General features: G+C 39.6%; 196 protein-coding genes and 1 tRNA gene (1 of these 197 cut by a window edge). 105 read left to right on the top strand and 92 right to left on the bottom strand.

Going from position 1 to position 230,686, the window contains the following annotated elements:
- From H6G73_RS04500 to H6G73_RS04470, 7 genes are all read left to right on the top strand, one after another.
- Window positions 1-331, top strand: the 3' end of a protein-coding gene (locus H6G73_RS04500) for an iron-containing alcohol dehydrogenase (RefSeq protein WP_190601752.1). The gene continues 824 nt to the left of window position 1, outside the view; 331 of the gene's 1,155 nt are visible here — the last part of the coding sequence; the start codon falls outside the window, past its left edge; its stop codon occupies window positions 329-331.
- A 280-nt stretch (window positions 332-611) separates the two neighbouring features.
- Window positions 612-1,211 (top strand): TetR/AcrR family transcriptional regulator, encoded by a 600-nt coding sequence (locus H6G73_RS04495; protein WP_190601751.1) that lies wholly within the window; start codon window positions 612-614, stop codon window positions 1,209-1,211.
- 141 nt (window positions 1,212-1,352) lie between these two features.
- On the top strand, window positions 1,353-1,994 hold the full coding sequence (locus H6G73_RS04490; RefSeq protein WP_190601750.1) for an FMN-binding negative transcriptional regulator: 642 nt from the start codon (window positions 1,353-1,355) through the stop codon (window positions 1,992-1,994).
- A 141-nt stretch (window positions 1,995-2,135) separates the two neighbouring features.
- The gene (locus H6G73_RS04485; protein WP_190601749.1) at window positions 2,136-2,792 is read left to right on the top strand and encodes a glutathione S-transferase family protein; all 657 of its coding nucleotides are present in this window, start codon (window positions 2,136-2,138) and stop codon (window positions 2,790-2,792) included.
- A gap of 174 nt (window positions 2,793-2,966) precedes the next feature.
- Window positions 2,967-4,403 carry an FAD-binding domain-containing protein gene (locus H6G73_RS04480; protein WP_190601748.1) on the top strand — a complete coding sequence of 479 codons (1,437 nt, stop codon included), beginning with the start codon at window positions 2,967-2,969 and terminating at the stop codon, window positions 4,401-4,403.
- Window positions 4,404-4,467: 64 nt separating this feature from the next.
- The gene (locus H6G73_RS04475) at window positions 4,468-5,775 is read left to right on the top strand and encodes a serine/threonine-protein kinase (protein WP_190601747.1); all 1,308 of its coding nucleotides are present in this window, start codon (window positions 4,468-4,470) and stop codon (window positions 5,773-5,775) included.
- Window positions 5,765-5,971 (top strand): hypothetical protein, encoded by a 207-nt coding sequence (locus H6G73_RS04470; protein WP_190601746.1) that lies wholly within the window; start codon window positions 5,765-5,767, stop codon window positions 5,969-5,971. The genes H6G73_RS04475 and H6G73_RS04470 overlap by 11 nt, the downstream gene beginning before the upstream one ends.
- 136 nt (window positions 5,972-6,107) lie before the next feature.
- Here H6G73_RS04470 and H6G73_RS04465 read toward each other — a convergent pair whose 3' ends face one another.
- Window positions 6,108-7,616: a UbiD family decarboxylase gene (locus tag H6G73_RS04465; protein WP_190601745.1), complete on the bottom strand. Its 1,509-nt coding sequence runs from the start codon at window positions 7,614-7,616 to the stop codon at window positions 6,108-6,110.
- Window positions 7,617-7,879: 263 nt separating this feature from the next.
- On the opposite strand from H6G73_RS04465, the gene H6G73_RS04460 reads away from it, so the two are divergent.
- Window positions 7,880-8,413, top strand: a complete 534-nt coding sequence (locus H6G73_RS04460) for an MgtC/SapB family protein (RefSeq protein ID WP_190601744.1) — start codon at window positions 7,880-7,882, stop codon at window positions 8,411-8,413.
- 286 nt (window positions 8,414-8,699) lie between these two features.
- On the top strand, window positions 8,700-9,431 hold the full coding sequence (locus tag H6G73_RS04455) for a carbonic anhydrase (protein ID WP_190601743.1): 732 nt from the start codon (window positions 8,700-8,702) through the stop codon (window positions 9,429-9,431).
- A 171-nt stretch (window positions 9,432-9,602) separates the two neighbouring features.
- Here the strand turns inward: H6G73_RS04455 and H6G73_RS04450 are convergent, their stop codons facing one another.
- Window positions 9,603-10,067, bottom strand: coding sequence for a GNAT family N-acetyltransferase (locus tag H6G73_RS04450; RefSeq protein ID WP_190601742.1), 465 nt, complete (start codon window positions 10,065-10,067; stop codon window positions 9,603-9,605).
- Between the two features lie 202 nt (window positions 10,068-10,269).
- Here H6G73_RS04450 and H6G73_RS04445 point away from each other — a divergent pair, with 202 nt between their 5' ends.
- From H6G73_RS04445 to H6G73_RS04415, 7 genes are all read left to right on the top strand, one after another.
- The gene (locus H6G73_RS04445) at window positions 10,270-10,728 is read left to right on the top strand and encodes a Mov34/MPN/PAD-1 family protein (protein WP_190601741.1); all 459 of its coding nucleotides are present in this window, start codon (window positions 10,270-10,272) and stop codon (window positions 10,726-10,728) included.
- A 69-nt stretch (window positions 10,729-10,797) separates the two neighbouring features.
- Entirely contained in the window at window positions 10,798-11,970 is a 1,173-nt protein-coding gene (gene moeB / locus H6G73_RS04440; protein ID WP_190601740.1) for a molybdopterin-synthase adenylyltransferase MoeB, read from the top strand.
- Between the two features lie 82 nt (window positions 11,971-12,052).
- Entirely contained in the window at window positions 12,053-13,252 is a 1,200-nt protein-coding gene (locus H6G73_RS04435; RefSeq protein WP_190601837.1) for an MFS transporter, read from the top strand.
- 87 nt (window positions 13,253-13,339) lie between these two features.
- Window positions 13,340-14,086, top strand: coding sequence for a DUF561 domain-containing protein (locus tag H6G73_RS04430; protein WP_190601739.1), 747 nt, complete (start codon window positions 13,340-13,342; stop codon window positions 14,084-14,086).
- Between the two features lie 223 nt (window positions 14,087-14,309).
- Entirely contained in the window at window positions 14,310-15,224 is a 915-nt protein-coding gene (locus H6G73_RS04425) for a ribonuclease D (RefSeq protein ID WP_190601738.1), read from the top strand.
- Window positions 15,225-15,736: 512 nt separating this feature from the next.
- Entirely contained in the window at window positions 15,737-16,582 is an 846-nt protein-coding gene (locus H6G73_RS04420) for a tetratricopeptide repeat protein (RefSeq protein WP_190601836.1), read from the top strand.
- 301 nt (window positions 16,583-16,883) lie between these two features.
- Window positions 16,884-18,278: a carotenoid oxygenase family protein gene (locus tag H6G73_RS04415; protein WP_190601737.1), complete on the top strand. Its 1,395-nt coding sequence runs from the start codon at window positions 16,884-16,886 to the stop codon at window positions 18,276-18,278.
- A 160-nt stretch (window positions 18,279-18,438) separates the two neighbouring features.
- Here H6G73_RS04415 and H6G73_RS04410 read toward each other — a convergent pair whose 3' ends face one another.
- The 7 genes from H6G73_RS04410 to H6G73_RS04380 form a co-directional block, all read right to left on the bottom strand.
- Window positions 18,439-19,017: a HEAT repeat domain-containing protein gene (locus H6G73_RS04410; protein WP_190601736.1), complete on the bottom strand. Its 579-nt coding sequence runs from the start codon at window positions 19,015-19,017 to the stop codon at window positions 18,439-18,441.
- Between the two features lie 5 nt (window positions 19,018-19,022).
- Window positions 19,023-20,204: a response regulator gene (locus H6G73_RS04405; protein WP_190601735.1), complete on the bottom strand. Its 1,182-nt coding sequence runs from the start codon at window positions 20,202-20,204 to the stop codon at window positions 19,023-19,025.
- Between the two features lie 758 nt (window positions 20,205-20,962).
- Complete coding sequence (locus tag H6G73_RS04400) at window positions 20,963-21,427, bottom strand: hypothetical protein (protein WP_190601734.1); 465 nt, start codon at window positions 21,425-21,427, stop codon at window positions 20,963-20,965.
- Window positions 21,428-21,585: 158 nt separating this feature from the next.
- Entirely contained in the window at window positions 21,586-23,772 is a 2,187-nt protein-coding gene (locus H6G73_RS04395; protein WP_190601733.1) for a DEAD/DEAH box helicase, read from the bottom strand.
- A gap of 34 nt (window positions 23,773-23,806) precedes the next feature.
- Entirely contained in the window at window positions 23,807-25,135 is a 1,329-nt protein-coding gene (locus H6G73_RS04390) for an ATP-binding protein (protein ID WP_190601732.1), read from the bottom strand.
- A gap of 141 nt (window positions 25,136-25,276) precedes the next feature.
- Window positions 25,277-26,644, bottom strand: coding sequence for a tellurite resistance TerB C-terminal domain-containing protein (locus H6G73_RS04385; RefSeq protein ID WP_190601731.1), 1,368 nt, complete (start codon window positions 26,642-26,644; stop codon window positions 25,277-25,279).
- A gap of 229 nt (window positions 26,645-26,873) precedes the next feature.
- Entirely contained in the window at window positions 26,874-28,223 is a 1,350-nt protein-coding gene (locus H6G73_RS04380; protein WP_190601730.1) for an ATP-binding protein, read from the bottom strand.
- Between the two features lie 921 nt (window positions 28,224-29,144).
- Between H6G73_RS04380 and H6G73_RS04375 the strand changes: the two genes are divergently transcribed.
- Both H6G73_RS04375 and H6G73_RS04370 read left to right on the top strand, forming a co-directional pair.
- Window positions 29,145-30,380: an aminoglycoside phosphotransferase family protein gene (locus H6G73_RS04375; RefSeq protein WP_190601729.1), complete on the top strand. Its 1,236-nt coding sequence runs from the start codon at window positions 29,145-29,147 to the stop codon at window positions 30,378-30,380.
- A 56-nt stretch (window positions 30,381-30,436) separates the two neighbouring features.
- Complete coding sequence (locus H6G73_RS04370; protein ID WP_190601728.1) at window positions 30,437-31,516, top strand: T3SS effector HopA1 family protein; 1,080 nt, start codon at window positions 30,437-30,439, stop codon at window positions 31,514-31,516.
- Window positions 31,517-32,217: 701 nt separating this feature from the next.
- Here the strand turns inward: H6G73_RS04370 and H6G73_RS04365 are convergent.
- Together H6G73_RS04365 and H6G73_RS24270 are read right to left on the bottom strand one after the other, a co-directional pair.
- Window positions 32,218-32,478: a hypothetical protein gene (locus H6G73_RS04365; protein WP_190601727.1), complete on the bottom strand. Its 261-nt coding sequence runs from the start codon at window positions 32,476-32,478 to the stop codon at window positions 32,218-32,220.
- A 737-nt stretch (window positions 32,479-33,215) separates the two neighbouring features.
- Window positions 33,216-33,368 carry a hypothetical protein gene (locus tag H6G73_RS24270; RefSeq protein ID WP_206756229.1) on the bottom strand — a complete coding sequence of 51 codons (153 nt, stop codon included), beginning with the start codon at window positions 33,366-33,368 and terminating at the stop codon, window positions 33,216-33,218.
- 63 nt (window positions 33,369-33,431) lie between these two features.
- Here H6G73_RS24270 and gvpA (H6G73_RS04360) point away from each other — a divergent pair, with 63 nt between their 5' ends.
- The 9 genes from gvpA (H6G73_RS04360) to H6G73_RS04320 all read left to right on the top strand — a co-directional run bounded on the left by gvpA (H6G73_RS04360) (window position 33,432) and on the right by H6G73_RS04320 (window position 38,550).
- Window positions 33,432-33,647, top strand: a complete 216-nt coding sequence (gvpA, locus tag H6G73_RS04360) for a gas vesicle structural protein GvpA (protein ID WP_057178839.1) — start codon at window positions 33,432-33,434, stop codon at window positions 33,645-33,647.
- Window positions 33,648-33,769: 122 nt separating this feature from the next.
- Entirely contained in the window at window positions 33,770-33,985 is a 216-nt protein-coding gene (gene gvpA / locus H6G73_RS04355; RefSeq protein WP_057178839.1) for a gas vesicle structural protein GvpA, read from the top strand.
- Window positions 33,986-34,090: 105 nt separating this feature from the next.
- Window positions 34,091-34,306 (top strand): gas vesicle structural protein GvpA, encoded by a 216-nt coding sequence (gene gvpA, locus H6G73_RS04350; RefSeq protein ID WP_057178839.1) that lies wholly within the window; start codon window positions 34,091-34,093, stop codon window positions 34,304-34,306.
- Window positions 34,307-34,496: 190 nt separating this feature from the next.
- Window positions 34,497-34,892 carry a gas vesicle protein GvpC gene (gvpC, locus tag H6G73_RS04345; RefSeq protein WP_190601726.1) on the top strand — a complete coding sequence of 132 codons (396 nt, stop codon included), beginning with the start codon at window positions 34,497-34,499 and terminating at the stop codon, window positions 34,890-34,892.
- Window positions 34,893-35,213: 321 nt separating this feature from the next.
- Complete coding sequence (gene gvpN, locus H6G73_RS04340; protein WP_190601725.1) at window positions 35,214-36,368, top strand: gas vesicle protein GvpN; 1,155 nt, start codon at window positions 35,214-35,216, stop codon at window positions 36,366-36,368.
- Window positions 36,365-36,838, top strand: a complete 474-nt coding sequence (locus H6G73_RS04335; RefSeq protein ID WP_190601724.1) for a gas vesicle protein — start codon at window positions 36,365-36,367, stop codon at window positions 36,836-36,838. The genes gvpN and H6G73_RS04335 overlap by 4 nt, the downstream gene beginning before the upstream one ends.
- Before the next feature lie 61 nt (window positions 36,839-36,899).
- Entirely contained in the window at window positions 36,900-37,367 is a 468-nt protein-coding gene (locus H6G73_RS04330) for a gas vesicle protein K (protein ID WP_199317612.1), read from the top strand.
- A 46-nt stretch (window positions 37,368-37,413) separates the two neighbouring features.
- Window positions 37,414-38,151, top strand: coding sequence for a gas vesicle protein GvpF (gene gvpF / locus H6G73_RS04325; RefSeq protein WP_190601723.1), 738 nt, complete (start codon window positions 37,414-37,416; stop codon window positions 38,149-38,151).
- 69 nt (window positions 38,152-38,220) lie between these two features.
- Window positions 38,221-38,550, top strand: a complete 330-nt coding sequence (locus tag H6G73_RS04320) for a gas vesicle protein GvpG (RefSeq protein WP_190601722.1) — start codon at window positions 38,221-38,223, stop codon at window positions 38,548-38,550.
- A 164-nt stretch (window positions 38,551-38,714) separates the two neighbouring features.
- Here H6G73_RS04320 and H6G73_RS04315 read toward each other — a convergent pair whose 3' ends face one another.
- A complete protein-coding gene (locus tag H6G73_RS04315; protein WP_190601721.1) occupies window positions 38,715-39,032 on the bottom strand; it encodes a gas vesicle protein in 318 nt (105 codons plus the stop codon).
- Window positions 39,033-39,196: 164 nt separating this feature from the next.
- On the opposite strand from H6G73_RS04315, the gene H6G73_RS04310 reads away from it, so the two are divergent.
- From H6G73_RS04310 to H6G73_RS04300, 3 genes are all read left to right on the top strand, one after another.
- Window positions 39,197-39,877, top strand: a complete 681-nt coding sequence (locus tag H6G73_RS04310; RefSeq protein ID WP_190601720.1) for a GvpL/GvpF family gas vesicle protein — start codon at window positions 39,197-39,199, stop codon at window positions 39,875-39,877.
- A gap of 61 nt (window positions 39,878-39,938) precedes the next feature.
- Entirely contained in the window at window positions 39,939-41,819 is a 1,881-nt protein-coding gene (locus H6G73_RS04305; protein ID WP_190601719.1) for an ArsA family ATPase, read from the top strand.
- Window positions 41,820-41,859: 40 nt separating this feature from the next.
- On the top strand, window positions 41,860-43,701 hold the full coding sequence (locus H6G73_RS04300; protein WP_190601718.1) for an AAA family ATPase: 1,842 nt from the start codon (window positions 41,860-41,862) through the stop codon (window positions 43,699-43,701).
- 158 nt (window positions 43,702-43,859) lie between these two features.
- On the opposite strand, the gene galK is transcribed toward H6G73_RS04300, so the two are convergent.
- Both galK and H6G73_RS04290 read right to left on the bottom strand, forming a co-directional pair.
- On the bottom strand, window positions 43,860-44,939 hold the full coding sequence (gene galK / locus H6G73_RS04295) for a galactokinase (RefSeq protein WP_190601717.1): 1,080 nt from the start codon (window positions 44,937-44,939) through the stop codon (window positions 43,860-43,862).
- 2 nt (window positions 44,940-44,941) lie between these two features.
- Window positions 44,942-45,163: a hypothetical protein gene (locus H6G73_RS04290; protein ID WP_242034112.1), complete on the bottom strand. Its 222-nt coding sequence runs from the start codon at window positions 45,161-45,163 to the stop codon at window positions 44,942-44,944.
- Window positions 45,164-45,618: 455 nt separating this feature from the next.
- Here H6G73_RS04290 and H6G73_RS04285 point away from each other — a divergent pair, with 455 nt between their 5' ends.
- The 4 genes from H6G73_RS04285 (at window position 45,619) to H6G73_RS04270 (ending at window position 49,694) form a co-directional block, all read left to right on the top strand.
- Window positions 45,619-46,653, top strand: a complete 1,035-nt coding sequence (locus H6G73_RS04285) for a ParA family protein (RefSeq protein ID WP_190601716.1) — start codon at window positions 45,619-45,621, stop codon at window positions 46,651-46,653.
- Between the two features lie 10 nt (window positions 46,654-46,663).
- Window positions 46,664-47,266 (top strand): HEPN domain-containing protein, encoded by a 603-nt coding sequence (locus H6G73_RS04280; protein ID WP_190601715.1) that lies wholly within the window; start codon window positions 46,664-46,666, stop codon window positions 47,264-47,266.
- A gap of 377 nt (window positions 47,267-47,643) precedes the next feature.
- Window positions 47,644-48,543 (top strand): bile acid:sodium symporter family protein, encoded by a 900-nt coding sequence (locus H6G73_RS04275; protein WP_190601714.1) that lies wholly within the window; start codon window positions 47,644-47,646, stop codon window positions 48,541-48,543.
- A 416-nt stretch (window positions 48,544-48,959) separates the two neighbouring features.
- Window positions 48,960-49,694 (top strand): carbonic anhydrase, encoded by a 735-nt coding sequence (locus H6G73_RS04270; protein WP_190601713.1) that lies wholly within the window; start codon window positions 48,960-48,962, stop codon window positions 49,692-49,694.
- A 190-nt stretch (window positions 49,695-49,884) separates the two neighbouring features.
- Here the strand turns inward: H6G73_RS04270 and H6G73_RS04265 are convergent, their stop codons facing one another.
- The 9 genes from H6G73_RS04265 to H6G73_RS04225 form a co-directional block, all read right to left on the bottom strand.
- Entirely contained in the window at window positions 49,885-50,136 is a 252-nt protein-coding gene (locus tag H6G73_RS04265; RefSeq protein ID WP_190601712.1) for a hypothetical protein, read from the bottom strand.
- Window positions 50,137-50,574: 438 nt separating this feature from the next.
- Window positions 50,575-51,360 carry a peptidylprolyl isomerase gene (locus tag H6G73_RS04260; RefSeq protein WP_190601711.1) on the bottom strand — a complete coding sequence of 262 codons (786 nt, stop codon included), beginning with the start codon at window positions 51,358-51,360 and terminating at the stop codon, window positions 50,575-50,577.
- 58 nt (window positions 51,361-51,418) lie between these two features.
- On the bottom strand, window positions 51,419-52,939 hold the full coding sequence (locus H6G73_RS04255) for an HlyD family efflux transporter periplasmic adaptor subunit (RefSeq protein ID WP_190601710.1): 1,521 nt from the start codon (window positions 52,937-52,939) through the stop codon (window positions 51,419-51,421).
- A gap of 109 nt (window positions 52,940-53,048) precedes the next feature.
- Entirely contained in the window at window positions 53,049-56,090 is a 3,042-nt protein-coding gene (locus H6G73_RS04250; protein ID WP_190601709.1) for a peptidase domain-containing ABC transporter, read from the bottom strand.
- Window positions 56,091-56,108: 18 nt separating this feature from the next.
- On the bottom strand, window positions 56,109-56,711 hold the full coding sequence (locus H6G73_RS04245; protein ID WP_190601708.1) for a helix-turn-helix domain-containing protein: 603 nt from the start codon (window positions 56,709-56,711) through the stop codon (window positions 56,109-56,111).
- A 1,210-nt stretch (window positions 56,712-57,921) separates the two neighbouring features.
- Entirely contained in the window at window positions 57,922-58,302 is a 381-nt protein-coding gene (locus H6G73_RS04240) for a HetP family heterocyst commitment protein (protein ID WP_190601707.1), read from the bottom strand.
- A 2,138-nt stretch (window positions 58,303-60,440) separates the two neighbouring features.
- On the bottom strand, window positions 60,441-60,719 hold the full coding sequence (locus H6G73_RS04235) for a colicin immunity domain-containing protein (RefSeq protein ID WP_199317602.1): 279 nt from the start codon (window positions 60,717-60,719) through the stop codon (window positions 60,441-60,443).
- A gap of 126 nt (window positions 60,720-60,845) precedes the next feature.
- A complete protein-coding gene (locus tag H6G73_RS25075; RefSeq protein ID WP_190601706.1) occupies window positions 60,846-61,169 on the bottom strand; it encodes a colicin D domain-containing protein in 324 nt (107 codons plus the stop codon).
- Window positions 61,170-61,353: 184 nt separating this feature from the next.
- The gene (locus H6G73_RS04225; protein ID WP_190601705.1) at window positions 61,354-63,759 is read right to left on the bottom strand and encodes a GH116 family glycosyl hydrolase; all 2,406 of its coding nucleotides are present in this window, start codon (window positions 63,757-63,759) and stop codon (window positions 61,354-61,356) included.
- Window positions 63,760-64,167: 408 nt separating this feature from the next.
- Here H6G73_RS04225 and H6G73_RS04220 point away from each other — a divergent pair, with 408 nt between their 5' ends.
- Window positions 64,168-66,762, top strand: a complete 2,595-nt coding sequence (locus tag H6G73_RS04220) for a CHAT domain-containing protein (RefSeq protein WP_190601704.1) — start codon at window positions 64,168-64,170, stop codon at window positions 66,760-66,762.
- A gap of 18 nt (window positions 66,763-66,780) precedes the next feature.
- On the opposite strand, the gene H6G73_RS04215 is transcribed toward H6G73_RS04220, so the two are convergent.
- The 4 genes from H6G73_RS04215 to H6G73_RS04200 form a co-directional block, all read right to left on the bottom strand.
- Complete coding sequence (locus tag H6G73_RS04215; RefSeq protein WP_190601703.1) at window positions 66,781-67,575, bottom strand: hypothetical protein; 795 nt, start codon at window positions 67,573-67,575, stop codon at window positions 66,781-66,783.
- A 35-nt stretch (window positions 67,576-67,610) separates the two neighbouring features.
- Window positions 67,611-67,970 carry a YkgJ family cysteine cluster protein gene (locus H6G73_RS04210; RefSeq protein WP_190601702.1) on the bottom strand — a complete coding sequence of 120 codons (360 nt, stop codon included), beginning with the start codon at window positions 67,968-67,970 and terminating at the stop codon, window positions 67,611-67,613.
- A 216-nt stretch (window positions 67,971-68,186) separates the two neighbouring features.
- A complete protein-coding gene (locus H6G73_RS04205) occupies window positions 68,187-68,627 on the bottom strand; it encodes a hypothetical protein (protein WP_190601701.1) in 441 nt (146 codons plus the stop codon).
- A 207-nt stretch (window positions 68,628-68,834) separates the two neighbouring features.
- Window positions 68,835-71,900 carry a valine--tRNA ligase gene (locus tag H6G73_RS04200; RefSeq protein ID WP_190601700.1) on the bottom strand — a complete coding sequence of 1,022 codons (3,066 nt, stop codon included), beginning with the start codon at window positions 71,898-71,900 and terminating at the stop codon, window positions 68,835-68,837.
- Window positions 71,901-72,170: 270 nt separating this feature from the next.
- Between H6G73_RS04200 and H6G73_RS04195 the strand changes: the two genes are divergently transcribed.
- Together H6G73_RS04195 and devC are read left to right on the top strand one after the other, a co-directional pair.
- The gene (locus H6G73_RS04195) at window positions 72,171-73,373 is read left to right on the top strand and encodes an ABC exporter membrane fusion protein (RefSeq protein ID WP_190601699.1); all 1,203 of its coding nucleotides are present in this window, start codon (window positions 72,171-72,173) and stop codon (window positions 73,371-73,373) included.
- Window positions 73,374-73,406: 33 nt separating this feature from the next.
- Entirely contained in the window at window positions 73,407-74,582 is a 1,176-nt protein-coding gene (devC, locus tag H6G73_RS04190) for an ABC transporter permease DevC (protein WP_190601698.1), read from the top strand.
- Between the two features lie 2 nt (window positions 74,583-74,584).
- Here devC and H6G73_RS04185 read toward each other — a convergent pair whose 3' ends face one another.
- The 3 genes from H6G73_RS04185 to cofH all read right to left on the bottom strand — a co-directional run bounded on the left by H6G73_RS04185 (window position 74,585) and on the right by cofH (window position 78,039).
- Complete coding sequence (locus tag H6G73_RS04185; protein ID WP_190601697.1) at window positions 74,585-76,081, bottom strand: family 10 glycosylhydrolase; 1,497 nt, start codon at window positions 76,079-76,081, stop codon at window positions 74,585-74,587.
- 348 nt (window positions 76,082-76,429) lie between these two features.
- Window positions 76,430-76,834 (bottom strand): photosystem II protein Psb27, encoded by a 405-nt coding sequence (gene psb27 / locus H6G73_RS04180; RefSeq protein ID WP_190601696.1) that lies wholly within the window; start codon window positions 76,832-76,834, stop codon window positions 76,430-76,432.
- A gap of 56 nt (window positions 76,835-76,890) precedes the next feature.
- Window positions 76,891-78,039 carry a 7,8-didemethyl-8-hydroxy-5-deazariboflavin synthase subunit CofH gene (cofH, locus tag H6G73_RS04175; RefSeq protein WP_190601695.1) on the bottom strand — a complete coding sequence of 383 codons (1,149 nt, stop codon included), beginning with the start codon at window positions 78,037-78,039 and terminating at the stop codon, window positions 76,891-76,893.
- A 352-nt stretch (window positions 78,040-78,391) separates the two neighbouring features.
- Between cofH and H6G73_RS04170 the strand changes: the two genes are divergently transcribed.
- Window positions 78,392-80,380: an ABC1 kinase family protein gene (locus tag H6G73_RS04170; RefSeq protein ID WP_190601694.1), complete on the top strand. Its 1,989-nt coding sequence runs from the start codon at window positions 78,392-78,394 to the stop codon at window positions 80,378-80,380.
- Window positions 80,381-80,645: 265 nt separating this feature from the next.
- Here H6G73_RS04170 and H6G73_RS04165 read toward each other — a convergent pair whose 3' ends face one another.
- The 11 genes from H6G73_RS04165 to ccsB form a co-directional block, all read right to left on the bottom strand.
- Window positions 80,646-81,239: a Maf family protein gene (locus H6G73_RS04165; protein WP_190601693.1), complete on the bottom strand. Its 594-nt coding sequence runs from the start codon at window positions 81,237-81,239 to the stop codon at window positions 80,646-80,648.
- A 65-nt stretch (window positions 81,240-81,304) separates the two neighbouring features.
- Window positions 81,305-81,850: a photosystem II reaction center PsbP gene (gene psbP / locus H6G73_RS04160; protein ID WP_190601692.1), complete on the bottom strand. Its 546-nt coding sequence runs from the start codon at window positions 81,848-81,850 to the stop codon at window positions 81,305-81,307.
- 348 nt (window positions 81,851-82,198) lie between these two features.
- Window positions 82,199-83,584 carry a PP2C family protein-serine/threonine phosphatase gene (locus tag H6G73_RS04155; RefSeq protein ID WP_190601691.1) on the bottom strand — a complete coding sequence of 462 codons (1,386 nt, stop codon included), beginning with the start codon at window positions 83,582-83,584 and terminating at the stop codon, window positions 82,199-82,201.
- 817 nt (window positions 83,585-84,401) lie between these two features.
- Window positions 84,402-85,991, bottom strand: coding sequence for a signal recognition particle-docking protein FtsY (gene ftsY, locus H6G73_RS04150; protein ID WP_190601690.1), 1,590 nt, complete (start codon window positions 85,989-85,991; stop codon window positions 84,402-84,404).
- A gap of 109 nt (window positions 85,992-86,100) precedes the next feature.
- On the bottom strand, window positions 86,101-86,742 hold the full coding sequence (gene nusB, locus H6G73_RS04145; RefSeq protein ID WP_190601689.1) for a transcription antitermination factor NusB: 642 nt from the start codon (window positions 86,740-86,742) through the stop codon (window positions 86,101-86,103).
- An 87-nt stretch (window positions 86,743-86,829) separates the two neighbouring features.
- Window positions 86,830-87,618 (bottom strand): DUF502 domain-containing protein, encoded by a 789-nt coding sequence (locus tag H6G73_RS04140; protein ID WP_190601688.1) that lies wholly within the window; start codon window positions 87,616-87,618, stop codon window positions 86,830-86,832.
- Between the two features lie 345 nt (window positions 87,619-87,963).
- Window positions 87,964-88,827: a glycosyltransferase family 2 protein gene (locus tag H6G73_RS04135; RefSeq protein ID WP_190601687.1), complete on the bottom strand. Its 864-nt coding sequence runs from the start codon at window positions 88,825-88,827 to the stop codon at window positions 87,964-87,966.
- 278 nt (window positions 88,828-89,105) lie between these two features.
- Entirely contained in the window at window positions 89,106-89,963 is an 858-nt protein-coding gene (gene hpsJ-B / locus H6G73_RS04130; RefSeq protein ID WP_190601686.1) for a hormogonium polysaccharide biosynthesis protein HpsJ, read from the bottom strand.
- A 262-nt stretch (window positions 89,964-90,225) separates the two neighbouring features.
- A complete protein-coding gene (locus H6G73_RS04125; RefSeq protein ID WP_190601685.1) occupies window positions 90,226-90,864 on the bottom strand; it encodes a TIGR04282 family arsenosugar biosynthesis glycosyltransferase in 639 nt (212 codons plus the stop codon).
- Window positions 90,865-91,172: 308 nt separating this feature from the next.
- Window positions 91,173-91,409: a 50S ribosomal protein L28 gene (gene rpmB / locus H6G73_RS04120; protein WP_190601684.1), complete on the bottom strand. Its 237-nt coding sequence runs from the start codon at window positions 91,407-91,409 to the stop codon at window positions 91,173-91,175.
- Between the two features lie 216 nt (window positions 91,410-91,625).
- A complete protein-coding gene (gene ccsB, locus H6G73_RS04115) occupies window positions 91,626-92,687 on the bottom strand; it encodes a c-type cytochrome biogenesis protein CcsB (protein ID WP_190601683.1) in 1,062 nt (353 codons plus the stop codon).
- Window positions 92,688-92,802: 115 nt separating this feature from the next.
- Between ccsB and H6G73_RS04110 the strand changes: the two genes are divergently transcribed.
- Window positions 92,803-93,015, top strand: coding sequence for a hypothetical protein (locus H6G73_RS04110; protein WP_190601682.1), 213 nt, complete (start codon window positions 92,803-92,805; stop codon window positions 93,013-93,015).
- On the opposite strand, the gene H6G73_RS04105 is transcribed toward H6G73_RS04110, so the two are convergent.
- The 4 genes from H6G73_RS04105 to yidD form a co-directional block, all read right to left on the bottom strand.
- Window positions 92,996-94,699, bottom strand: a complete 1,704-nt coding sequence (locus tag H6G73_RS04105) for a DUF3352 domain-containing protein (RefSeq protein WP_190601681.1) — start codon at window positions 94,697-94,699, stop codon at window positions 92,996-92,998. The genes H6G73_RS04110 and H6G73_RS04105 overlap by 20 nt on opposite strands.
- 711 nt (window positions 94,700-95,410) lie before the next feature.
- Window positions 95,411-96,031, bottom strand: a complete 621-nt coding sequence (locus tag H6G73_RS04100; RefSeq protein ID WP_190601680.1) for a chorismate lyase — start codon at window positions 96,029-96,031, stop codon at window positions 95,411-95,413.
- Between the two features lie 90 nt (window positions 96,032-96,121).
- The gene (locus tag H6G73_RS04095; RefSeq protein ID WP_190601679.1) at window positions 96,122-97,138 is read right to left on the bottom strand and encodes a sulfate/molybdate ABC transporter ATP-binding protein; all 1,017 of its coding nucleotides are present in this window, start codon (window positions 97,136-97,138) and stop codon (window positions 96,122-96,124) included.
- Between the two features lie 258 nt (window positions 97,139-97,396).
- On the bottom strand, window positions 97,397-97,897 hold the full coding sequence (yidD, locus tag H6G73_RS04090; RefSeq protein WP_190601833.1) for a membrane protein insertion efficiency factor YidD: 501 nt from the start codon (window positions 97,895-97,897) through the stop codon (window positions 97,397-97,399).
- A gap of 204 nt (window positions 97,898-98,101) precedes the next feature.
- Between yidD and chlP the strand changes: the two genes are divergently transcribed.
- Window positions 98,102-99,322 carry a geranylgeranyl reductase gene (chlP, locus tag H6G73_RS04085; protein WP_190601678.1) on the top strand — a complete coding sequence of 407 codons (1,221 nt, stop codon included), beginning with the start codon at window positions 98,102-98,104 and terminating at the stop codon, window positions 99,320-99,322.
- Window positions 99,323-99,518: 196 nt separating this feature from the next.
- On the opposite strand, the gene H6G73_RS24720 is transcribed toward chlP, so the two are convergent.
- Entirely contained in the window at window positions 99,519-100,220 is a 702-nt protein-coding gene (locus tag H6G73_RS24720) for a PEP-CTERM sorting domain-containing protein (protein ID WP_190601677.1), read from the bottom strand.
- 380 nt (window positions 100,221-100,600) lie between these two features.
- Here H6G73_RS24720 and psb30 point away from each other — a divergent pair, with 380 nt between their 5' ends.
- Window positions 100,601-100,720: a photosystem II reaction center protein Ycf12/Psb30 gene (psb30, locus tag H6G73_RS04075; RefSeq protein ID WP_190601676.1), complete on the top strand. Its 120-nt coding sequence runs from the start codon at window positions 100,601-100,603 to the stop codon at window positions 100,718-100,720.
- Between the two features lie 72 nt (window positions 100,721-100,792).
- Here psb30 and recJ read toward each other — a convergent pair whose 3' ends face one another.
- From recJ to H6G73_RS04055, 4 genes are all read right to left on the bottom strand, one after another.
- Window positions 100,793-102,859 carry a single-stranded-DNA-specific exonuclease RecJ gene (gene recJ, locus H6G73_RS04070; protein ID WP_190601675.1) on the bottom strand — a complete coding sequence of 689 codons (2,067 nt, stop codon included), beginning with the start codon at window positions 102,857-102,859 and terminating at the stop codon, window positions 100,793-100,795.
- 29 nt (window positions 102,860-102,888) lie between these two features.
- Window positions 102,889-103,728 carry an ABC transporter permease gene (locus H6G73_RS04065; protein WP_390839182.1) on the bottom strand — a complete coding sequence of 280 codons (840 nt, stop codon included), beginning with the start codon at window positions 103,726-103,728 and terminating at the stop codon, window positions 102,889-102,891.
- A 114-nt stretch (window positions 103,729-103,842) separates the two neighbouring features.
- Window positions 103,843-104,925, bottom strand: a complete 1,083-nt coding sequence (locus tag H6G73_RS04060) for a polyamine ABC transporter substrate-binding protein (protein ID WP_190601673.1) — start codon at window positions 104,923-104,925, stop codon at window positions 103,843-103,845.
- A gap of 37 nt (window positions 104,926-104,962) precedes the next feature.
- Complete coding sequence (locus H6G73_RS04055; protein ID WP_190601672.1) at window positions 104,963-106,108, bottom strand: ABC transporter ATP-binding protein; 1,146 nt, start codon at window positions 106,106-106,108, stop codon at window positions 104,963-104,965.
- A 205-nt stretch (window positions 106,109-106,313) separates the two neighbouring features.
- On the opposite strand from H6G73_RS04055, the gene mrdA (H6G73_RS04050) reads away from it, so the two are divergent.
- The 7 genes from mrdA (H6G73_RS04050) to H6G73_RS04020 all read left to right on the top strand — a co-directional run bounded on the left by mrdA (H6G73_RS04050) (window position 106,314) and on the right by H6G73_RS04020 (window position 115,422).
- Window positions 106,314-108,149, top strand: a complete 1,836-nt coding sequence (gene mrdA / locus H6G73_RS04050) for a penicillin-binding protein 2 (RefSeq protein WP_190601671.1) — start codon at window positions 106,314-106,316, stop codon at window positions 108,147-108,149.
- Between the two features lie 178 nt (window positions 108,150-108,327).
- Window positions 108,328-110,109, top strand: a complete 1,782-nt coding sequence (gene mrdA, locus H6G73_RS04045; RefSeq protein WP_190601670.1) for a penicillin-binding protein 2 — start codon at window positions 108,328-108,330, stop codon at window positions 110,107-110,109.
- Between the two features lie 373 nt (window positions 110,110-110,482).
- Window positions 110,483-110,806, top strand: a complete 324-nt coding sequence (locus H6G73_RS04040; protein WP_190601669.1) for a hypothetical protein — start codon at window positions 110,483-110,485, stop codon at window positions 110,804-110,806.
- Window positions 110,807-111,340: 534 nt separating this feature from the next.
- Complete coding sequence (psbB, locus tag H6G73_RS04035) at window positions 111,341-112,867, top strand: photosystem II chlorophyll-binding protein CP47 (protein WP_190601668.1); 1,527 nt, start codon at window positions 111,341-111,343, stop codon at window positions 112,865-112,867.
- 117 nt (window positions 112,868-112,984) lie between these two features.
- Entirely contained in the window at window positions 112,985-113,092 is a 108-nt protein-coding gene (locus H6G73_RS04030; RefSeq protein WP_190601667.1) for a photosystem II reaction center protein T, read from the top strand.
- 485 nt (window positions 113,093-113,577) lie between these two features.
- Entirely contained in the window at window positions 113,578-114,585 is a 1,008-nt protein-coding gene (locus H6G73_RS04025; protein WP_190601666.1) for a 30S ribosomal protein S1, read from the top strand.
- Between the two features lie 102 nt (window positions 114,586-114,687).
- Window positions 114,688-115,422 (top strand): HAD family hydrolase, encoded by a 735-nt coding sequence (locus H6G73_RS04020; protein WP_190601665.1) that lies wholly within the window; start codon window positions 114,688-114,690, stop codon window positions 115,420-115,422.
- 45 nt (window positions 115,423-115,467) lie between these two features.
- Here H6G73_RS04020 and H6G73_RS04015 read toward each other — a convergent pair whose 3' ends face one another.
- From H6G73_RS04015 to H6G73_RS04005, 3 genes are all read right to left on the bottom strand, one after another.
- Window positions 115,468-116,835, bottom strand: coding sequence for a hypothetical protein (locus tag H6G73_RS04015; RefSeq protein ID WP_190601664.1), 1,368 nt, complete (start codon window positions 116,833-116,835; stop codon window positions 115,468-115,470).
- Window positions 116,836-117,274: 439 nt separating this feature from the next.
- Window positions 117,275-117,784 carry an orange carotenoid protein N-terminal domain-containing protein gene (locus tag H6G73_RS04010; protein ID WP_190601663.1) on the bottom strand — a complete coding sequence of 170 codons (510 nt, stop codon included), beginning with the start codon at window positions 117,782-117,784 and terminating at the stop codon, window positions 117,275-117,277.
- 499 nt (window positions 117,785-118,283) lie between these two features.
- Complete coding sequence (locus tag H6G73_RS04005; protein ID WP_190601662.1) at window positions 118,284-118,775, bottom strand: orange carotenoid protein N-terminal domain-containing protein; 492 nt, start codon at window positions 118,773-118,775, stop codon at window positions 118,284-118,286.
- A gap of 208 nt (window positions 118,776-118,983) precedes the next feature.
- Here H6G73_RS04005 and H6G73_RS04000 point away from each other — a divergent pair, with 208 nt between their 5' ends.
- From H6G73_RS04000 to H6G73_RS03985, 4 genes are all read left to right on the top strand, one after another.
- Window positions 118,984-119,361 carry a DUF2267 domain-containing protein gene (locus H6G73_RS04000; RefSeq protein ID WP_190601661.1) on the top strand — a complete coding sequence of 126 codons (378 nt, stop codon included), beginning with the start codon at window positions 118,984-118,986 and terminating at the stop codon, window positions 119,359-119,361.
- A 79-nt stretch (window positions 119,362-119,440) separates the two neighbouring features.
- A complete protein-coding gene (locus H6G73_RS03995) occupies window positions 119,441-120,538 on the top strand; it encodes a DJ-1/PfpI/YhbO family deglycase/protease (RefSeq protein ID WP_190601660.1) in 1,098 nt (365 codons plus the stop codon).
- Between the two features lie 56 nt (window positions 120,539-120,594).
- The gene (locus tag H6G73_RS03990) at window positions 120,595-121,008 is read left to right on the top strand and encodes a hypothetical protein (RefSeq protein ID WP_190601659.1); all 414 of its coding nucleotides are present in this window, start codon (window positions 120,595-120,597) and stop codon (window positions 121,006-121,008) included.
- A gap of 322 nt (window positions 121,009-121,330) precedes the next feature.
- Window positions 121,331-121,675 (top strand): cupin domain-containing protein, encoded by a 345-nt coding sequence (locus tag H6G73_RS03985; RefSeq protein WP_190601658.1) that lies wholly within the window; start codon window positions 121,331-121,333, stop codon window positions 121,673-121,675.
- Window positions 121,676-122,071: 396 nt separating this feature from the next.
- Here the strand turns inward: H6G73_RS03985 and H6G73_RS03980 are convergent, their stop codons facing one another.
- Window positions 122,072-123,289: an HhoA/HhoB/HtrA family serine endopeptidase gene (locus tag H6G73_RS03980; RefSeq protein ID WP_190601657.1), complete on the bottom strand. Its 1,218-nt coding sequence runs from the start codon at window positions 123,287-123,289 to the stop codon at window positions 122,072-122,074.
- Window positions 123,290-123,656: 367 nt separating this feature from the next.
- Here H6G73_RS03980 and H6G73_RS03975 point away from each other — a divergent pair, with 367 nt between their 5' ends.
- Genes H6G73_RS03975 through H6G73_RS03965 form a run of 3 tightly spaced genes read left to right on the top strand, consistent with a single transcriptional unit; the run spans window position 123,657 to window position 126,475 of the window.
- On the top strand, window positions 123,657-124,052 hold the full coding sequence (locus H6G73_RS03975) for a metal-sensing transcriptional repressor (protein WP_190601656.1): 396 nt from the start codon (window positions 123,657-123,659) through the stop codon (window positions 124,050-124,052).
- Window positions 124,053-124,112: 60 nt separating this feature from the next.
- Window positions 124,113-125,129 carry a serine/threonine protein kinase gene (locus H6G73_RS03970; protein WP_190601655.1) on the top strand — a complete coding sequence of 339 codons (1,017 nt, stop codon included), beginning with the start codon at window positions 124,113-124,115 and terminating at the stop codon, window positions 125,127-125,129.
- A gap of 8 nt (window positions 125,130-125,137) precedes the next feature.
- Entirely contained in the window at window positions 125,138-126,475 is a 1,338-nt protein-coding gene (locus H6G73_RS03965) for a serine/threonine-protein kinase (protein WP_190601654.1), read from the top strand.
- A gap of 111 nt (window positions 126,476-126,586) precedes the next feature.
- On the opposite strand, the gene H6G73_RS24715 is transcribed toward H6G73_RS03965, so the two are convergent.
- Window positions 126,587-126,709: a hypothetical protein gene (locus H6G73_RS24715; protein ID WP_256443809.1), complete on the bottom strand. Its 123-nt coding sequence runs from the start codon at window positions 126,707-126,709 to the stop codon at window positions 126,587-126,589.
- Between the two features lie 165 nt (window positions 126,710-126,874).
- On the opposite strand from H6G73_RS24715, the gene menH reads away from it, so the two are divergent.
- A complete protein-coding gene (gene menH / locus H6G73_RS03960; protein ID WP_190601653.1) occupies window positions 126,875-127,693 on the top strand; it encodes a 2-succinyl-6-hydroxy-2,4-cyclohexadiene-1-carboxylate synthase in 819 nt (272 codons plus the stop codon).
- A gap of 180 nt (window positions 127,694-127,873) precedes the next feature.
- Here the strand turns inward: menH and H6G73_RS03955 are convergent, their stop codons facing one another.
- Entirely contained in the window at window positions 127,874-128,521 is a 648-nt protein-coding gene (locus H6G73_RS03955) for a glycoside hydrolase family 24 protein (protein WP_242034111.1), read from the bottom strand.
- 144 nt (window positions 128,522-128,665) lie between these two features.
- Window positions 128,666-129,325, bottom strand: coding sequence for an SDR family oxidoreductase (locus tag H6G73_RS03950; RefSeq protein WP_190601652.1), 660 nt, complete (start codon window positions 129,323-129,325; stop codon window positions 128,666-128,668).
- A 178-nt stretch (window positions 129,326-129,503) separates the two neighbouring features.
- Here H6G73_RS03950 and H6G73_RS03945 point away from each other — a divergent pair, with 178 nt between their 5' ends.
- Window positions 129,504-130,160 carry a DUF1997 domain-containing protein gene (locus tag H6G73_RS03945; protein ID WP_190601651.1) on the top strand — a complete coding sequence of 219 codons (657 nt, stop codon included), beginning with the start codon at window positions 129,504-129,506 and terminating at the stop codon, window positions 130,158-130,160.
- 67 nt (window positions 130,161-130,227) lie between these two features.
- Here the strand turns inward: H6G73_RS03945 and H6G73_RS03940 are convergent, their stop codons facing one another.
- The gene (locus H6G73_RS03940) at window positions 130,228-130,698 is read right to left on the bottom strand and encodes a DUF4079 domain-containing protein (RefSeq protein ID WP_190601650.1); all 471 of its coding nucleotides are present in this window, start codon (window positions 130,696-130,698) and stop codon (window positions 130,228-130,230) included.
- 182 nt (window positions 130,699-130,880) lie between these two features.
- Here H6G73_RS03940 and H6G73_RS03935 point away from each other — a divergent pair, with 182 nt between their 5' ends.
- On the top strand, window positions 130,881-132,164 hold the full coding sequence (locus H6G73_RS03935; protein ID WP_190601649.1) for an ankyrin repeat domain-containing protein: 1,284 nt from the start codon (window positions 130,881-130,883) through the stop codon (window positions 132,162-132,164).
- A gap of 541 nt (window positions 132,165-132,705) precedes the next feature.
- Window positions 132,706-133,170, top strand: a complete 465-nt coding sequence (locus H6G73_RS03930; protein ID WP_313946951.1) for a cobalamin biosynthesis protein — start codon at window positions 132,706-132,708, stop codon at window positions 133,168-133,170.
- Here H6G73_RS03930 and H6G73_RS03925 read toward each other — a convergent pair.
- The gene (locus tag H6G73_RS03925; RefSeq protein WP_190601830.1) at window positions 133,142-133,495 is read right to left on the bottom strand and encodes a phage holin family protein; all 354 of its coding nucleotides are present in this window, start codon (window positions 133,493-133,495) and stop codon (window positions 133,142-133,144) included. The two genes, H6G73_RS03930 and H6G73_RS03925, sit on opposite strands and share 29 nt — an antisense overlap.
- Before the next feature lie 221 nt (window positions 133,496-133,716).
- On the opposite strand from H6G73_RS03925, the gene ispG reads away from it, so the two are divergent.
- The gene (gene ispG, locus H6G73_RS03920; RefSeq protein ID WP_190601648.1) at window positions 133,717-134,937 is read left to right on the top strand and encodes a (E)-4-hydroxy-3-methylbut-2-enyl-diphosphate synthase; all 1,221 of its coding nucleotides are present in this window, start codon (window positions 133,717-133,719) and stop codon (window positions 134,935-134,937) included.
- A 364-nt stretch (window positions 134,938-135,301) separates the two neighbouring features.
- Window positions 135,302-136,585 (top strand): carboxyl-terminal processing protease CtpC, encoded by a 1,284-nt coding sequence (gene ctpC, locus H6G73_RS03915; protein WP_190601647.1) that lies wholly within the window; start codon window positions 135,302-135,304, stop codon window positions 136,583-136,585.
- A gap of 28 nt (window positions 136,586-136,613) precedes the next feature.
- On the opposite strand, the gene H6G73_RS03910 is transcribed toward ctpC, so the two are convergent.
- Both H6G73_RS03910 and cysK read right to left on the bottom strand, forming a co-directional pair.
- Window positions 136,614-136,805, bottom strand: coding sequence for a transposase (locus H6G73_RS03910; protein ID WP_190601646.1), 192 nt, complete (start codon window positions 136,803-136,805; stop codon window positions 136,614-136,616).
- Between the two features lie 3 nt (window positions 136,806-136,808).
- Window positions 136,809-137,768, bottom strand: coding sequence for a cysteine synthase A (gene cysK, locus H6G73_RS03905; protein WP_190601645.1), 960 nt, complete (start codon window positions 137,766-137,768; stop codon window positions 136,809-136,811).
- A gap of 877 nt (window positions 137,769-138,645) precedes the next feature.
- Here cysK and H6G73_RS03900 point away from each other — a divergent pair.
- The 5 genes from H6G73_RS03900 to H6G73_RS03880 all read left to right on the top strand — a co-directional run bounded on the left by H6G73_RS03900 (window position 138,646) and on the right by H6G73_RS03880 (window position 140,764).
- Complete coding sequence (locus tag H6G73_RS03900) at window positions 138,646-139,059, top strand: hypothetical protein (protein WP_190601644.1); 414 nt, start codon at window positions 138,646-138,648, stop codon at window positions 139,057-139,059.
- Window positions 139,060-139,083: 24 nt separating this feature from the next.
- Window positions 139,084-139,362: a hypothetical protein gene (locus H6G73_RS03895; protein ID WP_190601643.1), complete on the top strand. Its 279-nt coding sequence runs from the start codon at window positions 139,084-139,086 to the stop codon at window positions 139,360-139,362.
- A gap of 2 nt (window positions 139,363-139,364) precedes the next feature.
- Window positions 139,365-139,676, top strand: a complete 312-nt coding sequence (locus tag H6G73_RS03890) for a hypothetical protein (RefSeq protein ID WP_190601642.1) — start codon at window positions 139,365-139,367, stop codon at window positions 139,674-139,676.
- 190 nt (window positions 139,677-139,866) lie between these two features.
- Window positions 139,867-140,202 carry a hypothetical protein gene (locus tag H6G73_RS03885; RefSeq protein WP_190601641.1) on the top strand — a complete coding sequence of 112 codons (336 nt, stop codon included), beginning with the start codon at window positions 139,867-139,869 and terminating at the stop codon, window positions 140,200-140,202.
- A 190-nt stretch (window positions 140,203-140,392) separates the two neighbouring features.
- A complete protein-coding gene (locus tag H6G73_RS03880) occupies window positions 140,393-140,764 on the top strand; it encodes a hypothetical protein (protein WP_190601640.1) in 372 nt (123 codons plus the stop codon).
- 172 nt (window positions 140,765-140,936) lie between these two features.
- Here H6G73_RS03880 and H6G73_RS03875 read toward each other — a convergent pair whose 3' ends face one another.
- Complete coding sequence (locus H6G73_RS03875; RefSeq protein ID WP_190601639.1) at window positions 140,937-144,149, bottom strand: PAS domain S-box protein; 3,213 nt, start codon at window positions 144,147-144,149, stop codon at window positions 140,937-140,939.
- Between the two features lie 211 nt (window positions 144,150-144,360).
- Between H6G73_RS03875 and hemC the strand changes: the two genes are divergently transcribed.
- From hemC to H6G73_RS03840, 7 genes are all read left to right on the top strand, one after another.
- The gene (gene hemC / locus H6G73_RS03870) at window positions 144,361-145,329 is read left to right on the top strand and encodes a hydroxymethylbilane synthase (protein ID WP_190601638.1); all 969 of its coding nucleotides are present in this window, start codon (window positions 144,361-144,363) and stop codon (window positions 145,327-145,329) included.
- A gap of 66 nt (window positions 145,330-145,395) precedes the next feature.
- Window positions 145,396-146,820, top strand: coding sequence for a glycogen synthase GlgA (gene glgA / locus H6G73_RS03865; RefSeq protein WP_190601637.1), 1,425 nt, complete (start codon window positions 145,396-145,398; stop codon window positions 146,818-146,820).
- A gap of 185 nt (window positions 146,821-147,005) precedes the next feature.
- Complete coding sequence (locus H6G73_RS03860; RefSeq protein ID WP_190601636.1) at window positions 147,006-149,270, top strand: FdhF/YdeP family oxidoreductase; 2,265 nt, start codon at window positions 147,006-147,008, stop codon at window positions 149,268-149,270.
- A gap of 516 nt (window positions 149,271-149,786) precedes the next feature.
- Window positions 149,787-149,996 (top strand): HetP family heterocyst commitment protein, encoded by a 210-nt coding sequence (locus H6G73_RS03855; RefSeq protein ID WP_190601635.1) that lies wholly within the window; start codon window positions 149,787-149,789, stop codon window positions 149,994-149,996.
- 192 nt (window positions 149,997-150,188) lie between these two features.
- A complete protein-coding gene (trpC, locus tag H6G73_RS03850) occupies window positions 150,189-151,073 on the top strand; it encodes an indole-3-glycerol phosphate synthase TrpC (protein WP_190601634.1) in 885 nt (294 codons plus the stop codon).
- Between the two features lie 290 nt (window positions 151,074-151,363).
- Complete coding sequence (locus H6G73_RS03845) at window positions 151,364-152,683, top strand: hypothetical protein (protein WP_242034110.1); 1,320 nt, start codon at window positions 151,364-151,366, stop codon at window positions 152,681-152,683.
- Window positions 152,684-152,746: 63 nt separating this feature from the next.
- Window positions 152,747-154,306, top strand: a complete 1,560-nt coding sequence (locus tag H6G73_RS03840; RefSeq protein WP_190601633.1) for an iron uptake porin — start codon at window positions 152,747-152,749, stop codon at window positions 154,304-154,306.
- On the opposite strand, the gene H6G73_RS03835 is transcribed toward H6G73_RS03840, so the two are convergent.
- Entirely contained in the window at window positions 154,296-154,550 is a 255-nt protein-coding gene (locus H6G73_RS03835; RefSeq protein ID WP_190601632.1) for a hypothetical protein, read from the bottom strand. The genes H6G73_RS03840 and H6G73_RS03835 overlap by 11 nt on opposite strands.
- A gap of 35 nt (window positions 154,551-154,585) precedes the next feature.
- A complete protein-coding gene (locus tag H6G73_RS03830; protein WP_190601631.1) occupies window positions 154,586-155,065 on the bottom strand; it encodes a hypothetical protein in 480 nt (159 codons plus the stop codon).
- Between the two features lie 226 nt (window positions 155,066-155,291).
- On the opposite strand from H6G73_RS03830, the gene H6G73_RS03825 reads away from it, so the two are divergent.
- Complete coding sequence (locus H6G73_RS03825) at window positions 155,292-156,068, top strand: PEP-CTERM sorting domain-containing protein (protein WP_190601630.1); 777 nt, start codon at window positions 155,292-155,294, stop codon at window positions 156,066-156,068.
- A 189-nt stretch (window positions 156,069-156,257) separates the two neighbouring features.
- Here the strand turns inward: H6G73_RS03825 and H6G73_RS03820 are convergent, their stop codons facing one another.
- Window positions 156,258-156,752, bottom strand: a complete 495-nt coding sequence (locus H6G73_RS03820) for an ureidoglycolate lyase (protein WP_190601629.1) — start codon at window positions 156,750-156,752, stop codon at window positions 156,258-156,260.
- Window positions 156,753-157,077: 325 nt separating this feature from the next.
- Here H6G73_RS03820 and H6G73_RS03815 point away from each other — a divergent pair, with 325 nt between their 5' ends.
- The 4 genes from H6G73_RS03815 (at window position 157,078) to H6G73_RS03800 (ending at window position 160,560) form a co-directional block, all read left to right on the top strand.
- Complete coding sequence (locus H6G73_RS03815) at window positions 157,078-157,467, top strand: hypothetical protein (RefSeq protein WP_190601628.1); 390 nt, start codon at window positions 157,078-157,080, stop codon at window positions 157,465-157,467.
- Window positions 157,468-157,546: 79 nt separating this feature from the next.
- On the top strand, window positions 157,547-157,711 hold the full coding sequence (locus tag H6G73_RS03810; RefSeq protein ID WP_190601627.1) for a hypothetical protein: 165 nt from the start codon (window positions 157,547-157,549) through the stop codon (window positions 157,709-157,711).
- 159 nt (window positions 157,712-157,870) lie between these two features.
- On the top strand, window positions 157,871-159,445 hold the full coding sequence (locus H6G73_RS03805) for an ABC transporter substrate-binding protein (RefSeq protein ID WP_242034109.1): 1,575 nt from the start codon (window positions 157,871-157,873) through the stop codon (window positions 159,443-159,445).
- 89 nt (window positions 159,446-159,534) lie between these two features.
- A complete protein-coding gene (locus tag H6G73_RS03800; protein WP_190601625.1) occupies window positions 159,535-160,560 on the top strand; it encodes an ABC transporter permease in 1,026 nt (341 codons plus the stop codon).
- Between the two features lies 1 nt (window position 160,561).
- Here H6G73_RS03800 and H6G73_RS03795 read toward each other — a convergent pair whose 3' ends face one another.
- From H6G73_RS03795 to H6G73_RS03780, 4 genes are all read right to left on the bottom strand, one after another.
- Window positions 160,562-161,125, bottom strand: coding sequence for a hypothetical protein (locus H6G73_RS03795; RefSeq protein ID WP_190601624.1), 564 nt, complete (start codon window positions 161,123-161,125; stop codon window positions 160,562-160,564).
- Complete coding sequence (locus H6G73_RS03790; protein WP_190601623.1) at window positions 161,115-162,497, bottom strand: AAA family ATPase; 1,383 nt, start codon at window positions 162,495-162,497, stop codon at window positions 161,115-161,117. Before H6G73_RS03790 ends, H6G73_RS03795 begins: the two co-directional genes overlap by 11 nt.
- A 107-nt stretch (window positions 162,498-162,604) precedes the next feature.
- On the bottom strand, window positions 162,605-162,982 hold the full coding sequence (locus H6G73_RS03785) for an STAS domain-containing protein (RefSeq protein WP_190601622.1): 378 nt from the start codon (window positions 162,980-162,982) through the stop codon (window positions 162,605-162,607).
- A 55-nt stretch (window positions 162,983-163,037) separates the two neighbouring features.
- Window positions 163,038-165,356, bottom strand: a complete 2,319-nt coding sequence (locus tag H6G73_RS03780) for an ATP-binding SpoIIE family protein phosphatase (RefSeq protein WP_242034108.1) — start codon at window positions 165,354-165,356, stop codon at window positions 163,038-163,040.
- Window positions 165,357-165,514: 158 nt separating this feature from the next.
- Here H6G73_RS03780 and H6G73_RS03775 point away from each other — a divergent pair, with 158 nt between their 5' ends.
- Window positions 165,515-166,006 carry a DUF1499 domain-containing protein gene (locus H6G73_RS03775; protein ID WP_190601621.1) on the top strand — a complete coding sequence of 164 codons (492 nt, stop codon included), beginning with the start codon at window positions 165,515-165,517 and terminating at the stop codon, window positions 166,004-166,006.
- 142 nt (window positions 166,007-166,148) lie between these two features.
- Window positions 166,149-166,421 (top strand): GlsB/YeaQ/YmgE family stress response membrane protein, encoded by a 273-nt coding sequence (locus H6G73_RS03770; protein WP_190601620.1) that lies wholly within the window; start codon window positions 166,149-166,151, stop codon window positions 166,419-166,421.
- A gap of 100 nt (window positions 166,422-166,521) precedes the next feature.
- Here the strand turns inward: H6G73_RS03770 and H6G73_RS03765 are convergent, their stop codons facing one another.
- From H6G73_RS03765 to H6G73_RS03755, 3 genes are all read right to left on the bottom strand, one after another.
- Window positions 166,522-167,289: a ChaB family protein gene (locus tag H6G73_RS03765; protein ID WP_190601619.1), complete on the bottom strand. Its 768-nt coding sequence runs from the start codon at window positions 167,287-167,289 to the stop codon at window positions 166,522-166,524.
- A 62-nt stretch (window positions 167,290-167,351) separates the two neighbouring features.
- A complete protein-coding gene (locus H6G73_RS03760; RefSeq protein WP_190601618.1) occupies window positions 167,352-167,891 on the bottom strand; it encodes a Dps family protein in 540 nt (179 codons plus the stop codon).
- 206 nt (window positions 167,892-168,097) lie between these two features.
- Window positions 168,098-168,463, bottom strand: a complete 366-nt coding sequence (locus tag H6G73_RS03755; RefSeq protein WP_190601617.1) for a hypothetical protein — start codon at window positions 168,461-168,463, stop codon at window positions 168,098-168,100.
- Between the two features lie 264 nt (window positions 168,464-168,727).
- Here H6G73_RS03755 and H6G73_RS03750 point away from each other — a divergent pair, with 264 nt between their 5' ends.
- Entirely contained in the window at window positions 168,728-169,558 is an 831-nt protein-coding gene (locus H6G73_RS03750) for a polysaccharide deacetylase family protein (RefSeq protein WP_190601616.1), read from the top strand.
- Between the two features lie 72 nt (window positions 169,559-169,630).
- On the opposite strand, the gene H6G73_RS03745 is transcribed toward H6G73_RS03750, so the two are convergent.
- Window positions 169,631-170,020, bottom strand: a complete 390-nt coding sequence (locus H6G73_RS03745) for an alr0857 family protein (RefSeq protein ID WP_190601615.1) — start codon at window positions 170,018-170,020, stop codon at window positions 169,631-169,633.
- A gap of 16 nt (window positions 170,021-170,036) precedes the next feature.
- Entirely contained in the window at window positions 170,037-170,555 is a 519-nt protein-coding gene (locus H6G73_RS03740; RefSeq protein ID WP_190601614.1) for an HNH endonuclease, read from the bottom strand.
- 401 nt (window positions 170,556-170,956) lie between these two features.
- On the opposite strand from H6G73_RS03740, the gene H6G73_RS03735 reads away from it, so the two are divergent.
- From H6G73_RS03735 to H6G73_RS03725, 3 genes are all read left to right on the top strand, one after another.
- Window positions 170,957-171,292: a hypothetical protein gene (locus tag H6G73_RS03735; protein WP_190601613.1), complete on the top strand. Its 336-nt coding sequence runs from the start codon at window positions 170,957-170,959 to the stop codon at window positions 171,290-171,292.
- A 737-nt stretch (window positions 171,293-172,029) separates the two neighbouring features.
- Window positions 172,030-174,063 (top strand): GAF domain-containing sensor histidine kinase, encoded by a 2,034-nt coding sequence (locus tag H6G73_RS03730; RefSeq protein WP_190601612.1) that lies wholly within the window; start codon window positions 172,030-172,032, stop codon window positions 174,061-174,063.
- A gap of 56 nt (window positions 174,064-174,119) precedes the next feature.
- The gene (locus tag H6G73_RS03725) at window positions 174,120-174,620 is read left to right on the top strand and encodes an SRPBCC family protein (protein ID WP_390839180.1); all 501 of its coding nucleotides are present in this window, start codon (window positions 174,120-174,122) and stop codon (window positions 174,618-174,620) included.
- 95 nt (window positions 174,621-174,715) lie between these two features.
- Here H6G73_RS03725 and H6G73_RS03720 read toward each other — a convergent pair.
- A tRNA-Glu gene (locus H6G73_RS03720) sits at window positions 174,716-174,788 on the bottom strand.
- A gap of 204 nt (window positions 174,789-174,992) precedes the next feature.
- Here H6G73_RS03720 and H6G73_RS03715 point away from each other — a divergent pair.
- The gene (locus H6G73_RS03715) at window positions 174,993-176,912 is read left to right on the top strand and encodes a cation:proton antiporter (protein WP_190601610.1); all 1,920 of its coding nucleotides are present in this window, start codon (window positions 174,993-174,995) and stop codon (window positions 176,910-176,912) included.
- 509 nt (window positions 176,913-177,421) lie between these two features.
- Here the strand turns inward: H6G73_RS03715 and gatB are convergent.
- From gatB to H6G73_RS03700, 3 genes are all read right to left on the bottom strand, one after another.
- A complete protein-coding gene (gatB, locus tag H6G73_RS03710; protein ID WP_190601609.1) occupies window positions 177,422-178,897 on the bottom strand; it encodes an Asp-tRNA(Asn)/Glu-tRNA(Gln) amidotransferase subunit GatB in 1,476 nt (491 codons plus the stop codon).
- Between the two features lie 153 nt (window positions 178,898-179,050).
- A complete protein-coding gene (locus H6G73_RS03705) occupies window positions 179,051-179,713 on the bottom strand; it encodes a phosphoribosyltransferase (RefSeq protein ID WP_190601608.1) in 663 nt (220 codons plus the stop codon).
- Window positions 179,714-179,876: 163 nt separating this feature from the next.
- Window positions 179,877-180,017 carry a ribbon-helix-helix protein, CopG family gene (locus H6G73_RS03700; protein WP_190601607.1) on the bottom strand — a complete coding sequence of 47 codons (141 nt, stop codon included), beginning with the start codon at window positions 180,015-180,017 and terminating at the stop codon, window positions 179,877-179,879.
- A gap of 51 nt (window positions 180,018-180,068) precedes the next feature.
- Here H6G73_RS03700 and H6G73_RS03695 point away from each other — a divergent pair, with 51 nt between their 5' ends.
- The 7 genes from H6G73_RS03695 to H6G73_RS03665 all read left to right on the top strand — a co-directional run bounded on the left by H6G73_RS03695 (window position 180,069) and on the right by H6G73_RS03665 (window position 190,463).
- Entirely contained in the window at window positions 180,069-181,211 is a 1,143-nt protein-coding gene (locus tag H6G73_RS03695; protein WP_190601606.1) for an RNA-guided endonuclease InsQ/TnpB family protein, read from the top strand.
- A 174-nt stretch (window positions 181,212-181,385) separates the two neighbouring features.
- Entirely contained in the window at window positions 181,386-181,901 is a 516-nt protein-coding gene (locus H6G73_RS03690; RefSeq protein ID WP_190601605.1) for a universal stress protein, read from the top strand.
- Between the two features lie 845 nt (window positions 181,902-182,746).
- Window positions 182,747-183,433, top strand: a complete 687-nt coding sequence (locus H6G73_RS03685; RefSeq protein WP_190601604.1) for a LabA-like NYN domain-containing protein — start codon at window positions 182,747-182,749, stop codon at window positions 183,431-183,433.
- An 88-nt stretch (window positions 183,434-183,521) separates the two neighbouring features.
- Window positions 183,522-184,232 (top strand): response regulator, encoded by a 711-nt coding sequence (locus tag H6G73_RS03680; RefSeq protein WP_190601603.1) that lies wholly within the window; start codon window positions 183,522-183,524, stop codon window positions 184,230-184,232.
- 5 nt (window positions 184,233-184,237) lie between these two features.
- Window positions 184,238-185,350, top strand: coding sequence for a sensor histidine kinase (locus tag H6G73_RS03675; protein ID WP_190601602.1), 1,113 nt, complete (start codon window positions 184,238-184,240; stop codon window positions 185,348-185,350).
- Window positions 185,351-186,101: 751 nt separating this feature from the next.
- On the top strand, window positions 186,102-186,431 hold the full coding sequence (locus tag H6G73_RS03670) for a hypothetical protein (RefSeq protein ID WP_190601601.1): 330 nt from the start codon (window positions 186,102-186,104) through the stop codon (window positions 186,429-186,431).
- Window positions 186,432-186,602: 171 nt separating this feature from the next.
- On the top strand, window positions 186,603-190,463 hold the full coding sequence (locus H6G73_RS03665) for an NB-ARC domain-containing protein (RefSeq protein WP_190601600.1): 3,861 nt from the start codon (window positions 186,603-186,605) through the stop codon (window positions 190,461-190,463).
- A 175-nt stretch (window positions 190,464-190,638) separates the two neighbouring features.
- Here the strand turns inward: H6G73_RS03665 and H6G73_RS03660 are convergent, their stop codons facing one another.
- Window positions 190,639-191,907: an HhoA/HhoB/HtrA family serine endopeptidase gene (locus H6G73_RS03660; protein ID WP_190601599.1), complete on the bottom strand. Its 1,269-nt coding sequence runs from the start codon at window positions 191,905-191,907 to the stop codon at window positions 190,639-190,641.
- Window positions 191,908-192,120: 213 nt separating this feature from the next.
- Between H6G73_RS03660 and H6G73_RS03655 the strand changes: the two genes are divergently transcribed.
- Entirely contained in the window at window positions 192,121-194,253 is a 2,133-nt protein-coding gene (locus tag H6G73_RS03655; RefSeq protein WP_190601598.1) for a bifunctional serine/threonine-protein kinase/formylglycine-generating enzyme family protein, read from the top strand.
- 753 nt (window positions 194,254-195,006) lie between these two features.
- Here the strand turns inward: H6G73_RS03655 and H6G73_RS03650 are convergent.
- On the bottom strand, window positions 195,007-195,846 hold the full coding sequence (locus tag H6G73_RS03650; RefSeq protein ID WP_190601597.1) for a prephenate/arogenate dehydrogenase: 840 nt from the start codon (window positions 195,844-195,846) through the stop codon (window positions 195,007-195,009).
- A gap of 80 nt (window positions 195,847-195,926) precedes the next feature.
- Here H6G73_RS03650 and H6G73_RS03645 point away from each other — a divergent pair, with 80 nt between their 5' ends.
- The 3 genes from H6G73_RS03645 (at window position 195,927) to H6G73_RS03635 (ending at window position 199,146) form a co-directional block, all read left to right on the top strand.
- Complete coding sequence (locus tag H6G73_RS03645; RefSeq protein ID WP_190601596.1) at window positions 195,927-197,489, top strand: pentapeptide repeat-containing protein; 1,563 nt, start codon at window positions 195,927-195,929, stop codon at window positions 197,487-197,489.
- Window positions 197,490-197,615: 126 nt separating this feature from the next.
- On the top strand, window positions 197,616-198,209 hold the full coding sequence (locus H6G73_RS03640) for a DUF1517 domain-containing protein (protein WP_190601595.1): 594 nt from the start codon (window positions 197,616-197,618) through the stop codon (window positions 198,207-198,209).
- Between the two features lie 70 nt (window positions 198,210-198,279).
- On the top strand, window positions 198,280-199,146 hold the full coding sequence (locus H6G73_RS03635) for a hypothetical protein (RefSeq protein ID WP_190601594.1): 867 nt from the start codon (window positions 198,280-198,282) through the stop codon (window positions 199,144-199,146).
- 271 nt (window positions 199,147-199,417) lie between these two features.
- Here the strand turns inward: H6G73_RS03635 and H6G73_RS03630 are convergent, their stop codons facing one another.
- The 6 genes from H6G73_RS03630 to H6G73_RS03605 form a co-directional block, all read right to left on the bottom strand.
- Window positions 199,418-199,963: a hypothetical protein gene (locus H6G73_RS03630; protein ID WP_190601593.1), complete on the bottom strand. Its 546-nt coding sequence runs from the start codon at window positions 199,961-199,963 to the stop codon at window positions 199,418-199,420.
- A 183-nt stretch (window positions 199,964-200,146) separates the two neighbouring features.
- On the bottom strand, window positions 200,147-200,758 hold the full coding sequence (locus tag H6G73_RS03625) for a methyltransferase family protein (protein ID WP_190601592.1): 612 nt from the start codon (window positions 200,756-200,758) through the stop codon (window positions 200,147-200,149).
- A gap of 113 nt (window positions 200,759-200,871) precedes the next feature.
- The gene (locus H6G73_RS03620) at window positions 200,872-202,359 is read right to left on the bottom strand and encodes a serine/threonine protein kinase (protein WP_190601591.1); all 1,488 of its coding nucleotides are present in this window, start codon (window positions 202,357-202,359) and stop codon (window positions 200,872-200,874) included.
- Between the two features lie 472 nt (window positions 202,360-202,831).
- Window positions 202,832-204,412, bottom strand: coding sequence for a serine/threonine protein kinase (locus H6G73_RS03615; RefSeq protein ID WP_190601590.1), 1,581 nt, complete (start codon window positions 204,410-204,412; stop codon window positions 202,832-202,834).
- 538 nt (window positions 204,413-204,950) lie between these two features.
- A complete protein-coding gene (locus tag H6G73_RS03610; protein WP_190601589.1) occupies window positions 204,951-206,132 on the bottom strand; it encodes an esterase-like activity of phytase family protein in 1,182 nt (393 codons plus the stop codon).
- A 65-nt stretch (window positions 206,133-206,197) separates the two neighbouring features.
- The gene (locus H6G73_RS03605) at window positions 206,198-207,658 is read right to left on the bottom strand and encodes a TM0106 family RecB-like putative nuclease (protein ID WP_190601588.1); all 1,461 of its coding nucleotides are present in this window, start codon (window positions 207,656-207,658) and stop codon (window positions 206,198-206,200) included.
- A 305-nt stretch (window positions 207,659-207,963) separates the two neighbouring features.
- Here H6G73_RS03605 and H6G73_RS03600 point away from each other — a divergent pair, with 305 nt between their 5' ends.
- Window positions 207,964-209,133, top strand: coding sequence for an aminotransferase class V-fold PLP-dependent enzyme (locus H6G73_RS03600; RefSeq protein ID WP_190601587.1), 1,170 nt, complete (start codon window positions 207,964-207,966; stop codon window positions 209,131-209,133).
- 123 nt (window positions 209,134-209,256) lie between these two features.
- Here the strand turns inward: H6G73_RS03600 and H6G73_RS03595 are convergent, their stop codons facing one another.
- Window positions 209,257-210,141 (bottom strand): class I SAM-dependent methyltransferase, encoded by an 885-nt coding sequence (locus H6G73_RS03595; RefSeq protein ID WP_190601586.1) that lies wholly within the window; start codon window positions 210,139-210,141, stop codon window positions 209,257-209,259.
- A gap of 259 nt (window positions 210,142-210,400) precedes the next feature.
- Window positions 210,401-213,451 carry a plasmid replication protein, CyRepA1 family gene (locus H6G73_RS03590; protein WP_190601585.1) on the bottom strand — a complete coding sequence of 1,017 codons (3,051 nt, stop codon included), beginning with the start codon at window positions 213,449-213,451 and terminating at the stop codon, window positions 210,401-210,403.
- A 656-nt stretch (window positions 213,452-214,107) separates the two neighbouring features.
- On the opposite strand from H6G73_RS03590, the gene H6G73_RS03585 reads away from it, so the two are divergent.
- The 5 genes from H6G73_RS03585 (at window position 214,108) to H6G73_RS03565 (ending at window position 218,059) form a co-directional block, all read left to right on the top strand.
- The gene (locus tag H6G73_RS03585; protein ID WP_190601584.1) at window positions 214,108-215,481 is read left to right on the top strand and encodes a CHAT domain-containing protein; all 1,374 of its coding nucleotides are present in this window, start codon (window positions 214,108-214,110) and stop codon (window positions 215,479-215,481) included.
- Window positions 215,482-215,637: 156 nt separating this feature from the next.
- On the top strand, window positions 215,638-215,880 hold the full coding sequence (locus H6G73_RS03580; RefSeq protein WP_190601583.1) for a DUF2281 domain-containing protein: 243 nt from the start codon (window positions 215,638-215,640) through the stop codon (window positions 215,878-215,880).
- The gene (locus H6G73_RS03575) at window positions 215,877-216,281 is read left to right on the top strand and encodes a type II toxin-antitoxin system VapC family toxin (RefSeq protein WP_190601582.1); all 405 of its coding nucleotides are present in this window, start codon (window positions 215,877-215,879) and stop codon (window positions 216,279-216,281) included. Before H6G73_RS03580 ends, H6G73_RS03575 begins: the two co-directional genes overlap by 4 nt.
- 305 nt (window positions 216,282-216,586) lie before the next feature.
- Window positions 216,587-217,558 (top strand): hypothetical protein, encoded by a 972-nt coding sequence (locus H6G73_RS03570; RefSeq protein WP_199317599.1) that lies wholly within the window; start codon window positions 216,587-216,589, stop codon window positions 217,556-217,558.
- A gap of 3 nt (window positions 217,559-217,561) precedes the next feature.
- Window positions 217,562-218,059 carry a hypothetical protein gene (locus H6G73_RS03565; RefSeq protein ID WP_242034107.1) on the top strand — a complete coding sequence of 166 codons (498 nt, stop codon included), beginning with the start codon at window positions 217,562-217,564 and terminating at the stop codon, window positions 218,057-218,059.
- Window positions 218,060-218,198: 139 nt separating this feature from the next.
- On the opposite strand, the gene gcvP is transcribed toward H6G73_RS03565, so the two are convergent.
- The 3 genes from gcvP to gcvT all read right to left on the bottom strand — a co-directional run bounded on the left by gcvP (window position 218,199) and on the right by gcvT (window position 222,872).
- Window positions 218,199-221,096, bottom strand: coding sequence for an aminomethyl-transferring glycine dehydrogenase (gcvP, locus tag H6G73_RS03560; protein ID WP_190601581.1), 2,898 nt, complete (start codon window positions 221,094-221,096; stop codon window positions 218,199-218,201).
- A gap of 144 nt (window positions 221,097-221,240) precedes the next feature.
- A complete protein-coding gene (gene gcvH, locus H6G73_RS03555; RefSeq protein ID WP_190601580.1) occupies window positions 221,241-221,627 on the bottom strand; it encodes a glycine cleavage system protein GcvH in 387 nt (128 codons plus the stop codon).
- A gap of 108 nt (window positions 221,628-221,735) precedes the next feature.
- The gene (gcvT, locus tag H6G73_RS03550; RefSeq protein ID WP_190601579.1) at window positions 221,736-222,872 is read right to left on the bottom strand and encodes a glycine cleavage system aminomethyltransferase GcvT; all 1,137 of its coding nucleotides are present in this window, start codon (window positions 222,870-222,872) and stop codon (window positions 221,736-221,738) included.
- Window positions 222,873-223,013: 141 nt separating this feature from the next.
- On the opposite strand from gcvT, the gene H6G73_RS03545 reads away from it, so the two are divergent.
- From H6G73_RS03545 to H6G73_RS03535, 3 genes are all read left to right on the top strand, one after another.
- Window positions 223,014-223,508 (top strand): pentapeptide repeat-containing protein, encoded by a 495-nt coding sequence (locus H6G73_RS03545; protein WP_190601578.1) that lies wholly within the window; start codon window positions 223,014-223,016, stop codon window positions 223,506-223,508.
- A 176-nt stretch (window positions 223,509-223,684) separates the two neighbouring features.
- Window positions 223,685-224,302: a hypothetical protein gene (locus tag H6G73_RS03540; RefSeq protein ID WP_190601577.1), complete on the top strand. Its 618-nt coding sequence runs from the start codon at window positions 223,685-223,687 to the stop codon at window positions 224,300-224,302.
- A 257-nt stretch (window positions 224,303-224,559) separates the two neighbouring features.
- Window positions 224,560-226,125: an NAD(P)H-hydrate dehydratase gene (locus tag H6G73_RS03535; protein WP_190601576.1), complete on the top strand. Its 1,566-nt coding sequence runs from the start codon at window positions 224,560-224,562 to the stop codon at window positions 226,123-226,125.
- A gap of 217 nt (window positions 226,126-226,342) precedes the next feature.
- Here the strand turns inward: H6G73_RS03535 and H6G73_RS24335 are convergent.
- On the bottom strand, window positions 226,343-230,686 hold a 4,344-nt coding region (locus H6G73_RS24335; protein WP_242034106.1), incomplete at its 5' end, for a hybrid sensor histidine kinase/response regulator.

Here is a 230,686-nt window from a genome sequence, read left to right as displayed (position 1 = left end):
TTTAGATCATGCCCAAACTTTGGCAATTGTTTTACCTAGCACTTTAACGGTACGACGCAAAGGTAAGTGGGAAAAACTTTTACAATATGGTGAAAGAGTTTGGGGTATTGTCACAGGTACAGAGGAGGAAAGAGTCGAGCAAGCGATCGCTAAAACTCGTGATTTCTTTGAATCAGTTGGTGTACCTACTCGTTTAGGAGCATATGGTGTTGGTTTGGAAAGTATTCCTGTGATTCAAGCACGATTTGAACAACGTGGTATGGTCGCTTTAGGTGAAAAACAAGATGTGAATCCCCAGGTTGTTGAGCAAATTTTAAGTTTGTGCGCTTAAGTTAGGCAGACTGATGAGTAAGGGAAGTTTCTGGTACATTCTTTATGTTTCCAGAACTCCCTCACATTCATGTAATTGCATATTCTGTAAATTAATACCGATTTGAAAAAAGAATGCAACACATTGATTACACCCCTCCCCAACCCTCCCCGCAAGCGGGGAGGGTGCGCGACAGCGCGGGTGGGGTTATCTGTTGCAAATATTTTTTGATTTGCTATAAGTCTTGACTTGTCAGTAATTTTTAGTTTATTCTTGATTCAGACCGATAGGTCTTAAAACAATGTCTAAAGGTGAAGAAACAAAAACTAAAATCATCCAACAGGCAGCCGAATTGTTTAATCAATACGGTTATGCTGGTTCGTCTATTTCCGATATTATGCGGGTGACAGGACTGCAAAAGGGAGGGATTTATAATCACTTTAAAAATAAAGATGAGTTAGCATTACAGGCTTTTGATTTTGCAATTAACTGTTTTCGCCAGCATTTTGCTAAAGTCTTAAAAAATCACAAAAATTCTGTTGATCGTCTTTTAGGCATTATTGAAATAGTTAGTAGTTTTGTTGAAAATCCACCAGTTAAAGGTGGATGTCCGTTACTAAATACAGCAGTGGAAAGCGATGATGCTCATCCTTTATTACGAGAACGCGCTCAACAGGCAATGGATTATTGGCGTGGGTTAATTTGCCAAATAATTAATAAAGGTAAGGAAAGAGGAGAAATAAAATCAGAGGTTGATGCAGAAGAGGTAGCAACAATTTTAATTGTGACTTTAGAAGGATCAATTATGATGAGTAAATTATATGATGATGTAATTTATATGCAAAGGGCTGTCAATCATCTCAATAATTATGTCATCAGTCATTTAACTGTAAATAGATGATTGCTATCTATGTAACTTTACATTTTAAAAATTCAATTATTTTCTTTAAAAAGTAGAAACATAATTGAGTTACTCGCTGAGTAACTCAGTAACAATATATTTTGATGATGTGCAAATAAATCTTAGCTAGGTTAAAGCATCATGTATATTCCCACCGCTTTCCGAGAAGATGACATGGAGAAACTGGTCGCTTTCATGCGTGCTAATAGTTTTGCTACTGTGGTATCTATTGTCAATAATATTCCCGTAGCTTCACATATTCCGCTTGTGGTAACAGTAGAGAACGGAGTTGTTAAGCTGTCAGGCCATCTTGCCAAAGCCAATTCTCAATGGAAAAGTTTTGGTCTGGGTGAGACACTTGCTGTTTTTACTGGACCCCACGCTTATATCTCACCATCTTTATATGAGAAGAAAGAGAGCGTACCGACTTGGAACTATATTGCTGTACACGCTTACGGGTTGTCTCAAGTTATCACTCTTGGAGATTCGCCTGAATTGATGGATAAGATGATTGACGAGATGATCGAAACTTATGACTCTGACTATAAATCTCAATGGCATGATTTATCCGATAACTTCCGTGAGGGAATGATGAATGGAATTATTGCTTTTGAGATGACTGTCACAAGTTTGGAAGGAAAATACAAACTTAGCCAAAACCGCAGTCATTATGACCAATCAAATGTTGCACATACTTTGCTACAAAGTACAGAAACCAATGTTCAGGCTATAGGTAAAGCAATGAAACAGAACCTGGAAACTGATGGAGAGTCGTCAAAATAATCAACATCCAGGCGATCGCACACAGTAATATCATTTCTGGTTAAATACTGTTCATTAAGGAAACGCAGAATTGAGTCACTCAGTAACAATATATTTTTTTATATACAAACAGACCATTCGGTTTTATTTTTTGGAGGATTTATGCTCAAGTTATACTACAATCCCATTTCCCCTAATGCTCGCCGTGTATGGATCACTTTATTAGAAAAAGATATTCCTTTTGAAGGAGTGACCATGAATTTAAATGGCGACCAATTGCAACCGGAATTTTTAGAAATTAATCCTTTTCATCATATTCCAGTATTAATTGATGATGGATTGCGGGTGGTTGAGTCTTTGGCAATTATGGATTATTTAGAAAGTAAATATCCCTCACCAGCATTGTTACCTCAAAGCCCAGAAATGTTAGCCAAAGTCCGGATGGTGCAAATGATAACTACTAATGAATTATTTCCTCAGATAGTTGGTCTGATTGATGATAATCAGGAATTAACAAAAATAGCCAAAATCAAGGATAATATAAATACAATATGCAACTTTTTCACCGATTTATTAGGAGATAAACCTTATTTTGGTGGTGAAGAATTAAGCCTTGCAGATATTGTGGCAGGTGTTGCTATTAGTGCTTTGCCTTATCTAGAATTTAATCTTCAGCCTTATCAAAAAATTTACGATTGGTCTGCCCGTTTGATGCAGCGTCCAGCATGGCAAAAAACACAGTTAAGTATGGAAGATTTTGATAAATTTAAAGGTCGAGTCAGGGTTTTGCTCAAGTTACGCAGAAGGGAGATGAAATAGCTGACTTGATCAAAAACTGTAGATGCCATAAGTGTCAGGCAAAATTTTGAGATATCTAAGATATCAAGTAAGTGCAAAACAGAAATATATTTCTACCAGTTGGACTATTCTCTACTTGCTAACCACCTCATGCTATAGTACATGAGAACTAAATAAATTTCCTGAAATGACCGAATGTCTGACTTAATTCTTTTTTGGCATCGTCGAGATTTACGTATAGCTGATAATACAGGGTTAGCTGCGGCTAGAGAGCAAACTGCCAAGGTGGTGGGTGTATTTTGTCTTGACCCCCAGATATTGAACGGAGATGATGTTGCTCCCGCTAGGGTAAGTTACATGATTGGCTGTTTACAGGCGCTACAACAGCAATATGCTCAACTTGGTACTCAACTATTAATTTTACAACATAACCCTGTGGTGGGCATTCCAGGGTTAGCAGAGGCGTTAAATGCCAAGGCTGTATTTTGGAATTGGGATGTAGAACCCTATGCACAAATCAGAGATAGGGCTGTGATTGATTCTCTCCAAGCTAAAGGGATTCAAGTTCTGAAGGAAAATTGGGATCAGTTACTCCATACACCGACAGAGATTTATAGTGGTGCAAATGCTCCTTATACAGTTTACACACCCTTTTGGAAAAATTGGAGTAGTAAAGCTAAAGCGATACCAGCAAATACGTTGCAACCTAGTGAAGGTTTGACGGTAAAAGAACAGGAAATTGCTGAAAAATTTGGCATAATTCCCTTACCTTCAGCGCCAGATTTAGGTTTTAATTGGGATGGAGAATTAATTCTATCTCCAGGAGAAGTAGCAGCACAAGCAAGATTAGAAGAGTTTACTAATTCGGCAATAAATGAATATCAAGAACAGCGGAATTTTCCCTTTGTTGATGGCACATCTTTATTAAGTCCAGCTTTAAAGTTTGGGGTGCTGGGTATTCGTACAATTTGGCAAGCAACAATAGCAGCTTTAGAAAATAGTAATAGTGAAGAAGTAACAGCGAGTATTCGCACTTGGCAACAAGAATTAGCTTGGCGGGAATTTTATCAACATGCGATGTATCATTTTCCTGAATTAGCAAATGGGGCTTATCGAGAACCATTTAAAAATTTTCCTTGGCGGAATAATGAAACATTTTTTCAAGCTTGGTGTGAGGGAAAAACGGGATATCCTATTGTTGATGCAGCTATGCGGCAATTAAATGAAATTGGCTGGATGCACAATCGTTGTCGGATGATAGTAGCGAGTTTTTTAACTAAAGATTTGATTATTAATCCGCAATGGGGAGAAAAATATTTTATGCAGAAACTCATTGATGGTGATTTATCTGCTAATAATGGTGGTTGGCAATGGAGTGCTTCTAGTGGGATGGACCCTAAGCCATTACGAATTTTTAACCCTGCTAGTCAAGCTCAAAAATTTGATGCTGAAGCGGAATATATTCGTCAATGGGTGCCTGAATTGCGATCGCTAGAGACAGAATATTTAGTGAGTGGGAATATTTTGCCTTTAGAACGTCGCGCTATTGGTTATCCTGCACCAATTGTTGACCATAAGAAGCAACAAGCTTTATTTAAGCAGTTATACCAGCAGCAAAAGGGACAAGGATGATATGTTACTGGTGAGTGCTTAGGATATGATGATAGTCTAAAGCTCAGATGTCTTAAACATCACCATGAAACTTTGGACACCCAATCAAGAACTGAAAAACGGGAGATTCATCATTCAAAAGGTGATGGGTGGTGGTGGTTTTGGTCTGACTTACAAAGCACTGGACACCTCCAAAGATAAAATGGTGGTGATCAAAACCCTGAATCAGTTTCAGCAAACTCAAGAAGATTTTGAACAACGTCAGGAAAAGTTTCTCAATGAAGCTTTGCGTTTAGCGCAATGCAGTCATCCCCATATTGTCAAGGTTTATGAGGTCTTTCGTGAGGAAGGTCTGTGGGGAATGGTAATGGAATATGTGGACGGGGACGATTTGGGGGTTTATGTTGAGAACAATGGCCCCTTATCGGCAACAGAGGCTTTATGTTACATTGAGCAAATTAGTCAAGCTTTAGAGTATGTCCACAGGCAAGGATTTTTGCATCGGGATGTTAAGCCTAATAATATTTTGTTACGACGGGAAACTCAAGAGGCGATTTTAATTGATTTTGGCTTGGCTAGGGAATACACGGGTAAAACCGGGAGTATGACTAATGCCAAAACAGAGGGATATGCACCCATTGAACAGTATGAAAGACGGGGTGAGTTTGGGGAATATACTGATGTTTATGCTTTAGCGGCTACACTTTATAGTTTAGTTACGAAGGAAGTACCGATTCCTGCTAATTTTCGCAAAAAGGGCTTATCTTTACCACCACCACAGCAATACAATCCTACAATTAGCGACGATTTGAATGCGGCTATTGTGCGGGGGATTGCTTTGGAACCCCAAAATCGACCACAGTCGGTGTTAGAGTTTCAGGAATTATTGGGTATTCATCCCCAAGCAGAGGCACATTTAAAATCTAGTTTGGGGATAAATTATAGTCAGTTGCGGAATTTTTTAGCTAGTGGTCGATGGAAGGAAGCTGACCGAGAAACTGCACGTATGATGTTAGCGGTGACGGGGAGAGAAAAGGAAGGGTGGTTTGCTGTTGAAGATATTGAAATGTTCCGCTGTGAAGATTTGCAGATTATTGACCAATTGTGGTTAAAGTACAGTCATGGCAGATTTGGTTTTACTATCCAAAAGCGAATTTATGAAGCAATGGGTGGTAATAAGGATTATGATGCGGATGTATGGGAAGCTTTTAGCGATCGCATCGGTTGGCACAAAAATGGAGATTGGGTAACCTACAATAATATCATTTTCGATATTTCTGCCCCTGTGGCCCATTTACCGAGAGGAGGGTCTACTGTGGGTGAGTGGGGAGGTTTTGTCTTGTGGTTGGGTCTTTGTGGTGTGTTTTCCCGTATCGACAGTTGTGAACTGTAGTTGTAGAAGTGTAACATTTTTCTCACGCAGAGACGCAGAGGCGCAGAGAAAAGAACGCAAAGAAGGATTTTTACACCAACAACAATTGATGATGAAGACATCAGCTACGTTTGCTGATGCCTTTCGGGGTAATGCCTCCGGCACGCTGGGTGAACAGGAGTTGAAAAATGCCAGAATTCAGCAGTCATGGCATTAATTATTCTGTAACTCCTGTACGGGCGGGTTTACCAAAATTCTCTTTCATAGTTGATGATATCTGTAAACCCGCCCCTACTGACTTCTGTAACTTTTGCCTTCTTCCTCTGTCACCTGTCACCTGTCACCTTCCATAATTACCTCATGTCATAACCAAATAAATTCGGGTCAACTTCTCCTAGTTGCAAGTCTGCAAGACCATATTCTTGCCACCGTCTTTCTACCATTGCGGCAACATCAGGATCTGATTCTAATGCTGCACCCCATTCATGTTCTGTTTCTGGGGGAATTTTGGTTGTGGCATCAATTCCCATTCTGCCCCCTAAACCGAGTTTTTCACAGGCAAAGTCTAGGGTATCAAAGGGGGTGTTGGGTAAGATAAATACGTCCCTGGTGGGGTCTACTTTGGAACTGATGGCCCAGACGACTTGACGGGGGTCACGAATGTTGATGGATTTATCAACAACTATGACGAATTTGGTATAGGTAAATTGGGGTAAGGCACTCCAAAACGCTAATGCGGCCCTGCGTGCTTGTCCGGGGTAGGCTTTATCTATGGAAATAATGGCAGCTTTGTAACTCAAGGCTTCCATCGGTAGGAAAAAATCAACGATTTCTGATACCTGTTGCCGTAAAATGGGGGTATAGATGCGGTTGAGTGCGATCGCCATCATAGCTTCTTCTTTGGGTGGACGACCGCTAAAGGTGGTGAGATAAATCGGGTCTTTGCGGTGAGTCATACACTGGAAGCGAACTAAGGGTGAATCTTCCACAACACCGTAATATCCCATGTGATCACCAAAAGGGCCATCTGGTAAAACTTCCCCTGGTGTAATTGTCCCTTCTAAGACAAATTCTGAATCTGCGGGTACTTCCAAATCTACAGTTTTACATTTAGCTAGCTGTACCCCAGAACCACCATAAAGTCCTGCAAATAACCATTCTGATAAATCTACCGGAATGGGTGTAGCGGCTGCCATAATAATTAAAGGATCGACACCAAGAGCGATCGCAATTTCTAATTTTTTCCCCTGTTCTGCTGCTTTGCGTAAATGTCTCGCACCACCACGCACTGATAACCAGTGGACGGTCATAGTATTTTTGGATTGAAGTTGCAGGCGATACACGCCAACATTAGGCGTTCCTGTTTCACAATCCTTAGTAATAACCAATCCTAGTGTAATAATCTTTCCGGCATCCCCCGGATAGGGGCGTATTAACGGTAACTTAGTTAAATCTAATTCGTTCTCATTAATAACTACCTGTTGGCAAGGGGGGAAAAAGTCTCGACCGGGTTTAGCTTTGACTACATCAAATAAGACTTTACCAAAATCTATAGCTTGGGAAATCTTTTTTGGTGGTTTTGGTTGCTGAAGCATACTCAGCTTTTTACCCAGGGTTTCTAATTCCTCTGGTTGCTGCATGTTCATGGCCCAGCAAATTCTTTCTACAGTTCCCATCAAGTTAACTGCCACTGGAAAAGAGGAACCTTTAACATTTTCAAACAACAAGCCAGGTCCACCTTTTTGCAGCATCCGGTTGGAAATTTCGGCAATTTCTAAATCTGGGTCAACTAAAGCGGAAATTCGTCGTAATTGACCCCTTTCTTCCAAAATTTTGATAAATCCCCTTAAGTCTCTTGCCATTGTGTTCCCAAAATTAATAATGAAGAAGTGTGAAGCGTTGCTAATCTTATTGTCTCTGATTCTTAGAAAAGCGATCGCATCTACAGACGAGGGATACTATTTTTCACCTTTGTCACCCAGCATCAGTATATTAATTTACTTATTGTTAACCTTCTGTTAAACTTTTCATAAACTACTAAAACTCTATTGATTTATCGCAGTTAGTTTGGATGTAACCAGCAATAGGGTCAAAATTGCCTTTCATGTCAGTGAGGAATTTAATCATGGGGCCGATGCTTTTAACCGCAGACGATTGGCTACATATTGGTTTGAGATTAGTCTTGGCGCTTTTAGTTGGTTGCATGATTGGATTAAACCGTCAAAAGGGTGGTAGACCAGCTGGGATGAGAACTTTTATGTTAGTTAGTATGGGTGCAGCCCTATTTGTGATGATTCCCTTGCAAGCTGAAGGTGACAGTCCCTATGCCGCAACTAACGCCCTCAGTCGTACCATTCAAGGTGTAGCCACTGGAATTGGGTTTTTGGGTGCGGGATTAATTTTGCAAGAGTCACCGAGAAAATCGGAAGTACCAAGGGTGCGGGGTTTAACAACAGCAGCTTGTGTGTGGACTGCTGCGGGTTTAGGTGCCGCTATTGGTTGTGGTTTATGGCAAATGGGGTTAATGGGAGGATTATTGACTCTCATTACCTTAAGTGGAATGAAGCGCCTCAATCGTTTATTTAAAGTGATCTTTGGTCAAGATAATCAACAGTCCAATGAAGATTTTAATGCTGCGGTGGATCTGGATGATGATTAGATTTTGGCAGTAATTATTGATTAATCACTCATGCACACATTTTCTTATCAACTGCCTATACTTTGATAGGTAAGTTGGTGGTCATATTTCCAGCTATATTCAGCAAACCCTTAATCTTTTTCTTGCTTGAGGCTGGGTATTCAAGTAATCTTTTAACCAGTTACATCCCCGTGCTAATAGCTCATCTAATTCTTCAATCCGCCAAATCAGCATCTGATTTTGCTCAGGAGAATTACCCTGAACATGGGTTATTGGTATAAATTAAAGCAAGTCTGAGAGGATAAGTATGAGTAAAATTAACGGGTTTGTAGGACGACGTAATTTTTTAAAATTAGCAGGTATGAGTGGCTTGGGTATTGCTGCGGCTTCAGTTGGTAGTATATGCTGGAGTCCAGAAACAGCGATCGCAGATGAAACCATAGCAGCTAAAAAACCTCAACCTGTTAGTCCCCAAGAGGCTTTGGCAACTTTGATGGCTGGAAACCAGCGATTTGTAGCAGAGAAGCGTCTATACCCGCATCAATCAAAGTTGCGTTTGCAAGAGACGACCAATGGACAGTATCCATTTGCGGCTATTTTAGGCTGTGCTGACTCCCGTGTACCAGTGGAAATTATTTTTGATCAAGGAATTGGTGATTTATTTGATGTGCGTGTTGCGGGTAATGTTGCCTCTACAGTAGCCATAGGTAGTTTAGAATATTGTACTGCTGTATTAGGTACTCAATTAATTTTAGTTCTAGGTCATGCCAAATGCGGTGCAGTACACGCTGCGGTGGAAGATAAACCAGTGCCAGGTCGAATTAGTTCTTTTGTGAAAGAAATTAGGCCTGCGGTACAAAAAGCTAAACCGTTACCAGGCAATTTAGAAGATAATGCCATTATTGCTAATGTTCAATATCAGGTGAATCAGTTAGAAGCAAGGTCAATCATTTTGAGAAACTTGAAGCAAGAGGGAAAGCTGAAAATTGTTGGTGGTCGTTATGATGTAGCAACAGGTGAAGTGACTTTATTAACCTGATTTTTAAGTATCAATTTAATGGTGCGTTAAGTACAGTGATAACGCACTAATAAACTAGTTTCAGATAAATACACTTGTCATAGGTGACAAGGTGAAAATTTTGTCTTGGAGTGAATAAGCGGTTTCTTGACAGTATTATTCCCACCACTGTCTATTACCTGATACTCTAGTCTAGGCGGCCTTCAATACTTTGCGGAACACGATTTTATCATCACCTGCTGCGTAGAAGTCACGAATGCGGGCCTCCTCCTCATAGCTGCATTTTTTATAAAATTCTCGCGTGCGTTCAAAAGCTGGCAACCCTGAAGTTTCTACCAGCAGCATACGTCCACCATTTGCTATCAATGTTTGTTCAAGATACCGCAGAAGTGCTGAACCGCGTCCTTGCCCCTGACGGTCAAGTCGGATGGCTATTAATTGCAGGTTCCATGTTTGATTGGTCATCCGTTCCGGTTCACAGTAAGCGACCCCAACCGGCCCATTGTCATCGTCAGTAATCCAAAAATTATCACTATCCCTGTTAAAGTAATCTATCAGCATTCCCCTCAGCGCATCAAGCTCATTTGGCTGAAAGCCGAGTACATCAGCTATAGCTATTAAGGCTGTTGTGTCTTCAGGTGTGGTCGGTCGAATCATAGTTAATAGCAGTAGAGGTATGTAAGCTACGTTATTGTAATACAATATAATACAAAAACGATCGCCTAACTCTGAATGCTAATACAGTGAAATTCACTACTTGCCCTAAAAATTGCGCGTATTCTTGCTTGAATTTCTCTTGAGCATTCTTTTTTAGAAAACTGCTGTAAAAAAAATTTAGGTCTCAATATCAATATTATCCATGCTAATTAAATTACGAAAAGAACATGTACAAATAATTAATACCCACGGGGAAAGTACCTATCCTGATGAGTGTTGCGGCGTTATATTAGGTTATTTGCTAGATGATACCAAAATTGTAGAGGAAGTAATCCTTACTGCCAATGCTTGGAGTACAGAGGGTGATAATTTTGCCGAGGCAGAAAATTTAGAGACGACGAGACGGAGATATGCGATCGCACCGCAAGTCATGTTAAAAATGCAGAAGGAAGCCAGAAGTCGTAATTTGAGTATTATCGGTATTTATCATTCCCATCCAGATTATCCAGCAATTCCTTCCGAATGGGACAGGCTATATGCTTGGCCTGTATACTCGTATATAATAGTATCCGTCCAAAATAGTCAAGCTCGTGAACTGCAAAGCTGGTGTCTCGATGAAAATCACCAGTTCCAAACCGAGACAATTGAACTAATAATTTAGTGATCTAAGTTAACAAGGAGTACCTTTTTTAGTTAGGATTAATACTCCGCGCTCCTACATCTTACTGCTATGCTCAATCCCAATCTGGATGAAATCCAGTTGACCAAAGATGACTACGAACGCTACTCCCGCCACTTAATTTTGCCAGAAGTGGGGCTGGAGGGGCAAAAACGCCTGAAAGCGGCTAGTGTATTGTGTATCGGTACTGGGGGACTAGGTTCACCATTACTGTTATATCTTGCTGCCGCAGGTATTGGCCGCATCGGTATTGTTGATTTTGATGTTGTTGATTTTTCTAACTTGCAACGTCAAGTTATTCACGGGACATCTTGGGTAGGTAAACCCAAAATTGAATCCGCGAAAAACCGTATTCATGAAATCAACCCCTATTGTCAGGTTGACTTATACGAAACTCGTTTGAGTTCGGAAAACGCTTTAGATATTATTCGTCCTTACGATATTGTGGTGGATGGAACCGACAACTTCCCCACCAGATATTTAGTGAACGATGCTTGCGTATTGTTAAACAAACCCAACGTCTACGGTTCTATTTTCCGGTTTGAAGGACAAGCTACGGTTTTCAACTATGAAGGTGGGCCGAACTACCGTGATTTATATCCAGAACCACCACCACCAGGAATGGTTCCCTCCTGTGCAGAAGGTGGGGTATTAGGCATTCTCCCTGGTATTATTGGCGTGATCCAAGCAACGGAAACAGTCAAAATTATTATTGGTAAGGGTACCACTTTAAGTGGCAGATTAATGTTATACAACGCCTTGGATATGAAATTCCGGGAGTTGAAACTGCGTCCTAACCCCATCCGTCCAGTCATTGAAAAGCTGATAGACTACGAAGAGTTTTGTGGTATTCCCCAAGCGCAAGCAGAGGAAGCAAAACAGCAAAATGAAGTTCAAGAAATGACTGTGAAGGAATTGAAGGCTTTAATTGATAGTGGTGCGAAAGATTTTCTGCTGTTGGATGTTCGCAACCCCCATGAATATGAAATAGCCAAAATTCCTGGTTCTTTGTTAGTACCTTTACCGGATATTGAAAACGGTGATGGTGTCACGAAGGTGAAGGAAGCTTTGAACGGACATCGCTTAATTGCTCATTGTAAGATGGGTGGACGTTCTGCTAAAGCGTTGGCAATTCTCAAAGAAGCGGGAATTGTCGGGACAAATGTAAAAGGTGGAATTAATGCTTGGAGTCAAGAAGTAGATTCTTCTGTACCTCAGTATTAAGGTATGGTGTGGAGATGTTCTGATGGGACATCTCTACATCAAAGCGGTTTTTATTTTTACGCGCATATCCAAGGGTTTCCATGTGAGTATATCCAAAACCCCAACTCAGATTTTATGGCTACAAGTTTGGGCTTTAGCAGGGGTACAAGGTGCAATTACCCTGACTTGGTTGATTTATAATGTCTATCTCAGCAAACTTTTAACTCAGTTTGGTTTCCCTGCTAGTTTCGCTGTGGGGTTGTTGGTGCTAGAAAACGCCTTAGCGGTGATTATGGAACCGTTGATGGGAGGACTTTCTGATCGAAGTCAGCGTTGGATGGGTACACGCTTTCCTTTCATCTCCGCAGGGGTAATTTTAGCATCTGGTTTGTTTATTGCCATACCCTGTATAGTTACATTTCTTCCACCAGGGGAAGTGATCCGACTGATTTTACCTTTAACTTTGGTAGCATGGGCATTAGCAATGACGGTGTTTCGTTCTCCAGCGATCGCTTTATTGGTAAAATATGCCATGCCCGCAGAGTTACCTTTAGCTGTCAGTGTGGTAACTTTAGCCGCAGGGGTGATTGGTGCGTTTCGACCAATTGCCAATAGTTATCTTCTCAACCTCAGTCCAGTTTTTGCCTTTAGTATTGGTTCCTTTGTCCTGGTTGCTGCTGCCTTTGCGTTGCGGTTAGTGAACCCTCCAGATGCACCCACGGAAATATTCACACCCAAAATACCCATCAAAAATTTAGGTTTAATCTTGGGGACAGGTTTAGGTGTGGCTTGGGGTTCCCGTTTATTAATGGATGCCTTGGGAAAACTCCTCAAAGCTAAGTTAAACACTGATGTGAGTATGTTGATGGTGGGGATAGGTTTAATAATTGCCCTGGCTTACATTCCTGGTGGATGGGTGGCTAGTAAGGTAGGAAATAAACTAGCAATGTTGTGTGGTGTGGGGACAACAATATTGGGAATGGTGATTATGTTATATATGGGCGCACTCTTTCCCATTATATTTATCATTATTGCTGGATTTAGTTTAATTGTCAATGGGGTAATTCCTTTAGCATTGGAATTGATGCCACTACGATGGGTAGGTTTAGGCATTGGTATGTATTTTGGCGGCTTTTCCTTAGCCATGAGTATATTTGGAATGGTGTTTCCCCAACCCCAAGCGATCGCACCAAGCACAGGGTTAGGGATAGGTGCTGTGGCATTTTTATTAGGGGGAGGATGTATATTTTTATCTCACCCAGCAGCCCAGAATAGCAGTGAGGAAACAACCCCATCATCCTGAACTTTTGCCCTGTGGTACTAGCCTCTAGAATCCAGTAACTATATAGTGTAAAAATATCTCTACTTTAATAGCTAACAACGCAAAACTATGACAATGCTTTCTAGTCTGCAACGTGCTTTTGTTAACCGCAATGTTTTAAAAGTAATTAGCGGTTTGAATAATTTCAACGCTGACAGTGTAGCTGCTACGGTTAAAGCTGCGGAATTTGGTGGTGCAACTTTTGTTGATATTGCTGCTGATGTGGATTTAGTTCACTTAGCAAAAAGCTTAACCAAGTTACCTGTGTGCGTATCTGCTGTAGAACCAGAAAAATTTGTCCAAGCTGTAGCTGCTGGTGCTGACTTGATTGAAATCGGTAATTTTGATTCCTTCTATGCACAAGGACGCACATTTGCAGCGGAGGAAGTTTTAGCACTCACTCACCAAACTCGTGCTTTGTTACCAGAAATCACCCTTTCTGTCACAGTTCCCCACATCCTAACTTTAGACCAACAAGTACAACTAGCGGAAGAACTAGTCAAAGCTGGTGCTGATATCATCCAAACCGAGGGAGGTACTAGCAGTCAACCTACCCACGCGGGTACTCTGGGTTTAATTGAAAAAGCTGCACCTACCTTAGCAGCAGCTTATGAAATTTCTCGTGCGGTATCTGTGCCTGTATTGTGTGCTTCTGGTATTTCTAATGTTACCGCACCTCTAGCGATCGCTGCTGGTGCTGCTGGTGTGGGTGTAGGTTCTGCTATTAACCAACTAAATAGCGAGGTAGCAATGATTGCGGCAGTCCGTGGATTAGTTGAAGCATTAGCTACTGCAAATAGTCGTACATTTGCTTAATTTTATTTCTTTCACTTTTTCCCGTTAATTGCTATCAGTGTAAGTTGAATGTATAACTAAAAGCATGAGTTGTTATTAGTTATACATTTTTATTTGGTGGTCATGTTGTAGTTTTTTTCACGCAGAGTCGCAGAGTCGCGGAGAGAAGGACGTAAAGAGGAACTTTTGCAAGAGGTCTAATTTTATTTAAAAATTTATCTATGATTTTATAGGAAAAGTTATTATGCCTTATGTTACTGATATTCAGGAAATGCGTAATTTAATAACTGAATATACTCAACAAAAAACTTTATGGATAGATACTGAAGTTGCTGATTTTAAAAGTCGGAAACCAAGATTGTCTCTAATTCAAATTTTGGATAATCCTCAAGATATGAGTGGCAATAGTGTTTATATCCTAGATGTTTTAGAACGACCGGATATAGTTGCTGAGTTTATTGACCAAATTATGGTGAATGAGGAGGTTGAAAAAGTATTTCATAATGCTAGCTATGATGTGAAATTTTTAGGAAGTAAAAAAGCTAAAAATATTACCTGTACATTAGAAATGGCGAAGAAAATCCCTTACTATCTTTTGCCTGTCTCTAATTATCAACTGAAAACGGTTGCTACAGAACTTTGTCATTTTCATCATATTGATAAACAAGAACAAACTAGCGATTGGGGAAAAAGACCTTTAACAGCAGAACAAATCGAATACGCTTATTTAGATTGTATTTATTTGGCTCAGGTTCATTGGCGTTTATTAGAGTTACAACCTCAAGTTAACCCAGAACCAAAGACAGAAGATATATCATTGCTAACTGCAAGATATACGGAAATAGAAGAGGAATGGAAGTTGTTAAATTCAGAATTTGAGCATTTGCAAGAAAGGTTGAAGAAGGCGATGCAGATGCAAAACATTACTGAAAGTCTTTATTTTAAGTTGACAGAATACGAGCGTAAAACTATCAAAACTAAGTTTCACGATTTATTAGAGTTAGTGCAAAACCAAGGCATTGAGTTAGATTTTTCTATTACTTTAACTGAAAATTTGCGAAAGGATTTAGGTGCATATTTAGAAGATTTAAATGTTGATATTGAAAGCAATACCTATTTACGTCTGACCCCAAAAAATCAAGAGTCTGGTGATAAATAATCAAAAATGAATATTTATAGCTAATTTGTGGTAAGAAAGAGGTTCAAAATTCGCTGCTGTGCAGATGTAGAAAAATATGGGTTTGAGATTGCTTCCCTGCGGTCGCAATGACGAAAATACTTTATATTGAATTATTTTGATTATTGATTACAAAAAATGTCTTAAAAGTTGAAAAAAATTATACTGAAAATTCATTTCACTCCAGTTATTTTATAAGCAAACTCTAAAAACTAAACCTCTGGGAGTGTTTTTAAAGCCTCAATTATTATCATATCAACAGTCTACATCTGAACCTTAGTGAATTAAACCTAGAGAATATGCAGAAATTATGCAATGTAAAAATTACCTTTGTTTTTCTTTGTGCCTTTGCGTGAGACAAATTCATATTCTCAATCAGCAAGGACGGAAATGAAGTGAATGGACTTGAATCCTTTGACAAAAGTCAAATTTACCTGGATAACAGAATTTCGGCATGAATTGTTTCTAGGTATAGTTGCGTCTATAAAAAAATGATGAAATGGTGGTTATTTACAAACACAGACTCAAAGGACAACAGATTTTGGCAAATCGCTATATCTGCTGTTCTGAGTGGAATTATATGTGTTGCGTGTAGTAATAGACAAGATGTGTTGGTTACAGAAGTGGGTGTAACTCCTCCTAATCGTCGCACACAGTCAACTAGTCGAGCGGGTGAATTTTATATTCAAGGACAGACTCAACATCTACGGGGAAATTCTCAAGCAGCAATAGCAGCTTACAGCAAAGCCATTAGCTTAGACCCCAAGTACGCACAAGCTTTTAGGAATAGGGGTTTAGTTTATTTTGACATTGGTAATAAACAAGGTGCGATCGCTGATTATAACCAATCCTTACGTCTCAATCCCAACGATGCCCAAACCTACAACCATCGGGGTAATGCCCGTGCATCGTTCAATGATTACAAAGGTGCGATCGCTGATTACAATGAAGCTATCAGGCTTTCTCCTAACTATGCTGAGGCTTATAATAATCGTGGCAATGCCCGTGCTGCCCAAGGTAATAAAAGTGCAGCTTTAGAAGATTATACCCAAGCCATTCGCCTCAATCCTAACTTTGCCATTGCCTACAATAATCGGGGCAATACCTACGCTGCGAGGGGAGAACAACAAAAAGCGATCGCTGATTATAATGAAGCTATCCGCATCAATCCTAGCTTTGGCCCTGCTTTTAATAATCGAGGAAATGCCCGCGCAGCTAGTGGAGATAAACGTGGTGCCCGACAAGATTTACAACGGGCTGCTACTATTTTTAATCAACAAAATAATAGAAATTTGTATCAGAAAGTCATGAAAAATATTGAGGAATTGGGAGGAAAGTAAAGAAGCATTTCTCTGATGAATAAACATATAGTCAACTTTCTGTCTTCATCAATTTGACGATAGCAATACAAGATTAGGTGACAGGTGACAGGGAACAGGTGACAGTGCTAAAAGGCTTTTATTGTCTAATTTTTATTTGTTGGGAATATCCTCACTCCCTGGTCTATAGCTATAAATCATATAAAAACGCAAATATGCCAGCAATTATATTAAGCTCATATTGAAGGATATTTTGATGTGAAAAAAACTAAAAATTCATCCTAAATATCCCAATTTATGTACTTATAAGTTTTTCAATTTCATGGTATCCATCACAGTTAATCCCTATCTTGAGGGTAACTTTGCCCCGGTGCGTCTAGAAACTACCACAGACACCTTGCAAGTCATTGGTGAACTACCCGCTGACCTTTCTGGTATGTTTGTCCGTAATGGCCCTAACCCCCAATGGTCTCCCATGGGACAGTACCACTGGTTTGATGGTGATGGGATGTTACATGGTGTGAGAATTAACGACGGTCAAGCTACCTATAGCAACCGTTATGTCAAAACCAGAGGTTGGAAAATTGAGCAAGAAGTAGGTAAAGCCGTTTGGACAGGACTTTTAGAACCACCCCAATTAGACCATCCCTATGGCCCTAGCAAAAACACTGCCAATACTGCTTTAGTCTGGCACACTGGCAAGTTTTTAGCCCTGTGGGAAGGAGGTGCACCTCATCAGATTCAATTACCTAATTTAGACACCATTGGTGAATACAACTTTGATGGGAAATTAATTTCACCATTCACGGCCCATCCGAAAGTAGACCCCGTGACAGGGGAAATGATGTTTTTTGGCTATTCCTTTGCACCACCATTTTTAAATTATGGGGTAGTTTCTGCCCAAGGGGAATTATTGCGGACAGTTCCCATTGAATTACCAATGGCAGTGATGATGCATGATTGTGCTATTACAGAAAATTACACGATTTTATTGGATTTACCCCTGACTTTCAGCCCAGAAAGAATGCAAAGGGGAGAACCAATGATGATGTTTGAGAGCGATCGCCCCAGCCGTTTTGGTATTATCCCCCGTCATGGCGACAATAGCAACATCCGTTGGTTTGAATCTTCACCTTGCTACATATTCCATACCCTTAACGCTTACGAAGAGGGAGAGGAAATTGTACTCATAGGCTGTCGTATGAGTTCTACCAATGTTCTCATTTCACAAGACACACCACCTCATCCCCAAGGAGATATTCCTCGTTTACATCGGTGGACTTTTAATCTCACCACAGGTGCAGTTCATGAGGAACAACTAGACGAAATTCCTGGAGAGTTTCCCCGTGTGAACGAAAATTGGGTAGGAAGAAAAAATCAATATGGCTATGTAGGGAAAATGGCCAATAGTCCCGTTCCCTTGTTTGAAGGTGTAATTAAATATGACTTTAACAATGGTAAATCCCAAACCTATGAATTTGGGCAAGGACGCTATGGTGGCGAAACCGTCTTTGCACCTCGTCTTGGTGCTAAAATCGAAGATGATGGTTGGCTAGTCACATTCGTTTTCGATGAAAATACCCAAACATCTGAACTAGTGGTTATTAACGCCCAAGATGTCACCAGTGAACCCGTAGCGCGGGTGATAATTCCACACCGTGTACCCTATGGTTTTCATGGTGCGTGGGTGACACAGAGGCAGTTACAGCATATCTAATTCATAATTGAATGGTATAAAACCCTCTCCCCCCTTCACCCCCTCAGACCAGTACACCACACCCTCAATTAAGTTACGACCTTTAGAATAGATTCTGTTACACACCCTGATAAAAGCTATGCAAAATCCCCCAATGGTGGTGGGGGATTTTTTGCTTTCACTATAAACATGAGTCTAAGAAAATAGCATTCATTGACACTGGACTTGGTAAATTATCAAATATTTGACCCAGTGCCAAGGCTGCACTGTCACGTACAAAATCATCCGGGTCTTCTAATAATTTAATTAGTCCTGGAATTGCTAATTTATCACCGATTTGACCCAGCGTTAATGCAGCACTATCACGCACACAATCAATCGGGTGTTCCAGAAGTTGCATTAAAGCAGGAATTACCGACTTATCACCTATTTTACCTATTGCGACTGCGGCAATATCACGCACAAAATCTTCCGGGTCTTCTAACAACTTAATCAGTCCTGGTATGGCTAGCTTATCACCTATTTTTCCCAGAGATTCCGCTGCGTAATAACGCACAAAATAAATTGGATCTTCTAATCGTTTAATTAACGCCGGTACTGCTGAATTATCAGCTATTTGACCCAGGGTTTCTGCGGCACTAGAACGAACAGAATCTTCCGGGTCTTCTAACAGGTTAATTAATGCTGGTACTGCTGAATTGTCAACTATTTGACCCAGTGCTACCATAGGAATCAGGCATTGGTAAAGAATCTTATTCATGTGTACTAAGCAGCATAGGTTGCCAGAGACTTATCTACTTCTACCCTTGGTATAAATTTATTAATTATCTCTATTACCTGATGCTTATCTACAGGTTTATTGATAAATTCTGTTGCCCCAAATACCGTTGCTCGTAGCCTGTCAAAAGCCCCATTACTACCTGTTAATATGACTATTGGAGTATTGGCAAATAAGGTAGTACGGCGTAACTGAGCACAGATTTCATAACCACTGATAGTGGGCATGATTAAATCTAAAAAGATTAAATCTGGACGGTTATTGATTAATATTGATAAAGCTTGTACAGGTTCTTCAATACCTAAAAATCTTATCCCCTGTCCCTGAACAATTTGTTCTAAATTTTTACAAATTTGTAAACTATCATCAATGCAAGCGATTAATGGTAAATTTGTCCGTTTCATATCTACATTGCCGTCATTGTTTATTTTTGGTAATGGTAGATCAGCGATTTGGATAAATTCGACAAAACCTTGATGAATATAAGGAAGTAAAGAACGGGTGATATCTAACACACTTTGCTTCATCTTCACGGCTAAATCCCATAGAGTATATTTGCCATTGAGCAATCGTTCTAAGTTTTTATATATCAAAGAACTTACTTGTGTTTGTAGTTGTTCTGCACATCTCAAAACTGGTGCCAAGTTAGGAGAAATTTTCTCTAACCCAGCTTCTGACCAATCTTGCCATAATCCTTGTACCTGGTCTAGAAAAGGAATTCCACTGGTGTAACTCACTGGTGCAGGTACAATTACTTCATTACTCAGTTGGCAAAATACTGCTTCCTGATCTAGGTGTTGAGTGATTTCAAAAAAAATTTCATTGATGATGTTGCTCAAAATAGATTTCATTTGGTTGGGAGTAATTGCCTCTTGTCTATATAAATTGATTAACAAGCGGTAATCCCAATACTCTACAGATTTATCTTCAGAATTTAAAATTAAACTATTAATGTTAATATGCGGGCAAATTTGAGCCAGGTTTCTGCATAAACGACGGTAGGGATGATCACCACCAGTTGCCCAAGCTATTTGACCCATTAGGTAATAAATAACCCAACTCTTTCCTTGAAATGTTTTAATTTCTACTTTACGAGTATATTGTAGTAAAGTAAACCTGTGAAACTCGCTAATAAAATTATTGGCATTCAGCAATTTTGGGATCAACATAAATCAAAAGCAAAATAAAGATGAATGGCACAGCAATTGTCAGAGTTTTAGCCTTGATCAATCTTTAAGATTCAGATTGAAGGCTCCAAAATATATTTATTTAGGTCTTGATTATCAATAAAAACCTACATCATATCTTTTGGTTCATATAACTAGATAAATATAATTAAATAACTTGATTTATTTAAAATTTTATGAATGATATTTATAGTATTTTCGCCCATCAACTTGCTTAAAAAACGCCATGTATGAACAAAAGATTATCAATTCTTTTGCGTAGTTAAATCCCATGGCTGCTGATTTTGTGTTGGAACTTTAACTTCTATCTTAATTTTTTTAGCATGTTTGTTAAGAAAATCAAAGCCATTTTTATAACATATAAAATAATTTTAATTAATACCTTAACTATATAAAGAGTATATATAATCTAGTAATTTATTATTATATTTTTGTACAAAAAAGGCTGAAATCATTACCATCCAAGAAAATAGACATTGTTTACTAATCTTTGATATGTGATTTTACAATTGAATAATCACATCAAATACATTTCATACATATTTTTAAATAAAAATAATCTATCCTCAGATTGATTATTTTATATGGGAGCAGAAATATAGTCAAAACCTCTACAATTATCTTCGCTAAAAATTAGATAAAATTTCTGGAAAATTTTAACCATAACATAACCTATTCTTAATTTCAGATCACAGTTAATAATATCAAATCAGAAAATAACAGCTTGTCTCAATCAATAACTAAACAGCACTAGAAGTAAACTGTTCCAAGTTACGCTTTTGAGCGAAATCTAAATATTGCTGTGCCATCTCTGGAGTTAGTAACTCCAACATTAAACGATTTTCGACCCAAAATTCCATTACATCAAACTGACCACGGTGGCAATGTAAAACTCTCCAACCAGCTTGATTTGCTATTTCCTCGATTCTGGCTTGATTAATAGGGACACTAATTGCTGCATGAATGGGATAATATTGGCTAGGAGATTGATTTTGTTGGAAATTAGCTGGTTGATTATCTCTACCAGGAATTAATTCTGTTTCTAAGGGATAAACCTCTATCATGGTTCCATATTCATCATTTGACAAAGCCATGTAACTACCAGGATGGGGAGAAAATGGAACTGCTTTACCATTCCAAATTTGTGCTAAAACTTCTGCTACATGATGGGGGTTAGATGCAGAAATTGACATGTGATGAATCATGGTTTTTACCTCTTCATGTTTGTAAATTCAGTAAACGGTGCGTTAGGCTAAAGCCGTAACACACCCTACTTAAGATTTACTCAGAATCAAGTTTAACAATTATCTATCTGAAGTTGAGATTTTTAAAATCTACCTATGGATAATTTTGGACAATACATTTAATTTTCTAAATTATCAACAACCCAGGAAGCCACTTGCTGTCTCAATTCTTCCATATCTAAATAATCGTGAGCAAAGGCTTTCTGTAAAAGAGGATGGGGTATAAACTCATCATACTTGTTAATTTCTATTGGTTCAGAATGACTAACTAAATCTTCTGGACTAATTCTTTGCTGACATAAAGATAAAATTTCTGGATAGATAGAGTCAATTTTGTGCGGATTTAATTTAAGAGTGAGATAATAGGGACTAACACCACCTATACTAGAAATTTCTAGGGATTCTCGTCCATAGGCATTAATTAACTTTTCTAAAGTCCGATAAGCGACAGTACCCATCCAGGGAAAGATACAGCATCTATTTTTTCCCAGTTTAATAATATTTTTGTTATCTAAACCAGAGTTTTTAAATAATTTACGAACTTCTTGCAACCGTTGACGTGCATTAGATTGCAGATAAAGATAGTCTGTATTTTCCAATAATACCTGACGCATTTTTTGTAAGACGCGCGTGTGAATATTGCCACTACCACCACGCCAAAAAATACTCGCTTTACCTTCAACTGGTTTGACAGCTATTACCTTCTTTTTAAAATCAACATCTAAAACTTCCCAACTGCGTCCCGCTAAGGCAAACTGATGACCAACGATGGGGGGAGTAACGATACTACCAATGGCATTTGTACCCTGTTTAACTGTATATTCTTGATTGTCTGCAAAAATAGCATAAAATTGAAATTTTTTAACGACTTTTTCTCCAGCTAATCCTAAAATTAATTTACCTTGTTCAGTTTTTTGGAGATGATTGATATCAATTAAATAGCGTAGTAATAATAAGTAATCTGATTTAGAAATTGCTGTAAAAGGTGCTAGATTAAAAATTTCTTGAGCAAGGACAGCAGGGGAAATTTCTCCTTTGGCAGAGATGATACTCATAGTTTGTTGATATAGTAAACTCAAAGGATATTTAATTAATTTAATTGGCTCAATCCACTTTTCTTCTAAATAAAGTTGGATAATGGCGATACACTGGATTAATTGCCAAGGAATTTGTTCTGCTACAGCAGCTTCAGTGGGTGGTTTTTCTTCACCACAAATAAACCGCATATCGGCTGTTTCACCTCTTCTGCCACTGCGTCCCAATCTTTGCAAAAAGCTGGCTACAGATAATGGTGATTCTAATTGAATTACTCGTTCTAAATGACCAATATCTATGCCTAATTCTAAAGTTAGGGTGGCAGCAGTGACCGCAGGTTGATTCGGTTCCCGCATAGCTGTTTCTGCTGCTTGTCGTAAACTGGCAGAAATACTACCGTGATGGACATGATAGATATCTGCATATCCTTGATTAGTGGCTATTTGTCGCAAGGAGGCAATAATTGATTCAGTTTGAGTACGATTATTAGCAAAAATTAGGCATTTACGAGATTGGCTGAGATTAAATATATATTGTTCATATTCTGTTGGTTCTGGGTTTTCTTTATCTAGATAAAAATTTTCTAATGCTAGTTTAATTTGCCGCTTGCCTGACTCAATTTGCGGTGTAATCACAGCCTTGTCTGTACCAGCACCCAACCATGCTTCTGCCATAGCATAATCTCCCAGGGTAGCTGATAAACCAATGCGTCGGGGTGGGTATTTGGTGAATTTAGCTAAACGTTGTAATTGACAAATAATTTGACAACCACGTTCTGAACCCATGAAAGCGTGAATTTCATCAATAATAATAAATTTTAAATCGGCAAAGAGGCGATGTAATTGCTGAGATTTATTAATTAACAGACTTTCTAGGGATTCTGGTGTGATTTGAAGAATACCTTGGGGGTTTTTCAGAAGTTGATTTTTGCGGTTTTGACTAACATCACCATGCCAGTGGTAAACAGGAATATCCGCTAATTTTAATAAATCATTGAGACGTGCAAATTGGTCATTAATTAAAGCTTTAATGGGGCCAATGTATAATGCACCTATACTATTGGCTGGGTTGTTGTGCAATATGGTTAAAACAGGTAAAAATGCCGCTTCTGTTTTCCCAGCAGCTGTGGCCGCAGCAATAAGTAAATGAGCATCGGTCTCAAAGATGACTTGACAAGCAGCAATTTGCGCTGGCCGTAACTCTGTCCAATGATGATGGTAGATATATTCCTGGATAAAGGGTGCAAGTTGAGAAAATGTGCGATCGCTCATATACTCATATTTATCTCATAATTTTAGTTGAGCATCATAAGCTAAATTCAGCCGCTTCATCATCTCGGTTAGCAGTTCCTTGGATACCGAAGGAAGGTTTGAAATTGGGGTCATGAATCAATTGAGCAAATTTCATCTCTGGATTTTGCTGGAGAATATTCAAAATAGTGATAAAGTCTCTGACAATTTCTCCTGGGGTGAGTAAAGCCTCTGCACCCAATCTATTGACAATTTCTTGGATAAATTCCTGTAAGTCGCTAGTGGTTAATTTCTGGCTATAACCAAAATGGTGGGTGTGAATTTCTGTTAATGTTTGCAATAAAGTCAGAATTTCTGTTGTGCTTAAGGGGTTAAGGCGCATCACGGGTCCCATATATTCTTGCACATTGGCTTGGGTAGCAAAACGACTTTCCTTTGTGCGTCTGCGCCATGCCTGGTCAGCGAATAAGCCCCGGTGGGGGTCTTCTAAAAATTTAGTGGTTCCACCAATGAAAATGCCTAAATTTTCGGCTTTACATTGCATGGTGTCATTAAACATAGCCAGGAGTCGATTGTAATTTTTCTCCCTGGTGACGGTAGTAGAAATTTGATATAAATTTACAGCTTCGTCCATTAATACCAATAGACCCTTATAGCCAATTTCCGCCACAAATTTAGCTAACAATTTAATATAATCGTACCAAGTATCATCATCAATAATCACACGTACACCTAAAGCCATTTTCGCTTCAGTTTTGGTGTTATATTCTCCTCTTAACCAGCGCAGAGAAGCATTTTTTAATTCTTCATCATCTAAGCGATAACTGCGCCAATAAGCAATAATCACATTGCCAAAATCAAAGCCGTGAACTAAATCTTCTATATATGCAACTACTTCCCGAATTTTTGCTTCTACTTGGTCATCAAAGCCTTCATCATTGGGACGCATTCCCGTGTCTTTGGCAACTTCCTGTTGGATTTTATTAATCCATCCCTCTAAAATCGAAATCAAAGCACCACCATCAGGACGAGTCTTTGTAGCGAGACGACTCATTAATTCCCGATAGGTAGCTAAACCTTCATTGTTGGTGCCAGCGAGTCGGCGTTCAGATGACAAATCAGCGTCAGCAACTACAAACCCTTGCTCCATAGCCCGGTTACGCACCATTTGCAGCAAGAAACTTTTACCAGAGCCGTAATTACCAATTATAAACCGAAAGGCGGCTACACCTTCTGCAATGTCGTTGAGGTTTTGTAATAGGCTGTTGAGTTCTTTTTCTCGACCAACTGCAATCTGTTCAACTCCGACTCTAGGAACTACTCCCGCACCAAGAGAATTGATGATAGCAGTGGATACTTTTTTCGAGATTTTGAGCTTGGCCATGTAATTTATATCACTTTATTTTCAACAACTATGCAGATAGCCTGGAGGTGAAATTTAGGTAATAGTCTATGACCTCAAATTTCCAGTGGTTATGGGGTATCTACAAACCTAAATTCATCATAGGATAAGGTGATGAATAAATTAATTGGCGGAAACAGATTTTGCATTTAAATTTTCATAGGTATGGAGAATTTTTTGCACATTCAATAAATGTTCGGCAAAAATTTCTGGTGTTTCTGTACCTGGGTCAATAATTAATTCGCCAATGGTATCATTAGCAATTTCATTGATGGCATCTATTAACAAATTCGGCATAGTTATATGCGCTTCTGCTATTTGTTTAATCGTGGCTTTGGGGTTGTCTTGTTCAGCTAGGGCTCTTAATACTTGAATTTCATGTTCTGGGAGTTTTTGAAAAAAGTTATTCCATTCTTGGGGAAGATGATCTAACTTTTGAGATGGAGAATCCAAGGATTCTACTGGTTGGAGTAATTCGTCAAAGGGGAAGAATTCGATATCATCTATATCTTCATCTAGCTCAACAACAACACTGTGACTAGTAGATAATTGTTCAGTGTTCAGTGTTTCTAGTTGATGTAGCAGATCCCAAACTTGGTTTTGCAATAAATCGCGCTCATCTTGTAACAGAGAAATTTGACTTTCTAGTTGCTGAATTTCTGTTTGTTTAGTAGTGGTTTCTGTTTCTAGTGATTTGATTTGATGCTCTAATTTTTCTTGGGAAGTCTTGGTATCTGCCAAAGACTGATTACCTTGGGAAATGGCAATTTCTAATTGTTGAATTTCTATTCTCAATTCATAGAGTTTTTCTTCTAATTGTGGCTTGAGTCTGCCTAATAAAGTCAAATTATTTTCAACTTCTTGCTTTTCCTGTTGAAATGCTTCTATTTGTGCTTGTAATTGGGATATTTCCGTGCGTGAGGCATTACATGTTACTTCCAAGCGGCGTTTTTCAGCATTGAGATTGGTACAGGAGTTGTTAAGTGAAAGAACATCATTTTCTAAATTTTGGATTTCGGTTTTAAAGTTATAAATGTCCGTTTCTACTTGTTTCTTTTGTCCTGCTAAAGTGCCAATATCTCGATGCAAACTATCTCGTTGAGAGCGACATTCAGTAATTTGGTTTTGCAGTTGTTGAGTTTCTTTGTAGAGAATATTTTGATATTCTTCTAATTGCTGAACTTCGTGAATAATCCGAGATTTTAATCCTTCTAGCTCACGAATTTTGCGATGTAGGGAACCAAAAATGCGAATTTCTTCAATTCGTCTTCTCTTATCGACAAATAAGGCGGCTGAATAGGTAGATAAAACAGTGATGATGCCTGTAACAAAAGCTTTTGTAAAATCCCAGTTGGGAACGAGACTAAGACCAAAACTCACACTAAAGGCGGCTAGTCCAAGCATCAATCGATTGCTGATGGTGGTTGATTGCATTTTGCTGGTTTTTAGTGTCGTCAAGTTGTCAGAATGGTTAGTAGTAATTAAGGTCATTAGTCCTCACATTATTCTTGGTATATATCTGGTGATTGATGGGGTACTATCATATGCCTCTGGTTGTATCTCAAAATTTGTCAAACTGGTGGGTGAGATTGATACTCACAGTGTATTTATAGCAGTGAAGAGGGTGATTAGCACACTATTTGATGAGGTAACACCTATGACCACAGGATTTAACTCCTGACTCCTGTTATATCTGAATGGGATGTCTTGTCCAAAAGGTCTAATCATTTTCAGATTCCACTGCCTCTCTATTGTTATTTTCCCCAAATAAAACTAGATCGGCTTTGAGAAAATCAATAAACTGTCTAGCTGTTCTGCCAGACCGACCATTATGGCGAGTGGCCCATTGTAAGGCTTGATATTCTATATCTTGGGCAGGAAGATTGATATCAGCTTGTGCTGCTAAGTGCTGGATGATTTGTAAATAGGTCTTTTGATCTGCTGCGTCAAAGGTGAGAGTAAGACCAAAGCGATCGCTAAAAGATAGCTTTTCCTGCATTGTATCCCAAGCGTGGACTTCTTCTTGATCTTTGGGATTGGGTCGATCTGCAAAATACTCGCGAATTAGATGACGACGGTTAGAGGTGGCATAAACCACTACATTTTGGGGTCTAGCAGTTAAACTTCCTTCTAAAACTACCTTTAAAGCTTTAAAGGCATCATCATCTTCTTCAAAGGATAGGTCATCAACAAAGATAATAAATTTCTGGGGGACTCCCCGCAGTTGTTCGACGATAGTTGGTAAGTCTCGTAAAGCCGATTTAGAGACTTCGATTAAGCGCAGATTTCTGTGACTATACTCATTTAATAATGCTTTAACTAAAGAAGACTTCCCCGAACCCCGACTACCATAAAGTAATACATGCAGTGCAGGTGCTCCTGATAATAAAAATTCTGTATTTTTCACCAGTGCAGCCTTTTGCCATTCATAACCCACCAATGTACTCAGCTGCACTGGGTCAGGATAGGGAATACCAATTAACTCCCCATCTTGCCAACGAAAAGCATGATACTTGACAAATAAGCCAGTGCCATGGTGACGATAATAAGCTGCTAGGTCTGCCACTGCATCACCCCAATTGTCTAATTGTGGCAAAGTAGCCATCATGGTGTTACTGGGGGCTTTAGTCTCTGGTTCCCGATACCAAACCACAGGGGAAACTGGTAAATGGGTGACTACCTGTACCCACTCACTTAAAATCGCACTGTTACATTCGTATAGTATTTGTAATACTTGTAAATCATGTTGGACGGCAGCAACTAAAGCAGGAGATAAAGCACTAAATTCCTGCTGCTGTACCTGCCTCGTAAAAGGATTTTCCGCCGTCAAAATCTGGTTAATTAAATATTCCTCCCAATTTTGGTTAATAGCGGCTAAAGCCTGAAAATAAGCACCATAAGCCTGGAGGCATTGCTGACCATCACCGTCGGCATAACGTATCGTTTGCAACAGTTCCAAAAATGCGATCGCTACTTCCCCATGCAGAACAGATTGGTAGAGTAAAAGAGAGGCAGCTTGACGCTGGAGGAATTGAACCCTGGTATAGAAAGATGTATTGGCTGTAGGCATCGCTTACTTATCCGTCAATCAACTGAGTACATTTTCTGCCGACCTAGAAGGTAAAATCACAATCTACAATAGGTATCATCAATGAATTTAAGTATAGTTGCCGTTTTTGGCTACGGCATTTTAGTGTGAATAAGTGGCATGATTAGCTACATGGAACCTAAAAGTAAAGTTTCCTTCTTACCCTAGTTGTGACACCCACGAGGGGTAGCACACAACTTGGCGTAGCTCAGGTCTGAGTGTAGAAGAGTAGTGAACTTTATCTAAATTACTTGTATCTGTCGTTCTCAGGGGGGTTAGTGATGTAAAATACATATTACTTAAAATTTTTCCAGGTGAAAAATTAACATAAAAGTAACAAAAAATTCATCATTAGCCGCTAGAATTTTCCGGTTATCTCAGCAGTGAGATGATCAATGAAATTAGGAATCTTATGCGTTATGTAGTGTGCAGCAAAAAACTTTATATATTTCCGACTGTGGTCAAAATGTCCTAATTGTTATAGGCAATACAATTGATTCTATCGGGAGAAGTAGGTAAATCACTATGGCTAGTATTTGTTAGTTCAAAACAGCAAATTTATCACCTATTGGCATGGATGGTTTAAAATCTTTCCAGCTAATTAACGTAGCTGAATCAAGGTTTTGAATTATATTTAAAAGGCTGACATTATCCTCGAATAGATATGCCAAATTGACCATCAACAAACAGAATAAAGTTGTTGTGGTCGTGATGATGAAAAAAACAAAAAAATAGTTGTATCATGCCATTTTGGCAGCATTTACTTACACAAATAGGATATGAATAGAGAGTGGCAAGAGATTTGTAATTGCCCTTTCATTGCTAGCTACTACACCATAATTAAGTTCAAGGACAACGGCAATCGGTGATTATTCAGCAGTTTCAATAAATAGGAAATAATTCATGTTATTATCACTATCTTCTCAAAACGTTATCCAGTATCTGCAAGCAGCAGGTCTGTTTAGCATGGAAGATGGCGCATCCTATAAATCTGTGTTGCCAGGAAGTCATCAGAAAAATGTGAATTTATTAGTCAATCTGGCAGGTGATCAACAGCTGCTAGTGAAACAAGAGTGTAAAAGTAGCTTTGATAGCAGTAACCACGAATTTTTTAACGAGTGGCTATTTCACCAATTGCTACAAAAGTTTCCCGTCATTGGTAACATTGGGGCGATCGCATCATTATTGCTACATTATGATCCAGAAAACTCGATTCTGGTTCGTAGCTACCTCAGTGAATATCTAGAGTTAGGGGAATTTTACCATCAACACAATACTTTCCCCACAGAAATTGCTACAGCCATTGGTAATACCTTAGCAGGCTTACATCGCGCTACCTTCCAAAGAAAAGAATATCGGGACTTTATGTCCACTGCTCCCGCAGGACAATTCCGCTATAGCTTTTACAACCCCGCTCAAGGTCTAGGTTCAATTAACCAAGAGATTTTCAGCCAAGTTCCCACAGAAGCATTAGAATTTTATACCCTCTATCAACGTTATGAAAGCTTAGAATCAGCAATTGCAGACTTAGCCTATGAATGGAGTCCTTGCTGCTTAACTCATAACGACCTACAACTGAGCAATATTCTCATCCATTCTCGTTGGGGAAAACTAGATAATTGCCTAATTAGATTAATTGATTGGGAAGCCTGTGGATGGGGAGACCCAGCTTTTGATTTAGGGGCAATCTTAGCTAGTTATTTAAAAATTTGGCTGTCTAGTTTAGTAGTTGATGCCACCTTAAATATCGAAGAATCCCTCGATTTAGCGATGATCCCAATAGAGGAAATTCAACCTTCCTTACTAGCCCTTTTGCGCTCTTACTTCCATGCTTTTCCTGTGATTTTGGACTACCAACCCAATTTTCTCAACCGCATCATTCAATTTGCTGGATTGGCTTTAATCCATGATATTCACAACATGATTCAAAATCAAAAATCTTTTGAACGTACCTATTTATGTGCATTCAGAGTAGCCAAAAGCTTATTGACCATGCCAGAAAAATCGGTCTTAAATATATTTGGTATTTCTGCCAAAGAAATTCTCCATCCAGAAGGCACAAAACAAATTTCTCTTGTAGATAAAGAACAGCAATTAGTTAGGATTTATTACGAAAAAACCCGGTTGCGCGGCTGTTAATCGATTGAAGGGTAAAAACTAATATTTGGCGATAATTATGAGGTGCAAATATATTTATGCTAGATAATTCTACAAATCAACTGCTGAACTCTTTATTTGATATAGCCTCTAATATTCAAATTGAACCTAACTTTTGTATTCAGCACCCTAATTATCAGCCCTTTGGTTTACCTACCACAGTTGCTCACCGCTTTCAACAAAATCCCCCAGCCTTACAACAAAAATATTTAGCCTTACTGCTGCGAAACTTTTTGCATGGTATTTACTACAACGGCTCATTGCAAAATGTTTTAGCGGTCAATAATGAAAATGCACATTATTCCCAGCAGACTTTAGAGCAAAATTGCTTAGGTGTAGATTGGCATTTTTATGAACAATTACACCAAAATAATCATGGCATAGGACATTATCAGCCTGGTTGGCAAGTGTTAAGACTAGAACCAGATGGAACTATGGCCGTAACTAAAGATGATTTGACATTATATGTAGAACCAGAATGCCATCTGCAAACTAGTCAAAAATCTGTGAAAGTGGGAGATGTCATTGCAGTTTGGATGCCCAAAAATCGCTGGCAAAATGGCTGTTATGTAGCAGTCAGTGATGTAGGTCAGGAGAGACAGAAGATAGATGCAGATATGGAAGTGGGACGCATTTATTTTAACTTGACCCCAGAGGGAGCGATCGCACTCATGGATAGTCTCACCCAACAACTCAACCACGTTGCCATTCCCTTTAGCTTTCAAGTTTTGTATAATCCTGCCGCCTACGGACGCTATGATGCTGGTGTCCTACACTTTGAACGCCAAGACTATCCAATTATTCACAAAATCCTACAAAACGTTTACCCACAACATCAATCCCACTTTCAGCCAGCAATACCTTTATTCACCAAATTTTTAGCCCCAGGACTAGGTTTAGCAGAGGAACCCAGCCAAAAATTTGCCACTCATGACAGCTTTGGCATGAACCGCTGTCAAATAGTTGCTAACGCTTTGTTAGAAGCTTGGCAAAAGGGTAAAAATGCCATCGAGGAACGGATGCGAATTATTGAGCAACACTTTGCCCAGCACTTGATTGACGTGCATCGTCCCTACCTCAACCCCAGTTCTGAGGATATCTATATTCCCTTAAATTGAGTCGAAATTGAGTCGAAATTCTGGGCTAGCAAAGCTGTACCGTTTCTTTGTCTAGCTGCATATATAGCAGGTGACAGGTAACAGGTGACAGGTGACAGTGCTAAAAGGCTTTTGCTGTCTAAGTTTTATTCTTAGTTAATGTCCTAACCACTCTGTCCATTGCTATATATACCCCCTTGCCAAGGGGGGACTACAGGGGGGTCTTATTATGTGCATCTTGATCCAGAAATGGTATAACGTATTTCCGTCATTGCGATCGCAAGAAATACCATAAAAAAAATCGGGTATGTTTAACCCGATTGGAGTCACAGAGAAAAATTAAATAATTACAAGTCTTGATAAATAGGGACAGACAGGAATGAAGGCAGTTTGAGAGCAGCCATTAATTCAACTCAGACCACCAACGTATCCCTATTACAACCTAGACAACGCAGACGAATATTTTTATTAGCAGTTTGGCAATTGACAAAATACCTTTGATTCGGGGGTGTTAATTCTACCTCAACTGCTACTCAGAAGATGATTGAATGAAGTCATTTTTAAATGAGAAGTCAATTTCTCAAAATAATGTTCTACATCTGAATCACTATGCGGAACATTGATCCCTGCCTTTTTTGCTACCTGGGTATCAGTCTTTAAACGGAGAGAGTATGACTTCTTGATTGATGACTTTTGAGGTCTTCTCAGCCAGTTGGGTTAAATCAGCCGTCTTTGACTCGACGTTCAAACTCCGTACAAGTTTTCTCGACTATATCCAAAGCAGAGGCATAAATGTCATTGTGCTCTTCCTTCAACCAACTCAAAAGCCTTGCTATTTGTGCATTTCGTAAATCTAAGTCAGTCTGAAAAATAATTGAAGTAGCGATCGCTTGAGCATATTGCGGTGGATGACCTTGCTTCACAAACGTATCCACTAATGCCGCTAGAGCTTGCTGAGGCACAGGAGTTGAATTACCTTCCATATATAATTGCTAGAAAAAATAATTGCACACATCACTCTAATTGATTTAGCAGAATAGTTGCCATTAGTACGATTGCTTAACTTGTAATAGCACCTTACACAAATCATTGTGTGATTACTCACTCTTACTCAGAGTTATCAACCCCAACAGCGCAAATCATTACCCTACAAGTAATTCATACTCTCATTGCTGGAATTTGACTGAGTGGGACTGTACTTGATAGATGCTCATCTTTCCACACATCTCAAGCAATTAATTCCTTATCTGCACGGGCTTTGTCCTTTTAAAAATCAACTCTATCTACTTGATTGATATTTCACAGATAGGATAAATCAACATCACCGTAGTCATTCCAGACAATTTAAGGGAATTTACTCACTTAAAAAATCTTGTACTTGCGTATTTCTCAATTCAACATCTGCCCCTCTTCCGTAAAATATCTCATAGAGAACTTCTCCGCAATTTCGTCTTAATACTGAGCATTAATGCCCTATGAAGTAGCCATATAAAGTCTGGGGTACCTGTTTTATCCTGAGTTGTGATTGTGAAAAACTACAAAACACAGTTAATAGAGTAAGTTATTGTTTTTGTATTTATGTAGATACCTCAGTGAATAAGAGGAATAATTACGGAGCGTACCTTGCTTACTTATATTATTTTACTACTGTGTCTCCGTGAGATACCCTGAACTAATACGTGGGTAAAGTCTGGTCTTAAGAGAGTAATTTGACTGAGAATTAAGCCAGATTTTTCGCATAAACACCAAGCAAAAAGCTTGAATTTTCGTCTTTTTTTTTAATTTTAATGCAAAATTTTACAAAAATTAATAAATCATATTTTTGATTTAAACTATTGACATCAAAAAAAATGAGTGATAGTTTTTTATACATGGGTTGATTCAAAAAACGAATCAAGTCAATCAGCAAAACAACAATGAGTTAAGGTACAAAAACATGGCAGTCGAAAAAACAAATTCTTCCTCTAGCTTGGCAGAAGTTATTGATAGAATCTTAGACAAAGGTATCGTTGTAGACGCTTGGGTTCGCGTTTCTTTAGTAGGTATTGAATTACTAGCAGTTGAAGCCAGAATCGTTATCGCTTCTGTAGAAACCTACCTGAAGTATGCAGAAGCCGTAGGTTTAACTCAATCCGCAGCAGTTCCTGCTTAATTTTTAAGTAGATTGCAAATCAAACCGATTTTTTCATAGCAGAATAACTATCAGCGGCTAAATATAGTTATTCTGCTCAAGGCAAAGATTCAACAACAACAATGAGTTAAGGGACTAAACATATGGCAGTTGAAAAGACTAATTCTTCCTCCAGCTTGGCAGAAGTTATCGATAGAATCTTAGATAAAGGTATCGTTGTAGACGCTTGGGTTCGCGTTTCTTTAGTAGGTATTGAATTACTAGCAGTTGAAGCCAGAATCGTTATCGCTTCCGTAGAAACCTACCTGAAGTATGCAGAAGCCGTAGGTTTAACTCAATCCGCAGCAGTCCCTGCTTAATTCTTACACAGATTTTTCCGTAGCAGAATAACTATCAGCGGCTAAACATAGTTATTCTGCTCAATGCAAAGATTCAACAACAACAATGGGTTAAGGTGCAAACATATGGCAGTTGAAAAGACTAATTCTTCCTCCAGCTTGGCAGAAGTTATCGATAGAATTCTAGATAAAGGTATCGTTGTAGACGCTTGGGTTCGCGTTTCTTTAGTAGGTATTGAATTACTAGCAGTTGAAGCTAGAATCGTTATCGCTTCCGTAGAAACCTACCTGAAGTATGCAGAAGCCGTAGGTTTAACTCAATCCGCAGCAGTTCCTGCTTAATTTTTAAGTAGATTCCAGAATCGCAGAATTTAATTATTCATTGAATTCTGCTCTTATTCCTGCTTTGGTGAGAGTTTTCTCAATAGATATAACCAAAAAGCAGAAATTCCTTCAACTACATTTACTGGGTAACTCATCTCCACACCAGTAAATGTGGTTAATCCTTGTTTATTATTTTCTGGAGAACTTCATGACTGCTTTAATGGAAAGAATTCGACAGGAACATCGCTCAATAGCTGAGGAAGTTAATCAACTATTTGCAGAAACTCAAGAATTCCTGTCCGCAACCAAAACTGAACGCATGGCTCAAGCTAAGGAACAAGCACAGAAATTGTACCAGTTCCATCAAGAACTTGAGCAAGAAACTCATGAATTTTTAGCACATGCAACCAAAGAACGCATGGCTCAAGCTAAGGAACAAGCGCAGAAATTGTACCAGTTCCATCAAGAACTTGAGCAAGAAACCCATGATTTCTTAACCAAGACTACTGAAAAACGCATGGCTCAAGCTAAAGAACAGCAGCAATATCTGCGTCAGTTTCGCCAAGATTTGTTTGTGAGTATTTTTGGTATTTCTGGTCTGTAATTAAGTCTTCCTAAGTAACAGAGCTTTTCTGTTTGAGAATCAGACTAAATAGTAAATCCCCCTCATCTTGCAGTCGCAAAACTGTTAAGACAAGGGGGTACATAATGAAATTCAACAATGAGTTTTGGCGTGAAACTTTGGTAGTCTAACTTTCCACTGTAGTTAAGCTAAGACCAACAGCTATTTGATAATTAACTGCTCTACAGTGTTTGCACTAGTCTCCTCGCTTCATGCACTAATGGAGTAATTATAGCACTTTAAAACAAAAAAAATAGCATCTTCGTGCTTTTTTTTAATTTATTTTCTTCCCATCTTTAGTTTATGACAATTACCAAGATGAATCATAAAAGAGCCGTTCTTCGTGTTCGTCCAGGGCAGTTTGTGGTGACACCTGCTATCGAAAAAGTGGCATTTCGGGCATTACGTTATCTCCAATCAGGTTTTCCTATTCACTTACGCGGTCCCGCTGGAACAGGAAAAACAACTTTAGCCCTACATCTTGCTCACTGTCTCAATAGACCAGTCATGTTGCTGTTTGGAGACGACGAATTTAAAAGTTCCGATTTGATTGGTAGTGAATCTGGCTATACCCATAAAAAATTGTTGGATAATTATATCCACAATGTTGTCAAAATGGAAGATGAATTCCGACAAAATTGGGTTGACTCACGGCTCACATTGGCTTGTAGAGAAGGCTTTACCCTAGTCTATGACGAATTTAACCGTTCACGTCCAGAAGTTAATAACGTCTTACTATCAGCCTTAGAAGAGAAAATCCTCAGCCTTCCTCCTAGTAGCAACCAGCCAGAATATTTGAATGTAAATCCCCAATTTCGGGTGATTTTTACCTCTAATCCTGAAGAATATTGCGGTGTTCACTCCACCCAAGATGCTTTGATGGATAGATTAGTTACTATCAATATGCCAGAACCAGATGAGGTAACTCAAAGGGAAATATTAATTCAGAAAACTAATATAGATAGAGAATCTGCTCACTTAATCGTACATTTAGTTAAAACCTTCCGATTAGCTACAGGAGCAGAAAAAACTTCTGGGTTAAGGTCTTGTTTAATGATTGCCAAAGTCTGTGCAGACAACGATATCTTAGCCACACCAAAAAATTCAGATTTTCGAGAAATTGCGATGGATATTCTCTTCAATCGCACTCACTTATCTCTGGCAGAATGCACCAGTATTTTCCTAGAAGTGCTGAAGGAATGTGCTGCACAACAAGTAGAGAGTATCACAATTGAAGATAGTTCTCACTTGAGCGAACCAACTGACAATGATGTTCCCTTCGAGAAAGAAGTTTACAACTATTTAGTTCAGCAAAGAAGTGAAGGGATTACAGGATTACAAAAAGGCTTAAATTTAGACCGTAACATTGTCTTAAATGCCCTCCGCTCTTTAGAGCAAAAATCCTTGGTGAACAAAATTAATCGTCTCTACACTATTCAAGAGTTGAACCATTCGTGACTTCTACCCCCATTCTCCCCACACGTCCTCAAGCCAACTCTAGTCGAACTATTAATACATCTACCCAAGGTTCGACTTTAGCAGACATTCTGGAAAGAGTTTTAGATAAAGGTATTGTAATTGCTGGTGACATTTCCGTATCTATCGCCTCTACAGAACTGTTACACATTCGCATTCGCTTGTTAGTATCCTCTGTTGATAAAGCTAAAGAGATGGGTATTAATTGGTGGGAAAATGACCCTTATCTCAGTAGCAAAGCACAAAGTTTATTGACAGAAAATCAACAACTGCAAAATCGCCTTGCCAGTTTAGAAGAACAGATTAAATTACTGACATCTAGCACTGTTAACGTACAAATTCCATCCACAGTAAATAATGTGGAAAATGATGCTCAACTTCTGGATAGAGAAAGTATTTCTACACCGATAGATTCTCAATTTGAAGATTCATTAATTGCCATTGAGGAGTGATTTCTATCGTCATGAGAACTGGAATCGAATTTAAATGCTTGAATGAGGTGGCATGATGGAAATGCTTTGTACTTCAGTTGACGATTCCAAATATTTGCAAAACACCGCTTCTAAATCTAAAAATGAAGCGGGTTTAGCACCTTTGTTTTTGACTGTATTAGAGTTGCTGCGTCAACTCATGGAAGCTCAAATAATTCGCCGTATGGATCAGAATTATCTGAGTGAATCTGACTTAGATAGAGCCGCAGTCAGTTTACAGAAATTAGAGGAACAGATTTTACATTTGTGTCAGATATTTGAAATTGATCCAGCCGACTTAAATATAAATTTAGGAGAATTTGGGACTTTGTTACCTAGTTCTGGCTCTTATTACCCAGGAGAACCAAGTAGTAAACCTTCAATCCTAGAACTATTAGATCGACTATTAAATACTGGCATCGTTGTGGATGGTGAAATTGACCTTGGTTTAGCACAATTGGATTTAATTCACGCCAAATTACAGTTGGTGTTAACTTCTAAGCCAATTTAGCCCCCAGTTATCAATTGTAAGTTTAAGTTTAATTTATTGGCAGCTTATGAGTTTTGGTCTTTATTTGTACGGCATTTTTCCTGAAGAAGTCGCTCCTCCTGTTGGAGTGAATGGATTAGATGGTCAAGCAATTGCGAGTCAAGTTGTTGATGGATTTAGTTTTTTATATTCAGAGGCTCGTCAAGAAAAATATTTGGCTTCTCGTCGCAATTTATTAACCCATGAAAAAGTTCTAGAACAAACAATGCAAGCAGGATTTTACACCCTGCTACCGCTGCGCTTTGGATTAGTTGTCAAAGATTGGGAAAGCATCAATGCCCAACTAATTAAGCCATATAAAGAACAGTTAACAGAGTTGTTTCAAAAACTGGCAGGACAACGAGAGGTAAGTATTAAGATTCTTTGGGATACCAAGGCAGAACTGCAATCAATGATGGAATCTAATCCAGAATTAAAACAGCAGCGGGACAACATGGAGGGAAAAAAGCTCAGTATGGAAGAGGTGATTCAAATTGGTCAATTGATTGAAAGTAATTTATTGGCCCGCAAGCAAGATGTAATTCAGGTTTTCTGTCATGAACTCAATCCTTTAGCTAAGGAGGTGGTGGAAAGTGAACCTATGACAGAAGAAATGATCTACAACGCTGCGTTTCTCATTCCTTGGGACAAAGAATCTGTATTTAGCGATCGCGTGGAAGCCATTGACAAGCAATTTGGCGATCGCCTACGCATTCGCTACAACAATTTTACTGCTCCCTATACCTTTGCCCAGCTTGCTTCATGATAGTCAACTGTCTATCAATTATTTCCCTACCTCCCAGCCTAACTTCACCACTCAATAGGAGTGATCACCATGTTAATGAAAGTTTTACTAGCACCCGTCATGGGGCCAATCAGTGGAGTTGTATGGATTGCCGAGCAAATTCAAGAGCGGACTAATACTGAATTCGACGCTCAAGAAAATTTGCATAAACGATTATTAAGCTTACAACTCTCTTTCGATATTGGCGAAATCAGTGAAGAAGATTTCGAGGCTCAAGAAGAAGAAATTCTGTTAAAAATCCAAGCTTTAGAAGAGGAATCCCGCTTGGCAGCCTTAGCTGAGGAGTATGAAGACTGGCAAGAAGAACTAGAGGTAACATCAGAAGCTGATTCTGAACCGACTTTAGTCTTGTTATCTTAGTTTTTCTGGTGGTAGTGGTTCAGTCATCTAAGTTTTAGTTAATGTCTTCACTCTTTTGTCTACTGCTATAAAGATGGATTTTTCAGGCAAGGTAAACAATAAAAAACCCGGCTGACCGGGCGTATATTTTTCTCTTTGTTTACTTGCCTAAATCTTCAAAGCAATTAATATTCGATTTCAAAAGCATGATAATTATTTCCTTCTTCAAAGATACTTGACCGAATCAATTTATCAGTGGATTTATGGTTGGGTTGCCGCAATTTATTAATCGTTCTTTCAGTTGTCTCTATCTCTTGGTTAAGGATATCTAACCGTTTCTGAAGTACAGTCATCCGCTCTTTAATTCCCGATAGCTCTCGATTAATTCGTTGCTTTTCTGTCACCAATTTATAAAGATCCAATTGACTGGAAGCATCAGATTTATTTCTAGGCATTGTACTAATTCTAGACCTAACAAGATGACGATTACGAATGTTTTTCATAAAACAACCTGAATATTTTATAGTATTATAACTGAGTTCATTTGATTGTAAATACTAAATTATACAGAGAATAAGAATTTATTATTTACTTCAATCACTGCATTTTTTCAGAGAAAGAATCACTTTAATTTCTGTCAACTAATATTTATATCTGGTAAAAATATATGGACTTAAACAATTTCTACACCTATGCTTTTTTAGAAACACCTAGCTTTCCTTTGACTTTGCCCCAGGGTCTTGCTAGTCAAGTCATGTTAATTCATGGTGATGAACTGTCAGCGATTGTCGAACCAGGAATATTATTCGAGTCATTAAGGAATAATGATGAAAAAATTATCCAAATGGCTGTATCCCATGATCGGGTAATTCGCGAACTTTATCAGCAAACAACAGTTCTACCCTTGCGGTTTGGTACATATTTCGTTTCTACGGAAAAGCTTTCTATCCATCTCAAATCTCATTACCAAGAATATCGAGACAAAATCAAGCAAATTGATGGTAAAACCGAATTTGCTTTAAAACTAATTCCCCGTCAACCAGAGGAGTTAGCACCAGTGGAAGCCAGAGGTAGAAATTACTTTTTGGCGAAGAAACAACAATATCAAAGCTATCAAAATTTCAGTCTTGACCAAGCCAAAGAAAAAGCAAATTTGATTGACTTAATCAAAAACATCAACCAATTACCCGTATTTATTCAAGACCAGGAGGCAGAGGTCAAAATTTATCTGCTGATTAATTCTCAAGATAAAATTTGGCTGCTAGAAAAGTTTTTATCCTGGCAGCAATCTTGTCCACATTGGGATTTATTTCTAGAAGATTGCTTACCTCCTTACCATTTTATTTAAACCAGTATTTATTAATTGCGATGCTTATCTTATGAATCAGTACGACTCACTTAATTTAGTTATGTTTAGCGGCAAAGGAGGGGTAGGTAAAACTACAATTTCTTGCTGTTTTGCTCGTTATTGGGCGAAGAAATTCCCTCAAGAAAAAATCTTGCTTCTGTCTACAGACCCAGCCCATTCTTTAGGAGATGTGTTACTGTCAGCAGTAGAAGATGAAGCTTTACCATTAACAGATTTACCTAATTTGAGTATTCAGGCTTTAGATGCTCAAAAACTATTATTAGAATTTAGAGCTAAATATAGTCATTTTTTAGAAATATTGGTAGAGCGGGGCAGCTTGGCTGATGGGGACGATTTAGCCCCTGTGTGGGATTTTAATTGGCCCGGCTTAAATGAATTAATGGGTTTATTAGAAATTCAACGTCTACTCTCAGAAAAAACTGTTGATCGCATCGTTGTTGATATGGCTCCTTCTGGGCATACATTAAACTTGTTGCGATTAAAAGATTTCTTAGATGTAATTTTAAATTCCTTAGAATTATTTCAGAAAAAACATCAAGTTATTACCGAAACTTTCACTGGTAGTTATACCTGTGATGAAGTTGATCAGTTTTTAGCCGACCTCAAGCATCAATTATCAGCAGGTCGGAGATTACTACAAGATCAACAATTTACAGGTTGTTTAGTGGTTGCCATTGCTGAACCTATGTGTCTAGCTGAAACTGAACGATTTTTAGAAAATTTAACTACTCTTGATGTACCCTATGCAGGTATCTTCATTAATCATATTCTTAAAAATCCTGAGATAGATCCAGACCGCTATGGAGAACAGCAAAATTTACTCAATCAATTCTTAAAAATTTCTCCTAATCAACCGATTTTTACTATACCCCAACAGCATTATCCACCCTTAGGTGGCTGGGAATTAGATAATTTAACAGGACAAATACAAAAAATAGAGCAAGTACAACCGATATATATTTCTCCAGTGAAATGGCCAGCCAAAATCCTACCCAGTTTGCATGATTTTGTCGCCGAAGGATGTAAATTAATTATTGTTGGTGGTAAAGGTGGTGTGGGCAAAACCACCGTATCTGGTGCTATGGGTTTAGCTCTTGCTAATCGTTATCCTGAGCGCAGAATTAGCATAATTTCTATCGACCCAGCCCATTCTTTGGGAGATGCTTTTGGTAAAAAATTAGGACATGAAACGCAATTATTGACTCCTAATTTAACTGGACAAGAAATTGATGCCAATAAAATCTTAGACCAATTCCGAGAAGACTATCTTTGGGAATTGGCAGATATGATTAGTGGTGAAGGAACAGGTATTCAGTCAGAAACAAGTATAAATATTGCTTATATTCCTGATGCTTGGCGACAGATTATGTCGCAAGCCCTACCAGGCATTGATGAAATGTTATCTCTAATTACTATTATCGATTTATTGGATAGTAATCAGCAAGATTTGATTATTTTAGATACTGCACCTACGGGACATTTACTACAATTTTTGGCAATGCCCTCAGCTTTAGGAGATTGGTTATCTTGGATATTTAAGTTGTGGATTAAGTATCAAGATATTTTAGGGCGAGTAGATTTCATTGGCAGATTAAGGAATCTCCGCCAACAAGTTATGCAAGCTCAGAAAAAGTTAAAAAACCCCCTTCATACTCAATTTGTGGGTGTAGTTCAAGCAGAACCTGCAATCATTTCTGAACATATACGCTTAACGGAATCTCTCAAGCAAATGGGAATTCAACAAAGTTATATTGTCGAAAATAACTACAACTCAGACCTGGAAATTGACTACAACTTATTTCCAGAACAAACTATTATCCACTTACCTCACTTGCCCAGATCAGTTGAGCCGTTTGAGCGTATTCAAGGGGCTGCCAATCTTTTATTTGAATTTAATACATTAGCCTCCAACTCAGTTTGAAGGTAGCTGATTTTTTTAGCTTGTTTCTAAGAGGAAAAATATGAGTGATTTATTTAAGGGATTTGATCAGTTGATAGAATTGATCAAAACTTTAGAAGATAAAATTGAAAGTGGCGAAGTTAAGACAGATGTGCAAATTAACTCACGCTCCTTCAGCAGTATTCCCAGAACTGGAAATATTCCCCGTAGCAGTAATAAAGGTAGTGATGTGGGAACTAGTCGTATCCGCACGCCTTCTACTCCCACTCCTCCGGGTGGTGATGCAGGTTCATCTGAACCCGTTGTGCCCCCAGACCCTAATTCAGGGATGACGCTCAAAGATATTGGTGGACTGAGTGAAGTTCTCAAAGAACTCAAAGAATTGATTGCTGTTCCCCTAAAACGTCCTGACTTGCTGGCGAAACTGGGTTTAGAACCTACCCACGGGGTACTGTTGGTTGGGCCACCAGGGACTGGTAAAACCCTCACTGCTCGTGCTTTAGCGGAAGAACTAGGAGTGAATTACATTGCGCTAGTGGGGCCAGAAGTCATCAGTAAATATTACGGTGAGGCGGAACAAAGACTGCGGGGTATCTTTGAAAAAGCTGCCAAAAATGCACCCTGCATTATCTTTATTGATGAAATTGATAGCTTGGCTCCCGACCGGAGTGCGGTGGAAGGGGAAGTAGAAAAGCGGCTGGTGGCCCAATTGTTAAGCCTAATGGATGGTTTTTCTCACAACCAAGGTGTGATAGTTTTAGCCGCTACTAACCGTCCCGATCATCTTGACCCGGCATTGCGTCGTCCAGGAAGATTTGACCGAGAAATCCAGTTTCGGATTCCTGATGGTGATGGACGGAAGGAAATTCTGCAAGTTCTGACCCGGACTATGCCGTTAGATGAGACAGTGAGTCTGGAATTTATTAGCGATCGCACTGTAGGATTTGTTGGGGCCGACTTAAAAGCTGTCTGTCAAAAAGCTGCTTACTCGGCTCTGCGTCGTCAGGTTCCTTCCATTGATGTGCAAGTGCCGGAAACCATGACCATCAGCCAGGCTGACTTTCTGCAAGCACTCAAAGAAGTTAAACCAGCAGTGCTGCGGAGTATGGAAGTAGAAGTTCCCCATGTGGAATGGGATGATATTGGCGGTTTAGAAGCAATTAAACAAACCCTGCGGGAGTCAGTAGAAGGGGCATTATTGTATCCCGAACTGTACCGCCAAACTAAGGCTGTTGCTCCCAAAGGTATCTTACTGTGGGGCCCACCGGGAACAGGTAAAACCCTATTGGCAAAAGCTGTTGCTTCCCAAGCTAGAGCTAATTTTATTGGTGTCAATGGCCCAGAATTACTAACCCGGTGGGTGGGAGCCAGTGAACAAGCGGTACGGGAATTATTTGCTAAAGCCCGACAAGCAGACCCCTGTGTGATATTTATTGATGAAATTGATACCTTAGCACCTGCACGGGGAACTTATACTGGTGATTCTGGTGTGAGTAATCGGGTCGTTGGTCAATTACTGACAGAGTTGGATGGCATAGAATCAGGGGCAACGATTTTAGTGATTGGGGCGACAAATCGCCCGGATGCCCTTGACCCAGCATTATTACGGGCAGGAAGGTTAGATTTACAACTTAAAGTTGACTTACCAAACTTAGCCAGCCGCCTAGAGATTTTGCAAGTCTACACCCAAGGACGACCCATGTTAGATGTAGATTTGGAATATTGGGCCAATAAAACAGAAGGTTGGAATGGCGCAGATTTAGTTTTACTCTGTAATCAAGCCGCGGTAGAAGCAATTCGCCGTTTCCGCGCCCAAGGAGAAACAGACCCAGCAGCGATTAGAATTACCCTTGATGATTTCCAATATTCCTATCAAGTGTTAATGCAGCAGCGAGCAGTATAGAAGACTAGCTGTGGCGATCGCCTCTCAGGGTTAAAATATGCTCACAGGGTGCAGTGATAGTTAATCTCAGTCGCACTTTGTGAGCTTTTTAATTGCTCTGATTGCCACTGCCAACACAAAAATTTGCACCTTCGCTATTAGCATTGCCAAAAATCACTTTAGGCTGCATCATCCACCTCGATGTTAGGAACTAAAATCTTGCCTGTATAACCTGCATTGTTATAGGCTTTCAGAACTTGAGTGGCGATGGCTTGTTCTGCACCTAAGGGAACTAGCGCTACACAAGCACCACCAAAACCAGCACCTGTAAGCCTTGCACCCAATACCCCTGGAGTCGTCTGTAAAATTTCTACCAATGTATCTAAAGCGGGTACAGAAACTTCATAATCATCCCGCAAACTAGCATGGGATGCGTTCATCAATTCACCAAAAACCTCTGGTGTGACTCCTTGCACAGCTTCTAAAACCCGGTTATCTTCCGTCACCACATGACGAACGCGGCGGTTTAATGGTTCTGGTAATGTTTCTGCTACCTTTGCATCTGTAATATCTCTTAAAGACTGAACTCCTAATAAGTTTGCAGCCTCCTGGCACTCAAGGCGACGTTGGTTATAACCGCTAGTGGCGAGGGTGTGAGGGACACCACTATCTATAACTAAAGTTGTTGTACCGTCAGGGAAAAGAAGGACACGACGTTCTAAGGTGCGGGTATCTAAAAACAAAAGATGTTGAGTATCAGCCAGACTAGCCGCCATTTGATCCATAATGCTGCATTGGACACCTGCATAATGAATTTCCCCTTGTTGGGCCAATTGGGCAATTTCTACATCATCAATTGGTAAGTCCAAAAGTTGGCGAATAGCCCTGAGTGTTGCGACTTCCAACGCTGCGCTGCTAGATAAACCTGCGCCCATGGGTACTGATGATTTCACATACACATTTAGTGGCGGAATCCTATATCCTGCTTGTTTTAAAACTTCAATACAGCCAAAAATATAACTAGCAAATCCTGAAGGTGTATGATTAATATCTAAAATTTTTACCCGTTCTTGCAGATTTTCTGAATAAAACTGATGTCCTTGCTCACTAAAACCTAGCTGTACTATTGTCTGCTGGGGAATAGCTGTAGGTAGAACAAAACCATCATTATAGTCAGTGTGTTCACCCAATAAATTCACCCTGCCTGATGCACTAGCTTGGGTTTCAGGTAATTGATTAAATATTTGTTGAAAAGTCATAATTATTCTCTCTTCAACTCAATTTCATCTGTTAATACCCATGCCTCTTCCTGTGTAACTAACAATTCGGCGATACCAGTTTCAGCCGTCAACAATACTGTAGGAGACGCACCACCAGTCGCCCAAGTAAACCAGTCTGTACCACGCAGACGCAAACCCCCAATCCCAATTTCAGAGATGGTTTGTCTGATGAACCCCAGTTTCATGGAAACTTCTTCGTTCATAGGAACAACAAAGATAGATAGGGACTATTATCAAATCCCTCTGGTTCTGTGTGCGTCTGTCTGAGGTTTTGAATCTAGGTTCTCTGGTTGCGATTCAAAATGTTATAGAACTCATTTGGTATCTATTCCCCCACTTAAAAGCCCAATACTCATATAAGTTTCATGAGTCTGGTAGTTATTTCTCATGATTTTTCGGTTTCCTGAACCCTTATAGTTGCTAGGGTGCTTAAAACGAATTTCCTAAAGCTTTTGTATTTCAAAAAAAGATACCAAATAGATTCTATACTTGCTTGCAATCACCATTAAAGCCAGATTATTCAAAAATTTGGTGGAATTTGCTATTTGAGTTACAATAACAACCTGCTCAACTTAATTTTGTAACAATAGAGGTAAAAGTTTCCCAATACTTCTGTTAGCAGTAGGTATTATTTTACCAAAGAGAAGGAATCTAACAAATGAGTTCGTATGCTTTTTGGAACAACAAAGGCGGAGTAGGAAAAAGCTTTCTTTGCTTTGTAGCTGCTTCTGAATATGCTCACCTTTATCCCGATACAGATGTTTATGTAATTGATCTGTGTCCACAAGCTAATGTATCAGAAACTTTATTGGGGGGATATCTTAAAAGTCCTAAAGCTCTTAATTCTTTAAGTAGAAAGACACCTCGTGCAACAGTAGCCGGCTACCTAGAAGCACGTCTTAACTCACCTTTCCGAATGATTCCAGATGTATCTCCTTATGTATGTGAGCCAAAAGAATTTAATCCCCAAATTCCAGAAAATTTAAGGCTTATATGTGGAGATAATCTTTTAGAAATAATTTCTGAAGCAATTCGGCAGACTTCTCAACTGCAAATCCCTATAGATGCTTGGAAACAAGTGCTGAGTTGGATTCGGGATTTAACAGTTGCTTTGCGTACACATAGTGGTGAGCGGGATACTCTATTTTTAATTGACTGTAACCCTAGTTTTGCTGTATATACACAACTCGGTTTAGTTGCGGCAGAGGGTGTAGTTGTACCATTTACTGCGGATGATAGTTCGCGTCGTGCCATCGAAAATGTGGTAGCACTTCTATATGGTATCAGTGATCCCAATACGGCTCCGTATGCACGAATTAGTTTTGCAAAACGCGCAAAAGATGAAGGCTTATCTGTACCAAAATTACATACATTTGTAAGTAATCGGGTAACTGTTTACGAAGGTAAAGCTGCCTCCGCATTTATAGCTGTAAATAAAATTATTAAGAAAACTATGGATGATATACATCAGAAAAATCGTCATATTTTTGCTAATCCTAAAGATTTACCCAGCCAAAGTTTTATTGAAATTCCAGATTATCACAGTGCTTGTGTAGTTGCTGCAACTACTGGTACTCCCTTACATAAACTTAAACCAGGCCCTAAAAAAATTGGTGATGAGCGAGTGCAATTAAATCCAGAGCCATTACAGAGGTATCGAGATGCACTGGAAGAATTTGTAAATTGTCTCTAAGAGTATTACAGTGCCATCACCAGCAGCATTAAAATATAATCTAGTAGCTCAGAAAGCTCGTGTTTTACGTGATACTGCTACAGATATTCGCCTACGCCCAATATTAAATAGCCACACTCAAATCTATTACCATTCAGCTTTAGCAATGTTTGTAGCAGGATGGGAAACTTATATAGAAGAACTTGTTCGCAACTTTTTTGATGTAACAGCAAACCCTTTAGATCCTCAGTTTTATGCTGTACATTCCCTTGCGAAAAATGCTGCGGAACGTTCGCTCAAACAATTTAATACGCCAAATGCAGATAATTCTCGTAATCTTTTGGTTCAATATACAGGTTATGACCCTCTAAATGATTGGGTTTGGTCAAAGAGAAATATAAATGCACTAGCTACTCGACAGATGCTAAACGATATTCTGCAAGTAAGACACAGTTTTGCACATGGTTTTCCCATTCCTGCGAATTCCTGGACACAAACGCCAACAGGAAAAATTAGACTGACAGCTAAAGCTATCAAAGATGTTGATGCGTTATTCAAATATCTTGTAGGAGTCACTGATGCTGGTATGAAGCAACATATTCAAACTATTTATAATATAGTTGTAAGCTGGTAATATATCATTATTCTTGATAGATAAGAATTCACTACCTTAGTTGATTTTTATGGCTTATTTTCTACGTCAAACCAACCTGGGTAGATTTCGATTTTAGTTTCTTATGAAAAATAAGCGCATCTTATGACAGATGCACTTGTTTTAGTTTTAATATTTTCCCTTTATGCAGAAATTGGGATTTGCAAATTGACGCGCATCGTCTCTCACTGCTTCGCTTTCTCGTCTGGTAAAGCGTTGTTAGCAAACATCCCAGCAGCAAGTTCTGTTCCTGGCACTTCAAGCGTCAAGCTATGACTCTGTAAAACTCGGCTTTGAGCGATTTCAACTCCTGTAAAAACATTCTGATATCATCTTTGTATTTAATTAATACAAAGATTATGCAAGCAAGCTTCTTGAGTGCGGTTGTGTTACCAATCGCTTTGGCCATAATCATGCTAGGAATGGGGTTATCTCTTTTACCAGAAGATTTCCAAAGGGTAAAGAAATATCCCAAAGCCGTTGCCATTGGCTTGATTAGTCAGTTAGTTTTCTTACCTATTATTGGTTTTATCATTACTAAAGTATTACCCATGCAACCAGTGATTGCTATGGGGTTAATGATAGTGGCATTATGTCCGGGTGGGGCATCCTCAAATATTTTTACATTCCTGGCTCAAGGAGATGTTGCACTTTCAGTCACTCTCACAGCTTTTAGTAGCCTAATTACAGTTTTTACCATTCCCATTTTAGGAAACCTCGCTTACCAGCACTTCATCGGCCAAACTGCTGTCATTGCTCTACCTATTGGCAATACAATACTACAAATTTTCCTTATGACTCTACTGCCTGTAGGCATAGGAATGGGTGTGCGACAGATATTTCCAGAACTTGCCCGTCGTCTGGAAAAAGTCACTAACCCCTTGGCAGTAGTTTTACTGGCAATTATTATTCTCATGTTGATTATTCGTGAGTGGAATCGTCTTCCCGGTTTTATTGTTCAAGTTGGCTTGGCTGTGGTGCTATTGAATATTATTTCCATGTTGGCTGGGTTTTATGCTAGCAAACTGTTTAACCTCAGTCCTGCACAACAAATCTGCATTGCCATTGAAGTAGGGATTCAAAATGGTACACTAGCGATCGCTATTACTGCCGGATTACTCAACAATCCTGACATGGCTATACCGCCAGCTATTTACAGTTTATTTATGTCTGTGACTGGATTTATTGCTGTTGGCTATGGAAGAAGGTTAGCTAAGGCCAGTCATCCTACTCCCCAACCTTTAGATAGCAAGGCTTAAAAAACATGATCCAAACTTCATAGGGCAAACTTCATAGGGTGTGTTATGCCATCGGCTAATGCACCGTTCCCATATTTTTCTCAATTAGTTCAAATTCCTATTTGCTCCTGCAAACATTCCCTATTATTACGTCCTATTTTATACATGTTGATGGATATTAAAGATTAATCATAGACAAAATACTGTTGTATTCATAACTTTATCAAATGATAGATTTATTCTATTGTCATACTTGATTTTGGTATATTCCGAAGAACAACAAAGTTTAATATTTAGCTGGTTGCAATAATTCTTAAATTCTTTATTGCCCTCAAGGTGTTATTGGCATTGCATTAATTAATAACACTTTGGGGTATATATTTATGAATTTTTCAGAGCAACTGAGTTAAATGATGCTGTTAAAAGGGAGATGCATCATGAGTAAAATTAATGGATTTGTCGGACGGCGAAATTTTTTAAAATTAGTAGGTGTAGGTACTGCTGGTCTAGGTGCCAGTGCTGTTGGTAGTGTATTGTGGCAAGGAGAATCGGCTGTTGCTCAACAACCTACCTACACAGAAGCAAAGCCCAAACCAGTCAATCCTCAAGAAGCTTTAGCTAGACTATTGGAAGGCAACAAAAGGTTTGTTGAGGGCAAACGTCTTAACCCTAATCAGTCAAAATTAAGATTGCAAGAAACATCTGTAGCTCAATATCCTTTTGCTGCAATACTTGGTTGTGCAGATTCTAGAGTACCTGCGGAAATTGTTTTTGATCAAGGATTAGGTGATTTATTTGTTGTCAGGGTAGCTGGCAATGTGGCGAGTCAAACAGCTATAGGTAGTTTAGAATTTGCTACAGCTGTGTTAGGGGCCCAATTAATTGTCGTTTTAGGTCATGCTAGGTGTGGTGCAGTTGTCGCGGCAACTAAAGGTGATCCATTACCTGGAAGAATTGGTGTTTTCGTAGAAGAAATTAAACCTGCGGTGGAAAGAGTAAGAAATAAAACAGGTAGTTTAGAAGAGAATTCTATTATTGCCAATGTCCAATATCAGGCTGAAAAATTAGCAGAAAGTTCGACAATTATCAGAGGTTTAATTAATGAAGATAAAGTGAAAATTGTTGGCGGTCGTTATGATTTAGCCAGTGGTAAAGTTACTTTGCTGACGTAATTTTTAATTACAGCTGAACTTCTCGAGTGCAGATGTTGTAATTCTGTGGTCAATCCTAAACTGGGGAGTTCAGACTTCAAATTCTCTCCCTCAAGCAAATTTAACAATTTATATACAGTAAGGCTGCCCACAAAACTGGGAAAGCCTCGCTGTGTAAGTATCATCTATCTTCTCTTGGGCTAATTTCAGGCTAATACTCATACCTAGCTTGATACTCAAGAGCTTCGTTGATACCGCCTACCTGTTGGTAGATATCGCTTTGACTTAAATAAATATCTTTTTGTTTATCAGCAGAGGAGTCCAAGTGCTCAAAATGTAGTTGTATTTCTTTACTGATTGGGTTAACAACTGTATTCAGGTATTTTAATCGCCAGAACACTCGAAAATTGTCGAGATCAGCAAACTCATATATCTTTCCTGGTTCTAAATTTAGCTCAGTCATAATCACTCTCATCCAGTTAATAATTTTGCATCTGGATATTTTAAACCTTAGGGAAATTTCCCTATATTCAGCATAAGTATTGCTGTTTTATAGTACCTCTATCAGATGAGATGGCTTGACTTTGTGTAAGTTATAGTTCAGGAGAATACAGAAAAACGAAATGAGGCGCATACAATCCACCTGAAATGGTTGACGGTGCATTAGCCTAACTTGCTAATTCCTGTATTTCATTATACGCCTAGAATATTTTTTATCCTATGTTCTTGGAGTCAGCGTTAATTTTATTATTTTATACACTAATACTCAGTTTACCTGCAATGTATTGTATTAGAGGTCTAGCATTGCTAAACCTCACTTATAAAGATAGATAAAATTTGCTTGATACCAGGTGTACTCACAAAAAATGCCGACCGATATTTAAACTAGTTTGAGTGAAGATTAACTGGCTTCTTGTAAAACATTTTCTGAATTTTGAAGATGATTCTTATCGTCTAACTGGGCTGTAATTTCCCATGATTCTAGCTGCTTTTGCAACCAATTGCTAAACAATTCACTCATGATTTTGAGGCGAATTTGTTCTGTTAATTGAGGCTTGATAATTTCTTCTACCATAATAATATGCGCCCCTTTGGGTGTAATAATTGGTTTCAGGAGTTGGGGCGGATTGGCTGCAAAAACTGCGGAGGCAATTTCTGGGCGTAAATCGCTACGGTTACGAATACCTTGATATCCTCCTGCCCGCCGTAATTCAGGATTTTGAATATATTGACGGGCAATTTCTTGAAAGCTAATTTCCCCTTCTTGGAGAGAATAAAACAATTCTAGGGCGATATCTTCATCATCTAGAATCACTTCATAGGTAACAGCTGCTGTATAGTCTAGCTGATGGGCATAAAAAAATGATTCTACCTTTTCGGCAAATAAATGATGGGCTAATTTAGCAGATAATAAATTGGTTTGGGCAATTTCTTCAAAATTATCTAAGGAAAGATAATGTTTTTCTAGCCATGTCCATGTATCTTCAGCTTTAATCAGTCTGTGGGCTAATCTGAGATTATCTGCTGCTTGTTGTAATTCCTCTAAGCTAATAGTAATTCCTTCTTTATCAGCAGTTTCAGCAATAATTTTTCTAGTGGCGATCGCTTCCAGTAAATTGGGTATTTGACAAGATATTTTGACATGATAGATAATATCTTCTGCTGAAATTGATAGGGATTTGGACATGGGTTAATTCCTCTCGGCAAAATCAAATCATCAAGCATGAGTTGATGATATGGTTTGATTAAAGATCCAAGCCGTCTTTTTGTAGTTTTTTAAATGGATCTAAGATAAAGTCAATCACTCGACGCTGACGCACAATTACTTCTGCGGTTGCTGTTTGACCTGGTGTTAAGGGAATGCGTTTGTTACCAACTTGAATATAAGGATTTTCAAAAGCGATATCTAACTCATAGTTTTCGCTACCTTGGGGATTATTTTCCTGAACTTTGGAGTCAGGTGAAATCCAGGTAACTTTGCCTTCTAATACACCATATTCTTGGAAAGGATAGGCATCAAATTTGACTTTGACAGGCATTCCTACCTTGATAAAGCCACTTTGTTGACTGGGTATACGTGCTCTCAAAATTAAGGGGGCATTTTTCGGTGCCAGTTGGGCTATCATTTGCCCAGGTTGGACAACTACACCAGGTTTTTTGATTGGTAGTGCAAAGACTGTGCCATCAATGGGCGATCGCACCACTCTTTGTTGTAATTGTAATTTAAAGGCTGTAATCTGGCTCTGGGTCTGGCCGATCTCAGATTTAACAGTGGTAATTTGTGACTGTAAATCTTTGAGTTGTTCCTGATTTTTCAGCAGTGTCAGTTTGCCGGCTTGTAGGACACTTTGATAACTACTTAATTCTTCTTCTAAGCGTAGCTTTGCCTGTTCAACATCTGACTGGGCTTGATTCATAATAGATTCATAGCTGCTCAGTTGCTCCTTTAACCGCAATTTAGCTTGTTGAATCTCAGATTTGGCTTCCTCTTGTAACCGTTGACTATCTTCAGCAGTTTTTTCTAATTCCACCACTTTGGTTTGAGGAATTGCACCTTCTTTTAAAAGTAGGCGATAACGTCCTACTTCTGCCATATCTCGACTCAATCTACTGGTGGCTAGACGATGGGAAATATGAGTAGATTTAATGTTTTGTGTGGCTTGTTCAATTTGTGCTAATTTTTCCCATTTTTGTAAATTTAAGGCGCTACGTTTAGAATCTAAATTTTGTCTGGCTTGATTGACTTGGGCCAGTTTTTCTAAGGCTTGAGATTGATTTTGTTGTTCTTGAATATTAATCGCCAACATGACTTGATTTTTAAGTAAATCTAATTGCCCTTGACGATTAATTAAACCTTCTAATTTGGTTTGTGCCTGTTGTAATTCTGTCCGTAAAACATCTGATTCTAATTCCACTAAAACCTGTCCAGCTTTGACAGTTGCACCTTCTGATACATTGACCGATGTAATACTGCCAGTTACTGCACTATCTAATGTCTGGGTTGCACCTTGGGGTTCTATCCGTCCAATGGCCCGTCCAGTTTCATCAACTTGAGCCAACATAGTCCAAGGAATAGTAACTGCGGCAAAGGTAACAATTAAATATAAAATTGAGCGTGTCCATGCTTTTGGTAAAGCCTCTAATAATTCCTCTGTGCCGTAAAACCAATCATTTTCTTTAACCAGTATTTCTTGCTGGGTTAAAGGTGGTTTTAATGGGGATGGCAAGTTCACAGTAGATGATGACCGATATGTTGTATTAGGCATAATCAATATCAAAATTTGGCTGAGATTTAATTAGCTGTTCCCTAAATCTCAAATCTGATGATGCCAACACAAAATGACCGATGAAGCCCTGTAAATTAATTTAGCAAATTTAACTAGTTTGTGCTAATTGTTGTTGATTGAGATAAAAATAATGTCCTCTTTGCGCAATCAGTTCCTCATGAGTACCTTTTTCTACTAAAATCCCCCGATCTAATACTAAAATTAGGTCTGCATGACGCACTGTAGATAGGCGGTGAGCAATAATTAAACTGGTGCGTCCTTTGAGAATTTGTTGTAAATTTGTCTGAATAATCCGCTCAGATTCAGCATCAAGATGACTAGTAGCTTCATCTAAAATTAACAGACGTGGATTACCTAATAAAGCCCGTGCGATCGCTAAACGTTGGCGTTGTCCTCCTGATAACATTCCCCCACCTTCACCAATCTCTGTTTCATATCCCATAGCCATGCGTTTAATAAATTCATCTGCACCCGCTAATTGGGCTGCGGTGATAATTTCTTCTAATGATGCTTCAGGATGGGCAATGCTAATATTTTCCCTAATTGTTCCACCAAACAAAAAGGTATCTTGGTCAACAACGCCAATTTGTGAACGCAGTGATTGCAAGGCAATCCTAGTCACATCTTGATTGTCAATTAAAACTCGGCCATCTGTCGCTGGATATAGTCCCAATATTAGCTTAGAAAGAGTTGTTTTACCGGAACCACTCCGTCCAACGACAGCTACAGTTTGTTCTGGCAAAATTTCAAAACTGAGATTTTCTAGAATGTTAATTTCGTTATCTGGGTGATAACGAAAGGTGACATTTTCAAAACGAATTTGACCACGTAGTCTAGTTAAAAATTGGCGGGGATTTTGTTCTAGGTCTTCTTCCGGTTCTGCTTCTAAGACATCATTGATTCTTTCGGTGGAGACAATCACTTCCTGTAACTGATTCCACAGGACAATTAACCGTTGAAAAGGCTGAATAATATTCCCTAACAGCATATTAAATGCGACTAATTGCCCAATGGTAAGTTGGTTTTGAATCACTAACCAAGCACCAAACCATAGTAAGCCTGTCGTGACCAAAGATTGAATAGTGGAACTAAACAATTGCAATTGATTACTTACTACCTGGCCACTAAAGGTTTTTTTCGTTAAGTTATTGAGCAATTCTTCCCAGCGCCAACGCACGGTTTGTTCAATAGCCATGGAACGAATGGAGGAAATACCAGTTAAGCTTTGAATTAAATAGCTATTTTCCTTTGTTCCAGCACTAAATACATCCCGACTAATGCGGCGTAAAAATGGTGTAGCAAAGAAGGCTAAAAAAACAAAAGGTGGCACAATTGACAAGGTAATCCACGCCATCGGTGGACTGTACCAAAACATCAGCCCTACATACACAAATACTGTCAATAAATCTAAACTAATCGATAATGCTTCTCCAGTTAAAAAACGCTGAATTTTCTGATTTTCTTGGACACGGGAGACAATATCACCAACGTAACGGGATTCAAAAAATGATAGGGGTAGGCGAAATGTATGCCGCATAAAACCCACTAACAAAGCGACACCAATGCGGTTGGCGGTATGGTCTAGTAAATATTGTCTGAGTCCATTAATAGCGACTCGAAATAAACCGAAAATTAGCAAGCCAAAACCAACTGCATTTAAGGTGATGGTGCTACCTTGGACAATGACTCTATCTAATAACAGTTGGGTAAATAAAGGTGTGACCAAACCAAAGATTTGAATTAACACGGAAGCTACAAATACTTCTAGTAAAACTTGGGTATGGGGTTTTACTAAGTCAAATAATTGCCAAAATGGGGAATTAGCTTCCGGTGTTTCTTTAAGGGTGGTGGTGGGTTGCAATAATAAAGCATAACCAGTCCACCCGGCTTTAAATTCTTCTATTTTGAGTTGACGTTGACCGATAGCGGGATCAGCAACTATGACACGGTTTTTGTTGACTTCATAGACGACTATGTAATGCTTACCTTCCCAATGAGCGATCGCTGGTAGGGGTTGTTGTGCTAATTTATCAAAACTAGCCTTTACTGGACGAGTGGCAAAACCGATGGTTTCTGCTGCCGTAGTCAGGCTTCGCATCGATGCACCGGAACGGTTAACGTTGGCTAATTCCCGTAGACGATTGATACTTAAGTTTTTACCCCAGTAACGAGCTATCATCACTAAACAGGCTGCACCACAGTCAGAAGGACTTTGCTGGCCAATAAACGGGTATCGCTTGGTAAATTTACTCCACCAATTTCCCACCGCTACTTTAGGAGTAGGAAAATAAGCGCGGCGTTTTTTAGCTGGGGGTTGAGTTTTGGGGGTATTTTCCTGGGGAAGAACTACATTCCGGTTTTTGGGCTTAATTTCCCTTTTGGCTACTTGTAGCTGTGTTCCTGTCTCGCTGAATTGAATTAATTGAGGCCAATGTTGTAATGCCGTTTGCCAATGGGAATGGGATAAGCTGTAGACAATGGTAGGTTGGGTAACTTGCCAAGTTCCCTGAGAAGGATTAACACCCATCTCACCGTTGGTTAATCTTTGTCCTTGGGAATGAACGATTTCCCCCTGTCGCACTAACCATAGCTTGGTTTCCTTGGTAATTGGTAAGGTTCCCGGTGCGAGAGTTTGTCGTGTAAAAAGAGATAGGGCTGTTAAGGTATCTTCTACTGATTCACAACGGGGAAGAGTAGTATTTTGGCTGCATAACAGTACACTATCCCAGAGTTCTGCCGTAGTTAACAAGCGATCGCCCAACTCCGGTATCTGTGCCATCACACCTTGCAGAATCTCTTGTCCAAGATAACCCACCTGCAAATTTACAGAAGCCCTGGCAACATAATAGCTAAACTTTTGTTCTGGAAATAAAGTTAACTCTCCAAAAGAATACCCTGTGGTCAACGTAGTAATTAAGTTATTCCTAGCATCAAGTAACCTCACTTTCCCCGCTAAGACAATATAAATCCCTGGTTTAGCAGTTGTCGATTGCCAAAATTGCTTGGCTATTGGTGGAGTAATAACTTCTAAAGCAGGGAGACAATCTTCCAGCACTGCCGGTGACAGCAATTCCCCAAAACAATGGTTAATTTGCGCTGTTAAATGTTCCTGAGAAAACCCTGATACCATTGTCTAATCTCCAAAAACTTAAGATTGATTAGTCTGAATCAAATTAAATGACCAATGAAAACTACTTTCTGAGGTAGATGGCAAATCACCAATCTTAATACCGTCATGATTATTAGGGGTATTTTCTGCTGGCAAGGAACTTTTTTTCTTTGTCGATAGTCCCATTTGCTTAAGCAAGCGATTAATGTGGCGATCGCTAATTTCTATTCCCAACTCGTTAGCCAAATGTTTACTTAACCATTGTGCTGTCCAAGAACTAAAAGCATAGCCATATTCACGAGGACTCTTACTTACTAATTCTTTCAATCTTTCAATATATTGATTATTGACAATCTTCGGTCTACCTATAGGTCGCTCATTCCATTTATGTGCCATTCCAGCTTCAGCTATGCCAATCCAATAACGTGCCATTTCTTGAGAACAACCAATAGTTTCACAGATATGAGACTGGGATTTACCCATATCTGCTAACAACATGATTTCAATGCGACGGCGATATTCTGGTTGTAAATTGTTTTGTAAATTTTTGAGTAAAGCCTTACGTTGAAATGGCGTTAAAAACTTACTTACTTGTGTTTCGTTTACATCAAACGCCCTGTCTTCACCAGAATAGTATGACATAATTATTACCACTCATTGTCTCTACGGAAATTCAGGCATTTTGATAGGTGCAACCTGATCATCTGGCGGACAATTTGGAGATTTATGGGGATGTTAAATCTAGCCTTTATCTTCAATAAACAAAGACTGTCAATCTATCCGCGCTAAATATCATCTGAAGTCGATTTCAGTTAATGAAGTTTTAATTAAATAGAGATATTGGGTAAAATTTCACTTTGCTACTTACACTAACTGAAAATAAAAATTTTATCATCAGCAGAGAACCATAAACTTAAACTTATTACCCCGCTAAATTATGTTGATGTGTCTCTAATGACAATGATTCATTTTCAAATTTTCCTAGATTTTTCAATTAAATTCATAAGCTTCATGAAATCTTTATTTATAATTCACATTTTTTTAGCCAAGACTTTATATTATCTTGCTCTAAAAAATATATGAGTTGCATTTTTTAAATGTTTAACAATAGCTTATTATCTGGTTATTCAAACTATAGGTAACCCAGCCTAGTGATGATTCGTAAAACAAAATGATGGTATCCTTCCCCAGTTAGATAATAATCCCTTTATTTTGAGTTACAAAAAAAGAAGCTGTAAAAAATTCACAGCTTCTCTGCTATTGTTATATAAATTGCCAATTTATATAGCGGTGATTATCCTATTTGGGAGGAATAGGTGAGTAATTTTCTCAAACTAGTACAATCATCATCATGTTCATTATCAATTAGATTAAGCCGTCACTTTCTTTTTACCCAACCTACTTTTGCTGATCACATTATCCTCTATAATTATTATCTGCAAAAGACAAGCTAGTTATTACCTCATCTTAATTAGTGATAAATATACATCTATCCACATAAAGAACCAACTAGGCACTAAATGGTAAAAAGAACCACCAATAGTCACGATTAATCATTTGATACCAAATCAGATGGCAACATGAAGTTGATGTAGTTGATGGTCAGACACAAGTGTTATAGAGTGGGAAAAATGGTTAATTAAACAATTCCACTAGTGAAGTTGTTACTTATAATCTACAAGATTTTAGTAGTGTATATTTGCCATTATGGCACTAATAAATATACTGTTAGGCATATTTATGTAGGTAGAGCGGAAGTCTGTAATCTCACTGCATCGCAATTACAATAAGCTTACGACCTCTGGTGACACTCAACCTACAATGTGTGTTTACTCCACTATCATGCCGTAATTTAGGCTGATAACTGCTCCCTGTTACTTCCATGTAATTCAGCTTTTTGCTTACCTCCAACTTCCAGATAAGCGATGTCTTTTAGTTTATTCAAACAGTTAGTTTTCAGATGACTATCAGACCTTTTCTCTACAGCAGATGTGGCTATTTTCATCTTTTCATTCTGCTGTGAGTTTGACAGACCCAAGCGAGAATTTTCTTTGAGAAGTCGGTTATAAGTACGGTAGGGTATATAATGCATCGGATTGTAGCCTACAAATCGTAGCATTAACACACAGGCCCAAGAATACTTACCAGCTAGAATTGCTTCTACTACTTGATCCAACTGTTCAGAATGAATTTTTTTATCTAAGCTACTACTGCCAGAAATGTCTTGATTCATAGTGTTAGTTGTCTTTGCATTAAGTAAACTAATCCAGATACTCCCATTGCTTTTTTGACAATAGGATTTAACAAACTGCTGATTTTGCAGTTATGTAATTAGGAAAAGGAATTTATTGGTAACAATGTGTGAGGAGATGCTGAAACGAGCAATAAGTAATCAATAGATACATCCAGAAATTATTTAACTTCTGAGTATTTTTCATAACCTCCAACAGTAAAGCTTACCCTCCCATATCTCTATATTTATCTTTGGTGTGGATACCTGTAGATAAATACGAGAAAATCTTAGTTGTGTTGTGAGTAGATGCTTTTGTTCTCTTGAAACTTCCCAAACCCTTGCTCAACATTTGACCCTGGTATTTAGTTGTATAACTTCTTGCCAAACAAGCTGAGATTTTGTCAAATCAAATATCTGAGACATGTATGGATTTTAGAAGATGATTCAAATATGAATCTCAAGAGTTACATTATTATTTATACTATTTTTTATCTCTAATGTCATCTGCTTAATTAGTATTTTAGCAAGTTAAATTTCCTGACCTCCCCTAGACATTTACTGATATGTTGTGCAGCTTTTATTTTTGTCCCTTATTTGTCAATAAATGAGGGGTAATACCCCTCATTTACTATCTTAATTAATTTATAAATTGGGGTGCTGCTAGTCATAATTTATATCATTTTTTTGACTATTGTCAAAACATTTTTATCTAGACATTTTTTACGACAAGTGGATGGTGTAACCAGTTAATTACAACCCTGACAATTCCCTGACATACGGCTGTTGTGGATTTAGTGTGTGTAGGACAATCAACCCTAGCCATTCAACATCTGAACAGGTAGTTAAAGACTAATGATTGAGTAGAGCGATATATTTATTTAACAATCTGTAAATATGTCAAAATATTTCGGCAAAAACCACGTCGTATCAATCATCTGTGATTTATGTCTACTAGATTCAGCAAAAAATAACTATGATATTAATTTGAAAATTCTTAATTCGTTGCTAAAAAAGCATCTTTATTAGTAGTATTTCTAAATTTACGAATAATTAACTCTATTTATCTATAGCAAATCATGAATCTTAATTAAGAAACTCAAAATGTATTGGCTAATTTTTCATTTTTATCTGCATACATAACTTAATGTCAGAAATTTATCTCCAGCGGTCATGACATAAAGTCAAAGTATCAATCTGAAACAATAGCAAGTACATAGGATGTCAATATTTAAAAATTATAAATATATACCCGATAACTGCGTTTTTGAAATATCTGAATACGTCCCTTGACACTCGACCAATCAGACGCTATATTATAAATCCGACCTTGATCCAGACCCATAAACTATCAGCTATCTCTTCAACAATTTCAGAACAACACAATCAGAACAACCTTGATAGTTGTGATTACACAACTTCACTCATGATCCTAAACGGTAAAGGCTTATTATATAACTGAAAAATTTGTTTTGCCAAGAGTTGCGTCTGGAAAGATTCATCCTCAAATTTATCAAATCACTTAACTCGCAGTCAGGAAGGATGAGGGAAACATTCTACTTCTTTAGTCCCTGTGTCTCTGTTTAACTCTCAGCTATAAACTCATTCATAATCTCAAGTTGACATACAAACGCAAGCACAACATTCTTAGTATCCTGACTACAGGTAATGGGTGAATGTTGAATATTAACTTTCGCATTACAGATGGCAACAGGAGCATAATTGAAAACACGAGTTGGAAGTTTAAATATTTCAACTCTTACAATTACTAATTTTTTTTCTGTCTTCCGGAAACAACTAGTCAAGAAAATTGAAAAGGGTATTATCTGATATAGTTCTGTTACAGAAAATACTTTTTAGCTTTAAAAATATAAATAAATTCTGAATTTTTTCATCCCATTTCAATTTAATTGGTGAAGGGTTTGCCCATAGTAAACCCCTACGAAAAATTTAAATCAGGGAATAATACTGTTGTAACCGGAATTGATATTAGTTTACCGTAGCGTTTTATAGAGTAGGACTTACGCAAGATTAACCTGTTTTCGTCATTCCGAACGTAGGGAAGCAATCTCAAACCCATATTTTTCGTAGCCTATGCGTAATTCCTGATAGAAATTTCATCAAACTCTATATTATTGAATTTATACACTGGCCAATTCTTCTAATTGATTCAGTGCTTCTTTAGCTGATAATCTTAATTCTTCTTCAGTAATATCAAATTCAGGGTCTTCAATTAAATCGGAATCGCTACAGTACGCATCTACATCAGCGAACAATTTATCTAAAATATTGAATTGTTTTTTAGAAGAAAAATTATTTTCAACTTTAAACATCTGGATAAACTTCTTCTCAAACTCATTAGCACTAATTGTTCTTGATACAAAATCTTTTATCAAATTTATATATACATTTATGCTCATAGTTTTAGTATAAGGATTATATAAATTAAGCACAGCTTCATAAATAAACGGTATCAGAAACATCTATCTTTCATAAAGATGAGGGAATTTCCCCCATCTTCAAATTAACATTTCAAGCTGTTGATATTAACCACCCCCAAGATTCCCTGTTGTGAGAAGTGCTTCCACTTGTGGACAAGAGAGTTTCCACCCACTTATGAAAGTGTTATTTTCATTGCAGACGACATTCAACCTAGTAGTGGGGTTAAAGTAGTGTATAACAGGTTTCCCACGGAAAGTACCTCTGATCTCTTTAATGTCATCACTTAGCATATGAGTTTCTAGAGCATTCTCCCATTCAGATATGTTCTGACTGTTACAATCGCCTAGTACCCCAAAATCACTAGCGTGCTTGAACTTCTTCAGAAGCTGCTTTCCTGGGTAGGTAATATATTTAGTTTTTACTGTCATTTAAATATAGTGTTTTATATAATTTTTATAACAATATCAATTTATTGATTATTTGTCAATTCAGTTAACAAGAAATAAGGTTAGGTTAAGCAATAGGGAAAATCAACAAAAGTATTGATGATGTTGGGTTTTCTTGGTTCAACCCAACATACACCATTGAGGTTTTTGACTGTGAAAGTAGCCTTTATTTAGTAGCAGATGATATGACTAGATAAATGGCCCAAATTGCCATGGCCCGTAGATAAACGCTAGCGCGAAAGGTTCCAGCAGGGGTAATGGCTTCGGGAGTGCGGAATTGTAACCCGTTGTTGTAAATTTGCTCTACAACCGCTTGAGTTAGCTGCATTGCCTCTTGTTTCATGTCCATTTGGGTTAAAAAAGCTGCTAACCCAAAGTTGATACCTGTCCAAACTTCTAGGGGATGGGTTGCTTTGGGGTTTTCTGGGGAACCGTCGGGAAGCACTCCGTTAGCAGCACCGAATTGACCGTCATAGAATTTGAGGAAACAGGCATCATAAATGGTGTTTAAGGCTAAGAGGGCCCGATCGCTTGGTACAATATCTGGTAGTCCCAAAAGTCTGGCGTAAAATTGACCACACAATTGATCTGCCATGACCACATCTGAACCACTTTCACTATCTAAGCGGTAATATTTACCATTCCACAGTTTCTCTTGATAAATTGGTTTTCCTTGCTGTAACCAACTTTGATAAATAGATTTTTGGGTTTGTGTATCTCTGATATCTTGCAAAATATCACAAATAGCGATCGCACTTTCTAAAGCTGCTAACCACAACCCTCCACAATAAGCACTGACACCATTTAACCTCCAGTCATCAAAGGTTTGGTCTGGTGCACCGGAATTTTCCGGTATACTATCCCCATCTAAATCGAATTTTTTCAGATAATCTAGAGTTAAGACAATTCCATCCCAACAATCTGCCAAAAACTCCACATCATCCCCACCAGTCAAGAGAAAGTCTCGATATACCTGCAAAACAAAGTCACAACCTAAATCTTTCCACTGATTGCAATCTTGATAAGCAGTATAGTTGGTTTGTTGCCATACATGCTCATTGGGTGCACCTAAATCATGGGGTGTAGCACCGGCAACTTTGCGGAATGCCATAGGACTTTCGGCATTGATAACTAAATAGTAACCGATGATTCTGGTTCTATCATCGTTTTCAGGTATAGCCCTAGCAAATGCGCGAATAACGGCCTTTTCCAATTCTGGGAATAACATCAACAGTGCGAAGGAACCGTATAACCGCACATCTAAACTTTCATACCAACGGTAATCTAAACACTCTAATACTGCAAATTGACCCACAGGATCGATTTCTGTCGCAGCACTCCAGAGAGTTCCCCCACTGGTTAAGTCGTAGAGTTCATTAAATAAAGCCATTTTGAACCAGTCTGGTAAGTCCTCTCGGTTGAGAATAGGTGCTTGCCAGGATTGGATATGCGATCGCCAATTTTGATATTCTTTAAGAGCATGGGTCGCAATCTGCCAAGCATTTTCACCATTACAACCAAAAAAGTCTGTATATCTGCGGTAATATTTCACCCCTTGTGCAAACTCTGTCACCGGAAAATCCCAACTGAGGACAAAGGGAACCTCTAAAGTTTCCCCCGGTTGCAAAGTAAAGCGCACCGCAACCGCAGCACCTAAACGGGTATTTTCATCTGCTGGACTTTCATCTTGATAATTAGGTAAAGAACCATCTTGACTAAAACTTTGCCAAACATCCTCCCCATTTCCTACCGCATTAAACCGGGAATGATGAAATATTTCTACTCGTGGGTCTTTGAGTGTAGCAATACACCAACTTCCATCCCCTTCTTCGACCGTTTCACCTCTAGAAACTTGACCTAAAACACAACCCACATATTGATTATCTTCAGCTAACCAATTATAGTTACCTGCACTTTCTCCCCAATAGGGCCGATATTCATACACTGGACTCCCATCATCCCTAAACTTTACTTCTGGAGATTTCAAAGCATTAGTAAACCAACCAGTCATATTTTCCCAAGTCAGCATAATGCTGATGGTAATAGGTGCATGGGTTGGATTATGTGCTTTCCACAAAAAAACAGCCACAGGGTAACTAGTTTCTTGATAGTTATTTGCCCAAATTGGAGAAAATTGCTCACAAGTTAATTGCGTTTGCAAAACATTTTCATACACAAACCAACTGCGGGGATAAAGCGCATGATAAGTGCCTATATTTTGTGAATTATCTATAGAAATATTTTGATACCACTGCCAAGATTTTAAACTGCCATCTGCTGGTGGTTGAGTACATAAAGCATAAGCTTGGGTGGCATTATTCCCAGACTCAAATACACTAAATTGACAAGCAGGAACATTTTTAAATACATGTTCACCTCCATCAATATGCCAAAAATTAAAATCTCCCCGTGAAGAACGACCGATACAACCTGCTCCAAAGCCACCTAAAGGCATTCCGTGCCAAGGGCCATCATCAACATTACTAGCATAGCGGACAGTGTAGGGTTTATCCCAACCTAAACCAATGGGACGGTTCCAGGTACATGAGGGTATTTGCGTTTGAATTGTCATGGTTTGAGTATCACAGGTTGACGCTAATGAAGACTAGCGCGATGTGTGATTTTTCTCAAGTCATGTTCAGAATCTTTTCTAATCTCCATTGGGACTGTGTGATTAAAAATGCTGAGGTTATTTAGTTTTGGAAATTACTATTAATTATTGGCTTGGCGGTTAAAAACAGTATGATTGAGAAAAATATGACTATTTATTTAAATTGTAAACCAATTCATAAAAAACTTTATATATGCTTTGAAAGTAAGAGACAAAATTCGGGAAAATTGCAAAATATATATGTATATATACGAAATTTACAACCTTGGGAAATGGTGTATAATTTTAACTTAAAATGCTTCTAATCCATTAACATGTAGACTGTGGAATTGTCTATACCATCGTTTGGGTGAAAGGAAAAATTACCAAATGGTTAAATATTGGCAATATTTTTGTTTAGGACTATTTTTGACCTTATTGACTTTATTTCCCCCTTTGGTAAATAACAGACCATGGACAAGTCTAGCAGTGGCTGTGGAAACACCAGGTAAGACCACACAAGCACAGCTTCAATTAGCATCAACGCCCACTGAGTTAGTATCAGCAGGGAAGCAGCGTTATCAATCTGGGCAATTTGCTGAAGCGATCGCCCTGTGGCAGCAAGCATCAGTAATACTCGCGAAATCAGGTGATTTTGTTAACCAAGCTGCCGTCCTCAGCAATTTAGCCTTAGCACACCAACAATTAGGTCAATGGCCACAGGCAAATCAAACATTATCAGCAAGTTTGGATTTGCTCAAAGCAGCCAAATCACCAAACAAAGACATTGAAAATCTTCTCGCTCAAGCCTTAAATATTCAAGGTAATTTACAACTGGCTCAAGGACAAGCAGAAGCAGCATTTGCTACTTGGCAACAGGCAGTTGATATTTATACTCAACTCGGTCAACAAGGGGAAATTAACCGCACCTTACTCAATCAAAGTCAGGCTTTGAGGGTGATGGGATTGTATCCTCGTTCTCGCAAGATATTAGAAACAGTTAATCAAAACCTGGAAACTCAACCAGATTCTATCTTCAAAGCCATTAGTTTATTGAATTTAGGCGACACTCTCCGAGTCATGGGGGATCTGAATACCGCTTCTGAAAGTCTGCAAAAAAGTTTAGCGATCGCTCAAAAATTCAATTCCCCAGACCACATTACCTTAGCACTCCTCAGTCTAGGTAACATAGCCTTTTTTCGGCAAGATATGAAAGCTGCCCAAGATTACTATCAACAAGCCATATCCCAATCTCCCGCAGCCCAGATCAAACTTCAAGCCCAACTGAATTTATTACGGTTGTTAGCAGACACTAAACAATGGTCAAAAACGGAGACTTTAATTACTCAAATCGCACCGCAAATCCAAAATCTCACACCCAGTCGTCCCCATATTTATGCCCAGGTAAACTTTGTTCAAAGCTTGCAAAAGATTTCCGTCCACCAAAAATCTGTTTATGACCAGCTAGCAGCAAAAACTTTAGCCCTTGCTATTCAACAGGCAAAAACTATCGGTGATCAAAGGGCAGAATCCTATGCCCTTGGTTATTTGGGTAGCATGTATGAACAAACTCGGCAATGGCCCCAAGCCCAAGAGTTGACAGAAAAAGCCTTAATCTTAGCCAAAATTAGCAATGCCGCAGATGTATCTTATCTTTGGCAATGGCAACTAGGAAGAATTTCTCAAGCCACTGGTAACACCCAGTCAGCTATAGAGTTCTATGACAGTGCGGTGAAAACCTTAACTGATATTCGTAACGACCTCATTGCAGCTAATACCAATATTCAACTGTCCTTCCGAGATAGCGTCGAACCTGTTTATCGAGAGTTGGTGGCCTTACTGCTACAATCACCCAAAACAGCACAGGTCAGTCAATCCAATTTAAACAAAGCTAGGGACGTGATAGAAGCCTTGAAATTGGCCGAATTGGATAATTACTTCCAAGAGGCTTGTTTAACTGGTCGCGTTGCCAAAATAGACCAAGTAGACTCCCAAGCAGCGATTATTTACCCGATTATTCTCAGCGATCGCCTGGAAGTAATTTTTTCTCTGAGCGATCGCCCCTTACATCATCATACGACCTTCATTTCTCAGACGGAAATCGAAAAAATCATCGAGAAAATGCGGTCTTCCCTCAGACCTGCTACAGGTCAAAGAGCAAGATTAGCGATCGCTAAACAAATTTATGATTTACTCATCCAACCATCAGAGGCCGAACTAGCTAAAAATCAAATCAAAACCCTCGTCTTCATTCTCGACGGATTGATGAAAAACCTGCCCATGGCCGCATTGTACGATGGTCAGCAATATCTGGTAGAGAAATATAGCATTGCTCAAACCCCAGGACTACAACTCCTTGCTCCCCAACCCATCCAAAGACAACCACTCACCATGTTAATTGGTGGCATTAGCGAGGCTAGACAGGGCTTTTCTGCCCTTCCTGGAGTCAATGTGGAAGTCAAAGGCATCAACGCCGAAATCCCCTCCAAATTGCTCTTAAATCAAACCTTCACCAGTACAGACATCCAAAACCTCATCCGTACCACACCCTTCCCCATCGTTCACCTAGCAACCCACGGACAATTTAGCTCCAAAGCCCAAGATACCTTTATTCTTACCTGGGATGACCGTCTCAATGTCAAAGATTTAGGTCAATTACTCCAATCAAGAGACCAAAACAGCCGCACACCCATAGAATTATTGGTTCTTAGTGCTTGTCAAACCGCTAAAGGAGATAAACGCGCCCCTCTGGGACTAGCAGGGGTAGCAGTCAGGTCAGGTGCCAGAAGCACCCTAGCCTCCCTTTGGCCTGTTGACGACGAATCTACCTCTGAATTTATGGTTGAGTTTTACACCCAACTATCCAAATCTAAGTTAACCAAAGCGGAAGCAGTGAGAATGGCTCAATTAAAGTTACTTAAACAGCCTAAATTCAAACATCCTTTCTATTGGTCTCCCTTTGTCTTAGTGGGGAATTGGCTGTAAAATTGCAACTTTTATTCTTCAGTTTTTTGCCCACATCACTGCCCAAGGAGTAGGGAAGGAACGCCATTCCCATACTGCCAGAAGTTGATCCAGGTGTCCTAATCCATGTAGTAAGGGTGGTAGATTAATATTCCGTCCCTGATGGGTGACAAAGGTAATATTATGGGTAGCCCGAAACCGCTCAATAATTAGTTGAGAGACATTAGGCGCAAAGCCCTCATGTAGTTCCACGATCATATCCATTTTCGCTAAATCTGGTGCCTTGGCTGGGTCTAAGAGATGAGCTTCCCCACCTTCAATGTCACATAAAACCAGGGTTTTATAATTAGCAAAACTCTGAAACTCTTCTGGTTGGAGTGTACCACCAATCACAATGCGATCGCTGACTCCATTCTTCTCTGCTAATTGACGACAAACGGGATGGGCATTTTGATTAGTATCGTAAGCAAAAACTTTGACCTGGGGCATTAGCCGTGCTAAACCTACTGCATAATATCCTTCTGCTGCTCCTACATTGATAATCACTTCATAGGGGCGTTGGCTCACTTCTTGGAAATAAGGTTGCAATTCTACTTCATAGCACCCCAGTAGTTTGGGAATGTAACACCCTTCTGCACAATTGGGGAGAAACTCCATGCCTTGAAACAGACCTTGTTGTACAGTTAGTCCGTATTGTTGAATCAGGGTATTTTGCAATAAGTGGGAGCGATGTTTTGCCAAGATTCGCAAGGCGTTGTTCAAACTTTCAACGGAAGGGGTATTTTTATCCAGTAGTTGCTTTAGCTGTTCAGTAATAACTTGGTGTAAATTCATAAATACTTCAGAATCCCAGGAGTGATAAATTTACACTATATGGGTATATATCCAACAGCTTGATCAAAGCGCAACATTTCTAAACTGCGATCGCCATATACCCCCTCAATTTGCTGACGACAGCAGTCAATGGCAAAATCGTTCAATTCTTCTGGTTCAATTCCATACATGTCCTGAAATGTCTCTACTTCCACACGACAGAATCGAGGACGTTGATCATAAATGCGACATTCTCTGGAAATATGGTCAAAATTAATACACCATCCATCCTCACCCACCATACTCAGATAAAGTCCTAATTCCTCTGGTAAAAGATACTCTTCCAAATCTGGACGGTCTGCGGGATCAAGATGGCAGCAAGCGCCACATTGTTTTACACATTGCCAAGTAGCCATTTTTACACCCTTCTATTAACTTCCTGTCATTTTATAGCATTTCACGAACAGGGAAACCTATCGTCACTGATTCTATCCATTTGTCTAACACTTGAGAAATCTCCAGATATAAAATATGCAGTTTGCAAAAACCTTTGAGAAATGTGCGGATGGAATGTCTAAAATATACAAATTTATACACTTGATAAAATTGAGTTTTTTAATTTCTAATTAATTTTAGCTATCTCTATTATCTTGACATAGACCGTTTCTTTCTTTTTTCAAAGTTTCTTCTAAGGCTTGAATTTGCTCCCTTCGAGCTTCTAATTCTAGGGTACGACGCGCTAAGTCTTGATTTTGTAATGTCAAATTTTGCCGCCACTGTTCTGCCCGTTCTGTTTCTTCTTGTAAAAAGTCAGGAGTAATACCTGTAGAAAGATAGGTTTTGACTAGATAAAGTACCCAATTGGTAGCATCTTCAATTTTTTCGATTTCTCCTGTGGCAGATAATTCTAGTAATACTAATAAATTATCGCTCATGGTGTTGCCTTTACCCAGAAGAATCAAACTTTCTTCTGTAATTAACACCCAAAGATGTTCTTCTTCTTGACGAGCTAATAGACGCAATTCATATTGATCTAAAAAGTCGTTTTTACGTACCTGGGCGAGATATAACATTGTGGCTTCGCTCCAAATAGAAAATTAAGTATTAAAAGTTAAAAAATTATCTATAGCAGGGGACAGATGACAGGTGACAGGTGACAGTGCTACAAGCCTTTTTGTGTCTAAGTTTTAGTTGTAGTTAATGTCCTAACTGTCTTGTCTACAGCTATAAATTGAAAATGGGTAAGTGGGAATAGATGGTTTTCCCATTACCCATGGGGTTTATGCTAAACTACGCAAGCGATCGCGCAAAATCTCCGCTTGTTTTTCCGCTTCCGCTAAGGTATCTCTCACCCCTTGCACGACATCAGCAGGGGCTTTATCGACAAAGTTAGAATTACTTAATCTCCCACTCAGGGATTTAGCTTCCGCTTCCACTTTACTGAGACTTTTCTCTAGCTTGGCCCGGAGAGCATCAATATCGACTACACCCTGTAAAGGTATCACTACCTGAATAGTACCTACAACACCAGCAATGGAATTTTCTTTTTCCTGGGTCGGTGTTGGTAGCGGTGCTGATTGTGGTTCTATTTCTACTTTCTGCTCATTTTTTGGCGGAAACCACTTACCAAAAAACTGTTTTCTTGATGCTGGTGTGAGCAAGTTCCGGGCAGTAAACCAACCTGCATAAACCAGACCAACTGTTTCAAAGAAAGTTCCCACAATGGGTAAACGCAAGCCAGCATTGCCGATAATGATCCCTATTCTCAGGGCAATAAGTCCACCAATAATTAATCCAAAGGTCTTTAAACCGCCCCAGATATTTTTCTTAGTAACTGGTTGAGTTGGTTGGGTTGATTGAGTTGGTTCAGGCTGGATTTTTTCTTCAGGTGAAGTGGCAGTAATGGTTAAGGTTTCCACTTTGGCTAAGTCTTGAATATAGGACTTACCAGCAGTGATAATTAATCTTTCTTTTTCACTTTCACTTTGCAAATTAGCGGTAATTTTTACCCCTGGTTTCACATCTGCCTCAGCCCGTAAGTTGCGAATAGTACGGATTGTATTAATTAACAAATCAAATTGTTCTTCTAATCCTGTATCAATGAGACTTTCTGCAACTTCTGGATAAGCTTGTAAAGCGAGAGTTTCTTTACCTGATTCTGGTTGTTGGGTGAGAGTTTGCCAAATTTCTTCCGTAATATGGGGCATGAAAGGATGGAGTAACTTTAAGATTCCTTCCAGCACTGTAGCGAGAATTTGTTGGGCAACTTTTCGAGAGGCGGGGTCTGCATCTTTTTGCAATCTGGATTTAACTAATTCAATGTACCAGTCGCAGAAATCGCCCCAAATAAATTCGTAAAGTCCTTTGGCTGCTTCTCCTAACCCATAATTATCAATGTAATTATTGGTTTGTTTAATGACTTGATGATAACGGGAAATAATCCATTTATCACTCAATTCTGTGGCGATTGGTTGACCTAATTGGGCTGGAGTTTGTCCATCCAAATTCATCATCACGAACCGGGCCGCATTCCACAGTTTATTAGCAAAGTTGCGGGCAGCTTCTACTGAAGATGATTCGTCTTTTTTCCGGTCATATTCGAGGCGGATATCTTGACCAGCCCCTGCAACTTCCTTCACCAACGTATAGCGCAGGGCATCAGTTCCATATTTAGCAATCAGTAACAATGGGTCAATACCATTATTAGCTGATTTTGACATTTTCTTATTATTTTCGTCCCTGACTAAACCGTGAATATAAACAGTTTTGAAGGGCATTTGTCCGGTGAAATGACCTGCCATCATGGTCATTCTGGCAACCCAGAAAAAGATAATGTCAAAGCCTGTAACTAAGGTGGTGGTGGGGTAGTAAGTAGTTAAATCTGGGGTTTGTTCTGGCCAGCCTAAGGTAGAGAAGGGCCACAAACCAGAGGAAAACCAAGTATCTAAAACATCGGGGTCTTGTTCTAACTGCACATCTGCCCCGAATTGGGCTTGAGCTTTTTCTAAGGCTTCGGCTGCTGTACGGGCGACAAAATGGGGTGTTGCGTCGGTAATTTCCCCATTAGTTTCGCTGACAGCATACCAAGCGGGAATTTGATGACCCCACCATAATTGACGAGAAATACACCAGTCACGCAGATTTACTAACCAATCGCGATAAACTTTCGTCCAGCGTTGGGGGACAAATTCGGGGGAGTTGTTGTGATCAAGAAAATCTAGGGTTTTGTCAGCGAGGGGACGAATTTTCACGAACCACTGGGTAGACAGGAGGGGTTCAACGGGGACTTTACCGCGATCGCTATAAGGTACTGTATGTTTATATTCCTCTACTTTTACCAATACCCCATCAGCTTCCAGACGCGCGACCACATTTTTTCTAGCCACAAAGCGGTCTTGTCCTTGAAATTCACCCCCATTGTCATTGATGGTGCCGTCTTTATTCATGATATTGATAAAGGGCAGATCGTGACGTTTACCCATTTCAAAATCATTGGGGTCGTGGGCTGGAGTTACCTTCACACAACCTGTACCAAAGGTGGGGTCAACTAATTCGTCACCAATAATGGGAATTTCCCGATTCATAATTGGTAATGTCAATGTTTTACCAATTAGATGTTGATATCTTTCATCATTGGGGTTAACAGCTACTGCGGTATCACCCAACATGGTTTCTGGTCGAGTCGTTGCCACTTCTACATAACCAGAACCATCAGATAACGGATAACGGAAATGCCAGAGATTGCCATTAACTTCCTTGGGTTCTACTTCCAAATCAGATACCGCAGACTGGGAAGCTGGACACCAGTTAACCAAATAGTTACCGCGATAAATTAGCCCTTCTTCATAGAGACGAATAAATGCTTCTAAAACAGCCTTTGATAAACCTTCATCTAAGGTAAAGCGTTCCCGTGACCAATCTACGGATACTCCTAACCGCCGTAATTGATTCACAATAGTTCCCCCGGACTCTGCTTTCCACTGCCAAGCCCGTTCTAGAAATTTTTCCCGTCCCAGGTCGTTGCGAGTTTTACCCTCGGCTTTGAGTTGCTTTTCTAGGATGGTTTGCACGGCAATGCTGGCATGGTCTGTTCCCGGTAGCCAGAGGGTATTACGTCCTTTCATCCGTTGATAACGTACCAGGGAATCAATTAACGCACTTTCAAAGGCATGACCCATGTGCAAACTGCCTGTGACATTGGGGGGTGGAATCACAACGCAGTAGGGTTCACCCTTGTGGTTAGGGTCAGCTTTGTAAACTTGATTTTCTTCCCAGAATTGTTGCCACTTAGCTTCAGTGGTAAAGGGATCATAAATACTAGGGAGATTCGGTATAGTTGCGGTCATGCTGGGAAAATAAAGTGTGGTTTGACTCTAATAAATTTTGCCACAGGGTTTGGAAGGGGATTTAATCAAATCAAATTTCCCCTTTACCTACAACAAGGTAATACTTAACGTTGACATAGTTTGTTGTAGGCGTAAATCCTCTCACAAAGACACAACATTCAAAATGAAGAAAGATTGTGTCTGAACCAACTGCTGCACTTAGGTGAGTATGATTTTAGCAAATGGTAATCACACTTTTCTTGCTCTTGCTGCTGATTTAAATCATGGCTAATGAATAACCAAGTATTTTTTAAGCCCACAAGAAGACAATTAAAATGGTTAAGTATCATGGTTTTAGTGGCAACTATCTCTTCAGTCACTAGTGTTGTGATTGCTGCTAAGTTTTTCCGTTACTCCAATTCTCAACTCAATTCTTTGCCTACTTCTCCCATAGCTAATAAAAATTCTGTATCTGCTTTGGGGCGTTTGGCCCCCCAAGGAGAAGTGATTCACTTATCTGCACCTGCTTTTATGGAAGGGGCAAGAGTAGAAAAGTTATTGGTAAAATTGGGATATCAAGTCAAGGCAGGACAAGTAATTGCCATTTTAGACAGTCGCGATCGCTTGCAAGCTTCTGTAAACCGCAGTATCAAACAAATGAAGGTAGCCCAAGCTCAACTTGTACAGGTCAAAGCTGGTGCTAAAAAAGGAACTCTCCAGGCTCAATTTGCGACTATCCAACAAATTCAAGCTGAATTATCAGGTCAAATGGCAACCCAAACAGCTAGTATTGACCGCTTAAAAACAGAGTTACAAAATGCTCAAGCTGAGTGCAGACGGTATCAAAACTTATATAGAAATGGGGCTATTTCGGCTTTTGAGCATGACAATCGGTGTTTAGGGGCAAAAACTATCAATCAGCAATTACAAGCTGCTCAATTTAATCTCCACCGCACACGCACCACTTTAAATCAACAATTGCGGGAAGCCAAAGCCACTTTCGAGGAAATTGCTGAAGTGCGACCTACAGATGTAGCTGTAGCCCAAGCCCAACTAGAAGAAGCCATGAGTAATGTGGTGCAGTCCCAAGCAAATCTCTATTTAGCCTATGTGCGATCGCCCCAAGCTGGACAAGTGTTAAAAATTCATACTTACCCTGGAGAACTGGTCAGTAGTCGTGGCATTGTGGAAATTGGGCAAACGCAACAAATGTATGCGATCGCTGAAGTTTATGAAACTGATATTAATCAAGTTGATTTGGGACAATCAGCAGTAGTTACAGCCGCAGGATTTCCACACAAGTTAGGGGGAGTTGTAGACGAAATTGGTTTACAAATTGGTAAAAAAGATGTGCTGGGCACCGACCCCGCTGCTGATGTTGATGCTAGAGTTGTGGAAGTAAAAATCCGCTTAAATCATGCAGATAGTCGTCTAGTTTCCCGACTAACTAATTTAAAGGTCAATATTATTATTAATACAGGGAATTCTCCTTAGCTGAAAATCAGGTTTGTACTCACGCTATGCAAGATGATTTTTAAAATACCAATTGCTTGGCTACAACTTAAATATGAAAAAAATCGATTATTAGTAGGGATTGCCGGGATTAGTTTTGCTGTAGTGCTGATGTTTATGCAGCTTGGCTTTCGGTCTGCATTGTTTGATAGTGCGGTGAGGCTACATACCAGTTTACAGGGAGATATTTTTTTAATTAGTCCTCGTTCTACTTCCTTAATTGCGATGCTAAGTTTTTCTTCCCGACGTTTATATCAAACTTTAGCTTTTCCAGAAGTAGAATTTGTCACTCCCATTTATTTAGGCTTTGCTCAGTGGAAAAATCCTCAAAATCCCATTTATTGGCGGAATATTCATATCATTGGCTTTGAAATAAAGTATCCAGTATTTGACCTAGTGGGATTACAACTTTATCAACAAAATTTGCAAAATCCTGATGTAGTGTTGTTTGATAAAAATTCCCGTCCAGAATTCGGAGAAGTAGCACAGTCATTTCATCAATATGGATTAGTCCAGACAGAAATAGATAACCGTGCTACAGGTATTCGCGCTATTAGCACCATTGGCTTATTTGAGTTAGGGACTTCCTTTGGTGTCGATGGCAATTTGATGACTAGTGATGTGAATTTCTTGAGAATTTTCTCTCAACGCCAGTCAAATGAAATTGATTTAGGCATGATTAAAGTTAAACCAGGCACAAACATTGATTTATTCAAACAAAAAATTCAAAAATATTTGCCTGATGATGTGCGAGTGTTTTCTAAGTTAGAATTAATTGAATTTGAAAAAGCCTATTGGATGAATAGTACAGCCATTGGCTTTATTTTTGATTTGGGTGTAGGGATGGGCTTAATAGTAGGAATAGTTTTTGTGTATCAAATTCTCTATACTAATGTGTCAGATAATCTTTCCGAATATGCAACATTAAAAGCTATTGGTTATACTCAAAGATATCTCATCAACCATATTTTAAAACAAGCTTTAATATTAGCATTTTTTGGCTATATACCAGGATTATTCATTGCTTCAATTTTATATAAAATCGCCAGAGGTGCAACTTTATTACCTATTAAAATGGAGTCTACGCGCTCCGGTTTGATTTTAATTTTAACCTTTGTTATGTGTTTTATCTCTGGGGCGATCGCTCTCAATAAATTGCGCGCTGTTGATCCAGCCGATATTTTTGATTGACCCTAACGCGCATTACAAAATTTGCGATCGCTATCATGTTCTGGATGTTGCCAAGAGTAAGCAAAATGACTGACTCCTGAGATTTGTGAAGAAAACTGTTTGAGTGCTTGCATTTGCGTTTCTAGGGAAGGGCGATTACTCATAGGTTCTCCCCATTTCCCTGCTAAAGCTGGAATAACCTGCGTCCCTGGTTTAGCTGTACTCAACACCCGTTGCACTTGCGCTGCAATACAATTAGCATTACCGCAAGTTGCGTAGGACATGGGATGCCATTCTAAAGTATTGGGAAAGCGATCCCAAGGTTGCAAACGAGAATCATAACCCTGTCCAAAGGTCTGGTTTCCTTCTGGGAAAAACACCACTCCAGAGGGAATACGTTGTTGTTGGGCTGGATAACTAGCAATAGCGACAAAATCTAAAATACCTTGCATGGCATGAGCAACAGCCAAGAACCATAACTCTGTTTGCAAAATTGGTTGTTTCTGGGTGGGAGTTAAAAGTGATTTCTCGCTGGGGACAATGCGACCTTGCCACAGTGGTTCATCTTCTTGGGGATAAAGTTTATCAACTTCAACAATGTCACCCGCAGTGATATATCCTTTGCGGATAAAACGCTGAATTAACTCTAATCCTTTACTATTTTGAGCGCGTCGGAATAAAGCTTCCTGACTTGCGGGGGTAAATAGCCATAAATCTGAAACTTTTGTAGCGATGGAATCAGTACCAGATTGACGGGGAAAACGCACATAGTCAAACAAAATGCCATCAGGACGACGACGTACTACTTCCTGCACCATCAGGTAGTAGTCGGTTTTGGCTTGGTTATTGTAGGGGTCAATAAAGACTTGTGCCCCATCATCGACAACATATAGGCTAGTTTGACCTTTACCATTGCGAGCGATCGCTTGTTCTCTATCTTGGCGTTGTGCGTAGGTATAGCCAAAATTAATAGTAAACATCCACGCATACACTTTCAACCCCCGTTCTCGACCTTTTTGAATTGTGGTTGCCAGTAAGTCTACTTTTTCTGCACCAGGAGTGCGAATGACAGAGGGCCAAGGTGTACGATTATTAGCTACTGGTAGCAAAACCTGTCCATCGTAAAAGACCTCTAAATAAACTTGGTTGTAGCCTTTATTGACAATATGATCGAGAATTTTATCAACTGCTCCCGGTTGAACATCACAGGGATATAACCGCAACCAAATACCTTGATTTTGAGGCCAGGTTTGCCGACGACAAACTTCTAATTGCTGGGCATGTTGTTGTAAAAGTTTTTGATAGCGATTTTCTGCATCTTGATTGCCTCTGAGTGCAGATAATCTTAAATTTTCTTTTTCTTGAATTACTGATGAAGATAATTGGCAATAATCCATTGTTTGCGCTATTACTCTTTGATTTCCAGTTCCAGGAATCACTAAACTGCTCACAAGAGTTACAGCTAATATTTTTCGCCAAAATAATATAGTTTTTTTCAACTGCCAAAAATTTACAAACATATCAATGGGTAGATTTTATAGCAATTAGGGTTTGCTGAGTCAGTATATTTATTTGTATTTATGTTATGCAAACTAGATTTTTTGTTAAATATAGCTATAGATAATGCGGTTAGGGCATCAACTAAAACTAAAACTGAGAAATCCAAAGATTTTTAGCACTGTCACCTGTCACCTGTCACCTGTCACCTGTCACCTGTTCCCTGTCACCTATCTCCTACTATATGTCAATAAAAAGCAGGCTGTGCCTGCCAGAAGATTCGCAATCTCAAGAATTAAGAAGTCAGAAATCAAAATTGAATTTCTCAACTTCAAAAATTCTGCATTTTCACAATTAAACTGAGATGAGAATTAAGCACCGCGTTTGAGTGCTGCCTCTACTTGCTGTAATTCTTTCTCTAGACGATTTTTTAGTTTTTCTGGAACAGGGCGATTGGGATAAGAACTGTAATGTCCAGCCAAGGAATTGAGGGCTGTGCGGATAGTTGTAAAAGAGCCAAGACCAGAAACAGAATTATTCCGTTGGTAGCGAGCAGAAAAGTCATTAATTTTTTGTCGCGCTTCTGCTTGCACTGCTGCTTTATCGGGAGAATCAGGAGATACTTCCAGAGCTTGTCTGATGGTATTCACTAGACTCAAGGTATCTTGGCGATAATCTCCTGTTAAACCGTCTGGACTACCACTACAACCCATTAAGCCGATGGCTACGACCAAAACCAAGGCTAGCAGACGCGACCAATAGCGCTTCATATTCATATTTCAAAAAAGAAGTAAATCAAAGTCCATCCTATCTTGGATTGGTATACAGGGGATCACACTAGGGAGTGTGATGTGATTGGCTGATAGAGGGTATCTCTTTGGTGATATGGTCGTTTTAGAGTAGCGATCGCTTGTTGCAGGGTTTCTACTTCCATACATGTACCACCCACCGCACCAGCCATATTGGTAATGTGTTCTTCCATCAAGGTGCCACCAATATCATTACAACCCCACTCTAAGGCTGTTATCGCCCCTTCTAGCCCCAGTTTCACCCAACTGGGTTGATGGTTAGCTATCCAATTGCCTAAAAAAATCCGTGCTACCGCAGTGAGTAACAGTGCATCTGCTAATACTGGTTGGTCTCTTCCCACTCGACGACGTAAAGGTTTGGGGGCTTCTTGTCCCACGAAGGGTAATAAAATAAATTCTGTGATTCGTCCCGAATATCCTTTTTCTAGGGCTTGTTGTTGGAGCGATCGCAATTTAACTAAATGGTCAATTTGTTGTGCTGGCGTTTCAATATGCCCTGACAACATGGTGCTAGTTGTTGGCAAGCCTAATTTATGGGCTGTCCCCACAATTTCCAACCAAGTCCCAGTGTTGATTTTTTCTGGACAAAGTATTTTCCTCACTTCATCATCTAACACTTCGGCTGCTGTGCCCGGCATAGAACCCAAACCAGCATCCCTTAAAGCCTCTATCACCTGACCATAGGAAATACCATCCATTCTGGCGATAAATTGCACTTCCTGGGGTGAAAAGGCGTGGAGATGGATGTGGGGAAATTCCTGTTTTATTGTTTCTACTAACTTCAGATAGTAGGTCAGCGACCGTCCATGAATTTGGGCTTGGGGATTTAACCCCCCCTGCATACAGATTTCCGTCGCTCCCCTGTTGACTGCATCTGTAGTTTTTTCGAGAATCTGTGCCCAATCTAACCAATAAGCTTGTTGATCGCCATCATCCCGCCGGAATGCACAAAAACTACAATGCTGCTCACAAATGTTAGTAAAATTAATATTGCGATTAATCACATAGGTGACAGTATCACCGACTTGTTGCTGACGCAGTTGGTCGGCTGTAGCTTTAATTGTAGCGATCGCTTCTGGGTCTGTTTGTTGTAGCAACACTACACCCTCAGCCGGAGATAAATCGTAACCGACCAGTGCCCGCTCAAGAATTTTATCCACTACTTGCGTCATCCGATTTGGGATTAGATATTTTTGGATTGAGGCTATTTGTGCCTATCGTTGAAATTGATAACTTATTACTATTTTAATTTTCGCAGCAAATCTTAAACTTCATTCACACCAAAACTGATCTAAAAAATAAAGAGATTTGGCCAATCTAGGACATGAGGTGATAATGGCAGTAGATAGCTTGACAATCTCTGAGCTAAAGCTACGGATATTGCTGTTGTCATTTCTCCACTCCCATCCCCTACAACCTAGATAATCTGCACCTCCCCCAGCAATTACCTGTGGCTGAAGAGATGCGATAATCTCAACATATTGTTACAATACTTAACAACATTAAACTGACAGTGGCTTCTTCATGATGGTTAAGACACTTCCCCCTTCCGAAAAAATTCCTGTAGACAGTCGCGGAGGCGAATTGTCAGTGATTGAAGTAGTACCAACTAAAAATGTGGTGACAGAGTCGCCAGATAGAACAGCATTTGCTCATCGAGTCATAGACACGGCCGCAGTTGAACCGGAGACAATTCTTTACGACCCCATAGAAATCCAAGTTCAATACAGCAATAAACCTCTACAAGTGTTGAACCGGATTTTAACGGTTTTGCGTCCAACCCTGGCTTTTGTTTTGGGGATTTGGTGGGATAGTAAACGGGGAATCGTGGTTAAAAATGACCGTCGCCGAGCCATCCAATTGCGGGAATTACTGACAAAGTTAGGGCCAGCATATATCAAAATTGGTCAAGCACTGTCCACTCGTCCAGATTTAGTTCCTCCTCTGTATTTAGAAGAATTAGCCAGACTGCAAGACCAGTTACCAGCTTTCCCCAATGAAATCGCCTATCAATTCATTGAGGAAGAATTGGGAGCAACACCAGAGGAAATTTACGCGGAATTGTCTCCCCAACCCATCGCAGCGGCTTCCTTGGGACAGGTATATAAAGGAAGGTTAAAAACAGGGGAAGAAGTCGCTGTTAAGGTACAACGCCCGGATTTACGGGAGATTATCACTATAGATTTATATATTTTGCGTCGCTTGGCTGCCTGGGTACAGCGCAGTGTTAAACGGGTACGCAGTGATTTAGTCGGGATTTTAGATGAATTAGGCGATCGCATTTTTGAAGAAATGGATTATATCCATGAGGGTGAGAATGCAGAACGCTTTTTTAAATTATACGGTCATATTCAGGATATATACGTACCAAAAATTTATTGGGAATATACAAACCGTCGTGTTTTGACGATGGAATGGATTAACGGGGTGAAATTAACCCAACCGAAAGAAATTAACGCCTTGGGTATCAATGCCAGGTATTTAATTGAGGTGGGTGTGCAATGTTCCCTACGTCAATTACTAGAACATGGCTTTTTCCACGCTGACCCCCACCCTGGTAATTTGCTAGCTACCTTTGACGGGAAATTAGCCTATCTCGACTTTGGGATGATGAGCGAAATTAAACCACCCCAACGATATGGTTTAATAGAGGCGATCGTTCATGTTGTTAACCGGGACTTTGATTCTTTAGCCCAGGACTACGTTAAATTAGAGTTTCTCTCACCAGAAACTGACCTGACACCAATTATTCCTGCCTTTGCAAAAGTATTTGCTAATGCTCAAGGTGCAAGTGTTGCTGAACTGAATATTAAAAGCATCACCGATGAACTCTCAGCATTAATGTACGAATATCCCTTCAGAGTTCCGCCATACTACGCTTTAATTATTCGTTCTCTTGTCACCTTAGAAGGAATTGCTATCTATATAGATCCCAATTTCAAAGTTCTCAGTGAAGCTTATCCCTACGTTTCTAAACGACTACTCACCGACCCAGCCGATGAATTAAGAACATCATTAAAAGATTTACTGTTTAAAGATGGGAAATTCCGTTGGAATCGCTTAGAAAACTTATTAAAAAATGCTCGTAATAGTCAAGATTACGACTTTAATTTAGTTGTGAATCAAGGAGTCGAATTTTTAACTTCTGAACGGGGTGCATTTATTAGAGACAAACTAGTAGATGAATTTTTCAACGGCATAGATGCTGTGAGCAGAAACACCTTGCATAACTTCACCTCTCTACTCCGAGAAAGAGTTGGCATCACAGCCGTCAATGAAGTTGCCGCAGCCACAGTTGAACAACAACAAACCTTGGAATATATCCAAAGAATTGTGGGAATTTTGCGGGAAACTAGAGGTTTTGATGCTACTAAAATAGCGCCTCAATTAGCTCAAATCATTGTTAATCCTGGAGTACAACGTTTAGGTCAACAAATTGCTAATCGAGTCGTCCAAAAAGCCATTACTCGCATTATTCGGCAAATTTTAACCGAACCAATAGAGGTGAAGTAACCTGATAAATTTTTAAATAGGAGTTACAGAAGTTCAGAAGTATGCCTACGGCACGCTGCGCGAACAGAAGTTACAGAAGTTCAGATACGTAGGTTGGGTTGAACAGAGTGAAACCCAACACTTCAAAAGATTGTGGATGTTGGATTATGCCTACTACACCCTACACGTCGTCCCTCAAACACCAGTTGCTACAACTGGGGAAACCCCGCAACGCAAAGGTCTCCAACCTACATCTGTAACAATCATTTTTCAAATGAGTATAACTTTATGACCAAAAATCAGTAACTTCATACCCCAAATCTGCTAACATCTGCCGCAGTAGAGGTAAACTCAAACCAATTACGTTACTGTGGCAACCCTCGATTTTTTCCACAAACAAACTGCCAAACCCTTCTAAGGCAAAAGCACCAGCACATTTCAGGGGTTCATCTGTAGCTACATAGGCAGAAATAGCGCGATCGCTCATCTTAGCAAAATATACCCTCGTTACTTGACACTTGACAACAGAGCGATTTTGTATGGTATCAATCAAGATATGGCCAGTATATAAATCACCAACATTATCTTGCATTAATTGCCAACGAGCGATCGCTTCATCAGCATTGGCAGGTTTACCATAAATCTCACCATTAATCGCCAAAACCGAATCACAACCCATAATCAAAGCAGAGGGAAATTGTGATATCACAGTTTCTGCCTTACACTTAGCCAAAGTTTGTACTAAATTACCAGGTTCAGTCAATGGAATTTGCGACTCATCAAAATCACTGGGGCAAACTATCGGTTCTATCCCCACGGTTTGCAATAACCGACGACGCGCAGGAGAAGCAGAAGCAAGTACAAAAGGTGGAATTGTCATAGTAGATGATGATAAAAGAATTGGTAATTGTTGTTGCTGACCAATTACCAATAACCAATTACTAATTAATAGACAGTAAAAGAATTCACTGATTCATCAATTAATCGTCGGAGTTTCGACCAACGTTTTTCTGGCACTGACGCATTAAAAGTAAAAAGCTTGCCACGACTCACAGCCACACTAGCAATGTTGTGTCTTTGCTGTTTTTGGGGAAGTGTGACCAGGTATTCTAAGAGGTAATAGATTTTTCCATCAGTTTCCTTCTGGGCTGCATTAACTAATTCCGCAGACCGTCCTGAACCTTCTGGTGCTAAAGCGACTTTTCCTAATTTATATCCAATTTCTGTTGGTGTTCCCAATTCTGTCAAAGTCTTACCGGCAGAAACAGGACTAATGACCACAGAAACGTTTTCAGAAATTTCAATTAAATCATGGAAAACCACATCAGGGCCGTTAGCAACTTTCACTTGCACCCAGCCATTAGGATATGAAAACTGATAGCCATCACCAGTATCTACAAAACTTTTGAGTCCAGCCGCAGATGCTTCACTAGGGTGACTGAGGCTGAAACTGAATACCAACAGTAAGATTAACGCAATTCGTTTCCACATTGAACAAAATTCCTTTCGGCTGGAAGCAATATCAGACAAGGATTATTACAAATTTTTATTTTCCCATTAATGTGGTACGTTTTAGGCTATGGAGACGATATTGATTATCCGGTGCTGAACATTTTTCAGTAAGTATGTTGGTTGTGAGGTGAATTGCACCAATCAAATCTACTGCTAGGTCAATTTTTTAGCAATTAATCAATCAAAATCTGCTACCGAATGACATATTTTCCGAAATTGAGACTTTAATTTTCCAAGCTTTTCGCCAGATTTATTCTCTATGTGTACCTCTTTTGGATATTGAATTTTTACCACAGGCAATTAACTGAGATAACTTCTATGATCAAGTTAAATAATTTGTAAAACAACCAATGTCATATCATCAGTGTTTTGCCTATCAGCACCAATGAATAGCTGCACTTGGTCAAACAGATAATCTACAATTTCTTGGGGGCCATTGCAGTATTTACAAGCGGTGCTAAAGCAACTAATAAAATTGTCCTCGTCGAAGCGATCGCCCCCAGCCGAAGCTGCATCGGTTAAACCATCGGTATAATATATTATGGTGTCCCCTGGTTCTAACTGTGCCTGAGCATCTTCATATTGACTATTGGCATCTAAACCAATCAACATCCCTAAAGTATCTAATCTACTGACTGTTTTCGTCGCTGCGTGCCACCATAAAGGGGGATTATGGGCCGCATTACTGTAAGACAAAATTCGAGTTTGGGGATTATATTCTGAGTAAAATAACGTGATAAAGCGATGGGAATTTTCCAAATCTGCATACATGACTCGATTCAAATTTTGTAAAATTCCCGCCGGTGAATTACCATGTAATACTTCACCCCGTAGCATTCCCCGCATCATCGTCATAATCAAACCTGCGGGAACACCTTTACCCATCACATCCCCAATTACTAAACCCCAACTAACCTCATCTGCACTAGCAGAATTATTTGCTCGTAATTGATTGTGATTAGTGGAAATAAAGTCATAATAATCCCCACCCACACGGTTAGCTGGTTTACAACGTGCAGCTAATGTCACACCAGGAATACTTGGACATTGACGGGGTAAAAGTCGGCGTTGAATTTCTGCACCAATTTCTAATTCTTGATCGAGACGTTCTTTCTTTCTCAGTTCAACTGCCAGTTCATCATTTTCAATTGCCACTGCGGTTTGGTCTGCAACCAACCTGACTAATTTTTGTCGAGTTTCCGTCCAACTATATTCTGGGTCACGACTTAAAACATACAACCAACCTCTTTCTGTATGTTTCACTAAAATTGCTGTTCCAAATATTTGCACATCTGGCCCTAAATATTGGTGCATTTGATCATCTAAAATACCTGGGGATGTAGCGAGGGGAACAGAATTAGGTAAAAGTGTAATTTGACTTGTAGCTGTTTCTAAAGCTTTTCTAATATTTTTTCGTTGTTGACTATCTTGCCAATGTAACTGTTCTAGGCGAATTTGACCGTTAGGTTTGTAGAGAAAAAGAGCGCTACCATCTGCATCTGTCACTCTGGTAGCCATCAAGGGAATAAGTTCTAAAAACTGATTTAAATTATTAAAACTTCTGAGGGCAAATCCTAAAGAACTAAGTAAATCTTGAATTTTATTTTGTTCCCGGTGCAGTCTAGCCACAAGTTCTTTGAGCGCCACAACTGGCGTGACATCTGTTGCGGCGTTACTATTACTGTCAGTTGAGTGAGAAGGAACTTGAGACACGGGTAGAAATAATAAAGATTAAGTAAATTTATGATATTTTATAAATCTTTCCCCTTTCCCATCGCTCAATCATATTCGACAAGATTAGTGATTTTAGCAAGAGTAGAAAGACGGAGGACTTATTTTGTATAAGTATTACATTTACTGATTGTATTTTCTGCAAATTCCTCAAATTTGCATTTATGTCTTTTTTATTTCAAAATCACCTATTGGCAGTCGGTAATTTTAATGATATGTTGGAAGGTTTTTCATTTTTTCATAACTGATTTAGCAATTCCTATATCTGGAGAAATATAAACTTGTTAGGCAGCAAAATTACCTCTCATCCTTCTAGAGTAGCTATTGCCTGTCATCTGTAAAGAAGAAACAAGTCTTTGGAGATAGTTTCTTTGACAAGTTGACTATATTTAGCAATAAGCTATGAAACCACAAATTTCATACCTGTAAAACTAAGGAAGTTAAAATGGGAGATAAACATTTAACTTGTATACCATAAATTTTTCAAAAATTCGCTTTCATAGTTTTTTTCTATCTATAGCCTCTATATCCGCAAAGTTGGAGGCTGCAACCTCACACTTTGTATTGGTTGGAGAGGGGCAAATGAAAAAGCCTAACAGTTATAGCAGGTGACAGGTAACATGTGAGCCAGAAACCCCTATGAGCTACTGGCCTTCGCGTAGCGTGCCGGAGGCATTATCCGAAGGGGTGACAGTGCTCAAAGCCTTTGGGTGTCTGAGCTTTAGTTTTAGTTACTGTCCTAACTGCTGTGTTTACGGCTATAACTGTTAGGCTTTAATTCGTGGGCTAACTGAAGAAACTAGCCACTCAATAAGGCTTCAGTGAATTCATAACTAGAAAATGGGCGGAGGTCTTCGATTCCTTCTCCCGCACCTATAAAGCGGATAGGTAAGCCTAATTGTTGAACTACTGCTAGGGCTACTCCTCCTTTGGCCGTACCGTCTAGCTTAGTTAAAACTACGCCACTGAGTTGGGCTGCTTGGGAAAAGACTTCTGCTTGACGTAGACCGTTTTGCCCCAAGGTAGCATCTAGGACTAATAATGACTCAATATGAGCATCCGGCGCTTTTTTATCAATGATTTTGCGAACTTTACTCAGTTCATCCATTAAGTTTTTCTTGTTTTGCAGCCTTCCTGCTGTATCAACTAGCAGTAACTCTGTTTGTCGGGACTGGGCTGCTGTAATGGCATCAAATACCACTGCGGCAGGGTCTGTGTTTTTGCCTGGGTTGGCAATGACTTCGACTCCGCTTCTACTACCCCAGACTTTCACCTGTTCAACTGCGGCAGCCCGGAAGGTATCTGCTGCCCCAATTAGACATTTATAGCCGGATTTTTGGGCTAAATGAGCTAGTTTACCGATGGTTGTGGTTTTACCTGCACCATTTACCCCCGTGATTAACCAAATATTGAGGGTGTCTTTGGTGGGAGCAAAGTTTACTTTTGATGATGCTTTGATCGGCTGATCTAGCATATCGCGAATAATTTCTTTCAGGTAGGCGATCGCTTGCTCTGGTGGTGTTACCTCATCTCTGAGCTTTTTCTGTAGGGCAGTAATAATCAAGTCTGTGGCTTCTACACCCACATCTGCTTGCAGCAACAGTGCTTCAATTTCCGTCACTGCTGCTTGATTGAGAGGCCCTTGACCAACAACTGCTTTCAGTTGGTTGAGGAAATTCCGGCGAGTTTTATCTAAACCTTGACGTAGCTTTTTCAGCCAATTAATTTCTTCTATAGAAATATCTTCTGCTTTTCTACCTTGGGCAGCTAAAACTTCTGTTGACCATACAAACCCTTCATCAAATGCTACTTCCTCAACATCAGCTTCTGCAACATCAGCTTCTGCAACTGATGTTTCTGGACTCACAGCCACAGGTTCTATGGTTTCTACTTCTGGCTGTGCAACATCAATGGCATTGGCAATTAATCTTTCCTGTTTAGCTTCTCTTTCTGCTGCTGCCCGTTCTAAAAAAGATAAGGTAGCTGGGGCTTGAGTTGGCGTAACAACATCTTGATTTTCTGCTTCTTTCGTAGCTTCTACTACAGTTTCCACTGGTGCAGGTTCTTCCGTCACCGCACTCACTTCTAACTCAGGAGTTGGGGTTTCTGGAGTGGTATCAGTTGTAGTTTCTGCTGTGACAGCTTCTGTAACAACTTCTGGTGTTGGTTCTGTTTCTGGTTGAGGAACATCTTCCGTTTCAGTGGCTTGCTGTTTCTGCTGAATATTTTTGTAAGCAGCTTTAGCAAATGCCAACATATCCGCCGTATCGATTGCAGGTTCTGGGGCAGCTTCTGGTTGGGCAGTTTCTGAAGACTGAGTTTCCCCCTGGGACTGTTGTTCAGGGGTGTTGGAGGAATTTTCTTGACGACGGAACCAATTAAAAGCCATTGCAGAAGTTTAAGTTTTGATGAAAGTTATTTGTATAGTAATTGTCCAATAAGTCTAGGTTAATTCGGCATTTCTGATAGTTTCACCTGGGACAGCTATAGTTCTACCTTCATGCAGGTTGTTTTTGCTCTGTCACGCGACGGAGAACACCATTAATAAAGCGATGTCCGTCTTCTCCACTGTAGCGTTTTGCTAACTCTACTGCTTCATTGATGGCTATGCTGGCTGGTACGCCCATGAAATTCATTTCTGCCACAGCTATTTGTAAAATATCTCTGTCAATTTGTGCCAATCGGGTGACTTGCCAATCAACTAAAGCACCAGAAATCATTTGGTCAATGACGCTGCGGTTTTCGTTTACAGAAATCACGATCGCTTTAGCATAGTTACGGACTTCTTTATCTTGATTGGCTAGTTGAATCAATTCGGGAAAGTCAACAGATGTACCCAATTGATTAATGGCTGTTTGGGTATAGTTGATCGCTTCTTTGAGCATGGTTCTAGCTGTATTCAGGTCTGAGGCCCTAGTTTCGCTACTCAGAAGGCGATCGTTACTACGTTGTAGTTCTGCCGCAGCGTTGTCTAAAGTATCTTGGACTTCCGTGGTCAGGGTGCGGACTGCTCCCAATACTAGCTTTGATACCAACTGCTCATCTGATAATTTTTCTAATTTTTTGGGGTTGACTGGCAGCTGACTTAAGCTCAGAAGTGCCAATTCACGGGCTATTTGTTGGGGTTTACGAGGTTGCATAATAGTAGGAAAAATGAGATCAGAAATAATTAACTAGAACAGACAAGCTTATCAATTGTCACACAAGTTAAACAACAAGCTTATTCATTAACTGATAACTTTGTCAGTATAATTTTCAATTTCTTCCACTGCCACTACCTGTGGTTGGCTTTCTAGTACAGGTACGGTAGTTGTGAAGGAGATGGAGGAGAGGGAAGTATTAGGGGCAACGATACCACCAGAGACAATGATTTTAAAGGCATCCTCAATGGATAAGTTTAAGTTGATTACTTCCTCTTCCGGGACTACTGCATACCATCCTGTGGTAGGGTTGGGTGTAGTAGGAATAAACACGCTCAAAACAGGACGGGAGAGTTGAGTTTGAATTTCACTACTCATGGCTCCAGTCACAAATGCGATCGCCCACATGCCTCGACGTGGATATTCAACTAGCACCACACGGCGAAATTTCCCGTTAGAATCTTTGAGTAATGTTTCTAGTAGCTGTTTGAGGGTTTTATAGACTTGACCCGCTAAGGGGATAGCCTGTAATAACTGCTCACCTACATCTAGCAACCAACGTCCAGCGATATTCCGTGCCATCAAGCCAATTAACAGAATACTGAACAGTGGCACAGCCAATCCCACTAACAGATTCAAAAAATTGACTAAAATCGGGTTTAAACCATCAAAGGGATTCAGTTGTTTGGGAACTTGAGTGAGAAAGTCAATTACCCAATTAGCGACAGTTATTGTTAACCAAATCGTGGTAGCCAGGGGAATTACCACTAATAAACCAGCAATCAGGTCATTTTTTAAGTCCTGTTTCAAGCGCTCAATGACCAAAGCCTGATTCTCCTTTTTTAGGCTAGTAAAACTTTGATGATTAGTATCCATAAACCCATGGGGTGATCCCAAATCCGAAATTCATCGATTTTATAGACCTCGGCCAAATGAGATGGCAGTTACTGAATTTTTAATAATGTTACTTTTCTTTGTAATAGCTGTGAATGATTATTGCAATTTTGAGGTGTAATACTAATACTACCGCGCCCTTGCACTAGATGGTAATCAATCTGTGGCACCGATTAAAAAGCCTGGAGACTAGTGTTGACAAGCAACTAACCTAGCTTTCCCCAGGAATTATAGTAATAAAAACTTTTGTTAAGAAAATTAAGCTTATGAACAGATCATGTTTAGTGAATTACCCATGATGCTTTCATCTGTGCGGAGATAGAGGCTTTATTTTAGCTGTCCTTCTCCCACCAGCACTTTCGTCTCTAACTCAGGTGTAGGAAGATGCTTCATTTCCCAAGCCTTGAGCAAAATCAGGTATTCATAAAATGTCTGCAAAGTACACCAAGCTAAACCTGCACGTCCATCTAAACAACCACCCAAGAAGAAATACATATAAAGGAAGCGGAGTAAGGGTCTACCTGGTAGACGCAAAGACAAGTCTTTTAGCGCACGACGTTTTTCTACCTCGGATTTGCCGAAAAATAAGTTGAGCCAATTCACCTTACCATTTTCTAGCTGATGCAATGTTTCTCTAGCTTCATCTGTAGAATAACGGTTGTGTTTTTCAATCCAGCGACTCAAGCCTTTGCTACAAGTGTAATGGGGATAGTTTTCTTTTAAAAAGCCTGTTACACCTTCACATACTTCTCGTTCTGTGTGACCATAGTCATCGAACCAGACTTTACCATGACGGAAAAGGCGTAACTGGTAACGCGGATATTGGGTGCTATAACGAATCCAACGATTCATAAACATCACTTTTTCCGCGACGTAATAGGAATTAAAATTGGGGTCTTTGGTAGCGGCTACACATTCAGCAAACAACTCTGGTGTCATTCTTTCGTCTGCTTCCAGAATGTAAACCCATTCGTATTTGGGTGGAATCGACTCCAGCATCCAGGTGCGTTGACGACCGTGACTTTCAAAGGCGTGTTGGACAAACCGCACTGGGTAAAGACTGGCAATTTCAGCAGTGCGATCGCTACTAAAAGAGTCTACTACAATGATATCGTCTGATAGCATCGCTGACTCAATACAAGCGGCGATATCCAGTTCTTCGTTATAGGTCAATATGTAAATTGAAATCATCGGCAAGTCTATATGGATTTACTTAATGTGAAAATCTTGCGAATTTAAGTCCAGAAACAGCCCCAAATATGTGGTATAAAAATTGTCAAAATATTTAAATGTAAATTCTACTTTTGGATAGACCAAGAGAACATATCCTCACGCAAAAATACTTTTCACCTTGTTTCCTGTTCTCTCTGGCTGCTATATTTCTAATCTTCAAATCACAAACAAGGAGTGGCAGCAGGATTATAATTAACAAATCAATTGTCCATCCTCACTGCCAGATTAATATTGACCTAACGTACTGGCACCTTACGTTTACCACCACCACCTTGGAGAATACCCAGGCTTCTGAGTCCAGTCCAACCAATCACAATAAAACCAATAGACAATAACAAACTACTAACACCAATTCGCAATTCCTTGGAAGCATCTTCCTGAGTTTGTTTTATTCTTTGTTCTTTTTGGGTACGAACTTGGGTAATACGTTGTTGTGCTAATTGGTTTGGTTCAGTTTGCTTGGCGATAAAATCATCCAAGGCTTTGGGATTAGTTTTATACTGCTTGAGTAGCTCTTTTTGCTCCGCAGGGATTTGATTATTTTGGAGCGCCTGATTATATTTTTGCTCATCCCTGACCAATTCATCCAATTGACCAGCCAATTGTTCTTTCAGCGCAGCACGTTGCCTATCCAAAGCAACCTTGACCTGATCATTACTACCCAATTGTGTTTGAAATTGAGCTAATTGGTTGTTAACTTGTCTTTCTAGCTGATCTGCTTCCTGGTTGATTCTGGTTAATGTCTGACCTTTAACTTGGTTGACGTTATTCAGATGTAGTGGAAAAATCAACAAAAACATTAGACCTAAAACACTGGATAAGATAAAAGCTGGTAATTTCAGGTCTAGACCTGGTGAACGACCAGTATCACTATTGTTCTCAATCCAATCACCAGCTAACAGAATTGCCAAGCCCACCATTGGCACAATGCCTCTTTCTACCAAATTTCTGCCCAGGCTAATTTGCCATAATTGGTTGGTGGGCTGGAAAGGGAACAATAAGAACAAAAAGTCAAGTAAAAAGGATAACAAGCAGATTATCCCTACTATCTTTAAAGATAGGGTGACGCTAGAGGGAACAGAACGATTAACCATTTTTTTTCAAATTAGTTCTCAATAAATATAGATTGCCATATTTAAAGTTACTTGAATATTGTTACCACAACCGTGGGTATTATGCAGAACATCAAAGATAAATTCATAAATACCGCGATTAAATTTGACAAATCATTACATTTACAAGGTATTAATGAATAAATTAAGTACAAAAAAATACACTAACGCTATTATCCCATCTCAGTGAAATAACAAAATAGGAAATTGTTGTGTAGACTACGTTATCTTGGTGGACATTTTCTTAACTAGAAGCAATTTGCTCCCAAACATAGATATCCTCTGGTCTGTCAACATCACTTAAAGGCGTTAAGTATGCGAGAGACAAATTTTGTTGATGAGCAGTTGCCACTGTTTGTGTGAAGACTTGAGCAGTTCCCCATTCAATGTTGAAAAACAACTCTGGGATTGCTTGCTTTAAGCCAATTAAGTAATAACCTCCATCTAGAGCAGGCCCAAGGACTACATCTACAGATTTTAATTGCTCAAAAGCTGTAGATAAAATTTTTGCATTGATACCAGGACAGTCAGTACCAATTATAACCACTTTTGATGCACCTCTGTGTAAAGCCTCTGTTAGCGATCGCACCATTTTCTGTCCTAAATTTCCTTCCCCTTGCACAGAGTAAGTCCAATGTGAACCTAACCAAGCCTGTATTAGTTCCAGACTACCACCGACAAAGCGCACTTCCCCAGATACCAGGAAATCTGTTTGCAATTCCTGCACCTGTTTCAGGGTATGTTCGGTCATCAATTTGTGTAAATTAGCAGCACCAATTTCTCCCAACAAGGGAATTATTCGAGTTTTTGTAGTTCCTGGTTCTGGATAACGAGTAAAAATAATTACGTGATTTTTTTGTAAATTTTCGTCAGAATTTACCACTCAATTCTCAATTTAAGATTTAGATATATACTTTTATTCCTAGCAAGTGGTGGGCTGTAACACCCACCGTTCATAATTCCCGCAGTTTTTGTGAGATTTTCTCGCTAAATCAAGGTTTTTGATTAAGTTTGCAAATAACCAAAGGTAAACAGTTGTTTCTTTTCGTCATCACAACATGGTTGAATGATACCAATATGACAAAAAGTACGTAAAATCAGGTATTCCCAACCACCGAAATTACCTGATGCCTGCCTTGAATATTCTGAATAAGTCAACCCTAGAATTAGGGTTGCTTTGGTCAAGAAGATTTAGAAATGGTTGAGGTTGATACCAGCTTCTTTGGCCATTGCTTCTATACCTTTGATTTCCAAGGTTTTGATAGCCTTGGTAGATAGCTTTAGTTTTACCCAACGATTACCACCGGGCCACCAAATCCGCTTGGTTTGTAAGTTAGCGTGTTGTAAACGCTTGGTACGACGATGGGAGTGGGAAATGCTGAAAGCATTATTAGCTTTTTTGCCGGTGAGTTGACAACGACGGGACATTGCAAATATCTCCAGTTTACTATTTAGGTACAACCTTTCTATTTTATCGGCACTTGCTATATACTCCACATCTTTTCCAAAATTACAGGTAACAGGTGACAGGTGATAGGTGACAGTATGAGTTATTTTCTACTGCTGTACACTTCTCTTTCCTGTCTCTACTACCTTATTCAGAGATGGAATTGTCAATTACCAGATTTGTAATAGCTTCAAGGTTTAGAAAAACCAACCGTAGGAGTGTAAACCTTTACCTAAAAGATTGACTCCCAGATAGCAAACCCAAACAATGGCAAAACCAGCAGATGCTAAAATAGCAGGTCTGCGACCTTGCCAACCACGAGTGATTCTTGCGTGTAGGTAAGCTGCAAAGACTAACCAAGTAATTAATGCCCAAGTTTCTTTCGGGTCCCAACTCCAGTAAGAACCCCAGGCTTCATTAGCCCAAACAGCACCAGCAATAATACCAATGGTGAGGAGAGGAAATCCTAAACCAATAATGCGGTAACTGATGTTATCTAGTGTTTCTGCCAAGTTGAGACGTTGGGGTGACAGGGTTGGGGAAGTGGAAATTTGAGATTGGGAATTAGTAACAGTGGTGTTAACCAAATCTAATACAGCAATTCCATTTCCGTTGTTGTTACTCTCCACACGAGCATAGCCGTTGTTTTCTACTGGGGGTGTGATGGGTTGAGTAACTAATTCTCCAGCTTTGTGGAGTTTGTAACCGTTGCTGCGATAGCCACCGGTACCAACGGAACTACCCTGTAATTGAATATTTTGACCACGAGTGACAATTAAAAAAGCGATCGCTAGGAGAGAACCAACCATTAAGGCCGCATAACTCAACATCATTACACTGACGTGCATCATCAGCCAATTGGATTTGAGTGCAGGTACTAGAGGTTCTGCTACTTGCATGTCTGATGGTAGGGTCAGAGTCGCAAAAGCGGTGATACTCATAGCCACGGGAGCAGTTACAACCCCTACTAAGCGACTACGACTGTTATATTCTGCAATTAGATGGATGGCGGTAATTCCCCAAGTCAGGAAAAATAAAGATTCATAGAGATTACTCAGGGGAAAATAGCCAGCTTCTATCCATCTGGCTCCTAGTAAAGTAGCAATACACAAATTAGCGATCGCCATTCCAGCTGTACCCAAAGCTGCTGTTGCGGGTAAATTTGGAAAAGCTGCCCCTAGCCAATACACCAGCATTGTACAGAAAAGGACGGCAAACGAGGCATTATCTAGCCAATTCTGGAGTACAACCAGATTCATAAAACAGTTCTCCCCAGTGGATATTTGAAGATATCAATTCCGACTGTTTTGATCCTATCAAAAGGGGAGAGGAGTTCAGGAGTCAGTAGGGGCGGGTTTACAGATATCATCAACTATGAACGAGAATTTTGGTAAACCCGCCCGTACAGGAGTATGCCTACGGCAAGCTGCGCGAACAGGAGTATGGCTGCGGGCTGCGTCACATCTGCGGAATGTGGGTTTAAAAATGCCAGAATTCAGCAGCGATGGCATTAATTATTCTGTAACTCCTGCAACTTCTGTAACTTCTGTCTTCTTCTTTCTGCCTCCTATTGGCTATTTTTCTTGAGTGTGATGAAAATGTCGTAGCGGTTGCTGTGTTTGTCGTTGACGGCGGTTGTTACTCCTATGGTGCGTGTTGCAGCTAGTAGGTTTTTTTGATTGGGAAGTAGCGTATTGAGACTAAAGCTGTTGACGGCTTTGTCTACATCTAAGAAAAATTGACTGTTGGGATGATTGATTTCTGTTGGTACTGTTTGCTGAAAGGGTTGAGTGCTAGCTAGGGTGGTGCTGGGTTGAGAAATGATTTTTTCGCTGACGGGAGCACCTAATGTAAAAAAGGCAACATCTCCATCTAACCAGCCGCGAGTTGCTGTGAGAGTCCCAAATGGTGCAATCCAGTTAATGACTGGTTTACCACCTACTGTAGCTGGTTGGATTTGAAATTGGTATTGACTTTTCATCGCCTCATCTAGCTTTTGCAGGGCATTTTCTGCGATTTGGCGATCGCTCACCTGTACCATTAATGCTAAACCTGCACGGAAGTTTTCAGCGTTTTCATTTTGGGTGATATTGGGAATGACGGATACGGAAAATTCTCCTTTCATCCAACTGAGCAAATCCTGTTCTAAATCCAGATTGGTCAGTGATTTCACACCTTGACGTAGTTGTTCTGGAGGAAGTGGTGATAAAGGATTTCCTTGAGAAGTAGAAACATAATCTCCCCACAGTCTTTGTAAATTACTACCAGAAAGCATCATTAAGGTTTCCCCTGGTAGGCGGTTTTGCATATTGCCCGCTTTGTTTTCTACCGCTAAAACTTTTTGGCTATTGGGGTTTAACCAGGAAACTCCTTTAATCCGCATTCCTTCTGGTTCTAGGGTGACAGTTCCCCCTAAACCTTGGTTATTTTGGAGTTGTGTTAAAACTTGAGCGGGTAAAGCCCGATTGGGAGCAGAGGTGGCGATGCGTGCTGCTAAGGGTAAGTTGACGTAAAACTGAGCGAAAGGTTGATAGCTAGAGAGTTTGGAGAAATTGTCAGCAAAACCTGGGCTATTAGCTAGAGATACTTTATTTTTATAGGCATCAATGGCTCTTTCTGTGATTTGAGGACTATCGGCAATCACTAAAAATCGTTCGTCAATTAATGCGGCGGAAATTTTTCCGTCTTTTTGACCTTCAGCTTGTTTAATGGTGATGCCTTGATAGGTGCGGTCAACCCATTGACCTTGTTTAAGGGCTTTTGGCTGGGCTAAGATACTTTTTGCACTTTGGATATTTTTGATGGGCATAACCATCATCATGGACTGCCCAGAGTTTGCCTCAGTGCTATTGGGGGTAGAGGGAGGAGCTAGCATAGCAATGGTGACAGCATCCCCTACCCAAGGCTGAATATCTGTTTGGAAGTTATAGCCGTTATCAGTGAGAAAGCGATCGCCAAAGGTCTTTTGCAAGCGATCGCGCCATTGGGTGAGATTCTTATCTAACTCCCCTTGAGTTTCTGGTGTGCCAAACTTCCGCAATTGCTGCCATTGTTTAGGGTCTGTAGAGAGAGAAACTGCAAATAAGGCATCTTGGGGAATCATATTTACCCCCACAGGCAAATCTCTCGATAATGGTTGTCCTTGAGTAAACAGCCGATATGCTGGTATGCCTATACAAATTAACAATCCAGCAGTCGAGAGCGTCACCGCTAGTGACGACGGTTTCTGATTGTTCTCTTTCTTCACAGCAGACACAACAGGTAGTGCCATTTAAATATATACCTAAATAATTGCCAACAAATTACTTGCTTGATTTGCCTAGTCTGATTGAAGGTTGAAACTTCACCAAGACAGCAAACTAGCTCAATTTATTTACCCTGAGTCTCTTGGTTACTGCGTTAATAACCTGCAATTAACTTTTAGAAAAACAAGGTGCTTGTAGTCAGTTACCTTTTCTAGCATGGTTTATAGAATTTAGCAGGTAAATCAACACAAAAGACTCTACCTGAAATCAGGTGACAGGGAAGAGATGACAGATTTTTGATTGAATTTGTCTATCAACAACCCAAAATCCTAACTCTCAAATTTATTCCACGTCTATGGCTGAGGAGTCACCAAAATATCTATCCTGGAAAACCCATAAATATACTTATAGACCAATAAAGTTCAAGTCAAAAACATCAATTATGTAGGTTGGTTTGACCCAAGGAATCCCAACATGATCAATGCTGCTGTTGTTGGTTAGCGCGATCGCTTAACCCATGTATTTACTGATAGACATTGTACAACCTATACAAAATATGGCAAAGACCTGGTGTGTTGACACTTTCCCGGCTAAAGGTGAGGAGATTCTACATATCGCTGTTGTAAGGGCGGGTTTACAGAGATTTGTATCTTTCCACACAGAATATCGGTAAACCCGCCCCTACTCTTAAATACTTCAAATACCAAATTAAAAATTGTGTTTATTTTTCCATTCTCTTAATCATCTGCACTCAAATGGGTAGCACCCAAATATTTTGTTAAATAAGGCGAAAATACTTCATAAATTAATGTTAAAGGCTGTCCGTGATGCCAAAACAAATAGTGGCGACCCCAGAACGGCCCAGGCTGATTAAATCCTGCCTCTAATGCTGGAGAATCACCGTAATAAATTCCCCGAATATCTCGATATAATTCTGTACGAATCCGGGCTAAACTGGCCCAAATTGGTAAAGAACGATTCTGTAAATATTCGTCTACGTGGCTAGCTTCCCACCATGAGGTAGCATAGCCCAATCTTTGACCAGAGGCAGTCCTTAGCCATACCTGTCGTCGCAATCTTGGCCCTGCTACGGCTTGAATTAGATCGGGCGCACCATCTAAATTCGAGCCAATTAAAGACATATCAATCACATCAACTTCTATCGGCTCACCTGTCAATAGTTGCAGGTGTCTGGTTGGGGAACCGTCGCCTAAAAGTAGCAATTGCCAAGCTGGAGCTAACTGGGTATGTGGTAAACTCTGCTGAATCACCTCCTCCCCTCCTTGCCAAATTGGGTTGAGGCGATACCAAGCACTTGGCAGTGTTAAGTTGTTGGTTGGCGTAACTGTACTAGTCAATTTTCTTTACAAAAGTTCACCTATCTCTATGAAAGCACAAAAAATAAACCCTCAGCTACTAGCCGAGGGATATGTCATGTGATGAATTGATTAAATGGAATAAAAAAGCGGGAAAGATTTGGCATCTTTTGGTTTTACGTACACTCGCTCCTGTGGTTCCAAATTTAGCTCATCAAAGCGATCGCGTGTCAAATGTGCCATGACGAATTGTCCATCATCTAAGGTGAGTTCGACTTGAATTTCCCAACCTAAATGAATGACTCTGCTTACTGTTGCAGATGTTGTCGCACCGTTAGCGATTTTTTCCACGATTACGTCTTGGGGACGCAAGAATACTTCTGGATTGGGTGAGTCAAAACCGGTGCTTTGGAAAATTTTGGAAGAACTGGGTAAAACGTTGACTGGGCCAATAAAGCTCATGACAAAAGCCGAAGCTGGGCGATCGTAAATTTCTGCTGGTGTCCCAATTTGTTCTACTTTTCCTTGATTCATCACTACTAGTTCGTCAGCCACTTCCATTGCTTCTTCCTGGTCATGGGTAACGAAAACTGTGGTGACGTGAACTTCATCATGAAGACGACGTAACCAAGCCCGTAAATCTTTTCTAACTTTGGCATCTAATGCGCCAAATGGCTCATCCAATAATAGTACGTTGGGTTCTACTGCCAATGCTCTGGCTAGGGCTACCCGTTGTCTTTGTCCACCAGAAAGTTGGGAAGGATAGCGATCGCCGAGTCCATGCAACTGTACCAATTCTAGTAACTGCTCAACACGACCGGCTATTTTCTTTTTCGCTACTTTACGAATTTCTAAACCAAAGGCCACGTTTTGACGTACAGTTAAATGCTTAAATAAAGCATAATGCTGAAATACAAAGCCAATGTTTCTTTCTTGCACACTTTGGTGTGTTGCATCCTTGCCTGTGAGATAAATCTTACCGCTGTCTGGCATTTCTAAACCTGCTATTAACCGTAGCAGGGTAGATTTACCAGAACCAGAAGGCCCTAGTAGCGCCACTAGAGAACCACTTTTAATTTCCAGATTTACCTGCTCGACTGCTTGGAAACTACCAAATCGCTTAGAGACGTTTTCAACTACTATACCCACTGCTGCTATACCTCTGCCACTAATCTACGGCTTATAGCTAGGCTTACCGTGTTTTTATTTATATCATAAGATACTGGTTTGTGGATTAACTGAATTCCTAAAGATTTAAACATGATATTCGCTACTCTTAAATATTTATGTATAACAATGGAATTATTGGTTTTAAAATGCTGTATCCAGTAAATAGGAATAATTGAACGCAAATAACGGCAGATGAACACATATAACTGAAGATGTGATTTTTGGTTGATTTGATGTTTAACCGCCACAACCACCACAATCTAGAAAGCCACAGTCTAAGCCACTGCAATCCAATCCACTGCAATCAGCCTGGCTACAGTCAGCAATAATGTTAGCTACATCAGCACAATCACAACCTGCCTGAATAGCATCACAAGCGCAGTTAGTAGCACTTGAATTTTCTGGACAGGCATATTGAGCAGTAGGTTGATTTTTCTTTTGATCCTTGATGTCTTGGTTTTCCTCGGTTTCTTCTGGCGGTTCTAATTCTTCTGCTTGTGACCGGAGAATTAAGTTAGCTTGTTTACAGGCTTTGAATCTAGCCCGTGATTTGCGAAATGCTACATTTAAACCTTCTTGAGCAATAACCCGCTTGATGTATTGGGAGCAAGATTCACCACCATAAAACACACGGTGAGCACAACGAAAGCCTTTGTGAGGGGAAATATACCTTTGATATCCAGCGATCGCACTCACACCAATTTTTCTGGATAAGGAATCAACTAGAGAAATTTCCATCGCTGACCATGGGTGTCTTGTCATTTTAATTACCATCAATTATTATCTATTGACGAACAAGAAACTCCCAATGTGAATATCGATATTTGTGTAGAAACATTAAGGAATATTGCAATTCTGTCAAAACATGAAGGGTGAGCGGGAAATCAGCCAAAAGACCGTGATACGATTTTTTCGGTAAAAGTCAAGATTGGGAGTAAACCTTTGACACTACGGGTTGCTGTTGTTGGTTCAGGCCCAGCTGGTTCATCAGCCGCTGAAACTCTGGCAAAGGCTGGGATTGAAACGTACTTGTTTGAGCGGAAGCTGGATAATGCCAAACCTTGCGGGGGTGCCATTCCCCTATGTATGGTGGGTGAGTTCGATTTACCTGCGAACATTATCGACCGTCGTGTACGGAAGATGAAGATGATTTCTCCTTCTAATCGGGAAGTAGATATCAATCTGGTAAATGAAGAAGAATATATTGGTATGTGCCGCCGGGAAGTGTTAGATGGTTTCTTGCGAAACCGGGCGGCTAAACTAGGTGCTAATTTAATTAACGCCACAGTTCACAAAGTCGATATCCCCTCAAACAACACTGACCCTTACACCATTCATTACGTAGACCATAGCGAAGGTGGGTCTGTTGGTATTGCTAAGTCTTTGAAAGTAGACTTAATCATTGGTGCAGATGGGGCCAACTCCCGTATTGCGAAGGAAATGGATGCTGGGGATTACAATTATGCGATCGCTTTCCAAGAGCGGATTCGTCTCCCCGAAGATAAAATGGCCTACTACAATGACCTGGCGGAAATGTATGTAGGTAATGATGTCTCCACCGACTTTTACGCTTGGATCTTCCCCAAATATGACCACGTAGCAGTCGGTACAGGCACAATGCACGTAAATAAAGCCAGCATCAAACAATTACAAGCTGGTATCCGCGCTCGCGCTACTGAGAAACTCGCTGGTGGTAAAATCATCAAAGTCGAGGCTCACCCCATTCCTGAACATCCTCGTCCTCGTCGCGTAGTTGGTCGCATTGCCTTAGTGGGTGATGCTGCTGGTTATGTTACCAAGTCTTCTGGTGAAGGTATCTACTTTGCTGCTAAGTCTGGACGGATGTGTGCAGAAACCATTGTGGAAGTTTCCAACAACGGTACACGTATCCCTACCGAAAAAGAATTAAAACTTTACCTGAAGCGTTGGGACAAGAAATATGGACTCACTTACAAAGTGCTGGATATTCTACAAACCGTATTCTATCGTTCCGATGCTACCCGTGAAGCATTTGTAGAAATGTGTGATGACTTAGATGTACAACGGCTGACTTTTGACAGTTATCTGTACAAAACTGTCGTTCCTGCTAACCCCATCACTCAGCTAAAAATTACGGCGAAAACCATTGGTAGTTTGTTGCGTGGTAACGCCCTTGCACCTTAATAAATTGGGTGAACATTACAAAATTCGCCAGAAAACACAGCCGTGAATTCTGTTTCCGGCTGCAATTCCAACCCGTTCATAGCGGGTTATTTTTTTTTCGTGAGTTCGGGTTTAGGCTATTTCCTTATTCCTTTCACAAGATAATAGAGGTTACAGCTGATCCCGAAATCAGGTTAGGTATTGCACCTAATTCTTATCAGACTGCTTGATATGCTTTTAATTTGCGTTTGAACAATACACTAAAGCCTAAAACAGTTCCTATGCCAATCATGGTTGAGGGTTCGGGTATTGGTTCAGCAACTAGCGACCCGATACTGGAACCATTTAATCTTAATGAGGCAACAACCCCATCTCCAGAGACTAAACCATCTGTTTCTAATTCAAATGATAAGTTACCAGCTAATACATCTGAACGAGTGATACCAAAATTAGATGGAATAAAGCTGTTTGTTATTGCAGCACCACCCAAGCCAGAAAGCGTGAGATCAATACCATCTGGTGGTGCTGGTACTGAAGGTGAAGTGAAATTAGAAGATGAATCTAGTGACAAATTGACGAAGTATAATGGAATAGAAATTTTGATAATTGCGTCTGGAGTAATCTTGAGTACATGATATCTTATCTTCCTAATCACAATTGGTTTAGGTCTTTGAGGGTCATGAATTTGAAATCCTAAATCAAAGGTATCATTGGCGTTAAAAACAGGTGGTAGAAATGGAGCGAAATCTGCCTGATAAGTGATAGTTGCTGCTTGTGCAGTTACAGGATTAGACAATATAAAGCCAACACCTAAAGCAGCAATTAAAGTTGTTAATTTTGTTAGTTTCATGACAAAATTTTCAAAAAGAAGAATTGGTTTGAACATTTGAATGAAGAATAAAAACTTTTCAGCTTTCACTCTGCAAATGCTGTCAAATCTACAAACTGTTTTATGAAAAAGTTTTTCCAGAAAACAGAAAACACCTACCGATGATTGAGCGATGTCTTTTGTTAATAGTTTTAGTTATGCGCTCAATGTATTTGAGATATGCTGTAGATATCTATCACTATTATTAGAGTATGTAAATACATTTAATAAAACTTAATCAAATTTAATAATATAGCTATATATTCCTTTCTGGAACAAGGAAAAGTGAGACGAGGTTAATTTTTCATGTCTTTTCCTATAATTTTGTTAAGTAAATTAAATCTTGAGTCCCTTAGCCAGATATGATCCATTGTGGATTCTGCTATATAAGTGACTGAATCTTTTAAAACCATTGGAGGAAAAGAGGAAAAATGGAAGCTTTAGCCAACATCAATTGGGAAGTGATTTTTCAGTTGACCTTTGTCGCACTGATTGTGCTTGCTGGCCCAGCAGTAATTTTTGTCCTCGCATTTCGCAACGGCGACCTGTAGGTTGGGTAATAGGTAATGGGTAATGGGTAATGGGTAATGTTTATTGCCAGTTATCTATTACCGATTACCAAATTATACGGTAGATGCTGGTAAAGATAAAGCTTGAAAAGCAGCCTGAATAATGCCATCGTAAGGTGGTTGTGATAAATCCACATGTTTTGCTTCGTGACGATTGATGCCCAGTAAGCCGACTAAGTTTCCTGACTGCATGACCAGGACTTTGCCTTCAGAATTTTTGACTCTTAATTCTGTGTTACCTTCGTTGTCGTAAATTCCACAAGTATATTGGCGTTGATTGTACTCAAAGGTAGCGCGGGACTTGTGAGAGGTAGGAGAGAAGAATTGACTTGATTGCTGGGGCAGTCTGACACCTAATAACTCCATTTCAATGGTGGTGTTGCCATTAAAGTGATTTTCTCGCAGTTTGTAGGCGATATCAACTCGTGGAGGCAGGGGGAAATAGTCACGCCATCGCCAAGCGATCGCTTTGATTTCATATCTATGATGCTCTATAGTTTGTCCTAAAGTCATTTTGATGTGACCTTTACCGACTATTTGCTGTTCTATTACTTGCACATTGGGTGTCCAAAAAATCGGGTCGGGGTTATCAATACCGCAGGGATGAAGAATATTTAGCTGTTGGTAAAGGTGCTGATTGATGTGATTGAGATTAGCTTGAGCATCAATTTTCAGTAATGGTTTCAGGTGTTGGGGTTGTAAACATTGAGCAAACTCACACAACCGCGACCGAAACGCCTCTAAATTGGTCGCTGGTAGAGAAAATCCCCCCGCAGCTTTGTGTCCACCAAATTTACCCAACAAATCATGGCAAGCTTGTAAGGCTTCAAAGACGTGAAACTCAGGAATTCCCCTGGCAGAACCGCGAATCACAGTTTCATGTTCATAAGTGCCAATGAAGACTGGTACACCATAGCGTTCTACTAAGCGGGAAGCCACAATACCAATGACTCCATGATGCCAATAATCTTGGACAACAACTAACACTCTGTCTCGTTGTAGAGATTGTACATACAAATTTTCGACAATAGCGATCGCTTCTTGTTCGATTTGTTCACACATCTGCTGACGTTGACTATTGGTTTGTTCGCACTGCATGGCTTTGGTGAGTGCAATTCCGTAATCATCAGTGGTCAGCAAATCGATGATTATTTGTGGATCACCGATTCTACCAATGGCATTAATACGGGGGCCCAAACGAAAACCAATATCTTCTGGTTTTAAGGTCTTGGAATTTTGTACCTTCTCTCCCCCTTCACCGGGTTGAACTCCACCAATTTGAATTAATGCTTGTATTCCTGGTAATTTCGATTGGGGTAACAGCTTCAAACCTCTTTTCACCCAGCGACGGTTTACCCCTGTTAAAGGTGCTAAATCTGCAATGGTTCCCAAGGTAAATAAGGCTAACATAGGTGAAATTAGGCCTTTGGTTTCTCCCATTTGCTGTGCTAAAGACACAGCTAAAATATAAGCCACTCCCACACCTGCAATTCCTCGATAAGGTGAAGATTCAGCAATGAGTTTGGGGTTCAGAATGGCATTAGCTGGGGGTAGTTGGGGGGGAATGTCGTGATGGTCGGTGACAATGACTTGTAAACCCAGTTCTCTGGCCCTAGCGATGGGTTCAAAAGCCGAGATACCATTATCTACGGTGAGAATTAGTCTGACACCTTCGCTGTGAAATTCTTCCACAATCCGTTTGTTGATGCCATAACCATCGTGCATTCGACTAGGAATAGCGTAATCAACCTTAGCACCCAAAGCGCGGAGACTCCGCAATAACAAAGCGGTGCTGGTCATACCATCTGCATCATAGTCACCGCAAATAGCTATTTTAGATTGATTAGTGATCGCCTCTTCCAACAATTCCACACTCACCGCTAAATCTGGGAACTCTTCTAAGGGGGAGGGTAAAACTAAGGATTCAGGATCGAGGAATAGTTGTGCAGTTTCTGGGGATTCCATACCCCGATTGATGAGTAATTGGCTGATAATTGGGGATAAATCGAGACTAGATGCCAATTTTTGCGCTAATTCTGGTTTAGCTGGTGCTATTTGCCAGCGTTGATTGGGTAAGCGTCTAGCAGTGCGAGGCAGTTCAGTTGCAGGTTGGTCTACCATTAGGAATCATATTGAGATTGCTGGGGGAATTAGCGTCGATTTTTGGGTGTAACTTCACCAAACTTCATCACAAAAGCGATCGCTACACTCACCACCATAATTAGTGCCATACTCAAAGCTGACCCAAAACCCCAATTTTGAGTAGCACCAAGAAATTGATTATAAACCAACCTTGCTGCGGTCATACTGGAAGCACCACCTAATAATTCTGGATCAATAAAATCTCCCAATGCTGTAATGAAAACCAGCATCGAACCAGCAGAAATTCCTGGCAAAACTTGGGGTACAGTTACTTGCCAAAAACTTTGAATTGGATTAGCACCTAAATCAGCGGATGCTTCTAGTAACCGTTTATCTAGCTTTTCTAGGGAAGCATATAAAACCAACACCATATAGGGCAGCAGACTGTAACTCATCCCGATTAATACCGCTATATTGCGGTTGAGTAATTCCAATGCAGGTAAACCAAAACTAGTGAGGATACTATTTAATAAGCCTGTGGGCCGCAGAATAGTAATCCAAGCGTAGGAACGTAGTAAAGAAGATGTCCACAAAGGCAAAACAAAACTTAATAATAAAAGATTACGCCAACGCTGGGGAGCTTTTTGAGCAATCCAGTAAGCTACAGGAAAACCTAAAAATAAGCAGCTAATAGTTGTAGTGATGGCTAAAAATAGAGAATTAAAAATAACTCTTAAATATAAAGGCTCTAAAATGCGGATATAATTTTGAATTCCACTAGGATTGACAAGATCACCGGGACGAATGTTAGGAACTAAACTTAATTGAAAAATGATGATAGTGGGCAATACTAATAATAGTAATAACCACAGTCCAGCCGGTCCTAGAAGAATGAAATTAGGAAGAATCCGTACCCAAAAAGCAGGCTTTTTTGCTTCAGGTAAATTAACAGCATCTAGTTGAGAATCAGGAATTTGAGTAGACACAAGCCAGAACCCGTTTTCAAGGATTAATAATTGAGATTACGCTAATAATTGAGTCCAGTATCGCTCATACACTTCTTCAAATTGACCCACAGGAGTTAAACGTTCACATTTTTCTAACAGGGACTCTGAAGGAAATAAGTTTTCATTGTCGCGAATTTGTTTAGGTAATTGTTCAAATCCTGCTTGATTAGGTGTGGAAATATTTAATCTTTCACTAATTTGTGCTGCCACTTCTGGTTTTAAAATTAAATTAATCCAAGCATAAGCACCTGGTAAATTGGGGGAATTTTTGGGAATGACTATTGTATCAGTCCACAGGGAAGAACCACTGCGGGGAATCACATATTTGAGTTTAGGATTTTCTTTGGAAATTTTCACCGCATCGGCAGAATAACACATAGCAATTAGTAAATCTCCTGCCAGAATTTGGTTTTGCCAAGCATCGGTATCGAAGGCAGCAATAGCTGGTTTCAATTGTTTGAGTTTTTCATAAGCTTGTTGAATTTCTGATTCATTTTGTGAATTATAAGAATAACCCAACATCCGTAAAGCTGCACCCATTACTTCCCGAACATCATTCAGTAAAGTCATGCGTTTATTTAATTGTTCTTGATTTTTCCACAAATAGTCCCAATCTTCAGGAACAGAGGCTAATTTTTCAGAATTATAAAGTAATCCCGTGGTTCCCCAATTAAAAGGAATACTGTAGCGATTATTGGGGTCGTAACTAGGATTATTAAACCGGGGAAATAAATTTTCTAAACCAATTAAATTTTGATGATTAATTTCATGTAATAAATCCTTTTCCACCATCTTTTGTACCATGTAGTCAGATGGATAAAGGATGCTGTAAGTACCACCACCACCAGCTTGTAACTTAGCCAGCATCACATCATTGGATTCATAAACATCAGCAATTACCTTCATCCCTGTCTGGGTGGTAAAGGTATTGAGTAATTCTTTATCTGTATACTGAGTCCAAGTATATATATAAAGGCGATCGCGTTGAGCCGTGTTGTTATCTTTCACATTGATATTAGCTAGTCTCCAGCCACAACTACTAAGAGACAAGGCAGACAATGCGGACATTCCTGTTAAAAATGTTCTTCTCTTAATCATTAGTTAGGGTTAAGGGTGAATAGTTAATCGTTAATTTTCAATTCTTTCCTCCCACACTTTGACTAATCGCTAAACAGTCTGTTTCTGACCACCAAGCATAAATAGGAGTATCCCGGTCTGGTAGACTACCGAAGGTGTTAGGCTGCATGGCCGTAATTGCCACACCATTAGTTAATTCCACAACATAATTAACATGAGTGCCCAAATACATCACATTAATTAGTCTTCCCTCAAAACAATTACTAGGGAAATTAGGTTGATATAGAGATAGTTGGATTTTTTCGGGACGGATACTCACAACTACAGGTTGTAATGATTCTGTTGGTGTTTGTTCTCCTCGACTGACAACAATGGTCAATCCTGTTTTGGTTGTAACTTTAATATTGAGGGCATCAACTTCGGCAATCTCACCACTAAATAAATTAGTATCACCAATAAAATCAGCGACAAAAGATGTAGTGGGATGTTCGTAAACTTCGCTGGGAGTACCAATTTGTTCAATTTTGCCTTGATTCATCACAGCAATACGATCAGATAAAGACAGTGCTTCTTCTTGATCGTGTGTCACCATAATAAATGTCAGACCCAAATCTTTATGGAGATTGGATAATTCTACTTGCATTTCTTTGCGGAGTTTTAAATCTAAGGCTCCCAAAGGCTCATCTAAGAGCAACACCGCAGGACGGTTGACTAAAGCTCTAGCTAAAGCCACTCGTTGCTGCTGACCTCCAGATAATTGATGGGGAAAGCGCGATCGCAAACTTTCCATTTTCACCAACTTTAAGGCTTCTGTCACCCTAGAATCTATTTCGGATTTGGCTAATTTTTTTAACCTTAATCCAAATGCTATGTTATCCCACACATTTAAATGATTAAACAGCGCGTAGCTCTGAAATACAGTGTTGACGGGCCGGCGATATGGTGGCACATTGGTCATGGGTTGACCTTGAATCAGCAACTTACCACCATCAACCTGTTCAAACCCAGCTATTAAGCGCAAAGTAGTAGTTTTCCCACATCCAGAAGGTCCTAAAATACTAAAAAATTCTCCCCTTCTGATATCCAAGTCCACCCCATGTACTGCTGGTTCTTGGTTAAAAAACTTGAATACATTACGCAGTTCCACATCTAGCGGCTGGAAAGTTTTAATGCCCCTCTGATTGTGCATTACAGTTTGAGCCATAATCTTCAGTAGAATGCCGTGATATTGAGAAACGTCGAGCAAAGAAGGGGATGAGGAACTGGAGAGTGGGAAAAACCTGTCCGATGTCTGATTATTGATTACCCATTACCAATTACCAAATATCGATTACTCATTACCCATACTCAATGACCAATTGGGCCATTGTGTATAAGGTAATCCTGATCCTCAACTCGCTGTTAGTCTCATGGCTATATTACCATCACTAAATGCTAGTAAAAAAGATACACGTACCGTTGGGCGAGGTTTCCAGTCAATATTTTTAATTTTGTTTACTTTATTGATGATGATTGGCATTGATGCTCGGTTAGCTTATTTGCAAATTGTCAAAGGGACAAAACTCCGAGCTAGAGCCGAATCTAACCGCATTCGGATGATTGCTAAACAACCAGAACGGGGCAATATTTTTGACCGCAATGGTAAACTACTCGCCACTACCAAGTATCCCCGCTCAGTCTATTTGTGGCCTATGGCCCATACCAAACCCTCCTGGTCTATAGCTGGCCCTAGATTAGCCAAAATTCTCAATTTTCCCCAAGGGGAAATGGAAAAGAAACTGCAACAAGCTGGTGCTAACTCCTCCTCACTAATTCGTATAGCTAGAGATGTGAATGAAGCACAAATCACCGCTTTAAAAGAATATGCTAGTGAACTACCAGAAGTAGAAATCAACACCGAAGCTGTGCGTTATTATCCCCAAGGTCAAGAGTTGGCTCATGTATTAGGGTACACCCGTGAACTGACAGCCGAACAGTTAGAAAAGAAAAAATCTGAAGGCTACCGATTGGGTGATGTGATTGGCCAAATGGGCATCGAAAAAGCCTATGAACAAACTCTCCGGGGAGAATGGGGTGGTCAACAGGTAGAAGTGGATGGTGCTGGTAGACCACTGCGAGTATTAGGTGAAAAACAAGCCAAGGCTGGTAATGACCTGCATTTAACTATTGATTTAGATGTGCAGAAAGCCGCAGATCAAGCATTAGGTAAATACCAAGGTGCGATCATTGCTATTGACCCGCGCAATGGTGCTGTCTTAGCGATGGTATCCCATCCTAGCTATGATCCCAACATTTTTTCTAAACAGAAACTTTCACAGAAAGACTGGCAAAGTGTTCAGGGGAAAGCCTATCCCCTAGTAAATCGTGCTCTGAGTGCCTTTCCTCCTGCTAGTACCTTTAAAATTGTCACCACGACTGCGGGGTTGGAATCAGGGAAATTTAGCCCAGATACAGTCCTACAAACCTTTGGTTCCTTGACCATTGGTGGTGTGACCTTCGGAGAATGGAATCACGCTGGTTTTGGCCCACTAGGCTTTCCTGGGGCTATGGCTATGAGTAGTGATACCTTCTTTTATCAGGTAGGGAGAAGAGTTGGTGGACCCTCCTTGATTGAATGGAGTCGCAAATATGGGTTTGGTCAAAAAACCGGCATTGAATTTGCCAATGAAGAATCTAAGGGCTTAGTCCCCGATGAGAACTGGAAGCAGAAGACCTGGAAAATCCCCTGGACTGTGGGTGACACCATTAACATGTCCATTGGTCAAGGTGCGCTGCAAGTAACACCACTGCAATCAGCGATTATGTTTTCTGTTCCTGCTAATGGTGGTGATCGAGTCAAGCCCCATTTTCTCAAAGACCATGAAGAAGCAAAGAATTGGCGAGAATCTTTAAATATGAAGGCAGAGACGATTAAAGTGCTGCGGGAAGGATTAAGAAAAGTGGTGACGGAAGGGACAGGTAAACGGTTAAATCTGCCCTCTATTCCTCCAACTTCAGGCAAGAGTGGTACAGCCGAGGCGGGGATTGGTCGTCCTAATCATACCTGGTTTGGAGCCTATGCCCCAAGCGATCGCCCGGAAATTGCAGTGGTAGCCTTTGGGGAAAACAGTGGTGATCATGGTGGTACTGTTTGTGGGCCCATGGTTTTACAAGTCCTAGAAGCCTATTTCCACCATAAATATCCTGGTAAATACACAAAACCTCAATCTGAAAATTCAGCTACCGAATCACAATCTGGAGATTAATTCCATTAGATGTGACAAACTCTACAGCAAGGATGCGTCAGAGAACGCATCTTTTTTTTGCATCTTCAAATGAAACAAAACATATGCGGTAAACAATTTCATAATTTTTTTGAGTCACACTCAGGCTCAACCCAACTTACAATAATTCTTAGCTGCAATTGTGATGCTCTGAGTTAATATGACACTTTTACAAAAATTATCCCTGGGTGGTTATCCAAATAAACGCACCGTGGGGAGAAATTTGCAACCAATATTTTTAATTATATTTACTTTATTGATGACATCGGGAATCGGTGCTCGTTTAGCTTATTTGCAAATTGTTGATGGAGCTAGCCATCGCAAAAGAGCAGAGTCTAACCGCATCCGCATGATTCCTAAACAACCAGAACGGGGGAATATTTTTGATCGCCATGGCAAATTATTAGCCAGCACTCGTTATCCTCGTTCAGTATATTTATGGCCTATGGCCCATACAAAACCTGGTTGGTCTGTGATTGGTCAGAGATTATCACAGATTTTAGATATTCCCCTTGCTGATATAGAAGAAAAATTAGAAAAAGCTGGTGCTAACTCCTCAACCTTGATTCGTATTGCCCGTAATTTAAATGAGGCACAAATCACAGTTTTAAAAGAATATGCTAACGAACTGCCTGGGGTAGAAATCAACACTGAAGCTGTGCGTTATTATCCCCATGGTAAAGAATTAGCCCACATCTTAGGCTACACCCGTGAATTAACCGCCGAACAATTAGAAAAGAAGAAATCTGAAGGCTACAGACTAGGTGATGTAATTGGTCAAATGGGAGTAGAAAAAGCCTATGAGAAATTACTGCGGGGAGAATGGGGTGGTCAACAGGTAGAAGTGGATGGTGCTGGTAGACCACTGCGAGTGTTAGGAAATAAACAGGCAAAAGCTGGTCAAGATTTGCATTTAACCATAGATTTAAAGTTGCAAATAGCCGCAGAAAAAGCCTTGGGTAATCGAAATGGAGCGATCGTTGCCCTTAATCCCAACAACGGCGAAGTGCTAGCTCTAGTATCTCATCCTGGCTTTGATCCCAATATCTTTTCTAAACAAAAACTATCACAAAAAGATTGGGACAATCTCCAAAGTGATGATCATCCCTTAGTCAATCGTGCTTTAAGCGCCTTTCCTCCCGCTAGTACCTTTAAAATCGTTACTACAACTGCTGCATTGGAATCAGGGAAATTCTCTCCTAATACCATCCTACAAACCTATGGTTCCTTAACAGTGGGTGGTACTACTTTTGGCGAATGGAATCATGCTGGTTTTGGCCCATTGGGTTTTGTTGGTGCTATGCAGTGGAGTAGCGATACATTCTTTTATCAAATTGCTAAGGCTATTGGTGGCCCAACTTTGATTGAATGGACTCGCAAATATGGATTTGGTCAAAAAACTGGCTTTGAGTTCACTACAGAGGAAGCTAGGGGTTTAGTTCCTGATGATAATTGGAAACGTAAAGCCTGGAAGATACCTTGGACTGTGGGTGACTCCATTAATATGTCTATCGGTCAAGGTGCTTTACAAACTACTCCTTTACAAGTAGGAGTGATGTTTGCTGTTCCTGCTAATGGTGGTTATCGTATCAAACCACATTTGCTCAAAGATAACGGAGATGCACAAAAATGGCGTACATCTTTAAATATGAAACCAGAAACTATCAAAATTTTGCGGGAGGGTTTACGAAAGGTTGTTTCTGAAGGTACAGCTAAAGCGTTGAATCAACCAGATATTCCTCCTATTGCTGGCAAAACTGGAACTGCGGAAGCTTGGAAGCGAGGAATTAAAGCAAATCATGCTTGGTTTGGTGGTTATGCACCTGCTGATAAGCCAGAAATTCTTGTTGTCGCCTTTGCGGAACATTCTGGTGGTGGTGGTGGTAGTGTGGCAGCACCAATGGTTTTGGAAGTGATTAAAAGTGCTGGGTTGAAAAAGTGAGAATCTACTGGGTGCTGATGCCTCTCCACTGAGAATGATGATAAAAATACTTGAGTCAGGGTTGAGCATTGCTTAACCCTGACGATAGTTAAATAGTATTAGTAATTGTTAATAATTTATCAATTTAATTGATATTTGTTGAAGTTTTCATTAATTTATTTGGCTCAAGGAATAAAAGAGAAAATTTGTAGAAATCATTTAGTATTTTGGTGGAAAATGTTTACAAAAATTCATTCGGAATTCATTATGTAAATCCTTGTTATAATTCATCAAACATTCATAGAATGGAGCAATATATTGTCAAATGCTTCACTTTTTTCTTATCTATAAATATGTTAGTTTTTCGTCAATAATTTAGGATGGCGATAAAACTGTGAAATACTTTTTTCTTTCCGAAGGCTGGATAGTTGGTAGAGTCTGGGCAGCGGATGGACTTTGGCAAGTAACAGCATGGCGCAGACAACCTGAGATTCAGCAATTAAATATCTGCCTGGTTGAAAATAATGAATTACTGTGGCTGTATCGAGTCGAAGATGCCATATTAACAATTGAGGTCAAGCCAATGACACCAGAATTTGCCCATCAAGTAATTGGTCAAGTGGTTCTAAAGCGATTAATGAGTGCTGAACAGGTAATTGAACGTCTAGCAACAGCCCATACCAAATGTCAATTAGAAAATATCCAGTTGGTAGTGTAAATTTTTGTGGTAGGAGAGGAGTTACGGTGAGCAGCAGACAATCAGAACACAGGTGGATACTTTCGTCTGGCTTTCCCTCCTTCTGCCACCTATGACCTGAATTCTGCTGTAAATTAGAACTTTAGAAGCGATCGCTCACCAAATTCCCAGAAAAAACTACGTGATCCCATCGATTGACACCCTTGCAAAGCGTTCCATCAATAGTTACACTTTTTAAAACATTCTCATTTTTGCTTGGCGATCGCACTGGCGCTCAAAAAGCTGCTTCCCAAAAGTTACCGTCACCCTAAAAACGTCTTTTGGGCGTTTTAACACCGAACACAATTCGGCATTAGTACGGGTTAAAGTAACTTCAAGAAGTCAAATCACAGTAGCGCATTAGCATTGCTCAACCCCAGGTTTATCTGAGGTTAAAGGCAAGACACTAGCAATAACAAAAACTTAGAGAGTTGTTTGAAATACGTTTTACGTAAATCAGCACCTCAGTAAAAAAATTGCTTTGTAAACATAAATCTTCGAGGAGGAGCGTAGTCGATGGGACTACCCTGGTACCGAGTACACACAGTTGTTCTGAATGATCCAGGGCGGCTGATTTCTGTACACTTAATGCACACAGCCTTGGTAGCAGGCTGGGCCGGTTCGATGGCACTCTACGAACTGGCAGTTTATGACCCCAGTGATCCAGTTCTCAACCCCATGTGGCGGCAAGGTATGTTCGTACTGCCCTTCATGGCACGTTTAGGCGTTACCCAATCTTGGGGTGGTTGGAGCGTTACTGGTGGCCCAGCTACTGACCCTGGATTCTGGTCATTTGAAGGTGTTGCAGCTGCTCACATTGTCCTTTCTGGTCTGTTGTTCCTAGCTGCTGTATGGCACTGGGTTTACTGGGATTTGGAACTCTTCAGAGACCCCCGTACCGGTGAACCTGCTCTCGACTTGCCAAAAATGTTTGGCATTCACCTATTTTTATCTGGTTTACTCTGTTTTGGCTTTGGTGCTTTCCACCTCACCGGCTTATATGGCCCTGGTATGTGGGTCTCCGATGCCTATGGTTTGACAGGTAACATCTTACCTGTAGCACCAGAATGGGGCCCTGATGGATTTAACCCCTATAACCCTGGTGGTATTGTTGCTCACCATATTGCCGCAGGTGTAGTTGGTATTATCGCTGGTTTATTCCACCTCACAGTTAGACCTCCTGAAAGGCTTTACAAAGCCCTGCGGATGGGTAATATCGAAACCGTTCTTTCTAGCAGTATCGCGGCAGTTTTCTTTGCTGCTTTCGTAGTAGCTGGAACCATGTGGTACGGTAACGCTGCTACACCTATTGAACTGTTTGGACCAACCCGTTATCAATGGGATCAAGGCTACTTCCGTCAAGAAATTGATCGTCGTGTGCAAACTAGCGTTGCTCAAGGTGCTAGTCTGTCCGAAGCTTGGTCACAAATTCCTGAAAAACTAGCCTTCTACGATTACGTTGGTAACAGCCCTGCAAAAGGCGGTTTATTCCGTACCGGGCCAATGGTCAAGGGTGATGGTATCGCTCAATCTTGGCAAGGTCACGCAGTATTTACTGATTCAGAAGGTCGCGAATTGACTGTACGTCGTTTGCCCAACTTCTTTGAAACCTTCCCTGTAATTCTGACTGATAAAGATGGTGTTGTCCGCGCTGACATTCCCTTCCGTCGGGCAGAATCCAAATACAGCTTTGAGCAAACTGGCGTAAAAGTTAGCTTCTACGGTGGTGATCTCAACGGCAAAACCTTTACAGATCCTGCTGATGTGAAGAGATTTGCTCGTAAGGCTCAAGGTGGAGAAATATTTGAATTTGACCGGGAAACATTGAACTCTGATGGTGTATTCCGTACATCTCCTAGAGGTTGGTTTACCTTTGGTCATGCAGTATTTGCACTGCTATTCTTCTTTGGACACCTCTGGCATGGTTCTCGGACAATCTACCGCGACGTATTTGCTGGGGTTGAGATTGAAGAAGAACAAGTGGAATGGGGTCTGTTCCAGAAAGTGGGTGACGTAACAACTCGGATTCGTAAGGAAGCTTAAACACAGATGAAGTATGAAGAGTGAAGTATTAAACAAATGTTAAAGCTTTATTACTTCATACTTTTTCTCCGGCTTGATAAACTAAAAATACTTGCTTAATTGGCAGGAACTAGGAATATGGAAAGCGTAGCTTACATTTTGATTTTGACCCTATCAATAGGTGTTCTCTTTTTTGCGATCGCCTTTCGCGAACCTCCCCGTTTTGAAAGAAAAGAGAAAAACTAGGTTGTTATTACCAGCATTTTAAGGTAGTTTCATCCAACTGTCCGTTGCTGCTTATTTGAGTGGCAACGGACAATTCTATGTCTAGATTTTAGAATTGCAATTTCGACTTCTATGACTATTAACAAAATAATCATAGATAAAAATAATACCTATTTGCATCAAGAAGCTAAAACAAACAAAAGCTGAAAACCATGATGAATCACCTCTTGCCCAGGTTTAAATTTTCAGTTTTTAGTTTGAATTTTTAATTGGTATCATTTCTTTCCTTGACTCTGTGGCTACTTCTCAGGGTAGATTCTCCGCGACTACTGACTAATAACTGAATATGCGATATAATTTTCTATCTGGAAGTTAATATGTGTGAAGACTAGCTTTTCTACGCTAGGATGAGAAGGAATGTGGGTGTAAGGACAAGTCCTATCACTTACATAAACAGGCACTTATGGCACAAACTTTACGGAGAATAAAACCAGGAACAAATTAGCATGGTCAATCAGAACTTAACCGCTACAGAAATTGGATTTACTCACGAAGATTTCGCTGCTCTACTTGATAAGTACGATTATCACTTCAGCCCTGGTGATATAGTACCAGGTACAGTTTTTAGTATAGAGCCGCGCGGCGCTCTGATTGACATAGGTGCTAAAACAGCAGCATATATACCCATACAAGAAATGTCTATTAACCGGGTCGATGCCCCGGAAGAAGTCTTACAATCAAACGAAACACGGGAATTTTTCATTCTGACCGATGAAAACGAAGATGGTCAATTGACCCTTTCGATTCGTCGGATTGAATATATGCGGGCGTGGGAACGTGTGCGCCAGTTACAAGCGGAAGATGCAACCGTCCGTTCTGGTGTTTTTGCTACTAATCGCGGTGGTGCATTAGTGCGAATTGAAGGACTACGTGGTTTTATCCCTGGTTCTCACATCAGCACTCGTAAGCCTAAAGAAGAATTAGTAGGCGAAGAATTGCCTTTGAAGTTCTTAGAAGTAGATGAAGAACGTAACCGCTTAGTTCTATCCCATCGTCGGGCGTTAGTTGAGCGCAAGATGAACCGCTTAGAAGTTGGCGAAGTGGTAATTGGTACTGTACGTGGTATCAAGCCCTACGGTGCTTTCATTGATATCGGTGGTGTCAGCGGACTACTACACATTTCAGAAATTTCCCACGAACATATCGACACACCTCACAGTGTTTTCAACGTCAATGATGAAGTGAAAGTAATGATCATTGACTTGGATGCAGAAAGGGGCCGGATTTCTCTGTCTACCAAACAGCTAGAACCCGAACCCGGTGACATGATTAAGAACCGTGATTTAGTTTATGATAAGGCCGAAGAAATGGCTGCTAAGTATCGGGAACAACTGCTAGCTAAACAGCAAGGTATCACTGCTGCACCTGTGGACGCTGTCGATGCCATAGTTGAAGAAGAGATCCCCAGCGCAACTGAAGTTGAAGAAGAGATCCCCTCAGCTATTGAAGAATAGTACATTTGTATTTGTCATTATCTACAAATCAGAGTATCAAAGCATATGGAGAAGAGGGAATAACCCTCTTTTTTTGTGTCAATAATCAATGAAAAATTGCAGATGATTAGTATTAAATGTGGAAACATGGTTTTTCCGAAGATTCAAGCCGTTTTATTTGATAAAAATGGGACCTTAGAAGATTCGGAAGCTTATCTAAGGACTTTGGGACAAAAAGCTGCACGGCTTATTGACGCGCAAATTCCTGGGATAGGAGAACCATTGTTAATGGCCTTTGGAATTGAGGGAAATCAAATTAATCCAGCAGGTTTAATGGCTGTTGCTAGTCGAAGGGAGACAGAAGTTGCAGTTGCAGCATATATTGCCGAAACTGGACGGGGATGGTTTGAATCATTAAAACTCTCCCAGCAATGGTTAGAAGAAGCAGACCAACAAGTTAGACAAACTCCATCACCTCTATTTCCAGGGAGTTGGGAAATTTTACAGACTCTGGCCTCTGCTGGGCTAAAATTAGGGATTTTATCAGCAGCAACAACAGCAGATGTGCGTCAGTTTGTGTCTACTCATCAGTTAGGTAGTTATCTGCAACTACAAATGGGAGTTGATGAAGGTCTTAGTAAACCAGACCCTGTATTATTTTTGCAGGCTTGTCAAGCTTTAGGTGTAGAACCAGAGGCTACATTAATGGTTGGTGACTCCGTTGGGGATATGCAAATGGCCCGCAATGCTAAAGCGGCAGGTTGCATTGGGATTACTTGGATTAATCAACCGGAAAATGTGCAAGGTGCAGATGTGATTATTAATCAATTGGATGAAATTCAAGTAATTCAGGCGTAAGGCAGGGAGTAGGGGGAGAAATGAATTTATGGCTATTTTGTATTCTCACGCAGCCATCACAAGTTGTTTGCTGTATTTTTTCTGTTTCCCATAAACACTGATAATGCTATTACCAACTAGAAAAAATACACCATTCTGCTCATATTTAGACACCTGCAAATTGGGATAATTAGCCATCAGTTCCTCAGATGAAATTGCTGTTGAAGAAATTTCATCAGGCAACAAACCAGTCGCTCCAATGTAAAATACCAAGGGAGAAATATTTTCCTGATAAATTTTGTCTGCGAATTGCTCTAACTTGCTAATTGCAGTCACCATAATAGCAATTATTTCTGATTTATCAACTAAGTGTTCAACATGTTTAACTGGCAACATATTAGCTAAACTATTAGCACCAACCTTGTCAAGAATTACCTTAATTTTACCATTATGCTCTATTCCTAAAAAATCATCAAAAATAGGTTTCATTAAATCATCAACTTTAGTAATCTTCATTCGAGAAGAAATAGCCTTTGGTTGAAATATGATATTCTCTGACAGCAGCATTTCTAGGTTTGGTTTGAGGAAAATTTCCCCAGTATCTTGATCATAAGCTTGATATCTTCTCGCTAAAAACTTATTTGCAGAATAAAGCTTATATAAATTGAGGATATCCAGGTTACCAATATCAATTTTGTAACTGACGTGGTAATCAAACTCACTACTTTTTAAATCAGTAGTAGGAAAATTCAAGAACAAGTTTTTAGATAAGTAATGTTTTCTTAGCTCATCTAACTGCTCAGAGATAAAGACATTAGATTCGTTTCGCAAGCAAGCAGATAAAATACTAGTTAAAACCTTCACCTCAGCTAATTCATTGAACAAACTATCAATGCTAGTAAAGCTAAATTTTTCCGGTACCAATGGCAACTGGTCTAGATTGATAATGTATTCATGATGAAAGTCAAAATTATCATCATCAATCACACCAGATGATTTCAACAAATTAAATAAATTTTTACTACTTATTTTAATTTGCAACCATTTAACATGGATTTTTCCATCCCAAACAATAGTATAATTATTGTAGGCATCTAAATCATTAGTCAGTAAACCTGCTACTTCAAGTATTGGTGTATTATCTTCAGTTTTGACTAACTTTACCTTCCGCTTTACCAACAGATTAATAGTAGCCTGGTTACGATTAAAAGCAAATATGCCCATCCCCACATAATCACCTGGATATACAGATTCTGTTCGTAAACAAGGCTGAATAATTCTGCCATTTTCGTCACGTACACCCTTAACTCGCTTAATACCAGTCCTTTGATAATTTTCTTCCAAGTGTTTAATATTAATAATGATATTTTGCCGAAATTCAGTAAAGATTTGAATCAGTTCTAGCAAAGAAATTTTGTGATTTACTTGTGACATAGTAAACCCCTATGAATGTAAATGGATAGTTGCCTGGACAGGATATTGATAAAAACTTTATGACAGCAAGATGTATTAGATTAAACCCATAACACACCACGTTGATTAGATTAATCAAAGATAGCGATATTTAGTAGTCAGAAAAAATTATATTGATTGCTAACTATATCTATAGTACATCAGTATTAATAAAGTGTCAAGTCAAGCTCTTATCCCAATTTGGAATGAGGCTAACAATAATCATGAAATCAATGGTTTTATCCATCTTTATCGGGTTTGTCTGTTTCAATGCTGCAATAAGAGATGGTGTATTGCACTATTAGACAACACACCACCCATCAATATTTCTCAACCTAGATTAAGTATTTAACATCGATTTCCTCAGTTAGTTGAAAATAGTATTCCCACCCAAAGACTGGGAATAGGAAAAACTCCACAATTACATGACCCTTTGTACAAATGCCACTAAATCATCAGTATCTAATGAATCGAGAAAGTTTAATAATGTAATTGCTTCCTCAGAAGGATGATAGTCTTGAGGGATGGGAATGATAGTGCTACCTAATCTTTCTGCTAGAAGATACCAAAAAGCTAATTTGCCTTCAGTACTCATAGCACCATATTCACCAGTGGGCATTTTTGTGCCTCCTCTCGCTAGTTCTACCATAGCTTTACTAGGATGTGGATCTAACATCACTTCATCTTGATCATTACGAGTTGCTGGTAGTAAATCCCGCAGAGCGAATAACTGCTCCTCATCTGATAATGATTGAATTTGTGCTACTAAATTTTGCGCCTTATCGGTTGGTAATGCCTCTATTTCATCACCATTAATTTCATCAATTAAATTAGTGTATACCGATGCTAAAGTAGCTAATCTTTCATCAATGTTCAATTGTTGGAAAGCTGCAAGAGCTTCAGTTACAGTATCAATCTTGATTCTGGGCATAAAATATCCTTGCAGTAATTTTTGCTTTTATATGTAAAGAAATAAAGTGTTGTTTTTTGAAAACTAATTTTCAAATTTGTGAGTTTGATTTTAAATACTGTTTTATGGTTAGCGATAACTAGCGGAAATTATTTTAGTTATCCTGTTTAAGATAAAATATTATTAATATTATCAAACACTGTAAAAAGACAGAACATAAATGAGAATAGAATACATTTAAACCAGTCGGAAGACAGATGAGGCTCTAAAAAGGGAAAATTAAATTAATTAAGAAGCAAAGAGCGTTATCTTGTCAGGGTGCATTCTTGACCACAACCAAACCCTAGTAACACAGAGTAAAAAGCATAGTGTTTACTCTGTGTTTATTTATATTTTTTTGATTAAAGCTATGATAATATGCTTTAATTTATTACGATATTTGGGGATATAGTTTACACTTATACCCCCAAAAATATCAAAATTTTTGTTGTAATGATCGTGAAGAAACATTCAAAGCTTGTTAAATTTCAGCCCCAGGTCTAGGTTCAGCACCCATGGGAGCAACATAATCACGGAATAAGGTGATTTGTTGTTCAAAATTTAACTCTGTAATTTGGTTGAACAAGTTTTCAGCGTTAGAAGAAAGTTGATAATCTTCCGGAAAAGGAATGATAGTTGAATTATTCATTCCTTCCGCGAGTAGATACCAAAAAAGTAGTTTAGTAGTCTCACTTAAAGAGCCATATTGACGACAGATTAAGGTGTCCCTCCTATTAATTAAATCTCTTTGGACTTGTAATTGCTCATCTAATGATAATTGTTCAACTTGTTGAAATAAGCCTTGAGCAATTTCTGGAGAAACGGTGCTTGCTCCTGGGGCAGCAGGCGTAACTGCACCTCCCATTTCTTCGTAAATAAACCAAAATAATGCCAGTTGTTCATCAACATCTAATCTCTGCCAATTTTCTACATATTCACGAATAGTTGGATCACTAGTTTGTGTGAATGTCATTACTAACTCCAGTAAATAATATTTTTAATTTATCCTTTTATCACCGCTAATTTATGTAACTAGAGAGGTATAACTATAGTCATAAAAAATCTATCTCTTGAGAACGAAGTTAATTATTTATCTGAGGGTTAATCTGAGTTGTTAGTAATGACTAAAATGGCTTTTATAAATTACAGGCTATGTAAATTAAGATAAAGGAATTAATCAGATGAATTATCAAGAATTTATTAGCTTGGTGCAAACAATGGCACAATCTAGCTCTTTTGAAGAAGCAGAAATGGCAACTCGTGCCACATTAAAAACTATTCAAGAGCTTATTCCTGCTGATCAAGCGGAAATATTAGCATCAGAACTACCAGCAGAATTGGGTGAATTTTTACGTGGTCAAAATACAGTAAGGTCTTTGGACTTTCACTTACAAGAATTTATTGAACGTGCTAGCCAAAAAGAAAACATTGAACCGACTACAGCAGCAATCCATGTGAGAGCTGTGTTTGCTGTCTTACCAACTGCTATTTCTTCAGGCAATTTTAGTAACTTTCATCATTACTTTCCCCATGATTACGAAGAATTATTCACTATTTAATTAGATTTAATTCATGTAATTCATGCTAATCAAATACAAAATTAATCAAATTAAATTTTGAGAAAATTAGGATAAACGTATGACAGTTAATAATCATTCTCGTAATAAACAAAAAATAGCCATTCTGATTGAGCAGGCTGTGGAAGATTTAGAATTCTTAATCCCTTATAACGGTATTAAACAAGCAGGAATGGAGGTAATAGTTCTTGGTTCACGTATGAATGAAAAATATAAAGGTAAACGTGGAAAATTGAGTATACATGCTGATGGAACAACCACAGAAGCTATCGCTGATGAATTTGCTGGTGTAGTGATTCCTGGGGGTATGGCACCTGATAGAATGCGACGCAATTGTCATACAGTCAGCTTTGTGCGTGATGCCATGACCAAAGGTAAGGTGATAGCAGCGGTGTGTCATGGGCCGCAAGTTTTAATAGAAGGTGATTTACTCAAAGGTAGAAAAGCCACTGGTTTTACTTCTATTCGCAAAGATATTACCAATGCAGGTGCTATTTATCTGGATGAACCAGTAGTTATCGATGGTAATTTGATTACATCTCGTGAACCTGGAGATTTAGCGATTTTTACTACAGCTTTCTTATCTCGCTTAGGTTACGGAGGTCAAGAAGTTGGTTTACCTAATGAGAAAGATACATCTGCTGAATGGTGGAAATTAGCTGATGCTTGGGGTGGTTCCACAAAGGGTGAAATTGTCAAAGGTTTAAATACGGCTTTAGCTGGTGAAAGATATTCTTTAGAAGCGTTAGAAAAATATGCTGAAAAAGAGTCAGATATGGAAGCTAAGACTCTATTTGCAGCCATGATGGATAATAAAAGGCTACATATTAATAGACTAGAGAATTATTTACAAAGATTGAGTGAAAAATCCTCATTTTCTGCCAACATTGCTAATCAATATGCCAAGGTAAAAACTGCATTGACTGGCAGTGATGATATATATCAATTGCGCTGTGCTTTGGGAGATGTGCAAACAGGTATCGGTGATATTGCTAATTTGTGTGCTATGTATACTGACCCAGTAGCAACGGCAATTTTCAAAGAAATTTACCATGATTTGGGCAAATATGAACAGGAATTAATACAGCTATATAAAGTGCGGATAGCTGCTGGTGTTAAGCCACCTCAACCAACTTCAGGAGTAGCTGTAACGATGTGATGATTTAGAGAAAATTTCTCTCTGTGCTGTTGTTTCTAAAAACTATGAGGTAGATTATGAATCGTTTTCTGGATGTGATTCAACGTTTAATTTTGCGTCAAATTTTCGTTTTATTTCTGGTGGGACTAACATTTTTTAGTTTCCAAGTAGTAAATCAAGGTAGTGCATTTTTATTAGCCACTGCTGATACTGTGAAAACTCCCGAAGGTATTTATTATAAAGGTACTCCTGATAGTAGGGAGTTGAGAAATAATCAGGGGTTAGATAATGTTCAAAAAAGTCTTAAAGATACTGCTGATAACCTGCGGGAGAAGCTAAACCTTGATGAGGATATTCCTGAGGCAACGAAGGAATTTCTTGACTCTACTCAATCTAAATTAAAAGAAGGATTAGAACCACTGACTAAGGGTCAACGTGGTTATTATCAAGAGAATTTTCCTGAAAGCAGAAGGCTAAGAGATAATATTTAATCTTAGTAAACAGTGCTGATAGATGTGAGGTTGTTTAAAATTTATTGTGGAGAAACGTGATATGCAACCTCACTATAGCAGGTGACAGGTGACAGTTCTAAAAGCCTTTGGCTGTCTAAGTTTTAGTGTTAGTTAATGTCCTAACTGCTCTGTCCATTGCTATTCTAATACAATTACATAAGAAGAAATTAGGTTGGGGTAAGGGATAGTGCAAACCAAAAAGTATTAATAATGTTGGGTTGCCTTCCTCAACCCAATCTACAGTATTTCAGTTTCATTGCTGAAAATGTCTAATTATTTTAGTTTAACTCAGTGATTGATTATGAGTGATACAAGTGTAAAAAAAGTAGATTCTACCTATTCACCTAAGGGTAAGCTTGGTCAAAAGTATCTGGCTTCTGGGAAAACAGTCTCGATGAGGCTATGGGAAAATGAGGAACCAGTAGATGATAAAGAGTCTAGTCAAAGAGATTATGAAACGGTTGGTTATGTGATTAATGGTAAAGCGGAATTACATTTAGAAGGGCAAATGATTTTACTAGAACCTGGAAGTTCTTGGGTAGTTCCTAAGGGTGCAAGTCATTTCTATAAAATTATTGAACCATTTACAGCGGTGGAAGCCACGAGTCCACCGGCTCAAGTTCATGCTAGAGATGAATCTAATTGATAAGAGGATATGAATATTTCCTGGTTTTGTGTAATTTTAATCGTCACCTAAAAATTCATAATTTTGCCATAGGTCAAATTATTATTTAGTAGCGATGATTCATGAATCTATCGCTACTTTTTTGTTGTGAATTGATTCAATTGAGTGTCTAAGTAAGTCGAGGCTAATATTTCAAGCTATATTAAGAAACTCAAATGTAGGGTGTGTTGTCGCGCAGCGCAACGCACCATCAATAATTTAAGGTGCGTTAGCCTACGGCATAACACACCCTACGCACAATTTATATTTATTCATATACATTGAATTTTTCTCGACGACTTACTTAACTGCTTTTTTTACAACTACAAAAGGTGCGTTTACTAACGCACCTTTCTGTGGCTTTGTGATTGCAAGTCCTTAAGAAATATCTTGTAGTTCAGCAGTGCGAACTGAAAGGACTTGTGTTTGATTACCCCGTCGGATTTTCACTTGTAAAACTTGACCAAGACGGCTGTCTTCAACGACGCTTTGTAATTGTTCTGCGCTGGTGATGGGTTGACCGTCAACTTGTACTATTACGTCACCGCGTCGGATACCTGCACTAGCAGCAGGGGAGTTTTGCATAACTCGCATGACCAAAACGCCGTTAACTTCTGGTATTTCAATAGATGAGTTGGGGTCGTTGTTATTTTGCTTGGCTAACTGGGGTGTTAAAGTTACCATTTGCACACCTAAATAGGGGTGAGCAACTTTACCATCTCGTTGCAGTTGCCCAGCGATCGCTTTAGCTTTATCAATAGGAATAGCGAAACCAATTCCCATGGCATCAGCACGAATGGCGGTATTAATACCAATCACTTCACCTTGGGCATTCAACAACGGCCCACCAGAGTTACCAGGGTTAATTGCTGCGTCAGTTTGAATGAAATCTAACCGCTTATCACTAATACCCACTTGAGCGCTGGAACGTTTGAGGGTGCTGACAATCCCCAATGTTACAGTATTATCAAAGCCCAAGGGATTACCTACAGCGATCGCCCAATCTCCTACTTGTACATTACTAGAAGAACCGAGAGTTGCCACCGGTAAGTCGCTGCCAGCGTTGATTTTTACTACCGCTAAATCCGTAACTTCATCGATGCCCCGCACTTTACCCTCAAAGGTGCGACCATCTTTGAGACGGACTGTCACCTTATCTGCATTATCTACCACATGGGCATTAGTGAGAATTACCCCACTCTTATCGAGAATAAAACCAGAACCTAAACCACGCAATTGTTCTGTAGGGGACATTTGTGGCAGACTATCACCAAAGAACCGCCGAAAAAATGGGTCTTCAAAAAAGGGGTCAGCACGGCGAGTAATAGTTTTTTCTGTATCAATTCTTACTACTGCTGGGCCCACACGGTTCACCGCAGAGGTGACAAAACTGCTAGAACCAACAGCCGCTGTGGCTGGAGATGGTCTTTGAGCAATTTGTGTAGCAGCTGCTGGTGCTACATTAGCAGTGGGTGCGGGTTCTGCTTCCGAAGGCAATACCCGTAAGGACGTAAAAGTTAGCACCACTCCTAGAAAGATTGCAAATACATGGGTGCTAAATTGCCTGATTGACCGGGGTAATCTGGAAAGTTTCATAATCACAACCTAATCTAGAAGTTTAATTTTTGGTTAGTCGTGACACATCTATCTAAAGTTATTTTTACAGATGGTTTAAAAATCCGCGTTTTATGACGTTTTCATCGGAGTTTAGGTTTCTCTAGTGAATGTTTACCGAATAAATCCTGTGCAGCCGTCTTTTCATCAAGTTAACTGAATATTGCAAAGTAATGCTATTCCGGTAATTTACACCTGTAAGGTTCGGATTTTACCCAATGAAGGTGGGAAGGGTCAGAGAGAAAAAAAGGTTTGGGTAGGTAATGAGATGAACATTAAACTGGACTTTTCAGTTACACACTGCTTGACTAGGCTAGGATCTGAATTAATACCAACACTGTGATTACCCATGAATGGATCAGATCGATTAGCAAAAGACTCTTTGCCCACATCACAGCCAGCAGAACACCCACACCCACATCATCACGACACAGAAAATCATAGCCTGGGGCAGGACGAATCTGTTCATTCTCATATCCATAGTGAAGAGTCCTTACGTCGCATAGTTAACAGACTTTCACGGATAGAAGGACACATTCGTGGTATTAAAACCATGGTACAGCAAAATAGCCCTTGTCCTGATGTATTACTACAGATTGCTGCCGTAAGAGGTGCATTAGACAAAGTTGCTCGCATTGTCTTAGATGAGCACTTAAATGAGTGTATTGCCAGAGCATCACAACAGGGCAATATAGACGTAGAAATTCAACAACTTAAAGCTGCCTTAGACCGATTTTTGTCTTAAATCACCATATTAGCTGCTACAACAGGTTATTTTGAATAGAGAAGCTTGGGAGTGTAGGGGATGGTTTGGGCAGCTGGTAAACAATTGCAGGGTGGGAAATACACTATAGAGAGGGTATTAGGACAGGGACGCTTTGGTATTACCTATCTTGCCACAGACCAAAAAAGCGATCGCATTGTCATCAAAACCCCAGATGCTGACTCTCTATCTCCAGACGAGTTAGAACGGTGGCAGCAAAAATTTGTGCAAGAGGCTTTCAAACTAGTTAAATGTAAGCATCCTCATATAGTTCGTCTTCTTGAAGATCCATTTCAAGAAGATGGTTTGTGGTGCATCGCAATGGAATATGTGGATGGAATTAATTTAGCCCATAGAGCTAAAAACATTGTACCAGAATCAGAAGCTCTAACATACATTCAACAAATTGGTGAAGCCTTAAAAGTAGTCCATCAAAATAACTTAGTTCATCGAGATGTCAAACCAGCCAATATTATGATTAGAAATGGCTCAGCCATTCTCATTGACTTTGGACTAGCAAGAGATTTTAACAATAAAAAATTGAGCTTTAATTACATAGAAACATTAGCAGAAAAAGGTTTTACAGCGCCAGAATTGTATTCACAGACAATGGAATTAGGCGCATATACAGACATTTACTCTCTAGCAGCAACACTTTATAATCTATTGACTGGTCAATTTCCCACCACAGCTAAAGACCGAATTGAAAACAATTCTCCTTTACCATCACCAAAAACATTAAATGATTCAATTAGACCTAAAACCAATCGGGCCATAATTCAAGCAATGGATTTATCTCCTAAGAACCGTCCTCAATCTATTGATGAATGGTTTAATGATATAGAATTTCCCCAACTAAACCCTCAAACCACACCACCAGACACACCAGAAAATCGGCGAGAAAAAATAAGTTTTTGGTTGACAGTAGCGGGTTTTATTGTGGCAGTTATAGCAATATTTACGGGTATTTTTCAAAGTGATATTAGAGAATTTATGCTCAAGCAATTTTCATCACCACAACCAAACACAACTGCATCACCTGAAAAATCTATAAACTAAAACTTATTATGTACTGGAATACAGGTCATCGACTACATAACGATAAATACATTATTCAAGAAATACTAGGACAGGGTGCTTTTGGTATAACCTATCAAGCTATTCAAGATACACCTCTGCAACTACCTGTAGTCATCAAAACCCCTAATATGCAGCTAAAACGGGATAGGCAATACTCCCGTTATGTAGAGAAATTTATTCAAGAAGCTAAGTTATTGGGGAAACTTTGTCAAGTTCCTCATCAGAATATTGTACGTGTGCTTGATTATTTTGAAGAAGGTGATAGTAATACACCATGCTTGGTCATGGAATTTATTGATGGAACAAGTTTATTTGACTTAATTGAAAATGCAGGACAACCAGCAAAACTATTACCTGAAAAAGACGCTGTAAATTGTCTTTATCAAATTGGTGATGCACTAAAATCTATCCACCAAAATTCCATAGTTCATCGTGATATTCACCCCGGTAATATTATGTTACGAGGAGGTAATCAACCAATTTTAATTGACTTTGGTTTAGCTGGAGGTATCGCACCAGCAAAGTCTTTCTCTAAAAAGTTTGGTAATGAAAATTTCGCTCCTTATGAGCAGATGAAGGGTAGTAAAGAAATCACAGTAGATATCTATGGTTTTGCAGCGACACTTTACTATGCAGTTACAGGGGAATATCCTACAACTTCTTGGGATCGTAAGTATCATGATGCGAAATTAATTGCACCAAAACAACATAACCCTAATATTAGCGATAATTTAAACCAAGCTATTTTGGCAGGAATGGAATTAGAAGCACAAGACCGTCCCCAAACAATCCAAGCATGGCTCAATTTATTAAATGGTGAGACAGATATTCAAGATATAGATGATTTAAGTTCCGAGAAAGGCATAGATTATCGTAAATTGCGAGATTTATTAGCAGCAGGAAACTGGAAAGATGCAGACTATAAAACCTATGTAGTGATGCTGCAAGCTATAGGTAGGGAAAAAGGTGATTGGATAAGGGAGGAAGAATTTTTAAATTTTCCCTGTACAGACCTTCGCACACTTGACAGACTGTGGGTAAAATATAGCAATGGTAAATTTGGCTTTAGTGTCCAGAAGCAAATTTATTTGGAATCTGGTGGTAAACCAGACGGTAAATATGACAAAGAAGCCTGGGAAAAATTTGCTGATCTTGTGGGATGGAGAAAAGAAGCAGTGTGGATATCGTCGTATGATGAATTCATTTTAAGCACTAAATCATATCCCAAAGGGTACTTGCCTAATTTAGTTTATGGGGTTGGTTTGGTGGTGCTTGGGGGATTTTTGAAGTTTAATTGGGTTATCCTTTCGCATCGAAGCTTGTAAAAGAGACACATAAGGGCTTGCACATAATGTAAATAATTGTAACAACAAGATTATGTACGCCAGAATCAACACTGTAGCGATTCGTTACCTGGCACTGTGGAATTATAGGAATTAGCGCAAATAAATTTTTTCTGCTACCTCTTCCACTTCGGTATTTTCTAGCGCATTATGACTATCCCAAGGTAAACGCATTTGCCCTGGTGAAGCATTTTTTGGTTTGCCTTTTACCTTCATTCCTGCTGATAATTCAATACAGTTATTTCTTCATGTTGGGTTTCCTTGCGTCAACCCAACCTACATAATTGATGTTTTTGACTTTAACAGAATTGTAGTCAAATGTGGTTCATTCAATTGATATGATAAGTAAAATTATAGATTCTCTTCAAAAATATAGAATAAATGATATTTAAAAACTATCAATTCAACTATTCCTTAATTAATCACACCAACAAACCCCTAATTCTCTTCCTTCATGGCTTCATGGGAAAAATCGACGAATTTGACCCAGTGATTAAATTATTAGCTGATGATTTCTCCTACCTCACCCTCGACTTACCAGGACATGGCACAACTCAAGTATTGGGTGAAGATAAATATTATCAAATGGAATCTACAGCCCAAGGATTAATTGAGTTATTAGATGACTTAAAAATCGATAAATGCTTTTTAGTCGGTTATTCAATGGGAGGAAGATTAGCATTATATCTGTCCCTGCATTTTCCTGAAAGATTTATCAAAGTCATCTTAGAATCTGCCTCACCTGGTTTAGCAAAGGAAGCAGATAGATTGAAAAGAATTAAAAGTGATTTTCAAATTGCCAGTAAATTAACCAGAATTACAGAAAGAAAAGATTTTGAAATTTTTCTCAATTATTGGTATAGTCAGCCGATTTTCGGGAATATCAAAAACCATCCTGACTATGAAACTATGCTAGAAAGTCGATTAGAAAATAACCCCATAGAATTGACTAAATCTCTACAATATATGGGGACAGGCTACCAACCTTCTTTATGGGAAAAACTTCAAAATAATCACATTCCCTTAATGCTAATAGCTGGAGAAATTGACCAAAAATTTGTTGATATTAATACACAAATGCTGCATCAATGTTCAGTAGCTCAATTAAAAATGATTAAAAAAGCTGGGCATAATATCCACTTAGAACAAACAGAGAAATTTGTGCAAATTATACAGCAATTTTTCACAATTCTCTGTTAACCCGTACATGCAGTAGATTGCAAGTACATAAAGTAAAACCATAAATAATCAAACTCTTGTGGTGCGGGCATCTTGCCCGCTATAAGCGTCCTGCACTTAAATGAAATTGGCTATCATTCTCCAATCCATTAATTGACAAATATCTATCCGCGTTTATCTGCGTGCATCTGTGTTTAATCCTCAATTTCTCTGAGAACTACCACCAGGAGAAGAATTTACATTACCAGATTCGACTTGATTTGCGGCTTTTAATTCTTCCTTTAATACTTGCTTATAAATTCTCGGCAAAGAACTACTTACAGAATTAGTTTCTATCCCATATCCTAAACTTGTCCAAGTGGGAGAAAGAGTACGTAAAACATTTTCGATTTTACCTTGACGCAATTGTTGACTAATATCTATTCCCCAAACCTTAGAGTCATTTAACCAACGGTAAACCACCACATCTTGATATTCTGGTTCAAAACTATAATTCGACCAAAACATAAACTGTGATGGCTTAGGATGATAACGGGGGGCTATTTGTTTCCAAGTAGTATTGATAATTTGATATCTACCCGCAGCAGTGGAACAATTACCTGTATTCGGGCCATTGACAATGGTAACACAAACTTCAGGATGACGGCTGAGGTCACTGACTTGCTGACCTCCATATAACAAAGAATAGGGACGCTTTCCACTAGCTTCACTAGCAGAAATAGTCCGCATTAATGCCCGAATATAGGGGTCTCCCTCTTTCATCACTAACGGTGGTTGTTTCCCTACCAAATTTTGAAAAAAAGGCTCAGTAGAAGAGGGAATTTCCCCAGTGATATACCACTGGAACATATAGACAAATCCCAGCAGTGCCACAATGGGCCCAATAAATTTTTCTACCCCTTTGAGTTCAAACTTTTTCAGAATTGGACTCCTTTATTGTTGTTGCCAGTTATGATTGGTAATCTTAACTAATTATCGATTACCAATTATTCATTACCCAACTTGTTGAAATAATTCCGTAAAAGTTTTGGACGGGATTTCTGGTTTAGCAATAATTTCCACAACTTTATTCTTGGCCGCAGGTGTAAATATAGACTCTACACAAACCTGTGCTACTTTTTGTCTGGGAATACTACCTTCAAATAAAGTATCGGCACCTTGCATGACGATAGAATCAGAATTATCTTCGTTTTTTAAGCCACCAGGCCGGACAATGGTGTAAGTTAAACCACTTTTTTGAATATATTCTTCTGCTTGCTTTTTCCAAAATAATATCAACCAAAAAAGATTGAGGGGATGGAAAAATTGGGAGACACACATAGAGGAGACTAAGACAAAATGTTCGATGTTTTTGGCTTTGGCAGCATCAACTAAATTTTTAGTTCCAGCAAAATCAACTTGATAGGGGCCTGTGGGGTCAAAACTGGGTCTTGCACCAGTGGCACAAAAAACAATGCTACTATCACCTAATGCTGCTTCCAGGCTTTCTGGTTGTAGCACATCACCAATGACTAATTCTACTTGAGGAGAAAGAATTGCTTGGGCTTTTTCTGGGTCTCTGACTAAAGCACGGACAGGAATATTCCTTGTGATCAGTTCTTGAACTATGCGACGACCTGTTTCACCTGTTGCACCCGCTACAAATGCTCTCATGATTATTGCTATCCTGGAAAACTAATGTGTGTTATTGCCGTTATTTATTTTAATGATTGTCTGAAGTTCATGACAGATGAGGATGATTTTCGTAAAAATATAATTTCGATGTGAAAAAATCATCATGGAATGGGAATCATTAGTATAGACAAATTTTCAAGTATAGAAAAAAGCATTTATGGTGACAAACAACTGGGAATATCAATCTCTGGAAGTGACAGAATCAGTTTTACCTATGGGATCTAGCGTAATTGAAGATAAGCCTCAGTTAGTAGAAATTCATACGGGACTGACAAAGTTTTATGGACATTATCAAGACTGTATGGAAATGTACGCACCTGTAGATCAGGTAGCGACATATCTTAATACCCACTCTAGTTGGTTTGCTCGTTGTGCGGAACCAATGAAGGTGCATCCATTAGGTGAAAATGGTTATGCTTTGGTCATTGGTAAATTTGGTTCTTTTGGTTATGAAGTAGAACCAAAGATTGGTTTAGAGTTGTTACCACCACAAGATGGTCAATATTGCATCCGTACTATTCCTATTCCCGATTATCAAGCACCTGGTTACGATGTGGATTATCAAGCCTCTTTACAGTTGGTTGATGATAGAGGTGAAATGACTAGGGTGGAGTGGGAATTAGATTTAGTAGTGGAATTGCATTTTCCTAAATTTATTCAGCGATTACCCCATTCTCTCATCCAATCTACAGGCGATCGCTTGTTGAATCAAATCGTCCGTCAAGTCTCCCGTCGTCTCACCCGTACAGTCCAAGAAGACTTCCATCAATCTTTGGGTTTACCTTTTCCGATGAAAGGTAAGAAAAAGAAATGATTGGTCAGGTGAGAGTCAGTTGTCTGTGATGAGTGCGGGACTACAACCGACAACTGACTACTAATGACTAAGCTTGAGAGAGAATTTTTTGGATTATTTCCACACCAGAGAGAGCTTGCCAAACAAACAGACCTAATATGGCAAAATTTAATAAGATATGACTGACTCTGGCCCAATTTGCGCCTTTTTGCATAAAAGGAGACAAGGCAGCAGAAACAGCGATTAAACCAGTCATCCCCAGTCCTGCCAATAAATGGGGGCCAACAAACAATTTTCCATTATTGATATAGGTGACAGCCATCCCACCAATTGCACCGGCTACCATCACAGCTAAGATGATAGACCCAATTTGATAATGTCTGACGTTATAACGGCCTTTGATTAATTCTTTCTTTTCTTCACCTTGAGCATTTCTGGTACGCTGTACTTGCAAACCTAAGTAAGCGGCATATAAGGAGAGTGCTAGGAGTACCCACATCAGCACTGGGTGAGCGAAGTTTAACCAATATTTAACTGTTGGTGCAAGTTCCAGACTCATGTTGTGTTCTTCCCAAATTATTAAATCTTCATAAAAATTAGCATAACAGGAGTTCAGGCTTTCCGGTGGTTAGGAGTTCTAATACATCACCAAAGACCAGAACACTTGTGTAATCTAATGGTTGACTGTGCATTTTCATGTTGAAATTCCGCGAAGCGTAGCGTTACCAGGGGCATTTTCATATGACAGAGAATAATGATGCTTTGCTACTCAAGGCTGCGAAAAATGGCGATATGAAGAGATTAGCTGAAGTTTTAGCAGCAGGTGCTAATGTAGATGTGTGCGATCGCCACGGCACCACAGCCCTGATGTTTGCAGCTAACTTAGGTTATACAGAAATAGTGCGATCGCTATTAGACGCAGGTGCAAATATTAACCTCTCCAGAAAAACCTATGGCTTAACAGCCTTAATGTTGGCAGCAATTGCCAATCAACTTGATATTGTCCAGCTTTTAATTTCCAGAGGTGCAGAAGTTAACGCCATTAACGAAGATGGTAGCACCGCCCTCATGGCAGCAGCCCTCAAAGGTCATGTAGATATAGTCAAACCCTTATTAGCAGCCAACGCCCAAATAGATATTACAGACAAAGACAACGACACCGCCTTAAAAGTCGCCATTAAAAACAGCCATGCAGCCGTAGTTCAAGCCTTACTGCCAAATCACACCAACATTAATACACCAGACTCAGAAGGAGAACTTCCCCTCATTCTCGCTGTAGACTTGGAAAACATAGAGATAGTCAAAACACTATTATCAAATGGGGTAGCAGTCAACGCCACAACCGCCGACGGCAACACACCCCTATTAGCAGCCGCAGCCAATGGCAACATAGAAATAGTCAAACTCCTGTTAGATGCAGGTGCCCATATTAATCACCAAGATAAAGAAGGGGAAACAGCCTTACACATAGCCGTAGTCGAAGGTTATCTAGATATAGTCGAACTGTTGTTACAACAAGGTGCAGATATAGAAATTAGAAACCATCTAGGTGATACACCTCTCCTCATCGCCGCATTTCAAGGACACAGCGAAATTACCAAAGCCTTACTCCTAGCTAAAGCCGACACCAACAAGAAAAACTTTGGTGAAATACCCCTCACACTCGCAGTCACCCAAGGACATACCCAAACAGTAATGACTTTACTCGCAGGTGGTGCAGATATTAACCAAGCAGCAGATGATGGTAAAAACTCACTTTTTAAAGCCATCAGTGCAAATCATCCAGAAGTATTTAAATTATTGTTGAATAAAGGAATAGATGTGAATTTTCAAGACTTCGCAGGAGTGACGGCCTTAATGTGGGCTGCTGCGGAAGGTTTTACTCAAGCCGTACAATTATTATTGCAAGCAGGGGCAAATGTGAATTTGCGAAATCAAGGCGGTTACACAGCATTAATGATTGCTGAATTTAATGGTTATCAAAACATAGCCAAAATTTTGCGGCAAGCAGGGGCAGAAGAATAAATTTCATCACAGTTGAAAATTAATAATTTGAAATTAGTAGAGCTAAATTTCATCAAGAAATATTCCTGTAGGGTGTGTTGTCGCGTAGCGCAACGCACCCGTTCTGAACTTCTGTTCGTGCAGCGTGGCGTAGCCATACTTCTAGCCCTCACAGATAAATTTTTTAGCAAACCCTAATTATTAATAGCAAAACTCCGTCGCAACTGTTGAGCTTGTTACGCCGGAGGTGTAAAAAATTGAAACACCAAGATGAAATACTTGTGCCACAAGGGTAGAAAGAAAGTAAAAATGAAGAAGAATATTTACCTTCTACCTTTTACCTTTGCCTTGTCTCTCCCTTGATGTTTCCTACTGTGCTAGATGTGGTAAATATAGAAGAATTGAATTTACAAAACGGTATTAAAAATATCAATTTTTTGGTATTATTATGCACTTGAATTTATATCAGTAACTTATATCTTTTACTGGCTAATATTTCTAGCCTTTGTACATTAATCCTACACAAAAATAAATTTATGATGAAGCTAAACTCTAATGATTTATGATGCAATTAAAGAAATTATATCGACAAAATTTGTGGATTGGTGTTGGATGCAACAAAGGAATTTCACTGCAATTAATCAACACAGCAATTGAAACAATATTACATAAATTCCAATTAGAAAAAAATCAAATCCTGGGTATTGCAACTATAGACACAAAATCCTCAGAACCTGCCCTAGTTGAGTTTTGTCAATTACACAATTTACCTTTAAAAACTTTTACAGCATCTGTGCTGAGTTGCATCTGCGTCCCCCATCCATCCCTCATTACGCAACAAGTTGTGGACACGCCCAGCGTGGCAGAGGCTGCTGCTATCCTCGCAGCTTCTGAAAACAACCATGAGAATGTGGCACTATTAGTTCCCAAACACATCTTTCACCAATTAGGTGAAAAAAAAGCACTCACTATGGCAATTGCTCAATGCCAACCTTTTTTTACTCAACAGCCCGGAGAAAATAGTTAATAATACTCGAAACGATTGATAGTACAATTGAACCGAAAAAAGCGGGAATAAACCCCCGGATAATAAAACCATAGCCAGGGGTAATGGCGCTAGCCAACCACAAAGTTAAGGCATTGACAACGAATGTAAATAAGCCAAAAGTCAGCAAAGTGGCAGGAAAAGTTAAAACCCGCAACACTGGACGGATAGTGGCATTTACCAAACCAATCACAATTGCTGCCAACAAAGCAGCCACAAAAGTCTTGATAATGAAACCAGGTACAATTTGGGCAGTAATTAATAAAGCAACTGCTGTACCTAACCAAGTTAACAAAAATGACTTCAAAAACATGGTGGTCGTTAAGGGAAGCATTACCAGCTTAATCAAAAAATAGAATTCCTCTTCTTTTTGTCCCCAGAAGAATCTAATCAGTAGCTTATCATTTTGCACCAACAGCAAATACTTTTCTCTGTTATCGCCCAAAAAAGCCACACATATGGCAATCTGAGAAGCATAAGCCCTGACAATCTGATATTTTAGCTACAGCAAATCTACCTGTTGAGGTTATGCAAACTCTGCCCACGCTCAATAATTCCAATACCAATCAACCGACTTTTGATACCACAATCAAACGCCGGAAAACCCGTCCCGTTAAAGTCGGAAATGTCACCATTGGCGGTGGTTATCCCGTAGTGGTGCAGTCCATGATTAACGAAGATACCCTTGATATTGACGGTTCTGTAGCCGCTATTCGTCGCTTGCATGAAATTGGCTGCGAAATCGTGCGTGTCACAGTTCCTAGTATGGCTCATGCCAAAGCGTTGGCGGAAATTAAGCAGAAATTAGTCCAAACTTACCGTGATGTACCTATTGTGGCTGACGTACATCACAATGGGATGAAAATTGCCCTGGAAGTTGCTAAACATATCGAAAAAGTCCGCATTAATCCAGGTTTGTATGTATTTGAAAAACCCAATCCCAACCGGACAGAATACACCGAAGCAGAATTTAAGGAAATCGGTGAGAAAATCGCGGAAACTCTAGAACCTCTGGTAGTTTCCTTACGTGACCAAGGTAAAGCCATGCGAATCGGAGTTAATCACGGTTCTTTGGCGGAAAGAATGTTATTTACCTACGGTGACACTCCCGAAGGGATGGTGGAATCAGCTTTAGAATTCATCCGCATTTGTGAATCTCTAGATTTCCGCAATATCGTCATTTCCATGAAAGCCTCACGGGTTCCTGTGATGGTGGCTGCTTACCGCTTAATGGCCAAGCGTATGGATGACTTGGGGATGGACTATCCCTTACATCTGGGAGTCACTGAAGCTGGTGATGGGGAATATGGAAGGATTAAGTCTACTGCTGGTATCGCTACCTTACTGGCTGATGGCATAGGTGATACAATTCGCGTTTCCTTAACAGAAGCACCAGAAAAAGAAATTCCTGTGTGTTATAGCATTCTCCAAGCTTTGGGTTTGCGGAAAACCATGGTGGAGTATGTCGCTTGCCCTTCCTGCGGACGCACTTTATTTAACCTGGAAGAAGTGCTGCACAAAGTGAGAGAAGCAACTAAACACCTGACTGGTTTAGATATTGCCGTGATGGGTTGTATTGTGAATGGCCCTGGAGAAATGGCAGATGCTGACTATGGTTATGTTGGTAAAACCCCTGGTTACATTTCTTTATACCGTGGTCGGGAAGAAATCAAAAAAGTGCCAGAAGATCAGGGTGTAGAGGAATTAATCAACCTCATTAAGGCAGATGGGCGTTGGGTAGATCCTTAAAACTGACACAGGCCACAGTAGCCCCACATCTTGAGTAGAGTTTTAGGTGTGGGGCTTGCTGATAGATAGGGTTATTACGCAATTACTGACCTTCATATACTGGATATGACCAGCAAAATCCGGTGGATAGCGTCTTGGACATCTAGCCAAATTCCTGAATGTTGTTGATATACTTGAAGAATTAAATCGGCACAAATTTCTATCCTACGGACTTGTTTGTTCTTGGTCTCAGTAGAATTTCATGAACCGTAGTCATAGTTGGAGTTAATCCAATGCCATTGATTGTAACTAGAGCCTAAGTGTGGAAATTAAGTCACATAGGGCATACTAAAGATAAATTTTCCCCTCTGACACAGCTGTCATTATGGTGATTACAAAAAGTAGGCTTGTTTTAGGTGCTACGGTAGTGACACTCTCTACGATCGCTATTACTAGCCTGATTAATCACTCCCGTGGTCAAGCTTTATTTAAAGCCAGCCCCAAGGAGTTAGTAGACGAAGTTTGGCAAATCATCTACCGTCAATATGTAGATGGTACATTCAACCAAGTAGATTGGCCTGCTGTTCGCAAGGAGTACCTAAATAAGTCCTACAGTAATCCCCAGGAAGCGTATAAGTCCATCCGGGAAATGCTGAAAAAGCTGGAAGACCCATACACCCGGTTTATGGACCCAGAGGAATTTAAGAATATGCAGGTTGATACCTCTGGAGAATTAACAGGTATTGGTATCACCATCGGTCAAGATGAAAAGACCAAGCAGTTAGTTGTCATTGCGCCTATTGATGATACTCCTGCCTTCAAAGCCGGGATTTTGGCTAAGGATGTGGTGCTAGAAATCGATGGTAAAAGCACCAAAGGCATGAACACTAACGATGCTGTAGCTTTGATTCGGGGTGAACCTGGAACCAAGGTCCGCTTAAAGATTCTCCGGAATGGACAAACCAAACGCTTTGAAATTACTAGGGCGCGTATAGAAATTCATCCTGTACGCTATTCTGAGCGACAAACATCAATCGGCAAGGTTGGTTACATCCGCCTGAATCAGTTTAGCGCTAACGCCGCTAGGGAAATGCAGGATGCCATTAGAAAGTTGGAAAATAAACAAGTTTCCGGCTATGTTCTAGATTTACGGGGCAATCCTGGGGGTTTACTGCAATCCAGTGTGGAAATTGCCCGGATGTGGCTAGATAAGGGCACGATTGTCTCGACCATTGACCGTCAAGGCGAGCAAGACCGGGAGGTAGCTACGGGACGTGCTTTGACTGATAAACCATTAGTGGTGTTGGTCGATAAAGGTTCAGCCAGTGCCAGCGAAATTTTATCTGGGGCGATACAAGATAACAACCGGGGGGTGATTGTTGGTACTCAAACCTTTGGTAAGGGTTTGGTGCAGTCAGTGCGACCGCTGGAAGGTGGGTCAGGCTTGGCTGTGACTATTGCCCGATATCATACCCCCAGTGGTAAAGATATCAATAAACACGGCATCGACCCAGATGTGAAGGTGGAATTAAGCGATAAGCAGCGTCAGGACTTGTGGCTACATGAGCGAGAAAAACTTGGTACTCTAGCCGATCCTCAATTTGCTAAAGGGGTGGAAATTTTAGGTAAGCAAGCTGCTCAAAATACAACCACTTCCAACAAGAATTAAGCTGCTTCTGGGGTAGGAAGAGTTGATTTTACTGGGGTTGGCACTTGCCAGCCCTAATTAATCCTATGCGACGAGCGATCGCTTCCTCCATCGACCCAAAGGGTCCCCATTGCTCGATGATTTCTGATTTACTTTCTGTCAATGTTGCTGCGGGGACTATTTCACAATGATCTGATTTTTTTTTGACAATATACCAACTTTGTGTACTATCTGTAGACATAACTCAACTTTTAACTGCACCTTCACTCATTAAATCTTGGAACATTGCCGTAGTCAGATATCTTTCGCCAAAGGAAGGCTGAATCATCACAATTAACTTACCAGCATTTTCCTTTCGCTTACCTACCTCAATAGCAGCACACAAAGCCGCACCAGAAGAAATACCAGACAGTAAACCCTCTTCCCTAGCTAATCTGCGTCCATAAACCATTGCTTGCTCATCATGGACACAAACCACCTCATCAATTAAATCCCGTTTGAGCACATCAGGTACAAATCCTGCCCCAATCCCTTGAATTTTATGGGGGCCCGGCTGTCCACCAGACAAAATAGGACTGTTACTAGGTTCCACTGCAATCACCTGAAAACTCGGTTTGCGTTGTTTAATCACTTCGGCAATACCTGTAATTGTTCCCCCAGTCCCCACACCAGCAATTAAAATATCTACTTTCCCATCAGTATCTGACCAAATTTCCTCAGCAGTCGTTTCGCGGTGGATTTTGGGGTTAGCTGGGTTGCGAAATTGTTGCAACATTAAAGCATTGGGAGTATTCGCTACAATTTCTTCCGCTTTGCGAATAGCACCCCGCATTCCTTCCCCACCAGGTGTTAACACCAAATTTGCACCATAAGCACGTAGCATGGATCTTCTTTCTTGGCTCATGGTTTCTGGCATAGTTAAAATTAACTTGTAGCCACGAGCAGCGGCTACCATTGCCAAAGCTATGCCTGTATTGCCAGAAGTTGGTTCTACTAAAATTGTTTTACCAGGAGCAATTGTCCCTTCAGCTTCAGCACACATGATCATACTGACCCCAATTCGGTCTTTGACTGAAGCCGCAGGATTCATACTTTCTAATTTCACCACAATTGTGGCGACAACTCCTTCCGTTTGCGGAATTTTATTCAGTTGTACCAATGGAGTTCTGCCAATAAGTTCTGTTACGTCTTTAGCAATTCGCATTGATTAGCCTCTAAAATATAAAATATTAATTCTAAGTATTTACATTCATCATTAAATCACCATCAGTCATTTTATCATCTGTTGTCTTGTACTTTCTGTATTGGATTTTCTCGATTGAGAATTGGCATTTCCCAGTCAATGACTAGAAGTAGTTTAGGAATTTTATAAATAAAAGGCTGCTCAGGGTATTTTTTTGAGATTAACTTTTAGATTTTGGTTACGTCATTAAAAACTAACTTGTTTGGAAAAATTTAATTGTTGTTTTAGGTTATTCAAGTTATCTTGAGGCTATCTTTGTCAGAGGATGATGTGATTTGAGTACAGATAGTGGTGATTGAGATGATGGGAAAAAAAGCTGGAATTAGCATCATCAAAGGATTTGAAATTGAGTACAAAGCCTCCCGTTCCCTCCCTCAAAAATACTAGTACCCCATCCCGAAAATACTAGTACCCCTCACCCAAAATATTTTCAAAATCCTGACTACACAAGGCAAAACAGCTTTGAGTAGTTTTTTAATGAATTTAATAATCTTAATTTTGGACGACAAATCCAGAGTCGAAAAAGGGAACTGATATAAACCTTATAGGATTTACGCAGAGATTCCCCTCTACCCCCCGAAGTTCCCAGACGCAAGTCTGACGAATGAGGGGGGACTTCTTAACTCTGGATAAATTCATTTGGCAATTCAAAATGGAATTGATTCTGTCAGTATTACCCAATACTAACTGAAAATCATTTTGAATTTGGATTTTTTAATTTTTAATTCCGCTACTTTCAACAAGTTTGATTTGATTGGAGTTGATCTAGGCAGGTACAGCAATCAACCAAAACAAAGTTTCTTACTAGGTAACTTATACCTAGCAAGGGAGAGCCAACATGAAATTAAAACTTTTAAATGTGCTTACGGTTGGGTTAGTTGCTTTAGCATTGCTTACTCCCGGTTTTATTGTGTTTAGTGTGGTTTGGGGAAATCATATAGAGTTAGTTAAAGCACAGAATTTAACCTGTGAATTTAACAAAATAAACGTTAATGCTCAATCATTAACTCCCCCATCAAATCAAGCTCTAGCTAGCACTACATCATCTAACCATCATTTTTTCCCGCATCTGCTGACATTAGTGAACCAATACAAAATACTGACTATTTTGCAATGGTTGTTTATAGTCACACCTATTGGTATTGGTGTAGGAATTATTGGTTATGACAGATATTTGGTATATCGTGCTGCTGTATTGAGAGAACAGGTGGAAATGTTAGAGAGAATGTGGCAGCACAGTATCGAGCAATAAGTATTTTCTAAATATTAATTAACCATGACAGAAGCAGAACGCGAAGAACGTCACACATTGTATTGTAATTTAATTGATGAATTGCTGAAATGCCCTAATGGTCAAGAACCAGAGATTTTAGATGCTCAACCAGAATTAATCGACTCTGGTTTAATTCACACCATGCTACAAGTGGCAACGATGTTTGCCCATGAAGGTAATCAAGATGGGGCGCAGTTTTTGTTTTTTATCGCGCGAGAATTATCAAAGCAACTAGGATTATATCCTGATTTTTCTCAACAACAAGTTGCTAATCAGGAGTAGTGATGCTATTGACTTCAACAGATGCAGGACAAATAGCGTTAGAGTTTTTAGTCGCTGACTGGAATATTCCTGAACAATATCGAGATTGGTTTACTATTCTCAATGCTAGGTTGACTGGAGAGAGTTGGTACATAGTTGAGTTAGGAATTGAAGGATTTCCTGATAAATGGGTGGTTCAGGTGTATGATACTGGCGGCTGTGACCCTTGCTATACATTTATTTCACCGATTTCTGGACAGGAAGGATATACAGATTTAAAACATCTCCCGGAAATCCTCGCTGAGGTTTTAGTATCTGAACGCAATTCGAGATAAAAAGTTTTGAATTTTTAAATTTTTGGGTGCAAATCTGAATTAAATACTTGTTTTAGGTGGTAAATATCCACCTATTTTTTTGTCTAATTTTTAATATTTAATTTTTAATTTTTGCTGTATTTGTTAGCTTTATCTGACAATTTTGTGTTATGCTAAATATCGTGATCGAAGCTACAGAAACATCAGTCAAATGCTTACTGAAGATATCTTAGCCCAAGAATTCACAAGATTAGTGAAACAGTATTATCCCCAAGTGGGAGAAATCCTAGAAGGATGTCACGTGAAAGTGATTACAGGCTTTTGGGGGCGGCCTGCTAAACGTTTTCAATACATAGGGATTTATTGTTCTGAAGAAATCATGCCTCATTTGCAAACTCACAAAGAAATTTTGCGAGAGATTGCCGAAAATATGGGGTTAATTCAAGTTGTGTTGATGAATGCCAAGCGATTATTGAGAGATCCTCTCTCAAAGCTAAAACACGCCGATCCACGCCTATGGTTGGAGTTGCAGTTAGTGTCAGTCTGAAGAGGAGATACTAATCAAAACAGGACTGTTGGCGATGATGAACATCATCACTCAGGTAACACTAGCCGCGACAAACTCCAGAGATTTCATGACGAATTGAATATTGATAAACTGGCGCTGAAAACCTCATCTTTGTCTCTGCAAAAAAATCCAGAGAGTTAGCGGCGCTAAAATCAAGAGGCGCGAAATTATGTCTAAACTCCCATTGCTTCCTCCCGACGATTTGCCTCCTAATCAGGTGACAAAACAGGATGGAATGCTACATCTGGAACTAGAACAGTCTATTGGTAGGTGCTTTTATTACACATGCGATCGCATCACCCAAATGCTGCTGTCTAGTTGTCACTGGTACATGACCAATAATGGCACGACTTTGATGCTGATCATTGATGCTCCTGATATAGTATCTTACTGGCATATAGTCAGCAACATTCCCCAATTAGGCAATAGACTAGAGAGATTTAGCAAGGAATCAAAAATTCGCGTTTATCCACCTTTCGGCAAAGGAGCACCCTTTGAAATTAGTGTCAATGAAATCTCCGCTTATCGCGATTGGTTGTAGCTGAGAATTGATAGCAGATTGCCTTTTCATCAAATACAAGTAGAGAATTTATCATTATTTTTAAATTAAGGATTGAGCATTTTTCCCTATGATTGCTCAATTCCTTGATTTTTTTATTAGGAAACGGTATTAGGACATTTCCAACCAATAAAACTTAGACCATAAAAGCCTTTTAGCATTGTATCCTACAATAGCTTGATAAAGCCCTATTCATATCTGTGATAGAGATGGGCTTACTAATAAAATCATTCATTCCTGCATCTAAACAAATTTTTCGGTCTTCCTCCAAAGCATTAGCTGTTAAGGCAATAATATAGGGTTGAGGTATATCTAATTGACGGATGATTTGTGTAGCTGTGATACCGTCCATTTCTGGCATTTGAATATCCATGAAAATAATGTCATAAAAATTTTGTTCTAACCTGGCTAAAACTTCTAAGCCATTGTTAGCAGTATCAACATCATAATTTAGCTTTTTGAGTGTTAATATCGCGACTTTTTGGTTGACTTTATTATCTTCTGCTAAAAGTATCTTTAAGTGAGATTGATGATTTGTGAATTCAAATGGATAAATTTCTGTATTATCTTTTGTGTTGATATTATTATCTACAACTGCTTCGGTCACAATAGTAAAATAAAAAATTGAGCCTTGATTGTGTAATTTTTCTTGATTAACTACCCAATTTTCAGGAGGTGTACCACCGATATAACCACCACTTTCTACCCAAATCGTACCACCCATTAAACTAACTAAGCTTTTACTAATAGCTAAACCTAAACCTGTACCACCATATTTGCGGCTAATGGAAGCATCTGCTTGGGTAAATGGTTGAAATAGTTGATGGAGACGTTCTTTGTCAATCCCAATACCTGTATCTCGAATAGCAAATATTAACTCTAATTGTTGGTTTTCTTTTAGCCTAGTTTTCAGCACTGATATATGAATTTCTCCTGCATTAGTGAACTTAATCGCATTGCCAACTAAATTCAGCAAGATTTGCCGCAACCGGGAAATATCTCCTAAAACTCTCACGGGAATATCAGCAGAAATTTCATACTTAAGATGAATATTTTTAGCTAAAGCTTGTTCTTTCATCAAGTTGCACACAGAAGCAATGACCTCATTCAAAATGACAGGACTTGCTTCTAGTTGGAGCATTCCCGATTCCATTTTCGAGAAATCGAGAATGTCATTAATAATTACCAACAGAGTATCACCACTATCTTTGATGGTTTGAACAATCTCTTTTTGCTCCTCAGATAAATGGGTATTTGCTAGTAACTGAGCCATACCCAACACACCATTCATGGGAGTACGAATTTCATGGCTCATATTAGCTAAAAATTGGCTTTTAGCTTTAGTTGCTGCTTCTGCGGTCTCTTTCGCTTTTGCTAAAGTGATTTCTGCTTGTTTACGATCAGTAATATCTCTAGCTGCTGCATAAATAAGTCCATTTTTAGGTTTGGAACGCCATTCTAAATAAATATATGAACCATCTTTTTTTCTATAACGATTAGTAAAATTTAAGATATCTTGTCCTGTATCCAGGATGTTGATAGCATCAAGTGTTGCTTGCAGGTCGTCAGGATGGACAAAATCGAGAAATTTACATCCATTTAATTCGGCTAGGGAATAACCAAGGGTTGATTCCCATAATGCACTTAATTTACGAAAATATCCATCGGTATCGGCAATACAGAGTAAGTCTAAGGTAGTGTTAAAAAACCTCTCTAATTCCTCAGTTTTATTCAGTAAATCATCTGTCAATTTCTTCTGTTCCGTAATATCTCTTCCGACAGATTGAATTTCTACTAATTCTCCTTGTTGATTAAAAATACCTTGATTAATCCATTGTGTCCAGCCAATTTTGCCATCAGCGCGTTTATCTCGATTTTCTGTGATAAAGCTGGGATTTTCTGGACTTAGTTTAGATAAATTAATCAGTGTAGGCTGCAAGTCGTTAGGATCGGCAAAATCGATCCATTTAAGTCCCACCACTTGCTCAAGAGTACAGCCTAAAGCAGCACACAAAGAATTGTTGGCAAAGGTAATAGTTGTATCTGGTTCTGAGCGTAAAACAAAGTCTGTTTGCTGTTCAACTAATTGCCGATAACGGGTTTCACTTTGTGATAATGATTGTTTAACATGGTATAACATCCAATTAAAAGATGTAGCCAAGGTCTTAATTTCTGTAATTATGTGATTTTCTGATAATGGTTGAGTTAATTTTCCTTGAGCGAGATATTGACTGGCTTGATTTAATTGTAAAATTGGCTGGATAATCCATCTTGCTGTCATGATGCTCATACCTGTGGCTGTTAACAAAGTCAACAGGCATAAAACAATTGTCTGGTGATTATTAGCGGTAATTGCTGCTGTAAAATCTGCTTTGGGTAATGTTAAAACTATTAACCAATCGATGCCATAATTATCTTGATAGGGAATAATCTGAATAAAATTGTGTTTATCTGTTAAACTTAAAGGTTTGTTACCAGTATTTTGAATATTTTGGAAATCAATATGATTTTGGAGAATTGTCTGCACTGTGGCTTTAATCAAGGGTGTTTGAATTTCCTTGATTTGTACCCTTTCTGCTGTGCCATTTACTAATTTATATGGCAGATTATCTGTTGAAGTTGCCACTAATAATCCAGAAGGTTCAATAATTAGAACTTCACCAGATTTGCCAACTTTCAAAGATTTGAGAAACTTGCTAATATGAGATAAGCTTAAATCAATACCGACTACACCTAAAACTTGACCCGATTTGTCATGAACCGGGGCACTGGCGGAAATGGCGATTTCATCGGGGACATTGGCCCAATTATAAATGGGACTCCAAATAGGTTTATTTGCTTCTATGGCTTTTGAATACCATGGGGCATTATTAGGATTTTCATTTTTGAGAATTGTGGGTGGATAGATGCGATCGCCCTGACTGTTGGTACGATAGCTGTAAAGAGTACCAATATCGGACATAGTTACTTCAGCTATTTCTATACTGCCTTGAAAATAGCCTGTACCAATAAACTCATTTTGTTGAGTGCCATAATTGATATAAGTAAAATTGTAATTTTTTAGTTGTTGCCAAAAATATTTACCTAAAGTTTTGAAGTCTTTGGAGCTAATTAATCCCGATTCAATTAATTGCAGATTGATTTGATTGACTTTTTGCGGATTTTGTAAATAGCTATCCAAATGTTGCTTGATGCGATCGCCTATTTCTACCATCAAGCTATTAGTCGTCTCTTCTACCGCTTTCTCTCCACTTCGGTAAGACAAGTAACCCACTAGTCCTACTGCTCCCACAATTTGTAAAACAAAGGGGATAATTAACACTAATCTCAAAGGTATTTGTCGAGATTTTGGCAGTTGAGGGAACATTGGTCTAGTCTTTTACCTTTTGCCTATTAGCAATTACCTATTACTTATTACCACTGTAAGCTAGATCACCAGCAAATGGTGGGAAAACCATTTTTCCTCCCACCCCAGTGGATGTTAATAAATGTAAATATGCCCGTGTCAATCCGGTAAGTCCCTCACTGCGGTAGTCTAGATGAGAGTGAATTTATCGCCTGGTTTGACATATTATTTTATGACTTCAGTTTCTAGTCCTCCGCGCACAATTCGTATTGGTTCACGTAAAAGTCAACTAGCACTAGTTCAAACTTACTGGGTAAGAGAGCAACTTCAGAAAAGCTTTCCTGAGATCAATTTTGAAGTCCACACCATGTCTACCCAAGGCGACAAAATCCTGGATGTAGCATTAGCCAAAATTGGCGATAAAGGACTGTTTACTAAAGAGCTTGAGGTGGGAATGCTCAATCAAGAAATTGATTTTGCTGTCCATTCCCTGAAAGATTTGCCGACTAACTTACCAGAAGGGTTGACTTTAGCAGCGATTACAGAAAGAGAAAATCCTGCTGATGCCCTGGTGCTGCATGAAAAGCACAAAGGTTTGACGATTGAGAATCTCCCTGCTGGTGCAGTGATTGGTACTTCTTCACTGCGAAGACTAGCACAGTTACGCCATAAGTTCCCCCATTTTACCTTTAAAGATATCCGGGGAAATTTGAATACACGCATGGCAAAACTCGATGCTGGCGAGTATGATGCGCTAATTTTAGCGGTTGCTGGTTTAGAAAGATTGGGAATGGGCGATCGCGTTCACCAAATTTTACCTAAAGAAGTTTCCCTTCATGCCGTTGGTCAAGGTGCTTTGGGGATTGAATGCCGTGCTGATGATCAGGAACTCATTTCCCTATTAAAAGCCATTGAACACCCCGAAACACGCGATCGCTGTTTGGCAGAACGTGCCTTCCTACGTGACTTAGAAGGCGGTTGTCAAGTACCCATCGGTGTGAATACAGAAATTGAGAATGGCAATTTAACACTCTCAGGTATAGTTGCTAGTGTGGATGGTCAAAAGTTAGTCCAAGATACCGTATCTGGGCCAGCTGCTAATGCCGAAGCCTTAGGCACAGAACTAGCTAATCGCTTGCGGCAACAAGGCGCACAAGAAATCTTAAATGCCATCTTTGCGGAAATTCAACGGGGTTCTTAAGGAACAGGTGAAAATTCACCATTGACCACTGACAACTAACCATTGACCAGGGAAACAAAAACTACCATGCGGATTTTATTTGTAGCAGCCGAAGCTGCTCCTATTGCGAAAGTAGGAGGAATGGGTGATGTTGTAGGTGCATTACCCAAGGTCTTGAGACAAATGGGGCATGATGTACGGATTTTCATGCCTTACTATGGCTTTCTGCCAGATAAAATGGAAATTCCCAAAGAGCCAATTTGGCGGGGATATGCCATGTTCCAGGACTTTGCCGTTTACGAAACAGTCCTGCCTGGTACTGATGTTCCCTTGTATTTATTTGGTCATCCATCCTTCATGCCCCGCCGCATCTATTCTGGAGAAGATGAAGATTGGCGGTTCACCTTGTTTGCCAATGGTGCGGCGGAATTTTGCTGGAACTACTGGAAACCAGAAATTGTCCACTGTCACGACTGGCACACAGGCATGTTACCTGTCTGGCTCCACCAATCTCCAGATATCACCAGCGTATTCACCATCCACAACCTAGCCTATCAAGGGCCTTGGCGCTGGTATCTAGAGAAAATTACTTGGTGTCCCTGGTATATGCAAGGACACAACACCATGGCCGCTGCGGTGCAATTTGCAGATAGGGTAAATACGGTTTCTCCCACCTATGCCGAGCAAATTAAGACACCGGCCTATGGTGAACAAATAGAAGGTTTGCTTTCCTTTATTAGTGGTAAGTTATCTGGGATTATTAATGGCATAGATACGGAACTTTATAATCCCGCCGATGATAAATACATAGCCCAAACCTTTACTGCCGATACCCTTGACAAACGTAAAGCTAACAAAATTGCTTTGCAGGAAGAAGTGGGATTAGAAGTTAACGCCAATGCCTTTTTAATTGGCATGGTGACAAGGTTGGTAGAACAAAAAGGTCTAGATTTGGTGTTGCAAATTTTAGACCGATTCATGGCCTATACAGATGCTCAGTTTGTTTTATTGGGAACAGGCGATCGCTACTACGAAACCCAAATGTGGCAGTTAGCATCCCGCTATCCTGGACGTATGGCCACCTACCTGCTGTATAACGACGCTTTATCTCGCCGCATTTATGCAGGAAGTGACGCATTTTTAATGCCTAGCCGCTTTGAACCTTGTGGAATTAGCCAAATGTTAGCCTTGCGCTATGGTTCTGTTCCCATTGTTCGTCGTACAGGGGGATTAGTTGACACCGTATCGCACCACGACCCCATCAACACCGCAGGGACAGGTTATTGCTTCGACCGCTATGAACCCCTAGACCTATTTACCTGTATGATTCGCGCTTGGGAAGGCTTCCGTTTCAAACCCCAATGGCAAGAATTACAGCAACGGGGTATGAGTCAAGACTTTAGCTGGTATCGTTCCGCTAAACAGTACGACAACCTCTATCGGTCAATGTACGGTTTGCCACCACAGGAAGAAGCAGTAGCACCAGAGTTAGTGTTGGTAGGTGAAAGTTAACAGGTGACAGGTGACAGAAAGAGAGGAAGAGATGGGGAGAGGGGGAGAGGGGGAGGAAAAAGAAGATATTCCTATTCCTCCTTGTCCCCCTTGTCCTCCGTTTCCTCCCCTATACCCAAAATCATGTGCCAAAAAAATATTTCTGCTTCATAATTTAGTTTAAGCGCATTAATATTTAGCTGACTATGGATAATTTACCCCACAGCCAGTCTGGTTCAGAAGCAGGGGGAGGTTTACCTGTCATTCAATATTGGGTAGAACAAACTCTAACTCCCCAAGGGTTGCGACTGTGGCAAACCCTGAATCATCACAGTGCTTGTCTATCCTGTGCCTGGGGGACGGGGGGACAAAAAGGCGGATTTGTTAATGAAGCGGGAGAATATTTACAACGCTGTGCCAAAAGTGTAGAAGCGATCGCCGCAGAATTGCAACCAGGGATTAAGCCAGGTTTTTTCCAGCAATATTGTCTTCATCAGTTGCAACAACTCACTTCCCAAGAATGCGATCGCTTGGGTAGACTGAGTTATCCGCTTATTCTCAGACCTGGTGCATCTCACTACGAACCTATTAGCTGGGAAGAAGTTTTCCAAATTGCGACCAAAGCCTTTAGCATTGCACCAGAACGCATCGCTACCTATAGTTCTGGACGTTCATCCAATGAAGCGGCTTATTTACTACAACTGTTGATGCGATCGCTCGGTAGCAATAACCTAGCAGACTGTTCAGACTTGTGTCACGCTCCCTCAACCGTCGGCTTAAAACAAGTCTTCGGTTCAGGTACATCAATGGTCTGTCTAGAAAGCCTCAAGCATAGTGATTGTGTGGTGTTAATAGGCTCAAATGCACCTGCAAATCATCCCCGACTGATGAACGAATTAATTCAGTTGCGGGAACGAGGCGGTAAAGTTATTGTCATCAACCCCCAAATTGAAATTGGTTTAGTTAAATTTGCCTCTCCTGCATTTCCCATCAAATCCTTACTCACTGGTGGTTCAGATATCTCATCCCTCTATTTACAACTGATTCCTGGCAGTGATGTTGCCCTATTTGTCGGTTTGCAAAAATCCCTTCTGGAACAGAACTTAATTAAAAATAAGTATCTTTCTGCATATACTCAAGGCTGGGAAGCAGTTTTAGACTACGCTCGCCATATATCGTGGCACACCATCACCACCACCTGTGGATTGTCCCAAGAGGAAATTACAGCTGCCGCTTATTTGATTGGTACATCCCAGCGCGTAGTGTTTGCCTGGGCAATGGGTATTACTCAACATAGCAATGGTGTGGATAATGTTTTCAGTATTGCAAATACAGCCCTAATAACAGGTAATGCAGGCAAATTAGGTGCAGGGACAATGCCAATTCGGGGACATTCCAATGTGCAAGGTTTTGGTTCCATGGGTGTCACCATAAATTTGCGTCAGGAAATCAAACAAGCACTCTCTCAACTATTAGGAAAATCTTTGAGTGAAACCCCTGGTTATCATACTCGTGACCTTATAGAAGCAGCACAACAAGGAAAAGTAGATACTCTTTTCTGCTTGGGTGGAAATTTATATGCAGCCAATCCTAACTTACAGCAAGCAAAACAGGCACTATCACAAATAGAAACGATTTTCTATGTCTCGACTAAACCCAATCTAGGACATTTTCACGGTTTAGCTAAACAGCAAACTCTGCTTTTACCTGTCTTCAATCGATTTGAAAATCCTCACAAAACAACAACGGAATCTGGTAATAATTTCGTCAGATTAAATGACGAGGGTAAAAGTCATTTACAACCACCAGAAGCTGATCTGATCTCCGAAGTGGAATTAATCACTGAAATTGCTCACTGTCTACACGGTGAAACTCCTATCAATTGGCGCAAGCTGCAAGATACTACCTATGTGAGAGAAGTAATTGCGAAAACCATACCTGGTTATCAACAACTAGCCACAATCGACCAAACAAAACAGGAATTTATCATTGCAGGAAGAATTTTTAATGAGCCTAAATTTCCTACAGCTGATGGTAAAGCCCAGATTTTTGTTACACCCATACCCCAATTAACTTTACCCCATCCAACAGCCTTTGGTCTGGCAGAAAATCAGCAGGGAATTGTTGTCATCTTAGGAACAGGTCGCAGTTATGGACAACATAATACAGTAGTTTATCGGAGTGCAGATAAATATCGAGGAATGCCCCATCGCCATTGTATTTTGATGAATCCTACAGATATCAAAACAGCAGGATTAAAACCACATCAGCAAGTTACTGTCAGAGGAGATGCGGGAGAATTAAAAAATATTGAAATTATTGCAGGTGCTATTCGGGAAGGTGTAGCTTTTATGTTCTATCCTGAAGCCAATGTTTTATTCACAGCCTCTACTGACCCTAAAAGTGGCACACCAGCATATAAAAGAGTTGCTGTTTGCGTATTTGTGGATAGCCATAGACAAGGCAGTTAGGACATGAAAGAAAAGGAAAACTAAGACAACCAAAAGCTTTTAGCACTTTCCTCCGGCACGCTGGGCGTTAGCGTAGCTCCTCTGGAAGAGGTACGCTGTCTTTGATAAGCCAGCGCGGTAGTCGAAACTCACGGCAAGCCTGTAACCTGTCACCTGTCAACTGCTACAAGATTTCTGTAAATTCCCTCACTTCTGAACGCCTATTTTGAGAAGAGCGAAAAAATAGACAGGTGGATCTAAAAATAGTTCATGCAGTCAGTGTTGAACATTGAGTAGTCTTAACGAAGAAGCTGCTTGTGAATACTGTTCATCTGGATTTAGAGGTTTAACTATCTAACTAAGTTAAATCTACCTTTGCTTGTCAGATTAGACAGGTAATCAAGTTCATCTACATTATCCACAGATGAAAATCTCAGTTTTGTGGTTACTTGGAAAAACTACGCTGGGAATTGTCAGTTTACGGAGCAAGAGTCTACAACATCAGGATTAGTTCTCAGTACACACAGGAGTGCACCTATGAGTCAAAACTTAAATGGGCAGAATACACTAAATCCAAAAATCAATACTGAGCAAATCGAACAAATTATTAAAGCCATAATAGTAGGGAAGTATTCTTGGGCCTGTGTGTTAATTCTACGTTTCGCTGGCTATGACCCTATAGACTATATACCCTACCGTACTTATATCAGATTACTTAAAAATAATTGCCTGGCTCAAGAGAACTGAAGTCAGGAGGCACTTTTTACCTACTAATACCAATAGAAAAAATGATGGCAATTGATGGATTGATATTATGTCTGGTGAACGATTGATCATCTGTAATTGCCCATTTCATATCCTAACAATAGGCAAAAACCAGGACAGGATGTCACTCCAGACTAAACACTCAACATTGTCCGAACTCCTCAACTCCTCCTTATGATTTACCATGCAGCTATCCCCAACTATCAATTACAACCGATTTTCAAAGAAATTTTGTGGCATAAAAAGCTAGAAGTATCACACATACAGCAAGAGATGTCTTTGGCTTCTTTGCAGCGTCAATTATCAGCTGCACCAACGGTCAGAGATTTTGTCACGGCTATACAGCAAAGTGTTTTAAAACCTAGCTTAATTGCAGAGGTCAAAAAAGCCTCACCTTATCAAGGTTTAATTAGACCAGATTTTCAACCAGTGGCGATCGCTCAGGCTTATGAACGGGCTGGTGTTTCTTGTATATCTGTCGTCACTGACCACAAGTTCTTTCAAGGCAGTTTTGAGCAATTACGGTCTATTCGCTATTGTGTGGCTTTACCTCTGCTCTGCAAGGATTTTATCATCGACCCTTGCCAAATTTATTTAGCTAGGGCAGCTGGTGCAGATGCTGTCTTATTAATTGCGGCAATTCTGACCGACCGGGAGATCCAAAACTTCTTGCGTGTCATTCACTACTTGGGGATGAATGCAGTAGTGGAAGTTCATAACTTTGGAGAATTGGAACGGGTGCTACGCTTAGAAGATATCCGCATTATCTCCATGAATAATCGCAGTTTAGAAGATTTGAGTGTAGATACCAGTGTAACTGAGACCTTATTGGCAACCAAGCGATCGCAACTCGAAAATATGGGTATTCTAGTTTTCAGTGATTCAGGCATAGAAACTTCGGCAGACATATCTGTAGTCACTGATGCTGGTGCTAATGGGGTGATCATGGGGGAATCTTTCCTCAAACATCAAGATGTTGAGTTAGCAGTGCGGAATTTATTAAAATCCAATTTTCCTGTTTACAAAGATTTACTAACTAAGGGAATCAAGACAATTTAGTTGCATTTCATAAAACTTCCACCCCATCCTTCACCAGGGTGGGTTTTTGTGTTGGCACAAAGGTTTAAAAAATATAATCTTAATGTTATATGTAGAAAGTATAGTAGGGGACAAGTGACAGGTGACTGGTGACAGTGCTAAAAGCCTTTTTGTGTCTAAGTTTTAGTTGTAGTTAATGTCCTAACTGTCTTGTCTAGGCTATATCTTTGAAAACCCAAGCTCAATATTTTCTGCCAACTCAAACATTAATTTTTACAAATTTATTATCTACCATTTGTTTTGTACCTGCTATGAAACATCCCCAAGTCAGGAAGAAGTCTGATAATTTACGGCTTCTGCATTTAATTATCGGTTTATTAATTGTTAATTTAGATTTTTTTGCTGTCAATATAGGGGTTTTCGCTGCACCAGATCCAGTCCTCACTAAGGCTGAAGTTTACAAGCTGATTAAAGTCGTAGAATTACTCTTACCAAACCAAACTACACGCTTGGCAAAACTTAAAGATGTGGTTATACCTCGCGATGCAGTGAAAACAGGAGCAAGTTCTGAAGCTCAATTATTCTTTAATGATAAATCTTTAATTCGTGTAGACCAAAGCAGTATTTTCAGATTTGCACCAGGGTTACGTCGTTTTCAACTGCCTAACCGATTAGCCTTAAATGAAATGATTTTTACCCTCGAAAATGGTACAGCTTTAATTTTAAGTCCACCAGGAAGCGTGGGGACAGCAGTGGAAACACCAGAAAGCAAAATTAGGATTTTAGCACCAAGTCAAGTATCTTCCAAATCTCCAGAATTACTGATAGCAGCTAATAAAAATAATCAGCTAAAATTGTCATCTAATGATTTATTATCCCCTGCTAATAAAGCCAGTGCAGTTATGGTAATTCATGATGCTGCCAGCCATAATACACAAATATTTGCACTTACAGATGGAGATATTAAAATTTCCGACCAGCAGGAAAAAAAGACTGTGGCTTTAAAAGGTGGTCAAACAGTAGCAGTACAAAATGGTTTGGTAGGAACAGTTCAAGAATTTGATTTGCAAGGATTTTATAAATTAATTTCTTTAGCCAGTGGTTTAGGTCCAGGTCAAGAAAATTTAGTGGCTCAAGAAGCACAACCAGTCCAAGAAACTATCAATGCAATTCGCATTCAAACCTTAGCCGCTTTGAAAAATCAAACCAAGCGATTTGAAGGGTTTACCAGAACTTTTTTAAGTGATGCTTTAGACGGAACAGAAGGGGATTTAAATCCCCGTCCCCAAGCTACAGTGAGAATTATTAATCCTCAAGTTACTACTGGAACTTTTATTCGTCGCAGGGGCAATACAGCAGTTTTTATTCCCGATAATGCAAATTTTACCAATAATAATCAGCAGGGAATTAGAAGAATGCAGGTAGATTTTCAAGCAGGTACTGCCAATGTTGATGGAAATACAGGAATAGCCAATCAAGCAGGTTTAAATGGAAATAATGCCACTGTTTCCGTAATTAATAGCGATGGACAAATTACCCAAATTGATGTGTTTGCAGTCAATGGTGAACAACCAAAGGAAGGGACTCCTTACCGTGGCAGTTTAACAACTGGCATCGCACGCGATCGCTAATCATAATAACATTCATTTTTAAATATCAGTTTAAATATCAGTTTGAATATCGGGTGTAGGTAGATGAGCATTTATCAAAAGTTAATTTTCTTAGTCAGTGTAGTCACATTGTGGTTGACTTTTCCCAACATCAAAGTTAATGCTGAACCTACACCGTCTGAATCTGACATAGCTGTAAATGCTGAACCAGTCACATCAGTATCTCAATTATCAGATATTCAACCCAATGATTGGGCTTTTACTGCTCTACAATCTTTAATAGAACGTTATGGAATCATCGCTGGTTATCCTGATGGCACCTTTAAGGGTAATCGTCCCCTCACTCGTTATGAATTTGCCGCAGGTTTACAAGCAGCACTGGATAAAATTAATCAATTAGTAGCAACTGGGTTACAAGAAAAAATTAGTCAAGCCGATTTAGAAATATTACAAAAACTGCAAACAGAATTCGCTGCTGAATTAACTACATTAAAAGGTAGAATTGATAGCCTAGAAGCAAAAACCTCTGAGTTAACTGCTCAACAATTTTCCACTACCGTCCGCTTAGGTGGACAAGTAATTTTAGGCTTAAGCACGGGTGCAGGTGGTAAACCACCGGGAAAAGGGGAAGCAAATACAATTCTGACCCAATTAACCCAACTACAATTAGTATCTTCTTTCACTGGAAAAGACCGTCTGCGTTTAGCTTTGGTCTCAGGAAACAGCATTAATGATAGTTTTGGGAATGTGACAGCTTTTAACACCAATATGGCCAGGTTAGCTTGGCAAGCAGACTATGACAATCAGCTGAAACTAGATTCTTTAGAGTATCGCATAGCTGGATTAGGCGATCGCATGGTTTTCACTTTTAAACCTGTAGGTTTTAGCTTAAGTAGCGTTCTCAGTGTCAACTCACCCTATGCTGATGCTGGACAAGGTGCCATATCTTTATTCGCAGGTTCCACACCTCTCCTGAAAATTGGTGCACTCGATGGGGGTTTAGGTTTTGATTGGTTGATGTCCGATAAAATACGTCTGCAATTTGCCTACGGAACCAGAACTAGCAGCAGTAGTAATCAAGGTTTATTTGGTGCAGACCATAGTGCTTTAGGTGTACAACTACTCTACAAACCTAATGCGTCCCTGATTACTGGTTTAGCTTATGTTAATGCCTATGCAAAAGACGGTCAATTAGATACTGGTACAGGTAGCGCAAATGCTGACACCTCTGGAGGATTAAATGAACCAGCGCAAATTAATGCTGTTAATGCCAGCATCAAATGGCAAATGACCAATAATTTAGTCTTGAGTCTCTGGGGAGGTGCAGTAGTCACTGATTTCCTCAAATCAAATGCCTCTGCATTCAGCACTACCTACCAAGCATCTCTAGGCTTTTACGACCCCTTTGGCCGCAAAGGAGACTTACTAGGATTAATTATTGGTCAACCACCAAAGTTAAACGACGGTGATTTAATCGCTAACTTAGACAGAGGCAATTCTACACATTATGAAGTTTTTTATCGTTACTTAGTCAACGATCACATCGCCATTACTCCTGGCTTTTTCATTGTCACTGATCCTGGTCATATATCCAGAAATAATGATATCTTTATCGGCACAATTCGCACCACATTTAGTTTTTAGTCCTGTGTTTTTTGGTTTCTTTACCCATTAAAAAAACTGTATAAAATCGTTTCCACAAAAAAGGAAATGATAACCTAATATCCACCACTGGCTTGGCTTTGATGGTATCGTTGAAGACTCGTTTTATCTCTGCTAATTGCTCATCTGTGAATTGAGCTAATGTTTGCGGTGGCACTCGCGCAAAAAATTTAGCAATGAAAGGGTCTGACTGATAATCTTTGTGTGTTAAATTTTGGTTATTCATTATCCCTTGAGTTAAATTTTACCTGTTTTTTTAAACTAAAAGTTTGGGCTGTGTTCCTGATCCCAACATTTATCTCTATACCAATATCTGCCTGTATTTTCACATTCTATTTTACTTTCGAGCCAAGGGATGGAAGTAGGATAGATCAATGTTGGGGAATTAGAAAATAACGGAAATATCAGCGCACAAAAGTTGATCATAAAAACTATCAGTGACCCTAAAAACCCTGTCATAAAGAGGATATTGCCAGGAGTCCACAATAAATATTTGCTTCTTTCAGACATTAATCTCTGTAATGAACGACGTTCTTCACCTGCTAAAAAAATTATATAGAATCTCCAACCAAGAATAGGTAGAGAAATTCGCCAATCTATTGGATGACGAGTCCAACGACGATAGTTAAAACTCCATTTGATTGTATCTATTTGTTCACTACTAAATGTTGCTGCTACCTCTGGTGAAATTTGCGCGAACAGTTCTTCAAACTCAAGATCGCTGTTCTGTAGTTTATTCATGATTTTTTGTATCCAATTATACTATTTATCCCATAGAAGATGCGATCATCCTGAATCCACTAGTTTCCAAAAGTCACAATAAAAGATAGTACCTTTTTTCTTCGTAAATTTACTAAAAATTGTGTTTTTCTATGCTAGCAACTCAATAAATTTTGACGAATTTTAGATATATGACTCATTGTAATATATGTAGAGTTGACAAAAAACAGATATTTCACCGATTTTTATGAAATTATCACTACCAAACCCCTGTTTTACCAAGCTGTGTGCTATGGCGATTGGGGTGACTCTTACCGGAATTTTGACTAATTGCCCTGCTCAAGCTGTATCTTTAATTACTCAAAGAGAAGATGTGCAAGCAGATGATCAAGTTGATTGGGGTAGTTTGGATTTTGGCATCTCTATTCCCATTGCACCAGCAACTACTGCCAAATTATTACCATACTCTTTCACCAGCAACACAGAGAAAGGATTTGCATATAGTGTCAATATTCCTAATCCTCAAAATAGCCGATATACCCCGCCTTTTATCTTTTCTGTCAATCCCTTCGTCCCAGTTAATTTTTCTCTGGGTGATGCTGTTTTATTTACTGGATTTATTCCTAGCAATTTCCCCGCAGTAGGAAATCCTGGCCCCATCACTATTAACTTTGATTCCCCTGTATTTGCAGTGGGAACACAAATCGGCGTAGACGATTCATTTCAATACGATGCTTTTATTTCGGCTTTTGATAGCCAAAATAATCTTTTAGGGTCATTTTCTCTGCCTGGGATTCCACCTCTTAATGGCATTGATAACTCAGCACTTTTCTTGGGAATCCGTAGCGAAACTGCGAACATTGCTAAAATTACTATTAGCAGCACTGAACCTAATCGCGCTCTAGGCATTAATTTCTTGAGCATTAGACGGACATTAATTCCTGAACCCAGCACAATATTAGCTGTTAGTATTTTGGGTCTGGGAATGATAGGCTCTAAAACCAGAAAAATCGGCAATTGTTAACAGCACTTTTTCATACTGATTTTGGTGTCTACAGTCTCTGGTGAAAATTTCCAGCGATTTCCACAGACTTTATCTTTTTTGTAACTTGTTAAATAGACTTCTTGCATCAATGTTTTGATATTTAGCACCTAGTAGCAAAGAAGAGAAGAATTGAAAAAGCAGGGTTCCTGCAAGAGGTCTATATTTAGTTCAAACTATTTCAAAACCGAGTTGATGAGTTTTATGGAAGTTATGTGTAAAATGATCTACCAAATTTGTATCACTTAATTCCAAATTATAAAAATCTACAAATTCATGCTGGAAAAATGGCCCAGCGTGCCAAGTCCCCACTTCCAACTTAATAAAACAATTACCAGGCACATGAAAAGCTGCTATTTTATCTAAAATTGGTTCTGACACATCATTACAAGGTGGACAAACGGCAATAAACCAATCCTTCCCTTCTAATGCACCTAAACATTGAGTGCATTGTGTATGTCGGGTCAGGTGATGAAATTCCAAACCCTGGTTATACAATCGCATGATATAGAAGCGGGGAATGCCATTGTGCAGACTTAACTGAGCATCGTCCTGATCAAAGGACTTACCATCTTGACTGGGAAATATGACTTGCCCATAGGGTCGAAAATTTTCTGCGGTAATCCATGCAGATTGTAATTTTTTTAATTGTGGTGATACACTCATATATAATTTGGGATACCAGTAAATGATTAAAAATTAAGAGGCAGTTGTGTCATTGCTCATGAAGGATGAAAATGTTTGAGGATTTTGACTTTTGACTTGGCCCTTGTGAGCTACTCTTAACAAAATAACCGAACTTTAAGATATTACTGAAAAAATTCAGGTTTCAGCTTAAGTATTGATACTATTAGTTAACATACACGTAACCTCCAAACTCAAAATTGGGTAATTTTCCCCATGGGAAAACGGGGGCTTTTACCCTACCGGGAACTCTGCTTGTTTACGAAGATAAAGACGTAGGATTAGCTTTGATCCCAAAAACACCATCATGGAATACTTGTATTACCTGGCTAACGCCAGTTTAACTCTCAGGGTTGTTCAATACCTCCACGGCAGACCACAAACCCCTGTTGCCTTCATCACTGTAATTCACCAAATTGATGGTTGGGTAATCAGGATTAAACTTAGAGAGCAGGTCTCATCTCAAGAAGATGGCGATTTCCGAGCTTTCCTCAATGAATTAGGAATTAGCTACGAGCCGCCAATGAGAGTGCAAATGGCACTTTGGAGTTTGGAAGCAGGACAGAGTCCTGTAGATGTAATGCGTCGCTATCAAGTGGCAATAGTCTCCCACGGTAGTCCAGAGAAAGAAGAAATTGAAGCATTCCGGCAACAGTTTGTTCAGGGGTTGGGATATTGTCCCGAAACACTGGCTTAATTTATGTTGGAAACTCGACTCTGAAAGATGCACATTTTATCATCATCAACATAGCCCTGCTGTGAAACAGTGAGGAAAAATGTGCGTCTATCATTTATTTATTTGTAAGAGCCAATTCGGCATTAGTTTAGAGGCTTATCATCTAGTTATTGTCAATACTCATCCCCATACCACAGCTACTTTTCAAGGGAATCAAGCAAATAATAACAAAATACTGGAATTGCTGATTTGTGGTAGTAGATAGATAGAATTGTAAAAAAGTCGGCGAAATTGTTGCATATGTAGTAAGATATCTGACCGCCGATTTAAATAAAGATTGATTGTGAACATTTGGTTTTTTTCATCGAGAGGAAAGTTAGGTAGGGTTACAAAATTCCTATCCTTATTCTGTCTATGTTTATTATTGGCTGTAAGTTGTACTCCTAGACAACAAACATCCACTCCATCCACTAGTCCAACCAATACTGTTGCTAGTGATGGCAAGATTACCGTAGGCACAACAGGCAAGCCCAGAACTCTTGACCCAGCAGATGCTTACGAATTGGCATCGTTGGGTTTAGTATTTAATATGAGCGATCGCCTCTATACCTATGAGCCAGGCAGTACAGAAATTAAGCCTCAATTAGCTACAGCCTTGCCAAAAGTGAGCGCCGACGGTTTAACCTACACTATCCCCTTACGTCAGGGAGTAGTGTTTCACGACGGTACACCTTTCAATGCTAAAGCCATGGAATTTAGTCTCCAACGCTTTATTGAAAATAAAGGTAAACCATCCTTCTTACTCTCCGATATTGTTGATTCCGTCAAAGCTCGTGGAGAGTATGAGTTAACAATCAAATTAAAAAAACCCTTTGCCGCTTTCCCTTCCTTATTAGCTTTTTCTGGGGTATGTCCAGTTTCTCCCAAAGCTTATGAAATTGGTGCAGGGAAATTTCAACCGAATACTTTTGTCGGTACAGGCCCCTATAAATTAGCCAAGTATGGCCCTGATTCCCTTTCTTTGGAAGTTTTTGACAAATACTGGGGAGAAAAACCCACCAATCAAGGTATTAACGTCCAAATTCAAACCAGTCCCGTTAACTTGTTTAATGCCTTTCGCACTGGTGCAGTGGATGTAGCTTACCTATCACTGCAACCTGACCAAATTCGCAGCTTAGAGGAAGGCTCGAAAAAAGGAGATTGGCAAGCAATTAGCGCTCAAGGTAGCGTAGTTAGTTACATGGTGTTAAACCGAAATCAAACACCTTTAGATAAACTAGAAGTCAGACAAGCGATCGCTGCATTAATTGACCGTCCACTATTAAACGAGCGTGTTTTATTAGGTCAAGCCGATCCTCTATACAGCATGATTCCCACCACCTTTAATGTTTCTCAACCTCTGTTTAAAGAGAAATATGGTGATGCCAACTTTGACCAAGCCAAACAATTATTAACTAAGGCCGGTTTTTCCACAGCTAATCCCGCCAAGGTTCAAGTGTGGTATCCTGCTAGTTCACCCACCCGTAGTTTAGTGGCACAAACTCTAAAATCCCTGGTAGACACCAAATTAGAAGGGATTTTACAGCTAGAAGTAAAGACCGTAGAAGGTGCAACCTTCTTTAAAGATATTTCCAAAGGTTCCTATCCCATCGCCTTACTGGATTGGTACCCCGACTTTTTAGACCCAGACAACTACATTCAACCATTCCTAGATTGTCCCAAAGGCTCAGATGCTAAAGGATGTGAAGAAGGTGGCAGTCAAACTCAAGGTGCTTTTTACTACAGCACAGCTATGAATCAGCTAATTGATCAGCAGCGTAAAGAGCAAAATCCTGAAGCACGTAAACAAATATTTGCTAAAATTCAGGCGCAAGTTGTTAATGATGTTCCCTACGTTCCCCTCTGGCAAAACAAAGATTTCGTCTTTGCTCAGAAAAGTGTGAGTGGCGTTAAACTTGACCCCACCCAAAACCTAATTTACAGAAACATCAAGAAATAGCCTGTTGTGGCGGGGACTCCCCGCCCATATTTATTAAATCATGTTTAATTTTTAATTTTCAATGTTTAATTGATAACTAATTGATAACTATGTCTCGTTCTAAAGCTTTACAGTATTACGTCGCTTCTCGATTACTATTAGCACCACTGCAATTATTAACCATTATTACTATTGTTTTTCTTCTACTCAGAGCTACCCCAGGAGACCCCGCCGATGCCATCCTGGGTGGACGTGCGCCAGAAAGTGCCAAAGCTGAATTAAGAAAACAATTAGGTTTAGATTTACCGATTTGGTTGCAATATCTCAATTACTTAGGTAACTTACTGCGTTTCGATTTAGGAACTTCTATCACCAGTCGTGGACAACAAGTTTGGGAAATAATTGGACAACATTTTCCCGCTACTGTGGAATTAGCGGTATTTAGTATGTTGGTGGCTTTAGTTGTCGGGATTTTAGTAGGTACACTATCAGCATCTCGTCCCGGTACATCCTTTGATTTAGGTGGGCGCTTATTTGGAATTATCACCTATGCTTTACCTATGTTTTGGGCAGGGATGTTATTACAATTAATTTTCTCAGTCCAACTGGGTTGGTTTCCCAACTCTAACCGTTTTCCCCCTAATCTCTCCGCACCCACACATATCACTGGCTTATACACAATAGATAGTTTATTAAGTGGTAATTTCAGTCAATTTTTTACTTCCATTCATCATTTAGCCTTGCCTAGTCTCACCTTGGGCGTATTACTCAGCGGTATCTTTGAGCGCATTGTGCGGGTGAATTTAAAACAAACTCTCAAATCTGATTATGTAGAAGCAGCAAGAGCAAGAGGAATTGCTGAACAAAAGATTTTAGTTTCCCATGCCTTGAAAAATGCCTTAATTCCAGTAATTACAGTTTTAGGTTTAACCTTCGCATCTTTGTTAGGTGGAGCGATTTTAACCGAGGTCACATTTTCCTGGCCAGGATTAGCCAATCGACTTTATCAAGCCATTTCTGACCGAGATTATCCTACTGTACAGGGAGTATTAGTATTTTTTGGGGCAATTGTGGTGAGTGCAAGTATTTTGATTGATATTCTCAATGCTTATGTAGACCCCAGAATCAGGTATTAATTCATTCATTTTTGGTGTTGTAGTTACCGAGCAAGCGATCGCTTTCTACTTCAGCACCATTTTTTAACCATTCAATAGGTGTTTCTTCTTCCACTTTATCTGGATTGACCCAGACAATATTTTTGAGACAATCAATTTGAACTGATGCTGCACTAAAAAATTTTCTAGCAGTATTATCATCTAATGATATGACTATTTTATCAGTTGCTAATGCTGCTTCTATTAAACATAAGTCTTTCGTCATTGCTTCAATTCTTTTATTACTTATATTGGCAGCAATAGTTTCTACTTGGCTCCATAATTTATTATCAATAGAAATATATATAAATTTAAATTTTTTCTTTGCTACCATTTGAGTGAGCCATTTTCGAGCAAATGGTGATTGATGTTTATCCCACTCTTTTTTAATGTCTGATGTCATTACAATTTGATGACAAATTCCTAGAACAGCCATAAGAAAATTCCGGCAGTTTACTGAAGTTGGATAAGTTGCTTCCTTAGTACCACATGAACGAGCGACAGAAGCATCAATTACTAATAGCTTAGAATTTACTTTATTCCCCATGTATACCTTGCATTAAACGAGCTTCCGCAGCACTTAAATAACGATTTTCTAGTTGTAAAGAAACATCACCAAAATCTTCTGGCCAATCTCCAAAAGCACCAGCTTCATCTAAATCAGCACTATTGACTCTTGTTATACCATCTTCTTGACGTGTAAACCAATGCAATTTAACTAAATCTGGCGATAAATTACCTTCAGCTACTAAGGATTGAATTGCTAAAATTAACCTATCACTATGAGTTTCTATCACTACTTTTACACCCCGTTTTGCCGCATTTGCTAATATTTCCGCCATAGCTACTTGAGCGCGGGGATGAAGGTGAATTTCCGGTTGTTCAATATAAACTAATTGCCCCGGTTCTGCTGCTAATAAAGCTACTAAAACAGGCAAGGTTTGGGAAACACCAAAACCAACATCGGCTATATTGACCATATCGTCTTTGGATTTGGACTGGGTTGGCAGACGACCAACTCTAAGCTCAACTTGTGTGTCATTAACTTGCCTTGCATGAACTTTACAAGTTAGTCGCAGGGTTTCTAGCGCTGAACATAATTCTTTTATATTTTTGGAACTTTTACCTTTTTGCCAATGATTAATAACACTAGCAACATAGTTTTCAAATGTACCTGGAAATTCATCACCTATAGCTGTAATTTTATAATTACGTTCAGGATTACCCCTTAATCCAGGTACATGGATTATTTCACGAATATAATTTCCAAAGATTTCAGAAGGACTGGAATATAATAAGTTAAATAATGGATTTTGAGAAATAATATTATATTTTTCTTTGGCAGATAATGAGAATTCTAAAAAGCACCTACTTCTATCTACAACCCATGTTGTTTTATCTTTTAATGTTTCTGTATCTTGAATAGCGTTATATATCTCTATATAAGGTTTTGGCAAAATATTGAGTATATCTTCTGATAACATATTAGGCAAAAGAGAGAACTCTTTCTCCTCCCCTTTGTAGATCATTTTAACAATATCTATTCCCTCTTTTTTATGATTTGTAAATATATTGCTAATAAACTGATTACGTGATATTTCAATACCAACAGTAAATGTATTATTAGATTTTAGTCCGGGAAACTTAGAAAATAATTGTGCCGCTGAAGTAAACTTAACATTCGGCCCATTCAACAACAAAGCTCCAGGATCATAAGTAGCTTCTAGAGTTTGTTTCATTAACAATAAAGGCTGCATGATACTTGATTTACCAGAACTATTAGCACCTGCCAAAATTGTTAATGGCCGAACTTCTATACTGCACTCATCATAAAGGGACTTGTAACCACTGACAGAAATTCTGGTAATTCCTTTGACATTTCCCTGTTGATGGCCATGATTAGAATTAGATTGATTCATAATTGCATTCTCATAATTTGGGGTAATAATATCAATTATCCATATTCCCCTCCATCATGAGTCAGGTTAATCAGTTAGCTAAAACTGCTTTTTATTTCCTTTTATTACTAATTACTTTCTCCTCCTACTTCCGCTTGCATGGCAGTCAAGTAGGCATCTAATTCTTGAGTGCTAACAAACACCTCAGACAGGGGAACAGCTTTGACAATATCAAATACTTTCTGTACTTGGGGTGTAAGATTGATGAAATATACCTTACCTTCTCTTGATTTCATGGTTTTTCGCACCTTAGCCAAGACTCTGAGTCCAGCACTAGAGATAAAGTTGAGGTTTTGGAGATTTAAAATTACTGTCTGAGTGTCAGGTGTCAAGCTATTGTGAATAGACTTGTCTAAATCATTGGCTGTGGTGGTATCAAGGCGACCATCTAAGGATAAACGTAAGATACTGGAGTTATGATCTTCTACGTGAATTTGTAAGGACATAGATTTTATTTGAAAACTAAGTATTTATTTGTAGTTTAGCGGAAATTGGGTGATTCTAATTTGCGGTAGTAATCACTTGCTGGACGGTCAAAACGTTCTGACCATTGAGATAAGCATAGTTTACCTGTTGTGCCAATTTTTGCACGAGGAAAAAGCCAAATCCCCCAAGCGATCGCTCTTCATCATCCATACTGGTATCTGCTGGGGTAATCTCTGTGAGCGGGTTAAAGGGCTTACCACTATCTTTAAAGGTCATGGTCAGATGTTGCTTGTCCATCTCAATTCGCAAGTCAATAAAACCATCGCTGTGGTTTTCATAACCATATTCAATAATGTTGACTAACACCTCTTCAACTATCAATTGAGCATCTTCAATCACCTCAACTGTCAAATTAGCAGCTTGCAAAATCTCCCCTAACTTCTGTCGCACAGCCTCTAACTCCGTTAACTCGCTGTTGATGGTCAGGTTCCATTCCATAACATTTGCTACTTGAGAAAAAGGACTTAACGGTAAATACTGCACAGCTAACAAGGTCATATCATCTGACTGCGGTGCATCTCCCACAAACTGTTGGCAAAAATGCACAATGGTGCGAATTGCACGGGCTGGGTTATTGGGAGGATAGGAGGTCATCATCTCTATTAACCGGGTATCAGAAAATATTTCACCTTGAGAGTTCATTGCTTCTGTGATGCCATCAGTATAAAGGAGAATTAAATCATTAGGGGCAAGTACAGACTCGCTTTGTGTAAATTCAGCGTCGTCGTATAGTCCCAGGGGTGGGCCAGTTTCCAACTCCAGATATTGCACCAGGTGATTTTGTACGAGTAAAGGTGCATCATGACCACCACTGGCGTAGGTAAATTTGCCTTGTTTGAGTTCAATTACCCCACAGAAGACAGTTACGAATAAACATTCTTCATTTTCCGCGCATAACTCCTGATTGACCGTTTCTAGGATTTTCTGGGGGCTATAGTCAGGTTGGGTGAGGGTACGAATGAGGGTAACTGTACGTGCCATCATTAAGGCAGCGGGAAATCCTTTGTCAGCAACATCGCCAATAATTATGCACAGGCGATCGCTTCCTAACATAAAGAAGTCGTAGAGGTCTCCACCGACAATCCGTGCAGGTTTGAGCAGGGCAGATATTTGATAGGGTGAATTAGGGCTACTGTCTACCGTGGTGCGAGGCACCATTGTGCGCTGAATTTGGGCAGCAATGGAAAGTTCACTTTCTAGTTTTTGTTTAGCCGCAGTTGTCTCTTGCAGATTAACTATATACAGTTGCAAAGAGTCACGCATTTGCCGAAAAGATTGGGTTAAGCGCCCCACCTCATCATCGGAAGTTACAGGAGGTAAAATGGTGTCAAGGTTGCCCTTAGCCATTTCTTGGGTGCTGGCGTTAAGTTGCCGCAGTGGTCGGGTAGTCAGTTGAGAAATCAAAGCAATGACGACACACATCAACACCATATCCTTGGACATGGAAGCTATCATCAACCAGATGTATTGCTGATAAAACTGCTCTAATTTAGTTCCAGGAAAAGCAATACCGATAATCCAGTTTGTGGAAGTGATATCAGTGGTCATCAAAATACCTTGATGCTTTTGACGGTTGCCGGAAATATCACTTGTTGACGATAACCAAGACTGAATTTGTTGGGGGTTTGGTGGTTTGACAATCCACTGTTGATTGGATGACGATAATACAAAGGGGTCGCCTAGTTTGAGGTAATTTACTTCACGGAATTGGGCTAATTTTTTTACCATGACAGCAGATACCCAATCTAAATTTACCTCCATAACTAACCAACCCTTACTAGCTGGATTACTAGCCTCCAGGGGAACACAATAAGCAATATGGGAATGATTGGATGTGTATGCTGGAGTCCAAAATGCTGACTTAGCTGGGGTGTGACTCTGGATTTGACAGCGATTGAGCCAAACTTGAGTTTTAGCTGGACTTAGGGTAGTGGCTTTGGTTTGACGATCAGCGTACCATGCAGTTGCAGATATGCTGTTGGTATCAATGAGGGCGATCGCTTGGACTTGGGGCTGTTGTGCAAATAAACTGTTAACTAGCGGCAAAAATTGCTGAATTTCTATGTCATTGGCAGTAGCGGCTGATTTTTGCATATCCTGAATAGATAGCAACACCTTCCATTCCATAACTTGCAGTGTCGCCTCAATTTCCCTAGCTGCCGTATCAATGCGGGATTTGGCTAAATCACTCATCCAAATACCCACACTTTTATGCACCAGATAACGACCGTGAAAATAGGAAGTGCCATAAATAGCGATCGCTGCTACCACACAACCAAATATCAAGCGATGGGTAATACTTTTAAAGCGAAATCTAGCCAGCTTTGTCATCATCAGTTTGAACCTGTATGAACTTAAAACAAGGTTCTAAAATCAAATTGTCAAATCAGCAGTATAGACATTCAGTGTATAGTGTAAAGACAGCACCAGTAACCAACTAATCGAATAACTGTAAATAATTTATTAATCAGTAACATTAGGGAAAAATTTACATGTCCAGCTTACTTCGAGCTTTTTCACGCCTACGAGCGCAAAATTTATTCACAGTTATATTTTTAACTATAAGCCTCTGTTTTGCCTTTCCTACTCTCACATGGGCGGAATCTTCTGGGTTGGGTGTAAATAATGGTGCGCTTGCTCCTTGTCCAGCGACAAACAACTGCGTAGTGAGCCAAAATGCAGATGTTATACATACCATTGAACCTATTGTTTATCACGGAGACCGCAATACAGCATGGGAAACTTTACTTAAAGTCCTCACAGTTGTGCCACGGACACAAGTCATCGAGAAAACTGATAACTATATCCATGCACTTTCTAAAAGTCGCATCTTCAAATTTGTTGATGATGTAGAGTTTTATTTACCTACAGATGAAGCCGTAATTCATATACGTTCTGCCTCCCGCATTGGCGAGTGGGATTTGGGCGTGAACCGCAGACGCATAGAACAAATTCGCTTGGCTTTGCAAGAATTAAATATTTGATATTAATGATGAATAAAAATCACTTGAAACGGTTGATGAAATAGTATTTTGGCAATTTTTAGTTTTGATAACTATTTCCTGCGATAGACGGAATCCAGCAACCCAATTACTAATTTAGTGATCAGGTTTACTGCATTAAATTATGAACATTATCGCTTGGATAATTTTGGGGTTGATTGCTGGAGCGATCGCTAAAGCTATTTATCCTGGTCGTCAGGGTGGTGGTATCCTTGGTACCATGGTATTAGGTATTATCGGTGCTGTCATCGGTGGAACTATAGTTACTCTCTTAGAAACAGGAAGATTACAACTAACTGCCGCTGCACTGAGCATTCCAGGGATAATTGTGGCTATAATAGGCGCGATTGTGGCTATTTTTCTGTGGGGACTATTTACTGGACGCACAACTTATTAATATCAGCAATTAAAAGTAATTAAAATTGATAATTACAACAGGCAGATGTGATGATGTCACAAATAATCTGCCTGTTAATCTAGCACTTGGTTAATATTAGTTAAACACCGACTTTAGCCTTTGACCACACACCATTTTCATCTTCATCAAATTGTTGATGTACTGCATCCCATGCAGATTGCTCCGATGTAAATTCATCTTTGGTTTGATTCAGTACAGTGTTATAGCAATTAATAAAAGTGGTTTGGGCTTCTGGTGAAAGATGAGAACGTACTTCTGGAGACAAATCCTCTGGACTATTACATGGCCCAGGACAAGGATGTGCTAGAGGTTGGTCAAGGGTATTAATTTCTTCTGCACCAGCACTTTCTAAGAGTAACTGAAACTCACCAGCGCGATCACTTGGCACTTCAGCCATTAAGATAAATTCTCCTGCTTCCAACCGAGTTTGATAAACCGTGGCTTTATCTTCTGGCATTCCCAAGGCTGTAAACACTGATACTAAGCCAGCACCCGCACTACCAGCGATCGCTCCACTTGCAGCCCCTAATAATAATGCACTAATTGGCCCTGCGGCTACAATTGGCCCTACAAAGGGAATAAATAAAACACCCACACCAGTTAACAAACTGAGGAAGGAACCAAACAGAGAACCAAAAATTGCCCCTGTTCTCAAACCCCCTAAAATCACATCTCTTTTGCTAATAAAACCAGCGATGCGGGTTTCTGATTGAAAATTGCGACCCATCACAGAAATATGGTCTCTAGGAACACCCCGGTCTAATAAACGCCGAATCACATCATCAACTTGTTTTTGTTCTTTAAATATGGCTGAAATAGTACGCTCTGCTTGATAAACTTCTGGCACAGACTGACTCCTTATATTTACATTTCCACAAAGCAAAATTTCCCGGTTTTTACTAACTGCAATTACACACCAATGGGTGTTTTCCCTTGAGTTTCTATTTGCTGACCGCTTGGTTCTATCGCTTGTCCTTCAATAAAGGAACGCAACATCCAAGCAATTTCTTCATGTTCTTCCATTAATTCAGTTAAAAAATCAGCCGTACCCTGGTCATGAAACTCTTCTGCACAGCCATTAATGTGCTCTCTTAAATTCCGTACAACTTTTTCATGGTCTTCTACTAATTGGGCAACCATACCAGTAGCTGAGGGAATTTCTCCAGCATGTTCTTGTAGGGTGGCAATTTCTAAAAACCCTTCCATTGTGCCGACTGGATAACCACCTAAAGTGCGGATTCTTTCAGCTATTTCATCAATAGTTTCGGTTAAGGCTTCATAGTGTTCTTCCCACAATTCATGCAATGTGCGAAACTGGGGACCAATTACATCCCAATGGTATTTTTTAGTTTTTACTAACAGCACATAAGCGTCTGCTAAATCTTGATTGAGAAAATTAATTACACCTTCCCTCTGCTCATCCGACAAACCAATATTAATTTTCGGCATTTTCCCATTCCTAATGTTATGAAATTACTTATCTTCTAAGTTCCCAAATTCACTACTCAATCAACATCAACCCTAAGAAATATAAACAAAATATCTATTGAATCATGATTTTATTTACCGTCAAATTTTGATGGTGTGTCAACATACGTTAAACACACCATCTTTATGGCTATTTCGACTAAAATAACGATTTTTTAAAACTGTGCTTATTTTTTATTGCCTGTTACTTTCTGCAACAAAGTTTCCACTTCTTCTTCTACAGTTGTTGCACTTTGGGAATTTTCAGGTCGCTTCATTTTATCAATATCTGCGTCTCCTTGTACTTCATTTAGTCCTTTATTGGATTTCTCTTGGACTTGTCGCAGTGATGGAGGTGCTGATTTAGCTACTTCATCAGTTTTACGTTGTGTTTCTAATAATTGTGTAGTTCCTTCTGTAGGTTCTGTTTGATAACTACCAATTGCTAAAGCTGGCGAGACCACAGATGATATAATGAAAGCACAAACCAAACTCAAAACTAAAAACCGCAACGGACGTAACAATAAAGATATTAGTAAATTGATATTTCTCATTGCCAATCCTCAAAATATTTAACGATTGTGGCTAAGTCATCAATTCATAACCCACTAATAACCCACACAACTCCTTCATTTGAATTAGTGTATTATCCTAGTTTTTATATTTAAAAAAATAGACTAAAATTTAATCAATCTCTAGACAGAAATTTTTGCATATTATCAATAATTAAAATCCTTCTATAGATTCACCAAATTTCCACCCAGCAGTCAATTCTGCATTCAAACTCTACAATGGTATGAGTTTTTTGGAATCCTGATGTGACGGCAAGTTTGCATTTACAAAAAGTCGTATTTGTACTGACGATCGCTCTCTCCCTCACCGCTTGTACTCAAACTTCCCCTAGGCAATCGCTCTCATCCACAACTAACCCATCCCTCAATCCATCAGCCACCAATCCTCCATCTAATACCCCAGTTAAGCCAACGGCAAATCTTGCTTTTACTGTCCCCCCTCAATTTCAAGGTAAAACCGTTTATCAAGTTTCACCAAAAAATCAAGAAAAAGTCATCGCTCTCACCATTGATGATGGGCCCTGGCCAAAGACTACCCCAGCCATGTTGAATATCTTTCAACAAAATGGTGTGAAAGCCACCTTCTTTTGGGTAGGAACAGCCTTACAAGCTCATCCAGACATCGCTAAACAAGTGGCAGCTCAAGGTCATGCCATCGGCAACCATACCTGGCATCATTGGTATCGAAAAATGGATGCAGCTACAGCCAAAAGCGAAATTGAGCGCACTGCTGAATTGATTTACAAAACCACCGGAGTGAAAACATCCTTGTTTCGTCCCCCAGGAGGCTTTTTAAACAACGGATTAGCTGCTTATGCCAAAAGTAAAAACTATTCTGTCATTATGTGGTCGTTAACCTCAGCAGACACCGACCCCCGTGCTAAACCACAAGCATTTGTCAATAATGTCCTCAAAGGTGCGAAACCAGGTGCTATAGTCTTAATGCATGACGGTGGAGGCGATCGCCACAGAACAGTAGAAGCTCTGCCCAAAATCATTAGTGGACTCAAGCAGCAAGGTTATCGATTCGTGACTGTCCCCGAACTGCTAGCAATGGCTGAGAATGCCAAACCATAAATCATCCAAAAGTAGGGTCTGTTAAACCAAAGGCTGACAAACCCTACTTATTGCTTGTTGAATGAAAGTTTCCTAACATTCCGCACTATTTACCGCACAAATTTGAGCATCTTGCCATAATTTATGCAAAAAGAACTCTGTGCGCTCACTCATGGTGGTGACAAACACACCCACAGCTTCTTCACTACCACTAGATAACCAAGAACCTTGCAAAGTCACCTCTACATATTCAGCATCACAACTGCAAATTGTCATTTCGCTGTCATGACGCTTGATTTCTGCTTTCAGCACCTCCACACCTGGTAAATCAACAGGTAGCAAAAAGGAAGCTGTACTGGGTTCAAAGCACAAAGGTTGACCAACTCGAATGGCCAAAATGACTCGCTGTGCTACCCACTCTTCTAAAGATTGAGCCAGACACTCTAAATAAAAGCTCCTTTCGGTATAAGTTAATTTCAGCATTCCTTATGCTCTCCTGCTATTCCAGCTTGGCTTGCACGTCACTCCAGAATTGTTCGGCAAAGTAAACAGCCGGATGGGCTGGTGCTTTGGGCACTTTTCGCAGTTGCATTCCCGCTTCTGTGGGAGTGCGATCGCCTTTTCGAGAATTACATCGCTCACAAGCTATGACGACGTTATCCCAAGTGTGTGTCCCACCTCGAGAACGGGGAATCACATGATCTAAGGTCAGGCGTTTATTGCTACCGCAATATTGACAAACGTGATGGTCTCGTCTGAGCACTTCTCTGCGATTGACTGGGGGAACCTTCCACATCCGTTCCGCTGCGGCAATTTTGAGGCGAATATGTTTCGGTACAGACAGTACCAAACTAGGTGAATGAATCAGCCATCCACTTTCTGCTGTTAAATCTAAAGGTTCAGCTTTATTCGTTACTAGTAACACTATCGCCCGCTTAATATTCACCCGACATAGTGGCAAGTAATTTTGAGAAAATACCACCACGGATTGCTCCAAAACTTGCATTGCGCTTGTCACAGCCTGACTCCTTATCAAAAAACCCCCGTCTCTGATTTTTGAGAAGCGGGGGTTAGAATTTGACCTGAGAATGATTTGGTCTGATATTGGTACAGTATTGAATCACCTGCACCTCCCGCTTGTTATATCTACTAGTGGTTTTCTATTCAGCCCATCTATGCTGAAATATGCAAAATCATCATCACCCTCTGTGCTATGCCTTGGATCTCGGCTACCATCACCCATAAATAAATACTCCACTCTCGCCACAGCAAATTCCCAATTAATCAAGGAATTGGTGGCTGATATAGAGATGGAGGGGGGGTAAATGGATTTCACAGAAAATTTCACCTATTGATCATTACTGTAAACATACTACACTTGTATTACTATCCTGTCTATACCTATAAGGAGAAAAAGTCATGCATACGATCACTCGCACCCCCACCACCGACATGGAAGTTACTAGCATTCGTCTGGAACGGGAACTCAAGGATAAACTCAAACAAATTGCCGGCAATCAAGGATATCAAGCCCTGATTCGGGATGTCCTCTGGAATTATGTGCAGCAAAAATCAGGTGAATGGAAGCCGCGATTTTCTAAGGATGATATTCGTGCCAGCATCGCTGCTACTGCTCAACAAGAAGAACGTTGTGTACTCACAGGTCAATTAATTCAGCCACAACAACCTATGTTATTAGGACTGACAAGAAATGGCGATATGGTTCCTCTCAGTCTCGAAAGTTTGGCTCCCTAGTTTTCAACTCCGTTGACTACTGCCCAGTTACTTCTTGATAGTAACTGGGTTATTACCCAATAAAAATACATTTTATTGCCGACAATCTCAGGAATTATCTGTCTGTATTTACAAATTATCCATATCATAGATAATTCCAACTATAAGATATTGTGAATATCTAACTTTAGACTGTTGATTTTGGGGTGTTATCATTATCTTAAGTGTTCTCTGCATAAAAAATTGTCATTAATCTAATAGCTAAAGTCTTTTTCAATCAATAATATATAGGCTTTCCTAATCTCATCCAGCCTGAGTAAAACAAATAATTTAATTCAGCAATCGCCTGAAACATCAGACCAGAAGTTGAACGGTAATTGTATGTTGACAGTGTTAACGCGGATGGGATTTGCGGTATTTTTGCGTCAATTATAGAGAAATTACGGTTTATGCTCAGTCATTGACAGGCTATGCTAAGTACAACATAGTCTATGATTTAACCTTTGAAGGTCTCAAACTCTTATATAACAAGCTTTTGCTCAATGTAGTTGCAAAAATTCTTACTCTCAGTATTGATGTTTGGGCGCTGAATTGGGCAAGATTTAGACCTTGATCACCAGCAAGTCCAGAAAAGTTAACCACGATGATCATCCGCAATTATTAATTTCTCAGGGTCAGTCAACGCTAAAAGAGGGTGAAGAGGATGGCAAAAAGTTGAGTTTAAAAAACTGGAATCTCTATCCAAAAGCTTAACAAAAATGAAAAAACGTTTCTTATCAGCGCCACAATATATAGATAATGATGTAGTCCCTAAACATTCATATCCTCTCAAGCTAATGCAGCATCAGGCCCAAAATACCCATGCGTTGGCACAACAAATTACTCAAATCATTGCCAAGAGTACAGCAACTGCCTTGATGCTAGAGGAAATAGCTGAATTGTTGGGAGTAGCATTTCAAGCAGATGCTTGCTGCCTGGTGACTATAGGAAGTGAATCTATCACTGAAGGGACTACTGGTTATTGGTGTAGTGAAAAGCATTTAAAGTTAGTACAACCACAGCCAGTATCATCGGCAGATCATTTGTTGATCAAGATGCCAGTCGTGCAATGTGCTTCAGATAAGATTTCCATTGAAGATATTGCCAATATTCAAAAATGTTTACTCACAGGTTGTCAAAATTTACCAGCACCTATTCAAGCAGTTTTGGCGGTTCATACGAGATTTGGTGAAGAAAATAATGGTGTTATTTGCCTGATTAAATTCCATTCTTATGAGTGGAATGAATCAGAAAAACAACTGCTCAAGGATTTAGAGTCATGTTGTGCGATCGCTTTTGCCCATGCAATTCAATCTCACACTATTACCAACCAACAACAGTATCTCCACAAAACCAACCAGCACCAAAGTTTAATCAAGCAATTAACTATATTAAGTCGGAGTAACTTGGAGTTAAATCAGATGCTCCAGTTAGTAATCGGCTCGACTGCGGAAGCACTACAGGCAGATCGAGGTTTATTAATACTATTAAAATATACAGACCCCTTATTTATCAATCGTCCAAAAAAGCAAATCCCCAAAGCTAAAGCCACAGTAGTGGGGGAATGGGTAAACAACAAAAACCTATCTCGAACAAGTCAAGACAATACTTTAGAGCAATCCTTTTGGTTAGCAGATTGTGGGCTTTGTCAACGTATATTTACGGAGTCGGGCAAACCAATTATGATTAACGATTGTACAGATGGACAGGATAATTACGAAGCTGCTCCATTATTTGCAATCAATGAATTCCCCGCGACCCTACTCATGCCTTTAGAAAATCAGGGCAGAATTTTAGGTTTTGTGGTGCTTCAGCAAACATTTCCTCGCACTTGGCAACCTTCTGAACTGAATTTGATTGAAATGCTGTGTGCTCAAATCAGCAATGCCATCATTCAGTCCCAGACTCTGCGACAAGTCCAGAATCTCGTAGACGAGCGCACAGAGCAACTGAAACGCAGCTTAGAAGTACAATCCAAATTGTACGAAAGAACCAAGCAATATGTAGAACAGCTACAACAACTCAACGAACTAAAAGACGAGTTTGTCAGCAACATCAGCGATCGCTTGCGCTATCCTTTGACTAATATGCTGATGTCGATTCGCAACCTCAGATTGCCAGGAATTCCCCCAGAACGGCAAACTAGATATCTGGATATTCTCGAAGAAGAATGCACGAAAGAAATTACCCTAATTAACGACCTGCTCACCCTGCAAAAATTAGAATCTCATCAAGAAGCACCACAATTAGAAACAATAGATTTAAACAGCACTCTGGAAGCAGGAGTACAGACTTGTCTCAACAAACTCAAAGACCCGAAATACAATATTGTCGTTGACTTACCAGAAACAGCCCTAGAGTTACAAACCGAAGTCGAAAGCTTTGAGAGAATTTTACAAGAACTACTCAATAACGCCTGCAAATACTCCGAGAAAGGCAGTACAGTTCACTTAAAAGCCACTCATCAAGTCATTGACCAACTGGATCAGATTATGATCAAAGTGGTGAATACAGGTAGGGGTATATCTGACGAAGAAGCTGCGTATATCTTCGACAAATTCCGTCGTGGTAAAGGACGGTGGATACCTGGTACAGGATTAGGACTTGCCTTAGTGAAGTCTTTGGTACAGCATTTAAATGGAGCGATCGCTGTAGAGAGTACCCCAATTCCTAATTCTCAGTTGAGCGAAATTTGTTTTACCCTGACTTTACCCCAATTTTCTGACCATAGCCCATCCAATTCCGAACAGTGACTACACAAACCGATTTCACAGAACTGGATTTACCTGAATCCACAGAAGACAGTGATTTGCAAAGCCAAGAAGTATCTATCCAAGTAGAGAAATTGTCAGAACGACAACGGCAAATCACCGCTCATATCCACATTCCCCAAGCAGTGGAAAAAGTTTGGCAAATTCTCACCGATTATGAAACATTGCCTGATTTTATTCCCAGCTTGGCCAAAAGTTGCCGTATCGACCATCCTGACGGTGGAATTCGCTTAGAGCAGGTGGGAGCGCAAAAATTACTCAACATCAACTTTTGTGCGCGAGTGATTTTGGATGTAGAAGAAATTTTCCCTCAATTTATTAAATTCCAAATGGTAGAGGGAGATTTCAAAGGCTTTAAAGGACATTGGCAGCTAGAACCTTATTCCCTAGCAGATAACCAAGGTACAAACCTCTGCTACATGATTCAAGTTTGGCCTAAGCTCACCATGCCCATTTCCATAATTGAGCGTCGTCTCCACAAAGACATGCAGGTTAACTTACTAGCAGTTCGCCAAAGAGTCTGTAATTTAGTTAACTAGAATTTGGCGATTTTACGGCTCAACTTTCTACAATGGGATAATAGTTACCCTTAAATAGTTAAGCCAGGAAACTTACACTTCCTGGCTTTTAAGAATACCCCCAGGGGAATTCGAATCCCCGTTACCTCCGTGAAAGGGAGGTGTCCTAGGCCTCTAGACGATGGGGGCGTTCAGACTTTTTATAAATTAACGGATTTTTCTGATGATGTCAATAGGTTAAGGAAAAAAAATTTTTGTGGGCGATTTTCATGGAACATCAAAGCTTTCCCAAACATCGTTGTTCATGAGGAGCTAATCAGATTGATAATTTAAGATGTGATATTTATGATTCTTTACAAATGATTTTGAAATCATTAGCTCAAAATCTCAAACATGGAACCATCCTTTGACATCACCCTACAAATGGTGATCGTTGTCCTTGCAGGCATTAGCGCCCAGGTGCTAGCTGCATATCTCAAACTACCCAGCATTGTGTTACTGCTCCTGTTAGGCATTCTTTTAGGTCCTGATGGGATTGGGATTTTGCATCCCCATGGGCTAGGAACAGGGTTAGAAGTGATTGTTGCCCTAGCCACAGCAATAATTTTGTTTGAAGGGGGGCTGAAACTCGACCTGCGGGAATTGGGTAGAGTTTCCGTCAGTTTGCAATTGCTGGTGACATTGGGAACCCTCATTACCCTTGTGGGTGGTAGTATGGCGGCGCACTGGTTAGGGGAGTTTCCTTGGAATATTGCCTTTCTCTACGCTTCCATAGTGGTTGTCACTGGTCCAACAGTGATTGGCCCCTTACTCAAGCAAATCAACGTTGATCGACAGGTAGCAACCCTGTTAGAAGGGGAGGGAGTTTTAATCGACCCAGTGGGGGCAATTCTCGCCTATGTCGTCCTAGACACGATTTTAAACAGCGATACAGAACCTGTTGATGCCATCATGGGTCTACTCATGCGGTTGGCTGTAGGAGGTGCCATTGGTGGGGCTGGTGGTTATCTAATGAGTTGGATTTTCAAACGCGCTCAGGTTTTGTCCTTTGAGTTGAAAAACCTAGTGGTGCTGGCCATGTTGTGGGGTTTGTTTACCCTGGCCCAGGTGATTCGCAGCGAATCGGGAGTCATGACCACCGTGGTGGCAGGAGTAGTTTTTGCCAACTCCTCTGTACCAGAAGAAAGATTATTACGCAGCTTTAAAAATCAACTTACTATTCTCAGCGTCTCTGTTTTATTTATTCTTTTGGCAGCTGATTTGTCCATTGCCAGTGTGTTGGCTTTGGGGTGGGGCAGTTTATTTACTGTTTTGGTGTTGATGTTTGTAGTTCGCCCCATCAATATCCTGTTGTGTACTTGGCAAAGTAATTTAAACTGGCGACAGAAACTGTTTTTATGCTGGATTGCCCCTAGAGGCATTGTCTCTGCCTCTGTAGCGTCCCTATTTGCCATTTCTCTCACCCAGCGAGGTATTAACGGTGGAGATGCCATTAAAGCTTTGGTTTTTTTGACCATTATCATGACGGTGGTTTGTCAAGGGTTGACGGCTGGGTGGGTGGTGAAGTTGTTACGTATCACCTCTCAAGATGCAACAGGTGCAGTGATTGTTGGTTGTAATCCCTTGAGTTTATTGATTGCCCGCTTTTTTCAAGAACGGGGCGAAAGTGTAGTGATGATAGACACTGATCCAGAATGCTTTGCACAAGCAGAAGCCCAAAATCTGCGCGTAATTGCTAGTAGTGCTTTGGATGGGGAAGTATTAGAAGAGGCGGGTATTGCTTCGGTGGGGACATTTTTGGCAATGACTAATAATGGTGAAGTAAATTATGTATTAGCGCAAAGAGCCGCTGAAGAATTTAGTCCACCCCGTGTTTTAGCTGTTTTTCCCCGTGACCCCCAAGCAGGAAATTCGACCCACAGTAAAGTTGAGCAAGCTTTTGTGAGTGATTTCACCATTAAAACTTGGAATGAATATGTCAATGATGGCAGGGTGAAGTTAGGAACCACTACGTTGAATGAAAAAGAATTTGTTCATCAACAGGAGCATATCCAAGAAAAAATTAAAGCTGGATTGTTAGTACCCCTGCTAGTGGAACGGGAAGAACGGTTGCGAATTATGGCAGCTAATCAAGAATGGGAAATAGGCGATCGCCTTATTTATATCTTGTATGATTCTCGACCCAATCTCCTCAAAAGATTATCAGGGGCTTCCCAGTCCACTCCCCTAGCTTTGGAACAATTACCAGAAATCGAAGACTTACCAGTTGCCAAACTGTCACAGCTTTCTATTAGTGATGCCACTAGTAATTAAAAAATACAGTTATTTAGTGGCGAATTTTTCTGGTTAAAAACTCTACAAATGGAAAAAGAGAGCCACTTGGATAGCTCTCCAAATCATCAGGGTGCATCTACTTATCACAATATAGCACTTAGGGTATGGGGGGTTAAGACCAGAATGAGCGCATCACGATCTGGCACAGATAAAGTTGACAGAAAGATTTATGTATGGATTTAGTCAGATGTGAAATTTTGATTTGAGATTTTTGATTGTCAAAAGCTGATGCCATCGGCTTTTTGTCAAGATTTCTCTTAGCTGATATCACTAGTTCTCTGCTGCTTTAATGACCAGTAACTAGTGAGAGTTGATATAATTTTGTGGGCAAAGACTGAATAAATAGATACAAAGAAAGAGAGCTGATAAATTAGCTCTCCAGATAATCAAGTTGCATCTACATAGCACAGTATACCATTCTCAGCCTGAGGGGTTTTACCATGTCTGCTTTTTTGTCACAGCCCACACTGAAGGGCTGAAACTTCGACCTAGCTATTGAGTTTCTTTTCCACCAATTCATTGGTCAGCTTAGGTTCCGCCCGTTTATTGGTCTTTTTCAGCACTTGTCCAACAAAGAAACCTTTAAGATTAATGTTGCCATTGCGGTATTTTTCCACCTCTTTCGGGTTAGCCGCAATCACTTCATCAATGATGGGTTCCAGTACACTGGGATCAGAAATTAGCTCCTGACCTGCAAAAGCTTTTTCTGGTGGAACTCCATTGAGTAAGTCGGTCAGCTTTTCTTTAGCTTGGGCATTACTAATTTTGCCCTTTTCAATGCGATTGATCACATCAGCCAAATGGGTAGGAGTCAAGCCAATTTCCGAAATAGTCAATTTTTGCTTATTCAGATAAGCAGCTATATCTTGAGTAATCCAGTTAGCAGCAGCTTTAGCACTAGCACCAGCCGCTAACACTGCTTCAAAATATTCAGCAACTGTACGTTCTTCTGTCAGCACCCTTGTATCATAGGCAGACAGACCCAGTTCACTTTCATAACGATGGCGTTTTTGCGCCGGTAGTTCTGTAATTTCACTTTGCCATGCGGCTAATTGTGTTGGTGATACCTCAATGGGTGCTAAATCAGGTTCGGGGAAATAGCGATAATCGCTAGAACCTTCCTTCACGCGCATACTAATAGTTCTTTGTGAACCTTCTTCCCAGAGACGAGTTTCTTGAACAATCCTTTCTCCTGACTCAATAGCAGCAATTTGCCGTTCAATTTCGTATTCTATTGCCCGTTGAATGGCGCTGAAGGAGTTCATATTTTTGATTTCTACCTTGGTGCCAAATTCCTTTTGTCCCAAAGGACGCACGGAAATATTCACATCGCAACGGAGAGAACCTTCTTGCATGTTGCCATCGCTCACTCCCAAATAGCGCATAATCCGGCGTAGTTCTTGAGCATATTCAGCGGCTTCTTGACCGGAACGCAAATCAGGTTCAGACACAATTTCTACTAATGGCACACCTGCACGGTTGTAGTCTACTAGGGAATAGGCAGAACCAGACAGTCTCTCACTACCTGCATGGACTAGTTTTCCTGCATCTTCTTCCATGTGCAAACGGGTAATACCAATGCGTTTACGAGTGGGATTACCATCAGCATCTACTAATTCAATTTCTAACCAACCATGTTCGGCAATGGGTAGGTCATATTGGGAAATTTGGTAATTTTTCGGTAAATCTGGATAAAAATACTGTTTACGGTCAAATTTACTATATTTAGCAATTTGGCAATTCAGGGCTAAACCTGCTTTGACAGCGTATTCTAGAACTTTGGCGTTGAGTACAGGCAAAACCCCTGGTAAACCCATACAGACCGGGTCAATGTTAGTATTGGGGTCAGCACCGAAGGCTGTGGAGCTAGTGGAGAAGATTTTAGTATTGGTGCTGAGTTGACAATGGGTTTCTAGTCCAATAATTGCTTCGTACTCAGTTTTTACGGGTGTCGCTGTCGTCATGAGATCACTAATTTAAGCATAATTATTCTTTAGGCTACTATTGTAGCGGCTTTGCTATTGATTACAGGGAAGAGGAAGTAGCAATTAAAAATTAAAAAAGCAGAAATCCCAGTTTAACCAGGGTTTTGGATAGGGGATGATTGCTCAATTAGTTTAGGCTGTTTTTAAAAGTTGGCGAACTTCTGCATCGGTGGTTTGACTAAAATCTTCATACCAAACTCCAATTGCAGACATTGGTTCTGGCGTAATTAAGCTGATTACTTCATCAACTTCTGTTTGCAATTGTTTGTAGGTGCTGGGTGGGGCGATGGGTACTGCGACTATAATTTTGCTAGGTTGCTGTTGGCGGAGGATGGCAATAGCCGCGCGGATAGTTGACCCAGTGGCAATGCCATCATCAATGAGAATGATGGTTTGGCCATGGACGTTGACTGGTGGACGATCGCCTCGATAAGCGCGATCGCGTCTGTGTAATTCCTCTAACTCCTGTTCGATTACCTTGTCAATGGTTTCTTGGTCTATGCCCCAACCATTGATGACATCATAGTTGAGTACACATACTATTTGGGAAGTCAGGTCAAAGCGTCCACCTTCAGCGATCGCACCCATTGCTAACTCTTCATGACCAGGTACACCCAATTTTCTCACTAAGCATACATCTAGTGGCGCATTTAAGGCTTGGGCTACTTCATAACCAACGGGAACACCACCACGAGGTAAGGCCAAGACTAATAGATTTTTGCACTGACTATAAGCTTGCAGGTGTGAAGCTAACATCAAACCTGCTTCGGTGCGGTTACGAAATCTTTTCCTCATCTCTTTACCCTCCTGGGGGTGAGATATAAGATTATTCTCCCTCGATTGATTGCTCTACTTTGATTGTAGATACTATTTCAATATTAGATCCGCCTTTATTGCCTTTATTACTGTAATGGAGAGAAAGATTGACCGAAAAGAATGGGATACAAGCCCAGTCCTTCTAGGACGGCTTTTGATGAATTTTGAGTTTTCTAACTAATTCTCTAAGTACATCGGATTTGGTTCTTTTGGTTGTTTGGCAGTATTCCTCAAGATGCGCTAACTCTTCTTCTGTTAGACGGAAAAACACACTTTTATTCATTGCTTTGTATATCGTTACGATATACAATAATAACAGACTTCAGTAAAATCAATGAAAGCAAGATATCAGTATCGCTTCTACCCAACAGACCAACAGCAACAGCTTTTAGCTCAGTTGTTTGGTTGTGTCCGTGTGGTGTGGAATGATGCGCTGGCTATCTGTAAACAGTCTGAGAAGTTACCAAGTAATCAGGACTTGCAAAAGTTAGTGATTACGCAAGCCAAAAAAACTGATGAGCGTTCATGGTTGTCAGATGTTTCTAATATCCCATTGCAGCAATCTGTAGCCGATTTAGGAGTTGCCTACAAAAACTTTTTCGATTCACTCAAGGGTAAGCGGAAAGGTAAAAAGGTCGGTAGTCCTAAATTCAAAAAGAAAATAGGGAGACAATCAGCACGATTCAGAATTGGTGGATTCTCAATCAAAGGAGATGAAGTATATCTAGCCAAAATCGGCAATGTTAAGCCTGTTTGGTCTAGAAGTCTGCCGTCATCTCCAACAAGCGTCACAGTCATTAAAGACGTTGCTCACCGTTATTTTCTCAGCTTTGTTGTAGAAGTTGAACCTATTCAATCCCATGCCAAACACATGAGCATTGGCATTGATTTGGGTGTGAAAACTTTTGCTGTAATGAGCAATGGGGAGAAGGCAATAAGTCCTGATTATTCAAAAAAAGACCGCAAAATTCGGAAACTACAACGCAAGCTAGCAAGGCAACAAAAGGGATCTAAACGCCGTGAAGTTACAAGGGTTAAGATTGCTAAACGACACCATCAAATTGCAGATACCCGCAAAGATTTTCTGCATAAGTTATCAACCAAAGTAGTTAGTGAGAACCAAGCTATTGTTTTGGAAGATTTGAATGTGTCGGGAATGGTTAAAAATCGCAAGTTAGCAAGAGTGATTAGCTTGCAAGGATGGCGAGAATTTCGGATATTTTGCGAAGCTAAATCCGAAAAACTGAATCGGGATTTTAGAGTAATTAACAGGTGGCAACCCACCAGCCAAACTTGTTCTTGTTGTGGTTATCGATGGGGCAAGATTGATTTGTCTGTTCGCTCAGTTTTGTGCTTAAATTGCAACACTGAACACGACAGAGATGAGAATGCGTCCCAAAATATAGAAATGGTCGGCATGGGGCATCAGCACGACCTTAAACGGACGGGGAGCGACTGTCAGACTAGGAACGCTTAGCAAGTTGCTGTGAACCGTCAAGAATCATCGATGTTCTACGTCGGTGAGTATGTCAAAAAAGTTTGTATATATTCCTGGTGATAAACAACTATTTGATTAAGATTTAAGATGGAGCGTAGGAGCATCACACTGCACTCTCAGAAATTTCAGAGTTAGCTTTATAGGTATAAATTTATGTTTAACAAAATTTTAGTTGCTCTCGACAACGGTGCCGGTTGGGAGTCTGTGTATGAGCAAGGGTTAGATTTGGCTAAAGCCAGTGGTTCAAAAATCATGTTGCTCCATGTTCTCTCACCCATAGATGATCCTTACATCAACCCTGTGTTAATGCAGCCAGAAACTATTTATCCTTCTTTACAGACAGAAGCCATGAATAAATATATGCAAGCATGGCATGAACTTAAACAGGAAAGATTGCAGTGGTTGCGATCGCTTACCCAAGCATCCATCAATTTAGGTGTGGAAACTGAGTGTACTCAGCAAATAGGAGATGCAGGAAGGCTCATCTGTGAATTTGCTCGCAATTGGCCCGCTAACTTAATTGTAGTTGGTCGGCGTGGCAGAACTGGGATTCGTGAATTATTTCTAGGTAGTGTCAGCAATTATGTCCTACATCATGCGTCTTGCTCTGTTTTGACTGTCCAAGGTACGAACCACTCAGATCAGGAAAGGATTGCCAGTGATATCTAGTGTAGTTGATGAGTGATGAGGAATAAATTTGCACAGCAGCTAATCAAAGGTTTTGCTGCCCTATTTAACCAGAGACAATCTCATCACCCCACACAGAGGACAGCCAAAAGTCTTGAAAAAATCACATTTAGAATATTATAAGATTTTCCAGACAAGCTAAAGATTATACTTTTGGTAACATCATTCCCATTTTGGAGGTTGTCTGACCGAATTACCATGGAAAATCACATAGTCTCGATAGAGCGATCGCTAGATTTACTCTGTTTTATCAGCCTAAATTTTTTCAGCGATCGGATATTACCACTGAAGCTAAAAACCAGCTATTTCTACCATTGCATCCCTTCTTTAATCAAGCTTCCTTATTTTCAGGAACTAACCGCAAAAATTTACTATAGAAAGCAAAAAGCAAAAACTCATAGGTGAAATTTATCTTGACAGCAGCAGCAAACGCAAAGTTAAGATGGATAAATAACTTATTTTGTGTAAAGTATATGCCTAGAAATAGCAATATTGATGATTAATAGCTAAAATATTGCTTAAATTTGTCTAAAAATCATTTAAAAGTCTGATGATTGAGATTTAAAATCATTCATCATCAACATCAGTTAAATTGACTTGCAGCTAGTAACTAAATACAAATTCCTGTTAAGTTTGTTCAATTAGCACAGATGATGGGATCATATTTCTATTTTATAGATGAAATTACTAGTGGAGGCAGGTAAACAAAGAATTTGTCACATTTGTAGATTTTAGCTGCCCTCAAATAGGCTAAACTTGATGCTTAAAAACTGCTAAATTATTGATTTAACAAGAAATTACTAACTTTTTAACATCCAGAGGTATCAATGAATTTTAATAATTTTAGTCAAAAAACAAATGAATATAAAGAACTTAAAGAAAAGCCACATTGGCAAGGCCCACCTACAACTAAAACACCAGTGAAAAATCAAACTCCCAAATCACAAACACAAAATATTGATAGTATCATCGATGATGACCTCAATCGTGGTCGAGTGGCTATTTTTATTGATGGCTTAAACTTGTTTCATACAGCATTACAACTAGGTATTGAAATTGACTATCTGAAACTACTCTGTTATTTAACCAAAAGTTCTCGGTTATTACGCGCCTTCTTTTACACAGGAACTGATACTCACAACGAAAAACAACAAGGATTTCTACTGTGGATGCGCCGCAACGGTTATCGTGTAGTAACCAAGGATATAGTTGCAGTTCCAGAAAATGGTAAAAAACCCAATTTGAATGTAGAAATTGCCGTTGATATGATTACTTTAGCACCCTACTATGACACAGCAGTTTTAGTTAGTGGTGATGGAGACTTAGCCTATGCAGTCAATTCTGTATGTAGCTTGGGTGCAAGAGTAGAAGTAATTGGAATGCAAACCATGACCAGTACCCAACTGATAGATGTGGCAGACTCCTTTGTAGATTTTGATACTATTAAACAAGTGATTCAAAAAGATTCACATCTGGGCTATAGTTATCGCAGCACTTCTAACTCCCATATGTAAATTATCATTTACCCAGCCTAGAAAAATTTCTGAAGTCAAATCACCAACCAGAAAAAGACTTTATTAAATATGCTCACTTGATCTGTCAATGGAAATTTTAATAGTTGAAGATGAGCCAGAAATTGCTCATTTAATCCAACTAGCTTTAGAAAAAGAAGGGTTCTCCTGTCGCACCACCCGTGACGGAATTAACGCTTTACGCATCTTTCAAGAACAATCACCAGATTTAATAATTCTGGATTTAATGCTCCCTGGTTTAGATGGATTAGAAGTTTGCGCCAGAATTCGGCAAAAACCTGGTGCTAAAGATCCATATATTTTAATGCTCACCGCCAAAGGAGAAGAAATTGATCGCGTGATCGGTTTATCAACTGGTGCTGATGACTATATGGTGAAACCCTTTAGCCCCAGGGAGTTAGTAGCTAGAGTGAGAGCATTATTCCGCCGTAGTCTTCGTCAAGGAGGACAACCCCAAGTCAATCGGACTCAACACTTTACCATCGATATTGAACAACGAACAGCCAGCCGCCATAATAATTCTCAAACAACTGAACTCCTTGATTTAACCACCTTAGAATTTAATTTATTAAGCACCTTTGTCAGCAATCCTGGAAGAGTTTGGAATCGGTCACAACTGATAGACAAACTGTGGGGAGATAACTTTTTTGGTGATGAACGGGTAGTTGATACCCACATCGCCAGACTACGCAAAAAAGTTGAACCAGACCCGGCAAATCCTTCCTTTATTAAAACAGTGGTGGGAGTTGGTTATAAATTTGACGACCCTCCAGTTGGGTGAAGACGATGAAAAAAAATGGGTGGTGGATGAAATCTTTACCCCTAGCATCTCGTCTATTCTTCTCTCACTTGGTCGTGATGATAGTGGGGGTAGTCAGCCTTGTAATTATCAGTAAAATATCTTCACCCCGTTTTTTTGTCCTGCATTTAGAACGATTACAACATCGCGGCTTTGACTTAATTGATGTGCGGACAGAGTTAGTGGCAGGGTTTGAAATAGCTTGGCGAAGAAGCACAGTTTGGTCAGTGTTAGTGGGAACCAGTGCGGCTGGTGGGTTAAGTTTCTGGGTGGCCAAAAGAATTATGCAGCGCTTAACAGAAATGGAGCAAATTACGCAGCGATTTGCTTCTGGGGATATGGAAGCTAGAGTACCTATTTCAGACATACCAGAAATTAACCGACTGGGTAATAGCTTTAATCGTATGGCGGCTAGTTTAGAAGGAGTGGAGGTACGACGCAGAGAATTAATTAGTGATATGACCCATGAATTGCGTACACCCCTAACAGTTGTGCGTGGTTATTTAGAGGAATTAGCCACTGGAGAAATTGAGCCTTCCTTAGAAATTTATCAGCGACTAGTGCAAGAAACTAAACGGTTAGAAAGGCTAGTTAACGACTTGCAAGTTCTTTCTAAAGCTGAAGCCGGTTATTTACCAATCCATCTGCAACCCATTAATCTACGTCCTTTATTAGAGTCTTTGGTAGAGAGTTTTAGTGATCAGTTACTAGAAGATGGGCCAGTGCTGCAATTAGAATGCCCTAGTCCGTTACCTTTAGTTATGGCAGATATTGACCGCACTGAACAGGTATTAATCAATCTCATTGGTAATGCTATTCGTTATACAACCAAGGGTGAAATCACTATTCGTGTTTGGCTGACCCCTGGTCAATGCTGGGTTGCTGTGAAAGATACCGGTATAGGTATTGCTGAAGAAAATTTAGCTCATGTATTTGAGCGTTTTTGGCGTGCAGATTCATCACGCGATCGCCATTCTGGTGGTACTGGCATTGGTTTAACTATATCTCACCGATTAGTAGAACTGCAAGGTGGTCAAATGCAGGTTGAAAGTCAATTAGGTGTGGGGAGTGAATTTCGTTTTTCCCTATCCTTGGCTTAAACTATGTGATTGTCCTTAGGAAGTGGTAATAATTGACTTCTCTTCACATACAACACATTGACATAAAGGGGTCATAGGTCTGTCATAACTACCTGCTAACTTATAGATGAAACAATGTGAATCATACCAACTCGTGATTCAAAGATGTTTTTTATAAATTTATATCCTAAAAAAAATATAAATAATACATTTATAAATTTGGGAATTTAAATTGCCAAATACTGACTAAATAAGTGTTTATATCTGCCATTAGTTTGATGTTTTTGGCTTTCTTATGTATCACTTGTTTCTTGCTGCCTTTCTAGTAAGTTTAGTCACAGCTTTTGGCTGTGCTACTCTTGCATATCTTTTTCCCCAAAATAAGTAAATAATCTTTTCAATTATCAACAGACAATAAAACCAACTCTCTCTGGAGATAAGTGTTGCTTCGCTGTTGTATTTCTATGATGGAAGGTGTTCACATCCTCAACTCTCACAGACAAAAAGGATAATATTTCGCCTATTTAGGGTCAGTTTTTTCATTGTCTAAAACTTAGCAATCTGTGAGTATCAATTTTTGCAGATGCCCACTGCTGATCTAGATAAAGAATATTTTATTTTGCAATTTTCTCATATCTGTGCTATACCGTTATGAGCATATTTCATGCACCAGTTAAAGTATAATTAATATCCCGTTTAGTATTGATAAATTCAGTACGATTAATCATTAATGGTTTTACCATCACCCATCAGTAACTAAGGAGTAAAAAATATGAATCAAATTCTCTTTGCTGTGGTGATTAGTTACTTATTGATGACCAGTTATTTTTTATTCAATTGGTTAAGGTTTGCTTTTCGTCATCCTACTTCTACTCCAGAAGAAAAGTTTTTATCTTTTGTCATGTTGATGATTTCTACTGTACTTTGGCCGCTGATGTTGCCAATTTGTTGTGTTAAAATTTTTACTCAAAAAAATATAGAATTTAGCACAATTATTCCTGTTTTGTTAGCCATGTTTGCTTTTAGTCTTTCCTATTATTTAAGTTCTGTGCATGGAGATTTTTTATGCAATTATCAACTTTTCTGTCCTTATGCTTCTTGATTAAGCATGAATATTTATTAGCTAAAATTGAATTTGTAAATAGTCGTGCAAAATAAGAGCATAACTTATGACCTGCTTAAAGTAAAATTAATTTTAGAAGAACATAAAGGCTTTGAGCGTTTTCGGAGATATCTAGTCAATCAAAAGCTGTAAAAGCCAGTAATATACAAGATGATTGATACCTCACTCGCACCATCTCTACCAAATTATTATGTAGAACGTCTCGAATACAGCCGAGAGTTAAAAACTCGTCTGCTGAAAAATTCATCAGATGTAGGTGCTTTGGTCGTGACAGCTATTGATGGCTTGGCTTCGGTTGGTAAATCTACCCTGGCAATGGCTTTAGCATATGACCAAGAGGTGCAAGCTCATTTTTGTGACGGGATTCTCTGGGTAACTTTAGGTCAACAGCCTAATCTTTTATCGCTGCTTAGTGCTTGGGTACAAGCATTGGGGGACTACAACTTTAAACCCATCAGTGTGGAAGCAACTTCCAATCAACTGCGTACATTGTTGTATGAAAAAGCTGTGCTGCTAATAATAGACGATGTTTGGAATATAGAGGATGCACAAGCATTTAATGTTGGTGGAGCTAGCTGTCAAGTTTTGGTAACAACCCGCGATGCAGAAATCGCCGAAGCTCTCGGAGCTAACCCCCCATGTTGTTTGGATGTGATGGAACCATCCCAAGCAATAGAACTGCTGACTAAAAAATTAGGACGCTCGATTACTGCTATAGAATATCAGCCAGCGCAAGATTTAGCTTCATCCGTTGGTTATTTCCCTCTGGCGTTGTCATTGGCAGCTGCTGAAATCGCCAGTTGTACAACTTGGACTCAATTATTAGAGGATTTTCAGCAAGAGGTAGCGCGATTAAAAAATCTTAATCGACCAAAAGCAGAAGAAATTACTGATGAAACCATTTTAAAACGCTTGCGCTTAACAGCATCATTAAATTTGAGTCTCAAGCGAATGCCTAAAGAAAAGCAGGAGCATTTTTCTTGGTTGGGGGTATTACCGAAAAATGTTACCATCACTAAGATGATGGCAGCGACTCTATGGAAAATGGATATATATGATGCTGCTAAGACATTGGAATACTTAGAAAATAAAGCAGTTTTATCGCCTGGAGTTCCTTTAAAAGATGGGACACCAACGTACCGTTTACATGACTTATTTCATGACTTAGCACGTAATTTGTTGACTGCTCCACCAAACCCAGAGGATGAAGATAATCTATCGGGGTTGGGTATAACTTTAGCCTCTGCTCACGCTACTTTTTTGGAGAATTACCGAAATAAAACTTCTAAAAATCTTTGGCATACCTTACCCAATGACGGGTATATCCATCAGCATTTAGTTTGGCATTTGTCCAAGGCTCAAAAGGTAGAAGAAATTCACGAATTATTACGAGAAGATTCAGAAACAGGAGGTAATGGTTGGTACGAAGCTTGCGCGCGCTTATCACAAACTGCCAATTTTGTAACTGATGTTTTTCATGCTTGGGAATTGGCAGAAAACTCCTGGAATGAAACAACCTTGGCTCAAGTTATTGGGTTGCAGTGTCGCTATGCTTTAATTATTGCATCCCTTAATAGTTTAACAGTTGATTTACCAGTAGGGCTGCTGGTTGCGTTAGTTGAAAAAAATATGTGGACTCCTGAGCAAGGACTCAGTTACGCAATACAAAGCTCGAATCCATCACAGAAAGCAAACTTGCTTACACAGCTAGCCAATCATTTGCCATCAAAGTTAAAAGAATTAGCGCTGTCGAAAGCTCTGGCTGCTACTAGGGAGATTGATACCAGGGGGGCTGAGGATGAAGAGTTTCGCGCCCAGGTACTAAGTAGTTTGGCTGTTAAACTGCCACCTGAATTATTATCAGAGGCTCTGGCTGTTGCTAGGGAGATTCATTTTGAGAGCTATCGCGCCGATGCCATCAGTAGTTTGGCTGACAAATTGCCGCCAGAATTGTTACCAGAGGCTCTGGTTGCTGCCAGAGAGATTCAGGATGAGGAGTTTCGCGCCCGGGTACTAGGTAGTTTGGCTGATAAATTGCCAGAATTGTTAGCAGAGGCTCTAGCTACTGCCAGAAAGACTGAGGATGAGTTTAGGCGTGCTCGAATTCTAAGTAGTTTGGCTGATAAATTGCCACCAGAATTGTTACCAGAGGCTGTGGCTGCTGCCAGGGAGATTCAGGATGAGGAGGATCGTGTCTCTGTTCTAAGTATTTTGGTTGATAAATTGCCAGAATTGTTACCAGAGGCTGTGGCTGCTGCTAGGGAGATTCGGAGTGAGCATTGTCGCGCCGATGCCATCAGTAGTTTGGCTGACAAATTGCCGCCAGAATTGTTACCAGAGGCTGTGGCTGCTGCTAGGAAGATTCAGGATGAAGAGTATCGCGCCGAAGCACTGGGAAGTTTGAGTGATAAATTGCCAGAATTGTTACCAGAGGCGTTGGCTGTTGCCAGGGTGATTGAGTTTGAATCAAGTCGCGCCCGGGTACTAAGTAGTTTGGCTGATAAATTGCCAGAATTATTACTAGAGGCTGTGGCTGCTACCAGGGAGATTCAGAATGGTTATAATCGCGCCCAAGCCTTAAGTAGTTTGGCTGATAAATTGCCACCAGAATTGTTACCAGAGGCTGTGGCTGCTGCTAGGGATATTCAGGATGAAATGTATCGCGCCCAAGCCTTAAGTAGTTTGGCTGATAAATTGCCAGAATTGTTACCAGAGGCTCTAGCTGCTGCCAGGGAGATTGAGTATGAAAAGTGTCGCAACGATGCTCTAAGTAGTTTAGCAAATAAATTACCACCAGAATTGTTATCAGAGGCTGTGGCTGCTGCCAGGGAGATTAAGGATGAGAAGTATCGCGCCTATATTCTCAGTAGTTTGGCTGGTAAATTGCCGGAATTGTTACCAGAGGCGTTGGCTGCTGCCAGGGAGATTCAGTTTGAGTCAAGTCGCGCCCAAGCCTTAAGAAGTTTGGCTGATAAATTTCCAGAATTGTTACCAGAGGCTCTCGCTGCTGCCATAGAGATTCAGGATGAGGAGTATCGTGCCCAAGCCTTAAGAAGTTTGGCTGATAAATTGCCACCAGAATTGTTACCAGAAGCAGTGGCTGCTACTAGGGAGATTGAAGATGGAGAGTTTCGCGCCTCTATTCTGGGTAGTTTGGCTGTTCAGTTGCCAGAATTGTTACCAGAGGCTCTAGCTGCTGCTAGGGAGATTGGGTATGATGCGTTTCATTTCGATGCTCTAAGTAATTTGGCTAATAAATTTCCAGAAGTGCTACCAGAGGCTCTGGCTGCTGCCAGGGAGATTCAGAGTGAGTATTGTCGCTTCGACAACTTAAGAGGTTTGGTTGATAAATTGCCACCAGAATTATTACCAGAGGCTCTGGCTGCTGCCAGGGAGACTGAGGATGAGGAGTATCGCGCCTATCTTCTAAGAAGTTTAGCTGATAAATTCCCAGAATTATTACCAGAGGCGGTAGCTGCTGCTAGGGAGATTCAGGATGAAAAGTATCGCGTCGATGCCTTAAGTAGTTTAGCTGATAAATTCCCAGAATTATTACCAGAGGCTGTGGCTGCTGCTAGGGAGATTCAGGATGAAAAGTATCGTGCTGATGTTCTAAGTGATTTGGCTGATAAATCGCCAGAATTGTTACCAGAGGCTGTGGCTGCTGCTAGGAAGATTCAGGATGAAGAGTATCGTGCTGATGTTCTAAGTGATTTGGCTGATAAATTGCCAGAATTGTTACCAGAGGCTGTGGCTGCTGCTAGGGAGATTCAGGATGAGAAGCATCGCGTCCAAGTCCTGAGTAGTTTGGTGGATAAACTTTTACAAATACAAAAAACTCAACTTTTTTGTCTCTGGGGAAAAACTCTTCACATCTTATCTGTTTACACTCGCCCAGGTTTACTTAGTGATATAAATATATTAACTCCAATTATAGATACTTTAGGTGGCGAACAAGCATTGAGAGATACAGCTTCTGCTATCCAAGATGTTTCACGGTGGTGGCGATAAAATTTAAAAATCGCTCTTTGAGTCAACATACGTAAATATAGCGATTGATAAAAGTCTTGGACATCGCGGGTTGTATTGTTACGATTGATGCAAAAATGTTGAATTAATTTTGCCCAGGTACTTCTATTCTTGTAGAGACATTCTGTATGAAAGTCTCTACAAAATTGAATTAGTATTACTGTATTGGTGCAGGAGCATTACCGGCTTTCACCGCTAAATTCAGGCTTTGCCCATTACGACGCAACTCTAAACTTAAATCTGCTCCCACCTGGCCAGCATCCACAGCTTTTTGGACACTTGGTGCATCTGTAACCGGTTGACCATTGAGTTTTTGAATGACATCTCCAGCGCGAATACCCGCTTTTCCTGCGGGGGAATTAGGCATAACTTTAATTACTAATACACCTTCAGCTTCACTGACAGTCAGGCCGCTGTTAGGATCGGAGTTTATTTTTTGTTTTAACTCTGGTGTCAAACCCACCATTTGAATACCTAAGTAAGGGTGTTGTGCTTTACCAGTAGCGATTAATTGTTGAGAAATGCGTTGTGCAGTGTTAATGGGAATGGCAAAACCTAGACCTTGTGCTCCTTGAATGATAGCTGTATTCATACCAATTACTTCACCACGGGAGTTGAGTAAGGGCCCACCAGAGTTACCAGGGTTAATCGCTGCATCAGTTTGCAAAAACTGGACACGCTTATCAGGAACACCAACTTGATTACTAGAACGTCCTGTAGCACTAATAATGCCTGTAGTTACGGTATTATCTAAACCAAGAGGATTGCCGATCGCGATCGCCCATTCTCCCGGTTGCAATTGGTCAGAATTTCCTAAAGATACTGTGGGCAATTGCTTTGCATCAATTTTCACCACTGCAACATCAGTTAATTCATCTTTGCCTAATACCTTGCCTTGAAAACTGCGTCCATCTTTGAGGGTCACTTTAACTGTATCTGCACCATCCACCACATGGGCATTAGTGAGAATACGACCATCAGCACTAATAATAAAACCAGAACCAGTTCCCCTTTCCACTCGTTTTTCTTGTAACTCAGGCAACTGTGAGCCAAAAAAGCCCCGGAAAAATGGGTCATTAAATTCTTCTGGTAGCTGAGTTTTGACTGTACGTGAAGAGTCTATTCTTACCACAGCCGGGCCAACCTTCTGGACGACCTGAATGATAAAATTAGAATCGGTGATTGCCGGTAGTGGTAACGCGGCGTTAGCTTTGCTCATACCCAAGTTAGCAGCACTATCAGCTACCTGATGCTTGTGCCCTGCTAAATACCCACCAGCTAAGGTCATACCCGACCCCAACAAAACTAATGATAAAGAAGCTATAGCCTTTTTCCATTGAGTAAAACCATACTGAGGAAGATGGGATGTATGGTGAGAACAGCTGTTTACTATATGGGAATCACCGTCTTGTGGTAAGTTCTTCATAGATCAAATTTAAAAATATCCAGACCTATTACTACGGTAGATACTTAATTTGAAGCTGTTGTGACAGATATGTAACTTTGTTGTGAAAATTGTGACATGTGATCCAGTCAAAACCACTGCATATCATCTATCTTGATAGGAAAATAGCAGCATCGGTATTTGCGTTGTTTTTCCCTATACGGTAAGCGATAATTGTAGTTTAGTTGAACAGGTATGTGGGATATAGGATGTATTGTGAATACACTGGCAGGACGCTACGAAATTATTCAGCAATTAGGCGGTGGTAGCTTTGCTATGACCTACATAGCACAAGATAATCTACAACCAAGCAAACCATTGTGCGTAGTCAAGCAATTGTATCCCCACCAAAGCCATCCTCGTGTTGTCGAATTCTTTGAAAGAGAAGCTGTAATTTTGGAAAGATTGGGTAAACATCCCCAAATTCCTCAATTATTAGCGCATTTGCAAGAAAATAAACATCTTTATATAGTTCAAGAATTTATTGAAGGTAAAGATTTAGGCAAAGAAATCATTCCTGGTAGGCGTTTACCGGAAGAATATGTATTCCAGTTATTAAAAGATGTTCTGGAAGTCTTGGATTTTGTACATAGTCAGGGAGTCATTCACCGCGATATTAAACCCCAAAACATCATGCGTCGAGCGGTGGATGGCAAGATTTTTTTGATTGACTTTGGTGCTGTCAAAGAAATCGGTACTTTGATGATGAATAGTCAGGGAGAAGTAACATCTAGTATTGTCATTGGTTCTTCTGGCTATATGCCCAATGAACAAAAGAACGGCAAGCCAACCTTAGCTAGTGACATCTATGCTTTGGGAATGACAGCTATTCAGGCTTTGACGGGAATTTTGCCCATTAATCTGCCAGAAGACCCCCAAACTGGTGAAATTATCTGGCAAAATCAAGTCAATGTGAGTGAAAATTTAGCCGAAATATTAACCAAAATGGTGCGTCGTCACCATAGTTTACGTTACATCTCCGCTAGGGAGGCTTTAGCTGCTTTAACATCTAATTCTGAAGCAAATATCCCTACTAGGGTTATCTCTCCTCATGCTAAAGAGCAGTACATGCAGGAAGCAAAGCAACGTGTCCAGCAGGGTCAGGGCAAGTTTTCAGTCTTCGCGCTCAAAATTCTAGAATCCAAACGGATACAGTTAGGTTTAACAGAAGAAGAAGCTTTAGCTATTCAAGTAGAAGTAATTCAAACTTATTTGGAGTATGAACGGAAATTACAGGAGTATGAACAGGCATTAATTACCGCAGTTAATCAACAATTTCCCTTTAATCAAGCTACACAACAGGATTTACAAGATTATCGTCAATTTTTAGGATTACGTCATGAAGATATTGTACTGATTGAAGAGCGAGTATTAACTCCACAAAAATTAGCATTTCAACAGCAGGAAACCAAAGAAGATAATCTCAGGTTGGCAGAACTAAAATCTCAATCTCCCACTCTCTTATCAGGTTTAGATTCTACAAAAATTTTTAATTTTGAAACTGCCACTTTAATTTTTGATGGTGGAAGTTGGCAAATTCATCGCACGAGGAAACAAGCCGAATTTTTTACAGAAAGTTTGGGGCAGAATGAAATTTTAGACATGGTGAGTATTCCTGGTGGTGAATTTTTGTTAGGTTCTCCAGAGGATGAAGCGCAACGCAACGATACAGAAGGACCTCAACTGTCTGTCCAGATTAAGTCTTTTTTTATGGGTAAATTTCCTGTCACCCAAAGCCAATGGGCAGCTGTTGCTGCTTTACCAAAAGTGGAGATTGATTTAAAGCGGGAACCATCCCATTTTCCAGGAGGAAATCGACCTGTAGAACAGGTGTCTTGGAATGAAGCAATCGAATTTTGTACCCGACTGTCTCAAAGAACAGGTAAGAAATATCGTTTACCAAGTGAAGCTGAATGGGAATATGCCTGTCGAGCAGGAACCACTACTCCATTTTATTTTGGGGAAACAATTTCTACAGATTTAGCTAACTACAACGGTAAGGGAGTTTATGGGTCTGGTGTACCTGGAGAATACCGTGAAAAAACTACAGAGGTGGGCAGTTTTGCTGCTAATGCCTTTGGTTTATACGATATGCACGGTAATGTCTGGGAATGGTGCCAAGATACCTGGCATGACAATTACAGCAGTGCTCCCACCGATGGCAAGCCATGGGTAGATGGTCACTTTGATAATTACTATCGATATCGAAGTATGCGTGGTGGTTCTTGGTATCTTGTGCCAGTAGGTTGTCGTTGTGCGGCACGCGATCGCAGATTACCAGGTTATCGGCACAATTTTCTAGGCTTTCGGGTGGTGCTAGAAATTTGATCCCCCTAGAAATGAAGACAGAAGGGTATGAGTCTCTGAGGTTCCAGACCTCACAGGTCAACAACCCAAGAGGGTCAGAGGTGGCTTTCCTTTTTCTTAGGTTCTTATACAATCACCACTATCTATAGTAGAGATGCTAACCTGGTTTAGATCCCTCACCATGTCAGTGATGAGGGATTTTTTCTACAGCAAGGAGTAGGTGATATCATGTGCGACTAACAACGATGATTAAGGCAGCGGTGGGGCAAGGAGTAGGGGAAAATATTTCCCGATTTTTCCACAGATGCGGTAATCATCAATCAATTAACCGAACTAGATGTATAGCAGGTGACAGGTAACAGGTGACGGGTGACAGTGCTAAAAGCCTTTGGCTGTCTAAGTTTTAGTGTTAGTTAATGTCCTAACCGCTCTGTCCATTGCTATAACAGGAAATTGCTATAGAAACAACCAAGTTTTTATTCAACTCCCCAGAGTTGAAACCGGGGAATTTTAGCGACACAATCAACAGATGATACCAAGTTGAAACCAAGATCCTAACTAATGGAAAGACCAAAAGCTGATATAGCCAATCTTGACCATTCCACCCTCTAAAATCCATCCTTCAAAATGGTATGAGATGGGTACTTCACAACATTAATTTTAGGGCGAAATAGAAATCTGGGTATGCAGTGCAGTAGTCTGTGAGGTAGAGAGTCACAGAGGGTATGAGAACTAGAGGGTGTGAGAACTAGGGAATGACCACCCATAAGCTAATTATTCTACAAAATTCGGTCTAGCTTGTTGATTTAATTTCAGCTTTTCTTCTAGTAATGGCCACTTTTCTGCTTCGATGATCTGAATAAATTCGTCCAAATTATGACGATATTGGTACAGAGATGTGAGCAAAGCTTGACGATTAAACTGGGCCATCATCACTCCCAGTTCAGGATTACCACCACCTACACGGCTGGTATCTCGAAAGCCAGAACTAGCAAATTTCTGAGCCAGTTGGGCAATTTCTGGATCTGTTTCACTTAAACAGGCTGCAATTAAAGAAGCACTCACCATCACTGGTAAATGAGAAATCCAACTCACGGCGCGATCATGCTGTTGAGGTGAGCAATGATAGATAATAGAGCCAAGCGATCGCACAATTTCCTCAACTACAATTACAGCCCTGTCTGGTGTAGTTGCTACAGGTGTTAAGACATAGGGACGATTCACAAATAAGTTTCTCTGAGCAGCTTCTATACCAACAACAGTTTTACCAGCCATGGGATGTCCACCAATAAAATTAGGCCAAATTGGTGATATCGCTTCCACTATAGGTGTTTTTACCGAACCAACATCAGTGATAATTGTAGTCTCAGGTAAATGACTAATTAACTGTTCAACTTGAGGGAAAATAAGTCCTATGGGGGTACAAATAAATACAACCTCCGCGTTTGCCAACAAGCTCAATTCCACTGATGCTTGATCAACACTGCCAAGGTCAACTGCCTTTTGACAGGTTGTTTCGCGATGGCTGACTCCCAAGACATGATGTCCTTGTGAGCGTAAATCAAAACCCAAACAGCCACCTATAAGTCCCAGTCCTAAAATACCAATTTTCATTTTTGATTGGAAAAGTTAACTTTCATTGATTCTCTGCATACTTTACCAACTATTAAAGTTGGCATCAGAGGGGTAGATACATGACAATAGAGGAATTACTAGAAAAATACGCCACCGGAGTCATAGACTTTGTTGGTGCTGACTTAGCAGAAGCAAACTTGAGTGGCACAAACTTGAGTGGCATTAATTTGGCTAAAGCCAATTTGAGTGTAGCTAACCTCAGTGGCACTAATCTTAGTGATGCTGATTTGAGTTATGCCAAACTCAATGTCGCTCGTTTAAGTGGTGCTAATTTGACTGGTGCGATTATGAATTACTCCAGTCTCAACGTTGCTAACTTAATTCGGGCTGACCTCAGTCGTGCTCAATTACGTGAAGCCACCTTAGTGAGGGCTGAGTTAATTCGGGTAGATTTTACCCGTGCTGATCTATGTGAAGCCAACTTAAATAATGCTGATTTACGAGAGGCTACCCTGAAACAAGCTAATCTTCGTCATGCCAATTTGAGTGAAGCTAACTTGCGGGGCTGTTCTTTGAAAGAAGCTAACTTAGAAACAGCTAATTTAAGCGCTGCCGACCTGGGCTATACAGACCTGACTGGTTCCAACTTACGAGATAGTGAACTTCGACAAACCAATCTTTGCTTGTCCAACCTGAGTGGAGCCGACCTGAGAGGTGCAAATCTCCGTTGGGCTGATTTACGGGGAGCTAATTTGAGTTGGGCTGATTTAAGTGGTGCTAAACTCAGCGGTGCAAATTTAATTGGAGCCGACCTGAGTCATGCTAATTTAGCCAATGCTAGTTTAGTCCATGCCAATTTGACCCAAGCTAAATTAATTCAAGTGGAATGGGTAGGTGCAGACTTATCAGGGGCCATGTTAACTGGGGCCAAACTGTACGCTACCCAAAGATTTGGAGTCAAAACAGAAGGAATTACCTGTGAATGGATTGATTTGTCTCCAGCAGGCGATCGCTCCCTCATCCAAAACTTTAATTCCGAAAGCACAAAGGAATTCTTTAACGCCACTCCACCCACCATCCGCATCGTTGTTGATGCACCCCTCGACCACGAAGCCAACTTTGTGTTTGCAGGTACTTATTACCAGATTTCTCAGGAATATCAAGGACTCAAGCAACCACCAAACGTAGAAATTGATAGCCGACGCACCGTCTTCACCTTCCGCGTCAATGGCGACGAAGCATTACTACCCACAGCTTACATGGCTATTCTTCCTTTCCAAGATGCTGCGATCGCGCAAAAAAATATTTACACCATGGTAGATATAATTCGCAAAGAAATGATTAATAGACAAAACCTCAAATCTGCTCAATTGGTAAAACAAATTATTATCCTTTTACAAGACTCAATGCGAAAATCAAAAATTATTAAACAAACCAATAAAAAAATAGAAATAGCTACTAAATTAAATTTCTTTCAAGTACCAACACAAGTAATATTAACAAATTCTAGTGCCCAAACCTTAGTGATTTATGATAGCCCTAACTTTGGCAAAAGATTTATTAATCAATCTATTAACAAGGATTATTCAGCAGAGCAAGAATCTCAAGATTCATCTCATTTAATGCCATCATTGAACATGATTGTCGATTTTGTCAAAGGATTTTATTACATTAATCAGTAGTTATGGAAACGAGACATAGACCAGAGAAATATTTTTAAATTCAGCCCTGCTGCAAATTTCTCATCTTTCATATTCCCATCCTGAATTTAAAATCATTTATATTCAATCAATTCTAGGAGTAAAACAATGCGTGATACCTTTAATCGCATGATAGGTAAAACTCGCTATGTAGTTTTTCGTTTATTTCTCCATCTCAGCGGCAGCGACATCGCCCCTGTTTTAGGCGTATTAAATCGTGCTGGAAGAGAAGCGATTGATAGTGATGGCGACATGCAGGTGTTGGGTGAAATATTGGTAGAAATTTGCCAAACTCTCCTGCAATATGATGAATATTGGTTCTCTGCCGCTAACGAGGGAGATGTATTTTGGAGTGAAGGAGAAGCAGGAGATTATGTGAATGAACTATTTACCGATTCTGCCCAAAGATATCTCAGTGAACCAGATTATAGCTCTTACTCAGGCTCTCACGAACCTCTCACCCTCCCAGCTACGCGCAATGTCGTTGTTATGATTACCGTAGCCTATGAAGGCGAAGTTCCAGACCTAGAAACCAACCTAGCTAGCATTGCCCCATTGCAAGAAGGATTAAAAGCCTTAATCAATTTGCACTATAAATATAAACTCAAAGCTATCCAAGTCCACTTCTCTCCCGCTCGCTTAGGTGATGAATTGACCAACGACCAGTTATTGCAGTATTACCCGGAATTGATCCCATTGTAAGTTGTTCGTTAGTCTGTAATTAGCACCATCAATGATAACTTGTTGAGCTAGTAGAGAAAACAATCACGCAATGATCATGACCATACTGCGTAAATTTACAGTCCTGGCTTTAGCCATAACTTTGTGCCTCACAACAGTAGCCTGTGGTGGAGATAGCCAAAACATTTCTCCAACCAACAAATCTAGCCAAACTGCTAGTTCCACAAAGCTAAGTGATGGACAATACCCCGTACAACAAGCAAGCTATAACGATGCTAACGGGGAATATACACTGTTTTTACTCAACAGCACCCCTCCAACCTTTGCAACAGAAAAATTGCAAATGGCTCGGTTGAGTGATGATGAAATTAAAGCTGGCAAAAAAACCTACTTAAAGGTGGAAAATAGCCAGCCAGTGTTATATCTGACCGAGGACTTTAAAATTGAATATGTCCATAACGTCACAGAAACAAAAACCAATCCCCAAACAGGGCAACAAGAAACTGTAATCGTTCGCCAAGAAAATGGTTTCTGGGCCCCATTTGCTGGTGCATTGGCAGGTCAAGCAATTGGTAGTCTGTTGTTTAGTCCTCAATACTACGTTCCTCCAGTTTATAGTCGTGGGGGAATTATGACAGGCTATGGCGGCTATGGTTCTAGCTATGATGCAGCAGTGTCCAGCTATCGCTCTCGCTATAATGATGCGCCAGCAGCAGTGAGAAATCGCACTACTTTCCGTACCACCGGTACAATTAGAAATTCTAGTGGCAACTCTACCGTGCGCTCAAATCCTGCTAATACAAGTGGTAGAGCTACTGGTTCTGGTTTTGGTAGCAGCACACTGCAACCCTCTGGTAAATCTAGTACCACTCGACGCAGTTCTGGTAGTAGTTTTGGTAGCAGTGGACGTTCTGCCCCCCGTCGTTCCTCTGGTAGTTTTGGTAGCAGAAGAAGATAAAAGATTTAAAATTAAACGGTTTATTGGGGCGTTTATGGCCCCTTTTTTATTGGCTACATAATCTTATACCAATTCCATAAAAGAATGCGACAGATGCGTAGGTTGGGTTGAAAAAAGTGAAACCCAACGTTTACAAGGTTTTAGAGTGTTGGGTTATGCCTTTGCTACGCAACGCTACCGCGAACGGCACACTGCGTGTTCACGCAGTGTCCCGCAGGGATACGTAACTCAACCTAACCTACATCTGTAACAATCATTTTTTAAATTGGTATTACATATCTGAAGAACCACGAATAATTTGGGTCAATTCCAGGCGAATGCGTTTTGCATCTGCCCAAAAACTGATGATAAATATAATTAGTACAAATATAGGCCCTCCTAGATACATAGCTGCTAAATGAGGAGGCAAAGTACCATCGGTAGATTCCGATATAGATTGAATGACTGTTGCAGTAATGTTTCCATCCGCAGGCAATGATGATAAGGGTATTTTCTGTCGTGTGGCATAAATATAAGTAGCAGATTCAAAAGCACTAGGAACTGCTATGCCATACCACATGACAAACAAAAACCCAAGCATCACCATAAACATTGGGTGTAGAGTGATTTTGATATGGACAGCTGTTTGATGAGATTGTTTTTCAAACCTTCCTTGAACCTGTGTTAATGCAGTACGATAGAATGTTCTGGTGATTTGAAAGCTTTCTTCAGAAAAGCTTCCTTGGTATAATAAACATTGTTTTAACCGTTGCAAAACTTCATCTGCTCCATCCGGGGTCAAAATTGTAAAACTATGGAAAGGGATGATTTTTTTCATTGCAGTTTTCTCTACAGATTGGTAATCAAACCCTAATTTATTTTTTCTAGGGTCTTGGTTCTAAGTATTCCCATAAACATCACCACCATAACAACTATCGCTGTCTTTTCTTGCAACCAATATCAAGTAGCAATAAAAATTGGATAGGCAACTCGTGATAACGCTACTACCACTGACTTATACCTAAAAACCAGGGAACAAAAACCCAGAGTTATTTTTATAATCATCAAACTCCGAGTAACGAGATAAAGATTGATCTTTTTTCCGCATATTTGGCAGAAATATAAACGTGAAAAAACCTCCTAAAATTAAGAATGGTAGCCAGTGCTGAGTCAGCAGAGCGAATGAAGTATAAATCAATATTTCTCCTAAATAATTCGTGTTGCGACAACGAGCAAAAAAGCCTTCGGTGATTAGTCCTGGTTGGTATTTAAGAGTATAAAACTTTTGAGTATCACTAGCAAAATGGAGAAAAACACCAAAGATATTTAAGGAAATAGCTACTGCAATTAACGGTATTGGTGGTACAGTGCCACTACTAATCAGAATAAAAGGTGCTACCCAATATAGACTTACTATCAAAAAGATGAATATCATCTGTGGAATAGAAACTTCTTGTTCCCATTGTTTATCTGGTGAAAGTTGGTCTTTTAATAACCAGAGAATTCCATAAGTACCGTGAAGTGCTAAATAAACCCAAGGACCAAGAGTAAAATTGTGATAAATAAACATTAGGCCTAGTATAAAGAACCATGTTAGTCCCTTACTGAGATTAATGGCATACTTGATTTTCATGGTATCTATCTTTTTGTGTGTGTAATTTATTATTAGTAATTGTAAACTGTCCCCATGATTTATCACACATGTGAACTAAATATAAAATTGTTCCTTTCCTCCGCTAGATAGACTCAACTACTTTCTGAGACAGGTTTTAAATTTTCAAGATTTTGCAATATAGTTGATTGCATTTCCTTATATTTATCCCTTAATATACTTTTACTTACAGCGGCATAAGATGTAATTGGCAGTTTGCGACTTTCTTCTATCCAGGTTTTTAACAACTGCCTTTGTTGAAGAGAAATGTTGCTATTGAGGACATTAGCACAGCTATGGGGTGATTCCAGGGTGAAAAATATCAAAGGATAGCGATCGCACTCACTTAATGCTAGTAGTAGTTCAATATTCTGGGGATTTTGCATATCCAAATAGCAAGGTAGCCACTTTGGCCCTAATTCTCGATTGTAAAGAAATGTCACCCACAGCACCATAGGATGAGGAGAGGTAAGAAAAATAAACTTATTCCCACGAGCGGCTTTCATTCGTTGATTAATATCTTGTCTAGATAACATCAAACATAAAGCTGTAAATTTCCCTACCTCAGTATTCATAAATCGAGGAAACACAATTTCACGAATGGGTTTATCTGCTGGCCAAGCCATCTGCCAACACACTTTTGTAATCTCATCCAGGAAAATAGAATTTAAAGTTGTGGGATGTTGAATTGACTCTACAGATGGGGAAACTGATACTTTTGGTAAAGATTCTTCTACCTGATTCAATACTTGGATAATTTCTTCCACTGCTTGGGGACGGTGACTTGGTTGCTTGGCCAAACAAGTCATGATTAAATCATTTAATTGTTGAGGTATTTTTAGCTGTGGACTGACTTCATGAATTGCCCTTGGTGGTTCAAATTGATGTGCCTTATACCAAGCTCCAAACAAATCACTCTCTGGTTGCCAAGGTTTTTGCGATGTTAACATTTCAAACATCATCACACCCAAACTATAAATATCTGAACGACTATCTAACTCGTCATCTTCTAATTGTTCGGGAGAGCAATAAGGTAAAGTACCAATAACTTTTGTATGGGTAGCAAATGCAGAACCATTAGAAAAATGTGCTACACCAAAATCTAAAATTTTGACAATCTGTCCTAATGTTTCATCAGGAATGACCATGATATTTGCAGGTTTAATATCTCTATGAACTAAAGGATAAATTTTCTTCTCAATACTTACTCCTGTATGAGCGCATTGTAGACCTAAACAAATTTGCCTAACTAAATTTAAAAATAAAGGTAGAGGAGTAGGGATTAAATCTTTTAAACTTTTACCTGATAAATATTCCATTACATAAAATGGTTTACCAGTTGAAGTTAGTCCATAGTCATAAGCACGAACAATATGAATGCTTTTTTGGCTGAGGGCTGCGCTTAAAAGTGCTTCTCGGATAAAATCATCCCGTGCTTCTTGCTCAGAAATCGTTTGAGACAAAAACTTAATAGCGACAGGTGCGTTTCCTAACAAAATATCTGCGGCTAAAAATACTTCACCCATACCCCCCCTACCAATTAACTGCTGAATTTGATAGCGGTTTGCTAGTAATTGCTCCATAAATCTGAATATAAATTTATAAAAAAATATCAACAGTTGACACGATAGCTTGTTAACTATATTAAACTTAATTATTGTCTATTGACAGAAAAATTTGAAGTTAATTAATTAGACGAATAATTTTGTCTAAATTGCTAAATTAAATGATCAGGAAGTAAATTTGGTTCTTGCGTAGATTTTATGGTAATTGAAGATTGATTACCACACAACCCTTACGGGGCAAGGCTTATAAACTATTATGCGTAATATTTTTAATGAAATGCCTACACAATAAGGTTTTCAATGATTTGGAACTGGGTTCTCCATAAAAAGTACCGAAGAACCGAATTTATTAGAGAAAAAATAATAGTTTGAAGAATATTTTTGTATATAAAAACTTTGTCCCAACAATATATGCCTAGTTTATATCCTCTGCGAAGTAAATACCAAGCATCTTTAACTTAAAAAACATCACATAATTTCACATGTTTATTTAAAACAACTTATCGAATAATTTGGCTATCCAAGGTTTTAAGCCAAGTGTATCATCTTGCTGTTCAATTGATAATCTTTTAATAATTTTAGCCTTGACATTGTCATATTCTTTTTTGAGTAAATCTTTGGCCTGTTTAGCAGAAATATATTCCGATAATGTATGACTTAAATTGATTTCATCAGCTAATTTTTGACGCTGATGAACTGTAATATTTAATGTTTTTACATATGCACATTTATCGGGGGACTCCAAAGGAAAAAATAGCAAATGATAATAACCTAATTTGGCTAAATTATTAACTATTTTTTCCCCTTTTTCATCTTTAATATCTAAATAATAAGATAACCACCGACTGAGGGAAGATTCTTGATCATAAAGAATAGTAATCCAGAGAACCATTGGATAAGCTGTGATTTTACTAATAAACTCAGTGGTATGGGTTTTATTAATCAATTTTTCAATTTCTGCTCGCGGTAACATGGCCCAAAAAGTGGGTATTAATCCTTGGGTAGTAGGAAGAAGGTAAGGGAAAACAATTGGTGCAATTGGTTTATTTTTTGGCCAAGTCTGCTGCAAACATTCCTTTTCTGTTACGGATGTGATTGGTACTAATTTTACAGATATTGAATCTGTTGGTGGTGCTTCTAAGGATGATAAAGATGATTCTGTAGGATGAACATCAATAGTCTTTAAAACCTCTAAGACTGCCTTGATGGATTGGGGACGATCGCTTACATCCTTCGCTAAACACCACATCACTAATTCTTCTAATTTTTGCGGTACTTTAACTTGTGGGTTGACTTGGGTAAATTTAGGCGGATTTTGAAATCGATGTAGTTGATACCAAGTGCCAAATGAGCGACTAGTTGTATGAAATGGATGTTTGCCTGTAATCATTTCAAACATAATCAACCCCAAACTGTAGATATCAGAACGTACATCTAGATGTAACTGTCCTTCCATATGTTCGGGAGAACAATAAGGTAAACTACCTACGAAGGATTCTGTTAATGTCATCCCACTACTTTCTGTGAGAAATTTAGCTATTCCGAAATCCAATATTTTAACAGTTTCTGAGTTTTTACTATTTTCATTAATAAAGATATTTTCTGGTTTAATATCTCTATGCACTATAGGATAAATTTGTCCTTTGAGACTCACACCTTTATGAGCGCATTGTAAGCCTAAACATAGTTGCTGACTAATTTCTAATATTTTTTCTAAAGATAATGTTTGTGTTTTTAAAATTTGTTTGAGTGTTTTACCTTGTAAATATTCCATTACGTAAAAAGGAATTTTTTCTTCGGTTACCCCATAACTAAAGAGACGAACGATGTTTTTACTTTTTCTACCTAGTTGAGCACCAATAAATATTTCTCTACCAAAGCGTTGTGCTATTTGTTCATTGACTAGATTTAATCTCAGCATTTTAATTGCTACAAGCTTACCACCTTTGGCAATATCTTCTGCTAGATAGACCCTACCCATGCCACCCAGACCTAATAAATCCTTGATGAAATAACGATTACTTAATAATTTTCCTATGTAATTATCTGCTTCAGTTTTTGATTTGTTCATGATTGTGTTCATACTGTCAAATTTATGGGTAGGAAAACATCAAGGAATGAAAGTATGTGGTAATAATTTTTTAATATTGCAGGTGGAAATGGTGTTAATTATTTAAATTTTGTATATTGTGTTGGATAAATCCTTTTTTGGACATGAAGACAAGGGTATATAGAAAAATTCATTCATTATCAAGAATCTTTTCATAGATATTCTTGTTTTTTTTAAGGAAATTAAGATAGATTTTGGCAGAAAAAACCTAATCCTCTACAAAAAACATGAAAATTAAACTAATCATCAAGTGTATTGGTTCATTAGTGTAAAAAAAAATGAATTTTTAGTAAATTTTGTCAAAAATTTTCAATTGAATTTGGATTCATCAATAGAAAATAGATTTTGTTATATGGGTATGGGATTGATAGCACTGCCGCGCTGACAGACAATCCCAAGCTGAAACCCTTCCTAACCAAAATCTTAGGGAAGTTGGATCAGGTGAGATACACCTGATTATAACCGTGAAAATACTTCTATGGATAGAAAATGGTGCTAATCAGGGTAAGAGAATACGGATGCGACGTAGTATCCTGAGCAATGAGGATTCTGTTTTAAGTTTAAATGCAAGTATTTGGGTGCGCTGTAATCCGTTAAAATTATTATCACTAATCAGAATTAGTGATTGTTGGCCATCTGAGAGTTTAGGTCCTAGTGTTAAACCCTCTAGATTGTCTAATGCAAAATCGAATTTTCTTAAATCTAGAAGTAGCTTTTTCTGGGCTGGTTTTATTTTGGTTAAATCTTTACCTGTAAGGCTATTAATGTTACTAATATTATCGGATTTTTCCAAAGCAACCTGAAAGATAAAAATTCCAAATCCTATACCAGTAAATGACCTTTCTATGGACAATAAGTTACCTTGATTATCAAGGGCAAGTAAATCAGGTAAACCACTAGAAAACTGTCCAGTCAAATTTATTCTTTGTGTGACAGGTTCTGTTTGGTAAAGATATTCTTTTTCTGGTTGATTAGTTTCTAAATTGTATTGCAAGATTCGGCAACGAGTACCAGTACCAGGTTTAGCAGCTGCACCGTCTTGAATTAAGGCATTTTCTGAAGCTGTAAAGAGAGATTTGTTATCAGGGGAGATAGTGAGACTTTCAAATGCTAGGTTATTACGTATACCTTTTTTAGCATTTTTCTCGGGTAAAAATTTATCTGGTATGGTGAGAGTTGATAGGTTTTTACCAGTAGATAAGGAAAACTCTTTGATAAAAGGATTAATTGATTGACGTGTATCGCCTTCGGAAGAAATAAATACAGTATCTTTATTAGTTAAAGCAATACCTTCTGTATCGGTTGAGTCTGGAGGATAGGTTTGATTGTTTTCATCTAGTAAGGTGGTTACACCCACTATGGAAATATTATTTTTATCTAGCTTGCCTTTACTTAAGTCAATTTTGAGGGTGTAAAACCGTGATGGGGCCTTTTGTCCTCTGTCGTCAGAAATGGCATAGTATAGGTCATTTTTTCTATCGTAGGTAATTCCAGATAAACCACCTATTTCTGTTTTTTGAAAAATTAATCCTGTGGGTAGGGAAGCTTCACCAATAAACTCTAAACCAGTGATGTTCATGGAGGCAGAAGCTATATTACTCCACAGGAAATTAATAAAAATAATGGGTAGAATAAAAAAAATAATTAGTGCTTTTTTGCGGTTTTTTTGAGTGATTCCCATGAATGATTGTCAACCAGTAAATATCTTTTCCTTAAGATAGCATGGGTAAGAATGTAGGTAAGGAATTAAGCTGAATTGTATCTATACTCGTTTTGAATGTATTTGACGAGCCAGTCTTTGACGTTGCGTGTGGCGCGGCAGTCATCTTCGTTATAGCGTTGGATCATTTCTAGTAAGGTACGATCGCCTGTTTCTAACCATTGATCATACCAGTAAATACATTTAGCTCCACTGGCTTGTTGATCACGCCACTCAAAGCCTAACCACCTAGCAATAGCTTTTAGGGCGTAACTTTCGATGGGTAAGGCAACGCTGCGGGTTAGTTGTTCATAGATATCAATAAAGCGGTTGAGAATAGGATGGATATGAAGGTAGGGTGTGCGATACAGTTTAGCGAGACGTTTGACTGTATCTACTTCATAGGAGCAAAAATGGTAAATGGGGGCCGTGGGATATTGGTAGACTAAATCGAGAAATTGCTGCCAAATCAATCCTTCTACCGCTGGTGTTTCCGCTAAAAAGGAGTAAAACTGTTCTGTATTGGCTTGTCTGTCCACTACTAATACTCCCAACAGATAATTGAGGTTTAAATCTGGCTGGGCTTCAATGTCAAAATATAGCTCAATGGGGGCAGTGAAGGTGAGTTTTTCTCTAGGTAAGGCGTAAGGTAAAATCAGGGGTTGTTTGGTAACTACTGATTGGGCTTGTACTGTTAATCTTGATGCGACTTCGCTATCAAAACCAATGAGAGTTTCTAAGGTGCTGGGGTGAGTTTGGGCTAATGCTTCAACGCTGGTAATAGAAAGTTCTTGCAGTTGGCTATAGCGAATGGGTGTGACACCAGGAAGGAGAGATAAATGTTGTTGCGAATGAGCGATCGCATAACAATAATTGTACCAATGACAAAGATTGCACTTTTGCCGAGAAATAAACACCTCTGGTGCAACTGGTGACTCCAAAGCTTGAATATATTCCGCCAAAACCACCTGCATTTGTGGTATCCATTTACTCAAGTCTACTTCGTAAACTGTATCTTTATTTCGCAGTATCAACCAAGCTTCTTTTGGTTTTGCTTCCTGTACGACTGCTAAAACTTGAGCATGAAAAGCCGCCACAACTTGATATTCTTGTTTGGGACGTTTTCCCAGTTCAATATCTGCTGGGATATAGTACCAGTCACCCAAATTAGAATTTCCTGGCTGTTTCACTAATAAATCCGGCCGACTAATTAAGGTGTAATTCTCACCATAACTGGTACATAAAACACCCTGATGAATATAGTCAACTCCTTGCTGCATCAAATCCCAAGTAGCTTTAGCCCCTGCTTGCCAATTACCTGGGGAATAACGTGGTTGATGATAAATTAACTGTGCCATCACGCTTTGATGATGGGCAATTTTATCTTGTTGCAGCTTCAGCAGTAACTCATTGGGAACATCTCGCTGGTGATGGTCACCATGAGTATCTAAGTAAGGCCGCCTTTGACAGCGTTGAAATTGCAGGAGAAGTTCGGCATTAATTAACATCCTTTTAAGCTAGCAATAATTGGGTCAGTCTGGGAGTAGTTATGAACACTAAATTTAGTGTGATTAAAAGCACGCGCAATAGTAGATAGGTTTTATATATTTCCCGTATACATAGGAATAAACTACCTCCATAGGTTATCAATGCAACTTTTATCATGTCTCATCAGGGAGAAATCAACTGCTAACAATGAAAACAACAACTTTTTTCTCATCCTTTTGTTTCTACTCCCCCTGTTGATGTCGTGATAAGTTTTTAACTGCATACAAGATAAAAATTAGCTAAAATTTTCCATCCCTATTTAGATATGCTGCATCACCATCGCTCACAGTTTCCAGCTTTAGCAAATAAGATTTATTTTAACTATGGAGGGCAAGGGCCGATGCCTCAAGGGGCAATGGATGCTATCACCCAAGCCCAAGCTTATATTCAAGAAATAGGGCCCTTTGGCTACGAAGCTTATCGCTGGATAGCACCGCAAAAAGAAGCCAGTCGCAGTGCGATCGCTTCTGTATTAAATGTAGATAAAGAAACAATCACCCTAACAGATAATGTCACCACTGGCTGCAATATTGCCATGTGGGGATTGCCTTGGCAAGCAGGAGATCATCTCCTCCTATCTGATTGTGAACATCCGGGAGTGATTGCCATAGCTCAAGAAATTAGCCGCAGATTTGCTGTAGATGTCACCAGTTGTCCTGTAAGTGATACTTTAAATGCAGGCAATCCTGTAGATATTATCACCGAAAATCTGCGCCCTAACACCCGCTTAGTTGTTTTAAGCCATGTATTTTGGAATACTGGCCAAGTTTTGGCACTTGACAAAATATCTGATGTATGCAAACGCAATAATTCTTTACTTTTGGTAGATGCAGCCCAATCCTTTGGGGTACTGCCCTTAGATTTAACTGATTTAGAAGTAGATTTTTATGCTTTTACCGGTCATAAATGGCTTTGTGGCCCGGCTGGGGTAGGTGGATTATATGTGAATAAAGCAGCGCGAGAACATTTACAACCTACATTTATCGGTTTAAACGGACTAATTCTCGATAGTCAAGGACAACCAGCTAATTGGCTACCAGATGGACGAAGATATGAAGTGTCTACAATTGCCACTCCACTGTATGTCGGCTTAAAAGAAGCGATCGCTATCCATGACCAATGGGGAACCGCAAAGGACAGATATCAGCAAATTTGTAATTCCAGTCAATATTTATGGGAAAAATTAACACAATTAGCGCATGTGAACTGTTTAAAAAATTCTCCTCCTGAAAGTGGCTTGGTTTCCTTTCAACTGACTAACCATCAGTTGCATATGCAGTTAGTTCAGTTTTTAGAATCACAAAAAATCCTCACCCGCACCATTGCCAACCCTAGTTGTATTCGGTTGAGTGTTCATTACCTAACTTTAGAATCAGAAATTGACCAATTGGTTGCAGCGATCGCTGATTTTTGTCAGCATCATTTACATAATTAAATTCATCTTGTTTGGTACTGACCAAAACTATGTGAAAACATACAAATCAAGGTATTGGGGGAGATTTGCTAAAGAGTATCTTTTCTCCCCCAATCTCAATTTATTGTCACCCTCACCTGTCAGCTATTTTTTCCTTGCCACACACATTAAAGACATAGCTGCTTCTGGGGTATAGGGATTGATACCTGATAATCTCTGTACAAACCGCCAATGCCACATGGCCTTACCATAGTTACCTTGCAGTACAGCAGCGCCAACTTGATTATTATGAGGATAGACATTGACTGAGAAACCCATTGGTTCCAAAGTATGGAAATAAAGTTCTGGAAATACACCATCACCAGGTTTATCTACGTGAATTTCCGTAGCTAACATTCTTTTTTGGTGTTCTCGAGAAGCATGAGCACCTTTGCGTAATAGCCGCCATACCCAAACACGCGATCGCCACAGCAAAGCCGAAATCCCTTTAAAATTCATAGAACTCAATTGTTGATCGCGATCGCTAATTAAAATTCCCCCTGGTTTCAGTAATCGTGCAGCTTCTGCTAACACCTTACCCATATCATCACAATGATGCAAAGTTGCGTTTAGTGTCACAATATCTGCAAAACCAGACACCAAAGGTAAGTTATGGGCATCAGCTAAAATAGGTACATAGCCAAATTTTTCTGCTATTTTTAAACTACCCTTAGCAATATCCACACCAATCATTAATTTGGGAGAACCTCCCAAGCAAGCTAATAAATTACCAGGCCCGCAACCCACGTCCACAACAATCTTGCCATCCCAACTACCCATAGCTGCTTGCCACAAAGAACGAAATTCTTCATCTTGATGGCAGTATTGCAAATATGCCTTAGCCCACTCTTCCTGATTAAAGTAATAACTATTAGCCTCCATTGCCGGACTGGAATGAGGAATAGAAAAAGTCAAAATACCATCGTCCCATACACCCCCCTTCGTCAAGTAAGGCTGCAATATCAACTTGTTATTGGTGATAGTGTACATATTTAGTTCTTAATGCCATGAAAATTGCTGACTAGTTGTGCTTCTGCGTAAATGTACAAACACTCAGTGCAAGATGCTGTTTTATTCAATGAAGGTAGATGCTTACGGATGAATTCAACTTAATTTTTGTTTTGCCTAACTATAGCATGTAGATTTACTTAAATGTAAACACGCTAAAAAATAATACCAGTATATCCAAGTAAGTAGCAAATTATGTGACAAAATTTACACAAGATTTTGCTGATGAGTATTTCCGTGATTATCTATTAACATAGCTAGCTGAAGCTTGATGCACATGTATCAGATGTTCTAACATCAACTCATCTCGTTGTTTCCAAACCTGAAATATTTCTTCTCTACCATCATTCAAAGTTTTAGGATCAATTTTATAAAAATTATCTACCCGTTTTAATTTCAATCCCAATAAACCTAACAACCGACTCAATATCTTTATCTCAGATAGAGGCTTATTTCCTCGTATAATATCAATTCCTAAAGCTCTTTTAATATGGTTACTACTTTTTTTGGCTGCATTTTTCAGCCATAATAATTCAGCATCACCTTCACAAAATATTCGTTGAGTTTCCAAAAATTGCAGCATCCCTAAAGCCCGCATCGCTTCAACTTTTAAAGTATAAGTTTTAATATCTGGTAAAAATACCTTACCTTCACCTAAAGCTAACTGTTGAGACCATTCTTGTTGGTCTCTGACATGAAAATATTCACTTTCATGAATCAGATAATAATGAGTTAATAACTGCTTGTAATATCCCTTATCATCCAACAATTTCAGTTGAGGAGTTACTTTTACTCCATACCTTTGTCGTAGAATATATTTCTGCATTTGATTACGTTCACATTCCGTCAGAGAATGTTTAGTTGATAAATGCTCATATTCCACATAATCGATATCCTTAGCTACAGACACAGCATGAGCAGCAGACCATTGATTTTGCTGTTTAATATCCTTGATTTTACGTTTAATATCTTTCGCCTTTTGGCGGCTGTTCATCCAATCTTTCTGAACTTTGACAATTTCTAAAATCAATCTTCTGCGAGTAGCAGAATCACTAGGGTCAGTGGCAAAAAATGCCAATCTTAACTCCCGAATAATATTATTATGTACCTCGTTGCTTCGCCTTTGTAGTTGATGTCCATCACTGAATAAACCATCTTGCATTGATTGACGATAAAAGCGAATAGAAGCATTTACTCTAGCTGATAACTTAGCCCAAGTCCGTAAATGAATTGGATCATATACCAAAGGTAAGTCCACATCAATTTTATGTAGAGGATTAAGCAAAGCCAAGTTTTCTTTTTGATTTTCCTGATACCAATGAGCCAGTAATTGATAATTGGTACTACCACTACCAATTAACCCAATCCCTCGCTTTGCACACCAAACAACACGAGGTACATCATCTCTAACTCTGGCTAAAGCTTGACGCGCTTCGGAATCAGGAATGACTCCTTGAAAAATGCCATAAACTCGGTCAAAATGCTGGACATCAATACTAATTCCTGTTCCTAAACTGGGAGTGACAAACACCGCATCATAATTAGTAATTTTCTCATTAATAGCTGCAATAAATTCCACAGCCGCGTGGCCAGGTGTATTCGTTGTCATACTACTAACAACCAAAGAATTAGGAAATTCGCGACGCAGCTTTTGTAAACGTTCTTGCAGATAACGTTCAATAGTCTCACAACTGTAACGACCAGAACGACTATCAGTCGTTACATAACATTTTCTACCAGCTAATAAATCTAATTCTAGTTGATGAATTAAAGGAGTAGGATTGGGTGAATCATAAAAAGTCACATCCCATCCTTTTGTAGGTTTCCATTGATTAACTAACACCCAAGGAGTTAATTTAATTCCTGACAACCCTTGTAAATATTCGATAGAAACATCAGATAAATCAGCATCTTGTGCTATGACTAAACCACCTGTTTTTAATACAGTGGCAATTAATTGTTGAAAAACACTAAGAATCTTGACTCGTTTCTGTTTACAAGTATTACTATTTAGCAAATGCCATAGACTCTGTTCAACTTCATCTAAAATGACAATTCCCCCGCGCCAATCATCTGGATTTAATCGCCAAATTGAATCAACACATAAACCAAAGGAATCAGTAATTGGTAAAAGTTTTCCTTCTTGATTATAGACATAGCCAAGACCCCAGTGAATACCAACAGTTTCGCACAGGAATCTTCCTAGTAAAATTCTATGAGTAATTAATAAAACTGGTTGTTTTTTTAATTTTGCTTGAGCAACAACAGATTGTAATGCCGTTGTTTTACCTGTACCTTTGGGTGATTTTAGCCCCACTAACCCATGATGGGGAAAAGCCACCTCTCCTAAAAATGCCCGATTAACCGTAACTGTAGGAGAAATAGTTAACTCTGTATGAGGTCGGTTTTTTGCAATATAAACTTCTAAATCTAAACTTTGACGATAAATTTTACTAAAGGCAATTTCACCTTGATTAACAATAAATTCATCAACCCCTTTTTCCTTCCCTGGTAATTCAACTACTTTCACAGAACAGTTATTTTGCTGTAGTAAACAACCAAGTTGAGCAATAGCATTATTAATAGCAGCAATTTTGTGAGGTTGAGTTTCAAAATCAAAACAAATATAAAAACTACGTTTAGCTGTAACTAACACCCCTAAATCAGGAATGAGTTGACGACGGGTAACCTTACCAAACCCATCCTTCACTACTCGATAACCACTAGTAATACCAGGAATACCTATTGCTATATAACCTTGAGTAAGAAGTGCTGCGGCTTTTTTCACTCCTTCACAAATAATAATAGGAATATTATGTTTGATTACCCAACGCCAAAAACCTTCAGCTTCTCCATCTTCATTTATAGAAATATTTTCTGGCATTTCTAAATCATAACGTTGAGCCACTTTTTGCCAGATTTTTAAACTTACTCGTAAATAAAATACTCTTGTAGGTGCGCTGGGTGGATGCTCATACTTAATTAACTTGCCATTGTGACTTTGACGAGGTTCGTTTGGTTTAAAGCAACCCCACTCCATAGCTTGCCAATTATTAAAAGGATCTAGTCCAGAACACCACCAACCACCTTTAGTAATATGAGCATACCGTTGTAACCAAGCACTTTTGACCATGCCAGTGTTGGTGCGTGGAAGTTGTTCAGAAATCAATAGGTACTCATAGGAACTAACACCTTGGAGGGATCTAAAGTTTAGATACACCAAGTGTGAATCTATACTACTGCTCTTGACTAATTCTTCAAGGTGATGTGGATGTAAATTAGGCAGATGCATAGGTCGAAGCACCAAGGGAAGATTAATGAGATTAAAACCTTACCACGCATCTGCTGATTTTTGATAAGCGGTATTTTGTAATTTTCTCGCTATTTTTTTTACCAAGTTTATGAGGATACGTCGGTTAATACTGGGAAAACTGATTTTGGCTGATGAAACCAGGAAATAATAATTATGTATTGTAATATTTTTAAGACATTAATTTTTATTTATCCGTAAAAATCACATATACATCTGTAGATAAATAGTAATTGGGTACTGCTCAAGGCGACCAGAAATTCAATTTGAATATGTACTAAGCAGCAAATATGTCAAGATGTAATATCTTGACTTGTCATGCTAATTCTATCTGAGTTTTAGCCAAAGGAATTTTTTGTATAACTGGTATGAAAAAGCATCTGTAACGATAATTTGAGGATATTTTATCCAGCAATCTGATTTGAATTTTCATGCGATTAATCAAATCCGAAAATTATCTATAAATTTATTTTGATATATTGCATTTTTTATAGCTAAATTGATGGATGTTAAGAAAAATTAAGATAAGCAACTTTATTTGATGTTGTCTAGTCTCTGTATCAAGAATTGATGAAAAGCAAATAGCCAAATTATTTTGATATAAAAACTATTAAATAACAATTATAACCCTAATAATTATGTCCAAAATAACCTACTCTACCTTGAAGAAAAATCTAGTAAATACATTAGTAATAATTGGATTATCTAACGTTATTTGCGTTCTATCAGAAATATCTCCTGCTACTGGTAGTAATAACAATAAAAGAGATAAAAATATTAATATATCCTCTATTAATAGAACTATTTCTGTTGCGGAACAAGAGAGCCTGTGGAAAAAAGAATATGAAAACTATTTACAGTTAAATATAACCCAAGAGATAATGCAGCCTCAGTTGATTAGTCATAAATTAGAAATGATGAATAAGTTAACTGGGACAAAATCTGCCGTTGTGTATTTGATACCCAGAGACCAAGATATAGTCATAATCCTGCTTATGGCAAATCAAAGACCAATTAATAAATCTATTGCAATTAGTAGGAGCGAATTGCTGGGTCTAACTAAAGCATTACAACAAGAAGTCACTGCCCGGAAAAACTTAAGTTTTAAAAATCCAACCTATTTACCATTGTCCCAGAAATTATATAGTTTGTTTATAGCTCCTGTTGCCAATGAATTAGAAACTAAAAATATAGATAATCTGATATTTTGTGTAGGCACTGGGTTACGTTCTTTTCCCTTTGCTGCGTTACATGATGGGAAAAATTTTTTAGTTCAAAACTATAGTATTAGCTTAATTCCCGCATTTAGTTTAACTGATGCAACTTATACAGATATTCGGAATGTTTCTGTTTTAGCGATGGGAGCATCTTTATTTCCAGATCAGGAACCTTTACCTGCTGTACCAGTAGAGTTAGCGGCCATTACTCAAAGCAAAGGTGGGGTTAAGTTTCTCAATGAAAAATTTACTATAGAGAATTTGCGATCGCAACAAACTCAGAAACCCCACAAAATCGTTCACTTAGCCACCCACGGAGTCTTTAATGCTGGCACAGTAGACGACTCCTATATTAAATTCTGGAATACCAAATTGCGCTTACGTGACCTGTCTCAGCTTCAGTTAAATCAACCACCAGTGGAATTGTTAGTCTTAAGTGCTTGCCAAACTGCCTTGGGAAATCAGCAAGCAGAACTAGGATTTTCCGGTTTAGCATTACAAGCAGGGGTCAAATCAGCGATCGGTAGTCTGTGGTCTGTCAGTGATGCCGGTACTTTAGCCCTGATGACGGAATTATATCGTAACTTGAAGACTGCGCCAATTAAGGCAAAAGCATTGCAGCAAGCACAAATTGCCATGATTACAGGGCAAATAAAAATTACACAGGGAGAACTCCGACAAGCAGGTTTAAATAGGGGAGTTGCTTTACCACCAGAAATAGGAGAGTTAGGCAATTTGAACTTATCTCACCCTTATTTTTGGTCTGCTTTTACAATGATTGGCAGTCCTTGGTAGAAGCAACAATTGTTTTGTTTCACGCAGAGGCGCAGAGAGAAGGACGCATAGTTAAAATAATATATAGAAAGATTAACCAAAATACAAGGTTATAGCGATCGCTGTTTCCCTGACTCCAGAACTAGACACAAGACCAAGCGAAAAAGCAGCACAACAATGATTTCAGAACAAGAATTATTACAAAAGTGGCGTTCCTTACCCCAGGATAAACAAGAAGAATTATTAAATTTTTTGGATTTTTTACACTTGAAAACCACTGCAAAAAAACCACCTTTGGGTGAACGTTTACGGCAAATTCGCTCTAGAATTGTTGCATCTGGTAAACCTTTGTTAAATGCAGATGAAATAGAACAAGAATTAGCCACTCGTAGAGGTGGAATCCAAGGTAGTGAAGAATGATTATAACTTATATTGATTCAGGGGTATTATTAAGTGCAGCGAATGGTAATGGTTTAATAGCAGAAAAAGCATTAGAAATACTATCAGACTCACAACGGGTATTTGCTGCTAGTGAGTTTGTCAGACTAGAAGTAAGTCCTAAAGCAATTTATCATCAGCAAACAGAAGAATTTCAATTTTATGAAGAGTTTTTTAATGATGTTATTTATTGGGCAAATGATTTAACTTACATTGTACAAGAGGCTTATAAAATCGCTTCTCAGTATGGATTAGCTGCTATGGATGCACTTCACGTATCTGCTGCTCTTTCTGTTAGTGCTGAGGAGTTAATTACTACTGAGAAGAAAACAAAGCCTATGCACAAAGTAATTGGGATTAAAGTAATTTCTATTTTTGATTAAGATTTTGTTTATCTGAAAATGACAATTTCAGCATTCCATCAATAACCTACAAATTACCAACTAACCATACAAGCTGTAGGTTGGGTAGAACGCAGTGAAACCCAACAATTTAATCATCTAGATTGTTGTGAAAGTATTGGGTTTTCTCAGTTAAAGGAAAAAGATGAGCGATCGCAATACATAGCTATTTTCCGTATTGTATAGTTTTTCTTACCTAAGTAATTTTTCTATATATATTTGTTAAATTATTTTGCTACTATTACGGAAGTAATAGTAATTTTTTATCCTAAAACACAGAATTTATCATGATATTCGTGATTCCCATTATTTTAGGTGTTGTGGCTGCTGGTGCTGGTGCATTGGGTATTGCTAAAGGTGCTGAAGGCTTCAACAACATCAAAAAGGCTGAGGAAATAGGTAAACTTGCTGAAAAAAGATATGAAGATGCTATTGAAGATTTAAAAAATCAATGGCAAGAGACAAATAGACTGGCAGGATCTTATGGTAATCTACAACTGCGTGTTAGACAGAGAATAGTAGGAAGGTTTGTTGAATTTATTCGGCGAAATGGTCAGAAAGCATCTAAAACTGAACAGCAATTTTTAGAAGGTTTAGAAGGTATTTCTATTCCGCAACTTGAAGAATTTAAAACTGTAGCATTTGAAGCCAAGGAGGTTTTAAACTTAGTTGGTAAAAGCACTGGTGCTGGTTGTGCGGCTGGTACTGGAGCCGTTAGTTTAGCCAGTACAGTAGGTACAGTTGCCGTTCCTCAATTTTTTGGACTTTTTACCAAGCAAGTTGCTGTTGCTGAATTGGGATTACCTGGTGTGGCAGTATGGTTAGGTGGTGGTAACGCATTACTCGGTGGTGCAGTTCTTGGTGGTGTTGCTGTCGGACCTGCATTAGCTGTTGGAGGTTTCAAGTTAGCTGGAGAAGGTGAAAAAGCGTTGACTCAAGCAAGAGAGTATCAAGCGGAAGTCAATACTCAAATAGCAGAAATCAGAGTAGCTGGAGACTTTCTCCGCAGGGTTGAGACAAGAATCCGCGAAATTGGTATTTTAGTCAGAAAGCTAGAAACACTTGCTTCTAAACAACTTGATGAATTAGAATCAAAGGATTTTCTTCCTGGGAGGGATGCTGCTGCTTTTCAACAATTAGCCTTATTAGTGAAGGCTTTAGTAGAAATTTTCAAAACTCCAATTTTAGACAATCAAGGTAATCTTAACCCGTTAGTTATCAATGTTCAAGCAAAATATAAACATTTGGGAGATTTATAAATAATGACCATTCCAGTCAATATCATAGGATTAGCTAGTGCTGCTACTGGAGGAATTGCTAAAGGTGTAACAGAAGTTATTAAGACTAAAGAACATCAAAAAACAATTCGTCTGCAAAATAAAATGCAAGCAGTAAATGGCGGTGCTGAATGTCTCAAAGAAATTGTATCTGCTTATCGTGAATATAACATAGTAGTTAAAGAAGAACGAACAAAACGCCGTAAAATTGAAGCTTGGGAAAAAACTACTTTAGCAGAAATTAAGCAAAAAAGAGATTGTTTTTTAGCTTTTATTGATCATTCATTTGCTGAAAGGTCAAAAAATTTTGAAGCCCTATTTAATGTTGTTGATCAAGCAATTGCTTCTGGCAATAATGAACATTTACACTTAGCACTTGATAAAATCACTGAATTAGCAAAATCTAGTCCTTTTCAGGATTTAGCAAACTTATCTACTGTTCAAGCTGCATTACTTGATCCAGAACACGAATGGAAATTTTAATTAATGCTTATTGCAAATTGAATGAAATTGATACCATATCTTGAGTTTCTACAAAAATTTAGATCCCTGACTTCTTTTTTCAAACTCACCAATAAATGATAAATTGATATCAGAAATCAGGGATTTTAGAAACTAAAAACTAACTATAAGCCTCCATCGGTAAACAAGAACAAACAAAATTCCTATCTCCAAAAGCCGCATCTATCCTACCCACAGTGGGCCAGAACTTATGTTCCTTATTCCAAGGGGCAGGATAAGCAGCTTGTTCACGGGAATAGGGATGATTCCATTCACCAATAATTAGACTTTCAGCCGTATGAGGTGCATTTTTCAAGACATTATCTTGAATATCTGCCTTCCCGATTTCTATGTCAGCAATTTCTTGACGAATAGCTATTAAAGCATCACAGAATCTATCTAATTCCTGTTTAGATTCACTTTCCGTCGGTTCGACCATGATTGTACCTGCTACAGGCCAAGATACAGTAGGTGCATGGAAACCATAGTCCATTAACCGTTTTGCTACATCATCAATTTCGATGCTGGCAGATTTTTTCAATGCCCGCAAATCTAAAATACATTCATGGGCAACCAAACCATTTTTACCTTGATACAACACTGGATAATATGACTCCAGCCGCTTGGCAATGTAATTAGCATTGAGAATTGCCACATTAGTAGCTGCTGTTAACCCCTCTGCACCCATCATGGCAATATACATCCAGGAAATTACCAAAATACTGGCACTACCCCAAGGGGCAGCAGAAACAGCACCTGTTGATTTCTGGATGGGAACCACAGAATGTCCTGGTAAAAACGGTAATAGATGAGATGCAACACCAATTGGCCCCATACCTGGGCCACCACCACCGTGGGGAATACAGAAAGTTTTGTGTAAATTCAAGTGACACACATCTGCACCAATGTCACCAGGACGGCAAAGTCCCACTTGGGCATTCATATTTGCCCCATCCATGTACACTTGTCCACCGTGGGTATGAATTACAGCGCAAATTTCTTGAATGGCTTCCTCAAATACACCATGAGTGGAAGGATAAGTTACCATCAATGCCGCTAGTTCATGACTATGTTTTTCAGCTTTAGCTTTCAAGTCATTAACATCAATATTGCCTTGTAAGTCACAGGCAACTCCTACTACTTTCATCCCACACATCACCGCGCTAGCGGGGTTTGTACCATGTGCTGACTGAGGAATTAAACAGATATTGCGGTGTCCTTCTCCCCGACTTTCGTGATAATGACGAATTACTAAAAGTCCTGCATATTCACCTTGAGAACCTGCATTTGGTTGTAAGGATATACCTGCAAAGCCAGTAATTTCTGCTAACCAAGCTTCTAGTTGTTGAAACAGAATTTGATAACCTCTGGTTTGAGAGGGAGGTGCAAAGGGATGTATTTTGCCAAACTCTGCCCATGTGACGGGAATCATTTCAGCAGTGGCATTTAACTTCATCGTACAAGACCCCAAAGGAATCATGGATGTAGTTAAAGATAAATCTTTGGTTTCTAGCTGATGTAGATAACGCAGTAATTCTGTTTCGGAGTGATAGCGGTTGAAGACTGGGTGGGTGAGATAGTTGCTGGTACGAGGTAAGGGGATATGAGAGGTTGGAGAGATTAATTCTTCAACGGTAAAGGGTAATTCATCTTTACCTGCGAAAACTTGCCACAAGTCAATTAAATCTTCTGTGGTTGTCGTTTCATCGATGGAAATACCCACAGCAGAATTATTAATGATGCGTAAGTTGATATTTCTAGCATCAGCAGCTTGCAGAATAGTGGCTAAACTATTGGTTCCTAATTCTACGCGCAGAGTATCAAAGAAAGATTCGGAACTAATTTGATAACCTAAGCGTTTGAGTCCATTGGCCAGAGTTACGGTTAACTGGTGAATATTTTGGGCGATCGCTTTTAGTCCCTGGGGCCCATGATAAACTGCATACATACTCGCCATCACTGCCAGTAACACCTGGGCTGTGCAAATATTACTGGTGGCTTTCTCCCGACGAATATGTTGTTCACGGGTTTGTAACGCTAGACGTAAAGCAGGTTGACCATGAATATCTTTAGATACGCCTACAATACGTCCTGGTACTAACCGTTTATACTCTTCCTTAGTAGCAAAATAGGCTGCGTGAGGCCCCCCAAACCCCAAGGGAATACCAAACCTTTGGGTACTACCAACCGCAATATCTGCACCTAATTCTCCCGGTGGGGTGAGTAAGGCTAAACTCAAGGGGTCAGCTGCTACAGTTACCAATGCCCCAACTTGATGAGCTTTTTCAATAAAACTGCGATAGTCATAAATAGTGCCATCGCTAGCAGGATATTGGAGAACTGCCCCAAAAATCGGTTCTGCAAAATCAAATGTTTGATGGTCACCAATAATAATATTTATCCCTAGAGGTTCAGCCCTCGTTTGCAACACATCAATAGTTTGGGGATGACAGGCACGGGAAACAAAAAAGCTATTAGCTTTATTCTTGCATACACCATAACTTAAACTCATGGCTTCCGCAGCCGCTGTACCTTCATCTAGTAAGGAAGCATTGGCAATTTCCAAACCTGTTAAGTCAATAATCATGGTTTGAAAGTTCAACAAAGCTTCTAGCCTACCTTGGGCAATTTCCGGTTGATAGGGAGTATATGCAGTGTACCAACCAGGATTTTCTAAAATATTCCGTTGAATAACCCCAGGGGTAATACAGTCGTAATACCCCATACCAATAAATGAACGATAAACTTGATTTTTAGCAGCTATTTGTTTTAACTTACCTAGGGCAGCATATTCGCTTTGGGGGGCTGGCAAATTGAGTGTATGGGTAAAACGAATCCCCTGTGGTACTGTTTTCTCAATCAACTCATCCAGGTTACTCAGCCCCAAAACCTGTAACATGTCCTGAATTTCTTCAGCTTGCGGGCCTATGTGCCGTTGGGCAAAGTTATTGTACTGCTGATGGCTATGACTAAACACCTTTTGCTCACCATACTCAGAACGTGGGGCATTAATTACCACAATCTATACTCCAGAAGCTACTGCATTAATATATTGTAATAATTACTTTTGGTAAATATTGAATAAAAATGGTGCGTTAGTAACGCACCCAAAAAAATTTCGCTAACTCGAAGGGTGTCTACAAAACTATGAACCTTCTACCTATTAACCTTCTACTAAGGCACTATATTCACTAGCTGTCATTCCATCTTCAACTTCCTCAGGGTCGTTGACACGGACTTTAAGTAACCATCCTTCACCGTAAGGGTCATCAACTATCTGTTCAGGAGAATTAATCAAGGCTTCATTTCTTTCGATCACTGTACCTGTCACTGGTGATTTTAAGTCTTCAACGGCTTTAACGGATTCAATTGTGCCACAACTTTCTCCCTTATCCAGTGCATCACCAATTTCTGCCACATCCAGAAAGACAATATCACCAAGTTGGTCTATGGCGAATTCAGTGATCCCAACAGTGGCAATTTCACCATCTAGTCTGACATATTCATGGGTATCCGAGTATCTCAGGTCATCAGGATATTCAAATGACATACATTTCCTTTTCCACGTCAAAAAACTATTTTTCTCGCTTTCATCTCTACCCTATGAGGTAATGAAAGTAACCCAAAACACATTATTCCGCAAAAACCTACATCTTGATTAGTTATTAACACGATTTTTTGAACGATAAAAGGGTCTTTTAACTACTTGTGTAGGGTAAACTTTGTGACGAATTTCTACTCCGAGTTGGTTGCCAGTCTTAGCCAATGGTGTAGGGACGTAAGCTAAAGCAATTGGATATCCCAAGGTAGGTGAGAGAGTGCCACTAGTCACTTCTCCAACTACTTGGTCTGATGAGAGGACTGGATAACCGTGACGCGCAATATTCCGCCCTGGAGTTTGTAACCCAACAAGTCTGCGCTGGACTCCTTGGGCTTTTTGTTGTGCTAACACGTTTCTGCCGATAAAGTCACCTTTAGTATCTAAATGAACTAACCATCCTAAACCGGCTTCTAAAGGGGTGGTGGTGTCATCAATATCTTGTCCATAGAGGGCCATGGCAGCTTCTAGCCGCAGGGTATCTCTAGCCCCTAGTCCGCAGGGAATAACACCAGCTTCATACAGACTCTGCCACAATTTAACTCCAACTTCTGGGTCTACCATGACTTCAAAACCGTCTTCTCCTGTGTAACCTGTGCGGGCAATAAAGGCAGGTTGACCAAAGATGGTAGTTTCTAAATGTCCAAAGTTGGCAATGGGGGTTAAGTCCACTGAGATGAGGGACTGAAGATGGTAAGCTGCTTTTGGCCCTTGGATAGCAATTAAAACTTTATCCCCAGATAGGTCTTGAAACTGGACTGTATCCAGGGAAAGATGGGTTAGTAGCCAATCTTTATCCTTGGTGGTGGTGGCAGCGTTAACAATAATTACTGCTTTTTGAGTAGCAGTGCTGTCTGTACCTTGGTAATAGATAATGATGTCGTCAATTATTCCCCCTTGGGGGTTTAATAGCACAGTATATTGGGCTTGACCTGGTTGTAAACGATTTAGATCAGAAGGAACTAGTTTTTGTAGTTGGTCAATGAGATTTTTACCTTGGAGGGTAAATTTGCCCATGTGAGAAATATCAAACATGCCTGCTGCATCTCTGACGGCATGATGTTCTTGGGTAATACCACTATATTGAACTGGCATTTCCCAACCGCCAAAGCTGGTAAATCTGGCCTTGAGTTCTACACCCAATGGATAGAGAGGGGTTCGTGCCAAAGATGGGGTAGTGTGTTCTTGATTAGCCACTGGTAGTTTAATTATGCGATCGCACCTCAACATTTATCTATACTACGGGATGTATCCAGGTTTGGCAGAGAATTACTTCCCACTCCCTAGTAAGGTTTAATGATTAATGATGGAATTGTTTAGATTTATTAACTTGAAGTTATGAAGTGTTGGCGAATCCTAGCTGGCTTGATTTTAGCAGTGGCGCTATTGTTATTTCCTGTTTCGGCACAAGCTGCAAGTTCTTCTAGCATTACCCGTTCTGCTGGTGATGAATTGCAAGGTCAGGATTTTAGTGGCAAAAGCTTAATTGGGGCTGAGTTTACCAATGTCAAATTAGAAAATGCTAATTTTGCCAATGCTGATTTACGGGGTAGCGTTTTTAACGGTGCTCTTTTAGACGGTGCTAATCTACATGGCATAGATTTTAGTAACGGTATCGCCTATTTAGCCAGGTTCAAAAATGCTGATTTAAGTGATGCAATTTTGACTGATGCTATGATGCTGCGCTCAACTTTCGACGCGGTGAATATTACAGGTACTGATTTTACAAATGCTGTTTTGGATGGTGTAGAAATCAAAAAACTGTGTGCCAAGGCTAGTGGGGTGAATTCAAAAACAGGTGTGGACACCCGCGAATCTTTAGGGTGTAAGTAAAACCAGGACTGACACCTCAAATAGTTACTCTGGCGGTAATTTATCAGTTACCGCTTTATTTTTGCATAAAAAAGCCTTGTACAGTCAACATTTAGTGTATCTCAACCCCATCACAATTTCTTGACCATGAGTCTAATATAGTCGGTAACAAATATTCGACACAACTGCTGATAGATATGCTGAATGTTAGAGTTGCCCAATTCATATCCTTACCGTTACTGTCCTGTCTGCTTGGTGGAGTCACATTGCTGACATACACCAGTCCTGGACAGGCACAAACTGCGGAAACTGGTTTTGAATTTGCCCAAACCCAGAACTTTGAACGTTATTTTGTCTATGTCGATACTGATGATCCTACCATTTTGGAACGAGTACGACTGGTAGAAAGTGGTGCTTACATTCGTCCTTATAATGGACGCAATGTCATCCAATCGGGGGTGTTTAATAGAGAAACAAATGCGGTAGAAAGAGTGAGAGATTTGGAAGCATACGGTGTTGGTGGCGCACGTGTGGTGAGTTTTACTAATGGTGAAGAAATATCCCCTAGCAATAATCGTCGCCGAAATATTAAAGCTTATTATGTAGTGATTCCTAGTGATGGCAAAAACTTAACTGTGATGGCTGAAAGAGTTCGCAGAATTATTGATCAAAGCTCCAATGTGATGATCAGAAGTCAACCATTAGGAGCACATCTTGCTATTGGGCCTTTTAATGAAAGGTTGGATGCAGAACAATGGAATAATTATATTCGCAAATCGGGTTATGGTAATGCCAGAGTTTATTACGGACGGTAAAAACTAGGTTATAGGGAATAGGAGAATTTTCACAAAAAGTCCCTATTTCCTGTACGAAATTGAACAATGTTGGCAACAGATGATTACCCCACCCGCACTATCGTGCACCCTCCCCGCTTGCGGGGAGGGTTGGGGAGGGGTTTGTTCAATATGTTGGTTGTTTTTGGAGAGTTGGTATTACATATTGGTCTTTTTTTCAAAATACTATTTATTTCTTAAACTGACAAAGCAAATTAAATTCATCAATAAATTCACTAATGAACAAAGAACAAATCATAGTTACTGCTGCACAAATGCGGGAAATTGAGGAGAGAATTTTTGCTGCTGGGATGCCTGTTGCCGCCTTAATGGAAAAAGTGGCAGGATTAATTTCCCAGCGTATCCAGAAATTATTTCCTACAAAGCAACGTGTGGGTATTTTAGTTGGCCCCGGTCATAATGGTGGAGATGCTTTAGTTGTAGGTCGAGAGTTACACTGGCGTGGCTACGAAGTTTGGATTTATGCACCTTTTAGCAAATATAAAGAACTAACTGCCCAGCATTTACAATATGTGAAAAGTTTAGATATTTCCTGTTATGAAAATATTGAAGATTTACCAAGTTGCGATTTTTTAATTGATGGTTTATTTGGCTTTGGCTTAGAAAGGGAAATTACTGAGCCAATTGCTGCGGCGATTAGTTACTTTAATGCTAGTAATACACCAATCATTAGTATTGATTTACCTTCTGGAATTCATACTGATACAGGTGCAATTTTAGGAACAGCAATTCAGGCAACTTATACCTTGTGTTTGGGTCTATGGAAACAAGGTTTACTGCAAGAAAATGCCCTCGATTATATTGGGAAAGCCGAATTAATTGACTTTGATATTCCTTTGGCATATATCTATGCTGTGTTAGGAGAATCACCCCCAGTTAAACGTATCACTACAGCAACGGCTCTAACTTCTTTACCCTTACCCCGTCCTTTGATTACTCATAAATATAAACAAGGACATTTACTATTAATTTGTGGTTCGCGACGTTATGCGGGAGGGGCAATTATCACTGGTTTAGGTGCCCGTGCCAGTGGTGTGGGGATGTTATCTATTGCAGTGCCAGAGTCAATTAAACCCTTGTTGGTATCTCATTTGCCAGAGGCTTTAATTATTGGTTGTCCAGAAACAGAAACAGGGGCAATTGCTGATTTAGAATTACCAGATAACACAGATTTACATTCATTTAGTGCGATCGCTTGTGGCCCTGGTTTAACTAAAGATACCACAGCCATTGTGCAACAGGTATTAGCTAGTAAATCTCCCCTCGTCCTTGATGCAGATGGGCTAAATGTCCTAGCCCAGTTAGGAACCATTCCCACTTTACAGAAACGCCAAGCAGTCACCGTACTCACACCCCACACAGGTGAATTTCATCGGCTGTTTCCTGAAATTAGTTACACAGATAGAGTCCAAGCTGTACAAACCGCAGCCGCCCAAAGTGGGGCAGTAGTATTATTAAAAGGGGCAAGAATAGCGATCGCTAATCCCCAAGGTATAGTTTGGATTAACCCAGAAAGTACATCAGCCTTGGCCCGTGGTGGTAGCGGTGACGTATTAACCGGGTTATTGGGTGGATTAATTGCCCAAAGTGAGAATAAGTTTGCAATTGAAGATATAGTTGCCACTGCTTCGTGGTGGCATTCCCAAGCAGGAATTTTAGCTGCCCAGGAAAGAACAGAGTTAGGTGTAGATGCCTTCACTTTGACACAGTATTTAATTCCTGCACTGAGTAGAGGCAGAAAGAAGAAGACAGAAGTTACAGAAGTTGCAGGAGTTACAGAATAATTTAATGCCATAGAAAGAAGAAGACAGGAGTTACAGAATAATTAATGTGATTGCTGCTTTCTTCTTGCATTTTTAAACTTCTTTTCGCACAGCGTGCCGGAGGCATACTCCTGTTCGCGTAGTGTGGCGCAGCCATACTTCTGAACTTCTGAACTCCTGAACTTCTGAACTTCTGAACTTCTGTTCGCGCAGCGTGGCGCAGCCATACTTCTGAACCCTATGCTGTTACCAACTTTTCTCCCTTCAGAATGCGAGAAGCTGCTTCCAGTAAGGCTTCTTCCAAATAAGGTTTGGTAAAGTAGCCGCTAGCACCAAGCTGCACTGCCATTTGTTTATGTTTATCTGCACCTCTGGAGGTGAGCATAGCAATAGGCAGGTGGTTGAGGGAGGAATCCTTTTGAATTCGTGACAGCAGTTCTAGACCGTCGCAGCGAGGCATTTCAATGTCACAGAAGACGATATCACATGGTAAACCGGAACGTAGTTTATCCCAGGCTTCCTGACCATCACGGGCTTGTTCCACTCGATATCCAGCTTTGTTAAAGGTGAGAGATAGCAATTCTCGGACTGTAATGGAGTCGTCCACAATCAATACCGTTGGTTCTATCTTCTCATCAACTATTTCTGGAACAGAAGGTAATTTTTGTTGCCAAGCAGCACCACCAATTTGTTTGGACATCTTGCCTTGGAAGATGTCGATGATTTCGAGTACGTCAGCAATAGGCATAATGCGACCATCACCAAGTACGGTAGCACCAGCAACACCACTGGGTTTAGGTGCTGGGCCTTCAAACTGCTTAATTACTATTTCTTGTTCGCTCAGAACTAGATCGACTTGTAAGCCTACTAATGTGTTGCCAGAGCGTAAAACGATGACGGAAATCATGTCATCATCACGAGTTCCCCCATAGACGCTACCACGACTTAGATGGCGGTTGAAGGCTAATATTTCCTTCAGAGGTTTGAAGGGTAACATGGAGTCGCGCCAGTTAATAAATAAGTTGCCTTCTGCATCTTGGTGAACGTTTTTAGTGGGGATATCAACGGTGTCTTCTATCCCGTCCATGGGGAAGGCAATTCTGCTTTTCTCGGAAACGCAGCATAGGGCTTTACAGATACTCAGTGTTAATGGTAGACGAATGGTGAAGGTTGTGCCTTTACCAACAGCTGAATCTGTACTTACCACACCACGAATTTCGCTAATATCGGTACGTACTACGTCCATACCTACACCCCGCCCTTTAATATCGTCGATTTGGTCGGCGGTACTAAAACTGGGTAGGAATAAGATGTCGTAGAAATCTTGGCGTGATAGGGTTTGCGCTTGCTGTGCAGTAATGATGCCTTTTTTAATGGCTTTGGTTTTGACTGTTTCGATATCAATCCCTGCACCGTCATCGCTGACGGAAATCACTGTTTGGTTGCCTTGGTGGAAGGCACGAATGGTTATAATGCCAGTGGGTGGTTTACCTGCGGCTTGACGAACTTCTGGTGTTTCAATACCGTGAGCGATCGCATTATTAAGCATATGAGTCAATGGATCGGTCAAGTGATCTAAAATCATCTTGTCGATTAATGTCTCTGCTCCTTCTGTCTGCAATTCTACTTGCTTACCATATTTGAGAGCGTTATCTCTGACACCACGACGCAGACGGTCAATCGCTTGGGCAAAGGGCACCATTCGCGCTTTGGTCAGTCCTTCTTGCAGTTGGGTGGTGACTTGGCGAAATTGTCTACCGACTCTTTCTGTTTCTTCTGTCACAAAGTCGATGTCACTAGCTGACTCCCGTACCCGGACGATGAACTCAATCATTTCCTGTGACAAAGTGTGGAAGGGTGTAAACCTGTCCATTTCTAATTCGCTGAAGCCTCGGTCGTTACCATGTCCGAAGCTATGACCATGGTCTCTACTTCTTCGACTGGCTAATAGCGATGATTCAAGGAGCGATCGCTCATACAATTCTTGCATCCTTGCGCCCACATCGGAAAGATGTTGCACCTGAACCAGCAAGTTATCTAAAGATTGACGCAAACGCTCATGATCCTGCTCTAAAGTGTTACGGTTAACTACCAACTCCCCAACCAAGTTACTCATTTCATCCAGTTGCTTGACGGGGATTTTCATGGTTTCTTCCCTAGTTACCCGTCGAGTGGTTGGACGTTGGTTTCTGCCGGCATTGCCTTTCATCGCTGGTGTATGCGACATCGATTGATCTGCTTCTGCCAACAGTTTCTCTAAATCACTAAATTCATCTTCAACTGCTACTGCACTTATAGCAGGTGTACGTGGTACAACAGGTGGTGCGGCCACAGGAGGAGGTGGAGGTGTGGCTGGTGTTGATTCATCACCTAGTAAAGCCTCTAAAGCATCAAAATCTGCATCGGGGATAAATGCCGCAGGTGGAGTTTGTACTGGTGGTTCGTCTAATAATGCTTCTAATTCTGCAAATTCATCCAATCCCAATTCTTGGTTGGCATTTTCATCTGTAGTTGTAGGTGCAGAGGCTAACTCTGGATTAGCGACTACATCTCTCTCAATGACAGATGTATCTGAGGTGATTTCATTGACAGGTAAAGATTCCTCAGCTGTGTCCTCTGTCAGATTTAACTCTGATTCAAAATCAAAACCAGCGTCTGCAATTTCTAAATCTGCTTCGTTATCCGTTGCTAATTGGGGTTCTTCCCACTCGCTGCTGTCTAGATTGAGGTTAATATCATCTGCTACTGTTATTTCTGACTGACTATCTATTTGCAGCAAATCATCAAAATCATCTGTACTTTCTGTCTCTAGACTTGGTGCTGGAGTAGTTTCATTGTCTACAGCGAAGGAGTTGTCAACACTCTCATCTTCCACACCATCAAACAGGTCAAGTTCTAAATCTACAAAACTTTGGATTACAGGAGTTGATTCTGAAGATTCTTGTGGTACTTCTAAAGTCAAGTCCAAATCGTGGGTATCTGAAGAGAAGCTTTCAACTTCTGGACTAGATAAATCATCCTCTTCGGTAGTAGTTGCTGCTGATTGATCATCTAAATCTGCAAACAAACTTTCACCTAGATCCGCTGTGAGATTAGGACGTGGTAACAGTTCTGTTTCTGGAACTGAGAAATCAAAGTTTTCTAGATAAAAATCATAGGTAGGTAGAGATTCCTGCTGTTCTTCAACAATTTCTTCGGCTGCTGCGGCAAATAAACTAGCTTCTAAGTCTCTAGCTACATCTTGCTCACCTACAGCAGATAATTCAGGTGTGGAGGAAGCATTTACTTCTCCCCAGAAACTATCGAAATCCTGAATTGTGGTTGCAAATTCGTTGGTTTCTGCGGGTGTGGTTAATTCTGCACCTAACTCAGGTGTGGAGGAGGCATCTACTTCTCCCCAGAAACTATCGAAATCCTGAATTGTGGTTGCAAATTCGTTGGTTTCTGCGGGTGTGGTTAATTCTGCACCTAATTCAGGTGTGGAGGAGGCATCTACTTCTCCCCAGAAACTATCGAAATCTTGAATTGTGGTTGCAAATTCGTTGGTTTCTGATGGTGCATTGAAAGCATCCCCAAATTCTAACTCGTTATCGATGAGTTGTGGTTCTGGCAGTTCTGTAAATAGATCATCTACATTTGACGATGGTATCTCTTGTGGTGCGATCGCTTCAAAATCACCAAATGATAATTCTGGTGTTGCTGGTGTTTCTTCTGTTAACCCAAATAAATCATCAATATTTTCTTGGAAAACTGTTTCTGTTCCCAGATTTGTATCTGAAGAAGATTCCAGACCATCTAAATCACCAAATGATAATTCTGATGTTGCTGGTGTTTCTTCTGTTACTCCAAATAAATCATCAATATTTTCTTGGAAAACTGTTTCTGTTCCCAGATTCGCATCTGAAGAAGATTCCAACCCATCTAAATCACCAAAGGATAATTCTGATGTTGCTGGTGTTTCTTCTGTTACTCCAAATAAATCATCAATATTTTCTTGGAAAACTGTTTCTGTTCCCAGATTCGCATCTGAAGAAGATTCCAACCCATCTAAATCACCAAAGGATAATTCTGATGTTGCTGGTGTTTCTTCTGTTAACCCAAATAAATCATCAATATTTTCTTGGAAAACTGTTTCTGTTCCCAGATTTGCATCTGAAGAAGATTCCAGACCATCTAAATCACCAAATGATAATTCTGATGTTGCTGGTGTTTCTTCTGTTACTCCAAATAAATCATCAATATTTTCTTGGAAAACTGTTTCTGTTCCCAGATTCGCATCTGAAGAAGATTCCAACCCATCTAAATCACCAAAGGATAATTCTGATGTTGCTGGTGTTTCTTCTGTTAACCCAAATAAATCATCAATATTTTCTTGGAAAACTGTTTCTGTTCCCAGATTTGCATCTGAAGAAGATTCCAGACCATCTAAATCACCAAATGATAATTCTGATGTTGCTGGTGTTTCTTCTGTTAACCCAAATAAATCATCAATATTTTCTTGGAAAACTGTTTCTGTTCCCAGATTTGCATCTGAAGAAGATTCCAGACCATCTAAATCACCAAATGATAATTCTGATGTTGC

The organism is Richelia sinica FACHB-800, assembly GCF_014698825.1.
Classification (GTDB): domain Bacteria; phylum Cyanobacteriota; class Cyanobacteriia; order Cyanobacteriales; family Nostocaceae; genus FACHB-800.
The sequence above is the reverse complement of the archived record's forward strand: the minus strand, read 5'-3'. Positions and strand labels throughout refer to the sequence as shown.

Bases quoted from the DNA above. Each gene is read 5' to 3' on its own strand.
- H6G73_RS04495 (WP_190601751.1), top strand. From the start codon at position 612: ATGTCTAAAGGTGAAGAAACAAAAACTAAAATCATCCAACAGGCAGCC.
- H6G73_RS04490 (WP_190601750.1), top strand. From the start codon at position 1,353: ATGTATATTCCCACCGCTTTCCGAGAAGATGACATGGAGAAACTGGTC.
- H6G73_RS04485 (WP_190601749.1), top strand. From the start codon at position 2,136: ATGCTCAAGTTATACTACAATCCCATTTCCCCTAATGCTCGCCGTGTA.
- H6G73_RS04480 (WP_190601748.1), top strand. From the start codon at position 2,967: ATGTCTGACTTAATTCTTTTTTGGCATCGTCGAGATTTACGTATAGCT.
- H6G73_RS04475 (WP_190601747.1), top strand. From the start codon at position 4,468: ATGAAACTTTGGACACCCAATCAAGAACTGAAAAACGGGAGATTCATC.
- H6G73_RS04465 (WP_190601745.1), bottom strand. From the start codon at position 7,616: ATGGCAAGAGACTTAAGGGGATTTATCAAAATTTTGGAAGAAAGGGGT.
- H6G73_RS04460 (WP_190601744.1), top strand. From the start codon at position 7,880: ATGGGGCCGATGCTTTTAACCGCAGACGATTGGCTACATATTGGTTTG.
- H6G73_RS04455 (WP_190601743.1), top strand. From the start codon at position 8,700: ATGAGTAAAATTAACGGGTTTGTAGGACGACGTAATTTTTTAAAATTA.
- H6G73_RS04450 (WP_190601742.1), bottom strand. From the start codon at position 10,067: ATGATTCGACCGACCACACCTGAAGACACAACAGCCTTAATAGCTATA.
- H6G73_RS04445 (WP_190601741.1), top strand. From the start codon at position 10,270: ATGCTAATTAAATTACGAAAAGAACATGTACAAATAATTAATACCCAC.
- moeB (WP_190601740.1), top strand. From the start codon at position 10,798: ATGCTCAATCCCAATCTGGATGAAATCCAGTTGACCAAAGATGACTAC.
- H6G73_RS04430 (WP_190601739.1), top strand. From the start codon at position 13,340: ATGACAATGCTTTCTAGTCTGCAACGTGCTTTTGTTAACCGCAATGTT.
- H6G73_RS04425 (WP_190601738.1), top strand. From the start codon at position 14,310: ATGCCTTATGTTACTGATATTCAGGAAATGCGTAATTTAATAACTGAA.
- H6G73_RS04420 (WP_190601836.1), top strand. From the start codon at position 15,737: ATGAAATGGTGGTTATTTACAAACACAGACTCAAAGGACAACAGATTT.
- H6G73_RS04415 (WP_190601737.1), top strand. From the start codon at position 16,884: ATGGTATCCATCACAGTTAATCCCTATCTTGAGGGTAACTTTGCCCCG.
- H6G73_RS04410 (WP_190601736.1), bottom strand. From the start codon at position 19,017: ATGAATAAGATTCTTTACCAATGCCTGATTCCTATGGTAGCACTGGGT.
- H6G73_RS04405 (WP_190601735.1), bottom strand. From the start codon at position 20,204: ATGTTGATCCCAAAATTGCTGAATGCCAATAATTTTATTAGCGAGTTT.
- H6G73_RS04400 (WP_190601734.1), bottom strand. From the start codon at position 21,427: ATGATTCATCACATGTCAATTTCTGCATCTAACCCCCATCATGTAGCA.
- H6G73_RS04395 (WP_190601733.1), bottom strand. From the start codon at position 23,772: ATGAGCGATCGCACATTTTCTCAACTTGCACCCTTTATCCAGGAATAT.
- H6G73_RS04390 (WP_190601732.1), bottom strand. From the start codon at position 25,135: ATGGCCAAGCTCAAAATCTCGAAAAAAGTATCCACTGCTATCATCAAT.
- H6G73_RS04385 (WP_190601731.1), bottom strand. From the start codon at position 26,644: ATGACCTTAATTACTACTAACCATTCTGACAACTTGACGACACTAAAA.
- H6G73_RS04380 (WP_190601730.1), bottom strand. From the start codon at position 28,223: ATGCCTACAGCCAATACATCTTTCTATACCAGGGTTCAATTCCTCCAG.
- H6G73_RS04375 (WP_190601729.1), top strand. From the start codon at position 29,145: ATGTTATTATCACTATCTTCTCAAAACGTTATCCAGTATCTGCAAGCA.
- H6G73_RS04370 (WP_190601728.1), top strand. From the start codon at position 30,437: ATGCTAGATAATTCTACAAATCAACTGCTGAACTCTTTATTTGATATA.
- H6G73_RS04365 (WP_190601727.1), bottom strand. From the start codon at position 32,478: ATGGAAGGTAATTCAACTCCTGTGCCTCAGCAAGCTCTAGCGGCATTA.
- H6G73_RS24270 (WP_206756229.1), bottom strand. From the start codon at position 33,368: ATGTATAAAAAACTATCACTCATTTTTTTTGATGTCAATAGTTTAAAT.
- gvpA (WP_057178839.1), top strand. From the start codon at position 33,432: ATGGCAGTCGAAAAAACAAATTCTTCCTCTAGCTTGGCAGAAGTTATT.
- gvpA (WP_057178839.1), top strand. From the start codon at position 33,770: ATGGCAGTTGAAAAGACTAATTCTTCCTCCAGCTTGGCAGAAGTTATC.
- gvpA (WP_057178839.1), top strand. From the start codon at position 34,091: ATGGCAGTTGAAAAGACTAATTCTTCCTCCAGCTTGGCAGAAGTTATC.
- gvpC (WP_190601726.1), top strand. From the start codon at position 34,497: ATGACTGCTTTAATGGAAAGAATTCGACAGGAACATCGCTCAATAGCT.
- gvpN (WP_190601725.1), top strand. From the start codon at position 35,214: ATGACAATTACCAAGATGAATCATAAAAGAGCCGTTCTTCGTGTTCGT.
- H6G73_RS04330 (WP_199317612.1), top strand. From the start codon at position 36,900: ATGCTTTGTACTTCAGTTGACGATTCCAAATATTTGCAAAACACCGCT.
- gvpF (WP_190601723.1), top strand. From the start codon at position 37,414: ATGAGTTTTGGTCTTTATTTGTACGGCATTTTTCCTGAAGAAGTCGCT.
- H6G73_RS04320 (WP_190601722.1), top strand. From the start codon at position 38,221: ATGTTAATGAAAGTTTTACTAGCACCCGTCATGGGGCCAATCAGTGGA.
- H6G73_RS04315 (WP_190601721.1), bottom strand. From the start codon at position 39,032: ATGAAAAACATTCGTAATCGTCATCTTGTTAGGTCTAGAATTAGTACA.
- H6G73_RS04310 (WP_190601720.1), top strand. From the start codon at position 39,197: ATGGACTTAAACAATTTCTACACCTATGCTTTTTTAGAAACACCTAGC.
- H6G73_RS04305 (WP_190601719.1), top strand. From the start codon at position 39,939: ATGTTTAGCGGCAAAGGAGGGGTAGGTAAAACTACAATTTCTTGCTGT.
- H6G73_RS04300 (WP_190601718.1), top strand. From the start codon at position 41,860: ATGAGTGATTTATTTAAGGGATTTGATCAGTTGATAGAATTGATCAAA.
- galK (WP_190601717.1), bottom strand. From the start codon at position 44,939: ATGACTTTTCAACAAATATTTAATCAATTACCTGAAACCCAAGCTAGT.
- H6G73_RS04290 (WP_242034112.1), bottom strand. From the start codon at position 45,163: ATGAACGAAGAAGTTTCCATGAAACTGGGGTTCATCAGACAAACCATC.
- H6G73_RS04285 (WP_190601716.1), top strand. From the start codon at position 45,619: ATGAGTTCGTATGCTTTTTGGAACAACAAAGGCGGAGTAGGAAAAAGC.
- H6G73_RS04275 (WP_190601714.1), top strand. From the start codon at position 47,644: ATGCAAGCAAGCTTCTTGAGTGCGGTTGTGTTACCAATCGCTTTGGCC.
- H6G73_RS04270 (WP_190601713.1), top strand. From the start codon at position 48,960: ATGAGTAAAATTAATGGATTTGTCGGACGGCGAAATTTTTTAAAATTA.
- H6G73_RS04265 (WP_190601712.1), bottom strand. From the start codon at position 50,136: ATGACTGAGCTAAATTTAGAACCAGGAAAGATATATGAGTTTGCTGAT.
- H6G73_RS04260 (WP_190601711.1), bottom strand. From the start codon at position 51,360: ATGTCCAAATCCCTATCAATTTCAGCAGAAGATATTATCTATCATGTC.
- H6G73_RS04255 (WP_190601710.1), bottom strand. From the start codon at position 52,939: ATGCCTAATACAACATATCGGTCATCATCTACTGTGAACTTGCCATCC.
- H6G73_RS04250 (WP_190601709.1), bottom strand. From the start codon at position 56,090: ATGGTATCAGGGTTTTCTCAGGAACATTTAACAGCGCAAATTAACCAT.
- H6G73_RS04245 (WP_190601708.1), bottom strand. From the start codon at position 56,711: ATGTCATACTATTCTGGTGAAGACAGGGCGTTTGATGTAAACGAAACA.
- H6G73_RS04240 (WP_190601707.1), bottom strand. From the start codon at position 58,302: ATGAATCAAGACATTTCTGGCAGTAGTAGCTTAGATAAAAAAATTCAT.
- H6G73_RS04235 (WP_199317602.1), bottom strand. From the start codon at position 60,719: ATGAGCATAAATGTATATATAAATTTGATAAAAGATTTTGTATCAAGA.
- H6G73_RS25075 (WP_190601706.1), bottom strand. From the start codon at position 61,169: ATGACAGTAAAAACTAAATATATTACCTACCCAGGAAAGCAGCTTCTG.
- H6G73_RS04225 (WP_190601705.1), bottom strand. From the start codon at position 63,759: ATGACAATTCAAACGCAAATACCCTCATGTACCTGGAACCGTCCCATT.
- H6G73_RS04220 (WP_190601704.1), top strand. From the start codon at position 64,168: ATGGTTAAATATTGGCAATATTTTTGTTTAGGACTATTTTTGACCTTA.
- H6G73_RS04215 (WP_190601703.1), bottom strand. From the start codon at position 67,575: ATGAATTTACACCAAGTTATTACTGAACAGCTAAAGCAACTACTGGAT.
- H6G73_RS04210 (WP_190601702.1), bottom strand. From the start codon at position 67,970: ATGGCTACTTGGCAATGTGTAAAACAATGTGGCGCTTGCTGCCATCTT.
- H6G73_RS04205 (WP_190601701.1), bottom strand. From the start codon at position 68,627: ATGTTATATCTCGCCCAGGTACGTAAAAACGACTTTTTAGATCAATAT.
- H6G73_RS04200 (WP_190601700.1), bottom strand. From the start codon at position 71,900: ATGACCGCAACTATACCGAATCTCCCTAGTATTTATGATCCCTTTACC.
- H6G73_RS04195 (WP_190601699.1), top strand. From the start codon at position 72,171: ATGAATAACCAAGTATTTTTTAAGCCCACAAGAAGACAATTAAAATGG.
- devC (WP_190601698.1), top strand. From the start codon at position 73,407: ATGATTTTTAAAATACCAATTGCTTGGCTACAACTTAAATATGAAAAA.
- H6G73_RS04185 (WP_190601697.1), bottom strand. From the start codon at position 76,081: ATGTTTGTAAATTTTTGGCAGTTGAAAAAAACTATATTATTTTGGCGA.
- psb27 (WP_190601696.1), bottom strand. From the start codon at position 76,834: ATGAATATGAAGCGCTATTGGTCGCGTCTGCTAGCCTTGGTTTTGGTC.
- cofH (WP_190601695.1), bottom strand. From the start codon at position 78,039: ATGACGCAAGTAGTGGATAAAATTCTTGAGCGGGCACTGGTCGGTTAC.
- H6G73_RS04170 (WP_190601694.1), top strand. From the start codon at position 78,392: ATGATGGTTAAGACACTTCCCCCTTCCGAAAAAATTCCTGTAGACAGT.
- H6G73_RS04165 (WP_190601693.1), bottom strand. From the start codon at position 81,239: ATGACAATTCCACCTTTTGTACTTGCTTCTGCTTCTCCTGCGCGTCGT.
- psbP (WP_190601692.1), bottom strand. From the start codon at position 81,850: ATGTGGAAACGAATTGCGTTAATCTTACTGTTGGTATTCAGTTTCAGC.
- ftsY (WP_190601690.1), bottom strand. From the start codon at position 85,991: ATGGCTTTTAATTGGTTCCGTCGTCAAGAAAATTCCTCCAACACCCCT.
- nusB (WP_190601689.1), bottom strand. From the start codon at position 86,742: ATGCAACCTCGTAAACCCCAACAAATAGCCCGTGAATTGGCACTTCTG.
- H6G73_RS04140 (WP_190601688.1), bottom strand. From the start codon at position 87,618: ATGGATACTAATCATCAAAGTTTTACTAGCCTAAAAAAGGAGAATCAG.
- H6G73_RS04135 (WP_190601687.1), bottom strand. From the start codon at position 88,827: ATGATTTCAATTTACATATTGACCTATAACGAAGAACTGGATATCGCC.
- hpsJ-B (WP_190601686.1), bottom strand. From the start codon at position 89,963: ATGGTTAATCGTTCTGTTCCCTCTAGCGTCACCCTATCTTTAAAGATA.
- rpmB (WP_190601684.1), bottom strand. From the start codon at position 91,409: ATGTCCCGTCGTTGTCAACTCACCGGCAAAAAAGCTAATAATGCTTTC.
- ccsB (WP_190601683.1), bottom strand. From the start codon at position 92,687: ATGAATCTGGTTGTACTCCAGAATTGGCTAGATAATGCCTCGTTTGCC.
- H6G73_RS04110 (WP_190601682.1), top strand. From the start codon at position 92,803: ATGAACGAGAATTTTGGTAAACCCGCCCGTACAGGAGTATGCCTACGG.
- H6G73_RS04105 (WP_190601681.1), bottom strand. From the start codon at position 94,699: ATGGCACTACCTGTTGTGTCTGCTGTGAAGAAAGAGAACAATCAGAAA.
- yidD (WP_190601833.1), bottom strand. From the start codon at position 97,897: ATGGAAATTTCTCTAGTTGATTCCTTATCCAGAAAAATTGGTGTGAGT.
- psb30 (WP_190601676.1), top strand. From the start codon at position 100,601: ATGGAAGCTTTAGCCAACATCAATTGGGAAGTGATTTTTCAGTTGACC.
- recJ (WP_190601675.1), bottom strand. From the start codon at position 102,859: ATGGTAGACCAACCTGCAACTGAACTGCCTCGCACTGCTAGACGCTTA.
- H6G73_RS04060 (WP_190601673.1), bottom strand. From the start codon at position 104,925: ATGATTAAGAGAAGAACATTTTTAACAGGAATGTCCGCATTGTCTGCC.
- H6G73_RS04055 (WP_190601672.1), bottom strand. From the start codon at position 106,108: ATGGCTCAAACTGTAATGCACAATCAGAGGGGCATTAAAACTTTCCAG.
- mrdA (WP_190601671.1), top strand. From the start codon at position 106,314: ATGGCTATATTACCATCACTAAATGCTAGTAAAAAAGATACACGTACC.
- mrdA (WP_190601670.1), top strand. From the start codon at position 108,328: ATGACACTTTTACAAAAATTATCCCTGGGTGGTTATCCAAATAAACGC.
- psbB (WP_190601668.1), top strand. From the start codon at position 111,341: ATGGGACTACCCTGGTACCGAGTACACACAGTTGTTCTGAATGATCCA.
- H6G73_RS04030 (WP_190601667.1), top strand. From the start codon at position 112,985: ATGGAAAGCGTAGCTTACATTTTGATTTTGACCCTATCAATAGGTGTT.
- H6G73_RS04025 (WP_190601666.1), top strand. From the start codon at position 113,578: ATGGTCAATCAGAACTTAACCGCTACAGAAATTGGATTTACTCACGAA.
- H6G73_RS04020 (WP_190601665.1), top strand. From the start codon at position 114,688: ATGATTAGTATTAAATGTGGAAACATGGTTTTTCCGAAGATTCAAGCC.
- H6G73_RS04015 (WP_190601664.1), bottom strand. From the start codon at position 116,835: ATGTCACAAGTAAATCACAAAATTTCTTTGCTAGAACTGATTCAAATC.
- H6G73_RS04010 (WP_190601663.1), bottom strand. From the start codon at position 117,784: ATGCCCAGAATCAAGATTGATACTGTAACTGAAGCTCTTGCAGCTTTC.
- H6G73_RS04005 (WP_190601662.1), bottom strand. From the start codon at position 118,775: ATGACATTCACACAAACTAGTGATCCAACTATTCGTGAATATGTAGAA.
- H6G73_RS04000 (WP_190601661.1), top strand. From the start codon at position 118,984: ATGAATTATCAAGAATTTATTAGCTTGGTGCAAACAATGGCACAATCT.
- H6G73_RS03995 (WP_190601660.1), top strand. From the start codon at position 119,441: ATGACAGTTAATAATCATTCTCGTAATAAACAAAAAATAGCCATTCTG.
- H6G73_RS03990 (WP_190601659.1), top strand. From the start codon at position 120,595: ATGAATCGTTTTCTGGATGTGATTCAACGTTTAATTTTGCGTCAAATT.
- H6G73_RS03985 (WP_190601658.1), top strand. From the start codon at position 121,331: ATGAGTGATACAAGTGTAAAAAAAGTAGATTCTACCTATTCACCTAAG.
- H6G73_RS03980 (WP_190601657.1), bottom strand. From the start codon at position 123,289: ATGAAACTTTCCAGATTACCCCGGTCAATCAGGCAATTTAGCACCCAT.
- H6G73_RS03975 (WP_190601656.1), top strand. From the start codon at position 123,657: ATGAATGGATCAGATCGATTAGCAAAAGACTCTTTGCCCACATCACAG.
- H6G73_RS03970 (WP_190601655.1), top strand. From the start codon at position 124,113: ATGGTTTGGGCAGCTGGTAAACAATTGCAGGGTGGGAAATACACTATA.
- H6G73_RS03965 (WP_190601654.1), top strand. From the start codon at position 125,138: ATGTACTGGAATACAGGTCATCGACTACATAACGATAAATACATTATT.
- H6G73_RS24715 (WP_256443809.1), bottom strand. From the start codon at position 126,709: ATGAAGGTAAAAGGCAAACCAAAAAATGCTTCACCAGGGCAAATGCGT.
- menH (WP_190601653.1), top strand. From the start codon at position 126,875: ATGATATTTAAAAACTATCAATTCAACTATTCCTTAATTAATCACACC.
- H6G73_RS03955 (WP_242034111.1), bottom strand. From the start codon at position 128,521: ATGTTCCAGTGGTATATCACTGGGGAAATTCCCTCTTCTACTGAGCCT.
- H6G73_RS03950 (WP_190601652.1), bottom strand. From the start codon at position 129,325: ATGAGAGCATTTGTAGCGGGTGCAACAGGTGAAACAGGTCGTCGCATA.
- H6G73_RS03945 (WP_190601651.1), top strand. From the start codon at position 129,504: ATGGTGACAAACAACTGGGAATATCAATCTCTGGAAGTGACAGAATCA.
- H6G73_RS03940 (WP_190601650.1), bottom strand. From the start codon at position 130,698: ATGAGTCTGGAACTTGCACCAACAGTTAAATATTGGTTAAACTTCGCT.
- H6G73_RS03935 (WP_190601649.1), top strand. From the start codon at position 130,881: ATGACAGAGAATAATGATGCTTTGCTACTCAAGGCTGCGAAAAATGGC.
- H6G73_RS03930 (WP_313946951.1), top strand. From the start codon at position 132,706: ATGATGCAATTAAAGAAATTATATCGACAAAATTTGTGGATTGGTGTT.
- ispG (WP_190601648.1), top strand. From the start codon at position 133,717: ATGCAAACTCTGCCCACGCTCAATAATTCCAATACCAATCAACCGACT.
- ctpC (WP_190601647.1), top strand. From the start codon at position 135,302: ATGGTGATTACAAAAAGTAGGCTTGTTTTAGGTGCTACGGTAGTGACA.
- H6G73_RS03910 (WP_190601646.1), bottom strand. From the start codon at position 136,805: ATGTCTACAGATAGTACACAAAGTTGGTATATTGTCAAAAAAAAATCA.
- cysK (WP_190601645.1), bottom strand. From the start codon at position 137,768: ATGCGAATTGCTAAAGACGTAACAGAACTTATTGGCAGAACTCCATTG.
- H6G73_RS03900 (WP_190601644.1), top strand. From the start codon at position 138,646: ATGAAATTAAAACTTTTAAATGTGCTTACGGTTGGGTTAGTTGCTTTA.
- H6G73_RS03895 (WP_190601643.1), top strand. From the start codon at position 139,084: ATGACAGAAGCAGAACGCGAAGAACGTCACACATTGTATTGTAATTTA.
- H6G73_RS03890 (WP_190601642.1), top strand. From the start codon at position 139,365: ATGCTATTGACTTCAACAGATGCAGGACAAATAGCGTTAGAGTTTTTA.
- H6G73_RS03885 (WP_190601641.1), top strand. From the start codon at position 139,867: ATGCTTACTGAAGATATCTTAGCCCAAGAATTCACAAGATTAGTGAAA.
- H6G73_RS03880 (WP_190601640.1), top strand. From the start codon at position 140,393: ATGTCTAAACTCCCATTGCTTCCTCCCGACGATTTGCCTCCTAATCAG.
- H6G73_RS03875 (WP_190601639.1), bottom strand. From the start codon at position 144,149: ATGTTCCCTCAACTGCCAAAATCTCGACAAATACCTTTGAGATTAGTG.
- hemC (WP_190601638.1), top strand. From the start codon at position 144,361: ATGACTTCAGTTTCTAGTCCTCCGCGCACAATTCGTATTGGTTCACGT.
- glgA (WP_190601637.1), top strand. From the start codon at position 145,396: ATGCGGATTTTATTTGTAGCAGCCGAAGCTGCTCCTATTGCGAAAGTA.
- H6G73_RS03860 (WP_190601636.1), top strand. From the start codon at position 147,006: ATGGATAATTTACCCCACAGCCAGTCTGGTTCAGAAGCAGGGGGAGGT.
- H6G73_RS03855 (WP_190601635.1), top strand. From the start codon at position 149,787: ATGAGTCAAAACTTAAATGGGCAGAATACACTAAATCCAAAAATCAAT.
- trpC (WP_190601634.1), top strand. From the start codon at position 150,189: ATGATTTACCATGCAGCTATCCCCAACTATCAATTACAACCGATTTTC.
- H6G73_RS03845 (WP_242034110.1), top strand. From the start codon at position 151,364: ATGAAACATCCCCAAGTCAGGAAGAAGTCTGATAATTTACGGCTTCTG.
- H6G73_RS03840 (WP_190601633.1), top strand. From the start codon at position 152,747: ATGAGCATTTATCAAAAGTTAATTTTCTTAGTCAGTGTAGTCACATTG.
- H6G73_RS03835 (WP_190601632.1), bottom strand. From the start codon at position 154,550: ATGAATAACCAAAATTTAACACACAAAGATTATCAGTCAGACCCTTTC.
- H6G73_RS03830 (WP_190601631.1), bottom strand. From the start codon at position 155,065: ATGAATAAACTACAGAACAGCGATCTTGAGTTTGAAGAACTGTTCGCG.
- H6G73_RS03825 (WP_190601630.1), top strand. From the start codon at position 155,292: ATGAAATTATCACTACCAAACCCCTGTTTTACCAAGCTGTGTGCTATG.
- H6G73_RS03820 (WP_190601629.1), bottom strand. From the start codon at position 156,752: ATGAGTGTATCACCACAATTAAAAAAATTACAATCTGCATGGATTACC.
- H6G73_RS03815 (WP_190601628.1), top strand. From the start codon at position 157,078: ATGGAATACTTGTATTACCTGGCTAACGCCAGTTTAACTCTCAGGGTT.
- H6G73_RS03810 (WP_190601627.1), top strand. From the start codon at position 157,547: ATGTGCGTCTATCATTTATTTATTTGTAAGAGCCAATTCGGCATTAGT.
- H6G73_RS03800 (WP_190601625.1), top strand. From the start codon at position 159,535: ATGTCTCGTTCTAAAGCTTTACAGTATTACGTCGCTTCTCGATTACTA.
- H6G73_RS03795 (WP_190601624.1), bottom strand. From the start codon at position 161,125: ATGGGGAATAAAGTAAATTCTAAGCTATTAGTAATTGATGCTTCTGTC.
- H6G73_RS03790 (WP_190601623.1), bottom strand. From the start codon at position 162,497: ATGAATCAATCTAATTCTAATCATGGCCATCAACAGGGAAATGTCAAA.
- H6G73_RS03785 (WP_190601622.1), bottom strand. From the start codon at position 162,982: ATGTCCTTACAAATTCACGTAGAAGATCATAACTCCAGTATCTTACGT.
- H6G73_RS03780 (WP_242034108.1), bottom strand. From the start codon at position 165,356: ATGATGACAAAGCTGGCTAGATTTCGCTTTAAAAGTATTACCCATCGC.
- H6G73_RS03775 (WP_190601621.1), top strand. From the start codon at position 165,515: ATGTCCAGCTTACTTCGAGCTTTTTCACGCCTACGAGCGCAAAATTTA.
- H6G73_RS03770 (WP_190601620.1), top strand. From the start codon at position 166,149: ATGAACATTATCGCTTGGATAATTTTGGGGTTGATTGCTGGAGCGATC.
- H6G73_RS03760 (WP_190601618.1), bottom strand. From the start codon at position 167,891: ATGCCGAAAATTAATATTGGTTTGTCGGATGAGCAGAGGGAAGGTGTA.
- H6G73_RS03755 (WP_190601617.1), bottom strand. From the start codon at position 168,463: ATGAGAAATATCAATTTACTAATATCTTTATTGTTACGTCCGTTGCGG.
- H6G73_RS03745 (WP_190601615.1), bottom strand. From the start codon at position 170,020: ATGCTGAAATTAACTTATACCGAAAGGAGCTTTTATTTAGAGTGTCTG.
- H6G73_RS03735 (WP_190601613.1), top strand. From the start codon at position 170,957: ATGCATACGATCACTCGCACCCCCACCACCGACATGGAAGTTACTAGC.
- H6G73_RS03730 (WP_190601612.1), top strand. From the start codon at position 172,030: ATGAAAAAACGTTTCTTATCAGCGCCACAATATATAGATAATGATGTA.
- H6G73_RS03715 (WP_190601610.1), top strand. From the start codon at position 174,993: ATGGAACCATCCTTTGACATCACCCTACAAATGGTGATCGTTGTCCTT.
- gatB (WP_190601609.1), bottom strand. From the start codon at position 178,897: ATGACGACAGCGACACCCGTAAAAACTGAGTACGAAGCAATTATTGGA.
- H6G73_RS03705 (WP_190601608.1), bottom strand. From the start codon at position 179,713: ATGAGGAAAAGATTTCGTAACCGCACCGAAGCAGGTTTGATGTTAGCT.
- H6G73_RS03700 (WP_190601607.1), bottom strand. From the start codon at position 180,017: ATGAATAAAAGTGTGTTTTTCCGTCTAACAGAAGAAGAGTTAGCGCAT.
- H6G73_RS03695 (WP_190601606.1), top strand. From the start codon at position 180,069: ATGAAAGCAAGATATCAGTATCGCTTCTACCCAACAGACCAACAGCAA.
- H6G73_RS03690 (WP_190601605.1), top strand. From the start codon at position 181,386: ATGTTTAACAAAATTTTAGTTGCTCTCGACAACGGTGCCGGTTGGGAG.
- H6G73_RS03685 (WP_190601604.1), top strand. From the start codon at position 182,747: ATGAATTTTAATAATTTTAGTCAAAAAACAAATGAATATAAAGAACTT.
- H6G73_RS03680 (WP_190601603.1), top strand. From the start codon at position 183,522: ATGGAAATTTTAATAGTTGAAGATGAGCCAGAAATTGCTCATTTAATC.
- H6G73_RS03675 (WP_190601602.1), top strand. From the start codon at position 184,238: ATGAAAAAAAATGGGTGGTGGATGAAATCTTTACCCCTAGCATCTCGT.
- H6G73_RS03670 (WP_190601601.1), top strand. From the start codon at position 186,102: ATGAATCAAATTCTCTTTGCTGTGGTGATTAGTTACTTATTGATGACC.
- H6G73_RS03665 (WP_190601600.1), top strand. From the start codon at position 186,603: ATGATTGATACCTCACTCGCACCATCTCTACCAAATTATTATGTAGAA.
- H6G73_RS03660 (WP_190601599.1), bottom strand. From the start codon at position 191,907: ATGAAGAACTTACCACAAGACGGTGATTCCCATATAGTAAACAGCTGT.
- H6G73_RS03655 (WP_190601598.1), top strand. From the start codon at position 192,121: ATGTGGGATATAGGATGTATTGTGAATACACTGGCAGGACGCTACGAA.
- H6G73_RS03650 (WP_190601597.1), bottom strand. From the start codon at position 195,846: ATGAAAATTGGTATTTTAGGACTGGGACTTATAGGTGGCTGTTTGGGT.
- H6G73_RS03645 (WP_190601596.1), top strand. From the start codon at position 195,927: ATGACAATAGAGGAATTACTAGAAAAATACGCCACCGGAGTCATAGAC.
- H6G73_RS03640 (WP_190601595.1), top strand. From the start codon at position 197,616: ATGCGTGATACCTTTAATCGCATGATAGGTAAAACTCGCTATGTAGTT.
- H6G73_RS03635 (WP_190601594.1), top strand. From the start codon at position 198,280: ATGATCATGACCATACTGCGTAAATTTACAGTCCTGGCTTTAGCCATA.
- H6G73_RS03630 (WP_190601593.1), bottom strand. From the start codon at position 199,963: ATGAAAAAAATCATCCCTTTCCATAGTTTTACAATTTTGACCCCGGAT.
- H6G73_RS03625 (WP_190601592.1), bottom strand. From the start codon at position 200,758: ATGAAAATCAAGTATGCCATTAATCTCAGTAAGGGACTAACATGGTTC.
- H6G73_RS03620 (WP_190601591.1), bottom strand. From the start codon at position 202,359: ATGGAGCAATTACTAGCAAACCGCTATCAAATTCAGCAGTTAATTGGT.
- H6G73_RS03615 (WP_190601590.1), bottom strand. From the start codon at position 204,412: ATGAACAAATCAAAAACTGAAGCAGATAATTACATAGGAAAATTATTA.
- H6G73_RS03610 (WP_190601589.1), bottom strand. From the start codon at position 206,132: ATGGGAATCACTCAAAAAAACCGCAAAAAAGCACTAATTATTTTTTTT.
- H6G73_RS03605 (WP_190601588.1), bottom strand. From the start codon at position 207,658: ATGTTAATTAATGCCGAACTTCTCCTGCAATTTCAACGCTGTCAAAGG.
- H6G73_RS03600 (WP_190601587.1), top strand. From the start codon at position 207,964: ATGCTGCATCACCATCGCTCACAGTTTCCAGCTTTAGCAAATAAGATT.
- H6G73_RS03595 (WP_190601586.1), bottom strand. From the start codon at position 210,141: ATGTACACTATCACCAATAACAAGTTGATATTGCAGCCTTACTTGACG.
- H6G73_RS03590 (WP_190601585.1), bottom strand. From the start codon at position 213,451: ATGCATCTGCCTAATTTACATCCACATCACCTTGAAGAATTAGTCAAG.
- H6G73_RS03585 (WP_190601584.1), top strand. From the start codon at position 214,108: ATGTCCAAAATAACCTACTCTACCTTGAAGAAAAATCTAGTAAATACA.
- H6G73_RS03580 (WP_190601583.1), top strand. From the start codon at position 215,638: ATGATTTCAGAACAAGAATTATTACAAAAGTGGCGTTCCTTACCCCAG.
- H6G73_RS03575 (WP_190601582.1), top strand. From the start codon at position 215,877: ATGATTATAACTTATATTGATTCAGGGGTATTATTAAGTGCAGCGAAT.
- H6G73_RS03570 (WP_199317599.1), top strand. From the start codon at position 216,587: ATGATATTCGTGATTCCCATTATTTTAGGTGTTGTGGCTGCTGGTGCT.
- H6G73_RS03565 (WP_242034107.1), top strand. From the start codon at position 217,562: ATGACCATTCCAGTCAATATCATAGGATTAGCTAGTGCTGCTACTGGA.
- gcvH (WP_190601580.1), bottom strand. From the start codon at position 221,627: ATGTCATTTGAATATCCTGATGACCTGAGATACTCGGATACCCATGAA.
- H6G73_RS03545 (WP_190601578.1), top strand. From the start codon at position 223,014: ATGAAGTGTTGGCGAATCCTAGCTGGCTTGATTTTAGCAGTGGCGCTA.
- H6G73_RS03540 (WP_190601577.1), top strand. From the start codon at position 223,685: ATGCTGAATGTTAGAGTTGCCCAATTCATATCCTTACCGTTACTGTCC.
- H6G73_RS03535 (WP_190601576.1), top strand. From the start codon at position 224,560: ATGAACAAAGAACAAATCATAGTTACTGCTGCACAAATGCGGGAAATT.